This is a genomic window from Methylobacterium sp. Leaf99, from assembly GCF_001422375.1.
In the GTDB taxonomy this organism is placed as follows: domain Bacteria; phylum Pseudomonadota; class Alphaproteobacteria; order Rhizobiales; family Beijerinckiaceae; genus Methylobacterium.
The window spans coordinates 957,844-1,183,157 of sequence record NZ_LMMU01000001.1 but is presented as its reverse complement, the minus strand read 5'-3'; the positions used below and the strand labels follow the sequence as shown (position 1 = coordinate 1,183,157).

Annotated in this window: 207 protein-coding genes, 2 tRNA genes, 4 pseudogenes and 1 riboswitch (2 of these 214 only partly in view); of the genes and pseudogenes, 117 read left to right on the top strand and 96 right to left on the bottom strand. The window is 69.9% G+C overall.

The genetic code is table 11. The features are described 5' to 3' along the window. On the bottom strand, window positions 1-1,280 hold the 5' portion of the coding sequence (locus tag ASF28_RS05330) for an aminopeptidase P family protein (protein ID WP_056088601.1). 532 nt of this gene lie to the left of the window's left edge; the window shows 1,280 of its 1,812 coding nt (coding positions 1-1,280); the start codon lies at window positions 1,278-1,280; the stop codon falls past the left edge of the window. A 24-nt stretch (window positions 1,281-1,304) separates the two neighbouring features. Next, entirely contained in the window at window positions 1,305-2,240 is a 936-nt protein-coding gene (locus ASF28_RS05325; RefSeq protein WP_056088598.1) for a 50S ribosomal protein L11 methyltransferase, read from the bottom strand. 178 nt (window positions 2,241-2,418) lie between these two features. Between ASF28_RS05325 and ASF28_RS22320 the strand changes: the two genes are divergently transcribed. The 4 genes from ASF28_RS22320 (at window position 2,419) to ASF28_RS05310 (ending at window position 5,091) form a co-directional block, all read left to right on the top strand. Then, window positions 2,419-2,574 (top strand): hypothetical protein, encoded by a 156-nt coding sequence (locus ASF28_RS22320; RefSeq protein WP_244474900.1) that lies wholly within the window; start codon window positions 2,419-2,421, stop codon window positions 2,572-2,574. 163 nt (window positions 2,575-2,737) lie between these two features. Then, window positions 2,738-3,436: a molybdate ABC transporter permease subunit gene (gene modB, locus ASF28_RS05320; protein ID WP_056088595.1), complete on the top strand. Its 699-nt coding sequence runs from the start codon at window positions 2,738-2,740 to the stop codon at window positions 3,434-3,436. Further along, the gene (gene modC, locus ASF28_RS05315) at window positions 3,433-4,554 is read left to right on the top strand and encodes a molybdenum ABC transporter ATP-binding protein (RefSeq protein ID WP_056088593.1); all 1,122 of its coding nucleotides are present in this window, start codon (window positions 3,433-3,435) and stop codon (window positions 4,552-4,554) included. The genes modB and modC overlap by 4 nt, the downstream gene beginning before the upstream one ends. 168 nt (window positions 4,555-4,722) lie before the next feature. Next, window positions 4,723-5,091, top strand: coding sequence for a hypothetical protein (locus ASF28_RS05310; RefSeq protein WP_056088590.1), 369 nt, complete (start codon window positions 4,723-4,725; stop codon window positions 5,089-5,091). Window positions 5,092-5,254: 163 nt separating this feature from the next. Here ASF28_RS05310 and ASF28_RS05305 read toward each other — a convergent pair whose 3' ends face one another. Then, window positions 5,255-6,925, bottom strand: coding sequence for a flagellin N-terminal helical domain-containing protein (locus ASF28_RS05305; RefSeq protein WP_082476011.1), 1,671 nt, complete (start codon window positions 6,923-6,925; stop codon window positions 5,255-5,257). Window positions 6,926-7,172: 247 nt separating this feature from the next. On the opposite strand from ASF28_RS05305, the gene ASF28_RS05300 reads away from it, so the two are divergent. Next, complete coding sequence (locus tag ASF28_RS05300; protein ID WP_056088583.1) at window positions 7,173-7,586, top strand: flagellar biosynthesis repressor FlbT; 414 nt, start codon at window positions 7,173-7,175, stop codon at window positions 7,584-7,586. 4 nt (window positions 7,587-7,590) lie between these two features. On the opposite strand, the gene ASF28_RS05295 is transcribed toward ASF28_RS05300, so the two are convergent. Then, window positions 7,591-9,141 (bottom strand): L,D-transpeptidase family protein, encoded by a 1,551-nt coding sequence (locus ASF28_RS05295; protein WP_056088578.1) that lies wholly within the window; start codon window positions 9,139-9,141, stop codon window positions 7,591-7,593. Between the two features lie 138 nt (window positions 9,142-9,279). Between ASF28_RS05295 and ASF28_RS05290 the strand changes: the two genes are divergently transcribed. From ASF28_RS05290 to ASF28_RS05275, 4 genes are all read left to right on the top strand, one after another. Then, window positions 9,280-10,170 (top strand): SDR family NAD(P)-dependent oxidoreductase, encoded by an 891-nt coding sequence (locus ASF28_RS05290; RefSeq protein ID WP_056088575.1) that lies wholly within the window; start codon window positions 9,280-9,282, stop codon window positions 10,168-10,170. Window positions 10,171-10,302: 132 nt separating this feature from the next. Beyond that, window positions 10,303-11,229, top strand: coding sequence for a carotenoid biosynthesis protein (locus tag ASF28_RS05285; protein ID WP_210166743.1), 927 nt, complete (start codon window positions 10,303-10,305; stop codon window positions 11,227-11,229). Window positions 11,230-11,456: 227 nt separating this feature from the next. After that, complete coding sequence (gene zwf, locus ASF28_RS05280; RefSeq protein WP_056088570.1) at window positions 11,457-12,935, top strand: glucose-6-phosphate dehydrogenase; 1,479 nt, start codon at window positions 11,457-11,459, stop codon at window positions 12,933-12,935. Window positions 12,936-13,041: 106 nt separating this feature from the next. Further along, the gene (locus ASF28_RS05275) at window positions 13,042-13,716 is read left to right on the top strand and encodes a GntR family transcriptional regulator (protein WP_056088567.1); all 675 of its coding nucleotides are present in this window, start codon (window positions 13,042-13,044) and stop codon (window positions 13,714-13,716) included. A 50-nt stretch (window positions 13,717-13,766) separates the two neighbouring features. On the opposite strand, the gene ASF28_RS05270 is transcribed toward ASF28_RS05275, so the two are convergent. The 4 genes from ASF28_RS05270 to ASF28_RS22835 all read right to left on the bottom strand — a co-directional run bounded on the left by ASF28_RS05270 (window position 13,767) and on the right by ASF28_RS22835 (window position 16,977). After that, window positions 13,767-14,075, bottom strand: coding sequence for a hypothetical protein (locus ASF28_RS05270; protein ID WP_056088564.1), 309 nt, complete (start codon window positions 14,073-14,075; stop codon window positions 13,767-13,769). Window positions 14,076-14,285: 210 nt separating this feature from the next. Then, window positions 14,286-15,617: an aspartate aminotransferase family protein gene (locus ASF28_RS05265; protein WP_056088561.1), complete on the bottom strand. Its 1,332-nt coding sequence runs from the start codon at window positions 15,615-15,617 to the stop codon at window positions 14,286-14,288. A 98-nt stretch (window positions 15,618-15,715) separates the two neighbouring features. Next, entirely contained in the window at window positions 15,716-16,396 is a 681-nt protein-coding gene (locus tag ASF28_RS05260) for an OmpW/AlkL family protein (RefSeq protein ID WP_056088559.1), read from the bottom strand. Between the two features lie 431 nt (window positions 16,397-16,827). Next, window positions 16,828-16,977: a hypothetical protein gene (locus ASF28_RS22835; RefSeq protein ID WP_162239983.1), complete on the bottom strand. Its 150-nt coding sequence runs from the start codon at window positions 16,975-16,977 to the stop codon at window positions 16,828-16,830. Window positions 16,978-16,990: 13 nt separating this feature from the next. Here ASF28_RS22835 and ASF28_RS05255 point away from each other — a divergent pair, with 13 nt between their 5' ends. Continuing rightward, window positions 16,991-18,136 (top strand): glycosyltransferase, encoded by a 1,146-nt coding sequence (locus tag ASF28_RS05255; protein WP_056088557.1) that lies wholly within the window; start codon window positions 16,991-16,993, stop codon window positions 18,134-18,136. Window positions 18,137-18,227: 91 nt separating this feature from the next. Next, complete coding sequence (locus tag ASF28_RS05250) at window positions 18,228-19,634, top strand: lipopolysaccharide biosynthesis protein (RefSeq protein WP_056088553.1); 1,407 nt, start codon at window positions 18,228-18,230, stop codon at window positions 19,632-19,634. A 33-nt stretch (window positions 19,635-19,667) separates the two neighbouring features. On the opposite strand, the gene ASF28_RS05245 is transcribed toward ASF28_RS05250, so the two are convergent. Both ASF28_RS05245 and ASF28_RS05240 read right to left on the bottom strand, forming a co-directional pair. Beyond that, window positions 19,668-20,849 carry a GNAT family N-acetyltransferase gene (locus ASF28_RS05245; protein WP_056088552.1) on the bottom strand — a complete coding sequence of 394 codons (1,182 nt, stop codon included), beginning with the start codon at window positions 20,847-20,849 and terminating at the stop codon, window positions 19,668-19,670. 14 nt (window positions 20,850-20,863) lie between these two features. Continuing rightward, a complete protein-coding gene (locus ASF28_RS05240) occupies window positions 20,864-21,829 on the bottom strand; it encodes a cupin-like domain-containing protein (protein WP_056088549.1) in 966 nt (321 codons plus the stop codon). Window positions 21,830-22,378: 549 nt separating this feature from the next. On the opposite strand from ASF28_RS05240, the gene ASF28_RS05235 reads away from it, so the two are divergent. The 9 genes from ASF28_RS05235 to ASF28_RS05190 all read left to right on the top strand — a co-directional run bounded on the left by ASF28_RS05235 (window position 22,379) and on the right by ASF28_RS05190 (window position 33,381). After that, window positions 22,379-23,908 carry a GumC family protein gene (locus tag ASF28_RS05235; RefSeq protein ID WP_056088545.1) on the top strand — a complete coding sequence of 510 codons (1,530 nt, stop codon included), beginning with the start codon at window positions 22,379-22,381 and terminating at the stop codon, window positions 23,906-23,908. A gap of 2 nt (window positions 23,909-23,910) precedes the next feature. Beyond that, complete coding sequence (locus ASF28_RS23190; protein WP_244474899.1) at window positions 23,911-26,013, top strand: WecB/TagA/CpsF family glycosyltransferase; 2,103 nt, start codon at window positions 23,911-23,913, stop codon at window positions 26,011-26,013. A 7-nt stretch (window positions 26,014-26,020) separates the two neighbouring features. Further along, window positions 26,021-27,586 carry a glucosamine inositolphosphorylceramide transferase family protein gene (locus ASF28_RS05220; RefSeq protein ID WP_056088541.1) on the top strand — a complete coding sequence of 522 codons (1,566 nt, stop codon included), beginning with the start codon at window positions 26,021-26,023 and terminating at the stop codon, window positions 27,584-27,586. Window positions 27,587-27,804: 218 nt separating this feature from the next. Next, window positions 27,805-29,112: an MFS transporter gene (locus ASF28_RS05215; protein ID WP_056088538.1), complete on the top strand. Its 1,308-nt coding sequence runs from the start codon at window positions 27,805-27,807 to the stop codon at window positions 29,110-29,112. Between the two features lie 11 nt (window positions 29,113-29,123). Beyond that, the gene (locus ASF28_RS05210; RefSeq protein WP_056088535.1) at window positions 29,124-30,248 is read left to right on the top strand and encodes a metallophosphoesterase family protein; all 1,125 of its coding nucleotides are present in this window, start codon (window positions 29,124-29,126) and stop codon (window positions 30,246-30,248) included. 51 nt (window positions 30,249-30,299) lie between these two features. After that, window positions 30,300-31,568: an arsenic transporter gene (locus ASF28_RS05205; protein ID WP_056088532.1), complete on the top strand. Its 1,269-nt coding sequence runs from the start codon at window positions 30,300-30,302 to the stop codon at window positions 31,566-31,568. Window positions 31,569-31,620: 52 nt separating this feature from the next. Then, complete coding sequence (locus tag ASF28_RS05200) at window positions 31,621-32,550, top strand: DMT family transporter (RefSeq protein ID WP_056088529.1); 930 nt, start codon at window positions 31,621-31,623, stop codon at window positions 32,548-32,550. Between the two features lie 301 nt (window positions 32,551-32,851). Beyond that, complete coding sequence (locus tag ASF28_RS05195) at window positions 32,852-33,082, top strand: hypothetical protein (RefSeq protein ID WP_056088527.1); 231 nt, start codon at window positions 32,852-32,854, stop codon at window positions 33,080-33,082. Between the two features lie 23 nt (window positions 33,083-33,105). After that, window positions 33,106-33,381 (top strand): BrnA antitoxin family protein, encoded by a 276-nt coding sequence (locus ASF28_RS05190; protein ID WP_056088522.1) that lies wholly within the window; start codon window positions 33,106-33,108, stop codon window positions 33,379-33,381. A 59-nt stretch (window positions 33,382-33,440) separates the two neighbouring features. On the opposite strand, the gene ASF28_RS05185 is transcribed toward ASF28_RS05190, so the two are convergent. Then, window positions 33,441-33,908 carry a YaiI/YqxD family protein gene (locus tag ASF28_RS05185; protein WP_056088520.1) on the bottom strand — a complete coding sequence of 156 codons (468 nt, stop codon included), beginning with the start codon at window positions 33,906-33,908 and terminating at the stop codon, window positions 33,441-33,443. Then, the gene (locus ASF28_RS05180) at window positions 33,905-34,978 is read right to left on the bottom strand and encodes an adenylate/guanylate cyclase domain-containing protein (RefSeq protein WP_056088517.1); all 1,074 of its coding nucleotides are present in this window, start codon (window positions 34,976-34,978) and stop codon (window positions 33,905-33,907) included. The genes ASF28_RS05185 and ASF28_RS05180 overlap by 4 nt, the downstream gene beginning before the upstream one ends. A gap of 231 nt (window positions 34,979-35,209) precedes the next feature. On the opposite strand from ASF28_RS05180, the gene ASF28_RS05175 reads away from it, so the two are divergent. Together ASF28_RS05175 and ASF28_RS05170 are read left to right on the top strand one after the other, a co-directional pair. Further along, a complete protein-coding gene (locus tag ASF28_RS05175) occupies window positions 35,210-36,049 on the top strand; it encodes an aldo/keto reductase (RefSeq protein WP_056088514.1) in 840 nt (279 codons plus the stop codon). 117 nt (window positions 36,050-36,166) lie between these two features. Beyond that, complete coding sequence (locus ASF28_RS05170; RefSeq protein WP_082476008.1) at window positions 36,167-37,408, top strand: OprO/OprP family phosphate-selective porin; 1,242 nt, start codon at window positions 36,167-36,169, stop codon at window positions 37,406-37,408. A gap of 49 nt (window positions 37,409-37,457) precedes the next feature. On the opposite strand, the gene ASF28_RS05165 is transcribed toward ASF28_RS05170, so the two are convergent. The 4 genes from ASF28_RS05165 to ASF28_RS05150 all read right to left on the bottom strand — a co-directional run bounded on the left by ASF28_RS05165 (window position 37,458) and on the right by ASF28_RS05150 (window position 42,479). Beyond that, window positions 37,458-38,018, bottom strand: coding sequence for a TadE/TadG family type IV pilus assembly protein (locus ASF28_RS05165; RefSeq protein ID WP_244474898.1), 561 nt, complete (start codon window positions 38,016-38,018; stop codon window positions 37,458-37,460). 8 nt (window positions 38,019-38,026) lie between these two features. After that, complete coding sequence (locus tag ASF28_RS05160; protein ID WP_056088512.1) at window positions 38,027-38,593, bottom strand: TadE/TadG family type IV pilus assembly protein; 567 nt, start codon at window positions 38,591-38,593, stop codon at window positions 38,027-38,029. Window positions 38,594-38,606: 13 nt separating this feature from the next. After that, window positions 38,607-40,166 (bottom strand): TadE/TadG family type IV pilus assembly protein, encoded by a 1,560-nt coding sequence (locus ASF28_RS05155; RefSeq protein ID WP_056088508.1) that lies wholly within the window; start codon window positions 40,164-40,166, stop codon window positions 38,607-38,609. A gap of 117 nt (window positions 40,167-40,283) precedes the next feature. Then, complete coding sequence (locus ASF28_RS05150) at window positions 40,284-42,479, bottom strand: transglycosylase domain-containing protein (RefSeq protein WP_056088507.1); 2,196 nt, start codon at window positions 42,477-42,479, stop codon at window positions 40,284-40,286. 207 nt (window positions 42,480-42,686) lie between these two features. Between ASF28_RS05150 and ASF28_RS05145 the strand changes: the two genes are divergently transcribed. Then, entirely contained in the window at window positions 42,687-43,553 is an 867-nt protein-coding gene (locus ASF28_RS05145; protein WP_056088504.1) for a glutamine amidotransferase-related protein, read from the top strand. Window positions 43,554-43,562: 9 nt separating this feature from the next. Here the strand turns inward: ASF28_RS05145 and ASF28_RS05140 are convergent, their stop codons facing one another. The 3 genes from ASF28_RS05140 to ASF28_RS05130 all read right to left on the bottom strand — a co-directional run bounded on the left by ASF28_RS05140 (window position 43,563) and on the right by ASF28_RS05130 (window position 46,014). Further along, window positions 43,563-44,645, bottom strand: coding sequence for an acyltransferase family protein (locus tag ASF28_RS05140; protein ID WP_056088500.1), 1,083 nt, complete (start codon window positions 44,643-44,645; stop codon window positions 43,563-43,565). A 138-nt stretch (window positions 44,646-44,783) separates the two neighbouring features. Continuing rightward, window positions 44,784-45,158, bottom strand: coding sequence for a hypothetical protein (locus tag ASF28_RS05135; protein WP_056088497.1), 375 nt, complete (start codon window positions 45,156-45,158; stop codon window positions 44,784-44,786). Window positions 45,159-45,168: 10 nt separating this feature from the next. Further along, the gene (locus ASF28_RS05130; protein WP_056088494.1) at window positions 45,169-46,014 is read right to left on the bottom strand and encodes an alpha/beta hydrolase; all 846 of its coding nucleotides are present in this window, start codon (window positions 46,012-46,014) and stop codon (window positions 45,169-45,171) included. A 188-nt stretch (window positions 46,015-46,202) separates the two neighbouring features. On the opposite strand from ASF28_RS05130, the gene ASF28_RS05125 reads away from it, so the two are divergent. Both ASF28_RS05125 and ASF28_RS05120 read left to right on the top strand, forming a co-directional pair. Beyond that, the gene (locus tag ASF28_RS05125) at window positions 46,203-46,976 is read left to right on the top strand and encodes a site-2 protease family protein (RefSeq protein ID WP_056088492.1); all 774 of its coding nucleotides are present in this window, start codon (window positions 46,203-46,205) and stop codon (window positions 46,974-46,976) included. 80 nt (window positions 46,977-47,056) lie between these two features. Then, on the top strand, window positions 47,057-47,311 hold the full coding sequence (locus ASF28_RS05120) for a hypothetical protein (protein ID WP_056088490.1): 255 nt from the start codon (window positions 47,057-47,059) through the stop codon (window positions 47,309-47,311). Window positions 47,312-47,382: 71 nt separating this feature from the next. On the opposite strand, the gene ASF28_RS05115 is transcribed toward ASF28_RS05120, so the two are convergent. Further along, entirely contained in the window at window positions 47,383-48,114 is a 732-nt protein-coding gene (locus tag ASF28_RS05115) for a BA14K family protein (protein ID WP_056088487.1), read from the bottom strand. A gap of 181 nt (window positions 48,115-48,295) precedes the next feature. Next, window positions 48,296-48,404: riboswitch (TPP riboswitch) on the top strand. A 79-nt stretch (window positions 48,405-48,483) separates the two neighbouring features. Between ASF28_RS05115 and thiC the strand changes: the two genes are divergently transcribed. The 4 genes from thiC to ASF28_RS05095 all read left to right on the top strand — a co-directional run bounded on the left by thiC (window position 48,484) and on the right by ASF28_RS05095 (window position 52,917). Then, on the top strand, window positions 48,484-50,376 hold the full coding sequence (gene thiC / locus ASF28_RS05110) for a phosphomethylpyrimidine synthase ThiC (protein ID WP_056088484.1): 1,893 nt from the start codon (window positions 48,484-48,486) through the stop codon (window positions 50,374-50,376). Between the two features lie 376 nt (window positions 50,377-50,752). Further along, complete coding sequence (locus tag ASF28_RS05105; RefSeq protein WP_056088481.1) at window positions 50,753-51,547, top strand: DUF429 domain-containing protein; 795 nt, start codon at window positions 50,753-50,755, stop codon at window positions 51,545-51,547. Window positions 51,548-51,659: 112 nt separating this feature from the next. Beyond that, entirely contained in the window at window positions 51,660-52,205 is a 546-nt protein-coding gene (locus ASF28_RS05100; RefSeq protein WP_056088478.1) for an NUDIX hydrolase, read from the top strand. Between the two features lie 16 nt (window positions 52,206-52,221). Further along, on the top strand, window positions 52,222-52,917 hold the full coding sequence (locus ASF28_RS05095; RefSeq protein WP_056088475.1) for a carbonic anhydrase: 696 nt from the start codon (window positions 52,222-52,224) through the stop codon (window positions 52,915-52,917). 174 nt (window positions 52,918-53,091) lie between these two features. Here ASF28_RS05095 and ASF28_RS05090 read toward each other — a convergent pair whose 3' ends face one another. Next, the gene (locus ASF28_RS05090) at window positions 53,092-53,784 is read right to left on the bottom strand and encodes a DUF4142 domain-containing protein (protein WP_056091234.1); all 693 of its coding nucleotides are present in this window, start codon (window positions 53,782-53,784) and stop codon (window positions 53,092-53,094) included. Window positions 53,785-53,993: 209 nt separating this feature from the next. Here ASF28_RS05090 and ASF28_RS05085 point away from each other — a divergent pair, with 209 nt between their 5' ends. The 11 genes from ASF28_RS05085 to ASF28_RS05035 all read left to right on the top strand — a co-directional run bounded on the left by ASF28_RS05085 (window position 53,994) and on the right by ASF28_RS05035 (window position 62,924). Next, window positions 53,994-55,070: an acyltransferase family protein gene (locus tag ASF28_RS05085; protein WP_443189708.1), complete on the top strand. Its 1,077-nt coding sequence runs from the start codon at window positions 53,994-53,996 to the stop codon at window positions 55,068-55,070. 95 nt (window positions 55,071-55,165) lie between these two features. Beyond that, a complete protein-coding gene (locus tag ASF28_RS05080) occupies window positions 55,166-56,026 on the top strand; it encodes a universal stress protein (RefSeq protein ID WP_056088472.1) in 861 nt (286 codons plus the stop codon). Window positions 56,027-56,168: 142 nt separating this feature from the next. Continuing rightward, complete coding sequence (locus tag ASF28_RS05075; RefSeq protein ID WP_056088470.1) at window positions 56,169-56,783, top strand: hypothetical protein; 615 nt, start codon at window positions 56,169-56,171, stop codon at window positions 56,781-56,783. 106 nt (window positions 56,784-56,889) lie between these two features. Continuing rightward, window positions 56,890-57,489: a hypothetical protein gene (locus ASF28_RS05070; RefSeq protein ID WP_056088467.1), complete on the top strand. Its 600-nt coding sequence runs from the start codon at window positions 56,890-56,892 to the stop codon at window positions 57,487-57,489. A 359-nt stretch (window positions 57,490-57,848) separates the two neighbouring features. Then, window positions 57,849-58,490 (top strand): cytochrome b/b6 domain-containing protein, encoded by a 642-nt coding sequence (locus tag ASF28_RS05065; RefSeq protein ID WP_056088464.1) that lies wholly within the window; start codon window positions 57,849-57,851, stop codon window positions 58,488-58,490. Continuing rightward, window positions 58,487-59,266 carry a molybdopterin-dependent oxidoreductase gene (locus tag ASF28_RS05060; RefSeq protein WP_056088461.1) on the top strand — a complete coding sequence of 260 codons (780 nt, stop codon included), beginning with the start codon at window positions 58,487-58,489 and terminating at the stop codon, window positions 59,264-59,266. Before ASF28_RS05065 ends, ASF28_RS05060 begins: the two co-directional genes overlap by 4 nt. A gap of 101 nt (window positions 59,267-59,367) precedes the next feature. Next, entirely contained in the window at window positions 59,368-59,880 is a 513-nt protein-coding gene (locus ASF28_RS05055; protein ID WP_056088458.1) for a DUF3060 domain-containing protein, read from the top strand. Between the two features lie 86 nt (window positions 59,881-59,966). Continuing rightward, window positions 59,967-60,389, top strand: a complete 423-nt coding sequence (locus ASF28_RS05050; protein ID WP_056088455.1) for an HIT domain-containing protein — start codon at window positions 59,967-59,969, stop codon at window positions 60,387-60,389. A 2-nt stretch (window positions 60,390-60,391) separates the two neighbouring features. Then, window positions 60,392-61,291, top strand: a complete 900-nt coding sequence (nudC, locus tag ASF28_RS05045) for an NAD(+) diphosphatase (protein WP_056088452.1) — start codon at window positions 60,392-60,394, stop codon at window positions 61,289-61,291. Window positions 61,292-61,411: 120 nt separating this feature from the next. Next, entirely contained in the window at window positions 61,412-61,810 is a 399-nt protein-coding gene (locus ASF28_RS05040) for a DUF3775 domain-containing protein (protein ID WP_056088449.1), read from the top strand. A gap of 457 nt (window positions 61,811-62,267) precedes the next feature. Then, complete coding sequence (locus ASF28_RS05035) at window positions 62,268-62,924, top strand: transglutaminase-like cysteine peptidase (protein ID WP_056088446.1); 657 nt, start codon at window positions 62,268-62,270, stop codon at window positions 62,922-62,924. 4 nt (window positions 62,925-62,928) lie between these two features. Here the strand turns inward: ASF28_RS05035 and ASF28_RS05030 are convergent, their stop codons facing one another. Continuing rightward, window positions 62,929-63,249 (bottom strand): DMT family transporter, encoded by a 321-nt coding sequence (locus ASF28_RS05030; RefSeq protein WP_056088444.1) that lies wholly within the window; start codon window positions 63,247-63,249, stop codon window positions 62,929-62,931. Window positions 63,250-63,506: 257 nt separating this feature from the next. Here ASF28_RS05030 and ASF28_RS05025 point away from each other — a divergent pair, with 257 nt between their 5' ends. Further along, complete coding sequence (locus ASF28_RS05025; RefSeq protein ID WP_056088442.1) at window positions 63,507-63,839, top strand: hypothetical protein; 333 nt, start codon at window positions 63,507-63,509, stop codon at window positions 63,837-63,839. Window positions 63,840-63,899: 60 nt separating this feature from the next. On the opposite strand, the gene ASF28_RS05020 is transcribed toward ASF28_RS05025, so the two are convergent. The 4 genes from ASF28_RS05020 to ASF28_RS05005 form a co-directional block, all read right to left on the bottom strand. Then, window positions 63,900-65,993: a putative bifunctional diguanylate cyclase/phosphodiesterase gene (locus ASF28_RS05020; RefSeq protein WP_082476006.1), complete on the bottom strand. Its 2,094-nt coding sequence runs from the start codon at window positions 65,991-65,993 to the stop codon at window positions 63,900-63,902. A gap of 227 nt (window positions 65,994-66,220) precedes the next feature. Then, window positions 66,221-67,348, bottom strand: a complete 1,128-nt coding sequence (locus tag ASF28_RS05015) for an ABC transporter permease (RefSeq protein ID WP_056088439.1) — start codon at window positions 67,346-67,348, stop codon at window positions 66,221-66,223. Between the two features lie 526 nt (window positions 67,349-67,874). Beyond that, window positions 67,875-68,348, bottom strand: a complete 474-nt coding sequence (locus ASF28_RS05010; RefSeq protein WP_082476005.1) for a DUF4112 domain-containing protein — start codon at window positions 68,346-68,348, stop codon at window positions 67,875-67,877. A 48-nt stretch (window positions 68,349-68,396) separates the two neighbouring features. Further along, window positions 68,397-69,563: an aminotransferase gene (locus ASF28_RS05005; protein WP_056088436.1), complete on the bottom strand. Its 1,167-nt coding sequence runs from the start codon at window positions 69,561-69,563 to the stop codon at window positions 68,397-68,399. Window positions 69,564-69,926: 363 nt separating this feature from the next. On the opposite strand from ASF28_RS05005, the gene ASF28_RS22935 reads away from it, so the two are divergent. The 5 genes from ASF28_RS22935 to ASF28_RS04985 all read left to right on the top strand — a co-directional run bounded on the left by ASF28_RS22935 (window position 69,927) and on the right by ASF28_RS04985 (window position 80,195). Beyond that, window positions 69,927-70,067 (top strand): hypothetical protein, encoded by a 141-nt coding sequence (locus ASF28_RS22935; RefSeq protein ID WP_200912644.1) that lies wholly within the window; start codon window positions 69,927-69,929, stop codon window positions 70,065-70,067. A gap of 253 nt (window positions 70,068-70,320) precedes the next feature. Further along, window positions 70,321-71,694, top strand: coding sequence for an MdtA/MuxA family multidrug efflux RND transporter periplasmic adaptor subunit (locus ASF28_RS05000; RefSeq protein WP_056088433.1), 1,374 nt, complete (start codon window positions 70,321-70,323; stop codon window positions 71,692-71,694). A 379-nt stretch (window positions 71,695-72,073) separates the two neighbouring features. Beyond that, window positions 72,074-75,199 (top strand): MdtB/MuxB family multidrug efflux RND transporter permease subunit, encoded by a 3,126-nt coding sequence (locus tag ASF28_RS04995; RefSeq protein ID WP_056088430.1) that lies wholly within the window; start codon window positions 72,074-72,076, stop codon window positions 75,197-75,199. Beyond that, a complete protein-coding gene (locus tag ASF28_RS04990) occupies window positions 75,196-78,522 on the top strand; it encodes an efflux RND transporter permease subunit (protein WP_056088427.1) in 3,327 nt (1,108 codons plus the stop codon). Before ASF28_RS04995 ends, ASF28_RS04990 begins: the two co-directional genes overlap by 4 nt. A gap of 194 nt (window positions 78,523-78,716) precedes the next feature. Then, window positions 78,717-80,195: an efflux transporter outer membrane subunit gene (locus tag ASF28_RS04985; protein WP_274533119.1), complete on the top strand. Its 1,479-nt coding sequence runs from the start codon at window positions 78,717-78,719 to the stop codon at window positions 80,193-80,195. A gap of 186 nt (window positions 80,196-80,381) precedes the next feature. Here the strand turns inward: ASF28_RS04985 and ASF28_RS22315 are convergent, their stop codons facing one another. Beyond that, entirely contained in the window at window positions 80,382-81,149 is a 768-nt protein-coding gene (locus ASF28_RS22315) for a response regulator (RefSeq protein ID WP_162239982.1), read from the bottom strand. 393 nt (window positions 81,150-81,542) lie between these two features. Here ASF28_RS22315 and zwf (ASF28_RS04980) point away from each other — a divergent pair, with 393 nt between their 5' ends. Then, window positions 81,543-83,054: a glucose-6-phosphate dehydrogenase gene (zwf, locus tag ASF28_RS04980; RefSeq protein ID WP_056088423.1), complete on the top strand. Its 1,512-nt coding sequence runs from the start codon at window positions 81,543-81,545 to the stop codon at window positions 83,052-83,054. Here zwf (ASF28_RS04980) and ASF28_RS04975 read toward each other — a convergent pair. The 3 genes from ASF28_RS04975 to ASF28_RS04965 all read right to left on the bottom strand — a co-directional run bounded on the left by ASF28_RS04975 (window position 83,034) and on the right by ASF28_RS04965 (window position 85,489). Next, entirely contained in the window at window positions 83,034-83,840 is an 807-nt protein-coding gene (locus ASF28_RS04975) for a restriction endonuclease (protein ID WP_056088420.1), read from the bottom strand. The two genes, zwf (ASF28_RS04980) and ASF28_RS04975, sit on opposite strands and share 21 nt — an antisense overlap. Before the next feature lie 128 nt (window positions 83,841-83,968). Further along, window positions 83,969-84,460 carry a MucR family transcriptional regulator gene (locus ASF28_RS04970; RefSeq protein ID WP_056088416.1) on the bottom strand — a complete coding sequence of 164 codons (492 nt, stop codon included), beginning with the start codon at window positions 84,458-84,460 and terminating at the stop codon, window positions 83,969-83,971. Between the two features lie 408 nt (window positions 84,461-84,868). Further along, a complete protein-coding gene (locus tag ASF28_RS04965; protein ID WP_056091220.1) occupies window positions 84,869-85,489 on the bottom strand; it encodes a class II aldolase/adducin family protein in 621 nt (206 codons plus the stop codon). Window positions 85,490-85,724: 235 nt separating this feature from the next. Between ASF28_RS04965 and ASF28_RS04960 the strand changes: the two genes are divergently transcribed. After that, entirely contained in the window at window positions 85,725-88,361 is a 2,637-nt protein-coding gene (locus ASF28_RS04960) for a bifunctional acetate--CoA ligase family protein/GNAT family N-acetyltransferase (RefSeq protein WP_056088413.1), read from the top strand. An 11-nt stretch (window positions 88,362-88,372) separates the two neighbouring features. Here ASF28_RS04960 and ASF28_RS22310 read toward each other — a convergent pair whose 3' ends face one another. Together ASF28_RS22310 and ASF28_RS22305 are read right to left on the bottom strand one after the other, a co-directional pair. Further along, window positions 88,373-88,696 (bottom strand): hypothetical protein, encoded by a 324-nt coding sequence (locus ASF28_RS22310; RefSeq protein WP_157085363.1) that lies wholly within the window; start codon window positions 88,694-88,696, stop codon window positions 88,373-88,375. 135 nt (window positions 88,697-88,831) lie between these two features. Beyond that, window positions 88,832-89,878: a hypothetical protein gene (locus tag ASF28_RS22305; protein ID WP_157085361.1), complete on the bottom strand. Its 1,047-nt coding sequence runs from the start codon at window positions 89,876-89,878 to the stop codon at window positions 88,832-88,834. Between the two features lie 1,075 nt (window positions 89,879-90,953). Here ASF28_RS22305 and ASF28_RS04955 point away from each other — a divergent pair. From ASF28_RS04955 to ASF28_RS04945, 3 genes are all read left to right on the top strand, one after another. Then, window positions 90,954-91,163, top strand: a complete 210-nt coding sequence (locus tag ASF28_RS04955) for a cold-shock protein (protein WP_056088410.1) — start codon at window positions 90,954-90,956, stop codon at window positions 91,161-91,163. 184 nt (window positions 91,164-91,347) lie between these two features. After that, the gene (locus tag ASF28_RS04950; RefSeq protein WP_274533109.1) at window positions 91,348-91,710 is read left to right on the top strand and encodes a DUF6481 family protein; all 363 of its coding nucleotides are present in this window, start codon (window positions 91,348-91,350) and stop codon (window positions 91,708-91,710) included. A gap of 136 nt (window positions 91,711-91,846) precedes the next feature. Beyond that, on the top strand, window positions 91,847-92,044 hold the full coding sequence (locus tag ASF28_RS04945) for a hypothetical protein (RefSeq protein WP_056088405.1): 198 nt from the start codon (window positions 91,847-91,849) through the stop codon (window positions 92,042-92,044). A 42-nt stretch (window positions 92,045-92,086) separates the two neighbouring features. Here ASF28_RS04945 and ASF28_RS04940 read toward each other — a convergent pair whose 3' ends face one another. Together ASF28_RS04940 and ASF28_RS04935 are read right to left on the bottom strand one after the other, a co-directional pair. Further along, window positions 92,087-92,572 (bottom strand): MmcB family DNA repair protein, encoded by a 486-nt coding sequence (locus tag ASF28_RS04940; protein WP_056088402.1) that lies wholly within the window; start codon window positions 92,570-92,572, stop codon window positions 92,087-92,089. 81 nt (window positions 92,573-92,653) lie between these two features. Continuing rightward, entirely contained in the window at window positions 92,654-93,175 is a 522-nt protein-coding gene (locus tag ASF28_RS04935; protein WP_056088399.1) for a DedA family protein, read from the bottom strand. Window positions 93,176-93,245: 70 nt separating this feature from the next. Here ASF28_RS04935 and pdxY point away from each other — a divergent pair, with 70 nt between their 5' ends. Genes pdxY through ASF28_RS04920 form a run of 3 tightly spaced genes read left to right on the top strand, consistent with a single transcriptional unit; the run spans window position 93,246 to window position 95,759 of the window. After that, complete coding sequence (pdxY, locus tag ASF28_RS04930) at window positions 93,246-94,094, top strand: pyridoxal kinase PdxY (protein ID WP_056088396.1); 849 nt, start codon at window positions 93,246-93,248, stop codon at window positions 94,092-94,094. Window positions 94,095-94,123: 29 nt separating this feature from the next. Next, entirely contained in the window at window positions 94,124-95,017 is an 894-nt protein-coding gene (locus tag ASF28_RS04925; RefSeq protein WP_056088393.1) for a PhzF family phenazine biosynthesis protein, read from the top strand. Beyond that, window positions 95,010-95,759 carry a hypothetical protein gene (locus tag ASF28_RS04920; RefSeq protein ID WP_056088390.1) on the top strand — a complete coding sequence of 250 codons (750 nt, stop codon included), beginning with the start codon at window positions 95,010-95,012 and terminating at the stop codon, window positions 95,757-95,759. Before ASF28_RS04925 ends, ASF28_RS04920 begins: the two co-directional genes overlap by 8 nt. On the opposite strand, the gene ASF28_RS04915 is transcribed toward ASF28_RS04920, so the two are convergent. From ASF28_RS04915 to ASF28_RS04905, 3 genes are all read right to left on the bottom strand, one after another. Next, the gene (locus ASF28_RS04915; protein WP_056088388.1) at window positions 95,750-96,109 is read right to left on the bottom strand and encodes a hypothetical protein; all 360 of its coding nucleotides are present in this window, start codon (window positions 96,107-96,109) and stop codon (window positions 95,750-95,752) included. The two genes, ASF28_RS04920 and ASF28_RS04915, sit on opposite strands and share 10 nt — an antisense overlap. Before the next feature lie 118 nt (window positions 96,110-96,227). Beyond that, entirely contained in the window at window positions 96,228-96,581 is a 354-nt protein-coding gene (locus ASF28_RS04910) for a hypothetical protein (RefSeq protein WP_056088384.1), read from the bottom strand. 225 nt (window positions 96,582-96,806) lie between these two features. Further along, the gene (locus tag ASF28_RS04905; RefSeq protein WP_056088382.1) at window positions 96,807-97,292 is read right to left on the bottom strand and encodes an SRPBCC family protein; all 486 of its coding nucleotides are present in this window, start codon (window positions 97,290-97,292) and stop codon (window positions 96,807-96,809) included. A 553-nt stretch (window positions 97,293-97,845) separates the two neighbouring features. Here ASF28_RS04905 and ASF28_RS04900 point away from each other — a divergent pair. Beyond that, window positions 97,846-99,411, top strand: a complete 1,566-nt coding sequence (locus tag ASF28_RS04900; protein ID WP_056088380.1) for a 2-isopropylmalate synthase — start codon at window positions 97,846-97,848, stop codon at window positions 99,409-99,411. 107 nt (window positions 99,412-99,518) lie between these two features. Further along, window positions 99,519-99,594: transfer RNA gene (locus tag ASF28_RS04895), tRNA-Lys, on the top strand. A 349-nt stretch (window positions 99,595-99,943) separates the two neighbouring features. Here ASF28_RS04895 and ASF28_RS04890 read toward each other — a convergent pair. The 6 genes from ASF28_RS04890 to ASF28_RS04865 form a co-directional block, all read right to left on the bottom strand. Then, complete coding sequence (locus tag ASF28_RS04890) at window positions 99,944-100,453, bottom strand: ferritin-like domain-containing protein (RefSeq protein WP_056088377.1); 510 nt, start codon at window positions 100,451-100,453, stop codon at window positions 99,944-99,946. Window positions 100,454-100,833: 380 nt separating this feature from the next. Continuing rightward, the gene (locus ASF28_RS04885) at window positions 100,834-103,374 is read right to left on the bottom strand and encodes a TonB-dependent receptor (protein WP_056088375.1); all 2,541 of its coding nucleotides are present in this window, start codon (window positions 103,372-103,374) and stop codon (window positions 100,834-100,836) included. 636 nt (window positions 103,375-104,010) lie between these two features. Further along, window positions 104,011-104,376, bottom strand: a complete 366-nt coding sequence (locus ASF28_RS04880) for a hypothetical protein (RefSeq protein ID WP_056088371.1) — start codon at window positions 104,374-104,376, stop codon at window positions 104,011-104,013. Window positions 104,377-104,676: 300 nt separating this feature from the next. After that, a complete protein-coding gene (locus ASF28_RS04875) occupies window positions 104,677-106,149 on the bottom strand; it encodes an amino acid permease (RefSeq protein ID WP_056088370.1) in 1,473 nt (490 codons plus the stop codon). A gap of 129 nt (window positions 106,150-106,278) precedes the next feature. Further along, on the bottom strand, window positions 106,279-107,103 hold the full coding sequence (locus tag ASF28_RS04870; protein ID WP_244474897.1) for a DJ-1/PfpI family protein: 825 nt from the start codon (window positions 107,101-107,103) through the stop codon (window positions 106,279-106,281). A 35-nt stretch (window positions 107,104-107,138) separates the two neighbouring features. Further along, complete coding sequence (locus ASF28_RS04865) at window positions 107,139-107,513, bottom strand: SWIB/MDM2 domain-containing protein (RefSeq protein WP_056088367.1); 375 nt, start codon at window positions 107,511-107,513, stop codon at window positions 107,139-107,141. 542 nt (window positions 107,514-108,055) lie between these two features. Between ASF28_RS04865 and ASF28_RS23545 the strand changes: the two genes are divergently transcribed. Both ASF28_RS23545 and ASF28_RS04860 read left to right on the top strand, forming a co-directional pair. Further along, entirely contained in the window at window positions 108,056-108,181 is a 126-nt protein-coding gene (locus ASF28_RS23545) for a hypothetical protein (RefSeq protein ID WP_274533108.1), read from the top strand. A 75-nt stretch (window positions 108,182-108,256) separates the two neighbouring features. Then, a complete protein-coding gene (locus ASF28_RS04860; protein ID WP_056088363.1) occupies window positions 108,257-108,724 on the top strand; it encodes a PRC-barrel domain-containing protein in 468 nt (155 codons plus the stop codon). Window positions 108,725-108,756: 32 nt separating this feature from the next. Here ASF28_RS04860 and ASF28_RS04855 read toward each other — a convergent pair whose 3' ends face one another. Next, the gene (locus ASF28_RS04855) at window positions 108,757-109,134 is read right to left on the bottom strand and encodes a hypothetical protein (protein WP_056088360.1); all 378 of its coding nucleotides are present in this window, start codon (window positions 109,132-109,134) and stop codon (window positions 108,757-108,759) included. Window positions 109,135-109,582: 448 nt separating this feature from the next. Between ASF28_RS04855 and ASF28_RS04850 the strand changes: the two genes are divergently transcribed. The 3 genes from ASF28_RS04850 (at window position 109,583) to ASF28_RS04840 (ending at window position 113,700) form a co-directional block, all read left to right on the top strand. Continuing rightward, entirely contained in the window at window positions 109,583-110,383 is an 801-nt protein-coding gene (locus tag ASF28_RS04850) for a PRC-barrel domain-containing protein (RefSeq protein WP_244474896.1), read from the top strand. Next, entirely contained in the window at window positions 110,380-111,717 is a 1,338-nt protein-coding gene (locus ASF28_RS04845) for an MFS transporter (RefSeq protein ID WP_056088355.1), read from the top strand. The genes ASF28_RS04850 and ASF28_RS04845 overlap by 4 nt, the downstream gene beginning before the upstream one ends. Before the next feature lie 219 nt (window positions 111,718-111,936). Next, window positions 111,937-113,700 (top strand): ABC transporter ATP-binding protein, encoded by a 1,764-nt coding sequence (locus ASF28_RS04840; protein WP_056088352.1) that lies wholly within the window; start codon window positions 111,937-111,939, stop codon window positions 113,698-113,700. A gap of 36 nt (window positions 113,701-113,736) precedes the next feature. On the opposite strand, the gene ASF28_RS04835 is transcribed toward ASF28_RS04840, so the two are convergent. The 4 genes from ASF28_RS04835 to ASF28_RS04820 form a co-directional block, all read right to left on the bottom strand. Then, window positions 113,737-114,111 (bottom strand): response regulator, encoded by a 375-nt coding sequence (locus ASF28_RS04835; RefSeq protein ID WP_056088349.1) that lies wholly within the window; start codon window positions 114,109-114,111, stop codon window positions 113,737-113,739. 18 nt (window positions 114,112-114,129) lie between these two features. Further along, window positions 114,130-115,410 (bottom strand): sensor histidine kinase, encoded by a 1,281-nt coding sequence (locus ASF28_RS04830; protein ID WP_056088345.1) that lies wholly within the window; start codon window positions 115,408-115,410, stop codon window positions 114,130-114,132. A 151-nt stretch (window positions 115,411-115,561) separates the two neighbouring features. Beyond that, a complete protein-coding gene (locus ASF28_RS04825) occupies window positions 115,562-117,088 on the bottom strand; it encodes a M48 family metalloprotease (RefSeq protein WP_443189725.1) in 1,527 nt (508 codons plus the stop codon). 5 nt (window positions 117,089-117,093) lie between these two features. Continuing rightward, window positions 117,094-117,894 (bottom strand): thermonuclease family protein, encoded by an 801-nt coding sequence (locus ASF28_RS04820; protein ID WP_244474894.1) that lies wholly within the window; start codon window positions 117,892-117,894, stop codon window positions 117,094-117,096. Between the two features lie 653 nt (window positions 117,895-118,547). On the opposite strand from ASF28_RS04820, the gene ASF28_RS04815 reads away from it, so the two are divergent. The 4 genes from ASF28_RS04815 (at window position 118,548) to ASF28_RS04800 (ending at window position 122,960) form a co-directional block, all read left to right on the top strand. Next, complete coding sequence (locus tag ASF28_RS04815; protein ID WP_056088340.1) at window positions 118,548-118,958, top strand: helix-turn-helix domain-containing protein; 411 nt, start codon at window positions 118,548-118,550, stop codon at window positions 118,956-118,958. Window positions 118,959-119,103: 145 nt separating this feature from the next. Continuing rightward, window positions 119,104-120,282, top strand: coding sequence for a methionine adenosyltransferase (gene metK / locus ASF28_RS04810; protein WP_056088337.1), 1,179 nt, complete (start codon window positions 119,104-119,106; stop codon window positions 120,280-120,282). A gap of 4 nt (window positions 120,283-120,286) precedes the next feature. Further along, window positions 120,287-121,030: a tRNA (guanosine(46)-N7)-methyltransferase TrmB gene (gene trmB / locus ASF28_RS04805; protein ID WP_082476004.1), complete on the top strand. Its 744-nt coding sequence runs from the start codon at window positions 120,287-120,289 to the stop codon at window positions 121,028-121,030. 175 nt (window positions 121,031-121,205) lie between these two features. Continuing rightward, window positions 121,206-122,960 (top strand): sensor histidine kinase, encoded by a 1,755-nt coding sequence (locus ASF28_RS04800; RefSeq protein ID WP_082476003.1) that lies wholly within the window; start codon window positions 121,206-121,208, stop codon window positions 122,958-122,960. Between the two features lie 18 nt (window positions 122,961-122,978). Here the strand turns inward: ASF28_RS04800 and ASF28_RS04795 are convergent, their stop codons facing one another. Further along, complete coding sequence (locus ASF28_RS04795; RefSeq protein WP_056088335.1) at window positions 122,979-123,989, bottom strand: hypothetical protein; 1,011 nt, start codon at window positions 123,987-123,989, stop codon at window positions 122,979-122,981. 216 nt (window positions 123,990-124,205) lie between these two features. Between ASF28_RS04795 and ASF28_RS04790 the strand changes: the two genes are divergently transcribed. Beyond that, window positions 124,206-124,805 (top strand): superoxide dismutase, encoded by a 600-nt coding sequence (locus ASF28_RS04790; protein WP_056088332.1) that lies wholly within the window; start codon window positions 124,206-124,208, stop codon window positions 124,803-124,805. Between the two features lie 130 nt (window positions 124,806-124,935). After that, entirely contained in the window at window positions 124,936-126,465 is a 1,530-nt protein-coding gene (gene murJ, locus ASF28_RS04785; protein WP_056088329.1) for a murein biosynthesis integral membrane protein MurJ, read from the top strand. A gap of 111 nt (window positions 126,466-126,576) precedes the next feature. On the opposite strand, the gene ASF28_RS04780 is transcribed toward murJ, so the two are convergent. Together ASF28_RS04780 and tlpA are read right to left on the bottom strand one after the other, a co-directional pair. Next, window positions 126,577-128,265, bottom strand: a complete 1,689-nt coding sequence (locus tag ASF28_RS04780) for a methyl-accepting chemotaxis protein (RefSeq protein ID WP_056088326.1) — start codon at window positions 128,263-128,265, stop codon at window positions 126,577-126,579. A 168-nt stretch (window positions 128,266-128,433) separates the two neighbouring features. After that, window positions 128,434-129,063, bottom strand: a complete 630-nt coding sequence (tlpA, locus tag ASF28_RS04775) for a thiol:disulfide interchange protein TlpA (protein ID WP_056091210.1) — start codon at window positions 129,061-129,063, stop codon at window positions 128,434-128,436. A 54-nt stretch (window positions 129,064-129,117) separates the two neighbouring features. Here tlpA and argH point away from each other — a divergent pair, with 54 nt between their 5' ends. From argH to ASF28_RS04760, 3 genes are all read left to right on the top strand, one after another. Further along, window positions 129,118-130,530, top strand: coding sequence for an argininosuccinate lyase (argH, locus tag ASF28_RS04770; RefSeq protein WP_056088323.1), 1,413 nt, complete (start codon window positions 129,118-129,120; stop codon window positions 130,528-130,530). Window positions 130,531-130,708: 178 nt separating this feature from the next. Continuing rightward, entirely contained in the window at window positions 130,709-131,065 is a 357-nt protein-coding gene (locus tag ASF28_RS22930; protein ID WP_056088320.1) for a hypothetical protein, read from the top strand. 110 nt (window positions 131,066-131,175) lie between these two features. Next, window positions 131,176-131,868 carry a hypothetical protein gene (locus tag ASF28_RS04760; protein WP_056088319.1) on the top strand — a complete coding sequence of 231 codons (693 nt, stop codon included), beginning with the start codon at window positions 131,176-131,178 and terminating at the stop codon, window positions 131,866-131,868. A gap of 79 nt (window positions 131,869-131,947) precedes the next feature. Here the strand turns inward: ASF28_RS04760 and ASF28_RS04755 are convergent, their stop codons facing one another. Beyond that, window positions 131,948-132,199, bottom strand: coding sequence for a hypothetical protein (locus ASF28_RS04755; RefSeq protein WP_056091207.1), 252 nt, complete (start codon window positions 132,197-132,199; stop codon window positions 131,948-131,950). 490 nt (window positions 132,200-132,689) lie between these two features. Beyond that, window positions 132,690-133,406 (bottom strand): HAD family hydrolase, encoded by a 717-nt coding sequence (locus tag ASF28_RS04750; protein ID WP_056091204.1) that lies wholly within the window; start codon window positions 133,404-133,406, stop codon window positions 132,690-132,692. A 177-nt stretch (window positions 133,407-133,583) separates the two neighbouring features. Between ASF28_RS04750 and ASF28_RS04745 the strand changes: the two genes are divergently transcribed. The 3 genes from ASF28_RS04745 to ASF28_RS04735 all read left to right on the top strand — a co-directional run bounded on the left by ASF28_RS04745 (window position 133,584) and on the right by ASF28_RS04735 (window position 135,275). After that, complete coding sequence (locus ASF28_RS04745) at window positions 133,584-133,904, top strand: hypothetical protein (protein WP_056088316.1); 321 nt, start codon at window positions 133,584-133,586, stop codon at window positions 133,902-133,904. A 146-nt stretch (window positions 133,905-134,050) separates the two neighbouring features. Next, complete coding sequence (locus ASF28_RS04740; protein WP_157085359.1) at window positions 134,051-134,308, top strand: hypothetical protein; 258 nt, start codon at window positions 134,051-134,053, stop codon at window positions 134,306-134,308. Window positions 134,309-134,339: 31 nt separating this feature from the next. Then, the gene (locus ASF28_RS04735) at window positions 134,340-135,275 is read left to right on the top strand and encodes an ABC transporter ATP-binding protein (RefSeq protein ID WP_056088309.1); all 936 of its coding nucleotides are present in this window, start codon (window positions 134,340-134,342) and stop codon (window positions 135,273-135,275) included. Between the two features lie 18 nt (window positions 135,276-135,293). On the opposite strand, the gene ASF28_RS04730 is transcribed toward ASF28_RS04735, so the two are convergent. Beyond that, window positions 135,294-136,577 carry a PQQ-dependent sugar dehydrogenase gene (locus tag ASF28_RS04730; RefSeq protein WP_056088305.1) on the bottom strand — a complete coding sequence of 428 codons (1,284 nt, stop codon included), beginning with the start codon at window positions 136,575-136,577 and terminating at the stop codon, window positions 135,294-135,296. Between the two features lie 431 nt (window positions 136,578-137,008). On the opposite strand from ASF28_RS04730, the gene trxA reads away from it, so the two are divergent. Then, on the top strand, window positions 137,009-137,329 hold the full coding sequence (gene trxA, locus ASF28_RS04725; protein WP_056088302.1) for a thioredoxin: 321 nt from the start codon (window positions 137,009-137,011) through the stop codon (window positions 137,327-137,329). A 189-nt stretch (window positions 137,330-137,518) separates the two neighbouring features. Here trxA and ASF28_RS04720 read toward each other — a convergent pair whose 3' ends face one another. The 4 genes from ASF28_RS04720 to trpA form a co-directional block, all read right to left on the bottom strand. Further along, entirely contained in the window at window positions 137,519-138,400 is an 882-nt protein-coding gene (locus tag ASF28_RS04720) for an outer membrane protein (RefSeq protein ID WP_056088298.1), read from the bottom strand. 126 nt (window positions 138,401-138,526) lie between these two features. After that, window positions 138,527-139,852 (bottom strand): bifunctional folylpolyglutamate synthase/dihydrofolate synthase, encoded by a 1,326-nt coding sequence (locus ASF28_RS04715; protein WP_056088295.1) that lies wholly within the window; start codon window positions 139,850-139,852, stop codon window positions 138,527-138,529. Between the two features lie 22 nt (window positions 139,853-139,874). Next, window positions 139,875-140,780: an acetyl-CoA carboxylase, carboxyltransferase subunit beta gene (gene accD, locus ASF28_RS04710; RefSeq protein WP_056088292.1), complete on the bottom strand. Its 906-nt coding sequence runs from the start codon at window positions 140,778-140,780 to the stop codon at window positions 139,875-139,877. 33 nt (window positions 140,781-140,813) lie between these two features. After that, window positions 140,814-141,674, bottom strand: coding sequence for a tryptophan synthase subunit alpha (gene trpA, locus ASF28_RS04705; RefSeq protein WP_056088288.1), 861 nt, complete (start codon window positions 141,672-141,674; stop codon window positions 140,814-140,816). A 231-nt stretch (window positions 141,675-141,905) separates the two neighbouring features. Between trpA and ASF28_RS04700 the strand changes: the two genes are divergently transcribed. The 6 genes from ASF28_RS04700 to ASF28_RS04675 all read left to right on the top strand — a co-directional run bounded on the left by ASF28_RS04700 (window position 141,906) and on the right by ASF28_RS04675 (window position 147,810). Further along, window positions 141,906-143,954 (top strand): ATP-binding protein, encoded by a 2,049-nt coding sequence (locus ASF28_RS04700; protein WP_056088286.1) that lies wholly within the window; start codon window positions 141,906-141,908, stop codon window positions 143,952-143,954. Between the two features lie 70 nt (window positions 143,955-144,024). After that, on the top strand, window positions 144,025-144,333 hold the full coding sequence (locus ASF28_RS04695; RefSeq protein WP_056088283.1) for a hypothetical protein: 309 nt from the start codon (window positions 144,025-144,027) through the stop codon (window positions 144,331-144,333). 10 nt (window positions 144,334-144,343) lie between these two features. Further along, window positions 144,344-145,210: a tRNA glutamyl-Q(34) synthetase GluQRS gene (gluQRS, locus tag ASF28_RS04690; protein ID WP_056088280.1), complete on the top strand. Its 867-nt coding sequence runs from the start codon at window positions 144,344-144,346 to the stop codon at window positions 145,208-145,210. Window positions 145,211-145,273: 63 nt separating this feature from the next. Continuing rightward, the gene (locus tag ASF28_RS04685; protein WP_056088277.1) at window positions 145,274-146,812 is read left to right on the top strand and encodes an acyl-CoA synthetase; all 1,539 of its coding nucleotides are present in this window, start codon (window positions 145,274-145,276) and stop codon (window positions 146,810-146,812) included. Between the two features lie 77 nt (window positions 146,813-146,889). Further along, the gene (locus ASF28_RS04680) at window positions 146,890-147,705 is read left to right on the top strand and encodes a glycosyltransferase family 2 protein (RefSeq protein WP_147709890.1); all 816 of its coding nucleotides are present in this window, start codon (window positions 146,890-146,892) and stop codon (window positions 147,703-147,705) included. Window positions 147,706-147,718: 13 nt separating this feature from the next. After that, a tRNA-Ser gene (locus ASF28_RS04675) sits at window positions 147,719-147,810 on the top strand. A 190-nt stretch (window positions 147,811-148,000) separates the two neighbouring features. Here ASF28_RS04675 and ASF28_RS04670 read toward each other — a convergent pair. Together ASF28_RS04670 and ASF28_RS04665 are read right to left on the bottom strand one after the other, a co-directional pair. Further along, the gene (locus ASF28_RS04670; RefSeq protein ID WP_147710932.1) at window positions 148,001-148,438 is read right to left on the bottom strand and encodes a hypothetical protein; all 438 of its coding nucleotides are present in this window, start codon (window positions 148,436-148,438) and stop codon (window positions 148,001-148,003) included. 156 nt (window positions 148,439-148,594) lie between these two features. Beyond that, on the bottom strand, window positions 148,595-148,834 hold the full coding sequence (locus ASF28_RS04665) for a hypothetical protein (RefSeq protein ID WP_056088269.1): 240 nt from the start codon (window positions 148,832-148,834) through the stop codon (window positions 148,595-148,597). Window positions 148,835-148,991: 157 nt separating this feature from the next. On the opposite strand from ASF28_RS04665, the gene ASF28_RS04660 reads away from it, so the two are divergent. Together ASF28_RS04660 and ASF28_RS04655 are read left to right on the top strand one after the other, a co-directional pair. Next, the gene (locus ASF28_RS04660) at window positions 148,992-149,258 is read left to right on the top strand and encodes a metal-sensing transcriptional repressor (RefSeq protein ID WP_056088266.1); all 267 of its coding nucleotides are present in this window, start codon (window positions 148,992-148,994) and stop codon (window positions 149,256-149,258) included. 7 nt (window positions 149,259-149,265) lie between these two features. Beyond that, window positions 149,266-149,972 (top strand): annotated as a pseudogene (locus ASF28_RS04655) (MFS transporter); the annotation flags it as partial. A gap of 154 nt (window positions 149,973-150,126) precedes the next feature. On the opposite strand, the gene ASF28_RS04650 reads toward ASF28_RS04655, so the two are convergent. Further along, window positions 150,127-153,750 (bottom strand): glycosyltransferase family protein, encoded by a 3,624-nt coding sequence (locus ASF28_RS04650; RefSeq protein ID WP_056088264.1) that lies wholly within the window; start codon window positions 153,748-153,750, stop codon window positions 150,127-150,129. Between the two features lie 18 nt (window positions 153,751-153,768). Continuing rightward, window positions 153,769-154,671 (bottom strand): glycosyltransferase family protein, encoded by a 903-nt coding sequence (locus ASF28_RS04645; RefSeq protein WP_244474893.1) that lies wholly within the window; start codon window positions 154,669-154,671, stop codon window positions 153,769-153,771. 370 nt (window positions 154,672-155,041) lie between these two features. Here ASF28_RS04645 and ASF28_RS22825 point away from each other — a divergent pair, with 370 nt between their 5' ends. Genes ASF28_RS22825 through ASF28_RS04625 form a run of 4 tightly spaced genes read left to right on the top strand, consistent with a single transcriptional unit; the run spans window position 155,042 to window position 160,974 of the window. After that, the gene (locus ASF28_RS22825; RefSeq protein WP_162239980.1) at window positions 155,042-156,721 is read left to right on the top strand and encodes a hypothetical protein; all 1,680 of its coding nucleotides are present in this window, start codon (window positions 155,042-155,044) and stop codon (window positions 156,719-156,721) included. Then, window positions 156,718-158,604, top strand: coding sequence for a GSCFA domain-containing protein (locus tag ASF28_RS22295; protein ID WP_056088256.1), 1,887 nt, complete (start codon window positions 156,718-156,720; stop codon window positions 158,602-158,604). Before ASF28_RS22825 ends, ASF28_RS22295 begins: the two co-directional genes overlap by 4 nt. Continuing rightward, on the top strand, window positions 158,601-159,341 hold the full coding sequence (locus tag ASF28_RS22290) for a hypothetical protein (RefSeq protein ID WP_147710015.1): 741 nt from the start codon (window positions 158,601-158,603) through the stop codon (window positions 159,339-159,341). The genes ASF28_RS22295 and ASF28_RS22290 overlap by 4 nt, the downstream gene beginning before the upstream one ends. Before the next feature lie 19 nt (window positions 159,342-159,360). After that, window positions 159,361-160,974 carry a glycosyltransferase family 2 protein gene (locus ASF28_RS04625; RefSeq protein WP_056088251.1) on the top strand — a complete coding sequence of 538 codons (1,614 nt, stop codon included), beginning with the start codon at window positions 159,361-159,363 and terminating at the stop codon, window positions 160,972-160,974. A gap of 81 nt (window positions 160,975-161,055) precedes the next feature. Here ASF28_RS04625 and ASF28_RS04620 read toward each other — a convergent pair whose 3' ends face one another. Both ASF28_RS04620 and ASF28_RS04615 read right to left on the bottom strand, forming a co-directional pair. Beyond that, window positions 161,056-161,721 carry a glycosyltransferase family 2 protein gene (locus ASF28_RS04620; RefSeq protein WP_056088248.1) on the bottom strand — a complete coding sequence of 222 codons (666 nt, stop codon included), beginning with the start codon at window positions 161,719-161,721 and terminating at the stop codon, window positions 161,056-161,058. A 117-nt stretch (window positions 161,722-161,838) separates the two neighbouring features. Next, on the bottom strand, window positions 161,839-165,726 hold the full coding sequence (locus ASF28_RS04615) for an autotransporter outer membrane beta-barrel domain-containing protein (protein ID WP_157085353.1): 3,888 nt from the start codon (window positions 165,724-165,726) through the stop codon (window positions 161,839-161,841). A 317-nt stretch (window positions 165,727-166,043) separates the two neighbouring features. Between ASF28_RS04615 and ASF28_RS21490 the strand changes: the two genes are divergently transcribed. Continuing rightward, entirely contained in the window at window positions 166,044-166,706 is a 663-nt protein-coding gene (locus ASF28_RS21490) for a response regulator (RefSeq protein WP_082475998.1), read from the top strand. Here ASF28_RS21490 and ASF28_RS04610 read toward each other — a convergent pair. From ASF28_RS04610 to ASF28_RS04595, 4 genes are all read right to left on the bottom strand, one after another. Continuing rightward, entirely contained in the window at window positions 166,601-167,509 is a 909-nt protein-coding gene (locus ASF28_RS04610; RefSeq protein WP_056088242.1) for an alpha/beta fold hydrolase, read from the bottom strand. The two genes, ASF28_RS21490 and ASF28_RS04610, sit on opposite strands and share 106 nt — an antisense overlap. Before the next feature lie 123 nt (window positions 167,510-167,632). Then, window positions 167,633-168,640, bottom strand: a complete 1,008-nt coding sequence (locus ASF28_RS04605; protein ID WP_200912643.1) for an alpha/beta fold hydrolase — start codon at window positions 168,638-168,640, stop codon at window positions 167,633-167,635. Beyond that, complete coding sequence (locus ASF28_RS04600) at window positions 168,637-169,452, bottom strand: SDR family NAD(P)-dependent oxidoreductase (protein ID WP_056088238.1); 816 nt, start codon at window positions 169,450-169,452, stop codon at window positions 168,637-168,639. The genes ASF28_RS04605 and ASF28_RS04600 overlap by 4 nt, the downstream gene beginning before the upstream one ends. A gap of 64 nt (window positions 169,453-169,516) precedes the next feature. Then, on the bottom strand, window positions 169,517-171,049 hold the full coding sequence (locus tag ASF28_RS04595) for a flavin-containing monooxygenase (protein WP_082475997.1): 1,533 nt from the start codon (window positions 171,047-171,049) through the stop codon (window positions 169,517-169,519). A gap of 143 nt (window positions 171,050-171,192) precedes the next feature. On the opposite strand from ASF28_RS04595, the gene ASF28_RS04590 reads away from it, so the two are divergent. The 7 genes from ASF28_RS04590 to ASF28_RS04560 all read left to right on the top strand — a co-directional run bounded on the left by ASF28_RS04590 (window position 171,193) and on the right by ASF28_RS04560 (window position 179,296). Beyond that, window positions 171,193-171,870, top strand: coding sequence for a TetR/AcrR family transcriptional regulator (locus tag ASF28_RS04590; RefSeq protein WP_056088234.1), 678 nt, complete (start codon window positions 171,193-171,195; stop codon window positions 171,868-171,870). Between the two features lie 961 nt (window positions 171,871-172,831). After that, on the top strand, window positions 172,832-173,632 hold the full coding sequence (locus tag ASF28_RS04585) for a MetQ/NlpA family ABC transporter substrate-binding protein (protein WP_056088230.1): 801 nt from the start codon (window positions 172,832-172,834) through the stop codon (window positions 173,630-173,632). Further along, window positions 173,620-174,771, top strand: a complete 1,152-nt coding sequence (locus ASF28_RS04580; RefSeq protein WP_443189707.1) for a methionine ABC transporter ATP-binding protein — start codon at window positions 173,620-173,622, stop codon at window positions 174,769-174,771. The genes ASF28_RS04585 and ASF28_RS04580 overlap by 13 nt, the downstream gene beginning before the upstream one ends. Next, window positions 174,752-175,405 carry a methionine ABC transporter permease gene (locus tag ASF28_RS04575; RefSeq protein ID WP_056088224.1) on the top strand — a complete coding sequence of 218 codons (654 nt, stop codon included), beginning with the start codon at window positions 174,752-174,754 and terminating at the stop codon, window positions 175,403-175,405. The genes ASF28_RS04580 and ASF28_RS04575 overlap by 20 nt, the downstream gene beginning before the upstream one ends. Window positions 175,406-175,417: 12 nt before the next feature. Then, window positions 175,418-176,653, top strand: coding sequence for an SfnB family sulfur acquisition oxidoreductase (locus ASF28_RS04570; protein ID WP_056088221.1), 1,236 nt, complete (start codon window positions 175,418-175,420; stop codon window positions 176,651-176,653). 7 nt (window positions 176,654-176,660) lie between these two features. Then, window positions 176,661-177,899, top strand: coding sequence for an SfnB family sulfur acquisition oxidoreductase (locus tag ASF28_RS04565; protein ID WP_056088218.1), 1,239 nt, complete (start codon window positions 176,661-176,663; stop codon window positions 177,897-177,899). 17 nt (window positions 177,900-177,916) lie between these two features. Continuing rightward, the gene (locus ASF28_RS04560) at window positions 177,917-179,296 is read left to right on the top strand and encodes an LLM class flavin-dependent oxidoreductase (RefSeq protein WP_200912658.1); all 1,380 of its coding nucleotides are present in this window, start codon (window positions 177,917-177,919) and stop codon (window positions 179,294-179,296) included. 471 nt (window positions 179,297-179,767) lie between these two features. Here the strand turns inward: ASF28_RS04560 and ASF28_RS22285 are convergent, their stop codons facing one another. Next, the gene (locus ASF28_RS22285) at window positions 179,768-179,959 is read right to left on the bottom strand and encodes a hypothetical protein (RefSeq protein WP_147710024.1); all 192 of its coding nucleotides are present in this window, start codon (window positions 179,957-179,959) and stop codon (window positions 179,768-179,770) included. 593 nt (window positions 179,960-180,552) lie between these two features. Further along, entirely contained in the window at window positions 180,553-180,996 is a 444-nt protein-coding gene (locus ASF28_RS04555; RefSeq protein WP_056088213.1) for a PACE efflux transporter, read from the bottom strand. 88 nt (window positions 180,997-181,084) lie between these two features. Between ASF28_RS04555 and ASF28_RS04550 the strand changes: the two genes are divergently transcribed. Further along, on the top strand, window positions 181,085-181,993 hold the full coding sequence (locus ASF28_RS04550; RefSeq protein WP_056088211.1) for a LysR family transcriptional regulator: 909 nt from the start codon (window positions 181,085-181,087) through the stop codon (window positions 181,991-181,993). A 213-nt stretch (window positions 181,994-182,206) separates the two neighbouring features. Here the strand turns inward: ASF28_RS04550 and ASF28_RS04545 are convergent, their stop codons facing one another. Beyond that, window positions 182,207-183,037: a Brp/Blh family beta-carotene 15,15'-dioxygenase gene (locus ASF28_RS04545; protein ID WP_244474892.1), complete on the bottom strand. Its 831-nt coding sequence runs from the start codon at window positions 183,035-183,037 to the stop codon at window positions 182,207-182,209. Window positions 183,038-183,147: 110 nt separating this feature from the next. Then, window positions 183,148-183,900: a bacteriorhodopsin gene (locus tag ASF28_RS04540; protein WP_056088207.1), complete on the bottom strand. Its 753-nt coding sequence runs from the start codon at window positions 183,898-183,900 to the stop codon at window positions 183,148-183,150. Between the two features lie 404 nt (window positions 183,901-184,304). Here ASF28_RS04540 and ASF28_RS04535 point away from each other — a divergent pair, with 404 nt between their 5' ends. Then, complete coding sequence (locus ASF28_RS04535) at window positions 184,305-184,937, top strand: tyrosine-type recombinase/integrase (RefSeq protein WP_056088204.1); 633 nt, start codon at window positions 184,305-184,307, stop codon at window positions 184,935-184,937. A 297-nt stretch (window positions 184,938-185,234) separates the two neighbouring features. Here the strand turns inward: ASF28_RS04535 and ASF28_RS23540 are convergent, their stop codons facing one another. Continuing rightward, the gene (locus ASF28_RS23540; RefSeq protein ID WP_274533107.1) at window positions 185,235-185,369 is read right to left on the bottom strand and encodes a hypothetical protein; all 135 of its coding nucleotides are present in this window, start codon (window positions 185,367-185,369) and stop codon (window positions 185,235-185,237) included. Between ASF28_RS23540 and ASF28_RS04530 the strand changes: the two genes are divergently transcribed. After that, on the top strand, window positions 185,368-186,621 hold the full coding sequence (locus ASF28_RS04530; RefSeq protein WP_056088200.1) for a DUF3829 domain-containing protein: 1,254 nt from the start codon (window positions 185,368-185,370) through the stop codon (window positions 186,619-186,621). The two genes, ASF28_RS23540 and ASF28_RS04530, sit on opposite strands and share 2 nt — an antisense overlap. A gap of 205 nt (window positions 186,622-186,826) precedes the next feature. Here ASF28_RS04530 and ASF28_RS04525 read toward each other — a convergent pair whose 3' ends face one another. Both ASF28_RS04525 and ASF28_RS04520 read right to left on the bottom strand, forming a co-directional pair. Next, window positions 186,827-187,420: a hypothetical protein gene (locus ASF28_RS04525; protein ID WP_056088197.1), complete on the bottom strand. Its 594-nt coding sequence runs from the start codon at window positions 187,418-187,420 to the stop codon at window positions 186,827-186,829. Continuing rightward, the gene (locus ASF28_RS04520) at window positions 187,417-187,683 is read right to left on the bottom strand and encodes a hypothetical protein (protein WP_056088195.1); all 267 of its coding nucleotides are present in this window, start codon (window positions 187,681-187,683) and stop codon (window positions 187,417-187,419) included. The genes ASF28_RS04525 and ASF28_RS04520 overlap by 4 nt, the downstream gene beginning before the upstream one ends. Before the next feature lie 144 nt (window positions 187,684-187,827). On the opposite strand from ASF28_RS04520, the gene ASF28_RS04515 reads away from it, so the two are divergent. Then, window positions 187,828-188,226, top strand: a complete 399-nt coding sequence (locus ASF28_RS04515; protein WP_056088193.1) for a hypothetical protein — start codon at window positions 187,828-187,830, stop codon at window positions 188,224-188,226. A gap of 14 nt (window positions 188,227-188,240) precedes the next feature. Here ASF28_RS04515 and ASF28_RS04510 read toward each other — a convergent pair whose 3' ends face one another. The 7 genes from ASF28_RS04510 to ASF28_RS04480 all read right to left on the bottom strand — a co-directional run bounded on the left by ASF28_RS04510 (window position 188,241) and on the right by ASF28_RS04480 (window position 192,417). Further along, window positions 188,241-188,597: a hypothetical protein gene (locus ASF28_RS04510; RefSeq protein ID WP_056088191.1), complete on the bottom strand. Its 357-nt coding sequence runs from the start codon at window positions 188,595-188,597 to the stop codon at window positions 188,241-188,243. A 257-nt stretch (window positions 188,598-188,854) separates the two neighbouring features. Further along, on the bottom strand, window positions 188,855-189,370 hold the full coding sequence (locus tag ASF28_RS04505; protein WP_056088188.1) for a hypothetical protein: 516 nt from the start codon (window positions 189,368-189,370) through the stop codon (window positions 188,855-188,857). 11 nt (window positions 189,371-189,381) lie between these two features. After that, window positions 189,382-190,086 carry an HD domain-containing protein gene (locus tag ASF28_RS04500; protein ID WP_056088185.1) on the bottom strand — a complete coding sequence of 235 codons (705 nt, stop codon included), beginning with the start codon at window positions 190,084-190,086 and terminating at the stop codon, window positions 189,382-189,384. Window positions 190,087-190,096: 10 nt separating this feature from the next. After that, on the bottom strand, window positions 190,097-190,375 hold the full coding sequence (locus tag ASF28_RS04495) for a hypothetical protein (protein WP_056088182.1): 279 nt from the start codon (window positions 190,373-190,375) through the stop codon (window positions 190,097-190,099). A gap of 54 nt (window positions 190,376-190,429) precedes the next feature. Further along, window positions 190,430-191,038, bottom strand: coding sequence for a hypothetical protein (locus ASF28_RS22925; protein WP_200912642.1), 609 nt, complete (start codon window positions 191,036-191,038; stop codon window positions 190,430-190,432). Window positions 191,039-191,040: 2 nt separating this feature from the next. Further along, window positions 191,041-191,547, bottom strand: coding sequence for a hypothetical protein (locus tag ASF28_RS04485; protein WP_056088179.1), 507 nt, complete (start codon window positions 191,545-191,547; stop codon window positions 191,041-191,043). 108 nt (window positions 191,548-191,655) lie between these two features. Further along, window positions 191,656-192,417 (bottom strand): hypothetical protein, encoded by a 762-nt coding sequence (locus ASF28_RS04480; protein WP_056088177.1) that lies wholly within the window; start codon window positions 192,415-192,417, stop codon window positions 191,656-191,658. A gap of 54 nt (window positions 192,418-192,471) precedes the next feature. On the opposite strand from ASF28_RS04480, the gene ASF28_RS04475 reads away from it, so the two are divergent. The 3 genes from ASF28_RS04475 (at window position 192,472) to ASF28_RS04465 (ending at window position 194,229) form a co-directional block, all read left to right on the top strand. Continuing rightward, complete coding sequence (locus ASF28_RS04475) at window positions 192,472-192,798, top strand: hypothetical protein (RefSeq protein ID WP_018042903.1); 327 nt, start codon at window positions 192,472-192,474, stop codon at window positions 192,796-192,798. Between the two features lie 272 nt (window positions 192,799-193,070). Next, the coding region (locus tag ASF28_RS04470; RefSeq protein WP_056091190.1) for a hypothetical protein at window positions 193,071-193,484 on the top strand (414 nt) is incomplete at its 5' end. A 52-nt stretch (window positions 193,485-193,536) separates the two neighbouring features. Beyond that, the gene (locus ASF28_RS04465; RefSeq protein WP_056088175.1) at window positions 193,537-194,229 is read left to right on the top strand and encodes a hypothetical protein; all 693 of its coding nucleotides are present in this window, start codon (window positions 193,537-193,539) and stop codon (window positions 194,227-194,229) included. Between the two features lie 3 nt (window positions 194,230-194,232). Here the strand turns inward: ASF28_RS04465 and ASF28_RS04460 are convergent, their stop codons facing one another. The 3 genes from ASF28_RS04460 to ASF28_RS04450 are packed head-to-tail and all read right to left on the bottom strand — an operon-like array spanning window position 194,233 to window position 197,302. Further along, window positions 194,233-194,583 (bottom strand): hypothetical protein, encoded by a 351-nt coding sequence (locus tag ASF28_RS04460; protein ID WP_056088173.1) that lies wholly within the window; start codon window positions 194,581-194,583, stop codon window positions 194,233-194,235. Between the two features lie 54 nt (window positions 194,584-194,637). Beyond that, window positions 194,638-195,141 (bottom strand): hypothetical protein, encoded by a 504-nt coding sequence (locus ASF28_RS04455; RefSeq protein ID WP_056088171.1) that lies wholly within the window; start codon window positions 195,139-195,141, stop codon window positions 194,638-194,640. 10 nt (window positions 195,142-195,151) lie between these two features. Further along, entirely contained in the window at window positions 195,152-197,302 is a 2,151-nt protein-coding gene (locus tag ASF28_RS04450) for a M48 family metalloprotease (protein WP_056088168.1), read from the bottom strand. A 136-nt stretch (window positions 197,303-197,438) separates the two neighbouring features. Between ASF28_RS04450 and ASF28_RS23535 the strand changes: the two genes are divergently transcribed. Then, window positions 197,439-197,642 (top strand): helix-turn-helix domain-containing protein, encoded by a 204-nt coding sequence (locus ASF28_RS23535; RefSeq protein ID WP_274533118.1) that lies wholly within the window; start codon window positions 197,439-197,441, stop codon window positions 197,640-197,642. A gap of 384 nt (window positions 197,643-198,026) precedes the next feature. On the opposite strand, the pseudogene ASF28_RS23180 reads toward ASF28_RS23535, so the two are convergent. Next, a pseudogene (locus ASF28_RS23180) lies at window positions 198,027-198,187 on the bottom strand (LexA family protein); the annotation flags it as partial. A 210-nt stretch (window positions 198,188-198,397) separates the two neighbouring features. Between ASF28_RS23180 and ASF28_RS04445 the strand changes: the two are divergent. From ASF28_RS04445 to ASF28_RS04435, 4 genes and pseudogenes are all read left to right on the top strand, one after another. Further along, complete coding sequence (locus ASF28_RS04445; RefSeq protein WP_056088165.1) at window positions 198,398-198,595, top strand: type II toxin-antitoxin system ParD family antitoxin; 198 nt, start codon at window positions 198,398-198,400, stop codon at window positions 198,593-198,595. Window positions 198,596-198,599: 4 nt separating this feature from the next. Next, window positions 198,600-199,055: pseudogene (locus ASF28_RS23690) on the top strand (hypothetical protein); the annotation flags it as partial. Window positions 199,056-199,295: 240 nt separating this feature from the next. Continuing rightward, window positions 199,296-201,920, top strand: coding sequence for a PAS domain-containing hybrid sensor histidine kinase/response regulator (locus tag ASF28_RS04440; RefSeq protein ID WP_244474890.1), 2,625 nt, complete (start codon window positions 199,296-199,298; stop codon window positions 201,918-201,920). Window positions 201,921-201,984: 64 nt separating this feature from the next. Then, window positions 201,985-202,359, top strand: a complete 375-nt coding sequence (locus ASF28_RS04435) for a response regulator (RefSeq protein WP_056088160.1) — start codon at window positions 201,985-201,987, stop codon at window positions 202,357-202,359. Window positions 202,360-202,497: 138 nt separating this feature from the next. On the opposite strand, the gene ASF28_RS04430 is transcribed toward ASF28_RS04435, so the two are convergent. Both ASF28_RS04430 and ASF28_RS04425 read right to left on the bottom strand, forming a co-directional pair. Further along, window positions 202,498-204,300, bottom strand: a complete 1,803-nt coding sequence (locus ASF28_RS04430) for a glycoside hydrolase family 15 protein (RefSeq protein WP_244474889.1) — start codon at window positions 204,298-204,300, stop codon at window positions 202,498-202,500. A 39-nt stretch (window positions 204,301-204,339) separates the two neighbouring features. Further along, entirely contained in the window at window positions 204,340-205,302 is a 963-nt protein-coding gene (locus ASF28_RS04425; RefSeq protein ID WP_056088154.1) for a TIGR03885 family FMN-dependent LLM class oxidoreductase, read from the bottom strand. 175 nt (window positions 205,303-205,477) lie between these two features. Here ASF28_RS04425 and ASF28_RS04420 point away from each other — a divergent pair, with 175 nt between their 5' ends. Together ASF28_RS04420 and ASF28_RS04415 are read left to right on the top strand one after the other, a co-directional pair. Further along, window positions 205,478-206,350 (top strand): type 1 glutamine amidotransferase, encoded by an 873-nt coding sequence (locus ASF28_RS04420; protein WP_187273085.1) that lies wholly within the window; start codon window positions 205,478-205,480, stop codon window positions 206,348-206,350. Between the two features lie 180 nt (window positions 206,351-206,530). Next, window positions 206,531-208,000, top strand: a complete 1,470-nt coding sequence (locus ASF28_RS04415) for a PAS domain S-box protein (RefSeq protein WP_056088149.1) — start codon at window positions 206,531-206,533, stop codon at window positions 207,998-208,000. 3 nt (window positions 208,001-208,003) lie between these two features. Here ASF28_RS04415 and ASF28_RS04410 read toward each other — a convergent pair whose 3' ends face one another. The 4 genes from ASF28_RS04410 to ASF28_RS04395 form a co-directional block, all read right to left on the bottom strand. Then, window positions 208,004-210,433 carry a hybrid sensor histidine kinase/response regulator gene (locus ASF28_RS04410; protein ID WP_056088146.1) on the bottom strand — a complete coding sequence of 810 codons (2,430 nt, stop codon included), beginning with the start codon at window positions 210,431-210,433 and terminating at the stop codon, window positions 208,004-208,006. A 178-nt stretch (window positions 210,434-210,611) separates the two neighbouring features. Then, window positions 210,612-211,685, bottom strand: coding sequence for an alpha/beta hydrolase family protein (locus ASF28_RS04405; RefSeq protein ID WP_082475994.1), 1,074 nt, complete (start codon window positions 211,683-211,685; stop codon window positions 210,612-210,614). Window positions 211,686-211,984: 299 nt separating this feature from the next. Next, on the bottom strand, window positions 211,985-212,374 hold the full coding sequence (locus ASF28_RS04400) for an acyl-CoA thioesterase (protein WP_056088144.1): 390 nt from the start codon (window positions 212,372-212,374) through the stop codon (window positions 211,985-211,987). 26 nt (window positions 212,375-212,400) lie between these two features. Next, window positions 212,401-213,075 (bottom strand): HAD family hydrolase, encoded by a 675-nt coding sequence (locus tag ASF28_RS04395; RefSeq protein ID WP_056088142.1) that lies wholly within the window; start codon window positions 213,073-213,075, stop codon window positions 212,401-212,403. Window positions 213,076-213,203: 128 nt separating this feature from the next. Between ASF28_RS04395 and ASF28_RS04390 the strand changes: the two genes are divergently transcribed. After that, window positions 213,204-214,031: a cobalamin-binding protein gene (locus ASF28_RS04390; RefSeq protein ID WP_056088138.1), complete on the top strand. Its 828-nt coding sequence runs from the start codon at window positions 213,204-213,206 to the stop codon at window positions 214,029-214,031. A 158-nt stretch (window positions 214,032-214,189) separates the two neighbouring features. Here the strand turns inward: ASF28_RS04390 and ASF28_RS21470 are convergent. The 3 genes and pseudogenes from ASF28_RS21470 to ASF28_RS21465 form a co-directional block, all read right to left on the bottom strand. Continuing rightward, window positions 214,190-214,423: pseudogene (locus tag ASF28_RS21470) on the bottom strand (winged helix-turn-helix transcriptional regulator); the annotation flags it as partial. A gap of 35 nt (window positions 214,424-214,458) precedes the next feature. Then, a protein-coding gene (locus ASF28_RS04385) for an IS3 family transposase (RefSeq protein WP_157085351.1) occupies window positions 214,459-215,627 on the bottom strand; the annotation gives its coding sequence in 2 pieces (ribosomal slippage) (window positions 214,459-215,363 and window positions 215,363-215,627; 1,170 coding nt in all). A 50-nt stretch (window positions 215,628-215,677) separates the two neighbouring features. Beyond that, on the bottom strand, window positions 215,678-215,824 hold the full coding sequence (locus ASF28_RS21465; protein ID WP_244474888.1) for a hypothetical protein: 147 nt from the start codon (window positions 215,822-215,824) through the stop codon (window positions 215,678-215,680). Between the two features lie 110 nt (window positions 215,825-215,934). Between ASF28_RS21465 and ASF28_RS04375 the strand changes: the two genes are divergently transcribed. Continuing rightward, window positions 215,935-216,819, top strand: coding sequence for an SDR family oxidoreductase (locus ASF28_RS04375; protein ID WP_055885176.1), 885 nt, complete (start codon window positions 215,935-215,937; stop codon window positions 216,817-216,819). Between the two features lie 169 nt (window positions 216,820-216,988). Here the strand turns inward: ASF28_RS04375 and ASF28_RS04370 are convergent, their stop codons facing one another. After that, a complete protein-coding gene (locus ASF28_RS04370; protein ID WP_055885172.1) occupies window positions 216,989-217,936 on the bottom strand; it encodes a LysR family transcriptional regulator in 948 nt (315 codons plus the stop codon). Between the two features lie 117 nt (window positions 217,937-218,053). Here ASF28_RS04370 and ASF28_RS04365 point away from each other — a divergent pair, with 117 nt between their 5' ends. The 7 genes from ASF28_RS04365 to ASF28_RS04335 all read left to right on the top strand — a co-directional run. Further along, a complete protein-coding gene (locus tag ASF28_RS04365) occupies window positions 218,054-218,662 on the top strand; it encodes a YceI family protein (protein ID WP_055885169.1) in 609 nt (202 codons plus the stop codon). Between the two features lie 21 nt (window positions 218,663-218,683). Continuing rightward, window positions 218,684-219,292 (top strand): cytochrome b, encoded by a 609-nt coding sequence (locus ASF28_RS04360; protein WP_055885166.1) that lies wholly within the window; start codon window positions 218,684-218,686, stop codon window positions 219,290-219,292. Then, window positions 219,289-219,867, top strand: a complete 579-nt coding sequence (locus ASF28_RS04355; RefSeq protein ID WP_055885162.1) for a YceI family protein — start codon at window positions 219,289-219,291, stop codon at window positions 219,865-219,867. Before ASF28_RS04360 ends, ASF28_RS04355 begins: the two co-directional genes overlap by 4 nt. 27 nt (window positions 219,868-219,894) lie before the next feature. Further along, window positions 219,895-220,824: a VOC family protein gene (locus ASF28_RS04350; RefSeq protein ID WP_055885159.1), complete on the top strand. Its 930-nt coding sequence runs from the start codon at window positions 219,895-219,897 to the stop codon at window positions 220,822-220,824. Between the two features lie 540 nt (window positions 220,825-221,364). Then, window positions 221,365-222,657 (top strand): alpha/beta hydrolase, encoded by a 1,293-nt coding sequence (locus tag ASF28_RS04345; protein WP_244474887.1) that lies wholly within the window; start codon window positions 221,365-221,367, stop codon window positions 222,655-222,657. A gap of 242 nt (window positions 222,658-222,899) precedes the next feature. Then, the gene (locus ASF28_RS04340) at window positions 222,900-224,153 is read left to right on the top strand and encodes a glutamate carboxypeptidase (protein WP_056088121.1); all 1,254 of its coding nucleotides are present in this window, start codon (window positions 222,900-222,902) and stop codon (window positions 224,151-224,153) included. A 267-nt stretch (window positions 224,154-224,420) separates the two neighbouring features. After that, window positions 224,421-225,314, top strand: the 5' portion of a protein-coding gene (locus ASF28_RS04335) for an 8'-apo-carotenoid 13,14-cleaving dioxygenase (RefSeq protein ID WP_056088119.1). It continues 543 nt past the right edge of the window; the window shows 894 of its 1,437 coding nt (coding positions 1-894); it begins with the start codon at window positions 224,421-224,423; the stop codon falls past the right edge of the window.

Here is a 225,314-nt window from a genome sequence, read left to right as displayed (position 1 = left end):
GGCGCCCCGACGGCCACCGTGCGGGTGATGTCCGTGGTGCCCTCGGCGTATTGCGCGCCGGAATCGACGAGGAAGAGTTCGCCCGGTTCGACCCGGCGGTCGGTCTCGCGGCTCACCCGGTAATGCACGATGGCGCCGTTGGGGCCGCTGCCCGAGATGGTCGGGAACGAGACGTCCTTCAGCAGGCCGCCCTGACTGCGAAAATCCTCCAGGGCCTCGACGGCGGCGATCTCCGTGAGGGTGTCCGCCCCGTCGATCCAGGCGAGGAAGCGGACCACCGCGACGCCATCGCGAAAATGCGCCGCGCGGGTGCCGGCGATCTCGGCGTCGTTCTTCACCGCCTTCAGGGCGGTGATGGGGTCGGGGCCGGTCTCGGCGACGCCGCCCGCGGCCTCGATCCGGTCCTTGAGGGCGATGGCCGCCGTGGCGGCGTCGAGCCTGATCCTGCGGCCCGTCGCGATGCCGTCGAGGGCGGCGTCGAACGCCGCCCTCGGCCGGAGGTCGGCCAGGGGCGCGAGGGCCGCGCGAAGCTCCGGGTCGATGTCGGGCGAGGCGAGGAACAGGGTCGGGCGCTCGTCCAGGGGCAGGATCGCGTAGCCCAGCGCCAGGGGCGTGTGCGCCACGTCCGCGCCGCGCAGGTTGAACGCCCAGGCGAGGTTGTGCGGGTCCGAGATCACCAGGGCGGCGCACGCGGCCTGGGCGAGGGCCGCGCGGATGCGGGCGAGTTTTTCGTGCGCCGCCTCGCCCGCCAGAGCGAGGGGATGGGCCACCACCGGACCGGCCGGTGCGCCCGGCCGGTCGCGCCACACGGCATCGACGGGGTTGGCCGCGACGGCGCGGAGCGTCGCCCCGGCCCTGTGCACGGCGCGCTCCAGGCGGGCGACGCCGTCCGGCGTGTGCAGCCACGGATCGTAGCCGAGCACCTGTCCGGCCCCGAGGTGCGCGCCGATCCACGCCTCGACGTTCGTCTCGGCGAGCTGGACCGGGGTGAGGATCGCGGTGTCGACCTGGGCCGGGGCCTGGAGGGTGTAGCGCCCGTCCACCACCAGGGCGGCCGCCGCCTTCAGGATCACCGCCGTGCCGGCCGAGCCGGTGAAGCCCGTGAGCCAGGCGAGGCGCTCGGCGCCGGGGGGCACGTATTCCGACTGGTGCTCGTCGGCCCGCGGCACCACGAACCCGTCGAGCCCCTGCGCCGCCAGGACGCCGCGCAGGGCGGCGATGCGAAGAGCCCCCTCGTGGTGGCTCGGATCGTCGAAGGTCTGGAAGCGGGCGCGCGTCATGCGGCCAGGGTTACGCCGGGCGGTTCAGTGCGGCAACCATCCCCGCAAGGGGCGGGGCGCCGCGCCGCCGCGCTTGAGCACGAGGGTGGCCCAGCCCTCGATGAGGCCGTGGCGGGCGAGGTGGAAGCCGCGATGGCGGTAGGTCGAGAGCACGCCCGGCACGTCGCGCTCGATGAGGCCGGAGAGGATGAGGATGCCGTGGTCCGCCACCACCGCCGTGAGCGAGGGGGCGAGGCCTTTCAGCGGACGCGCCAGGATATTGGCGAACACCACGTCGAACCGGCGCGGCCGGGCGGCGAGGGCGTGGCGCACGCCCGGTCCCTGGTAGAGCCTCAGGTTGGGGCCTAACCCGTTGAGGCGGGCATTGCCGATGGCCGTCGTCACCGCCTCGGGGTCGAGGTCGCCGGCGATGACCGGAGCGTGCAGGGCTTTGGCCGCCGCGAAGGCGAGGATGCCGGTGCCGGTGCCGACGTCGAGGACGTGGGCCGGCCGCCCGCGCTTGAGCCGGTCGGCCAGCGCCCGCAGGCAGCCGAGGGTGGTGCCGTGGTGGCCGGTGCCGAAGGCGAGGGCCGCCTCGATCTCGATGGCGAGGTCGTTGACCCGCACGGTGTCGCGGTCGTGGCTGCCGTGGACGAGGAAGCGGCCGGCCCGCACGGGGTTGAGCCCTTCGAGGGACGCGCGGACCCAGTCCTGCTGGTCGATGGTCTCGAAGGTGGCGACATCGGCCTGATCGCCGACCACGGGCCGGATGAGGTCGCGCACCATGGCCTCGTCCGGCGCGTCGGCGAAGTACGCCTCCAGGCGCCAGGTCCGGCCGTCCTCGGCCTCGAAGGCGGCCACCGCCGTCTGCGTCGGGTCGAACATCTCGCCCAGGAGGTCGGTCATCGCCTTGGCCGACCCCTCGTCGGTGAGGAGCCGGAGCACGTGGGTCGGGCGGTGGGGGGGCAGGCCTTCGAGCATGGACGAGGGCTCTAACACCCTGCGCGATGCGTCGCCACTGTCGCGAAAATCTTACGGAACGCGGGCCGAGGTTCCGCGTTTGTCCTCGCTTCCCGGCGTCGGTTCGATCATCGCGGGTGCCCGTGTGCGTATGAAAATCAAGAGACCCGGCGGTCGAACGCCGGTGGTCATGGCGGAAATGTCCAAGTCCCGCAGGCGCCTCGCCCGCGGACGCGAAGGGATTCTCGACGCCGAGGCGCTGACGGCGCCGCTGCCGGGCTCCATGCTCGTGCTGCTCAGCCGCCTGCACCGCTCGGAGACCCGCCTGCGCGAGGACGAGGACCGCTCGGCCTGAGGCGCGTTCCCGGTCCAGGGCGAGTCATGGTAGGTCCGTGGCGTCGGCCAGCTCCAACGGGCCTCGACCATGCGGACCTCGACCATGCAGGGCCACGACCATGACCGCACGCGTGATCGGGCCATGCGCCACGTCGGCATGAAGATCCGGCTCTGATCCGATCGTGGACGGTCTCGGCCTCACCCCCGACGAGTGGACCGCCATCGCCCTGAGCCTGCGGGTGGCGGCCGTCGCCACCCTCGCGAGCCTCTGGCCCGGCCTCGCCATAGCCTGGCTGCTCGCACGCAAGCGTTTCCCCGGCCGCGGCCTCCTCGATGGGCTCGTGCACCTGCCCCTGATCCTGCCGCCGGTGGTGACGGGCTATCTCCTGCTCCTCGCCTTCGGGCGGCGCGGCACCTTCGGGGCGGCTCTGGCCGAAATCGGCATCGTGCTGTCGTTCCGCTGGACCGGGGCGGCGCTTGCCTGCGCCGTCATGGGGTTCCCCCTCATGGTCCGGGCCATGCGCCTGTCGCTGGAGGCCGTGGACCGGCGCGTCGAGCAGGCGGCGGCGACCCTCGGGGCCTCGCCGTGGTCGGTGTTCCTCACCGTGACCCTGCCGCTCGCGCTCCCCGGCGTGCTGGCCGGCGCCGTGCTGGCGTTTGCGAAAGCCATGGGCGAGTTCGGCGCCACCATCACCTTCGTGTCGAACATCCCCGGCGAGACCCAGACCCTGCCGTCGGCCATCTACACCCTGACCCAGGTGCCGGGCGGCGAGGCGGGCGCCCTGCGCCTCACCCTGATCTCCGTCGCCCTGTCCATGGCGGCGCTGCTCGCCTCCGAACTCCTGGCCCGGCGCCTCGCCCGCCGCCTGGGGGCCGGATGAGCCTCGACCTCGCCGTCTCGCTGACGCGCGGCGCCTTCCGCCTCGACGTCGCCTTCGCGGCCAGCCCCGGCCTCACCGCCCTGTTCGGGCCCTCGGGCTCGGGCAAGACCACGGTGATCGACTGCCTCGCCGGCCTCGTGCGCCCCGACCGGGGCCGCATCGTCGTGGCGGGCGAGACCCTGCTCGACACGCACCGTCGCATCGACGTGCCGACCCATCGCCGCCGCATCGGCGTGGTGTTCCAGGAACCGCGGCTGCTGCCCCATCTCTGCGTGCGCCAGAACCTCGATTACGGCCGCCGCTTTTTTCCACGCGGACGCGACGCGATTCCGGGCCTGGCCTTCGACGACGTCATCGGCCTCCTCGGCATCGGCCACCTCCTGGCGCGGCGCCCCGCCGGCCTGTCGGGCGGGGAGGGCCAGCGCGTCGCCATCGGCCGGGCTCTGCTGTCGCGGCCGCGCCTGCTGCTCATGGACGAGCCCCTGGCCGCCCTCGACGCCGCGCGCAAGGCCGAGATCCTCCCCCTCATCGAGGGCCTGCGCGACGGGGCCGGCATCCCCATCGTGTATGTCAGCCACGCCGTGTCGGAGGTGGCGCGCCTCGCCGACACCCTCGTGGTGCTGGAGGCCGGGCGCGTCGCCGCCGCCGGCCCGGCCGAGGCCCTGCTGCGCCGGGGCGAACTCGGCCCCGACCACGCGGCGCAAGGCGGCAGCCTCCTCGACATGGTGGTGGCCGGGCACGATCCCGCCTCGGGCCTGACCCACCTCACCGGCATCGCCGGCGCCTTGAGCGTGCCGCGCCTCGACCGGGCGGTCGGCACGCCCGTGCGCCTCCTCGTGCCGGCCCGCGACGTGCTGGTGGCGACGCAGGCGCCCGTGGGCCTCAGCGCCCGCAACGTCCTCGCCGGAACGGTGCGCGACCTCACCCCCCTGGGGGAGGGGGCCGTGCGCGTCACCCTCGAGTGCGGCGGCGCGGCCCTGGCCGCCCGCCTCACGCAGGCCTCCGTGCGCGACCTCGCCCTCGCGCCGGGCCAGCCGGTCTTCGCTGTGGTGAAGAGCGTCGCCTTCGATCCGCAGGGCATCGGCACCGGCCGGGGCCTCGGCGCGGTGGAGATCTGAGGGCTCTTCGCAGTGCGCTGTTGGAAGCCCTTAAGATTCGACGGATCGCCGCAAGGCTCCCTTGACGACACGACGCGAGACCGGGGGGCGGGGGTGATTTCTTAAGGTTCGATTCAGGCCCCGCGCGTTGAATGGTGTCCTGTCATCAAAGGAGGCGAGGGGCGTACGATGTCGATCTCGACCATTACCGCCACCCCCGCGTTCCGGGGGCCGGGCGCCGGTCCGGCTCCGGTCCAGCCCGTGACGCGCGTCGCGGCGCCGGAGCCCCTCGCGCCCGCCGTGCGCCTCGACATCCGAATCCCGGCCCCGGAGCGCGATGCGCCCCGGCCCGTGACGGACGCGGCGGCGACGCCCAACGAGGCCCGCATCCGCATCGACCGGGACACCCGCACGGTGGTCTACCAGGAGGTCGACCCGGCCTCCGGCGACGTGATTGTCCAGTTGCCCGATCCGGTGATCCTGAAAGCCCGCGCCTACGCCGAACAGGCGGCGGCCGCCCGCGCGACCACCGAGCACCCCCTCGACCGCACCGCCTGACGTCCCCGTCCACCCGACCGCCCTCGACCGACCGCCCTTGGCGGACCCGGCCGGGGGCGTTCGCACGCGTGGCGCGGGCACCGGAACGCGAAAAGGCCGGGGCGAACCGCCCCGGCCTTTCGTTTCGTCCGAACCGCCGGCCCGGAGGCCGGCGGAGCTGTGCTCAGCGGAGGAGCTGCAGGATGCCCTGCTGCGCCGTGTTGGCCAGCGAGAGCGCCGAGATGCCGATGGACTGGCGGGTCGACAGGGCCTGGGAGTTGGCGGCTTCCTCGTTGAGGTCCGCGTTCGTCAGGTTGGCCGAGCCGGTGTCGAGGATGTTGATGAGGTTCTTCGAGAAGTCCTGACGGTTCTGCACCACCGAGAGGTTGGAGCCGAACGTCGAGGACTGGCCGCGGAGCTGGCTGGTGGCGGTTGTGATCGCCGTCAGCGCCTTGTTGATCTCATCGTCCGACTGGAAGTTACCCGTGATGACCCCGAGACCAAGGCCATCCGCGTCGAGCTTAGCACCTTCAATGTTCAGGCTCGACGAGCCAGTCTCATTGAAAGTCACCTTCAGAGAGTTTTCGGCTTTGTTGGTGCCCGAGCGATACAGCAGATTGATGCCGTTGTAGCTTGAGTCCTTGGCCTGTTGCGTGATTTGATCGAGCAGGGTGTTGAACTGCTTCGCAAGCGACGTACGAGTGGCGTTGGTACCGCTGGCCGAGCCTTCACCCGAACCGACGACTGGCACTGTCGCCGTACCGGCTGTTCCGAAGCCAACGTCGGCACCGGCTGCGTTGCTGACAGTGACCTTCTCCGAGGAGCCGGTTCCCGTCGTCGTGAAGGTAAGCTTGTTGTTCACGAAGGTGGCGGCGACTTTTCCAGCAAAACCGGTGTCGGCATTGAGCTGGTTGTTGATTGAAGTCAGGATTTCAGTCTTCGTCGTCGCGTTTGCCGTCGCACCGTCGGCGACGGTGATGGACTTCTTGGGGCCTGAGCCGAGCTGGATGTCGAAGGTCGCAGCAGTAGCCGCCGACAGATCGACCGTCGTGGCAAACGCTGTACCAGCTGTAGCAACAGCGGCGGTCGCGCTGTTCTTGGCATCTGCGCCAGTGGCGGACTTTGCAGCGCCTGCGCCGGCAGTGACCCCGAAGCCGATATCACGGTCACCGCTGGTGACGGTGAAGGTAGCCTTCGAAGCTGCGCCGGTGTCAGATGAGGTAAAGACGATGCGGCCATCAGTGGTCTTAGACGCAGTTACGCCAGTCGGCACACTTGCGTTTGAGAGTTGGTTGTTGATCGCCGTGACTACAGTATCGGCGCTGACCTTCGAAACGTCACTGGTCAGTCCACCTAAGGTCGACGCATTGAGCGTGATGGTGGTCGGAGCGGCGATAGAGGCTGCGCTGCCGCCGGCGAGCGTGAACACCAGGGTACCGGTCGAGAAGTTTTGGGTTCCGTCCGTGGCAGCCGTCGAGGAGCCCTGGTAAGCGATGCCCGCGCTGAGAGTAGCGGCTGCGGCAGGCGTGCCGCTCGAGACAGCGCTCTTGTCGGCCAGCGCCTGGTTGGCGGTGGATTTCGCCGAATCGACCAGCTTCTGGATCGAGGTGATGCCCTGGTTGGCGGCCTGGATGGTCTGGACGCCGTTGGAGATGCCGTTGAGCAGCGAGCCGAGGTCGCCCGAGCGGCCCGACAGGGCCTGCGAGGTGAAGAAGCTCGTCGGATCGTCGAGGGCCGAGTTGACCTTCTTGCCGGTCGAGAGGCGGTTCTGGGTGCTGGAGAGGAGGTCCGCCGTGCCCTGCAGCGAGAGCAGGTTCTGGCGGGTCGCAGCGGTAAGGGTGACGCCGGAGGACATGAGGTTCGATCCATTCTGATCGGTGCGTCTCCGTTTTTGGAGACAGCGCCACAGAACCATGTCCCCCTTGCGATCCTGTTAAATGTTGTGATGAACGCTCCCTGTGCTGGAACGGGCGGATCTTATGCAATTCAAGGAAAGCATAGACCGGTCAATTGGTTAGCCGGGTGTCGCTCAAGCCGCGTTTAGAGCCCGTTAACCATACAGGAGGAAGAATGGCCGGAGACCGCAACCTTCGCGAGACCCCATGCCCCTCAAGATCGAGCTGAAGCCGTTCGAGCGCCTGCTGATCGGCGGCACGGCGATCCGCAACGGATCGCGGCGTTCCTCGTTCGTCATCGAGACGGTGACGAACTTTTTGCGCGAGAGCGACATCATCCTCGAGAGCGAGGCCGACACCGCCTGCAAGCGCCTCTACCTCACCCTGACGGTGCTGTACCTCGCCGAGCCGACGCCCGAGGCCGAGGATCTCTTCATCCGGCAGGCCAACGCCCTGATGGAGGCGGTGCCCACCATGAAGCCGTACATCCGCGACATCCACGACTTTGTCGCCGGGCGCGAGCTCTACCGCGCGCTCAAGCGCTGCAAGGACCTGATCCAGTACGAGCAAGCCCTGAGCGACCGCCTCGCCCCGCCGGCCGGGACCGGCGAGGGGGGCTGATCGCCTACCGCGCGGACGCGGCGACGTTGGGGATCAGGCCCGGGGGCACGAGCCCCGTCGCCCGGGGCGGCGCGGCCCTGGTCGGCATCACCCGGGCGGGCGCCGGCTTGAGGGTCGGGCGCGGCGTGATGGAGCCCGTGGTCGCCACCTCCGGCATCGGCGCGATGGGGCTGTCGATGCCATAGATGTCGTCGCGAAAATGCGCGCGGCCGTCGGGGGTGGCGTAGCCGGTCAGGTACACGAAGGTCACGGGGATCTGCTTCGGCAGCTTGATGTCGAGGCGCTCGTTGGTGGCGATGTGGCTCTCGATCTCCATGGGCCCCCAGGTCGAGGCGCCGCCATTGGGCCCGGGCGTGCCCTCGAGCAGCCAGCCGGCGAGCTCCTTCACCTGCGCCACCCGCACGCAGCCGTGGGAGTGGAACCGCACCTCGCGGGCGAACAGGGATTTCGACGGCGTGTCGTGCATGTAGACCGCCTGTTTGTTCGGCATGTCGATGCGGACCTGCCCCAGGGAATTGTCGAGGCCGGAATCCTGCCGCAGGGTGTAGTTCGCCGCCTTCTCGCTCGCCCAGTCGATGGTGGTCGGGTCGACCACGACCCCGCCGGGGCCGAGGATGCGGATGCGCTCGCGGGCGAGGTACCCGGGGTCCTTGCGCATCTTCGGGATGATCTCCTTCTTGATGATGGAGACCGGCAGGGTCCAGGTCGGGTTGAGGTTGACGTCGGTGATCCGCGCCTCGATGCGCGGTGTCGCCTTGTCGGGCTTGCCGACCACGGCGACGTAGCGGCGCACCACGGTGCCGCGCTCCACCGCCTCGACGGTGGCCGACGGGATGTTCACCACCACGTAGCGGTCGCCGAAGGCGAAGGTCGAGCCGATCTGCCGGGCGGCGGACGCGGCGAGCTGGCGCTGGCGGGTGGCCGCCGGCACGTTCAGCGCCGCCACGGTCTGGCGGCCGATGAGGCCGGTCTCGGGCAGGCCGTGCCGGGCCTGGAAGCTTTTCACCGCCGCCGCCAGGGCCGCGTCGAGGAGGTCCGACGCCGGCGCGTCGGCGGGGAGATCGCCGACGAGGGCGAGGTGTTTTCTGAGCGCCGGGATGGCGGGGTCGCGGGCGCCGGGCTTGACCACGAGGCCGGGCGGCAGGCTCGCCCAGCCGCCGGCATCCGCCATGGCCTGGTAGCGGTCGGCCATCTTCAGGGTGTCGAGGAAGGTGGCGGGGCTGAGCGTCGGCATCGGATCGGCCGAGACCCGGGCGACGACGAGGGGCGGCAGCTCGCGCGATTTTTTCGGAGCGGCGTCCTTCGCCAGGGTCTCGGCGGTCGGCGTGCCCGCCGGCACGATGGCCTGCACGGCGGGCGTCGCCGGGGCGGAGGCCGCCAGCGGGTCGAGGCGCGGGGCCTCGGCCTTCGGGGTTTCCCTCGAAATCTCCTTCGGCGCCTCGGATTTCGGCACGGCCTTCGGCGGCACGGGCGCGGCCGGTTCGGCCCGGGCCAGGGCCATGGGTGACAGGCTCGCGCACAGGGCGGTGACGAAGAGCATGTGGCGCGAAAGCATCGCGGATCCCCGAAGCGGCAAGTGTCCCCGACCATGCGGGGCGTTGGTTACCATTCCCCTGCCGGCCCAGACGCGCGCCTGACGCCGGCGGCCGCCCGCCCTACGTCATGCGCGAAACCGCACATCGGAGGGACGGGCATGGCGAACGACCAGAAGACTCGCGACCAGGATTCCACCCATCAAGCGCCGAACCGGCATCCCGCCCTCCGGGCCGGCCGCACCGCCGTGGTCACCGGCGCCGCGAGCGGCATCGGGCGCGCCGCCGCCACGCGCTTCGCCGCCGCGGGCATGAACGTGTGGCTCGCCGATCTCCCCGGAGACGCCCTCGATCGGGCGCGCGCCACCGTGGCCGCCGCCGGGAATGGGACGGTGCGTGCGCTGCCCACGGATGTGGGCGATCGCGACGCGATGAAAGCCCTGCGCGACGCCGCCTCGGCCGACGGGCCGCCGGCCGTCGTCATGCTCAACGCCGGCATCGAGGCCGGCGGAAACCTGTTCTCCGACGCCGACACCTGGCGCCGCATCCTCGACACCAACCTGTGGGGCGTGATCAACGGCGTCCACGCCTTCGCGCCGGCCATGATCGACGGGGGCGAAACGGGTGCGATCATCGTCACCGGCTCGAAGCAGGGCATCACCACGCCGCCGGGCAACACGCCCTACAACGTCTCGAAGGCGGGGGTGAAGGCGGTGACGGAGGCCCTGGCCCACGACCTGCGGAGCCGGGACGGGGCGCAGGTGAGCGCCCACCTCCTGATCCCGGGCTTCGTCTACACCGGCCTGACGAAAGCCCGCGGCGTCGCGACGAAGCCGGAGGGCGCCTGGACGCCGGAGGAGACCGTGGACTTTCTCCTGGCCCGCATGGCGCGGGGCGACTTCTACATCCTCTGCCCCGACAACGAGACCACCCGCGCGCAGGACGAGCGCCGCATCGCCTGGGCCGCCGGCGACGTCATCGCGAACCGCCCGGCCCTGTCGCGGTGGCACCCGGAGTTTTCGGAGCCGTTCAAGCGATACATGGAGGGATGAGGCCTTAGCCGGTCCTGAAACGGATATACTGGACAAAGGCCGTTCCCGTCACCCTTGTTCGCCTGTCAGGCTAAGCTTATCCTTCGAGCTCGCTGCGCCATCTCGGTGGGGCGAGCCGGCGAGGGAGGGGGAATGCATCGGACCATGGAGGCGTCCGCGGAATGGTTCCGGCATCCGGGGACGGCCACCGTCCTGGGAGTCGTCGGGGGCGTCGGCTTCGCCGGGCTTCTCCTGGCGGTGGTTCTCGTCTCCGGCCGTCCGAGCCCGGCCGCACAGGGGCTTGCCGCCCTGTCGATCACCGTCCTCGTCATCCATGCCGTCCTTGCCTACGGACTGGTCGAAGCCGGCATTTTCTTCGGCTTGTGCGTCACGGTCACCTTCGCACTAGAGAATCTCGGTGTCGCCACGGGCTTTCCCTTCGGCCACTACGCGTTTCTCGTCGCACCCGATCTACCTTATGTCGGTGCGATCCCGATCATCGTCGGCCCGCTCTACTTCGGGATCGGCTATCCGAGTTGGGTGATGGCCTGCTTGATTCTCGGCCGCACCGGCATGCGACCCAACGATCGATTCAGCCTCTTTGCCCTGCCCATCGCGGCCGCCTTCGCCACGGTGCAGTGGGATGTCGTCATGGATCCGCCGAACGCCACCCTGTGGCGGGCGTGGGTCTGGTACCGGGGCGGCGGATTCTTCGGTGTGCCGCTGTCGAACTTCCTCGGATGGTTCCTGACCACGTGGACGTTCTTCCAACTGATCGCCCTGGCCCTCTTCGCCCGCCCGGCCAAGGCGAGGTCTTCGCGTCCGCGCACCTTCTGGCTCCTGCCGATCCTGCTCTATCTGGCGGCCGGCTTCTCCCAGATCGCGCCCTGGCTCACCGATGGCGGCGGGCGTGTGACGGATCCGGGCGGAGGCGTCTGGTCTGCCGCTGATCTGCGGGAGACCGCCGTCATCGTGATGCTCTTCACCATGCTGCCGACTGCGACGCTTGCCCTCCTGCGCCTGTTCGACGTCCCCGATGCGGGTACCGCCGCACGACGGGCGCCGAACGAGTTCGCGTGACGCCCTCGCGTGGTCTCTTCGACGGGGGGCGACCGACAGTCCGGCTCCACCTTGAGCCCCTCGGCCACGGCGTCCTTGCGCGGAAGCGCCCGTTGAACGGTGGCACGCACGGCGGGGCCCCGCTGGCGAAGCTCTTGCTTGCGGTCTAAGCCTGACGCCGCCGATCCGGGGTCGCCTGTCCCGGCCTTCGGATCGCGTGCGCACGTAACGAACCCCGGGAGCCGCCCTTGGCCACCATCATCCCCGTCGCCTCCTTCGATTGCGTCGTGTTCGGCGCCACCGGCGACCTGACCACGCGCAAGCTGCTGCCGGCGCTCTACTACCGGTTCAAGGATGGACAGATTCCCGGCACCAGCCGGATCATCGGCGCGTCGCGCTCGGAGATGAGCGCCGAGGCGTTCCGCGAGCGGGCCCGCGACGCCATCAAGCGCTTCGTGCCCGCGAGCGACGTGGTGGAGGACAGGCTCGCGGCGTTCCTCGACCACCTCGACTACGTCGCCGTGGACGGGGCCGGCGACGACGGCTGGGCGGACCTCGCCGCCAAGCTCGCCGAGCGGCCCGACCAGGTGCGGCCCTACTACCTCGCCACCTCGCCCGACCTCTACGGCTCCATCTGCCAGAATCTGGCCGCCCACGGGCTCATCGGGGAAAAATCCCGCGTCGTGCTGGAAAAGCCCATCGGCAAGGACCTCAAATCGGCCCGCGCCATCAACGACGCCGTCGGTAAGGTCTTTCCCGAAGAGCAGATCTTCCGCATCGACCACTACCTCGGCAAGGAGACGGTCCAGAACCTCCTGGCCCTGCGGTTCGCCAACACCATCTTCGAGCGCCTGTGGACGGCCGACGTCATCGACCACGTCCAGATCACCGTGGGCGAGACCGTCGGCGTCGAGGGCCGGGCCGGGTACTACGACACGTCGGGGGCGCTCCGCGACATGGTGCAGAACCACATGCTCCAGCTGCTCTGCCTCATGGCCATGGAGAGCCCCCTGTCGCTGGACGCCAATTCCGTGCGCGACGAGAAGCTGAAGGTGCTGCGCGCCCTGAAGCCCATCACCCCGCACGACGTCCAGACCGTGACCGTGCGCGGCCAGTACGCCGCCGGCGCCGTGTCTGGCCAGCCGGTGGAGAGCTACCGCACGGATCTCGGCGCCGACGCCCAGAGCCGCACGGAGACCTTCGTCGCCCTCAAGCTTGAGGTGCAGTCCTGGCGCTGGGCCGGGGTGCCGTTCTACCTGCGCACGGGCAAGCGCCTGCCCCAGAAGCTGTCCGAGATCGTGGTGCAGTTCCGCGCCTCGCCGTTCTCGATCTTTCCCACGGAGGCGTTCGGGCGCGAGCCCAACCGCCTCGTCATCCGGCTCCAGCCCGAAGAGGGGATCAAGCTCGAGGTGATGACGAAGGACCCCGGCCCCGGCGGCATGCGCCTCAGGCCGACCAACCTCGACATCTCCTTCGAGGAGACGTTCAAGCAGCGCTACCCGGATGCCTACGAGCGCCTGCTCATGGACGTGGTCCGCGGCAACGCCACCCTGTTCATGCGCCGCGACGAGGTCGAGGTCGCCTGGGCCTGGGCCGATTCCCTGCTCAAGGCCTGGGCCGACCGGCCCGAGCCGCCCCGGCCCTATCCGGCCGGAAGCTGGGGACCCACCGCCGCCATCGCCCTCATCGAGCGGGATGGACGCACCTGGCACGAAGAAGTGCGTTGACGGGACCGGACGGCCGCCCGCTTGCTGGCGGCCGTCCCTCGACACCCGCGCGGTCGACTCCTACAACGGAAGTATAGGCCACGCGATTTTTCAGAACTGTTGACCGATGAACAAGATCGAGCCGGGCATCGGCATCAACCGGCGCTACCTTCACGACGAAGTGGTCGACCGGATGCGTGATCTCATCCGGTCCGGCGAACTCGAACCCCGGGCCCGCATCAACGAGGGCGAGCTGACCGAGCGCTTCGGCATCTCGCGCACGCCCCTGCGCGAGGCCATCAAGATCCTGGCGACGGAAGGTCTGCTCGAACTCCTGCCCAATCGCGGCGCCCGGGTGGCGAGCCTGTCGCAATCCGAGATCGAGGAGATGATCGAGGTCATCGCCGGGCTGGAGGCCACGGCCGCCGATCTCGCCTGCCGCAGCATCACCGACGAGGAGATCGCCGGGATCGAGCGCGACCACCTCGCCATGGTGGCCGCGTGGAAGGCCGGGGAGGAGGGGGCGTATTTCGGCCTCAACCGCGCGATCCATGACGCGATCATGGCGGCGAGCCGCAACGCCACCCTGGGCGGCATCTACGCCAGCCTGTCGGGCCGGATCCAGCGCTCGCGCTACGCCGTCCACCAGACGCCGGAGCAGTGGGCGCGGGCGGTGTCCGAGCACGAGCGGATGATCGAACTCCTGCGCGCCCGCGACGGCGAGGCGTTCGCGGTCCTCATGCGCGCCCATATCCGCGCCCGGACCCCGATCATCACCGAGAACTTCGCCGCGGCCGACTGATCCCGCTCCGGCCGGTCTCAGGCCGAGTTCGGTCTCAGGCGACGTTCCCGTTAGGCGACATGCCGGCCGGGGCCGGCCTCGCCGGGCGCCCGCCCCCGGTGGGAGCGGTGCGGTTCGGCGCGGCCCTGGGCTTCGAGGCCGCGCAGGGCCGCCACCATGGAATCCGTCCGGTCGCGCAGGTCGGCCGGCCGGCGTTCGCCCGCCGCGTCGTTCCGGCGGGCGAGATAGAACGCCGTTGCGAGGGCGGCGAGACTGCCGCCGAAGGGCGCGGTGATCACGGCGAGCGCCACGCTCGTGGGCGCGACGGCGGCGGCTGTGCCGAGGCCGGCGGCGATGGCGACGAACATCAGGGGAAACATGGGGCGCCTCCGGAAGGCGGAGAGCCTGCCCGAGCGGGCGACCTCCGGCCACCATTCACGGCCGCCAGCGTAAACGGAGGGTAAACGCGGGCGCCCCGAAGACGGGACGGTCCGGAGCGCGTCCCGCCCCGGAATGGTTCACGAACCGTCCGGCCGTCGTCGGCTCCGCCCCCGGACACGGCGGTGCCGCGGGCGTTTCGGGGGAGACGCTCAGGCGACCCGCGCGATGGCGTCGCCCAGGATCGACACCATGGCGTCGATCTGTCCGGCCTCGACGATGAGGGGCGGCGACAGGGCGACGATGTCGCCGGTCACCCGCACCAGCAGGCCGCGCTCGAAGCAGTCGACGAAGATTTCGTAGGCCCTGGCCCCCGGTGCGCCCTCGCGGGGCGCGAGCTCGATGCCGGCGACGAGGCCGAGGCTGCGGATGTCGATGACATGGGGGGCGCTTGCCAGGCCGTGCACCGCCTCCGCCCAGGTCTCGCTCAAGCCGGCGGCGCGGGTGAGAAGCCCTTCGCGGGCGTAGATGTCGAGGGTGGCGAGGCCGGCCGCGCAGGCCGCCGGATGGCCCGAATAGGTGTAGCCGTGGAACAGCTCGATGGCGCCCTCCGGCCCGTGCATCAGGGCGTCGTGGACGGCGCGCGCCGCGAACACCGCCCCCATGGGCAGCGCCCCGTTGGTGAGACCCTTGGCGGTGGTGACGAGGTCGGGAACCACGCCGAAATAATCCGTGGCGAAGGGCGTGCCGAGGCGGCCGAACCCGGTGATCACCTCGTCGAAGATCAGCAGGATGCCGTGGCGGGTGCAGATCGCGCGCAGGCGTTCGAGATAGCCCTTCGGCGGGATCAGCACGCCGGTGGAGCCGGCCATGGGCTCGACGATGCAGGCCGCGATGGTCTCGGCCCCATGGAGCGCGACGAGGCGCTCGAGGTCGTCGGCGAGCTCCGCCCCGTGCTCGGGCTGGCCCCGCACGAAGGCGTTCCGGTCGAGGTCATGGGTATGGCGCAGGTGGTCGACGGCCGGCAGGAGCGGAAAGACCCGGCGGTTGTTGACGAGGCCGCCCACCGAGATGCCGCCGAAGCCGACGCCGTGATAGCCGCGCTCGCGCCCGATGAGCCGGGTGCGGGTGCCTTGGCCGATGGCGCGCTGGTAGGCCAGGGCGATCTTGAGGGCGGTGTCCACGGATTCCGAGCCCGAGCCCGTGAAGAACACCCGGTCGAGATGCGCTTCGGGGCCGCCCGGCGCCATGGCGGCGAGGCGCTCGGCGAAGTCGAAGGCGATGGGGTGGCCCATCTGGAACGACGGCGCGAAGTCGAGGGTGGTGAGCTGACGCTCCACGGCCGACGCGATCTCGCGCCGCCCGTGCCCGGCATTGACGCACCACAGGCCGGACGTGCCGTCGAGGACGTCACGCCCGTCCGTGGTCGTGTAGTGCATGCCCTGCGCCGACGCGAACAGGCGCGGCGCCGCCTTGAACTGCCGGTTGGCGGTGAACGGCATCCAGTAGGCGTCGAGTCCGGGGGCGTTCGCGGTGGCGGGCATGCGGGTCCTCTCCTGTCCGGCGGAGTTGAACCCGGCTTCGCACCTGCGAACAAGCTTTTTCGCACCGCCCCCGCGCTCGCGACCACCGTGCGACGGTCTCAGAAGCGGTAGCCGAGGCCGGCCCCGACGATGACCATGTTCAGGTCGGTATTGGCCTTCATCCCCGCGATTTCGTAGGTCTGCGGCGGGACGAAGACGTACTTGACCATGGCGTTGGCGAACCAGTTGCCGGTGAGGTGGTAGTCGAACCCGACCTGGAGCACCGGGCAGATCAGCGACGCCACCTTGAAGGTCGGGATTCCCGGGGCCGGATCGACCGAGATGGGCATCATCGCGCTGACGCCGACGCCGAGGTGGGGATTGAAGGCCGCGTCCGGCAGGAAATGATACCGCACCACGCTGGAGACGACGGCGTTCCAGATCGATCCGACGGCGACGTCGCCGACGAGGGAGCCCCGGATCACCGGACGGTTGCGGACCGGACCGGCCTGGCCCGACACGGAGACATGATCCGTGAGGAAGTAGGACAGGTCGAAATCGGGCAGGATGGCGGCCGGCGTGTCGACGCGGCCGCCGATGGGATCGATGCGGGAGGTCCGCTCCGTCGGGATCATCCCGACGAGCCGGCCGTGCACGAGCCAGTCCCCCGCCCGCAGGCCGACCGTTGTGGGGGCCGCCGCCGGACCGGGCGGCTCCGCCGCGTAGGACGATCCGGACCCCGGCGGGACCGCGCAGAGGCCGACGAGGGCTGCGATCAGCAATGTCTCGAACTTCGACATGACGAATGCTCTCGAAAAAACGTGTCCCGCGCCGGGGGCGCCGGCGCTTCCGGAACCCGCGGCGCTCGCGCCACGGATCGGACGCTGCCCTGCGGGCGCCCTGAACATGGGGTATCGGAAACGTCTTAACGAAACCGCCGGTTTACTTCACAAATGATTGCATTCTATCAATATCGATCTCTATAGTCACATGGTATACTGATATATATTCGCGGGAGGTATGATGAGTTACGCATCTTTTCAGGACGCGACGGTGGCGCGCGGCTGGATCTTCGCCCCGGCAACGTCCGGCAGCCAAAGCTTCCGGAGTGGTTCGGTCCGTCCGCCATCGAAGTAAAACCACCCTATGACCCCCGACTGCGCCACCCTCCATTTCGCGAGCGCCGCGCGTCGATGCGCCTCCACGGTCGATTTCTCGGTCGTGGCTTCGCTCAGGCGTCGCAGACCTGTCCTGGCCTTGGAGGGACGAACGGGGCGTCGATGGCCGGGTCGTTCACCATGATGGACGGTCCGCCGGAGACCGGGCCGCCCGTGCCGGTCGCGATGGTGATAGGGTCCGGGTCCGGGTCCGGTGGGCCCATGGAAGGATCGCGGATGGCGCCGGGCGTCGAAGACGAGGAACGGGTCGGGGGCATCGCGGCGGGGCGCCACCGGTCCCTGCTGTTCTACACCCACGCGGTGACGGGCGGCGGGGCCGAGCGGGTGTGGGCGCTGCTCGCCTCGGCGCTCGCCGCACGGGGCCATGCCGTGACCCTGGCCTACGACCACGGGGCCAACGGCCCGGAGGCCGGCCTCGACCCGCGCGTGCGCCTCCTCGCCCTGGGCGGGAACCACGCCGTCGCGGTGGCGCGCCTCGCCCGCCACCTCGCGCGGGACAGGCCGGACGTGTCGCTCTCGGCGCTCGGCGTGTCGAACCTGAAGCACGCGGTGGCGGCCGGCCTCGCCGGGCGTCGGCGCCACGCCGTCCTCTCGTTCCACGGCCATCCCCAGAGCGAGCCGCAGCGCCTCAGCCGCCTCGGCAACGCCGCCACGCCGGTGCTGGCGCGGCTCACCGCCCGCTCGGTCTTCGTCTCGGACGGGCTGATGGCGCATTACGTCGTCGCGGTCGGCGCCGTGCCGGGGCGGTCGGTGCGCCTCCACAACCCCGTCGAGGTGGACGCCGCCGTGCCGGCCCGGGATGCCGCCGAACTCCGCGCCCGTCCCCGCCGGGTCCTCGCCGTCGGACGCCTAGCCCCGGCCAAGGACTTTTCGACGCTCCTGCGCGCCTTCGCCCTGGTCCGGCCCGACGCCGAGCTCGTCCTCGTCGGCGAGGGGCCCGAGCGTCCGGCCCTGGAGGCCCTGATCCGCGACCTCGGCCTGTCGGCGCGCGTCACCCTGGCGGGCCACGTCGAGCGGCCGTGGCAGCTCTACCGGGAGGCGGCGTGCTTCGCCGCCTCGTCGCGGGCGGAGGCGTTCGGCAACGTCCTCGTCGAGGCCCTCGCCCACGGCCTGCCCGTGGCCTCGACGGCCTGCGACGGGCCGGTGGAGATCCTGGCGAACGGGCGCTTCGGCGCCCTCGTGCCGGTGGGCGATGCCCCGGCGCTGGCCGCCGCCATCGACGGCATGCTCGACGAGCCCGGTCCCCCCGCTCCACGGGTCGCCCGGGCGGCCCTGTTCTCGGTGGCGGCGGCCGTGGCCGGCTACGAGGCCCTGTTCGACGGCCTCCTCGATGGCTTCCTCGACGGCCCCGCCCGGCCGTGACGGCGTTCATGGCTGGGATGTTCACAGCTTCTAAGGACGGTTCGGGCCAGGGTCGGGCCGCGTTCGCTCCCTCCGTGTAACGAGGCGCCCCGTGCTCCTGAGCCACACCCTCCGGTATCTGCCGGCCCAGCTCATCGGGCCCGTGGCGCAGTTCGCCGCCGTCGTCGCCTGGACGCATTGGCTGCCGCCGGCCGAGTACGGCATCGTCGCCCTGGTCATGGCCCTGCAGGAACTGGTGTTCCAGCTCTGCCTCGCCTGGTGGTCGGCCTACGTCCTGCGCTACGGCGCCGCCCTCGGCACCGACGGCCGCGCCGGACAGGCGGCCCACGAGAACGCCGTGCTGCTCATCAGCGCCGGGCTCCAGATCGGCGTGACCTGGGCGGTCCTCGCCACGGGCACCGCGCCCCTGACGCCGGGCTTCCTCGCGGCGGCCCTCGGCTTCACCATCAGCCGCACCCTGACGACGCACCTGGCCGAACGCGCCCGGGCCGGCGGCGCCATCGGCATCTACACCCTGGCGCAGACCGCCGGTCCCGTGGCGGGCTTCGCCCTGGCGGTCGTCCTCGCCCGGGCCGAGAACTCGGCCACCGCGGTGCTCGCGGGTTTCGCCCTCGCCCACGCCGCGGTGCTGCCGATCCTGTGGCTGCGCCTGCCCCACACCGGCGCCATCCGCCTCGACACGGGAATCGTGCGCGTCGCCCTCGCCTACAGCACGCCGCTCCTGGTGAGCGGCAGCATCGCCTGGGCCTCGGTGAACGGCATCCGGGTGATCGTCGAGCGCCTCGACGGGGCCGTGGCCGTCGGCCTGCTCTCCGTCGGCTGGGGCCTCGGCCAACGCCTGCTCTCCGTGGCCGCCATGCTGGTGACGGCCGCGGCGTTTCCCCTGGCCGTGCGGCGCATGGAGCAGGGCGGCCCGGCCGAAGCCTACGCCCAGGTGGCGCGCAACGGCATCTTCCTGCTGGCCGTCGTCGTGCCGGCGACCGCCGGGGTGATCTGGCTGACGCCGGCCCTGGTCGACCTCCTCATCGGCGCCGAGTTCCGGGAGATGACCCGCGTCCTCCTGCCGGTGGCGGCCCTGGCGGCGGCCGTGCGCAACGTCCGCGTCCACTGCGCCGACCAGGTGTTCCTCCTGCGCGAGAAGCCCGGCATCCTCCTGAAGGTCACCCTCGTGGAGAGCGCCGCGACCCTGGCGGGCTGTACCGTCGGGCTCCTCGCCGGCGGCCTCCTCGGCGCCTGCCTCGGGTGCCTCGCCGGCAGCGCCATCGGCTTTCTCGCCTGCTTCGGCGCCGCCTACCGCGAGGGCCTGCGGGTGCCGGCCCGGCCCGTCGCCCGGATCGCCCTCGCCACCGGGATCATGCTCATGCCCCTGGCCTGGATGCCGCCGAACCCCGGCTGGCTCGTGCTGGTGGCCGCCATCGCGGGGGCGGGCACCCTCTACCTCGCCGTCCTCGCCCTGCTGTTCCGCGAGGACTGGCCCGGGCGTCGGCAGCCGGCCTGAGCCCGCCCCGGTCCGATCACGGCGCAGACGCCCTCAGCCGTCCTCGCCGCCCGGGAGGGGTGCGGCGGGGCCGGGTTTCGTCCCGGCGGCGCTCAGCCGGCTGCGCAGGGCCACGATCCAGGGCTGGGTCCGGGCCACGCGCCGGGCGCCCTCGACGCCCCACGGCACGAGCCCGCGGGCGGAGAGGGGGGCGAGCACGCCCGCCAGGGGCACGGACACGACGCCGAACCGCCGCTTGTACTCGTAGTCGCCGATGGTGAAGTCGAAGGTGCGCGCGCCCTGTCCATGGAGGTGCTCCATGGTCCGGGCGATGAGGAGGCGCCCCGGCGAGGCGTTGCGCCATTCGCCGCCGGCCGCCGCGAGGCGCACCATGGCGTAGTGCTCGCCCGTGCGCAGGCCGAGCAGGGCACCCACCACCTCGTGTCCGGCGGTCAGCGCCGTCAGCACCACGCTGCCGTCGTGCAGGCCCCGCTCCACCAGGATGCGGTAATGCCGGGCGATGGCGGGATCGTCGAGGACGTAGGGCAGGCCGAGGTCGGCGATGCGCCCGCGCTGGAGCCGCTCCAGGGCGTCGAGGATGGCGGCGCCCTCCGTCCGGTCGTGGATCTGCCGGAACGCCGCACCGTCGTGGCGCGCGAACACCCGCCCGCTGCGCTCGATTTCCTTGCGGAAGGTGCGCTGCAGGCCGCGCTGGAACGCCTCCCACGGGCCGTCGATGCGGATGAGGTTGCCGTTCAGGGACGTCGGGACGGCGCCCGGCCATCCGGCGACCGGGCCGACGAGCTTGGTCAGGCGCAGGAGGTCGGCCGGCGGCAGGGCCGCCCGCACGGCCTTCGCGATCCCGGCCCAGGCCCCGGGCCCGGACGGGGCGGCGGGGCCGAGGAGGGCGGCGTTGTAGTCGGTGATCCCGCCGTCGGCGAAGCCGACGACCCGCAGGCCGCCGGCGCGCTCCAGCATCCAGGGCAGGGCCAGCGCGATCCGCCCCGTGCCCGCCTCCCGCACGGTGACGAGCAGAGGCGTCGCGTGGGGGCACGCGCCCAAGGTGGCGTACCAAGTCCGCAGCCAGGCTCCGTCCTGGAACGGCGTCGCGACGCCCGCCTCCATCAGGGGGCGCCACAGGTCCTCGACCGTCGCCCAGTCCTCGGCGATGGCGACATCGTAGGCGAGCGCGCGGGCGTCGCCCGCGGTCGCTTCAAGGGGGAGGGCGAGGGACATGGTGTTTCCGGGCCTCAGACCGCGGCCGGGGACGCGTCGACCTTCGGCAGGTCGACGATCTGCCCGAGCCGCGCGCGGTCGAGGCGGAAATCCACCGGCGGACGGCCCTTCTTCTCTGCGCCGCGCATGGTCCACTTGCGGTTCTTGAGGGCCTTCTGCATCACCGCCTTGGCGAGGAAGCCCGGCCCGTCGGTGGCGCGGCTCTTCGGCGTCACCCCGAGACGGCTGCGCAGGATCGCGTTGCCGACATTGACGATGTGCTTCCGGCGGATCTCCTGCGTCCAGTACTCCATCGTCATCGAGACGTTGAGGCAGTCGAAGTTCTCGACGCGGTGGGGCGCGTTGAGGGGCCAGTGCATCATCTGCCCCGGCTCGAGGTCGTAGGCCGTGGCATGCTCCTCGAACCAGGGCTGGTAGGGCATGTCGATCTCGTGCCCGAACAGGGCGATGTCCTCGAGGTCGTGCGGCTGGAGGAACGGCGGGGTGTTCGGGTAGAGGTACAGGCGCTTGCGGCCCATGATCTGCCACAGGGCCTGACCCGGCAGGTCGCAATGGTAGTAAACCTGCGCCTTCGGCGAGGAGATCAGGATGCCCATGCCCTGGTTCTCCGTGTCGAAGTCCGGCATGCGCTGCTTCAGCTCGTCGAACACCCCGGTGAGGAGCTCGTCGTAACGCCGGTCGATCTTGCGCACGTCGCGCAGGTTGATCCAGATCCGGCCGTTCTCGATGGCGTCGATCACCTCGGTGCCGGACAGGTCGCCGATCTCGCCCTCGCGCCACAGGCGCCGCTGGCCGGCCGGGCCCATATGGACGAGGTTGTACGACTTGCGCGGATAGTTCTCGATGAGGCTCGCCAGCGCCGCGCGGGAGAACAGGGGCGATTCGTGCAGGCGGTGGGCCAGCCGCAGGGGCTGATGCTTGAACAGCTCCGCGTGCTGGGGCGTCCAGTCGGTGAAGACGGGGTTCTGCGTCGCGCTCATGACATCCTCGTGTGCGGGTGGGGCGGCGTGTGAAGGGGTGGTGTCGTCAGGCTGGCGGCGGGACCGGCCGGATGGGGCGGGTCGACCGTTCATTCCGGGGCCCGTCGTTCCATGGGTGGGACGCCTTGTGCCGTTTCGGGGCGCCCGGCCGGCGCCGTGCGTGTGATGGGGACGTGCCAGGCAAGCGGCAGGCCCGATGTGAGCCTAGACATCCAGGTTGCGTCCTGTCGTGCGGCGCTGCCCGCATGGATAACAGCGTCTTAATCGAATGGAGAGACCGGTTCCTCAAGACAACGGGTGATCGAGGACCGGTCTCGTGTGCGCCGATGTTTAAGGTCGATTCCCTAAAGCGAGCATTCCCGCGCGATGCTATCCACAGGTTGGTCGCAACGGTCGTTTTCGTCACGCGATGAAGGGTTTCGGAAACGGTCCCGCGCCTAGGGTCCAGACCAAATCGGCATGACCGGCGCGGCACTTGCTGTCGTCGGTCGTCGTCCGCCGTCCCTGCTCCGGAGCGGGACGGAGCGAACGCCGTACGGAGCGCGAGACGTGAGCCTCGACATGCCTACCACCCAGCCCCCGGACGGTCCCGTCGAGCGGCGGCAGTCCGGTGACCTCGTCACCTTGAGCGAACTCGGGGCGATCCTGCGGCAGCAGGCCGTCGCGATGATCCTGGTGTCCGCCCTCGTCCTCGCCGCCGCCGTCACCTACCTCAGCCTCGCCCAGCCCCTCTACCGCACCGCCGCGACCCTGCTCCTCGACCCGCGCGGCGGCACCAGCCTCAGCGCCGATTCGGGCGTGCGCCAGTCCATCGACGCGAGCGTGCTGGAGAGCCAGGCCAAGCTCATCGCGTCGCCCGCGGTCCTGGGCCGGGTGGTGGAGGCCGAGCAGCTGGTCAAGAATCCCGAATTCGGCAGCGGCCGCCCCGGTCTGCTGCAGCGCCTGAGGCAGATGGTCGGCCTGCGCGCCGAGGCCCCGGCGGGGCCGCCCCCCACGGCGGAGGCCCAGGCGCAGGCGGCGACGGGAGCGCTCGCCGAGCGCCTCGTGGTCCGCCGCTCGGAGCGCACCCTGATCCTCGAGGTCGAGGCGTGGTCCGTCGATCCGAACACCGCCGCGCGCCTCGCCAACGGCGTCGCCAAGGCCTTCATCGACGATCAGATCGACACGAAGTCCAAGGCCTCCAGCGCCGAGAGCGTCTGGATCGACCGGCGCCTGGCCGAACTCGGCGACAAGATCCACGACGCCGAGGCGCGGGTGGAGGCGTTCAAGACCCAGGCCCGCATCGTCAGCGCCAACGGCCGGCTGGTGAGCGAGCAGAAGCTCGAGACGGTCAACGCCGAGTTCGCCAAGGCCCAGCTCAAGACCTTCGACGCCCGCACCCGCCTCGCCGAGACCGAGCGGGCCCTCAAGACCGGCGATCCCGGCGCCACGGGGGACGCTGCCAAATCCGGGGTGATCCAGCAGCTGCGCCTGCAATACGCCGACATCCGGCGCCAGCAGGACACCCTCGGCACCACCCTGGGCGCGCGCCACCCCGCCCTCCAGGAGGTCGGTCAGCAACTCGCCGGCATCCGCTCCCTCATCGCCGCCGAACTGCGCCGGATCGCCGAGACCCAGCGCGGCGAGGTCACCATCGCGCAGGCCAACGAGACCCTGCTCAAGCGCCAGGTCGACGACCAGAACCGCGAGGCGAACCAGACCAACCAGTCCATCGTGCGCCTGCGCGAACTGGAGCGGGACGTGGAGGCGGCGCGCGCCATCTACCTGCGCTTCCTCAAGGCCAACGGAAACCTGGCCCAGGACAGCGTCGACACGCCCGTGGCCCGCATCATCGCGCCGGCCATCGCGCCGGCCAAGCCGTCGAGCCCCAACACCCGGGCGGTCCTGCTCATCGCCCTCGCCTTCGCCGTGGCGGCGAGCCTCGTGGTGGCGATCCTGCGCCACCGCCGTCCGGTGGCGGTGCGGCGCGCGGGGGGCGGGCGCGGCCTGCCCTTCCCCGGATCGACGGAAGCCTGTCCGGCCTTCCAGCACGCCGGTGCGTCCGCGCCGCGCCCGTCCCGATCCTCGGTGAGGTATTGAGCATGCCGCCCCCCGGATCCGCCCTGCACGAGGCAAGCCTGACGATGGCCCCGATCCCGCCCGCACCGGGCGCTCCCCCGCGCATCGACGGGCAGTTCGTCAACGTCGCGGATTCCGCCGGGGCCGTGGCCGCCGTGCGGGAGCGCGCCGCCGCGGGACGCGGGTTCACCTTCTTCACCCTGAACCTCGATCACCTCGTCAAGCTGCGCGCCCATCCGGGCTTCCGCGCCGCCTACCGGTCGGCGACCCTCGTCAGTGCCGACGGCTGGCCCGTGGCCCGCCTCGCCCGCCGGGGCGGCGGGGGCGGGGAGGCCGTCCGGGTGACCACCGGGGCCGACCTCGTCGCCCCCCTGTGCGCCGCCGCCGCCGCCGATGGCGTGCCCGTCTACCTGTTCGGGGCCACGGAGGAGAGCCTCGCCGGGGCCGCCGCCGCCCTGCGCGCGGCGAGTCCGGGCCTCGACATCCGCGGCTGGCACGCGCCCGCCTTCGGGTTCGACCCCCTGTCGCCGCAGGCCGACGCCGATGCTGACCGGATCGCGGCCTCCGGCGCCCGCCTCGTCTTCGTGGCCCTCGGCGCGCCCAAGCAGGAGCTGTTCGCGGCCCGCGCTGCCGCGCGGCATTCCGGGCTCGGCCTCGTCTGCATCGGGGCCGCCCTCGATTTCCTGTCGGGGAGGCAGGCGCGGGCGCCGCGCCCCGTCCGGGCGGCCCGCCTCGAATGGCTGTGGCGCCTGGCCCATGCCCCGAAGGCCCTGGGCGGCCGCTACGCGCGCTGCGCCGGCCTGCTCGCCCGCCTGAGCGTCGTCGAGCCGGCCGTGCGGGCCCTCGGTTTTCGCGATGTGCAGGAGGATGTGCAAGAGGGTGAGAGCGCGCCCGAGCCGTCGCGCGCGCGCATCTGCCTCATGTACACCATGGACCCCCGCGGCGCGAAGGTCGGCGGCATCGAGACCCATATCCGCCAGATCCTGGCCCACCATCCGGCGGATGTCTCCGTGCTGTTCGTCGGCACCGACGAGGCGGGCGACTGCACCCTCGGCGCGGTCCGCCCCCTCGTCGTCGAGGGACGCAGCATCGATTTCCTGCCCGTGGCGCGGATCCGGGCGCAGGACGTCAACCACGCGGCGAAAAGCCTGGGTCAGTCCATCACCCTGCACTACGTCCTCGGCGCCCTGCGCCACCTCCGGGCGATCCGGCGCGCCATCGGGCCGGGGCCCGCCACCGCCGACCTCCACCGCTTCGAGTTCGCGCCCCTGGCGCGCCTGCTGGGCCTGCCCGCCTTCCAGATGGTCCACGGCGAGGGCAGCCGGGGCGACCGAATGGATTCCCTCATCAAGTCGTACTGGTACCTCCACGCGCTCGGCGAGCGCCTCGCCCTGCGCTGGGCCACGGGCATCTTCTGCGTGAACCCGGCCATCGTCGCCCGCATCGCGAAGGAGTTCCCGAAGGCGCTGCCCAAGGCCGAGGTGCTCACCGTCTCCGTCGACACGGGCCTGTTCTCGCCCCACCCCTTCGCCTGCGGGGACGGGGTGTTCCGCATCGTCTTCGCCGGGCGCCTCGACGCGTTCAAGGACCCGGCCCTCATCTTCGCCACCGTGGCGGCCCTGCGCACCCGCCTCGGCGGCAAGGTCGAACTCCATTACGTCGGCGCCAGCGATCCGACGCGGTTCCCCGAATTCGCGGCGGTGAGCGACATCACCGTGCGCCACGGCTTCCAGGACGCGCGGGGCGTCGCCCGGATCATGGCCCTGTGCCATGCCGGCATCCTGACCTCGTTCTTCGAGGGCATGCCGTGCTTCCTCCTGGAGGGCCTCGCCAGCGGCCGCCCGTTCGGCGCGATCCGCCTGCCACAGTTCGAAGGGCTCATCGAGGCCGGAACAAGCGGCTTCCTGGTGGAGCGCGGCGCCGATACGGAGACTTCGGCGGCCCTCATGGTGGAGCATTTCGCCGGCCTGTGGGACGGCATCCGCCTCGGCCGCCTCGATCCGGCGGCGATCCACGCCAAGGCGGCGCCCTACGCGGTGACCGTGCAGATGAACCGGCTGTTCGCCCGGCACCGCGCGGTCCAGGGGCGCGCCGCCCCCGTCGACGTGCCCGCGACCGCGGCCTGAGCCGCCCATGCGGGATGGAACGAAGCCCCTCCGGGTCGGCGTGCGCCTGGACGGGCGGGCGCCGCGCCGCTGGCACCTGCGCCTCCTCGAGGCCCTGGCCGCCCTGTCGGGCCTCGACCTTTTCGTCGCACGGTCACCGGGGCCCGGTGGGCTGCCCGCCAATGCCGCGCTCCTGTTCGCCGTCGAGGCCCGCCTGCGGCGCCTGCCCGGTGACGGCCCGGCCGCACCCGTGCCGCTGGCGGCCCTCGCGGCCTATCCGGACTTCGGCGTGTTCGACCTCGGGCAGCCCGGCCTCGTCCTCGACCTCTGCGGCGACGTCGCCCCGGCGTCGGGCCTGCGGGTCTGGCGCCTGACCTTCGACGGCACCTGCGGCGAGGCCGGCCTCCTCGCATCCCTCCTCGCCGGGCGGACGCCCGTCGCCGCCCTCGTGGAGGGGGAGCGGGTCGCCGCCGCCGGGCGCCTTGGCACCGAATCCCTCACCGTGATGCGGGCCGCGTTCGAGGACGGCCTCGTGCGCACCGTCGATCTGATCCGGTCGGCCCTCGTCGGCGAAGGAATCGGGGAAGGGGTCGGCGCTCACGGATCGCCCATGGCGGCCGTCGCCCCGGCCGGCCCGTCCCGCGCCGCCATCGGCCTCCGGGCCGTGACGATGCTCGCCCGCACGGTGGCGGCGCGGCTCCACCGCCTCGGCTACCGGACCCCGCACTGGCGCGTCGGCTGGCGTCACCTCGCCGGGCCGGACCTCATCGACCTGCGCCGCCTGCCCGACCACGGCTGGCACGACCTGCCCGATGACGGCCTGCGCTTCTACGCCGACCCGTTCCCCATCGCGCACGGGGGCCGCACCATCCTGTTCGTGGAGGAGTATCCCCACGCCACCGGCCGGGGCGTCATCTCCGCCGTCGCCTTCGGCCCGGACGGCCCCGAGGGCGTGCCGGTGCCGGTGCTGGAGGAGCCCCATCACCTGTCCTACCCGTTCGTGTTCGAACGGGACGGCGCGCACTGGATGATCCCCGAGAGCGGGGCCGCCGGCACCGTCGATCTCTACCGCGCCACCGCCTTCCCGGGCGGCTGGGTCAAGCAGGCGACCCTGGTCTCCGGCGTGACCGCGAGCGACGCCACCCTCCTCGAACACGGCGGCCGGTGGTGGCTGTTCGCCACCGTGCGCGAACAGGGGCTCGGGCAGCTGGAGCGCGCGGCGCGCGGCGCCTATTCCGATGCCCTCCACCTGTGGTCGGCGCCGGATTTCCGCGGGCCGTGGACCCCGCATCCGCGCAACCCCGTCCTCATCGATTTCGCCGCCGCGCGCCCGGCCGGGCGCATCGTGGCGCGGGACGGCGCCCTGATCCGCCCGGTGCAGGATTGCCGGCGCGGCTACGGCGCGGCCCTGGCCCTGGCGCGGATCGACCGCCTCGACGACGGCGGCTACGCCCAGACCGTGGAGACCACCCTGCGCGCCGGCCCCGGCTTTCCCGGCAACCGGCTCCACACCCTGAACCGGACGGACGCGTTCGAGTTCATCGACGGCTCCGGGGCGTCCCCGCGTTACTGGCGGCGGCGGCCGTATTCGTAATGCAGAGCGAAGGCCTCCGCCGCGGGTCTCGTCCTCCACGAAACACACGATAATTTAATCCCGCCCTTTCGGAACCGGCGCGCGCGCCCCGGGATTGCCGGTCCGCTGGATCAGGCTTGGCCGGGCGGATGTCCGCCGGCGCGGGACGGGTCCGCGCACCCTATGCGATCTCAAGACGTCCGCGACGTCAGGAAGGGCTCAACGTGTCCGAGCCAACGATGAACGGCGCCGCCGTGCGCGCGCCCTCGGCCCGCTCGCTGCGCGGCCTCGACGCCCTGAACTTCTTCCTCGCCGACGTGCGCGACGGCCTCGGGCCGTATCTCGCCATCTACCTCATCGCTGTGCGCGGGCCCGACCAGGGCTGGAACGAGGCCACCACCGGCCTGATCATGACCATCGCGGGCATCGCCGGCCTCATCGCGCAGACGCCCGCCGGCGCCCTCATCGACCGGACCAGCCGGAAGCGCGCCGTGGTCATCGCCGGGGCCATCGCGGTGACGGCGAGCTGCCTGCTGCTGCCGTTCATCACCAACTTCTACCTCGTCGCCGCGACCCAGTCGGTGGCCGGCATCGCCGGGGCGATCTTCCCGCCGGCCCTGGCCGCCATCACCCTGGGCGTCGTCGGCCCGAAAATGTTCGCCAAGCGCATCGGCCGCAACGAGGGCTTCAACCACGCCGGCAACGCCGCCTCGGCGGCCATCGCGGGCGGCACCGCCTACTTCTTCGGGCCCATCGTGGTGTTTTGGCTCATGGCGGTCCTGGCGTTCTGCAGCATCGGCGCCATGCTGATGGTGCCGGCCGACGCCATCGACGACGACCTCGCCCGCGGCCTCGACCACGGCACGACCGAGACGAAATCCGATGCCGACGAGGAACCCTCGGGCTTCACCGCGCTCCTGAAGAACAAGTACCTCGTCCTGTTCGCCGTCCTCGCCGCCCTGTTCCACCTCTCCAACGCGGCCATGCTGACCTCCGTGGGCCAGCTGCTGACCAAGCTGTCGGGGAAGGACAACGCCACCTCGCTCATCGCCATCTGCATCGTGGCGGCGCAGCTCGTCATGGTGCCGGTCGCCGTGTTCGTCGGCGCCAAGGCCGACGCCATCGGCCGCAAGCCGATCTTCCTCGCGGCCTTCGGCGTGCTGGCGGTCCGCGGCGTGCTCTACACCCTGTCGGACAACCCGTTCTACCTCGTCGGCGTCCAGCTCCTCGACGGCATCGGCGCCGGCATCTACGGCGCCCTGTTCCCCCTCGTGGTCGCCGACCTGACGCGGGGCACCGGGCGGTTCAACGTCTCACAGGGGGCCGTCGCCACGGCGCAGGGCCTCGGCGCCGCGCTCTCGGCGACCCTCGCCGGCGTCATCATCGTCTCGGCGGGCTATTCCACCGCCTTCCTGGCGCTGGCCGCCATCGCGGGCGCGGGCTTCGCCCTCTACCTCTTCGCCATGCCGGAGACCTACGGCTACGAGCCCGGCCGCGGCGGCGCCACCGGCGGGGGCGCGACGCCCCTTCCGGCCGCGGCGGTCTGAGGCGGATCGTCGTGTCGGCCCGCGACGACATCCTCGCCTTCGCCCATATCGGCGACCTGCACATCACCGACGCGGACGCGCCCAACGCCCGCGACTTCGCCACCATCGTGGACCAGATCAACGCCGCCGACGGGCTCGATTTCGTCTACCTGCCGGGCGACAACGCCGACAACGGCACGCCCGCGCAATACGCCGTCGTCCGCGCGGGCCTCGACCGCCTGACCCTGCCGGTCCACGTGATCACCGGCGACCACGATGTCGAGGGCGGCGGCCTCGACGCCTTCTACGCCGGCCTCGACGCCCGGCGCCTGCCCTACGCCACGGACGTGTCGGGCCTGCGCTGCCTGTTCCTCGACATGAGCGGCCCCGGCTCCGGCGGTCCCGACTTCCGCCTCGGGCCGGACCAGCTCGCCTGGCTCGAGGGCGAAGTGCAGGGCGCCGAGCGGGACGGGTTCGACTGCGCCCTGTTCATGCACACCTACCCGGCCGACCTGAAGGGCGACGGGGAAGCGACCCGCGTGGCGCACCTCGTCTCGGGCTCGCGGGTCCGCCTCGTGGAGATGGGCCACACCCACTACAACGAACTCGCCAATGACGGCCGCACGGTCTTCGCCGCCACCCGCTCCACCGGGCAGATCGAGGAGGGGCCGGTGGGTTACGCCGTGGCCGCCATCGACCGGGGCGTGGTGAGCTGGCGCTTCAAGGAACTTGCCCGGCCCTGGCCTTTCGTCCTCGTCACCGCCCCGGCCGACCGGCGCCTCGCCCACGACGCGGCCGATGCCGAGCACATCGTCGGCGACACCATCGAGGTCCGCGCCCTCGTGCTGGGCGAAACCCCCGTGACCGCCTGCGAGGTCAGCGTCGACGGCGGGCCCTGGCAGGCCATGGAACGGGCCGAGGGCGATCGGCGCCACCGCGCCCGCATCGCCTGGGGGCCGCGGGCCCGCCGCCTCGTGGTCCGCGCCTTCGATGCCGCCGGCGGCACGGACGCGGATGCCGTCGAGCCCACCGGCGACGCCGCCGGCATCCCGGCCTCGAAGGGCCTCGGCAGCGACGCCGACGCCCTCGGCGCCTGGCCCGAAAAGGGCCTCTTGGGCACCCAGCTCGGTCCCAACCGCAACGGCCGGCCCTGGTAGGCGCCCGCCGAACCGCCGCCCTCCGAACGCTCCGACGAAACCGGTCCCCCGATGCCCGCCCTGCCGATCACGCCCCACCTCGCCACCTGGATCATCGCCGGGCTCGCCACCCTCGGGGTGATCGTGCGCCCGTTCGCGTGGCCCGAGGCCGTGTGGGCGGTGCTGGGGGCCGCCGCCCTCGTCCTGCTTGGGCTGATCTCGCCCGAGACCGCGTGGGAGGGCGCCCGCAAGGGCACGGACGTCTACCTCTTTCTCGTCGGCATGATGCTGATTTCTGAGGTCGCCCGGAAGGAGGGGCTGTTCGACTGGCTGGCCGGCATCGCGGTCCGGGCCGCCAGGGGCTCGGCCACCCGGCTGTTCCTCCTGGTCTACCTCGTCGGCACCGTGGTGACGGTGTTCCTCTCCAACGATGCCTGCGCGGTGGTGCTGACGCCCGCCGTCTACGCCGCCACCAGGGCGGCCAAGGTCGAGAACCCGCTGCCCTACCTCTTCATCTGCGCCTTCATCGCCAACGCGGCGAGCTTCGTCCTGCCGATCTCGAACCCGGCCAACCTCGTCGTCTACGCCACCCACATGCCGCCGCTGCTCCAGTGGCTCGCCCGCTTCGCGCTGCCCTCGGCGCTGGCGATCCTCGCCACCTACCTCGTCCTGCGCCTGACCCAGAACGCCGCCCTGAAATCCCAGACCGTCGCGCGGGACGTCGAGGCCGTGGCCCTGTCGGGCACCGGCAAGGTCGCGGGCGCCGGCATCGTCGCCACCGCCGGCGTGCTGCTGGCCGCCTCCGCCTACGGCCTGGAACTCGGCCTGCCGACCTTCTGCGCCGGCCTCGCCACCACCCTGGTGGTGCTGGCGATCCGGCGCGGCGGCGCCGTCGCGGTGGTCAAGGACGTGTCGTGGAGCGTGCTGCCCCTGGTGGCGGGCCTGTTCATCCTCGTGGAATCCCTGGAGAAGACCGGCGTCCTGGCGATGATCGTCGCCTGGCTCAAGGGGGTCGCCGAGGCTTCCCCGGCCGAGGCGGCCTGGGGCGGCGGCCTCGCCGTCGGCGTGCTCTCCAACGTCGTCAACAACCTGCCCGCCGGCCTCATCGCGGGGGCCGCGGTGCAGGCGGCGGACGTGTCCGAGCGGATCGCCGGCGCCATCCTCATCGGCATCGACATCGGGCCGAACCTCTCCGTCACCGGGTCGCTGGCCACCATCCTGTGGCTCACCGCCATCCGCCGCGAGGGCCAGGACGTGAGCTTCTGGCGCTTCCTCAAGCTCGGGGCCCTGGTGATGCCGCCGGCCCTGATCCTGGCTCTGGCCGGCCTCCTCCTGGTCTGATCCCCCCTCGTCCGACCCCCCCCTCGTCCGATCTCTTGCGCCAAGGCCGCCCGTGAACCCCGCCCTGCTCTATCCCTTCATCCTCGTCGCCGGCGCCCTCCAGGCGCTGGGCAATTCCATGAACGCGCAGCTGCGCGGCCGGCTGGTGAATCCGTGGCTCGCCGCCTCGGTGTCGTTCCTGCCCATCGTGTTCGTGTTCGCGACCCTGTTCCTCGTCATGCCGACGCCGCTGCCGACCCTGGAGACCCTGGGCAAGATGCCCTGGTACGCGCCGCTCGGCGGCGTCGCCGGCGCGGTGGCGGTGTTCGGCGGCCTCGCCTTCATCGACAAGGTCGGGGCCGGTCCGTTCAACGGCCTGACCCTCACCGCCAACATCCTCGCCTCCCTCGCCATGGACGCGTTCGGCCTGTTCGGGCTGCCGGGGAGCGGGTTCAAGGTGATGCCGTGGCTCGGCGGCCTGCTGATGGCGGTGGGCGTCGTCTTCATCGCCCGCACCACGGCGGACAAGGATGGCGAGAAGGACTCGGGGCACGGCCTCAACCCGAAGCTGCTCTACCCGTTCATCGTCGTCGCGGGCATCCTGCAGGCCGTGGGCGTGGTCTGGAACGCCGGACTGCGCGGCGCCCTGGTGAACCCGTGGCTCGCCGCCACCGTCTCGTTCCTGCCCGTCGTGTTCGTCTTCGTCCTCGTCTTCCTCCTGCGCCCGACGCCGCTGCCGACGAGGCAGGACGTGGAAGGTGTGCGCTGGTGGATGCCGCTTGCCGGCATCACCGGGGCGGTCGCGGTGTTCGGCGGCCTGCTCTTCGTCGACACCGTCGGGGCCGGTGCCTTCAACGGCCTGCTCATCACCGCCAACCTCCTGACCTCGGTGGCCCTCGACCATTTCGGCTGGGTCGGCATGAAGCAGGTCAAGGCCGGCCCGTCGCGCCTCGGGGGCGCCGCCCTCATGATCGCGGGAATCGTCCTCATCTCGCTGTTCTGAACGGGCGGCGGCGGCGTTCGCGCCCCGCCTCCGCTTTCGGCCGTGCGGTTAAGTGCGGATAAGCACCGGAACGGTTGGCCTTTTCCGGCCCCGCCATGCTAGACCGGACCCATCCCGCCTGAAGCCGATCCGCGCGAAGGTGTGTGGACTAGCCCTTCCCGCCGCCCGGCCGCCGCTCACGCGCGGTCCATCCGGCGCGCGTCGTGACCTCACGGGTCGCCGAGCCGCGCGAGTTCGCCTCGCCGCAGCCCGCCCATGCGGTCGCACGCGATCCCCAGGAGGGGTCGAGGATAGGAATGCAATGAGCGACGAGACCGACGCCCGGACCCGATCCGAGGAGCGTGCCGAGCGGGCCGAGCGGATGGCCAAGGAAGGTGCCGAGGCCATGGCCGAGCACATCGCCTCCGTCAAAGCCGTCGACGAGCGCACGGTGAAGCTGCGCGCCCTGCGCCTCGCTAAGGAAGCCGCCGACGCGGAGGCCAAGGCCGCCGCCGCCGCCGCCGCCCCGCCGAAGCGCAAGCGGTCTTCCTGAGACCGGGGCCGGAGGACAGATCCATGGCATTCGAGCGCTCCCGCCGCCCGAGCGACCCCCGTCAGGCGGCCGAGGCCGCTTTCAAGGCCGCCACCACCAAGGCCCCCGAGGCGGCGCAGGCCGCCCCGGCGCGCCCCATCGCTCCGGCGCCGCACGCCGCCTCCGCGTCCGCCATTCCGGGCGCCCGCGAGATGGTGACCCTGCGCCTCGACCGCGCCGTGCTGGAGCATTTCCAGAAGGACGGCCCCGGCTGGCAGGACCGCGTTAACGCCGCCCTGAAGGCCGCCGTCGGCCTCTGAGCCGGATTCTCGCATGGGCTTCTTCCGATAAGCCGGCGGCCACCGTTCGGGCCGAGGCTTCAGCCGAACCCGCCGCGCTTCAGCCGCATCACGATGCGGTCGAGGGCGCCGAGATAGGCCGAGCGGTCGCGGGCCGAGAACGGCTTCGGGCCGCCCGTGATGGCGCCGGCCTCGCGGAGATCCTGCATCAGGTTGCGGGTGGCGAGCGCCATGCCGACGGAGTTCTCGCTGAACGGCTTTCCCGTCGGCGCGATCACCTCGGCGCCGGCCTTCACGCAGCGTGCCGCCAGCGGCACGTCGGCTGTGATCACGATGGTGCCCGGCCGCGCCCGCTCGGCGATCCAGTCGTCGGCGGCGTCGAACTTGTCGCTCACCACCACCCGCTCGATCCAGGGCTCGCGCGGGACCTGCAGGAAGCTGTTGGCGACCACGACCACGGTGAGGCCGTGGCGCGCCGCCACCCGGTAGGTCTCGTCCTTGACCGGGCAGGCATCGGCATCGACGTAGACGACGATCGGTGCGCTCATCGCGCCGCCACCGTCCGGCGGGGCAGGGCGTCGGGCGCCGCACGGGGCACCGTCGCGGCGCGCTCCAGGGTCGAGACGCTGAGCGGCTGGCCGCGCCCGCGCAGGGCATGGGCCCCGAGGGAGCGGGCGGTGATGCCGGCCGGCAGGTGGGCCAAGCGCGCCAGGAGGTCGTCCGAGACGAGGATCTCGGTGCCCAGGGGCCGGCACAGGGATTCGATGCGCGACGTGACGTTCACGGCATCGCCGAAATACGCGATCTTGTGGCGGTCGACCCCGACTTCCGCCGTCACCACCGAGCCGCCATGGAGCGCGGCCCGCAGGCGCGGCACCGTGCCGAACCGCGCCCGCCACGCGTCGGCCTCGGATTCGATCCGGTCCATGACGTCGAACACGCAGGCGACGCAGCGCGCGTCCTTGAGGCCGCGGGCCATGGGCCAGGTGATCATCGCCATGTCGCCGATGTAATCGTCCGTGGAGCCGCGGTTCCGGCGCACGGGCTCGGCCATGGCGGCGAAGACCGCGCCGAGATAGGCCTGGGCCTTGAGGTCGCCGTGGGTCTCGGCGAAGGCCGTCGAGCCGACGACGTCGAGGAACAGGAAGATGCGTTCCTCCCGCACCGGGCGGTGATAGCGCCCGACGAGGAAGTTCACGAACACCTCGCCGCCGATGAGGTCGCGCATGCGGATCACGAAGACGAGGAGCGCCGAGACGGCCAGCGAATAGGCCAGCACCCGCGGGGTGATCTTCACGGCGTTGGACAGGGTGTCGTCGGTGAGGCCAAGCGCCCAGACCACGAGGCCGCCGAGCGCGATGCCGGCGGCGATCATGAGGACGTAGGTGAGTTCGGCCGCGGGCACGTAGAACTTCGCCGGCATCCGCCGCATCCGCGCCTGGAGGCCGCCGAGGATCAGCCCCCGGTCGAAGGCCAGGGTGGTGAGGCCCACGGACAGGCCGTAGGCGAGGCCGGCCAGCGGCGTCGCGCCCCCGGCGAACAGGACGTTGTAGAGCAGGCCGGCCCCGCCGCAGGCGACGAGGATGAGGACCCAGAACCAGCGGTGCTGCGGCAGCATCAGGCGTGGTCCCGGTTGTGGGAACGGGCGCGGGACGGGAACGGAGCGGCGCTGCCCACGGGACATCCCTCGCGATGGTGCCGGCGCCGCGCGGGCGGCGCTGTGGAAGCGGAACCGTAGGCTCCCTGCACACCGTCGCATGATGGCGCCAGTATGGCCGCGGCGCCCGCGCCGCGTCGAATGCCGTCCGGACGCGTTGGGAAGGGGGCAAACGACGGAAGGGTCGGGACGATGAGGCAACGCGCATTCGGGGCCACGGGACGGGACGTACCGGTGCTGGGGCAGGGGACCTGGCGCCTCGACGACGACGATCGGACCCGGGCGCTCTCCGCCCTGCGGGCCGGCCTCGACGCCGGCATGACCCATCTCGACACCGCCGAGATGTACGGCGCGGCCGAGCCCCTCGTGGCCGAGGCCATCGCGGGACGGCGCGAGGGCGTGTTCCTCGTCTCCAAGGTGCTGCCGTCGAACGCCTCGCGCGCCGGCACCATCGCGGCTTGCGAGCGCTCCCTGAAGCGCCTCGGCACGGACCGCCTCGACAGCTACCTCCTGCACTGGCCGGGCTCCCATCCCCTGGAGGAGACCCTCGCGGGGTTCGAGGCCCTGAAGGCGTCGGGCAAGATTCTGTCCTGGGGCCTGAGCAACTTCGACGTGGACGGCCTCGACGCGGCGCTCGGCATCGCCGGACCCGGCGCCATCGCGTGCAATCAGGTGCTGTATCACCTCGGCGAGCGCGCCATCGAGCACGCCGTCGAGCCGTGGTGCCGGCGCAACGGCGTCGCCCTGGTGGCGTACTCGCCCTTCGGCAGCGGCGATTTTCCGAAAGCCGAGAGCCGCGGCGGCCGTGTGCTTGCGGGCATCGCCGGGGCGCACGCGACGACCCCCTACGCCGTGGCCCTCGCCTTCCTGACCCGGCACGACGGCGTCTTCGCCATCCCGAAGACCGGGTCGCCGGAGCGCGCCGCCGCCAACGCGGCCGCCGGCGACCTCGTCCTCGCGGCCGCCGAGATCGCGGCCCTCGACGCCGCGTTCCCGCGCGGCCCGCGCCCGCGCCACCTGCCGATGCTGTAGCGCGCCCGTGGCCGGCGCGGGACGGCGTTTTTCGGGCGGCTGTGGCGCGGCGGACGCCGCGCCCCGCGCGGACGCGCGCTACAGCGCTCCCCGCGCATCCGAAGGAATTCCGCGGCGATGATCACCCGGATCGGCCTGTCGATCTCGTTCCTGCTCGTCGGCCTCGCCCGGGCCGGGGCGACGGAGCCGTCCCGCCAGCCGGGCGGCGAGACCCTGACCATCGACGGGAAGGGCATCACCCTGACCTTCCCGGAGGACGGACCGACGCTGCGCATCGGCGGCAAGCTCCAGCTCGATTACGGCGCCGCGTCCCTGCGCCAGGCCGGCCTGCCCGAGCCGTTCCCCGAGAACATCGCCGTTCGGCGCTCGTGGATCGAGAGCTATCTCAGCTACGGCAAGGTGCTGGAGGTGGCGTTCCAGTACGATTTCGCGGAACCCCGGCGGCCGATCAACGACGCCGCCGTCGCCTATACGGGGTTCGCGAACACGCTGATCACCCTCGGCAACATGAAGGAGCCGTTCAGCCTCGATCAGCTCATCAGCGACAACGCCACCCTGTTCACCGAGCGGTCCCTCGCCGACGCCTTCGCACCGGCCCGCAACTTCGGCCTCGCCCTCGGGCACCACGGAACGGACTGGACCGTGGCGGCGAGCGTGTTCGGCGGCAACGCCAACACCGGCCTCACCCGCGAGGGGGTCGCCGCCACGGCGCGGGTCACCACCGCGCCGATCCGCACGGACGAAGCTGTCCTGCATCTCGGCCTCGCGGGAAGCCTGCGCGACCTGCCGCGCGACGCGGCCCCCCTGTCCCTGTCGAGCCGCTCCGAGGCATTCCTGTTCCGGCAGACCTTCGTCGACACCGGCGACATCCGCGACGCCACGACCATCGCCCGCCTCGGCCTGGAGGCGGCCTACCGGACCGGGCCGTTCCTCGTGCAGGCCGAGTACATCCGCACCCGTGTCGAGCGCTCCGGCGCCGGTCCCCTGAGCTTCCAGGGCGGCTACATCCAGGCGAGCCTCGTCCTCAACGGCCAGGGCCGCGCCTACAAGCTCGCGCCCGATTACGGCGCCACCTACGCGGTGTTCGCCGGCATCGTCGTGCCGGAGGCCGCCCGGGTGACCCGCGGCGGCCTCGGCGTGTTCGAACTCGCCACCCGCTTCAGCGCCCTCGACCTCGACGACGGGTCCTTGCGCGGCGGCATCGAGCGCGACGTGACGGTGGGGCTGAACTGGTATCCCGACCGCAACATCCGGTTCGTCGCCGACTACGTCCGCTCGCATGCGAGCCCCTCCGCCCTGGCCGGCGGCCGCACCGTTGACGCGGACACCTTCATCGGGCGGTTCCAGCTGTACTGGTGAGCGGGCGGCGGCCTGGACCATGGGGCCGACCCGACATCGCGGTCCGGTCTCAAGCCGCGGGACAGGATCTGCCGCCGGGCAGGATCGTCTCCGCCGCGCCCGCGCTCCCGGTCCCGCGCAGGGGCCACGCCACCTGCCGCGCGAAGGTGAGGCCGTTGAGCGCGGGAAAAATGTTGAAGATCGGCGTGTAGGTGAAGCTCGTCTCGGCCATGACGTAGCGCGCGCCCGTCACCTGCTCGGATTCGGGCGGTGCGCCGATGACGCTCCCGACGGTCCGCGCGGTGGCGTTGCGCGCCACGCTGGAGCAGACCTTGGCCACCAGGGTGTTGCCCTGCTGATAGACCCCGACCGCCGTCAGCACGATGCCGGCGCCCGTCGTGTTGTACGGGAAGGTCACCGCCGCCCCGGCCGCGTAGACGTCGTCCACGGTGGAGACGCTGCCGCGCGAGATCAGGTCCGCCATGGTGCGGACCGAGCGGAGCAGGCCCTGGCTGGTGCCGTAGGCCCGCGGGAGCTCGATGGTCCCCATCAGGATCAGGAGCAGGACCGGCGCCAGGAGGGCGAATTCGAGGGCCGCGATGCCGTCCTCGCCGGCCGCGAAAAGCCGCATCGGCCGCATCAGCATCGCCCCGTGGCGTAGGGTTCGGCGCGGAACACCGACGTCGCGACGATGAGTTGCTGGCTCGCCCCGATCTTGCGGGGCGAGAGATCGAGGATGGTGAAGAACCGGGGCACCACCACGGCGGCGCGGATGCTGACCACGTCGTTGCCCGCCGGGCACTGGAAGCGCGCGCCGAAGCTCGCCGACAGGGCCCTGGCGCCCGCGTCGTAGGGATCGGAGACCGCGATCGTCGCGAAGGTCTTGGCCGTGGTGACCTCGACCTTCACGTCGGCGCAGTTGAACAGGGTCGGTCCGTTGCACAGAGCGGTTCGGAACCGCGTGGCGGCGTCGGTGCCGTCGTAGCCCTCCTGGAAGGCGCCGGTGAAGACCGCGCGCCCGGCCCGGTCGAGGCCGTTGCTGAGGGTCTGCTGCGCCAGGGTCAGGAGGCTGGCCTCGAAGACCGCGCCCAGCAGCATCAGGAACGGCAGGAGCACCAGGGCGAATTCGACGGCCGTCGTGCCGTTCCGGGCGCGGACGAAGGCGGCGTGGTGGCGACGGAGGGTGGCGACGGGGCCTGCCGGCATCGTGGGCGCCGCCTTACCGGGAGATCCGGAGTTCGCTGATCTGCGCACCGATGGCCCGGAAGGCCGTGGTGAGATCGGACGAATCCGAGATGTCGAAGAACATCGACGGGCTGGTCGCGCAGGACCGGAGCAGGTCGCTGCTCCCGTCGGTGACCTCGACCCGCACGGTGAAGATCTGGATGCCGGCGCTCTTCATGTTGCCGCACAGCGTCGCGAGGCGCCCGTCGAGGGCGGCCGTCCGCGTGTCCGGGTTCGACGACACCGTGCCGATGCGATTGGCCCAGATGTAGCTCGTGCCCGAATAGAACGAGGCGTTGTCAGAATAGGGGTTCGAGATCTGGTTCTGACCGTCGGTCATCAGGACTACGAACTTGCGCACGGTGGCGTCCGTGTACGCGGCGCCCTTCACCAGGGGGCCGATCGGCGACAGGGCGTGCCAGCCCCAGACGAGGCCGAGGGGAATGTTGGTGTCGCCGCTCACCGTCATCGCATTGACGGCGCTGGTCAGCGTCGCCTTCGAGGTCGTCAGGGGCGTGATCGGCTGGAGCTCGCAGCCGGCATTGGGTCCGTAGAGGTAACCGGTGGGACCGTTGTAGCGGTCCGTCTTCGACACGCGCCAGGCGGTGCCGTACTTGGCGACCTGGCCCTGCCGCACCCGGTTGTCGGAGACGAAGAGGCCGCCGAGGAACGGGTAGTCGTTGAGGTAATTGTTGACGGCGCTGCCGTCGTAATCCGACTCGTCCGGCGCGAAGTACGGCACGAACAGCGAGTCGGGCGTGGCCTGCGTGGCCGCCGTCTCGGCGACGTCGTAGGGCATCGGACGCCCCTCGACGCATCCGCCCCAGGCAACGCCGGCCTTGCCGAACAAGGCGAGGCGGTTCGCCTTCGATGCGAAGATCTGGGAGTGGTAGGAGGCGAGCCCGTCCTTGTCGATCCAGCTCGCCGCCGCGTTGCCGGGGCCGACGTTGACGGTCATCGAGAACGGGACGACCGCCATCCTGAGGGCGTTCGGCTTGGCCGGGTCGACCTCCGTGAACAGGCTGTTGACGAGGTCCGTGGCCGCGGTCTTGAGGTTCGCCAGCTTGGCCCCGCGCATGGAGCCGGTGTTGTCGAGGACGAGGGCGATCTCGAGGTTGCCGGACCCGCGCCGGGAGACCCCGGAGACGGACAGCGGTAGGCTGGTGAAGCCGGCGAGCCGGGTCAGCGAAGTCGGCGTCGTCCCCGTCACCGTGACCCGGATGGTGTCGCCGGAGCGCACCGTGGCGACGGCCAGCGCCGCCGCCTGGCTCTTCGCCATGGCGGCCGTGACCTGCTTCGTCGCCTTGTCGGACAGGACGGCATCCGTGGTCGCCGTCGGCAGCTTGGCCAGGGACAGCACCGTGGCGTCGACGGCGTTCTGCGCCTGCTGGCCGACGTTGGCGTTGGTGCCGTAATCGATGACGATGCCGCCGAGCACCAGCATCGGGAGCAGCGCGAGGGCGAAGACGAGGACGACCCCACCCTCCCGGGCGTCCCGGAAGCGCGCCGTGCCGTCCTTCGCGAGGGCCTTGGAGAGGGCGAATAACTCTTCCATAGGGCGAAGTTCGCCCCCGCCCCCTTAAAAAATCATTACCGGGCCGCGGGCGCACGGACGCGCCGCGCCCACGGTTCGTCCGCTGCCGCAGCGTTGTACCCGCGCGATCCGGTCCGGCTACTCGCCGACGCCGAACAGCTTCTCGAGGAAATTCCGGTCGTCCTGACTCGGGCCGGCGCGGCGCGGGTTGGCGGTGGCGACGCGCGGGGCCGGTTGCGGCTGGGGCTCGCCGAGCAGGGCGCCGATGAGGCCGCCGCCGGTGGCGCCCGTGGTGGCCGGGGCCTCGGCCGGCGCGCGGTTGCGCCAGGTCTTGGCGCCCGGCAGCATCGTCGGGCTCTGACCCCTCAGGGCGGTGGTCATGTAGGCCTTCCAGACCTCGCCCGGCAGGTTGCCGCCCGAGACCTTCTTGGTCGATTCGCCGTCGTCGTTGCCGAGCCAGACGCCCGTCACCAGGGTGGACGAGAAGCCGATGAACCAGGCATCGCGAAAATCCTGGCTGGTGCCGGTCTTGCCGGCGAGGTCCCAGCCCGGCACCTCGGCCTTCTTCGCCGTGCCGGTCACGAAGGTCTCGTGCATCATGGCGTTCATCATCGACAGGGCGCCCGGCTCGATGACCCGGCCGAGGCCGCCCTCTTTCCGCTTGTACAGAACCTTGCCGTCGGCCGCCTTCACGCTGGCGATGACGTAGGGGATCACCCCGGTGCCGCCGTTGGCGAAGGTGGCGTAGGCGCCGACCAGCTCCAGGGGCGTCACCTCGGAGGTGCCGAGCGCGATCGAGCCGTTGGCCTGGAGCGGCGACGAGATGCCGAGGCGCTGGGCCGTCTGCACCACGGTCTTGGGGCCGACCTCCTGGCCGAGGCGGACCGCCACGGTGTTGAGGGAGAGGGCCAGCGCATCCCGCAGGGTCACGGGCCCGCGATAGTCCCGCGAATAGTTCTCCGGGTTCCAGCCCTTGATGCTGACCGGCGCATCCTCCCGCACGGTGTCGGGGGTCAGGCCGTGCTCCACCGCCGCGAGGTAGACGAACGGCTTGAAGGCCGAGCCGGGCTGGCGTTTGGCCGTGGTGGCGCGGTTGAACTGGCTCTGGGCGTAGTCGCGCCCGCCGACGAGGGCCCGGATCGCCCCATCCGGCCGCATCGACACCAGGGCGCCCTGACCGACATTGTACTTCGCGCCCTTCTGGTTGAGTTCGTCGACCAGGGCCTTCTCGCCGGCCGCCTGCAGGGCGGTGTCGACGGTGGTGGCAATCACGATGTCGGCTTCGAACTTCGGCAGGAAGTCGTCGAGGACGTCCATGACGAGGTCGGCGACGTAGTTGGCCGAGCCGCCGCCGCGGGCGCCCGCCGGCCGGGCGGGCTGCGCCAGGGCCACCTTCACGTCCGCGGGTTTCGCGAACCCGAGATCCTCCATGGCGGCGAGCACCTGGGCGGCGCGGGCCTGGGCCGCGGGCAGGTTGCGGTTCGGCGCGAGGCGCGACGGCGCCTGGACGAGGCCGCCGAGCATGGCGGCTTCGGCGAGCGTCACGGCCTTGGCCGGCTTGCCGAAGTAGCGCTGGGCCGCCGCCTCGACGCCGTAGGCGCCGGCGCCGAAATAGACCCGGTTCAGGTAGAGTTCGAGGATCTCGTCCTTGGTGTACTTGTGCTCCAGCCACAGGGCCAGGATCGCCTCCTGGATCTTTCGCGAGGCGGAGCGCTCGGGCGTCAGGAACAGGTTCTTGGCGAGCTGCTGCGTCAGGGTCGAGCCGCCCTGGGCGACGCCGCGCCGGGTCAGGTTCTGGCCGATGGCGCGGGCGATGCCGACCGGATCGACGCCGAAATGCGAATAGAAGCGCCGGTCCTCGATGGCGACGAAGGCGCGCGGCAGGTAGGGCGGCAATTCCTTGATGCCGACGACGCGGCCGCCGGTCTCGCCGCGGTTGGCGAGAAGGGAGCCGTCGCTCGCCAGGATCGCGATGTTGGGCGGGCGTTTCGGCACCGCCAGCTGGTCGATGGGGGGCAGCTGCGAGGCGTGGTAGGCCACGAGCCCGGCGATGCCGATGCAGGCCCACAGGCCAAGCACCACGCCCGCATAGACGAAGCGCCCCAGCAGCGAGCGCCGCCGGGCCTTTCGCGGCCGCGCCTTGGCCGGTGCGAGGGGCCGTTCCGGTGCGTCCCCGCGCCGGCCCTTGGTCTCGGTTGCCCGTCGTGCCACGCCGCCCCCTGCGCGATCGGTCCGCGACAGGCGCAGGTCGAGGTCGGCCGGGTCCGACGCGCGCCCCTCGGGCACGTCGAAGTTCGGCTCACCCCGCCCGTCGCGTCCGCGTCCCCTCGCCATGCGCCCCGCTTCAGTCCCGAACCATCCCGCCCGTGGGACAGCCCGGTTCCGCACGGTAAATACGGCGGGTTTAAGGGTTCCTTAGCGCTGCCGGAATGGCGGGCCCCTGTCCCGCTCCCATGGCGCGTGCGGCGACGCGCCCGGCCCGCCGGCCGGAACGGCCGGACCGCGGCGCCGTTCCCCGTGTCCTTCTCGCCAGGACCCGTGATGCTCCACCTCCTCGTCGCCGACGGCAACGACCGCGACGGCCGTGCCCGTCATGCCGACGCCACGGGCTCGACTTCGGCCGAATCCTACGCCGCGATTCTCGGAGAGGTCGCCCGGACGCGGGGCGGGGCGGCCTGCACCTGTACCCTGATCAGCCCGGCCGATGCCGACGCCGTCCTGCCCGCGGGCACGGACCTCTCCGCCTATGCGGGCCTCGTCGTCACGGGCTCGACCCTGAAGCTCGCCGACGGCACGCCCGAGACGACCCGGCAGATCGCCCTCATGCGCGCGGCGCTCGCCGCCGGCCTGTCGGTGTTCGGGTCGTGCTGGGGCATGCAGGTCGCCGCCGTCGCCACGGGCGGCGCAGCCGGCCCCAATCCGAAGGGGGGCGAGTACGGCTTCGCCCGCGCTCTCGCGCCGACCCGGATCGGGCGCGGCCACCCGCTCCTCGCCGGCCGGCCCGACCGCTTCGACGCCCCGGCCATCCACGGCGACGCGGTGCTGCGGCTGCCCGCCCACGCCACCCTGCTCGCCAGCAACGCCTGCTCGATCCAGGCCATCGAGATCGTGCACGGGCCGGGCGTGTTCTGGGGCACCCAGTACCATCCCGAAACCGACCTCGATGCCCTCGGCATCATGCTGCGGATGAGCGCGTCGGAGATGATCGCGGCGGGCCAGTGCCCCGACGCGGCGGCGGTGGCGGCCTTCGCCGACGACCTTGCCCGCCTCCACGCCGACCGCGCCGGCCATCCGGACCTCCTCGCCCGCCACCGCCTCGACGCCCAGATCACCGAGGACGCGAACCGCCGCCGCGAGATCGGGAATTTCCTCGATTTTCTCGCGGTCCCCCGCCGGGCCGCGGCCTGAGACGGCGCGTCAGGCCGGGGTCAGCACCGGCCGGGCCGGGGCGCGGGCGTCGGCGATGTGGAACGCGGCCGGGCGGCGGAACAGGAACGACAGCCGGGTGTGCCGGACCATCCGCTCGAGGCCGAGGGGCACCAGGATGGCGACGAGGGTGACGACGAGGCTGGCCCAGCCGACATCGGTGATCGCCCCGGTCTTGACGATAACGGTCCGGGCGAGCGCCATGGGCAGGAAGAAGCCGAGATAGATCGCGATGGAGCGGCTGCCGCAGGCGCGGAGCGCCGCCGTCACCGGGCCGCCGGCCCGGGTCAGCAGGGACGCGCCGGCGACGATGGCCATGGCCCCGACGCCGCCGAGAACGAGGCTGAGGCCCGGCAGGCTGGCGAGCGTCGGGTAGGCGGCGGTGCCGGACGGCGTGAAGGCCAGCACGCCCTCGACCACGGCCCACAGGGCGAGGCCGGCGAGCGCCCGGCGCGGATGGGCCCGCACCAGGGTGGCGAACCCAAAGATCCGCTCGGCGAACAGGTAGCCGACGACGAACCAGACGTAGCGCGAGCAGAACTCCTCCAGGAGGTAGATGTCCGTCCGCACCGGCACGACCTGCAGCAGGGCGGCGCCGCCCAGGAGCAGGGGCCACGGCACCCGCCGCAGGAGCTTCGTCACCACGGAGAACACCGCCAGCAGGTAGATGAACCACAGGCTCGAATACGGCTCGACCAGCGCCAGGGCGAGGTGCTGCGCGAAGGCGCCCGGTCCGGCTCCGTCCGTGATGGCGCCGTACTTGGTGAGCGACTGGATCACCACCCACAGGAGGTAGAAGTAGGCGAAGTGGACCACCCGGCGGTCGGCGAACAGGCGCCAGTCCCGGTCGATCACCCGGCCGAGGAACAGGCCCGACAGCAGGAAGAAGTCGGGGATGCGGAACGGCTTGGCGAACGCCACCACGTGGTGGAGGAAGCCCTCGCCCCCGAACCCCGCCGCGCCCATGGCCTCGCCGGTGCCGAGGGTGGAATGCATCATCACCACGAGGACGATGCACAGGCCCTTGGCGACATCGACCCAGGCGAGCCGCCCCGCGCCTGCCCCTTGCTCCATGATCCCCGTGCTCCCGCCACTGGTCCGGGCGCGAGTGTGGCGGCGGAGTCGTAAAGGGGCGGATACCGGGCCGGGGGAGGCGCCGAGCCGCGTCGGATCGTGGCGAAGGCCGGGTTAAGCGGATCGCCGCAAGACCGATCAGGACGGCTCGCGCCGGCCGGCCCTGCGGGTGCGGGTCATGCGGGTGGCCGCGTGGAAATCGTCGGGCTTCGTCCGCACCCAGGCGAGGAAGCTCGCGAGGTCGGGGTCCTGGCGCAGGGCGTCGGTGTCGGCGAGGCGCCGGGCGATCTCGGCCTCGCTGTAGCGGGCGTGGATGGCCGAATGGCAGATCTGGTGCAGGCGCACGGTGCCGGCCTTCGCGCCGCCCTTCAGCTTCGGGGTGAGGTGGTGCAGGCTCGACTTGGCGCGGGGCGGGATCGGGCGCTCGCACAGGGGGCAGATCACCGGCGCGTGGGCGGCCGGCCCGTGGATGTCCGGATCGTCCGCGCGCCAGCGCCGTTCCCGTCGTCCCATCCCTGTCCCCTCAAGGCGCCGCGAGGGCGGCCGCCGGCCGGTCGACGGCCGCCCGCTGGACGAGGGCGTCCCGGAACGCCGTCTGCGCCGCCCCGTCGCGCGCGCCGAGGATCGACACGTGGTCGCCGGCGATGGCCTCCAGGCGGGCGCGGGGGCCGGCGAGGGCGGCGAGGCGCCGCGCCAGCGTCACGGGGATCACCCCGTCCTGCAGGCCGTGCACCACGAAGACCGGGCCGGTCGTCCCGGCGATGCGCCGGTCCGAGCGGTAGGTGTCCCGCAGGAACAGCCGGGGCACGAGGGGGTAGCGCAGGCCGACGAGGCGACGCAGGGAATCGAACGGCGCTTCGAGGTAGAGGCCGAGATGGGGCCGGCGCGCCGCCACCGCCACCGCCACGGCCGCCCCGAGGGAATGGCCGTGGAGCAGGATCGGCGCCCCCGGCGCCCAGGCCGCGGCGGCGTCGTGGGCAGCGAGGCCGTCCCGGATGAGGCCGTCCTCGCTCGGGTGTCCCGTCGAGCCCGGATAGCCGCGATACGCGATGGCGAGGACGCCCCAGCCCGCCGGTCCCCAGGGCCCCCCGGTGAAGCGCACGGCCGCGGATTCGGGGGCCGAGGCGTTGCCGTGGAAGCTCAGCACCACGCCGCCGCCGGGCGCGGGCGGGCGCCAGTAGCCGAGGAGGCGCTCCCCGTCCGGCGTCGTCAGCGTCACCGCCGCCGTTCCGCCGGGGGCGGGCCGCGCCTCCCCCTCGGCGTGCCGCGAAAAGTAGGCGCCGGGGTAGATCAGGTGGCGCTGGAACGCCACGAGGGCGCCCAGGAGGGCGGCGGGGAGACCGAGGACGGCGAACAGCAGCAGGCGCATGCGGACCTTGTGGCGGCGGGCTTCGGGTCTCGGCGGGGGCGGTCTCGGAGGGGGCGGTCTCGGCGGGGTTCCGGCGCGTCGGGCTCCGCCGGAGAGCTAGGGGCTGGACTTCTGCGTGTCACCAGCGATGTTGCGTCGCGCCGTCCGGGCGTGGGCCTCCGGCGGCCCGCGGTGGCGCGGGGACCGGGATGCAGCGGACAACATCGCGGGAGACCGCCGGCCGGACGGACCCGGGCCTCAGCGCCAACTTCCTCCTCGTGGCGCTCCTCGTGTGCGGGCTCGGCTTCGCCATCGGCGGCGGCCTCGTCGAGGGCTCGGGGGCGGCCTTCGCGTTCGTGATGACGTTTTGGGTCCTCGGCCTGTGCCTGCACGAGTTCGGCCATGCCTGCGTCGCCTGGTGGGGCGGCGATGCCGGGGTGCCGGCGAGCGGCTATCTCAGCCTCGATCCGCTGCGCTACGGCGATCCGCTGGCCTCGATCGTGCTGCCCGTGATCTTCACGATTCTCGGCGGCATCGGCTTTCCGGGCGGGGCGGTGCGCCTCGACCCCGGGGCCCTGCGCGGCCGGATCTGGCCGACGGCCGTGGCCCTGGCCGGGCCGGCCATGACCCTCGCGTGCCTCTTCGGCCTCGTGGTCCTCTATCACCTGGCCGACGCGGACTCGACGGCCCTGCGGGCGGTGCTGGCCGTCACGGCCCTGTTCCAGGGCACGGCCCTCGTCCTCAACCTCATGCCGATCCCGGGGCTCGACGGCTACAACGCCCTGCGGCCGTGGCTGCCCGGTTCGTGGCAGGCCGTGGGGGATGCGGGCGCCCGCCATGCCGGCCTCGTGCTCACCGCCCTGTTCCTGTTCTCCGGCGCCTTCAGCCGGACCCTGTTCCGCGTCAGCCTGCGCCTCGTCGCCGAGGTCGGAATCCATCCGGCCGACGTCGTCGCCGGCTACCGCCTGATCCGCCTCTGGTAGGGCGCTTCGGGTGAGGGCCCTTCGGGTTTCGTGGTAAGGCGAGCCATGTCCGGAGGCGATCCCGCCCGGCGGAGACCGCGATGGCCCTCAAGACGACGTTCCTGGTGCAGACCTTCGTGATCAAGCGCAAACGCCTCGTGCCGGGCGACCGCGAGGTCGCGCCGACGGAGAGCGGCGCCCTCAAGAAGGCGGAGGCCATGGCGGCGCGCTTCCCTGGCACCGCCGCCATCAAGGTGGTGGCCGACGACGAGACCGGCGAGCTCGAGAGCGCCGGCATCCTGGCCCAGTTCGGCGAGGTGCCCGACGACTTCGCCGAGAGCCTCCAGGGCTCCTGACACCAGAAGACTCCCGATACGAAAAAGGCCCCGGCGCGGTACGCCGGGGCCCTTCTCAGATCGACGCGGTGTTACTGCGGGCAGGCGTGGCGGCGGCCGTCATTGCCCAGGTAGGTGCCCGAGCGCTGGTCGTACGACCGGAAGCGCTGGATGCAGTAGGCGACGTCGCCGCCCTGGGGGGCGACCTGGGTCTCGACGTAGCCGGCCGGGGCATAGCCACCGCCGTAGGCACCGTAGCCACCGCCGTAGCCGCCGCCACCGTAGCCGCCGCCGTAATAGGCCGGCGCGTAGCCGCCACCGTAGTAATCGTCACCGTAGAAGCCGCTGCCGAGGCCGTAGCCGATGCCGGCTCCGGCGAGCCCCAGGCCGACGCCGAGGCCGATCCCGCCATAGCCGCGACGATAGCCGTAGCCGCCGCGGTTGCCGGCGAACCCGCCGCGATAGCCGCCGCGGTTGAACCCGCCGTAACCGCCGCGATTGCCGCCGAAGGCCGTCCCGTTGCCGAACCCGGCCGCCGTCAGGCCGCGTCCACCGCCGAAGCCGCGACCCGCGAGACTCTGGCCGCCGCCGAAGCCACGCCCGCCGAGACCCTGGCCGCCGAAGCCGCCGCGGAATCCACCGCCGGCCATGCCGCCGCGGAACCCGCCGCCACCGCCGCCGAAGCCCCGGCCGCCGCCGCCGAAGCCGCCCATGTGGCCACCGCCGCCGCCACGGAATCCGCCGCCGCCGCGGGCATCGGCGGAGGCGGGAATGAGGATGAGGGCACCGACCATGGCGGCCGATGCGAGAAGGATGCGATTCATGTCGGTTTTCCTATGGCTTAGGCCATTCCTGAAGAGCGAACGCGCCCCGGAGCCCGAAGGTCCATGCTTGGCCGGGCGGTGCGTCGTCGGGTCCCCCGGCCTTCGGAACCGGGACCCGACATCGCGCCGCGTGCGGGACCGATGCAAAGATTGACAAACCCGCGCCCACGCACGAGGCTGGAACGATTCCGAGGGGGGCTCCGAGACCGGGGGCTGAGATTGGGCGCGCCGCCCTGACCCTTGAACCTGATCCGGTTCGTACCGGCGGAGGGACGGGAATTCTTATGTGTGGCGCAGTCTCGCGTTCCGCCCCAGCCCAATGCCGTTCCTGACGAATCCGGGTCGCCTCCAACGCCAGGAGCACACCCGATGAACAAGCCCGTTTTGCCGAAGGACCTTCCCAAGGGCTCGCCCCAGGCGGTGACCACCGGCCCGATCATGGGCTCGCGCAAGGTCTACGCGGCGGTGGCCGGGCATGACGACATCCGGGTGCCCTTTCGCGAAGTGACCCTGAGCGACCCCAAGGAAGCGCCGGTGCGGGTCTACGATCCGTCGGGCCCCTACACCCAGACGGATGCGGCCATCGACCTCAACGCCGGCCTGCCGCTGATCCGCGATCCGTGGATCGCGAAGCGCGGCTACGCCACGGTGACGCCCCGCGCCGTCAAGCCCGAGGACAACGGCTTCGTGCCGGAGGACAAGCTCGTGGCGCCGTGTCCGGCGACCCGCCAGATCCGCAAGGCCGGCCCCGGCCAGATGGTGACGCAGTACGAGTTCGCGAAGGCCGGGATCATCACCGAGGAGATGATCTACGTCGCCCACCGCGAAAACCTCGCCCGCGAGACCATGCTGGAGGGGGCGCAGGCGGCGCTGAGCGACGGCAACAGCTTCGGCGCGGCGCTGCCCGCCTTCATCACCCCCGAATTCGTCCGCGAGGAAATCGCGCGGGGCCGGGCCATCATCCCGGCCAACATCAACCACCCCGAAGTCGAGCCGATGGCCATCGGCCGCAACTTCCTCGTCAAGATCAACGCCAACATCGGCAACTCGGCCGTGACCTCGTCGGCGGCCGAAGAAGTGGAAAAACTGGTCTGGGCGACCCGCTGGGGCGCCGACACGGTCATGGACCTGTCCACCGGCCGCAACATCCACAACATCCGCTCGTGGATCATCCGCAACTCACCCGTGCCCATCGGCACGGTGCCGATCTACCAGGCCCTGGAGAAGGTCGGCGGCGATCCGCTCAAACTCGACTGGGAAGTCTTCAAGGACACCCTCATCGAGCAGGCCGAGCAGGGCATCGACTACTTCACCATCCACGCCGGCGTGCGCCTCGCCCACGTGCCGCTCACCGCGCGCCGGGTCACCGGCATCGTCTCCCGCGGCGGCTCGATCATGGCGCGCTGGTGCCTCGCCGGGCACCGCGAATCATTCCTCTACGAGCGCTTCGACGAGATCTGCGACATCATGCGGGCCTACGACGTCTCGTTCTCCCTGGGCGACGGCCTGCGCCCCGGCTCCATCGCCGACGCCAACGACGCCGCCCAGTTCGCCGAGCTGGAAACCCTGGGCGAGCTGACGAAGATCGCCTGGGACAAGGGCTGCCAGACCATGATCGAGGGCCCCGGCCACGTGCCGATGCACAAGATCAAGGTGAACATGGAGAAGCAGCTCGAGGAGTGCGGCGAGGCGCCGTTCTACACCCTCGGGCCCCTGACCACGGACATCGCCCCGGGCTACGACCACATCACGTCCGGCATCGGCGCCGCCATGATCGGCTGGTTCGGCTGCGCCATGCTCTGCTACGTCACGCCGAAGGAGCATCTGGGTCTCCCCAACCGCGACGACGTCAAGGAAGGCGTGATCACCTACAAGATCGCCGCCCACGCCGCCGACCTCGCCAAGGGCCACCCGGCGGCGCAGCTGCGCGACGACGCCCTTTCCCGCGCCCGGTTCGACTTCCGCTGGGAGGACCAGTTCAACCTGTCCCTCGATCCCGACACGGCGCGGGCCTACCACGACGAAACCATGCCGAAGGACGCCCACAAGGTCGCCCATTTCTGCTCCATGTGCGGCCCAAAGTTCTGCTCCATGAAGATCACCCAGGACTTGCGCGCCGAGGTGCTCGCCATGGAGGCGGCCGGTCAGGTGCTCGGCGAGGCCACCCCCATGAGCCAGGCGGAACGCGAGGCCGGCATGGCGGCGAAATCCGCCGAGTTCCAGGCCGAGGGCGGCAAGCTCTACGTCGACGCGGCCGAGTAGGGCGGGGCCTCCACAGGGGGCCGATCGAACGCGGGTTCCCTCTCCTGCAAGGCAGGGCGATCGCAGATGAACCGCGACGGGCCCCCTCTCCTGTTTGGGAGAGGGTTGGGGTGAGGGTCGTGACCTCTCCGGAGAGTCTACACACCTCACCCTGTCCCTCTCCTTCCAGGAGAGGGGACCTGCGCTGCCCGCGAGATGGGTGAATGCCGTAGCCTTCCAGGAGAGGGAGCCTGTCGCGACTGTTCGAAGCGTTTTGCTTCGCGTTCGACTGCCAAAACACTTCAACTGGGATCACCTGGCCTGGAAGGATCACCTGGCCTGGAAGGATCACCTGGCCCGGAAGGAAAGGGAGCGGGTTGCGTCTTGCTGCGACACCTTGAGTCCGTCAGCGAACCGAGCTGATTCCGAGGGTCAGGCGTCCCGCTGGATCGCGGGCCTCGACGGGTGCCGCGGGGCCTGGGCCGGGGTGCTGCTCCACCTCGACGACGGGCGCCACCGCGCCGCCCGGTTCGCCGCCGTGGCCGATCTCGTCGACGCCCCGGAGGCGCCGGCCTGGATCGGCATCGACATTCCCATCGGCCTGCCCGACCGGGTCAAGGGCGGCGGCCGCGTCGCCGACCGCGCGGCGCGGGCCTATCTCGGCATCGGACGGGCCAGCGTGTTCCCGATGCCGCCGCGCGCGGCGGTGTACGCGCCGGACTACGAGACCGCCAAGGCCCTGTCGCGGGCCGCGAGCGACCCGCCCTTCGCTCCCTCGATCCAGGGCTGGAACATTTTTCGCGGTGTGCGCGAGGTCGACGGATTGCTCCGGGCGCGACCCGATCTGCGCGACCGCCTGCACGAGGTCCATCCCGAGATCGCGTTCCGGCGCCTCAACGGCGACCGGGCCCTCGCCGCCCCGAAGAAACGGCCCGAGGGCCGCGCCGCCCGCCGCGACCTGCTCCTCGGCGCCGGCCTGCCCGAGGCGCTCGTCGCGGCACGCCCCGCCGGGATCGGCGCCGACGACCATCTCGACGCCCTGGCGGCCCTCGTAGTGGCCCGCGACATCGCCCTCGGCCGCGCCGTGCCGATGCCCGATCCGCCGGGGCGGGACGGGTTCGATCTCCCCATCGTGATCTGGGCGCCCGGCGGCGTGCCGGAAAACACTGGCCGGCCGGTGGAATGCTGCTAAATCCCCCCTCGGTGAGATGAAGGCCCGGCAGGATCGAATAAAATCTTGGTGTAGAGCGGAATAAAATATTTTCTGTGATCGCGGATTACGGACAATACTTCGGAGTGGACCCATGACATCAGACGTTTCCGAGCCGGGTGCACCCGATCCCGCCAACCCGCCGGTCCGCGACATCGCCCGCGCCCTGGTGTTCGATCCGGCCCAGCGCCTGCTCCTCATCGCCTACGAGTCCGTCCGGCCCATCGATCCGGCCGCGCCCGACGACCGCACCTTCTGGTTCATGCCGGGCGGCGGCCTGGAGCCGGGCGAGACCCATGTCGAAGCGTGCCGGCGTGAACTCGAAGAGGAGATCGGCGTTGCCGATGCGCCCATCGGTCCGCAGGTCGCGGGCTGCGAGGGGCCCTTCCACCTGTTCCGAACGTCGCGCCATGCCCGCGAGCGCTACTTCGTGGTGCGCCTGGCCGACGACCGGATCGACACCAGCCGCCTGGCCGAGACGGAGGACAACCCCGTCCTCGGCACGCGCTGGTGGACCCTGGACGACCTCGAAGCGACCTCCGAGCGGATCGAACCCGCGGGGTTGGCGCAACTCGCCCGCGCCATCGCCGGGGGCACCATTCCTGCAACACCCGTCGCCCTGACGTGGCACGGCTCATGAGAAAGGCTGATCAAGAATGACCACGCAAAACGCCCACCCGTTTCCCGAGAAGCTCAAGGAAGGCTACCAGTCGTTCGTGGAGCGCCGTCTGCCCGACGAAGCCAAGCGCTATTCCGGCCTCGCCAAGTCGCAATCCCCCGAGGTTCTGCTCATCGGCTGCTGCGACAGCCGCGTCTCGCCCGAGGTGATCTTCGATGCGGGTCCGGGTGAACTGTTCGTGATCCGCAACGTCGCCAACCTCGTGCCCCCGTGCGAGGAGCAGGGCGGCGAATTCCACGGCACCTCGGCGGCCATCGAGTTCGCCGTGGAAGGCCTGGAGGTGAAGCACATCGTCGTGATGGGTCACGCCACCTGCGGCGGCATCAAGGCCTTCGCCAACCCGTCGAAGCCCCTGTCGGACAGCGACTTCATCGGCAAGTGGGTGTCCCTCGTGGCCTCGGCCGCCGAGAACGTCGAGGACCAGAACGGGCCCGACTACCTCACCCGCCTCGAATACGCGATGGTGGGCGAGAGCCTGAAGAACCTCATGACGTTCCCGTTCATCCGCGAGCGGGTCGCGGCCGGCACGCTCGCCCTGCACGGCGCCCATTTCGGCATCGAGCGCGGCGAGCTCCTCGTGCGCGACCCCGAGACCGGCGACTTCCGACCCGCCGTCGACATGGCCGGAAAGTCCATCAACCCGACCGCCCTGATCAACTGCCGGGAAGCCTGAGGCACGCGGCCGGGCGTCCGTCCTTCCGGGCGCCCGGCACGCCCCGTCCCGGACGGGCGACGGACGGATCTTCGATCGAAGGAACCATGAATAAAAAAGGGACGCCGAGCCTTGAGCTCGACGTCCCTTTGTCGATCCCCCGGCAATCCGCCCGGGGACCTTGGTCAGAAAAATTCAGCGGGCGCCGGGCAGGCGCTGGGCCATCTGGTAATGATGCTCGAGAACCGGCAGGGCCTGCTGGACGTGGGCGCGCAGGGCCGGGTTCGGACCGTTGGAGGCGTAGGACTGGTACATGCCGATGGCCATCTCGTGCGACTTCACCTGCATCGAGCCGTAGAGACGGTCGAAGCGCTGGCCGGACGGGGTCTGCGACAGCTCGGCGAGCATTGCCTGCTGCTGCGGGTTCGGCTGGACCAGGGTGGTGCCGGCGGTGGTGTCGACATCGCCCATCATCGAACCGGTGGCGGCGCCGCGGCGCGCGCCCGAACCGAGACCCTCGAGACCGCCCACGGGGCCGCCGCTCAGGGTTCCGCCGACGACGCCGGTGGCCGCACCCGTGGCCGCACCGACCGCGCCGCCCGCGATGGCGAGGGGGGCGGTGACGAGGCCGCCGATGCCGTCGTTGCGGGCCATCACGTTGCCCTCGCCACCGGCCAGGGCGACGTTGGCGGCGCGGTGGTCGCGCAGGGCCTCCTTGGCGAAGCGGACGACCTGCGGGTTGCGGCTCTTCGACAGGGCGATCTGGCTCGACTGGACCTCGAAGGCATTGGACTGCATCGCGGCGAGGCGGAAGTCGCCCATGTCCTGCGCAAAGGCCGGGGTCGCGAGGGCCGTGATCACGGCGGTCATGGCAATGGTCTTGTTCATCTTCATCATCCTCAATATGGCTGCGGCGACATCAAAGAACGGACCCAGGGACAATCCTGCCCGCACGGGTCCGTGACTTTCGCCTTCGGCCGGACAACGGGGGAAGAACTGTTCTGTTCCAACCTGTTTTCGCGGGACAAGGCTCGGCTGTTGTCCATCCCGGACGGAAAATCCCGCCCGCGGCGGGGCCCGGCCGGGGGGCGCGCGTCGTGAAGCTCCGGGCGATCCAGGGCCTGCGCGCCGTCGCGGCCGGGCTCGTGGTCATCCATCACGGGCAGTTCGAGGCGGCGGCCCTGGCCCGGCACGCCGGGCTCGCCTTCGCGCCGAGCCCGTGGCTGCCGTGGTCGGCGGGCGTCGACGTGTTCTTCGTCATCTCGGGCTTCATCATCGTCCACGCATCGGCGCCCCTCTACGGCCGACCGGGCGGGCGGGCGCGCTTCCTCGCCCACCGGGTCGCCCGGCTGGTGCCGCTCTACTGGCTGGTGACGGGCCTCTACCTCGCCCTGGCGCTCGCCGTGCCGAGCCTGCTCAACGGCGGGGAATCCCTGGCGCCGGGCTACGTCGCCGCCTCGTTCCTGTTCTGGCCGGCCCTGCGCCCGGACGGGATTCCCCAGCCCCTCTACGGCCTCGGCTGGACCCTGAACTGCGAGATGTTCTTCTACGCCCTCTTCGCCCTCGGCCTCGGCTGGGGGCGGGGACGGGCGGTGGCGTGGCTCGCCGCGGCCCTCGCGGGCCTCGTCGCCCTGGGTCTGACGGTGCCGGACCTGCCGACGCCCCTGGCGTTCTGGAGCAGCCCCATCGTCCTCGAATTCGCCCTCGGCGCCGGGCTGGCCCTCGCCCGCGCGCACGGCCTGCGCCTCGCGACCGTGGCCCGCTGGGCGCTGGCCGGTGCCGGGTTCGCCGGCCTCGCCGCGGCCGGCGAAACCGACGCCGTGATGCGGCCCCTGGCCTATGGCGGGCCGGCCCTCCTCCTCGTGGCCGCCGCCGCCCTCGGGCGGGAACGCGGGCCCTCGGCCGCAGGGCGGGGCAGGGCGGGCGCGGCCGTCGTCGCCCTCGGGGACGCGTCCTACGCCCTCTACCTCATCCACCCCTTCGTCCTGCGGGGGACCCGCGAGGCGCTGGGCCGCCTCGGTCTCGCGGGTCCCGTCGGCCCGTGGCCGGCGCTCGGCCTCATGCTGGTCCTGTCGGTGGCCGCCGCCCTGGTGGTCGCCCGCTTCGTCGAGGCGCCGCTGACGCGGGCGGTCCGGCGCCGGCTCGATCCGGGCGTTCCGCCGAAGACCGCTTGAGTCCAAAAACCGTGTGACTCCGCGCCGGCCGGAGTTTGCCGGCGGCGAAAACCGCACTAGCCTCCGGCGATTCGCGCCATGGAAGGCAGCCCGCCATGAAGACGCTCCTGGTTCCCGTCGCCCTCCACGACAGCCTGCCCTCGGTGTTCGAGACGGCGATCCTCGCCGCCCGCCGCTTCGGCAGTCTCGTCGAGGGCGTGTCCCTGCGCCCGGCGCTCGCCGAATACGTCCCCGTCGACATGGTCGGCGGCATGACCTGGCTGCGCGACGAGGAGGCCGACAAGGCCGAGGCCGAGGCCGCCGGCGGGCGCTTCGTCGCCTTCATGCGGCAGGCCGGCGTGCCGCTCGCCGAGGACGGACCCTGCACCCCGGCCAGCGTCGCGGCGGCCGGCCCGCGCTACCGCTGGCGCCCCGACGTACCGGCGGGCGACGCCTTTCTCGGCCAGTATGCCCGCCTGTTCACCGCCACGGTGGTGGGGCGGCCCGGCGCCGAGGACGGGTCGCCGCGCATGACCACCTTCGAGACGGCCCTGTTCGAGGGCGGCCGGCCGATCCTGCTCGCGCCCCCCATCGCCCCCGCGACCCTCGGCGACGCGATCCTCATCGCCTGGAACGGCTCCACCGAGACCGCCCGCGCCGTGGCCTTCGCCATGCCGTTCCTGCGCCAGGCCCAGCGCATCCGCGTCATCAGCGTCGAGGGCGGCACCGTGCCGGGGCCGAGCGCCGAGGAACTCGCCCGCGCGCTGGCCTGCGAGGGCATCGCCGCCGATCACCGCGCCCATTCGGCCGGGCGGCGCACCCCCGGCGAGGTGTTCCTCGCCGAGGCCGAATCGTTCGGCTGCGATCTGCTCATCAAGGGCGCCTACACCCAGAGCCGCCTGCGCCAGATGATCTTCGGCGGCCCGACGAGCCACCTCCTGGCCCATGCGAACATCCCGATGCTGATGGCCCATTGAGGCCGTCGGCCACCACGCGGAACCGGGCACCACGCGGAACCGGACGCCAAGCGTAACCGTATCGCGCACAATTGACTTGCGCGCGACTTGGATGCCGGGCAGGGTCCGGCCGGATCGGCTCATCGCCGATGGAAGGACCCCCATGATCAGAGCCGCCCGCCTCGCCACGCTCCTCGCCACCGCCGGTCTCGGCCTCGCCACGGCGCTTCCGGCCAGCGCCGAGGCGCCCGTAGTGCGCATCCGCGGCACCATCGCGTCCGTGGAGGGCCAGACCGTCTCCATCAAGCCGCGCGTGGGCGAGGCCGTCACCGTCCGCCTCGGCGACGCCGTCCGGGTCGCCGGCGCGAGTGCGGCCAAGATCGCCGACATCCAGCCCGACAGCTACGTCGGCACCGCGGCGACGCCCCAGCCCGACGGCAGCCTGAAGGCCCTCGAGGTCGCGGTGTTCGCCCCCAGCATGCGCGGCACCGGCGACGGCCACTATCCGTGGGACCTCGAGAAGGAAAACACCATGACCAACGGCGCCGTCGGCGCCGTGACGGGCACGACCAACCGCACCATCACGGTGACGTATGCCGGCGGCCAGAAGGTCATCACCGTGCCGGACGACGTGCCCGTGGTGGCCCTCGCCCCCGGGGATGCCAGCCTGATCAAGCCGGGCGCCCGCGTCGTCGCCTTCACCCGCGCCGACGCCTCCGGCACGGCGGTCGTCGACCGCATGGTGGTCGGCCAGAACGGCACCGTTCCGCCCATGTGAGCCCGCCCATGTGAAGGTTGGGCCCGGGGCGCGCGCGCCGACGGGCGCGTCCGGTCCCGCAGAATCCAGTCCCACGAGAATCGAAACCCGAACGGAGAGACACGCCATGATGAAGAGCCTGCTGACCGGCCTCGCCCTGACCCTGACGGTGGCCGCCACCACCGCCCGCGCCGACGACATCGTCCGCTACCGCGGCACCCTCGAGAAGGTCGACGGGTCGACCCTCACCATCAAGCCGCGCACGGGCGACTCCATCACCGTCCAGTTCTCGAACGACACCAAGATCCTCGCCGCCACCACGGGCCAGCTCGCCGACATCAAGTCGGAGAGCTACATCGGCACCGCCGCGATCCCGCAGCCCGACGGCACCCAGAAGGCCCTCCAGGTGACGGTGTTCTCGTCCTCCCTGCGCGGCACCGCCGACGGCCACTACCCGTGGGACCTCGGCACCAACTCCACCATGACCAACGGCGCCGTCGGCACCCTCTCGGGTACGGACGGCCGCACCCTGCTGGTCAAGTACCAGGGCGGCGAGAAGAAGGTCGTGGTGCCGGACGACGTGCCCGTGACCCTGGTCGATCCGGGCGAGAAGAGCATCCTGGTGCCGGGCTCCAAGCTCGTCGCCTTCACCAAGAAGGGCGCCGACGGCGCGCTCACCGCCCCGATCCTCATCATCGGCCGCAACGGCACCGTGCCGTCCATGTGAAGCCGTCTCGCCTAGCCTTCCCGGAAGATCCTCGATCTCTCCGGCAAAGCGCAGGTCCCCTCCCCTGGAAGGCAGGGCGATCGCAGATGACCGCCGGTGTCATTCCGGGGCGCCGCAGGCGAACCCGGACCCGGAGGGCCGCGCCGGAGGCGTGCAATCCAGAGCCGCCGACAGCGCAAAACTTTGCAAAACCGGTGTATCTGGTTCCCGGGTTCCTCTGCGCGGCCCCGGGATGACGAAGCGTTGCGGGCGTTCTCAAGGTCCTAAACGCCATCTGCGATCGCCCTGCCCACAGAGGGGGAGGGGCACGTCGCGCTCCGCTTGACCGAGCGCCGCTCCCCCAAAAGGCCCAGCCCCCGATGACCATCGTCCCCGAACGCCCCGCCCGCCTCGTGGTGATCCACCCCCTCGTGGTGCGCCTCACCCACTGGATCAACGCGGTGGCGGTGTTCTGCATGCTGTTCAGCGGCTGGGCCATCTACAACGCGTCGCCGCTCTTCCCCTTCACCTTCCCCAAATGGGCGACGCTCGGCGGCTGGCTCGGCGGGGCCATCGCCTGGCACTTCGCCGCCATGTGGCTGTTCGCGGTCAACGGCCTCGTCTACCTCGCCTACGGCGTGGCGAGCCGGCACGTCACCCGGACGTTCTTCCCCTTGAGCGTCGGTGCCGTGTGGCGCGACGCCAAGGCGGCGCTCGCCTTCCGCCTCGCCCACCGGCTCGGCCAGTACAACGCCGTGCAGCGCCTCGCCTACGTGGTGGCGTTCGCCCTCGGCGCGCTCCTCCTCGCCTCGGGCCTCGCCCTGTGGAAGCCGGTGCAGCTCCAGGGCCTCGCCGCCCTGTTCGGCGGCTACGAGTGGGCTCGCCGGGTGCATTTCGGCGCCATGGCGGGCCTCGTCGGCTTCATCGTCCTGCACCTCGCCCTGGTGCTGGTGGTGCCCAGCACCCTCAAGGCGATGATCACCGGCCGCGCCCGCGTGACCTCCTCGGAGACGCAAGCATGACCCGCGATCCGCAAGAGTCCGCCCGCCTCAGGGCCCTGCGCGCCGACCTCCAGCCCGAACTGGTCAAGCTCGAGCGCCGGGCGCTCCTGCGTTCCGGCCTGTCGCTGGGCGCCCTGACCCTGCTCACGGGCTGCGACCTCTCCACCGGCGCCAACGGCAATGCCGCCGACCGGGCGCTGTGGGCCATGTCGAAGTTCAACGACCGGGTCCAGGGCTGGCTGTTCGACCCCAACACCCTCGCGCCGACCTACCCCGCCTCGATGATCGACACGCCGTTCCGGTTCAACGCCTACTATCCGCCCGACAACATCCCCGAGGTCGAGGGCGCCGACTGGAAGCTCGAGGTCACCGGCCTCGTCGCCGACAGGACCCCCTGGACCCTGGAAAAGCTCCGCGCCCTGCCGCAGGAGAGCCAGATCACCCGCCACGTCTGCATCGAGGGCTGGAGCCAGATCGGCCAGTGGAGCGGCGTGCCCCTGAAGACGTTCCTCGAACGGGTCGGCGCCGACCTGACCGCGAAGTACGTCGGCTTCAAATGCGCCGACCGCTATTACGGCAGCCTCGACATGCCGAGCGCCCTCCATCCCCAGACCGTCCTGGCCCTCGACTTCGCCGGCAAGGAACTCGCCCCCGAATACGGCTACCCCCTGCGGGTGCGGGTGCCGACCAAGCTCGGCTTCAAGAGCCCGAAATACATCGGCAGCGTCTTCGTCACCAACGACTATCCGGGCGGGTACTGGGAGGACCAGGGCTACAACTGGTTCAGCGGCATCTGATGTTTCAAGATGGACGACGGTTTCGCGCCGCCTCGGCCGTTTGACGCGTCCGGGCCGGTTTGCTCTCTTGGCGCATCCCAGCCACTGCCAAGGATGCGTCCGTGCCCCGTCTGTTGCCTCTGATCCTCGCCGCGGCGATCGTTGCCCCGAGCCTCGCCCGCGCCGACGCGTTCACCATCGAAGGGGTCGGGATCAGCCGCGATGTCGACTGTCACGGTAAGGATGTCGGAGTCTACGGCGCGCAGAACGAGATCGCGCTCACCGGCCGGTGTGGCCTCATCACCGTGCACGGCTCGAACCACAAGGTCAGCTTCGAAGCGGGGGCCGGGCTGTCCGTCTCCGGGATCGACAATACGGTGACGGGGGGCACGGTCCAGGACGTGACCGTCAGCGTGACGCAGAACACCGTCACGGCGACGCTGGGCGGCGGCGGCACGTCCGGCAGGCTCGATACGTCCGGCGCCGGCAACCGCGTCTCCCTCGTCCTTGCGGGTCCGACACGCCTGGCGGTGAACGGCGCAGACCATGTCGTGGAATGGACCCGCGGCGAAGGCGTCCCGAACCCCGAGGTCACGGCATCGGGGGTGAAGAACATCATCAAGCGGAAACCGTAGGGCTGCTCCGGCGACCGCCGTGACGGCGGAGGGCGGCCCGTCGACACGCTCGCATCCCCGCCCGTTCCGCCCTACATCGCTCCCCCATGAGCACCGACTCCGACTTCACCCTCGACCCGCGCCTCGACGCCGACACCGTCCATGTCGGCGACCTCGCCCTGTGCCGCGTGCTGCTCATGGACGACGCCCGGTTCCCGTGGCTGATCCTGGTGCCGCGCCGCCCCGACGCCAGCGAGATCACCGACCTGACGCCCGAGGACGCGAAGGGCCTCATGGACGAGATGCGCCTCGCCACCGGGGTGATGCTGGCCCTGGCGAAACCCGACAAGGTCAACGTCGCGGCGTTGGGCAACGTCGTGCCCCAGCTCCACGTCCACGTCATCGGGCGCTTCCTGTCCGATCCGGCCTGGCCGCGCCCGGTCTGGGGGGTGGGGGAGGCCAAGCCCTATCCGGCCCACGCCCGCGCCCAGATGATCGAGCGCATCGGCGCCCTGTTCGCGGCGGCCTGACCATGAGCGATTTTCGCGATGGCCTCGGCTACGTCCACAACCGCCTCGTGCGCCACTCGGCCGAGAGCCTCGCGGCGGTGCCGCCCCTCACCGCGCCCGGCGCCCGCCGCGTGGTCATCGCCGGCGACCGCATCGTCCTGGCGGACGGCTCGGCCCTGCTCGCCCCCGACCGCATCGGGGCCGAGCCCGGCCCGACGCTGTTCCTCGGCCGCCTCGACGGCGACCCGGTCTTCGCCACCGCCGTGGCGCCGGAGCGGGCCGAGACCTACGATGCCGACCCGGCTTTCCGGACCGACGATCTGCGCAGCCTCGCCGCCGAGGGCAGGGTCGCGCCCCACGAGCTCGGGCTCCTGGCGACGGCGAAATCCCTGCTGTCCTGGCACGCCCGCAACCGCTTCTGCGCCCAGTGCGGCGCCGCGACCGAACCCGGCGCCGGCGGCTACCGGCGCGATTGCGGGTCCTGCGACACCCACCACTTCCCGCGCACGGACCCCGTGGTGATCATGCTGATCACGAAGGGCGAACGCTGCCTGCTCGGCCGCTCGCCCCGGTTCAAGGAGGCGATGTATTCCTGCCTCGCCGGCTTCCTCGAGCCCGGCGAGACCATCGAGGACGCCGTGCGGCGCGAGACCTTCGAGGAGGTCGGGATTCGCGTCGGCGCGGTGACGTACCGTGCGTCGCAGCCGTGGCCGTTCCCCGCCTCCCTGATGATCGGCTGCGTCGCCGAGGCCCTCGACGACGCGATCACCCTCGACCCCGTCGAGCTCACCGACGCGCGCTGGCTCAGCCGGGACGACATCCGGGCGATGATGGCCGGTACCCACCCGGACGGCCTCACGGTGCCGCCGCCCATGGCCATCGCCCACGCGCTCATGCGCGCCTTCGTCGATGGCGCAGCCTGACGGCGAACCCATCTCCCCCTGACGGCGAACCCATCTCCCCCTGACGGCGAACCCATTTCCCCCTGACGGGTTGTGCCTGCTCAGGGTCGCCGCCCGGCGGCCGAGGTTTGGGACACGAGCATGGACATTCCAGTCGACACCGTCACCGAGATCATCCTGCGCCTGCGCGCCGTCGAGGTGAAGGAAGGGCCGACGGACCCGGATTCCGGTTCCAACGCCATCGACGACGGCGCCACCGACGTGCTCACCTCCGGCACCGACGACGCCACCGAGGAAGAGGTCCGGGCGATGATCGGGGCCCTCAACGACGACGAGCGCGCCGACCTCCTGGCCCTGATCTATGTCGGGCGCGGCGACATGGAGGCGGAGGAATGGACCGACGCCGTCCGCTTCGCCCGCGAGCGCGAATCCGTCGGCGAGGGCGCCGCCCGCGAGCTGCTCGGCACGCCCAACGCCGCCGACCTGCTCTCCGAGGGCATGGCCAACCTCGGCATCACCCCGGATCTGCCCCAGGCCTGACGGAGGCCCGATCGCACATCCACATGGTGTCCATCACGATGGGAGCGGGAGCCTCGGCGTCAGGCACGACGGCCCCCCTGGACGGCGGGGCGATTGCAGATGAACCGCGACGGGCCCCCTCTCCTGTTTGGGAGAGGGTTGGGGTGAGGGTCGTGGACTCTCCGGAGGGTTCGCACACCTCACCCTGTCCCTCTCCTTCCAGGAGAGGGGACCCGCGATACCTGCGGGATCGCCGTTGGATCGCAGACCGATACGCCCGTCATCGCCTTCGCATTCAGCGCCCCGCCGGTCTCCGGCGGGGCGTTTTTCGTCGGACGCTGGGCATTCCGCCGGCCGCGCTTCTTTCGCCGGCGGTGCAACTATCCACACCGTTAACCCTTTATTAACCCGGCGATTGCCGCGTCCGGGCCGCCGTGAGACCTTTCATTAACGGAAGATTAACGGGAACGGGCCGGCCATGCGGATCGCGATTTCGAAGTGCCTGGAAGCGGTTACGGGTCGTGCCCTCGCCCGCGCGGCGCTCTTCGCGGCCGTGCTGGCGGCCCCCGTCGCGGCCCCGGCCCAGACCTTCGCCTCCCTGCCCGCCACCCCGAGCGTCCTCGTCAGCGGCCCCGCCGCCCGCCCCATCGCCGCCTGGGTCACCTTCTGCGAGACCTACGCGGCCGAGTGCGCCGTCGACCGCACCGAGCCCGCCACCATCGCCCTCGACGCCGGTACCTGGAACACCATCGTCTCCATCAACCGCCGGGTGAACAAGTCCCTGCGCGCGGTGACCGACATGGACCACCTCCACGTCGCCGACCGCTGGGACCTCGCCGAGGACGGCTCGGGCGATTGCGAGGATTTTCAGCTCCTGAAGCGCAAGCTCCTGGCCGAAGCCGGCCTGCCGCGCCGGGCCATGCGGATGACCGTGGTCATCGACGAGAAGGGCGAGGGCCACGCGGTCCTGACCCTGATCACCGACCGCGGCGACTTCATCCTCGACAACAAGACCAGCGCCGTCCAGTCCTGGCGCCAGACCGGCTACACCTTCATCAAGCGCGAGAGCCAGGACACCCAGGCCTGGGTCTCCCTCGGCCGCGCCACCTCGCCGGTCACCACCGCCAACCGCTGAGCCCCTACTGCGGGCTCGCGAGCTTCATGGTCACGAGGCCCGACACGATGAGCGCCGCCGCGACGATGCGGGCCGGGCTGGCGTCCTCGCCGAGGACCACGATGCCGACGACGAAGGCGCCGACGGCACCGATCCCGGTCCAGATGGTGTAGGCGGTGCCGAGCGGCAGGGTGCGCATGGCGAGCGCCAGGAGCCCGACGCTGCCCACCATGGTCACCACCATGATCGCCGTCGGCCAGGGCCGCGAGAACCCGTCCGACTGCTTCATGGCGAAGGACCACACGACCTCGAGGAGGCCGGCGGCGACGAGGACGATCCAGGCCATGGCACTCCGCTTCCTTCCCCGCCACCGGGAGGCGCGGGGGGGCGCGGCCGGGCCGTCCCCGACCCCGTGATCGGGGGGACGTGGCCGCGCGGCGGCCTCCTTGGCGCGTCGACGCGCCGTTGGCAACCCGCGCCCCGGCCCCGTTCCGCCCGAACCGACCGGGGATCATCCCGAAACGGCACATCCCGGCGAGGGCCGCCGTCACGATCGATTCAGCATCGTTTGCGAGATTGGCGGTCCTTCGGAGACCGATTTCCATGACGATCCGGTCCGGCGCCGCGCCCGTGCTCCTCCTCGCGGTTTCGCTCGGTCTTTTGGGCGTGTCCCCGGCCCGGGCCGGCACCGTCGCCGACCGGCACGCCGCCTGGCGGGGCTGCCTCCACCGCGCCTTCACCCTGCAGGCCGCGCTCACGGCGCGCCCCCGCGCGGCCGAGGCGTCCCTGCACGCCTGCCAGGACCGCGAGGCAGCCTACCTCAGCGCCCTCTCGGCCTCGCCCCTCGTCGATGGCGACGACGTCGCCCGCGTCCGCCCGGCCCTGCTCCAGCGGGCCAGGGGCTGGCTGCTCACCGGCGGAACCCGGCCCCTGTGAGCAAAGTCTGACGCCGAAACCCCACGCTCTCGGGACAGCGCCGTGGGCGGGACGGCGGCGTCACGCCACGGCGGTGTTCGGGCGTGCCGCGCCCCGCTCGCGGATCAGGGTGGCGAGGTCCTGGGGCGCCATGGCCTTGCCGTAGAGGTAGCCCTGGCCCTCGTGGCAGCCCATGGCCCGGAGGATCGCCTCCTGGTCGGGGCCCTCGATGCCCTCGGCGATGACCTCCAGGCCGAAGCTCTGGGCCATGCCGAGGATGGCGCGGATGATCTCGGCGTCGTGCCGGTCGGTGAGCACGTCGCGCACGAAGCTGCGGTCGATCTTGAGGCGGGTGAGGGGGAAGCGCTTGAGGGAGGACAGGGAGGCGTAGCCCGTGCCGAAATCGTCGAACGCCACCGCGACCCCGTGGGCGTGCAGGGCCCGGATCGGCTCCAGCACCGCGTCGTCGGCCCGCAGGGCGATGCGCTCGGTCACTTCGAGTTCGAGGGTGGACGGCGGCAGCCGGTAGGTCGCGAGCGAGCGTTTCACGTCCTCCGCCAGGGTGCCGGCGAGGAGCTGGGCGGCGAAGAGGTTGATGGCGACCCGGAGCGGCGGGAGGCCCGCCGCCCGCCACTGGGCCGCCTGGCGGCAGGCTTCGTCGATGATCCAGCGGCCGATGCCGGTGGCCATGGGATGGGCCTCGAGGGCGGACAGGAACACGGCCGGCAGCAGCAGGCCACGCCGGGGATGCTGCCAGCGCAGCAGCGCCTCGGCGCCCACGACCCGGCCCGTATCGAACGCCACCTGGGGCTGGTAGTGCAGCACGAGCTCGCCCGCCGCCAGGGCGTGGCTCAGCTCGTCGTGCAGGGTCCGGCGGGCGATCACGGCCGCCCGCATGGCCGGTTCGAACAGGCGGAAGCACCGCCGTCCGTCGCGCTTGGCCTGGTAGAGCGCCAGGTCCGCATCGGCGATGAGCGCCTCCGGGTCGGTCTCGGGCCCGTGCCCGATGGCGACGCCGAGGCTGAGGCCGACATGGAAGGTGTGCCCGGAGATCTGGAACGTCGCCTGGAACACGTCGAGGATGCGGGTGGCGGTGACGGCCGCCACCCGGGGATCGCCGCAGGGGCCGAGCAGGATCGCGAACTCGTCGCCGCCCATCCGCGCCACGGTGACGTCCGCCCCGACGCAGAGGGGCAGGCGCACGGCCACGGATTGCAGCAGGGCGTCGCCGGTGGCGTGGCCGAGGCTGTCGTTGACCTCCTTGAAGCCGTCGAGGTCGAGCAGCATCACCGTGGCGGAGTGGCCCTGCGCCAGGACGGTCGCGAGGCGTTCGGCGAACCGGGCGCGGTTGGCGAGGCCGGTGAGGCCGTCGTGGTGGGCCATGCGCAGGAGCTGGTCGTCGCGGGCGCGCCATTCGCTGATGTCGCGCATCATCGCGCCGATCCCGACCCGCCCGTCCTCGGTCCAGGTCGACAGGCAGAACTCGATGGGGAGGGTCGTGCCGTCGCGGCGCTGCGCCGTGAGCTCGATGGTCCGCCCGACGAGGCGGGACGGCGCACGGGCCACGAAGCCGGCGAATCGCTCGCCGTGCATCTTCCGGAACGACGGCGGGATGATGATTTCGACGTCCTGCCCGACCATCGTCCCCGGCGCGTAGTCGAACAGGATCTCGGTGGCGCGGTTGACGAAGGTGATGGTGCCGGTGGTGTCCGCCGCCAGGAAGGCGTAGGCCGCCGCCCCGGCCAGACCCCGGGTGATGCCGTCCGTCGCCGCCCGGTCCTCGCTGGCGAGGTGGTCGACGACGAGGCCGGCGAAGGCGTCCAGCCGGCCCGCCAGCACGGGGTCGAGGGGCGCGACGATAGGGGACTGTTGGGGTCGGGACTTCCGGGCCCGCGCCCCGACGCAGAGGTCGCCGAGGCGTCGCCCCCCGGCATCGACCAGGGCGGCGGTGGCGCAGGACCGCATCGCCGCCGCGCCGGCCGTGCCGTCCTCGAACCCGAAGGCGCCCCGGATCGTCCGCGTCCGTCCCGTGCCGAGGGCGATCCAGGCCCTCGGCATCCCGAGGCATCCGGCGGCGAGGGCCGTGATCCGCGCGAGGCCGGCCTCGGACGCCGCCTCCCGCGAAACGGGGTCGACATCGGGCCTCCGCGCGTCCGATGGGGTGTTCAGGAGCATGATTCCGAAACCGGTCGCTGACGTTCAGCCGCGAGGATTGCGCACAATACTTATAAGTTTGTTTCTTTCCTCAAAGGAGAGCCGCGACCTCTGCCGGACAAACCCGCCCGTTGCCCGGCCGAGCGGATTGTTCGAAAGCGTACCCCAAGACGTCGCTCAGCAGAGACCCTAGTTTCCGTAGCAGGGAGTCGGACGACGCACGCATCGCCGAAGAGCAGGCCTAAAATTCAGCCGAAGGATTTGCGGGGATCGAAAGCATCGCGCACGGCTTCGCCGGCGAAGACCAGGAGGCTCAGCATCACGGCGACGACGAGGAAGCCGGTCAGCCCGAGCCAGGGCGCCTGGATGTTGTCCTTGCCCTGGGCCAGCAGTTCGCCGAGGGACGCGGAACCCGGCGGCAGGCCGAAGCCGAGGAAGTCGAGGGACGTCAGCGTGCCGATGGAGCCGTTGAGGATGAACGGCAGGAACGTCAGGGTCGCCACCATGGCGTTGGGCAGGAGGTGCCGGCTCATGATGCGGATGTTCGACAGGCCGAGGGCCCGGGCGGCGCGGACGTACTCGAAGTTGCGCGCCCGCATGAACTCGGCCCGCACGACGCCCACCAGCGACACCCACGAGAACAGCAGCAGGATGCCGAGGAGCACGAAGAAGCCCGGCTCGATGAAGGCCGAGATGATGATGATGAGGTAGAGGGTCGGAATGCCGCTCCACACCTCGATGAAGCGCTGCAGGGCGAGGTCGACCCAGCCGCCGAAATAGCCCTGCACGGCGCCCGCGACGACACCGATCACCGACGAGATCACCGCGAGGATCAGCCCGAACAGCACCGAGATGCGGAAGCCGTAGATGATCCGCGCCAGCACGTCGCGGGTGGTGTTGTCGGTGCCGAGCCAGTGCCTTTCGAGATCGCGGCAGGGCTTGCCCACGGACCGGCACTGCTCCTCCGTCAGCATCCAGGTCGGCGGAGACGGGGAGGGGGTCGGCAGCCCGTCGATGATGGTATCGTAGGCATAGGGGATCGGCGGCCAGATCGCCCAGCCGTTGTCGGCGATCTCCCGGCGGGTCTCCGCCGAGCGGTAGTTCGGCCGGGCGTAGAACCCGCCGAACTTCTCGTCCGGATAGTCGATGAGGACGGGAAACAGGATCTCGCCCTTGTAGGACACCACCAGCGGCCGGTCGTTGGCGATGAATTCGGCGAACAGGCTCGTGCCGAACAGGGCGGCGAAGATGAGGAACGACCAGTAACCGAGGCGATTCCGGCGGAAGTTGGCGAGGCGCCGCCGCGACAGGGGCGAGAGCCAGCCCGTGCGGGGAGGCGCGGCGGGCGGTGCGACGGGGGACACGACCTGATTCATAGGTGGCTCCGCCCGGCCTGCTCGGATGTCCTACGGAGGCCGTCGAGCCGCTTCGGATCGCGACGCACCTCGCGTTCTCGAGGGACTGCCGGCATTTCGCAATCGCCCGGAGCCTGTTTTCGAAAGCCGTGATGTGTCGGGGTTGAACACGACGGGCTCCCTCTCCTGGAAGGCACGGCGATCGCGGATGAGTTTCTCGGAGTTCGAACAGGAGGCAAAGCGCTTCGGACCGTCGCGACCGGCCCCCTCTTCTTCCAGGCAGGGCGATCGCAGATGACCTCCGGTGTCATTCCGGGGCGCCGCAGGCGAACCCGGAATCCAGAGCCGCCGACAGCGCAAAACCTTGCAAAACCGGTGTTTCTGGGTCCCGGGTTCCGCTGCGCGGCCCCGGGATGACACAGCGTTGCGGGAGGTCCCAACGCCCCAAACGCCATCTGCGATTGCCCTGTCTGGGAGGAGAGGGGACCCGTGCATCCTGCGAGATGGGTCAGGCACGCCCGCTCGAACCGATGAGTCGGAACCAGTCTCAGCCGTCGATGCGCACGGCGGTGCCCTCGATCTCGTTGGGGCGCAGGCCGCCGGTCTTCTCGAGGTGGCGGCGCAGCAGGGCGACGTTGCGGCGGTTGGCCTTGAACGCCGCATCGAACAGGTCGCCGGCGATGGGCACGATGCCGAGGGCCCCGTCGAACACCACGTTCGCCATCATCCGGGCGACGAGCCAGCGCGGCGCCCCGAGGCGGCGCGCCTCGTTGACCACGTAGGAGGCGATGAGCATGCCGGCGACATCCCCGACGATCGGCACCAGGCCGACCACGGCGTCGAGGCCGACCCGCCGGTTGATGCCGGGAATCAGGAAGGCCGAGTCCATGAGGTGCGCCAGCGCCTCCAGGCGCAGGAGCGTCGCCTCGCGGTCGTCGGCCTTGGGCCGGAACGGCGTCGCCACACCGGCGTCTCGGGTGGCGTCCAGGACGGGGCTTCGGGGGATGCGCGGTGTGCTCATGGCATGGGATGTGGCCCCGGCCGCGTCCGCCCGCAATGCCGGCGCGCATCACGCGGCCCTCCACCCGGTTCCCCCGGCGGCGTCGCCGAGGCGGTCGAGGGCGGCGTCCAGGGTGGCGTCGGATTTGGCGAAGCACAGGCGCACGACGTGGCGCACGGGGTCCGCGTCGTAGAACGCGCTCACGGGGATCGCGGCGACGCCGTGCCGGCGCACGAGGGTGTCGCAGAACGCCACGTCGTCGGTGAAGCCCAAGGGGGCGATGTCGATGTTGAGGAAATAGGTCCCGGCCGATTGCAGCAAGGTGAAGCCGCGCTCGGCGAGGCCCGCGCTCAGGCGGTCGCGGGAGCGGGCGAAGCGGGCCCGCATCTCAGAGAAATAGGCGTCGGACTTGCCCAGCCCGTAGGCCACGGCTTCCTGCAGGCAGGGCGCCGTGGTGAAGGTGAGGAACTGGTGGGCGCCGGCGATGGCGCGCAGAAGCGGCGGGGCCGCCATGACGAAGCCGACCTTCCAGCCCGTAAGCCCGAAGATCTTGCCCGCCGAGCCGATCTTCACCGTCCGGTTCCGCATGCCGGGCAGGGCCATGAGCGGCACGTGCGCCGCCCCGTCGAACACGATGTGCTCCCACACCTCGTCGCAGACGGCCGTGACGTCGTGGCGGGTGCAGAACCGCGCCAGCAGCGCGAGGTCTTCGCCGGACAGCACCGTGGCGCTGGGGTTGAGGGGGTTGTTCAGCACCACGAGCTTCGTGCGGTCGGAGAACACCCGGGCCAGGGCCTCCTCCTCCAGCCCGAAATGCGGAGGCCGGAGGTTGACGATGCGGGGCACGCCGCCGGCCTGGCGCACCAGGGGCAGGTAGGCGTCGTACAGGGGGGCGAACAGCACGACCTCGTCGCCGGGCGCGATGAGCGACAGCAGGGCGGAGGCCAGGGCCTCGGTGGCGCCCGAGGTCACCATCACCTCCGTCTGCGGGTCGAGGTCGAGGGCCTGATGGTGCCGGTAATGCGCCGCGATGGCGCCGCGCAGGGCCGGCAGCCCCAGCATCGGCGGATACTGGTTGTCGCCGTCGAGTACCGCTTCGGCCGCCCTGCGGCGGACGTCCTCGGGGCCGGGATCGTCGGGAAAGCCCTGGCCGAGGTTGATCGCCCCGAGGTCGCGGGCGAGGCCCGACATGACGGTGAAGATGGTCGTCGGCAGGGTCGCGAAGACGGGATTCATGACGTCCGGGGACACGACGGGGATCGGGCGCGGGGGCGCGGAGGGCCGGATGCCTAGCACGATGGCGGGCGCGCGAGAAATGTGCGGCCGCGCACCTGCGAAGACCCTGGCCGGACCCTTTCGACTGACGATTGTTGACATTCATCAGCCGTGATTTACGTTCGGATCACGGCCGGAGCGGCGATGGCTCCCCTGGAACTTCGCCCCCTCGTTTCGGGTGGGTGGTCTCCGCTCCGGTCCGAAGTCTTTCCAAAGACGTGTCTTCCCGATCAAAATGTCTCTTCTACCCGAGAAGGCCGTCGTCCCCAGCGACGGTCTTTTTCGCGTGAAGCGGCCCGGGGCCTGTGGCAGGAACGGGGTGCCATGCGTGTCCGCACCTGCTTCTTCCTCGCCCTCGCCACGGCGTTCCTGGGCCTGGGCCTGCGCCACCTCGTCCCCGTGACGCCCGTGGACGCGGAGTACCGCGCCGTGGTCCGCGCCTACGATCCCGCGACGCGGCCCTGACGGTTTCTCGAGGGGACAGCAACACGGGGACAGCAACACGGGGGAAACGCGGGTGCCGTACTGGCGTCGTATTGGCTCGCCAGAAGGGGCCCCATGCCGCGCTGCCAAAGGTTTCGGACCGTCCGCGTCGCCCGTCCGGGTGCGACGTTGCCCCGAACTGTCGGGCGCCGCGGCGTGGGCCTATCTTCCTCACCTGACTTCGATGGGACGCGCCGGTCCGCGAGGGCGCCCCGCCCGATGATGCTGTGACGCCATGAACGAGAATTCCCCCATCCGCACCGAGACCGCGCGGGACTACACGGCCCCGGGCGAGACCCGGTCCGCGCCGACGCGCCGCGGCCGCGGCTGGCTGTGGCTCGTCCTCGTGCTCCTGCTCGCGGGCGGCGGATATTACGGCTACCGCCACTCCGTCGCGAAGAAGTCCGAGGGCGCGACGGAGGCGGCCGGGCCCCGCGGCAAGGGCGGTCGCGGCGGTGCCGGGCGCCACGGCGAGCCGGCCCAGGCGGTGGGCATCGCCACCATCGCGGCCGGCGACGTGCCCATCGTGCTGGCCGGCCTCGGCACGGTGACGCCGCTCGCCAACGTCACCGTGCGCTCGCAGATCAGCGGCTACCTCATGGAGATCGGGTTCCGCGAAGGCCAGATGGTCAAGAAGGGCGATTTCCTCGCCCAGATCGACTCGCGGATCTACGAGGCCCAGCTCGCCCAGTACCAGGGCCAGCTCATGCGCGATCAGGCCCTGCTGCAGAACTCGAAGCTCGATCTGGCCCGGTTCCAGCGCCTCGCCCAGCAGGATTCCATCTCGAAGCAGAACGTCGACACGCAGGGCGCCCTGGTCAAGCAGAACGAGGGCACCGTGGCGGCCGATCAGGCCCTGGTCGATCAGCAGAAGCTCAACATCACCTACACCCGCATCGTCTCGCCGGTGGAGGGCCGCGTCGGCCTGCGCCAGGTCGATCAGGGCAACTACATCACCGCCGCCTCGACCAGCCTCGTGGTGGTGACGCAGCTGCACCCGATCTCCGTGGTGTTCACCCTGCCGGAGGACGACGTCGCCAAGGTGATGCGCCGCCTGCGCGCGGGCGCCAAGCTCGCGGTCTCGGCCTACGACCGGGGCGACGCCAACGTCCTCGCCACCGGCACCCTCGATACCGTGGACAACCAGATCGACACCACCACCGGCACGGTGAAGCTGCGCGCCCTGTTCGACAACGCCGACGACGCCCTGTTCCCGAACCAGTTCGTCAACGCCAAGCTCACCGTGGACACGGTGCGCCAAGCCCCCATCGTCCCCACGGCCGCGATCCTGCGCGGCACGCCGGGCACCTACGTCTACCTCCTGCAGGGCGACGACAAGGTCGTGGTCCGCCCCATCACCCTGGGCGAGGCCGACGGCGCCCGCACGGCGGTCACGGCCGGGCTGAGCGTCGGCGACCGCGTCGTGGTCGACGGCACCGACCGTCTGCGCGAGGGGGCGAGCGTCCGCATCACCGACGACGGCACCCGCCCGCCCGGCGCCGCCGGGCCGAAGCCGGAGGACGCCAAGGCGGAGGCGGCGAAGGCCGACGCCGTCGCCCCTGAGGCCCAGAAGCCTGAGCGCCGCCGCCAGCGCCCGGCCGCGCAATGATCACCTTCGTCGCTTCTTCGCCGGTGGTTGGGTGGAGGTCCGCTTCTTTAGAAGGTGCAAGTCTCGGTGAGACTCGTGGACGCGGCGTTGGTGCGCGTCCCCTCTCCCCGCTCGCGGGGAGAGGGCCGCGACGACCTTGTCGTCGGCGCGGCGAGGCGGCAGCCGATGGTGAGGGGGTGGCACCGGAGGAGTCACTTTCGGAGAGTCCCCCTCACCGTCGCTGCGGCTTCGCCTCCGCTCACCGCGGACACGACAGGGTGTCCGCGGTCCTCTCCCCGCCCGCGGGGAGAGGGGGCGCGCACCTCCGCCTGATCCATCGAGGACCCGGCGAGGTTGCCATGCGCGACGCTCGTCATGCCCTCCGGCGCGGCCTCACCCCATGAACCCGTCCCGCCTCTTCATCCTGCGGCCCGTCGCCACCACGCTGTTCATGCTGGCGATCCTGATGGTCGGGATGGTGTCGTACCTGAACCTGCCGGTCTCGGCCCTGCCGTCGGTGGATTACCCGACGATCCAGATCCAGACGTTCTATCCGGGCGCCAGCCCCGAGGTGATGACCTCGGCGGTGACGGCACCCCTGGAGCGCCAGTTCGGCCAGCTCGCCAACCTCAACCAGATGACGTCGCAGAGTTCCGCCGGGGCCTCCGTCGTCACCCTGCAGTTCAGCCTCGACCTGCCCCTCGACATCGCCGAGCAGCAGGTCCAGGCGGCCATCAACGCCGCCGGCAACCTCCTGCCCGCCGACCTGCCGGCCCCGCCCATCTACGCCAAGGTCAACCCCGCCGACGCGCCGATCCTGACCCTGGCGCTCACCTCGAAGACCATGCCGCTCACCGAGGTGCGCGACCTCGCCGAGACGCGCCTCGCGCAAAAAATCTCGCAGGTGGCGGGCGTCGGCCTCGTCAGCACCGGCGGCGGCCAGCGGCCGGCGATCCGGGTGCGGTTCAATGCCCGCGCGCTCGCGGCCTACGGCCTCAACATCGACGATTTGCGCACCACCATCACCAACCTCAACGTCAACACGCCCAAGGGCACCATCGACGGGCCGACCCAGTCCTACGCCATCAACGCCAACGACCAGATCCGCGACCCGAAGGCCTACGACGCCGCCATCATCGCCTACAAGAACGGCGCCCCGGTGCGGCTCTCGGACGTGGCCGACGTGGTCGCCGGCCCGGAGAACACCAAGCTCGGCGCCTGGGCCGACGAGACCCCGGCGGTCATCCTCAACATCCAGCGCCAGCCCGGCGCCAACGTCATCGCCACCGTCGACAAGATCAAGGCGCTGCTGCCCCAGCTCCAGGCGACCCTGCCGGCCGCCATTTCCGTGGGCCTGCTCACCGACCGCACGGTGACCATCCGCGCCTCCGTCCACGACGTGCAGGTGGAACTGGCGCTGGCCATCGGCCTCGTGGTGCTGGTGATCTTCCTGTTTCTGCGCAGCGTCTCCGCCACCCTGATCCCGAGCCTGTCGGTGCCGCTCTCCCTCATCGGGGCGCTCGCCATCATGGACCTCTACGGCTTCTCCCTCGACAACCTCTCGCTCATGGCACTCACCATCGCCACGGGCTTCGTGGTGGACGACGCCATCGTGGTCATCGAGAACATCGCCCGCCACGTCGAGGAAGGCGATCCGCCCCTGGAGGCCGCCCTCAAGGGCAGCCGCGAGATCGGCTTCACCATCATCTCGCTCACCGTCTCGCTCATCGCCGTGCTGATCCCGCTCCTGTTCATGGGCGACGTCGTCGGGCGCCTGTTCCACGAATTCGCCATCACGCTGGCGGCCACCATCGTGATCTCGGCGGTGGTGTCGCTGACCCTGGTGCCGATGCTGTGCGCGCGCCTGCTGAAGCACAAGCCGGCCACGGAAACCCAGCGCCGCGAGGGTTTCATCGCCCGCGCCGCCCGCCGCTCCATGGACGGCATCATCTCAGGGTATGGCCGGATGCTCCGGGTGGTCCTGCGCCACCAGGGCCTGACCCTCGTGGTGACGCTCGCGACCGTGGCGCTCACCGCCTACCTGTTCGTGGTGATCCCCAAGGGGTTCTTCCCCGTGCAGGACACCGGCGTCGTCCAGGGCATCACCCAGGCCGACCAGACCGTGTCCTACGCCGCCATGGCCGAGCGCCAGCAGAAGCTCGCCGGCCTCATCCTGCAGGACCCGGACGTGGCGAGCCTGTCGTCGTTCATCGGCGTCGACGGCCAGAACGTGACCCTGAATTCCGGCCGGTTCCTCATCAACCTCAAGCCCCACGACGCCCGGACGGCAACGGCGGGCCGGATCATCGAACGGATCAAGGCCGCGACCACGGGGGTCGCCGGCATCCGCCTCTACCTGCAATCGGTCCAGGACCTCACCATCGACACGGCGGTGAGCGCGACGCAGTATCAGGTGATCCTCGAGAACCCGAATCTGGCGGAGTTCGAGACCTGGGTGCCGCGCTTCGTGCGCCAGCTCCAGACCTCGCCCCTGCTCATGGATGTCGCGAGCGACCTCCAGGCCAGCGGGCTGTCGGCCTACATCACCATCGACCGGGCGACGGCGGGGCGCTACGGCATCACCCCGGCCACCGTCGACAACGCCCTCTACGACGCCTTCGGCCAGCGCATCATCTCGACGATCTTCACCCAGTCGAACCAGTACCGGGTGATCCTCGAGGCTGATCCGGCGCTCCACACCACCATCGAGAGCCTCGACCACATCTACCTGCCGTCCTCCACGGTGGCGTCCGGTCAGGTGCCGCTCTCGGCCGTGGCCCGGGTGAGCGAGCGGCGGGCGCCCCTGCTCATCTCCCATCTCGGCCAGTTCCCGGCCACCACCGTGTCGTTCAACCTCGCCCCCGGCGCGGCTTTGGGCGACGCCGTGGCGGCGGTGGAGGCGGCGGGCAAGGCCATCGACCTGCCGCCGAGTTTTCGCGTGGTGCCGCAGGGCTCGGTGTTCGCGTTCCAGTCGGCCCTGTCGAACCAGCTGTTCCTGGTGATCGCCGCCATCGTCACCGTCTACATCGTGCTCGGCGTCCTCTACGAGAGCTTCATCCACCCGATCACGATCCTCTCCACCCTGCCGTCCGCCGGCATCGGCGCCCTGCTCGGCTTGATGCTGTTCGGCCTGTCGCTGGACATCATCGCCGTCATCGGCATCGTGCTGCTCATCGGCATCGTGAAGAAGAACGCCATCATGATGATCGACTTCGCGCTCCAGGCCGAGCGCGAGGACGGCATGAGCCCCCGCGACGCCATCTACGAGGCCTGCCTCCTGCGCTTCCGGCCGATCCTGATGACGACCCTGGCGGCCCTGTTCGCCGCGGTGCCCCTCATCGTCGGCACCGGCGTCGGCGCCGAACTGCGCCAGCCCCTCGGCATCGTCATCGCGGGCGGGCTCATCGTCTCCCAGGTGCTGACCCTGTTCACCACGCCGGTGATCTATCTGGCGTTCGACCGCCTCGAGCGGCGGATCACGGGGCGGCGCGCGGGCGTGGCTGGCAGCGTCGAGGCGCTGCCTTGAACGTCTCCGCCCCGTTCATCCGCCGGCCCGTCGCCACGATCCTGCTCACCCTGGGCGTGCTGCTCGCCGGGATCTTCGCGTTCCTGAAGCTGCCGGTGGCGCCCCTGCCGCAGGTGGATTTTCCCGTCATCCTCGTCCAGGCGTCGATGCCCGGCGCCTCGCCCGAGACCATGGCGACCACCGTCGCGGCGCCCCTCGAACGGCGGCTCGGCGCCATCGCCGACGTCAACGAGATGACGTCGACGAGTTCCGTCGGCTCGGTCAGGATCATCCTACTGTTCGGCCTCAACCGGAACATCGACGGGGCCGCCCGCGACGTCCAGGCGGCCATCAACGCGGCCCGCGCCGACCTGCCGACGGCGCTGCGGCAGAACCCGACCTACCGCAAGTTCAACCCGGCCGATTCGCCGATCCTGATCCTGGCGCTGACCTCCGACACCCTGACACCGGGCCAACTCTACGATTCCGCCGCCACGGTGGTGCAGCAGAAGATGTCCCAGCTGCCCGGGGTCGGGAACGTCGACATCGGCGGCTCGTCGCTCCCGGCCGTGCGGGTCGAGCTCGATCCCACCGCCCTGTTCAACTACGGCATCGGCCTGGAGGGCATCCGCGCGGCCCTGGCGTCGGCCAACGCGAACTCGCCCAAGGGCGCCATCGAGACCGCCACCAGCCGCTACCAGCTCTACGCCAACGACCAGGGCCGGGTGGCGGCCGATTATCGCGACATCGTCGTGGCCTATCGCAACGGCGCCGCCGTGCGCCTGACCGATGTCGGCAAGGTCGTGGATTCCGTGGAGGACAAGCGCAACCTCGGCCTCGTCAACGGCAAGCCCGGCGTGATCCTGTTCATCTACAAACAGCCCGCCTCCAACGTCGTCGACACCATCGACGGTCTCAAGCGGGCGATCCCCCAGGTCAAGGCGGCCCTGCCGGGCGACATCGACCTCATGGTCACGGGCGACCGCAGCGCCACCATCCGGGCGTCGCTCGCCGAAACCCAGGAGACCCTGCTCATCGCCGTGGTGCTGGTGATCTTCGTGGTCTTCGTCTTCCTGCGCTCGGGCCGCGCCACCCTGATCCCGGCGGTGGCCGTGCCGATCTCCATCGTCGGCACCTTCTCGGCGATGTACCTCCTCGATTACAGCCTCAACATCCTGTCCCTCATGGCGCTGATCATCGCCACGGGCTTCGTCGTCGACGACGCCATCGTGGTCCTGGAGAACATCCAGCGCCACATCGAGCGGGGCCGCTCGCGGGTCGAGGCGGCCCTGCTCGGCGCCCGCGAGGTCGGCTTCACCGTCATCTCCATGAGCCTGTCCCTGGTGGCGGTGTTCCTGCCGATCCTGCTCATGGGCGGCATCGTCGGCCGCCTGTTCCAGGAATTCGCCGTCACCCTGTCCCTGGCGATCCTCATCTCCCTGGTGCTGTCGCTCACCACCACGCCGATGATGTGCGCCCTGCTGCTGAAGCCCGAGGCGCACGACCCGGCGCGCCGGCCGAATTTTTTCCTGCGCGGTCTCGAGTCCGGCTTCGACGCCATGCTCGCCGCCTACGAGCGCACCCTGCGCGTGGCCCTGCGCCACCGCCGCCTCGTGGTGCTCAGCCTCGTCGCCACGGTGGGTCTCAACGTCTATCTCTATATCATCGTGCCGAAGGGCTTCTTTCCCGAGCAGGACACGGGGCAGATGATGGGCGGCATCCAGGCCGACCAGCGCATCTCGTTCCAGGCGATGAAGCAGAAGCTCGAACAGGCCACCGCCATCGTGCAGGCCGATCCGGCGGTGGACAGCGTCGTCGGCTTCACCGGCGGCCGCGGCACCAACTCGGCCAACGTCTTCGTCGGCCTCAAGCCCAAGGCCCAGCGCGATCCCATCGAGCAGGTGATGGTGCGCCTGCGCCCCAAGCTCGCCCAGGTGGCGGGCGCGCGGCTCTACCTGTTCCCGCGCCAGGACCTGCGCATGGGCGGACGCCAGAGCTTCGCCACCTACCAGTACACCCTCCAGGGCGACACCTCGGAGGAGCTCTACGCCGCGGCCCCGAAGCTGCTCCAGGCCCTGCAAAAGAACCCGCTCTTCGCCGACGTCACCTCGGACCAGCAGGAGGGCGGGCTGGAGACCCGCCTCGTCATCGACCGGGCCACGGCCTTCCGCTACGGCCTGACCCCGGACAAGATCGACAACACCCTCTACGACGCCTTCGGCCAGCGCCAGGTCTCGACCATCTACAACCCGCTGAACCAGTACCACGTCGTCATGGAGATCGCCCCGCGCTACCTCCAGAGCCCCGACACCCTGAAGACCCTCTACGTCTCCACCGCGGGCGGCAAGGCGCGGGGCTCGGCCACCACCAACGCCGTGGCCGGCACCGTGGCGACGGGCGGCACCGTCAACACCAACCCGGCCGGCAACGCCGGCACGGGCGGCAACGCCGCCGCGACCGACCCCGCCGCCGCCCTCGCGGGCGATTCCGCCCGCAACGCCGCCGCCAACGCCATCGCGGGCGGCAAGGGCGGGGCCTCGTCGAGCGCGCCGGTGTCCTCCGCCAAGGAGACCATGATCCCGCTCTCGGCCTTCGCCCATCTGGAGACCGGCAACGCCCCCGTGCAGGTGAGCCACCAGGGCCTGTTCGTCGCCACCACGATCTCGTTCAACCTGGCGCCGGGGAAAAGCCTGTCGGACGCCACGGCCGCCATCGAGCAGGCCATGACCGACCTGCGCCTGCCCGCAACCATCCACGGCGAGTTCGCCGGGTCCGCCAAGAGTTTTCAGGAATCGTCGTCGCGCCAGCCCCTGCTGATCCTGGCGGCCCTGGTGGCCGTCTACACCATCCTCGGCATCCTCTACGAGAGCTTCATCCACCCGCTGACGATCCTCTCGACCCTGCCGTCGGCGGGCATCGGCGCGCTCCTGGCGCTCCTGGTCTCGGGGACCGAATTCACGGTCATCGCCCTCATCGCGGTGTTCCTGCTCATCGGCATCGTCAAGAAGAACGCCATCATGATGATCGACTTCGCCCTCGACGCCGAGCGCACCCGCGGCCTGCACCCCCGGGACGCGATCTTCGAAGCCTGCCTCTTGCGCTTCCGGCCGATCATGATGACAACGCTCGCCGCGATGCTCGGCGCGCTCCCCCTCATCCTCGCGGGCGGGGAGGGCTCGGAGCTGCGCCGCCCCCTCGGCATCGCCATCGTCGGCGGCCTCATCGTGAGCCAGATCCTGACCCTCTACACCACCCCCGTCGTCTACCTCTACCTCGACCGCCTGCGCCGGCGCGGGCCCGCCCTCGGCGCGGTCCCCGGCGCGGTTCCCGGCCCGGCCGAATGAGCGTGGGTGGGTTGGCCGTGGGATTTCGAGCGGCGCGTCGCGCGCAGGAAAACCCTCCCCCCTCTGCGGGGGAGGGTGGTCGCGGAGCGACCGGGAGAGGGGCAGCGCCGCCCTTTCCGGACGGGGCGGTGCTCCCCTCTCCCGACCCGCTTCGCGGGCCACCCTCCCCCGCAAGGGGGGGAGGGAAGGGGGCGCTGTGCCTCGCCATCCTCCTCGCCGGCACCGTCTCCGGCTGCATGGTCGGCCCCGACTATTCCCGCCCCTCCGTCGAGACGCCGCTCGCCTTCAAGGAGGGCGGCGCCCGCGAGGATTCCGCCGCTTACGTGGCGAGCCGGAAGGGTTGGCGCCCGGCCGCCCCCAACGACGGGGCCGAGCGCGGCGACTGGTGGCGGGTGTTTCGGGACCCGGCCCTCGACCGCCTGATCCGCCTCGTCGACGTCGACAACCAGAGCCTGCGCGCCCAGGTCGCCGCCTACGAGCAGGCCCGCGGCTTCGTCGCCCAGGCCCGCGCCGCCCTGTTCCCCACGGTGATCGGCGCGCCGAACATCACCCGCTCGCGGGTCGGCGGCTCCGAGCGCACCACCGTGTCGCTCCAGGGCCAGGCGAGCTGGGAGCTCGACCTGTTCGGCCGCATCCGGCGCAACCTCGAGAGCGAGGTCGCCACCGCCCAGGCCAGCGCCGCCGACCTCGCCCTGGTGCGCCTCACCCTCCAGTCGGAGGTGGCGAACAACTACCTCAGCCTGCGCTATCAGGATTCCCTGCAGCGGGTGTTCGACGAGAACATCGCGGGGTTCAAGAAGAGCCTGGCGATCACCGAGAACCAGTATTCGGCCGGCGTCGCCGCCCGTTCCGACGTCATCACCGCCCAGACCCTGCTGCAGACGACGCAGGCCCAGGCCATCGCCATCGGCCTGCAGCGGGCGATCTTCGAACACGCGCTGGCGACCCTCGTCGGGCGCCCGCCCTCGGAGCTGTCCCTGCCCGTGGCGGCGCTCGCCGTGCGCCCGCCCGCCGTGCCCGTGGGCATTCCCTCAGCCCTGCTGGAGCGCCGCCCCGACGTCGCCCAGGCCGAGCGCAACGTGCAGACCCAGAGCGAACTCATCGGCGTCGCCGTGGCGGCGTTCTACCCCACCGTCACCCTCTCGGCCTCGGGCGGCATCTCGGGCCTGACCTCCAACGGTGTGTTCTCGGCGGCCAATCAGGTCTGGTCGGTTGCCGCCGCCGGCACGGAGGTGTTCTACGACGGCGGCGCCCGCGCGGCGGCGCTCCGCATCACCCGCGCGGCCTACGACGCGGCGGTGGCGAACTATCGCCAGACCGTGCTCACCGCCTTCGGCGAGGTCGAGAACGGCTTGGCCGGCGTCCGCATCCTCGCCCGCCAGCAGACGGCGCAGGACGAGGCCGTGGCCTCCGCCCGGCGCGGCGTCGAGATCACCCTGAACGAGTACCGCGCCGGCACCCAGAACTACACCACCGTGGTCACGGCCCAGTCCATCGCCCTCAACAACGAGATCAACGCCCTGCAGATCCGCCTCAACCGCTTCACCACCGCCGTGGCCCTGATCCGGGCCCTCGGCGGCGGCTGGGACGTGCGCAGCCTGCCCACCGGCGACGAGCTCAAGGGCACGCGCCTGCCCATCGATTCCGGACAGGCGGTGCGGACGGACGAGTGAGGGGGGAGCGGTACTGCCGTCAAAACCCGGGATTGGATCGGCTTTGAGTGGGTTCGCGATCCACCTTTGACTATCGCTATCTATGCATATGAGTCAAAAAAGTACGAATGGACAAATTAGCCTAATAATACATGTAAAATCATATATTATTACTTCATCGTCATATAGCAATAATATGGAGGTAAATTACTGTAATAAGGCCTTCGTTTTTGCTAGATTTACTACAATTTGGTAAACTTCTTCTGGGTAGTTCGTAATTCGAATGATCGGTTTTTGCAAAGAGTCATTGCGATGCGTAGCGGCCCAGCCGCCAGCGTAGACGATCACTTTAGTGTTAGGGTAATTTTTCATAATTATTTCTACCGTTTTAAGTCCGCCCTCTGGTTCGGCTTGACGCCTACCATCGCCCATCTCATCTCTGTTAATGTCAGTAATTACAACGTCGAAGCTTGAAGCATTGTCGAATGCTTGAGAAATTCCTTCGTTGCTATCTATGCATATTACCACAATTCCAAGCGTCTGTAGAGCTAATTGAAGATCTATATTGTTTTCCGGGTGGTCATCAACCCACAATATTTTTAGTCTCGTTCGTGGATCAAGCGAATTCGAGGCCAGCGAGATGGCCGCCGATTGTGCGTTAACGCCTACTTGAGATTTTTGGTCTTCGCTCAGCGGTCCCGTTGTCGATTTGTTTGCAGATGATATAACTGCATTTGCAGATACTCTCGCAGTCTTTTGTATAATCTCAAGAGTGACACCACCGCTTGAAGAAAACCCAAAATTTGCAGAGTCCTTGTCTTTCATAAATTCGTTGAAGCTTGATATTATTTTATCTGTATTGCTGTATAATCCATAAATTACTAAAATTGCGATGGCTGGCCAGGCAAAAGCAGATACAAGTGATGCAATGGCGGTTATTATATTCGCCGTTGGGTTGATTTCGTGATCGGCCATGAAATTTCTCGGGAAAATTTGGTACGATAGGCGACAGTGTAGATTTTCTGAGGAATAATTTCTAGTTGAATTTCTCGAATAATATTGCTCGTCAGCCATGCTTGTGCCCAGAGAGTCAGCTTGCTCAGAGACCAGCAAACACTGCTCCTGAGGGCTATTGATTGATTGGTCTCAGTATGGGTTGTGAAGATCGTTCTCCGGCGTTCCTAGCTATTGGCTTGAACGCTCAGCCACTGCGACCCGGCGCGGGCCGGAGCGAGGTTGCGAACCGTCCCGGAGGTGCGATGCGATCCATCCCGTGACCCACGGCACCGCCACCCTGGAACGTGCCGCACTGCGATAGGTTGACCTGCAATTCCGCGCGAAGGGCCGCGCGAGGCACGGGAGACCGCCATGAGCACCGACGCCGCACACGAGACACCGCCGCCGAGCGACAGCCCGGCCGCGCCGCCCTGCACCCTCGTCATCTTCGGCGCCTCCGGCGACCTGACCAAGCGCCTGCTGATGCCGGCCCTGTACAACCTCTCGGCGGGGAAGCTCCTCTCCGACGACTTCAAGGTCATCGGCGTCGATCACAACGACAACACCGACGCGGGCTGGCGCAAGGCGCTGTCCGAGACCATGCAGTCCTTCACCACGGATCACACCTCGGAGTTCCACCCCGACCACATCGACGCGACGGCCTGGGGCTTCGTGCGCGACCGGCTCCACTTCCGCCACGGCGATTTTTCGGACTCCGCCACCTTCCGGGATCTCGCCGGGGCGCTCACCGGCAACGTCGTGTTCTACCTCGCCGTCTCGGCCCGGTTCTTCGGGCCCATCGTCGAGCAGCTCGGGGCGGCGGGGCTCCTGAAACAGGGCGACGGCGCGTTCCGCCGGGTGGTGGTGGAAAAGCCGTTCGGCAGCGATCTCGCCTCGGCGAAGGCGCTCAACGCGACCCTGCTGGCCCAGGGCGACGAGGGCCAGTTCTTCCGCATCGACCACTTCCTCGGCAAGGAGACGGTCCAGAGCATCCTGGCCCTGCGCTTCGCCAACGGCCTGCTCGAGCCGGTCTGGCGCGCGGAGCACGTGGCGGCCATCGAGATCACCGCCGCCGAGACCATCGGGGTGGAGGAACGCGGCGCGTTCTACGAGCCCACGGGGGCCCTGCGCGACATGGTGCCGAACCACCTGTTCCAGCTCCTGTGCATGGTCGCCATGGAGGCGCCCGACAGCCTCGCGGCGGAGGCGATCCGCGATGCCAAGAGCCGGCTCCTCGAAGCGATCCGGCCCGTCGCCCCCGGCGACGCCGTGCGCGGCCAGTACACCGCCGGGACGGAACTCGGCCGGGCCGTCATCGGCTACCGGGCCGAGCCGAACGTGGCCGAGGAGTCCCGCACCGAGACCTACGTCGCCCTGAAACTCACCATCGACACCCCGCGCTGGGCCGGCGTGCCGTTCTACCTGCGCACGGGCAAGCGCATGACCGACCGGGCCACGGAGATCGCCGTGCATTTCCGGGTGCCGGCGCATTCGCCGTTCCCGGCGGCGCCCGGGATGATGCCCGACATCCTTCGCCTGCGCATCGACCCCGAGCAGGGCATGAGCCTCGGCCTCAACGCCAAGCGGCCGGGCCCCGAGATGCGCCTCGGCCGCGTCGTCGCCACCTTCGAGTACGGCGACTTCTTCCACGAGACCCCGAGCGTCGGCTACGAGACCCTGCTGTACGATTGCATGACCGGGGACGCGACCCTGTTCCAGCGCGCCGACGGGATCGAGGCCGGCTGGGCCGCCGTCGAGCCCCTGCTCGCCGCCTGGCGCGACGCGCCGGTGGCGTTCTACGCCGCCGGCAGCGACGGGCCCGACGAGGCCGCGGCCCTGCTCGCCCGCGACGGCCACGCCTGGCTACCGCTCGGCGACGCTTGAGCGGGCCCTGGACCGGGTGGGCTTGCGCCCGCCGACCTCGCGCACCGGCGTCAGCGTTGCCAGATCGTCGTGGTGCAGAAGTTCGACGCCCGTCGCCGCCGCGAGCTTTCGCGCCGATGGCGTGAAGCCGGCATTCGACACCACCGCCGCCATGTCGCCCGACCAGTAGCGCATGGCGGCGGCGATCTCCTGCACGGCGCCGTTGCCCACGGGCTTGCCGTAGCGCTTGCACTGAACCACGAGGCGGATACCGGCGCGCTCGGCGACGATGTCGGCGCCCTGGTCGCCGCTGGCCTGGGTCGCCCGGGCGTTCCAGCCCGCCTCGCGCAGGCGCTCGGCGCAGAACCGCTCGTAGGCGATGCCGTCGGCGGGCGCGTCGGCCTCGTCCGGAAGGGGGTACGCGGCGGCCGCGCGCTCGATGCTCGCGAGGATCATATCCCACAGGACATCGCCGTCCTCGCCGAAGCCCTTCGCGTCCAGGGCGGGGAGAATCGTCCGTTCGGCGAAGTATTCGCGCTCGCGCACCCAGCCGTCGTTGATGAGATTGCCGTAGGCATCCACGAAACATTCCTGGCGCCGCCGCAGGGCGAGGGTCGGGGCGTGCTGCCGGACGAGCGTGCGGATGAGGCGGCGGATGCGCCGGGGCCGGTCGAGGCGGTGCAGGACGAGGGCGGCGAGGCACAGCCCCGTGGCGGCGGCGGCCGGTGCGCCGAGGACGAACGCGGCGCCGCCCCCCAGGAGGGTGGTCCAGAACAGGCGTGCGACGAGGCTCGACCGGCCCGGCATGGACGTATCCCGGCGCGGCCGCCGGGCCGCCATGGCCGGGCCATGGGCCGTGCCGAGGGACTCTAGCCACGCGACCCTTGCCCGATCTCTAACGGCCCGCCGCCGGCCGAACCGGCGGCGGGTCGTCCTCAGGCGTCGGCGGTGACCCGCGGGCGGCGGCCGCGGGGGGCGGGGGCCTTCGGCTCCGTCACCACCGCGGCGGCGGCCTGTTTCCGGCGCTGCTGGCCGAGGCCCATGTTTTTGGCGAGTTCCGACCGGGCGGCGGCATAGTTCGGCGCCACCATCGGGTAGTCGCTCGGCAGGTTCCACTTGGCGCGATACTGGTCCGGCGTCATGTCGTAGCGCGTCCGCAGGTGGCGCTTGAGCGACTTGAACTTCTTCCCGTCCTCCAAGCAGACGAGGAAATCGGGCGTGATCGAGCGCTTGATGGAGACGGCGGGCTGCAGCGGCTCGGCCTTCTCCTCGCTCACCGGGGCCGTCAGCCGCTCGAGGGTGGCGTGCACCGAGGCGATGAGCGCGGGGAGTTCGACGGGCGGAACCGAGTTGTTGCTGACAAAGGCGGAGACGATGTCCGCCGCAAGTCCGATGTAGTCGGGCATCATCTCGCCGTCGCCGCTCATTTTGAACCCCCGTTACGCAGTGGATCGCATTGATCGAGGCCTGTGCGGTTCCGCACCTTGGTGGCTCGAACAAGTCAAAAAATAGTGATCCAAGAGCTACTATGACGCAATAAGTCGAAGCGCAAGTGGCCAAGGCAAGTTCGCCTTAAATACGAACTTTGACTGCCTAAGCGGCCTACGTAGCTGAACGGCGTACAATCACGAGCGATGGCGCTCCGAATTTTAGAGTCGGCCTGCTTGGCCGCGAAAATGAATTCAGTTCAGGCGCAACCTGATTGTGCCCGACGGGTCGGGTCATCTGCCGAAAGCTCCCGACCGTCTCGGGAATCATTCGGGAGAGCCTGGACCGGCCCTTCGATCCACCGCGGCGGCGGTCCCGGGCCCCGGTTCCGCCGCGCGATGCCGGGGTCAGCGCGGGGCGGATTCCGCCTGCGCCTGGAGGCCGTAGGTCCGGAAGCGCTCCACCGTCCGGGCGATCTCGTCGTCGGGCAGGATCACCGGCGCGCCGACCTGCAGGGCGACGGCGTAGTGCCGGCACAGGGTCTCCATCTCCACGGCGAGCCACAGGGCGCGGGCCAGGTCCGGCCCCGTGGCGATCATGCCGTGGTTGGCGAGGAGGCAGCCGCCGCGCCCCTCCAGGGCGGTGAGGGCGAGGCGGGAGAGTTCGTCCGTGCCGTAGGGCGCGTAGGGCGCGCAGCGGATGGTCGGCCCGCCCACCGCCGCGATCATGTAGTGCACCGCCGGGATGGTGCGGCCGCACAGGGCGAAGGCGGTGCAGTAGGTCGGGTGGGCGTGGACCACGGCGTGGATCTCGGGCCGCCGCTGCAGGATGTCCCGGTGGAAGCGCCACTCCGACGACGGCGCCAGGGCATGGTCCCAGGTGCCCGCGAACGTCATGGGCACGATGCTGTCGGCGGTGAGGTCCGCGGCCGGAATGCCCGAGGGGGTGACGAGGAAGCCGTCGCCGTGGCGCACCGAGACGTTGCCGGAGGTGCCCTGGCTCAGGCCGAGGGTGAGGAGGTCGCGCATGGCCGCGACGACCCCCTCGGCCGCCGGAATCCGGGCGTGCGCCGGGGCGGCGGGCGGGGCGTTGTCGGACGGGGAGGCGGTCATGAAACTCTCCGAATGGGGGCGGGTGCGGGCCCGCATCTCCGTCACGGGTGCGGGCTCGGGTCCATGCTAGAAGGGTCCCGCACGAAACGCCCGCCGCACCGCGGGCGCGGAGCGGGGACCGCCGGTCCGCGGGGCAACCAGGGGTGCGCGCATGAGCACATATCGCTTCGAGGCCCTGCTGAAGCCCCGCGCCATCGCGGTGGTCGGCCTGACGGAGACCGGCGCGGCCCTGGGCGAGGCCGCCCTCGCCAACCTCGTCCGCGCGCGGCCGAACGCCGAAATCTACGCCGTCAATCCGCAGACCCATGCGTTATCGGACGGGGTCCACTGCGTCGAAGGCATGGACGACCTGCCCCAAAACCTCGACCTCGTAGTGATCACCGCGCCGCCGGCGGACCTCGTCGCCTGGGTCGGGGCGGCCGGGCGCCGGGGGGCGGCCGCCGCCCTCATCCTCACGCCCGACGTGCCGCCCGGCCTGTGCGAGGCCGTGCGGGCGGAGGCGCGGGGTCACGGCCTGCGCCTCCTCGGCCCCGGCAGCGTCGGCCTCGCCGTGCCCCGCGAAAACCTCGACGCCAGCCTGCTGGCGCAGGCCCCGAAGGCCGGCGACCTCGCCCTGGTCTCGCAATCCGGCACCGTGGCGGCCGGCATCGTCGCCTGGGCGGCCCGGCGCGAGGTCGGGTTCTCGGCCGTCCTCTCCCTCGGCATGGCCTGCGACATCGACATCGCCGACGGCCTCGACCATTTCGCCGCCGACCTCCACACCCGCGCGATCCTGCTCTCCCTCGACAGCATCCCCGACGCGCGAAAGTTCATGTCGGCCGCCCGCGCGGCGGCCCGCGCCAAGCCCGTGGTGGTGTTGCGCGCCGGGCGCCACCGGGCGCCGGCGCGGGCGAGCGTCACCCATACGGGGGCGCTGGCCCGGCCCGACGCCGTCTACGAGGCCGCGTTCCGCCGGGCCGGCCTGCTCAGCGTCGACAGCCTCGATGCCATGTTCGCCGCCGTCGAGACCCTCGGGCGCCAGCGCCCGTTCCCCGGCCACCGCCTCGCCATCCTCGGCAACGGCCGCGGCATCGCGGCTTTGGCCGCCGACCGCCTCGCCGACCGGGGCGGGACCCTCGCCGCCGGCAACCCCGTCGAGCTCGGCATCGCCGCCGGACCCGAGGCCTACGCCGCCGCCCTCGAGCCCCTGCTCACCGCCCCCGGCCACGACGCCGTGCTGGCGATCCACGTCCCCACCGCCCGCTCGGGCAGCGCCGCCACGGCCAAAGCCCTGGCCGGGACCGTGGCGCGGGTCCGCAAGAGCAGTGAAGGTCAGGGCGGCCAGCGCAAGAAGCCGATCTTCGTGGCGCAGATCGGCGACGATCCGGAGGCGGCGGCGGTGCTGGCGGCGGCGAACATCCCGGGCTTCGCCACGGAGGCCGACGCCATCGACGGCTTCCTCAACCTCGTGCGCTACCGCGAGGCCCAGGACGACCTCATGCGCACGCCGGATTCCCTGCCGCGCGAGTTCTCCCCCGACGTCGCCGCCGCCCGCGCCATCGTCGACCGCGCGGTGCAGGCCGGCCAGACCTGGCTCGACCCCGTCGACGTCGCGGCCCTGCTCGCCGCCTACCGCATCGCCAGCGTGCCCCTGACCCTCGCCCCCGACGCGGACAGTGCCGCCACCGCCGCCTGGGAGATCATCGCCCGGGGCGGCACCGTGGCCCTCAAGGTGGTCTCGCCCGACATCGTTCACAAATCCGACGTCGGCGGCGTCCGCCTCGATCTCACCTCCGAGGCCGACGTCCGGGCCGCCGCCGCCGACATCCTGGTCCGCGCCCGCCGCCTCCGGCCCGAGGCCCGCATCACCGGCTTTGCCGTCCAGCCGATGATCCGGCGCGGCCAGCAGCGCGAACTCATCGCGGGCTTGGCCGAGGACCCGACCTTCGGCCCCGTGGTGGTGTTCGGCCGCGGCGGCACCGCCGTCGAGGTCATCGACGACCGGGCCCTGGCCCTGCCGCCCCTGGATCTCCGCCTCGCCTCCGAGCTCATCGACCGCACCCGCGTCGCCCGGCGCCTCGCTGCCTACCGCGACGTGCCGGCCGTGGACCGCCACGCCGTCGCCCTGGTGCTGGTGAAGCTCGCCCAGCTCGCCGCCGATTGCCCGGAGGTGCGCGAGCTCGACATCAACCCCCTCCTCGCCGACGCCGCCGGCGCCCTGGCCCTCGACGCCCGCGTCATGGTCGCCCCGGCGCCGCCCGGCCGGGGCGCCGCCCATCCGCGCTTCGCCATCCGGCCCTATCCGGTGGAGTGGGAGCGCCACCTCACCCTCCGGGGCGAGGCGATCCACGTCCGCCCCGTCCGCCCCGAGGACGAGGCCCTGTTCCTCACCTTCTTCCAGTCCGTGAGCGCCGAGGATTTGCGCCTGCGCTTCTTCGCCCCCGTGCGCGATTTCAACCACGCCTTCCTGGCCCGCCTGACCCAGCTCGACTACGCCCGCGCCATCGCCTTCGTGGCCATCGACGCCGCCGGCACCATGCTCGGCGCCGTCCGCCTCCACGCCGACGCCAACCACGACAGCGGCGAATACGCCATCCTCATCCGCGGCGACCGTAAGGGCACGGGGCTGGGGCTGGCCCTGATGAGTCTGATGATCGACTGGGCCAAGGCCGAGGGCATTTCGCGGGTGGAGGGGACGGTTCTCAGGGAGAACCGTCCGATGCTGGCGGTTTGCAAGCAGCTCGGCTTCACCACCCGTCCGGATTTGGAGGATGGGGGGGTGGTGAAGGTGGGTTTAGCGCTGGGTTGATTTAATGCTCATCACATCCACACGGCTTGAAAGACAACATTTCTCATACGTTTTATAGTAGCCTTGCCGATACCGTCAATTGCATCGAGTTCTTGATCTGTTGCCTTCGCTAAATCGCAGACAGTCTCTATACGCTCGTTTTTAAGTCGGCTGATTTTATCCTCTGTTAGTCCGTATGGATAAGCAGGAGATTTTGCTAGAACAGAAACATCTTTATCTAGAATTGAAAGACCGTGCTCTTCAGGGAGCGGCGGAAGCTTAATATTTTGAAACACGTTGCTGGATATATGAATTTCTGACGGCTCTACGGATGCAGCTACCCATTCGTCGATCATCTCATTCGTTAGGCGCTTTGAGGGTATGGCTTCGAGTATGTTGCATAAATTGATTGCAAATACTGGGCCACGACCCCCGGATTTCATCGCTCTTGACGCTTCCCGTTTTGAGATGAAACCAAGGTATTCAAGTATTTACAGTATTTTGGCGTACTGTCCCACAATATTTCTGTGGATCAGTACTCGGTCCTGTGCGATCGTTTTCTGTTTGTCCCGCACTGGCCGGCAGGAGTGGTCGACCACAGCCTCAATCAATTCTCGGGCTGGCTCGAGTAGGGGCTCATAGATTCCGAGTTTTGGTGCAACTTCGTCCATGAGTGGCCAGTAATAATCTGTATTCATATTAAGTAAGCATTGATTAATATCTGGAATTCCAATCTTATTTTTTCCCTCAAATCTATGACAGGCTAATATAAAACCGCGCATATTGCCAACGACTGCGCGTCCTAGCAGGTTGGCGAATTGCAGCGGAGAAAGTCGGTCTGAAAATGTTTCAGGTAAGGCGAGCTTGGGATATCGAGCTTTAACTACATCCACAAAATAGTTTCTGTTTGCTGAAACGTCAGATCTTGTTATATCTATAACTGTTGAATCATTGTAAACATCAAATCTGACTCCGAATCTGGTAACGCCGGGATAGATCGCTGCTTTACAAGAAGTAAGGCCACTTGAGAGCGTTCTGAACAGATCAAAGAATACCTCAAGTGGCTTTTCACGACCGATATGTGCCGGATCGTCGAATAACAGGACGACCCTTTTCCCGACTTCATTGGAGAGTTTATTAAGACCTATCTGAACGGAGGTCTGGTCTGAAGCAGTCCCAAAGTCATAGTTCAAGTTCTGGCTCGATAGCTCGCTCTGAATTGCATTAGAAAGAAGAATACAGAAGTGTCCGATGTATTCATTTCCGTCAGACTGCAGCAATGGAAGATAGCGCAAGCTCATATAGACAGGAAATACATTGGATATATCCAGCATTCTCCTGCGCGCTTCTATCAAAAGTGCACTTTTGCCACTACCTCGCCCACCTCGGATTAAGACCGGACCGTGCGCAATCAGCTTTCCAATAGTAATATTGTCTTGCTCGGAAAAGGAATGGAACTCAAGGAACTTTTCCGGGGGGGACTCCTCAGCAGCAAGAATGATGGAAGCATCCGTGTCATCGTGCAGAACATTGTTCACGAAAGCGCTCCCACGAAGTTGATATACTCATCCACGGCACGATCGGGCGTGAGTGATGCGTAAGCTGTTGGTATGAAGTGAGACATAAGGCCAATTCCGCCTACAATCAAACAGGTTTCTCTTATCGCACTTTTGATAGTTGACTCATCCATCACAAGAGCGGAGGAGAAATACTCCCAATGTACGCCTTTTGACAAAGTCGAGTACAGCTGCAGGCACTTTCCCTTGGTTGATGTGATAAATCTCTCAGCGTCTATTGAATTTATTTCGCTTAACGCAGGGTTTGAAATGGATGAGACATGGTCGAGGGTCTTTTCAACCGCCGGTTTCCAGTATACATGATCAAAATATTGAGAAAAAAGCGCTCTGTTAATTTTTGATATATCGTGATCTGCGCTCCACATATTTGGAGACGGTTTGTCGTCGGAGATGACGTCGCCGGTCCATTTGAAGCCTGATTTGGAGGGACGATGAGCCTCAAATGTTGGCTGCGTTTGAAATTCGCTCAGATATATCAACCGAAAGGGGTCGAGCCGGCCCACAATAGCCGCGCAAGCATTTTCAAGTAAAACTCTTGCACAAAAAGCACCAAAAACTTGAGACTATTGATTGAAGTCAGCTCGAAGAAAGTCGATAGATTTTTGAGAAAAAATATCTATTGACGATTGTAATTGAGAAAGTGCTGTCTTCGCTGTCCCATCTGCCGAAGGCATTCCGCATAGAAGCGCACCACAGGTTGCCATTTTTCTTTCCACAAATGCGAAAGGTTGTATCTAGCGTGTGCTGCATACGAACACAACCGAGCGAGGTCGGGTACTGCGATCTCACTGAATGCTCGGATTCCCGCCAATAACGATTTTTTAGAGCTATCAAGCTGAGGCGATTCAGTTCTGGATTTGCCAAATCCCTAACAAGCGCGTACAAACAAAAAACCAGTCCAAAACCCGAGAGTTCAGCGCTTCGATCCGGGGACGGATCGGGGTGTTCAAATCTCGTCCGTTGGGTTGGTCGGGAGGTGGCCGCGCACGATCGCGTGGACCTCTGACATATAAGCCCGCAAGGGCGAAGGAATACGATGGCTGTCGGTACTGTTAAGTGGTTCAACGAGCAAAAGGGTTTTGGGTTCATCCAGCCGGATGACGGCGGCAACGACGTGTTCGTGCACATCTCGGCCGTCGAGCGGGCCGGCATGCGCGGCCTCGCCGAAGGCCAGAAGGTTTCCTACGAGATGGAGACCGACAAGCGCAGCGGCAAGCAGTCCGCCGGCAACCTCCAGACCGCCTGAACCACTTCGGGCCTGACGGTGGCCTCGGGCGACTTTTCGGAGTCTCCTGAACGGCACCACCGGCCTGACGTCTCAAAGGGCCGCTCCCCGTTCGGGGAGCGGCTTCTTACGTTCTGACTCGATGTCTTTTGCCGGCGGAATGCTCGTCCCTTCGGACCGAGCCGGCGCAAATCCAGGATCGTGTGTGAGCCAATTCAACGAAAACTCCATGACCGACCGCCTCAAGGCGGCCAACGAAGCCCGTCAGGCGGCCCTCGCCCGATTCCGGGACCGCCCGCCCGCCGATGATCCCGCCGTCCTCGCCCGCAAGGCCGAGCGCGAGCAGATCGTCCGCGAACGCGAGATCCGGACCCGCGCCCGCGACGAAGCCCGCGCCGCCGCCGAAGCCCAGCGGGTCGCCGAGGCCGACGCCGAGCGCGAGCGCCTCGCCGCCGAGGCCATCCGGGCCGCCGAGGAAAAGATCGAGCAGGCCGCCGCCGCCCGTCTCGAGCAGAAGGCCCAGCGCGATGCCCGTTACGCGGCGCGCAAGGCCAAGGCCCGCAAGTAGCCGCGGCGCATCCGGGGTCCGCGCCGCGCGCCGCCCGTTCCATGCATGGGACGGACCGGCGCACGCCGCACCCCGCGGACCGGTCCACGGTCCCACGCACGGCGCGCTGTCGCGCCGCTCAAGACAGGAGACTCCCATGTCCCACAAGTTCAAGCTCGGCCAGCGCGTGCGCCGCGCCCGCCTCGGCTACGCCGACGCCAAGACCGACACGGGGGACGTGTTCGAGATCGTCCGCCTCGTCCCCGAGGACCAGACCGGCGAGCCGTTCTACCGCATCAAGTCCGGCACCGGCGAGCGCGCCGTCCGGGAGGGCGAGATCACCCTAGCGGGTTGATTCTGTTCGCAATTTCCCGGTGCGAACGGTGCGCCCCAAGCCCTAGAGAACGCCTTCGCGAATGGCTCCCGGATCGGCGAGCGCGTGCAGCAGCCGCGCCGCGTTGTGGGCGAAACGCAGGGTCACGGCCTTGCGGCGCGCCCCGCTGAGCACGTGCTCGGCCGGGTCCCGCAGGATCGCGGCCCCGAACGCGTCGGCGACGATGAGGCCCGCATCGTCCGGCGTCAGGGTCGTCGACAGGCTGTCGGGAATCGCGAAGTAGAATCGGTCGCAATAGTCGCGGTAATCCGGCCATTTCCGGTCGGCCCGGAAGTCCGCCACGCTCGACTTGATCTCGATGATCGTCAGGCGCCCGGCCGGACACAGGGCGATGACGTCGGCCCGCCGGCCGTTGGCCAGGGAAAACTCCGGAATCGTCACGTGGCCGAGCTCCGAATACAGCCGGCGCACGCCCCGTTGCACGTGAAGCGCGGTGGGGGATTGCCGCCTGTCGACGGGGAGAATCGCGTGAGCGAGGGCTGCGGACATGGGTGTTCCGAATCGGGACGGACCCCCTAGAAATCAGGCCCCGCCCCGCTTGTCACCTGCGACCCCGCCGCGCGGTCGAGACTAGCCTTTGAAATAATTGAACAATCCGGCGCCGGGCGCCAGCATCACGAACGCCCAGACCACGGCCGAGAGCACGTTCGCCACCTGGAACGGCAGGCGCCTGACCCCGAAGATGCCGGCGATCAGCGGCACCACCGCCCGCGCCGGCCCGAAGAACCGCCCCAGGGCGACCCCGCCGGCCCCCCATTTCAGGCAGAACGCCTCGCCCCTCGCCACCATGGCCGGGTAGCGCGTCAGCGGCCACATGCGCTTGGCCCCCTCCTTGTAATAGTTGCCGAATTCGTAGGAAATCCAATCGCCTAGGGCCGCCCCCAGGGCCGCCGCCAGCATCACCGGCACGAACGGAATCCCCACCGTCCCCATGAGCGCGCCGATGCCGAGGAGCAGCACGGTGGCGGGCACCAGCAGGGACAGGAAGGCCAGGGACTCGCAGAACGCCAGCACCCCGACGATGAGCGGCGTCCAGGCCTGATGCGCCTCGACGAAGGCGAGGGTCGAGGTCTTGAGGGCGTCGAAGTCCATGGAGGGTCCGGGCGTGCGAGTTCGCGAAAAACGAGATAAGGGAAGGCTTTAACCCGGAGGACCGGCCCGCTTGAACATCCTGTCGATCCAGTCCCACGTCGCCTACGGCCACGTCGGTAACGCATCCGCGGTGTTTCCGATGCAGCGCCTCGGCGTCGAGGTCTGGGCCATCCACACCGTGCAGTTCTCCAACCACACCGGCTACGGCGCTTGGCGCGGCCGGGTCTTCGACGGCCCGGCCATCGAGGACCTCGTGGCGGGAATCGCCGAGCGCGGCGTCCTCCACACCTGCGACGGCGTGCTGTCGGGCTACATGGGTTCGGCCGATATCGGTACCAGTATCGTGCACGCCGTCGCCGCCGTCCGCGCCGCCAACCCCCGCGCCCTCTACGCCTGCGATCCCGTCATGGGCGACACCAACCGGGGCATCTACGTCCGCCCCGGAATCCCGGAATTCATGCGCGATCAAGCCCTTAGGCTCGCCGACATCGCCACGCCGAACCAGTTCGAGCTCGATCACCTCTCGGGCCTGCCGTCGCGCACCCTCATTGAGGCCAAGGCGGCGGTGGCGGCGCTCCACGCCCTCGGGCCCCGCGTCGTCCTCGTCACCTCCCTTGCCACCGAGGCGACGCCGCCGGGCGCCATCGACCTCCTGGCCGGGGAGGGCGGCCAGTTCTGGCTCCTGCGCACGCCGCGCCTCGCCCTCGACGTCAACGGGGCCGGGGACGCCATCGCGGCCCTGTTCCTCGTGCACTACGCGCGCACGGGCTCGGCGGCCCTCGCCCTCGGCATGGCCGGCGCCTCGGTTTACGGCCTCCTGCGCCGCACGGCCGAAGCCGGCTCCCGCGAGATCCTCACGGTGGCGGCGCAGGACGAGTTCGTCGCCCCAAGCGAGACCTTTCCGGTCGAGCCGGTCTAGGGGGCAAGTCCATGGGAGATTTACAGAAAATGGCCCGCCGCTTCGCCACCCTCGACGTGTTCACCGACACGATTCTGGCCGGCAATCCCCTGGCCGTGGTGCTCGACTGCGAAGGCCTCGACGGCGCGGCGATGCAGGCCATCGCCGGCGAGTTCAACCTGTCCGAGACGGTGTTCGTGCTGCCCCCCGACGACCCGCGCCACCGGGCGCGCCTGCGCATCTTCACTCCACGCGCCGAATTGCCGTTCGCCGGGCACCCCACCCTCGGCGCCGCCATCCTGCTCGCCCTGCGGGACGCGCGCGCCGGCCTGACGGACGCCGTGGCGTTCGGCCTCGAGGCGGGGGTCGGCACCCTGTCCTGCGTGGTCGAGCCCGGCGACGGAAGGGGGCAGGCGCGCTTCCGCATGCCGGTCCTGCCGGAGTTTTCGGGCGATGGCCCCGCGCCGGAGGCGCTGGCCGGCGCCCTTGGCCTCGCGTCCGGCGCCATCGGGTTCGGCCGCCACGCCCCGAGCCGGCACAGCCTCGGTCCGCGCTTCCTGTTCGTGCCCGTGGCGTCGCCCGAGGCCCTGGCGGACGCCGCCCTCGATCCGGCGGCGTTCGCGGGCCTCGGCGCGCCGGCGGCCCTCTACCTCTACACCCCCGACCCGGACGGCGCCCGGCACTTCCACGCGCGGATGTTCGCGCCCCATCTCGGCGTGCCGGAGGACCCGGCCACGGGCTCGGCCGCGGCGGCGTTCGCCGGCGTGATGATGCAGTTCGAGCCCCTGGGGGACGGCACCCACGATCTCGTCCTGCACCAGGGCGCCGCCATGGGCCGCCCCAGCGAGATCCGGGTGCAGCTCGGCATCGCGGCCGGCACGCTCCGCGCCATCGAGATCGGCGGCGCGGCGGTCCTCGTCAGCGAAGGACGCCTGCATGTCTGACGGCCCGAACCCCGACGGCCTCACCCTCACGCGCCTCCATCGCCTCGACGCCCGCCTCGTCACCCACGACTGGGCCTGGGCGCGGGACAACGCGGCGCGGATCGCGGCGCATTGGGAGCGGCGGGTCGCGGAGAAGCCGGCCCTGTTCGACGGCCGCGTCCTCCTCGCCCGCGCCTGCCGGGTGGCGGACGGGGCCTGCACCGTCGCGCTGTTCGAGACCCGGTTCTCGGCGTTCCTGACCTTCCGGGACAGCGGCTCGCCCGACCCGTCCGTCACCAACGCCTTCGCCGCCGTGGTGCCGTGGTCCCGCGACGGCGCCGCCATCCTCGGCGTGATGGGCCGCGACACCGCCAATGCCGACCAGATCTACTTCCCCTGCGGCACGCCCGACGGTTCGGACGTGCGCCCGGGCGGGCGCGTCGACCTCGTCGGCAGCGCCACCCGCGAACTCCTGGAGGAGACCGGCCTCGCCCTCCCGCCCGATGCGGCCGACGGGTGGGTGCTCGTCAGCGGCGCCGGCCAGCACGCGTTCCTGCGGCCCGTGGCGTTCCCCGAGGACGCCGCCGCCCTCGTCGCCCGGATGACGCGGCACCGGGCGGCCGAGGCCGAACCGGAGCTCGCCGGCTTCTTCGCGGTCCGCTCGCCCGCGGATTTCCGGCCCGAGCGCATGCCGGGCTTCGTGCGCGCCTATCTTCGCGAGGCCTTTCGCGATCAGGCCGCCGCGCGGCGCAGCTACGGGTAGCCGTAGCGCGCCTTGGCCGCCGCGAGCAGGCCGAGGGCCTCGCGCTCCTGGCCCGCCCGGCAGGCCTCGGCCGCCCGGCGCAGGTCGCCGCTGAAGCGCTCGCCCACGGGGGCGTTGAGGTTGCCGGTGGCGACATCGCTGTCCACCACAGCCTGGGTCCGGGCGATGGTCGGGCCGCAGCCGCTGCCCGTCGGCGGGACCGGGGCGACCGCAGCGGCCGGGGCGGCCGCGACGATCGCGGGCGTCGAGGGGCCGGGCTTGCAGGCGCCGACGAGGCTGACGGCCAGGAGGGCGGCGAGCCCGAGGCTCAGGCGTTGCGGTGACACCACGTTTGTCCTCGACAATGGCATAGCTTGAACGATGCCGGGTTTTGCTCCCGGGGGCGCAGCCGGTCAACCGTGGGACCGCCGCCCGCGCGGGGGATTTTCGCCACGGCGGGGGTCCCCGGCCCCCCGTGAGCCGGTGGCCTCAGGGGAACGTGGCCTCGTACAGCGCCTCGCTGTCGGCCAGCAGGCCCGTGATCTGGGCCAGGATCGCCGCGTGGGTCGCCTGCATCTCCCGAAACGCCCGGTTGGTCTCCTCCTGAAGTTCGCCATTCCGGCGAAGCGCCGCGTGCTCCGACGGATCGTCGAGGGCACCGCCGAGAACCTGGCTCGCCTCCCGCAGGGCCAGGAGCCTGACCCTGCGCTCGGTCTCCTCGAGGGCGGCCATCTGCCGGGTGAAATGGGTTCTCAGGTCCAGGAGACTCGACACGTTGTCCTGGATCGCGCGGCGGACCTGCGCGACGGCATGCGGTCCGATCGCGTCGTTGGCCGGTGTCATGGCGCCTCGGGTCGTTGCTCGGCCGCCGGAGCGGGATGCCAGAATGACGTCCTGGATGTAAATTTCGCGTAAATGGCGATTTGTTCTACCGGATGTCTGTCGCGGCCGACTTCGCGGATGCGGCGCTCCGGCTGCGAAGAACCGCGCGCGCCGACACCTTCACGGGCGTCCCGGGGGGCCGCGCGACCTGGAGGTCGCGCGGCCGGTGGTGCGACGGCGGCCGTCCTACTTGGTCTTGTCCGCGATGGCCTTCAGGCCGGACTCGTAGATGCCCCCGATGGCATCCGTCGCGACGGCGTCCGGCGCGCCCTTGGCCTTGAAGCTGCCCGTCCAGGTCAGCGTCGAGCCGGTGCCCTTGGGGGCGACCATGAGGGTCGAGCTGTAATCGCTCACGGGCAGGGGCCCGGAGACGATGGCGTAGGTGTAACTCATCTTGGCGTCGTCGCGGGCGGTCTGCGACTCGACGATGGTGCCGCCGCCCTTCAGGCTCAGGGTCCGCAGGGGCTTGCCGCCATCCATGGACGGGACGCATTTCTCGATGGCCGGGTGCCATTGGCCGATGCCGCAGAAGTCGCCGATGGTCGACCAGACCTTGGCGGGTGCAGCCGAAACGTCGATGGTCTTGGTCACGTCGAGGGCGAAGCCCGGGGCGGTACCGGCAAGAAGGGCGAGGGCGGGCAGGGCGAGACCGCGCAGAATCGAACGGGGCATGGGGACGTTTCCTCTTGTTTTCTTCTTGTGCGGGGGACGGATGAGATCATCGCGCATCACCGGAGCACGAAGCGGAAGCTAGGCCGGCGGATGGGCAAGGCAATGGTCGTGCGGCCTATCCTTCGACGCCGGATGTCCGAACCCCGTCCTATGGCGATCACGGGGACGCGATGAGGTCGCCATGCCGCCCGGCCCGCGCCGGACGGATACTTGTCAATCGTGGTGTCGGGGGGTAGGAAACCCGCATCCGCAACCGGCCGGCCTTCGAACCGCCTTGCCGTTGCCCCTTGCCGTTGCCCTTCGGGAGAGCGAGCCTTGGCCAGCGCCGGCTCCAGGACCAGCCGTACCGCCGCCGCCTTCGCGGCCGCGCGGTCCTGCGCGCTCCCCGCCACGCTGCTCCGCCTTATCCGCCCCTGAGGGCCGTCCGGGCGCGCGCCTGGGCTCTCAGGGGGCGCCGTTTCGATCACGCCGGGCTCCGCCCTCGGGCCGGAGCCGTTCTTCCAGGCGTCGCGTCCCCATGGACGGGACCGCGCGCCACGACAGGATCACCCCCATGACCGCCGAGATCACCCCGACGCCGAAAGACCGCGTCCTCATCTTCGACACCACCCTGCGCGACGGCGAGCAATGCCCCGGCGCCACCATGACCCTGGACGAGAAGCTGGCGGTGGCCGACCTCCTCGACACCATGGGCGTCGACATCATCGAGGCCGGCTTCCCCATCGCCTCCAATGGTGATTTCGAGGCCGTCGCCGAGATCGCCCGGCGGGCCAAGCGCGCCACCGTGGCGGGCCTCGCCCGCGCCATCCCCGCCGACATCGCCCGCGCCGGCGAGGCCGTGCGGCACGCCCGGCGCGGACGCATTCACACCTTCGTCTCGACCTCGCCGATCCACCTCGCCCACCAGATGCGCAAATCCCAGGACGAGGTGATCGAGATCATCCTGAAGACCGTGGCCCAGGCCCGCGACCTCGTCGAGGACGTGGAATGGTCGGCCATGGACGCGACCCGCACGCCCATCGACTACCTGTGCCGCTGCGTCGAGGCGGCGATCCGATCGGGCGCCACCACCATCAATCTGCCGGACACCGTGGGCTACGCCACGCCTGACGAGTACCGCGCCATGTTCCGTGCCGTGCGCGAGCGCGTGCCGAATTCCGACCGGGCGATCTTCTCGGTGCATTGCCACGACGACCTCGGCCTCGCCATCGCCAACTCCCTGGCCGGCATCGAGGGCGGCGCCCGGCAGGTCGAGTGCACCGTCAACGGCATCGGCGAGCGCGCCGGCAACGCGGCCCTGGAAGAGATCGTCATGGCGATCCGCACCCGCGGCGACGTGATGCCCTACGAGACCGGCATCGAGACCACGATGCTGACGCGGGCCTCCAAGCTCGTCTCCCACGCGACGAACTTCCCCGTGCAGTACAACAAGGCCATCGTCGGCCGGAACGCCTTCGCGCACGAGAGCGGCATCCATCAGGACGGGATGCTGAAGCACACCGAGACCTACGAGATCATGACGCCGGCCTCGGTCGGCGTCGCCAAGACCTCGCTCGTCATGGGCAAGCACTCCGGCCGCGCCGCGTTCCGCGCCAAGCTGGAGGAGCTCGGCATCACGTTGAGCGACAACCGGCTGCAGGACACGTTCGAGCGATTCAAGGCCCTCGCCGACCGCAAGAAGCACGTCTACGACGAGGATATCGAGGCCCTCGTCGACGAGAACCTCGCCACGGCCCATGACCGCATCCGCCTCGTCTCGCTCTCGGTGATCGCCGGCACCCACGGGCCGCAGCGCGCCACCATGAAGCTCGCCATCGACGACCGGGTGATCACCGAGGAAGCCGAGGGCAACGGCCCCGTTGATGCGGTGTTCAACGCGATCCAGGCCCTGGTGCCCCATGCGGCCGAGCTCGAACTCTACAAGGTCGATGCCGTCACCGAAGGCACGGACGCCCAGGCCGAGGTCTCCGTGCGCCTCAAGAGCGGCGAGCGCAGCGTCACGGCGCGGGGCGCCGATCCCGACACCCTCGTGGCCTCGGCCCGCGCCTATCTCTCGGCCCTCAACAAGCTCGAAGCCACGGCCGTGCGCCTGCACGCCCAGTCCCCGGCCCAGGTTTAGCCGGGTCGAGAAAATCGCCCCCCGGGGGTGGACACCCCCGGGGGGCTTTGCTATCAGCCACCTCGTCGCGGCGGACTTGGTGGGCCGCAGCGACCGCCGCAAGGCGAGGGTGCATAGCTCAGTTGGTAGAGCAGCTGACTCTTAATCAGCGGGTCCAAGGTTCGAACCCTTGTGCACCCACCAAATACTTCAGATGCCGGATCGAGATCGCGCGGTCCATATCAGTACCGCGTCGTTGGTTCATGGCGACGAACGGTCCAGCCATCTCCCTGTATACCAACCTTTCAGCTCGCTGCTACCGCATCGCGCAAGCCCATCCGGTGGGCCGAGGCGACGCGCACGGTCGCGGAGCCATGGGACATCATCGAGCGCGCCTTCAGGCGCTTCGCATCGCTCGAAGGCCGCAACTCCGGCGTCTCTGTGGGCTGAGATGGCGCCGATCCAACGCGATGGGACCTTGGCCCCAGCCGACGGATAGCGGGGCCAGGACGAGAAGGTGCGGCCCACCAAACGCGATGGACCGCAAAGCCACTTAGTGGCTCGCCGATTCACCGCGTAGGGTGAGATCGAGGTAGCGCTGCGTCGTGGGCGCCACGAGATCGGCCACGGCCTTGGCCATGCCCTCCTCCTCGCGCAGGGACATGGTGAAGGCGGCCTTGTGGGCCGTTTGGCCGGCGGCCTCGCCGAGGGTGAGCAGCGACGTGTAGGCTGCGATCTCGAAGTTCTCGAAGGCCTGGTTCGCGAAGGCGTTCTTCAGGATCTCGTCCTGAGCGGGGACGTGGGCGATCGCCATCATGTTGCCGACGAACCCCAAGAACCCTTCCTTCAGGGCAGAGGGGCTTTCCGAGAGGGAGGCCAGGGCCTCTTCGAGACGGTCGCGCTGGCCATGGGTCTCCCGGATGTGGCGGCGCAGGGCGGCCTCCATGTCCGGGTAGTTCTCGAGGCGCTCGACCTGACGTTCCATGATCTGGAGCGCCTGCAACTCGAGGGCGTGCGTGTTCTTCAGGGCGGTGACGTAGATCGTTCGGGCATCGAGGGTCATCGGGCGGTCCTTCCTGAAAGATCCGGCTCCACCGAGGACGGCCATGGGCGACCAGATCCAAGGTGATCAGTCTTGCGATCAACCCGGATGATCGAAACCCGTTGCGCCGTGAGTCGGAGCTGCGGCTTCATCTCCCCTTTCACGATGTCCCCCCACGGCGCGATGCCGTGCCGACGGATATCCCGAAGCGCACCCGTGCGCAGGATTTGCGGCGTGCCGGTGGGAATCGGCGGGCGCGTCTTGTCGCCGTGCCTCACGGGCCGGAAACGACAAAAAGGCCGGCCCCTGTTCGGAGGCCGGCCTTTTTTGTTTCCCTCCGGCCTTGCACAGCTAAGCGGTGAGGGCCGGATGGCGCGTCGTCGGCGCGGGCGGGGCGTCCCTCAGTACTTGCGCAGGATCGGCTCCGGCATGGGCGCGGGGGCTTCGCCGAAGGTGTAGCGGATGCCGCCGTAGATCGAGAGCGGCTGGGCGAGGGTGGTGGTGCGCACGTCGTTGACCGGGTAGCGATTGGCGACGAGGCCCGGCTCGAAGAAGGTGCCGAACGTGGTGTAGCGGTTGTTCGTCAGGTTGGTGACGTAGCCGAACAGTTCGAGGTTCCGGTTGACCCGGTAGCTCGTGTTCAGGTTGAGCACGTAATAGGCGGGCAGCTTGCGGTTCAGGTTGGATTCGTCGCCGCGATAGTAGGCGGACGAGAAGGCCTGCATGGCCATGCCGACGCGCCAGCGCGGCAGCACCTCGACGTCGAAGCCGACCTTGAACTGGTGGTCGGGGATCAGCGGGACCTTGTTGCCCGGCACCACGTTGATGGCGCCGTCGTCGGCGAACGGGTTGTTCGGCGAGGACAGGGTGCCGTTGAACCGGAACGTGGCATCGATCAGGGCGTAGTTCGCGTAGACCGTCAGCCAGTCGGAGGCGTATTCGAGGCCGACCTCGACGCCCTGGCGACGGGTCGCCGGCACGTTGACGAAGTAGCCGCGCGCGGCGTTGCCGGGGGTGGCGAGCGACAGGATGTCGTTGGTCAGGTCGGTGCGGAAGGCGCCGACCTTATAGTTGACGAGGCCGCCATCGTAGAAGTTCGGCAGGGCACCGCGAAAGCCGACCTCGTAGGTCTGGCCCTCGACCTGCTTGAGCGGCGGATCGGCCACCAGGGAGTTCGGCAGCAGGCAGGGGCGGAGCGGATTGGCGCAGGCGAGTTCGAGGGGGGTCGGCGCGCGGTTCGACTCGGAGTAGCCGCCGTAGAGGTTGAGGCCCGGGGCGAAGCGGTAGGTCAGGCCGGCGACCGGGTTGATCTTGTTGAAGTAGTGGGTGCCCGTCACGTCGGGGGAGAAGCCGGTCTGGTCCTGGCTCGAGATGCGGGCGAAGTTGAGCCGCGCGCCGGCGGTCAGCGACAGGGCGTCGGTGAGGTCGATGGTGTCGGTGGCGTAGAGGCCCATGTAGAGGTTGGAGCCCGTGACCGAGCTCGGCGCGATGCCCAAGGCCGCGGCCGTGCGCAGGAAGTCGGTGCCGAGGCCCGGCACGGTGCCGTAGGCGGGCGTCATCGGGTTCGTCGTCACCGACAGGTCGGGATTGATCACGCCGAGGGTGCTCGACGACTTGTAGCCGTAATCCGCGACGTCGATGGAGCCGCCGACCACGAAGCTGTTGTTGAAGCCGAACACCCGGTCGCGGTTGGCCGCCTGGAGCGTGCCGCCGTAGCCCGTCGCCTCGGTCTTGGTGACGTCGAGGGTGCCGTAGGGCACGCCCGCGGTGAAGGGAATGCCGTTCGGGGCGCCCCGGCCCAGCATCAGGAACTGGTTGCGGAAGGCGAGCTGCGACTGGCCGGCGGCGGGGCTGAAGCCGTCATCCTCGTAGCAGAGGCGGCCGCGGAAGCTCGAACGCGTGCTGCAGTTCTCGAAATCGCTGTCGTTGCCGTCGATGTAGCTCTGGCTGAAGCGGCGGAAGTAGGCGTTGCCGGAAATGTCCCAGGTCGGGGAGAGATCGACGCGGCCGGTGAGCTGGATGGTGCCGACTTCGGTGGTGGTGGTCTGCGGGTAGGTGAAGATCGCCCGCGGCTCCACGTGGGTGAAGTCCGTCGGCGTCGCGGCGGCGGCGCCGAAATAGGTCCGCGCCATCTGTCCGATGAGGTGGAATTCCGAATCCTGCGTCCGGTAGCCGACATCGCCGTAGACGCGGCCGATGGTGCTGGGGCTCTCGTAGCGCCAGCCCCGGTCGTTGAGGCCGTCACCCGCGAAGTAGATGCTCCAGGGGCCGATCATCTTGCCGTGCTGGAGGGAGCCGGCGATGCGGCCGTCCGACCCGCCGAGGGCGGTGATCTCGGTGCCCTGCCAGTTGAAGCCGTTCTTCATCTGGATGTTGATGGCGCCGCCCAGCGCGTTGAGGCCGAAGACCGGGTTGCCGGTCACCACGTCGATGCGGTTGATGGCCACCTGCGGGATCAGGTCGAGGTTGACCGTGTCGCCGAAGGCCTCGTTGATGCGCACGCCGTTCTGGTAGACGGCGAGGCCCTGCGGCACGCCCGTCACCGGCGAGGCCTGGAAGCCGCGGTAGTTGATGTCGACGCGGTTGTTGTTGCCCTGGCTGTCGGAGAGGTTGAGGCCGGGCACGCGCCGGGCCAGGGTCTCGACGGCGTTGAAGGTCGCCCGGTCGAAGTTGAGGTCGGCGGCCGTGACCGTCTCGACGGTGCTGGGGATCTTGTTGAGGGGCAGCGCACCGCCGCGCAGGCGCGCGGTGTCCGGAACCTGCAGGGCCGTTCCACCCGGAGCCTGGAGCACCGGTACGCTGGGGGCGCCATTCCCGGCAGCGACGCCGACCGGGGTGGTTGCAACAACGCTGATCTCGCTCAAGGAAACCGTGCTTTGTGCCTGAACAACGCACGGTAGCAAAGCTACTGAAGCAAAGAGGCTGTACCGCAGCGCACGCATCGTTCTTCCCCGACCCAAAACCATGTTCGCACCCGCCATCTTCGGGCGGCGTGTGCAGCTTTCATGGCGGAAGGGGCGCGGACAGGGCAATACCGTCACGCTCAACCTGACAGCTTCAGCAGGCTCTAAACTGCTGAATGACTGGGCGCGTGATGTTCATGTCACATCGTTTCCTTATCCCGCAGAATAGTCGCTGGACAAGTAGCAATAGGTATCGGGATAATTCGGCAATCGTTCGGTCCGTGACCGCGCGGTGGATGCGGTGGACCCAACATCGCGGCAATCGGGCGCCTCACCGGGGTCACCGGAAGACCCGGGCGAACGGTTGCTTCGGAGGAGTTGAAAAACGCGAGTCCCGGGGCGCGATCCGCACCAGGCTAGTACCGGGACGAGGGTCTGCAATAAAGTAAATGTCTCGATTTCAGGGCCGGAAACTCTGTATTCGGCGTGTGAAACGTCCGATGGACTGTCTTTTGCGCGGAAATGTCTTCGGCGAGGATCGGGTGATTCCCGGGACGAGTCCCGACCGGTTCGGGGAGGACGACAGCCCGGTGGCGGGGGCGACAGCCCCCGAACACCGGCGCCCGCCGGGCTCACGCCACGGCGGGCCCGTCGTCGAACGGTTCGCGGTCCGGCTCAGCAGCTGAGCCGCCGGCCCTCGCGACGGCCGAACTTCTGATAATGGGCGAGGGCCGAGGTCAGCTGCCCGTTGCGAAGGGCCTGGCGAACGTCGGGGTTGCACCGGACATAGGCGCTCTCGTCGAAGCCGCCGTAGCCCGAATCCCGTCCCCGGGAGCCCCGGCCCCGGTCGTCGTCGTCGCGTCCCCGGCGCCCGTAATCGCGGTCACCATAGCCGGACTCACGTCCGCCGTAACCGGAATCGCGCCCGCCATAACCCCCGCCATAACCGGAGTCACGCCCGCCATACGACTGGGCCGAGGCCACGCCGACCGCACCGATCAGGCTCAGGCCAACGGCCGCTACTGCCAAAACAGACTTCATCGCGCCTTATCTCCCTCATCACATCGATCAACGGTCCGACATCGATATCAGTTCGATTGTGAATGCCGCCTGCATCTTCGCCGGCGCCCACTCGACACCGAAGATGCCGGAGCCCCGCCTGGGCGGCGGAGAAGGCGATGGCGCCCCGGACCGGATGAGCCTGGGGACACGACGTCGTCGAAGGCCGCGCCGAGGCCGGAGGCGGCGCGGGAGTTCGGACCGGTCCTCCGGTGTCCCGGCGACGGTTTTGTGCCTACGTGGGGGTTTGCCGCGAGGTCCGCGCCCGGGATCGTGCGGGCCTCAGGCGCCGGCTTCCTCGCGGCCGATGCGGCTGTGGCGGCGGCTCCAGCTGAAATAGATCACGAAGCCGATGGCGAGCCAGACCAGCAGGCGCAGCCAGGTCTCGCCGTCGAGGGATACCATCATGGCGAAGCAGCTGACGATGCCGAGGATCGGCACGAGGGGCACCAGGGGCGTGCGGTAGTCGCGCCGCGCGTCGGGCTGGGTCCGGCGCAGGATGATGACGCCGGCGCAGACGAGCATGAACGCCAGCAGGGTGCCGATGCTGGTCATGTGGCCGAGCTGGGAGATCGGCAGGAAGCCGCCGAGCGAACTCGTGAACACCATGAAGAACAGGTTCGAGCGGTAGGGCGTCTTCCAGGTCGGGTGGATCTTGGAGAAGAAGCCCGGCAGCAGCCGGTCCTGGCTCATGGAGTAGAACACCCGGCTCTGGCCGAGCAGCAGCACCAGGATCACCGTGGAGAAGCCCGCGATGACGCCCAGGGTCACCAGGCTGCGCAGCCACGGGAACGGCGTCTGCGCGATGGCGGTGTTCACGGGGGCCGCGTCGCCCTTCATCTGCGCATAGGGAACGAGGCCGGTGAGCACGCCCGCGAACAGGATGTAGATCACCGTGCAGATGGCGAGGGAGCCGAGGATGCCGATCATCATGTTGCGCTGGGGGTTCTTCGCCTCCTGCGCCGCCGTCGAGACGGCGTCGAACCCCACATAGGCGAAGAATACCACGCCGGCGCCGCGCATGATCCCGCTCCAGCCGTACTCGCCGAAGGTGCCGGTGTTCTCGGGGATGAACGGCACGTAGTTCTGCGCCTTGATGTAGAACAGGCCGACGCCGACCACGACGGCCACCACGGCGAGCTTGATCAGAACCACGACGGCGTTGACCCGGGCGGATTCGCGGATGCCGATCATCAGCAGCGCCGAGGCGGCCACGATGATGAGGATCGCCGGCAGGTTGACGAGGCCGTGCGCCGTCACGCCATCGACCGTGTAGGTCTCGAACGGCGAGTGGACGAGGCTCGGGGGAAGATTGATCCCGAGGGTGTCGCGCAGGAAGCGGGTGACGTAGCTCGACCAGCTCACCGACACGGTGGCGGCGCCGACGGCGTATTCGAGGACGAGGTCCCAGCCGATGATCCAGGCGACGAGTTCGCCCATGGTGGCGTAGGCGTAGGTGTAGGCCGAGCCGGCCACGGGGATCATGCCGGCGAGCTCGCTGTAGCACATGCCGGCGAACGCGCAGGCGATGGAGGCGATGGCGAAGGAGATCACCACGGCCGGGCCCGCATGCTCGGCCGCCGCGATGCCGGTGAGCGAGAACAGGCCCGCCCCGATCACCGCGCCGATGCCCAGCGCGATGAGGCTCCAGGGGCCGAGGGTGCGGGCGAGCTTGTGCTCACCGCCCTCCGCGTCGGAGTTCAGGCGCTCCAGGGACTTCGTCCGGATGAGGTCGTCCGCCAAACCGCCGGCCATGCATCGTCTCGCAGTTGGACATTCGTGGGAAGCTGGCGACGTTACCGCAAATTCCCCGGCACACCAGCGGGTTGCGGGGGCTCATTCCGCCTGCCGAACCGGACTCTTCCCGCCCGCCGAACCGGACGCTCAGTCCCGGCGCGCCCGGGCGGCGGCGAGCGATCCCTCGGCCAAGTCCGCCAGGATCGCGGTCGCGGCGCGGGTGATGGCCGGGCCCGCGGCCTGCGGCGTGCCGGCCTCGAAGGGGGGCACCGGCGCGTATTCCGCCACGAGCTGGCTCGTGCGAGCATGGTCGGGACCCCGCAGGCGGGCGGCCAGGGCCAGGGCGAAGTCGAGGCCGGCGGAGACGCCCGCCGCCGTGCCGCGGTTGCGGTCGAACACCACGCGGGCGTCCACGGGGATCGCGCCGAGGAGGGGAAGCACGCTGTCGCGGACGCACCAGTGCGAGGTCGCCCGGTAGCCCGTGAGCAGGCCGGCCGCCCCGAGGATCAGCGAGCCCGTGCACACGCTCGTCACCCAGGCCGCGCGTTCGGCCCGGTCGCGCAGGAAGGCCAGGAGGCGCGCGTCCCGCATCTGGCCGGGGGTGCCGTCGCCGCCGGGCACGAACAGGACGTCGAGGTCGCGCGGGCAGGTGGTGAAATCCGCCGTGGCGACGATGGCGAGGCCGGTATCGCTCGCCACAGGGCCGAGGTGCTCGGCCACGAGGTGGATCTGCGGGCCGGCGAGGCCGGCCAGGAGCGTCTGTGGGCCGACCACGTCGAGGGCGGTCATGCCCGGAAACAGCAGCATGGCGATCCGCACGGGCGGGGGCGACCCGTCCCGCCCCGCGGCCGCCCGGCCCGTCGCTGCGAGGCCCGCCGCGGCGAGGCCTCCGGCGGCCAGTCCCGCCAGGTCGCGGCGGTTCGGGCCGGCCGCGTCCGCCGGCCCATGCGCGGGGCCGGCAGGACGATCCATCGGTCCGGGCGGACTTGGGATCAGGCGAGTTGGGATCAGGCGGACTTGAGATGGGCGGCGAGATGCTTGTTCATCTCGAACATCGTGCACTTGTCCTTGCCGAAGACCTTCTTGAGCTTGTCGTCGGCCAGGATCTCGCGCTTGTTCTCCGGGTTCTGAAGCTCGTGCTTCTTGATGTATTCCCAGACCTTGCTCACCACCTCGCCGCGCGGCAGGGAGGCCTCGCCGACGACGGCGGCCAGCTCCGGCGAGGGCTTCAGGGGCTGCTGCAGGGCGTTGGGCTTGGCCCCTTCCGCCTTGGGGGCGGCGACCTTCTTACCCTTGGCGGGCTTCTCGGCCGCGGCGTCGGTGCTCTTGTCGGCGCTCTTGGCCCCGTCCTTGGCCGGGCTCTTGGTCGTGGTCTTTGCCATGGGTATCCTCCGAAGGTTCGGCTGCGAGCGCCGGTACGCCCACGGCACGAGGCCTCGGAGCGCATAGCTGCAACAACTAAGCGGTGCCGCGACCGTTCCAAGGGAAAACCGCCCTGTGCTTGGACGCCGTCCACAGGGAGCGCGGGCTATGAACAGGATTCGATGCCCACCGGGGGGTGCAGTGCGGTGCCGTGGCGTCCGAGACCTTGGTCGGTCCGCCCTCTGTACTTGGGCGGCGCGGCCCCGGCCTTCGGGTCGGTCGGACCATGGGGGAAAGCGCGGGCAACGCGGGCAAGCCGCTGATCCGGAACGGTTATCTCCGCCGCTCCCGCCTCCGCGACGGGCCGGGCGGCGGCGTGTCGGTCCGGGGCGACCACCGGCGCGGCCCGCGCAGCGCACCGGCCGGCCCGGTCGCGGCGCACGCACGGGCCGTCCCGTTGTCCCCAGGGACGGCCGCCGCAAAAATATTCGCCGCAACGCGCTTTTCGTTCCGGGGCGCCCCCGGCAACGAAGCGTTAAGCCATCGCGGGGAGGGTCGTCCCATGATCCTGTCCGCCTTCGCCCTCGCCCTCGCCGCGGCCGTCACCCTCATCGGGGGGCTCGGCGCCATGATCGCCGCCGAACCGGGCCTCGAGCCGGACGTGCCGCGCAGCGCCGGCTACGTCTGACCAGCGGTCTCGGGGGAACCAGGGCGGGGCGCTCGCGTGTTTTTCGCGTTCAACATCCCACCGTGGAGCGAGCCGATGCCGACAGACCTGCCCAGCGACCACACGCCCGGCAATCACTTGCCCAGCGAGCGCCCCATCCGGCCCGCCGGCTCCCTGGAACTCGATCCCGCGGCGGAGGGCGTGGCCATCGACGAGACGCCGCGCCTCATCGCCTCCGACCGGGTCGAGGGCACGGCGGTCTACGATGCCGAGGGCCAACACCTCGGCACGGTGCACAATTTCATGGTGGACAAGGTCTCGGGCCAGGTCGCCTACGCCGTCCTGTCGTTCGGCGGGTTCCTCGGCCTCGGCGAGAGCTACCACCCGCTGCCGTGGCGGTCCCTGCGCTACAGCGTCGAGCTCGGCGGCTACGTCGTGGACATCGACAAGGACACCCTGGCGCGTGCGCCGACCCATGGGGCCGGGGACGATCCCTTCGGCGATCCGGCCTTCGGCGGCCGCCTCGACGACTATTACGGCGGGCGCCGCCGCGTGGCCGCCTGAGCGGCCCGCGGCGGCGCGGACTTCGGTGGTCCCTAGAACTTGCCGCCGACCCCGACGCCGCCCGAGCCCAGGCTCGGGGTCATGCCGCCGCCGGAGCTCGAACGGCCCTCCGAGCTGCCTTCGAGGTCCTCCCGGCGGATGCGCCGCTCCTCGGACGCGGCCGCCCGGGTGGTCCCGCCGGCCGAGCGCGGCAGGTCGAGGCGCCGGGTCGGCGTTGTCTGGATCGTGTTGCCGTCGGCATCGACCCCCGCCGAACGCGGGCCCGCCGCGTTCGGCACGGCGCCGCGCATGGACGGCGGCGGTCCGACATCGCTTTCCGGCATGACGCCGGCGCCGCCGCCGAGGGCCTGGCAGCCGCCGAGGGCGGCGGCGAGCAGCACCGTGGCGCTGGCTTTCCGGAAGAGGGGCATCGGTGCAAGTCCTCGAACGATCGGGCCCCGCGTGGCGGGGATACTTAGGGTTTCGCCTCTCTACGCTGCGGATTTGGCGAAAACCAGACGGGGTGGATCGATCATCCCGGACGGGCAAGGCACTCTAGGACGGGGAACGTACTCTTGATGAGGAAGGCGCCGGGCCGGCCGATTGCGAAGCGCGAGCCGGAGTGGCAGACGGTCGGGCGGGGGCGTGCCGGTGCACGGCGCCGGCCTGGTTCTTGCCCCCGGACCTAGCTCTTCAGTCTCGCCCTTCGCGGGCTCCGGGGCACCGCGCCACGGGTCCCGCCTCCACAACTTCGCCTTGGTCGTTGCGCAGTGACACCGGACCCGCCAAGGCGGGCACTTGACCCGCCCAGGCGGGCACCTGCCGGATGGGTCCGTGTTCTGCGCGAGGGCCGGCGTGATCATCGCTCGGGGAACGCACGTGTTCAGATTGATCCGGATGATCGCCGCGACGACCATCGGCCTCGGGGCCGCATCGGTTTTGGCCGAGGACGCCGCTCCCGGCGCCAGGCCCGCCGAGGCCCCCGCCGCATCGGCGCCACCGGCCGCGGCGCCGCCCGCTCCCACGGTCCAGCCGCAGGCCGGCCCCGCCGCCGCGCCGGCCCTCCCGCCTGCGCAGGGCGGTGCCACGGGGCCCGCGCCCGCGCAGAACGTTGCGCCGGCGCCGCCGTCCGCCCCGCCGCAGGGGGCTGCCCCGTCCCAGAGTGCTGCCCCGCCGCAAGGCTCCGCCCAGCCCCAGGGCCCCGTCATCCCCACGGGGACCCCCGCCACCGTCCTCGACACGGCGGATTACGAGGGTGTCCTCGGCAAGGCCGTGCGCAGCGCCACCGGCGAGGACATGGGCCGGATCATCGACATCGTCCTCGACAAGGACGGGCGCCCGCGCGCCGCCATCATCGATTTCGGCGGCTTCCTCGGCGTCGGCTCGCGCAAGATCGCCGTGGATTGGCGCTCCATGCGCTTCACCTCCGATGGCAAGCCGACCCGCCTCGTCCTGCAGCTGTCGCGCAATCAGGTCCGGGTCTCGCCGGAATACAAGCCGGGCGAGCCCATCGTGGTGCTGGGTCCCGCGAGCCCGGCCGTCCCCGAGGGCGACCAGCAGGCCGCCGCGCCCGCCGCGCCGCCCGCGGCCCCGCCCGCCGTCGTGGCGCCCACCGCACCCGCCGTCCCGGCCGCCGAGAAGCCCCCCGAAAAGCCGGCCGAGAGAACGCCGGAGAAATGACGGTTCCCCTCCCGAAGGACCGCCGCCCCCTCAAGCCGAGGGAGGTCGCCCGGTCCGAATTCCGGCCGCGCCCCATGCCCCGGCGCGAGGCCCTGGCCGATGCCGCGGAGGGTCCCGCCGACATGAAGGCGATCTCGCGCACCAGCAGCCGGGGCCTCGACGGCTTCGCGTTCTTCGTCGCCAACCTCCAGACCGGGTTCGGGCCGTTCCTGGCGGTCTACTTCACCCAGGCGAAGTGGACCCAGTCGGATATCGGCTTCGCGCTGACCATCGGCAGCCTCGTCAGCCTGCTCGGGCAGGTGCCGGGCGGCGCCTTCGTCGACGCCATGCGGTCGCTCCGCTTCGCCGCCGGCTTCTCCGTGGTGGCCATCGCCCTCAGCGCCTTCGCGCTGGCCCTGTGGCCGAACTTCCTCATTGTGCTCCTCGCCATGGCGGCCCACTCGGCGGCGAGCTGCATCCTGACCCCGGCCATCGCCGCCATCAGCATCGGCCTCGTCGGCCATGCCCGCGCCGGCGAGCGCCTCGGGCGCAACGCCAGCTTCTCGGCGCTGGGCAACGCCGTGGCAGCCGCCGGCATGGGCGCATGCGGCTACTACCTCTCCAACGACGCGGTGTTCTACCTCACCGGCTTCCTGATGATCCCGACCCTGGTGGCCCTGTCGTTCATCCGCGCCGACGAGATCGGGCCCGTGACCGTGGCGAAGCCGCCGGTCGCCGGCGCCGCCGAGCCCCGGCGGGAGGGGGCCGTGCGCGCGCTCCTCACCAACCGGGCGCTCATGTGCTTCGGCGCCTGCATGATGCTGTTCTTCCTCGCCAACGCGGCGATGCTGCCCCTGGTGGGCAGCATGCTGACCCTGCGCGCCAGCGAGACCGCCACCGCCCTCATCGCCGCCTGCATCGTGGTGCCCCAGGTCGTGCTCGCCATCTCGGGGCCGGCCGTGGGACGCGCCGCCGAGCGCTGGGGCCGCCGGCCCCTCCTGCTCATCGGCTTCGCCGCCCTGCCGATCAGGGGCCTGCTGTTCGCCTATACCAGCAGCCCCGAACTCCTCGTGGCGATCCAGGTGTTCGACGGCATCTCGGCGGCGGTGTTCGGCGTGATGGTGCCCCTGGTGGTCTCCGACGTGACCCGGGGCACCGGGCGCTTCAACATCGCGCTGGGCGCCGTCGGCACCGCCATGGGCATCGGGGCGGCCCTCTCGACGTCGCTCGCCGGCATCATGGCCGATCGCCTCGGCAGCCATTCGGCCTTCCTCGGCCTCGCCGTGGTCGGCTTCGCCGGGTTCGTGATGATCGCCCTGATCATGCCGGAGACCCGGCGCTCCGCCGGTGCATGACCCTCCGGTGCGGGACGGGGCGGCATCGAATTCGCTTGCCGCTCAAGCGACGTTCAGGTTTCTTCCCTAGAACGGACGAAGCTGTACGTGAGCCTGCAACGCCCGCGCGAGCTTCGCGTTGCGAACCTTGGGGGCAAAAAGTTTCGCGCGCACCGCGCGCGGGCTTCGTTCGAGGGACAGGGTCCGCAAGGTCTCCTGGGAAACGGGATTGTCACCGCGATGGAAGACCTGTGCGTCTATGCCAACAGGCCGTTCGCCTTCGTCGCGCGGTACCTGCGCCGCCGGGCGCTGCCGCACCTCGTCATCCTGTGCGCCGTCCTCGGGGCGGTCGCCTTCTCGGTCAGCACGGATTACGCCCTCAAGGGCGTCGTCGACGCCCTGAGTAAGGGGCCTGAGGCCGGCCTGATCTGGGGGGCGCTCGCCCTCCTCGTCGGCTTCATCGCCGCCGACAACATGCTCTGGCGGGTGGCGAGCCTGACCGGCTCGTTCACCTTCGTGGGCGTCACCGGCGACATCCGCCGCGACCTGTTCCGGCACATGACCGGGCACTCGCCGTCGTTCTTCGCCGACCGCCAGCCCGGCACCCTGGCCTCGCGCATCACCGCGACCTCGAACGCGATCTTCACGGTCGAGAACATGTTCGTGTTCAACGTGATGCCGCCCTGCGTCGCCGCCTTCCTGTCGATCCTCTACATCGGCACCGTCAGCCTCACGATGGCCCTCGTCCTCGCCGGCATCTTCGCCGCCGTCGTGGTGCTGATGTTCAAGATGGCGGCCGCCGGCAAGCCGCTCCACCACGACTTCGCCGCCAAGGCCGCGAGCGTCGACGGCGAGATGGTCGATCTCGTCGGCAACATGCCGCTGGTGCGTGCCTTCTCGGCGTTCAAGCGCGAGTACAGCCGCTTCGACGGCACCATCGGCGTCGAGATGCGCTCGCGCCGCTCGTCGCTGCTCTACCTCGAGAAGCTGCGCATCGTTCACGCGATCCTGACCGTGCTCGCCGTCCTCGGCCTGCTCTACTGGGCCATCACCCTTTGGGAAGCGGGCGCGGCCTCGAACGGGCAGGTGGTCCTCGTCTGCACCCTCGGCATCCGCATCCTGGCCGCCACCCGCGACCTCGCCGTCGCCCTGGTGGACGCGACCCAGCACACCGCCCGCCTGTCGGAGGCCCTGCACACCCTGCTGCAGCCCCACGACCTCACCGACCACCCCGAGGCCGTGCCGCTCTCGGGCACGGGCGCCGAGATCACCTTCGACCACGTCGCCTTCGCCTACCCGGACGGGCGCGCCGTCTTCACGGATTTCGACCTCGCCATCCAGCCGGGCCAGCGCGTCGGGCTCGTGGGCAAGTCGGGCGGCGGCAAGTCGACCCTGTTCTCCCTGATCCAGCGCTTCTACGACGCCCAGGGCGGGCGCATTCTCATCAACGGGCAGGACATCCACCGGGTGACGCAGGATTCCCTGCGCGAGGCCATCACGGTGGTGCCCCAGGATGTGTCGATGTTCCACCGGACGCTCAGAGAGAACATCCGATACGGCCGGCCCGACGCCTCCGACGAGGATGTGTGGAAGGCCGCCGCCGCGGCGCATTGCACCGACTTCATCGAGGCGCTGCCGGAGGGCTTCGACACCATCGTGGGCGACCGCGGGGTGAAGCTCTCGGGCGGCCAGCGCCAGCGCATCGCCATCGCGCGGGCCATCCTCAAGGATTCTCCGATCCTGCTCCTCGACGAGGCGACCTCGGCCCTCGACGCCGAGTCCGAGGAGGCGATCCGCCACGCGCTTGCCAACCTCATGCAGGGCCGCACGGTCATCGCCATCGCCCACCGGCTCTCGACCCTGAAGGATTTCGACCGGATCGTGGTGCTGCAGGGCGGCCGCATCATTCAGGACGGGTCGCCGGACAAGCTGACCCACCTCGACGGCTTCTACCGCGAGCTGATGAAGAAGGAATCCATGTCCCTGTCGCTGGCCGCCGCCTGACGGCGGCGGCCTCCGCCGACCGGAGGTCCGGGCGGTCTAGGGTTCGGTGCCGCCCAGGGTCCGGATCGCCTTGATGATCGCGTGGGCGCGGTAGGGCTTGGTGAAGAACACGCTGCCCTCCGCCAGGCGCGGCGGCGTCTGGGTGAAGCCCGTGGCGTAGATGATCGGCAGGCCCGGGCGCAGGCGCCGCGCGGCCTCGGCGAGCTGCCAGCCGTCCATGGCGCCGGGCAGGCGGATATCCGTGAACAGGATGTCGACGGGCGCGCCGCTCTCCAGCAGGTCGAGGGCGATCTCGGCCGTCATGGCCTGGGCGACGTCGAAACCCGCATCCTCGAGTTCGGCCGCGACCACCTCGAGGAGCATGGGCTCGTCCTCGACCATGAGGACGCGGGGTGTGGCGGTGTCGGTCATCGTGGGTCGCGGCTCCGGTCAGGCGAAGCGGGGGGGCGTCAGGATCGGCGGCAGGAGCGGACGGCCCTCGGCCGTGCCGGCGACCGGCTGGGCCGCCGCCGCGTCGCGGTCCCGGGGGAGGTAGACCGTCACGGTGGTGCCGTCACCGGGGCGGCTGTCGAGGACGATGTGGCCGCCCGACTGCTTGGCGAAGCCGAAGGCCTGGCTGAGCCCGAGGCCGGTGCCCTCGCCCACGGCCTTGGTGGTGAAGAACGGCTCGAAGGCGCGGGCGGCGACCTCCGGGCTCATGCCGCAGCCCCCGTCCGTGACGCTGATGCGGATGTGGTCGACGGCCGGCAATCCGGGCTGGCGCGCGGCTTCGGCCGCCGGGACGTTGCGGGTGCGGATCGTCGCCCGCCCCCCCTCCGGCATGGCGTCGCGGGCGTTGACCGCGAGGTTGAGGAGCACGTTTTCCAGCTGGTTGGCATCGACGCGCACGGGCCAGAGGTCGGGGGCGAGATCCATCGCCGGCGGCTCGACGGCGTTGAGGGCGCCGCGCAGGAGTTCGGACAGGTCGCCGATGAGGCCGTTGACGTCGAAGCGGGTCGGCTGCAGGGGCTGGCGCCGGGCGAAGGCGAGCATCTTCTGCACGAGGGCCGCCGCCCGCTCCGCGCCCTTGAGGGCGTTGCCGCGGGCCCGCTCGGCGGCGCCCTCGAGGGGCATGCGCCCGAGGCGGTCGAGGTTGGCGATGACGACCCCGAGCAGGTTGTTGAAATCGTGGGCGACCCCGCCCGTCAGGGCGCCGATGGCCTCCATCTTCTGGGTCTGGCGCAGCATCGCCTCGGCGCGTTCGCGTTCGGCGATGGCCGTCCGCAGGGCTTCGAGGGCGGCATCGCGCTCCCGGACGCGGGCGACGAGTTCGGCGTTGGCGCGCCTCAGGGTCTCGGGAGAGGGCAGGGCCAGGGCGCGCGGCAGCAGCACCCAGAGCAGGATGCCGGTGACGAGGGAAATCACCGCCGTGAACGCCTTGACCAGGGCCTCGGCGGCGTAGTCCGGTACCCACAGGGTCCAGATCGCGAAGAAATGCGTGGTGCCGCAGGCGAGGATGAAGCCGGCGAAGGCCCAGGCCATCCAGCCGAAGGCGACGTCCCGGCGCTTGGTGACGAACACCCCGAGCGCCACCGGGATGGTGAAATAGGCGAGCCCGATGACGAAGTCGGAGACGACGTGGGTCCAGATCAGCTCCGGCCGCCACAGCAGGCAGATGCCGTGGGGCGAGAGATCGCTTCGGTCGAGGAAGCTCCCGAGGGCATCGAACATGGCACGGTCTCAGGATCGGGCGGGAAGAGCGCGACGCACATCACGGGAATCAAGCGCGCACGATGGCGCGTTTTCGTTGCCGGCGAAACCGGATCGACATTCGATCGGCGTTTTCGCGCGGCTCGGGGCGGGCGTCCGGGTGCCCCGACCCCTACTCGACCACGACCTTGTAGCCCTGGCCCGCCCGCAGGGCCGCGCCGCGTTCGAGGCCGTTGAGGACGAGGAAGCGGTCGGCGGCCCGGTCGGGGACCAGCATGCGGTGGGCGAGCCCCTCCACCGTGTCGGCGGCGGTGGCCGTCACCACCTGCAGGCGCAGGGGGCGCAGGGACTGCGTCTCGGCCGCGCCCACGGCCGCGAGGCTCTCGGTCCAGCGCCGGAAGGCGGCGTCGGGGTCCGTCGCCCCCTTGGCGGCCATGATCATCCGAAAGGTGGTGTCGCCCATGCGGATGGCGGCGAGGCGGAAGGTCCAGTCCTTGCCGCCCGACAGGGCGGTCACGGCCGGGTTGCCGCCGATGGTCCGGGACTCCGTCGATCCCGCCTCGACGGCGTCGTTCCAGGTCGCCTTCAGCACCTCCTCGAGGCCCTGTCCGGCCGGGTTCTCGACCTGGTCGAACAGCAGGCGGCGGCTGCCCTCGGGGGTGGTGCCCAGGACCGCGTTGCGGGTGTTCTCGATGGTGAACCCGTCGGGCACCTCGAAGGCGATGCCGAGGCCGGGATGGAGGAAGCGGCGGCCGCGCACGAGGCCGTCGCCGGGATTGTCGCCGTAGGCGATGCCGTCCACGGCCGCGAGGTAGCGCGCGCGCTCGTCGACCCCGAGGCCCGGCGCGCCCATGAGGCGGGCGGCCCGGGTGACGAGGGTGATGCGCTCCTGCGTGCCCGGATGGGTCGCGAGCATATCGGGCTCGCCGGCCTGGCCCGTCCCGGTCTTCATGCCCGTGGTGCGGCTCAGCGAGCGCAGGAAGCGACCGGCGCCGAACGGGTCGTAGCCGGCCCGCGCCAGGGTCTTCACCCCGACGCCGTCGGCCTCGAGCTCCTGATCGCGGGAGAACCGCGCCAGGGCGAACTTCGACTGGCTCTGGAGCTGGGCGCCCGTCACCGGATCGTTGAGGACGTCGGCCACCACCTTGCTCACCAGCTGCGAGCGGAGCGCCAGTTCGGTCCGCGCCGTGGCGTGCCGCAGGGTGACGTGGGCGATCTCGTGGGACAGGACGGCGGCGATCTCGGAGGTGTCGCTCGCCAGCGCCAGCAGGCCCCGGGTGACGTAGAGGCGGCCGCTCGGCAGCGCGAAGGCGTTGATCACCGGCGAATCGAGGAGGGTGACCGCGTAGGTCTCCTCCGGCCGGTCCGTGGCGCGCACGAGGCGGTCGGTGACCTCGGTGAGGAGTTTCAGGGCGGCGGGGGCGCGGTACTCGCCGCCGAAGGACGCCACCAGCTTGGCGTGGTCGGCGTCCGTCGCGCTGCGTTCGCGGCCGGTGACCCGCGGCGCCTCCGGCGGCACCCGGACCACGGCCGGCTGGAGGGTCGTGCCGGTCTGGTCGCCGATGCAGCCCGAGAGCAGGGCCGACAGGAGAAGGAGGCCCGCGGCCGTGCGGGCGCGATTCCCCGCGGGGGCGCCCCCTCCGGGATGCCCCGCCGATCCGCCCCGTGTGCTCGACCCCCGCGCCATGGTCCCCAACATACCCATCAGCGCCCCTGCGCCGCGTCCAGGATTTCGATCATGTCCGCGCTCGCGACATCGAGGATCGGGCTGCGCCAGACCTCGACGACGCCCCGGACCCGGACGAGTCGCCCGCGCAGGGAAGCCGCACTCAAACCACGTTCCTGCAACTGGCGCCAAGTGCGTTTCGACACGGTTACGGTGAGCCCGTCCGCCCCGCGCCCGGCGAAGTCGAGATAGGTCCGCCGCGCCCGCTCCCCGACCCGGAGGACACGGCCGCTGACGACGACGAAGCGGCCGAGGCGGGTGCGCAGGGCGGCGCCGTCCCGGGCGTCCTGATCCGCCTCGGCCCACAGGCCGCGCCCGGCCCGGCGCGCACCCGCCTCCACGGCCAGGAGGGCCGGCCGGCACAGGCTGTGGCGCTCGCCCGCGTCGACGGCGGCGAGCCCGGCTTCGACGAGGCCCCCGGCGAGGTCGACGGTGCCGTCCGCCCCCGTGGCGTCGAGGTGGACCCGGCCCCAGCGGTCGGTCTCGCCCCGGGCCACGAGGGCGAGGGGCGTGCCCGCCTGGGCGAGCAGCCAGCTCCGCGCCGCCTCCGCCCGGTCCGGCGCCTCCGGCCAGCGCAGGCCGTCGAGGACGCCGCGCGTACCGGAGGCGAAGGCGAGTTCGCCCCGTGCGTCGACGGAGGTGAGGATGGCGGCGGGCACGGGCGTAGTCCGGCATTCGGGCGCGACGGCCCCGGCCGGCGACCCCGCGCCGAATCCGGCGGCGAGGATTGCCACGACGGGCGCGCCGAGGGCACGGCGCCGATCAGCCCCGCGCTTCATCCTGGTCCTGCGATCCGCCATGATGGAACGCTCCCCCGCGGCCCGAGCTCGCATTGTGGTGCCCGCCACCCCGAGGACAAGCAGGGTGCGGGCCGCGGCGGGCGTTTCGGGCGCCGTGCGGCAGGCTCGCAACAGGACGGCCGCGCGACGAGGCTTCCGGGATGGTTGGCTTGGCCCCGGCGTTGGTGCTACGAAGACGCCGGTGAGTCTCCGTAGCTCAGCTGGACAGAGCACAGGTTTCCTAGACACAATTGGGCGCCGCGAGGGGAAACCGCGCGGCGGATCCGCTCAAATTCGGGGAAAGCCCGAGGGTCTGCCCGCTTGCAGGCCCCGCCGATCCCGAGCCAAGCCCGCCCCGCCCCGTAAAGGGGCGGCGGGAAGGTGTAGAGACTAGACGGGCGGCACCTAACGGTCCCTTCGGGGGCCCATGGTGAAGGGATAGTCCAGGCCACGAACGCGTCCGCGAGGGCGCGGCGGCGGAAGCCGAAGTGGTATGAAACCTGGGGTCGCAGGTTCGAGCCCTGCCGGGGACGCCACCATTCACGGATGCCCGTGCCGCGGACGTTGCGGAAGCGCGCGGCCTTAACCCGGTCTTCACGGGGGATGGCCCAGCCTTTCCTCCGGCGGGAGGCCGGGGGCACGGAACGGGCAGGATGGCAGGCCAGAAGACCGACGCGCGCGACGTGCATGTGGGCCGGCGCATCGCCGAGCAGCGCAAGAAGGCGTCGCTGACTCAGAAGCGCGTGGCCGAGCGCTTCGGCATGTCCGCCGCCCAGCTCCAGAAATACGAGAAGGGCACCAACCGGATCAGCGCGCTCCACCTCGAGAGCTTCAGCCGGATGATCGGCGTACCCCTCACCTACTTCTTCGAGGATCTCGCCCACACGGACGAAGACGTCGTCCCGGGGTTCTACGAGGCACCCCAGCAGCCCTACGTCGCCGGCGACAGCTGGCAGGGGCTCGTGGACGTGGTCGCCCGCCACGTCGCCGAGCATTTCTCCGAGGAGCGCCGCCGCGACCTGTCCGCCGCGATCCAGGCCCTGGACGCCAAGCTCAAGCGCTGAGCGCCGGACGTTTCGTTCTTTTTATCGAACGCGTCCGGTTTTTCGGCTTGACCGTCCCGGTTGCCGGTGCAAGAACCCCGACCTTCCGTAGGCCGGGGCAGACGCATCGTATGAGGCGCACCCGAAAACCGGGTGTTCCTGTCCCATGGCGCGTTCCAACTACCTGTTCACGAGCGAATCCGTCTCGGAAGGTCATCCGGACAAGGTCTGCGACCGCATCTCCGATACGGTGGTGGATGCCTACATCGCGGCGATGCCGGAAGCGCGTCTCGGCGTCGAGACCCTGGCCACCACCAACCGCATCGTCATCGCCGGCGAGGTCCGCGGTCCGGATTCCGTGACCTTCGAGCACCTTGCCGAGCTCACCCGCGAGGCGGTGCGCGACATCGGCTACGAGCAGTCGGGCTTCCACTGGAAGAACAACGACATCGCCATCCACCTCCACGCCCAGTCGGCCGACATCGCCCAGGGCGTCGATTCGTCCGGCAACAAGGACGAGGGGGCCGGCGACCAGGGCATCATGTTCGGCTACGCGTCCGACGAGACGCCCGAGCTGATGCCGGCGCCGATCTACTACGCCCACAAGATCCTCAAGGACCTCGCCGACGCCCGCAAGGGCCGGCAGGGCGACGCCGCCAAGCTCGGCCCCGACGCCAAGAGCCAGGTCACCGTCCGCTACGAGAACGGCCGCCCCGTCGGCGTGACCCAGATCGTGCTCTCGACCCAGCACGTGGACGAGACCCTCGATTCGGCCGACGTGCGCGCCATCGTCGAGCCCTACATCCTCGCCGCCCTGCCGAAGGATTGGGTCTCCGAGGAGACCGTCTGGCACGTGAACCCCACGGGCAAGTTCGTCATCGGCGGCCCGGACGGCGACGCCGGCCTCACGGGCCGCAAGATCATCGTCGACACCTACGGCGGCGCCGCCCCCCACGGCGGCGGCGCGTTCTCGGGCAAGGACCCGACGAAGGTGGATCGCTCGGCCGCCTACGCCGCGCGCTACCTCGCCAAGAACGTGGTGGCGGCCGGCCTCGCGACGCGGGCCACCATCCAGCTCGCCTACGCCATCGGCGTGGCCAAGCCCCTGTCGATCTACGTCGATCTCCACGGCACCGGGCAGGTGGACGAGGCGAAGCTGGAGGACGTTCTCATGAACGCCTTCGACCTGTCGCCCCGCGGCATCCGCACGAAGCTCGGCCTCAACAAGCCGATCTACGCCCGCACCTCGGCCTATGGCCATTTCGGACGGGCGCCCGAGGCCGATGGCGGCTTCTCGTGGGAGCGGGTCGATCTCGCCGACAGCCTCAAGTCGGCCCTGTCCTGATCCCATGACCATGGGGCGGGATGAACTCCCGCCCCTCCCGGGCGGGGACGTCGCGGAGGGCGCCGACCGCGCCTTCTTCGGGCGGCGCAAGGGCAAGCGCCTGCGGGCGGTGCAGGAGCAGCGCATCGCCGAGCTCCTGCCGAGCCTGCGGGTGGCCCTGCCGCCCGAGGGCGCGCGGCTCGATCCCGCCGGCCTGTTCCCGGTTCCCGTGGACGAAGTCTGGCTCGAGATCGGCTTCGGCGGCGGCGAGCATCTGGCCGCGCAGGCCAAGGCCCATCCGCGCGTCGGCATCATCGGCGCCGAGCCCTTCGTCAACGGCGTCGCCAAGCTGTTGCGGGAAGTGGATGGCGGCGACCTTAGAAACGTCCGGGTCTGGGACGAGGACGCCACGGCGCTCCTCGCCGCGATTCCCGACGGCGCCCTGTCGCGGGTCTACCTGCTCTACCCCGATCCGTGGCCCAAGCGCCGCCAGCGCAAGCGCCGCTTCGTCTCGGACGAGGCCCTGCGCGAGATCGCCCGCGTCCTGAAGCCCGGCGGCGTGTTCCGTTTCGCCAGCGACATCGACGACTATGCCGGCTGGACCCTGGTACGGGCCGCCCGTTGCCCCGGCCTCGACTGGACCGCCGCGTCCGCCGACGACTGGCGCCGGGCCTGGCCGGACTGGCCGGGCACGCGCTACGAGGCCAAGGCCCTGATCGCCGGCCGCGCCCCGACCTATCTCGAATTCCGGCGGGTCGCGGTCGACTGAGGCGCGGCCGTCCCTGTGGGACGCGTGTTTCGGCGCAACAACCCCTCTTGCCTTCCGTCGTGCGAAAGCTTTGCATGCGCTCGGCGCAGCGATGCCCGGGATCGACGAAGCTTTCCGCGAAATCGGGACAGTCTTCGCCTGTCCGCGGTACGCTGCCGTTGAGCGGGGTTGCGGAGTGGGCGACGCGGCGGATCAGAACGGGGTGGCGCCGGCCTCGCCTCCCTCGAGCGAAGACACCGACACGGCTTTCGCGGCGGCGGGGATCGGCCTCCTGACCCTCGACCTGCGGGAGGGACGCATCCGTGCGGCCAACCCCCACCTGTGCACCCTGCTGCGCTATCCCGCCGGGGGACTGACGGGCGTGGCGCTCGCGGCCCTCGGTGAGGCGACCGTCCCGGTGCCGGCTGGCCTGCGCCGCTGGCGCGGCGCCGACGGGGACATCCTCCCCGTCCGCGTCCGGCCTTCGTCGCCGATGGACGGGACCCAGGTCCTCGTCGTCGATGCGGCCGGAACGGACGATCTCGTGTCGGCCGTCGAGAACCAGGCCGCCCTCACCGCCGCCGGGGTCGGCGAATGGCGCTTCGAGGCGGAGACGCGCCTCGTCTCCCTGTCGCGGCGCGCGGCCCATATCCTCGGCGACCGGCCGGGCGTCGCACTGCCCTGGCCGGTCCTGCGCGCCCGCCTGGACCCGGACGAGGGCGCGCGCGTCGAGGCCCACGTCCGGACCGCCCTCGCGGAGGGCGGGCGGTTCGCCTTCGAATGCCGCCTGCGCCGGGCCGATGACGGCAGCGAAATCGCCCTCAGCCTGCGGGGCGAGGCGAGCCGGGGCGACGCCGGCGTGCCCGCCGGCATCGTTGGGGTGGTCCAGGACATCACCGCCCAGGTCGCGGCGCGGACGGCCCTGCGCGCGGGCGAGCAGCGCCTGCGCATCGCCACCTCGCTCGCGGCTTTGGGCATCTTCGAGTGGCACATGCTCGACGACCAGGCGGTCTGGGAGAACGAGCGCATGTTCGCCATCTTCGGGCGCAGCGTCGCGGATGGGGCGGTAGGCAAGCGCGAGTTCCTGGAACAGATCCTCCACCCCGACGACCGCGCCGCCTTCCGCTCGGCGATCCTGGCCGCCCTGCGGGGCGACGCCGTGCTCAACGCCACGGGCCGCATCCGCCGCCGCAGCGACGGGGCCTGGCGGATCATCGACCTCGCCGGCCGCTTCGAGCACGACGCCGCCCACCGGCTGCCGCGCCGGCTCATCGGCGTCGTCGCCGACGTCACCGAGCGGCGCAGCGCCGAGGAACGCCAGACCCTGCTGATCCGCGAGCTGCATCACCGGGTGAAGAACACCCTCGCCACGGTGCAGGCCATCGTCGGCTCCACGGCCCGGACGGCGTCGAGCATCGAGAGCTTCTACGAGGCGTTCGTCGGGCGGATCATGTCCCTGGCGCACACCCATTCGGTGCTGACCGAGGATACCTGGCAGACGGCGTCCCTGCGCACCCTCCTGGTCAACGAGCTGAAGCCCTACGCCGATGGCGCCCTGGACGGGGCCGGCGACGATGCCCGCATCCGCCTGGAGGGCCCGCCCGTCGACCTCGCCTCGGAGGTCGCCGTCCCCATCGGCATGGCGATCCACGAACTCACCACCAACGCGGCGAAGTACGGCGCGCTCTCGACCCCGGACGGCCGCGTGACGATCACTTGGAGCCTCGTGCCCGACGGCCCGGCCGGGACCCTGCGGTTCGACTGGGTCGAGAGCGGCGGTCCGAGCGTGCGCGAGCCGACGCGCCAGGGCTTCGGCTCGCGCCTGCTCCAGCGCGTGCTGACGGCGCAGGTCCGGGCGGAGGTGGCGATGGACTATCCGCCGGACGGGTTTCGCCTGCGGATGCTGGCGCCGCTGCCGGCGCGCAACACCGTGCTCAACCCCCTGGCCTGAGCGGCGGGCCGGGCGGGCTCAGGCGGCGCCGCGGGCGTCGCTCTCGCCGCCGGCCTCGACGAAGGCCTTCAGCTCGTCAAGGGACTCGAAGCTGAAGCGCCCGCGCGGCGTCTCGGCCTCGATGGAGCCGTTGGCGTACATCACGTAGGTGTTGCCCCCCGACGCGTAGGTTCCGACGACCTCGGGCTTCTCCTCCACGGCGGGCGGGGGCTCGGGGGTGAGGTCCGCCATCGTGTCGAGGGTGGGATACAGGCGGACGGGCTCGCCCGGCGCGTCGGTGTCGAACAGCGCGAGGGTGCGCTGGTTCTCCGGCGCGGGGGGCTCCACCGCGGCGGGCTCGGGCGGCTCGGCCGGGGGCGGCTCGGCCGAAAGCATCCCGGCATGCGCGTCCGGGACCGTTCGGGTCTCGTCCTCCGGCGGCAGCAGGTCGGGCAGCGGCGGCTCGATCTCCTCCGGGGGCGGCGGGGCCGGCAGATCCGGGTCCGGCGGGAGAGCGAAGGTCGGCTCCGTCCCGCGGCCCAGGGGGTCCGCGTGGGGCACCGCGCCCGGTGCGCCCGGTGCGACGCCGGCTCCGAGGGCCGCCGCCCCAAGCCCGGCCGTCGCACCCATGGCGCCGAGGCCGAAGTTCTGCGCGCTGAAGTCCTGCGCGTCTGGGCCTCCGAGGCTCGGGCGCTGGCGGACCGGCCGATCGCCGACGGTGAGCCCGCTTGCCGTGGGTATGGTCGAGGGCGGGATGGCCGGGGCGGGCTCGAACAGGTCTTGCTCGGGCCCGCGCGGCGGGAGGGCCGCCGTGCGGGTCTCGGCCGAGGGCGCCTCCGGGCGCAGGGCGCCGAGGCGCCGTCCGAGGCCGCGCAGGTGGCTCGCCACCGCCGCCAGGCCGAGGACCACGGCGCCGGCCGACGCCGTGGTCGCGCCGGCGACGGTCATCGCCATGCCGCTCTCGAGGCGCACGAAGGGAAAGCCCTGGACGACCGAGGCGATACCGCCGACGATCATCAGGACAGCGAGCGCGAACAGCGCAATGATCATGGAACTCTCGAAAAACGCCCGCACCCGGAGTGCGGCGCGCACAGTAAGGCCCTGCCGGCCTTTTGCAAAATCGAAACGCCGGCCACAGGCCACGGGCCGTTGGGGCGTTGCCGCCGCGCAGGCATCGACTTACGTATCGGCGCGTTGGTTGGCAGGCGGCGGGCCGATCGTCGCGCCCGCCTTCGCCGCCACGCCTTACGACCGGAGAGAGTGCCGATGACCTTCACCCTGCCCGAACTGCCCTACGCCTACGATGCGCTCGGCCCCTACATGTCGAAGGAAACCCTCGAGTTCCACCACGACAAGCACCACAAGGCCTATGTCGACACGGGCAACAAGCTGCTCGAAGGCACGGGCCTCGAAGGCAAGAGCGTCGAGGAGGTGCTGACCGCCGCCTACGGCAACAACCAGCCGCTGTTCAACAATGCCGGCCAGCACTACAACCATCTCCACTTCTGGCAGTGGATGAAGCCCAACGGCGGCGGCGCCGTGCCGGGCGCCCTCGCCAAGAAGATCGACGAGGATCTCGGCGGCTTCGAGAAGTTCAAGGCCGACTTCATCCAGGCCGGTGTCGGCCAGTTCGGCTCCGGCTGGGCCTGGCTCGCCGTCAAGGACGGCAAGCTCGAGATCCAGAAGACCCCCAATGGCGAGAACCCCCTCGTCCACGGCGCCAAGCCGATCCTCGGCGTCGACGTGTGGGAGCACTCCTACTACATCGACTACCGCAACCGCCGGCCCGACTACCTCAAGGCGTTCATCGAGAATCTGGTGAACTGGGAGCACGTCGAGAAGCTGTACGGCGAAGCCACCGCCTGATCGTTTCATAGGATATGCGCCGCGAGCCCTCGGGCTTGCGGCGCTTTTTTATTGCCTGTCTATCGATGCGTGGCCTCTCCCTCCCGGGGAGAGCGGAGCCTCGTTCCACTTTTCATCGTCGATTGCCCCCATGATCCGCTCCATCCTCTCCGTCGGCGGCTGGACGCTGGTGTCGCGGGTCACGGGCTTCGCCCGCGACGTGGTGATGGCCGCGATCCTCGGCGCCGGGCCCGTGGCCGACGCCTTCGTGGTGGCGTTCCGCCTGCCCAACCACTTCCGGGCCATCTTCGGCGAGGGGGCGTTCAACACCGCCTTCGTGCCGACCTATGCGGGCCTCGCCGAGGCGGCGGAGGCGGGCGCCGCCCGGCGTTTCGCCGACCGCATCTTCACCCTGATGCTGCTGGTGCAGATCGTCTTCCTGGCCCTCGCCATGCCGGCGATGCCGTGGGTGGTCAGGGCCCTGGCGCCGGGCTTCTCCGACGATCCCGAGCGCTTCGCCCTCGCCGTCTCGCTCACCCGGATCACCTTCCCGTACCTCCTGTTCATGACCCTGGTGACCCTGTTCTCGGGGCTCCTCAACGCGCAGCGGCGCTTTGCCGTGGCGGCAGGCGCGCCGGTGCTGCTCAACCTGTCGATGCTGGCGGCCCTCGGCCTGGCGTTCCTGTTCCCCAACGCCGCCTACGCCGCCGCCTGGGGTGTCTCGGTCTCCGGCGTGCTGCAATTCGCCCTGGTGTGGTGGGCCTGCCGGCGCGCCGGCATCGCCCCGACGCTGGCAGCACCCACCCTGCGCGATCCGACCATGAAACGGTTCTTCACGGTGCTGGGACCGGCGGTGATCGGCTCGGCCGGGTTCCAGATCGCGTCCTTCGCCGACACCATCATCGCGAGCTTCCTGCCCATCGGGGCGGTCTCGGCCCTGTACTACGCCGACCGGCTCTACCAGCTGCCCTTCGGCGTCATCGCCATCGCGGCCGGCACGGTGCTGTTGCCCGAGATGAGCCGGCGGATCGCCGCCGGCGATGCCGTCGGCGCCCATGCGGCACAGAACCGGGCGGCGGGCTTCTCGCTGGCCCTGTCGGCGCCGTTCACCATCGCCTTCCTGATCCTGCCGGGCCTGATCATGGCGGCCCTGTTCCAGCGCGGCGCCTTCGGGGCCGAGGACGCGGCCCGGGCCGCCTCCGTGCTCGCCGCCTACGGCCTCGCCCTGCCGGCCGTGGTGCTCCTGCGCAGCGCCCTGCCGAGCTTCTACGCCCGCCAGGACACCATGACGCCGCTCATCGCCTCGCTCACCGCCATCGCGATCAATGTCGGGCTGAAGATCGGGCTCACCGGCCCCTACGGCGTCACCGGCCTCGCGCTCGCCACCGCCATCGGCCAGTGGGTCAACCTCGCGATCCTGGTGGCCCTGGCCTGGCGGCGCGGCTGGATGGCGCCGAGCCGGGGGTTCGGCATCACCCTCGTGGGCGTCGCGGTCGCGTGCGCGGCGCTCACCGCCGTCGCCGTCTACGGCGTGCCCGTGGCGGAGGGCCTCGTGCCGGCCCTGCCGCACCTGCGCGAGGTCGCGGTCCTGGGCGTCGTCGGGTCCGCCGGCGCCGTCGTCTACGCCGTGCTCCTGCTCGCCACCCTGCGGATCTTCGGCCTCAGCCTGCGCCGGCGCTGAACCACGCCGCATCCGCGTTCTCCGCGACCCCGACCCGGGGTCGCGGAGGTCCGGCGGACGACCGCCGCCGGGCGGCCGGACCCCGAGGGCCGGGGCCATCGAAGCCCGGTGTCAGGCCGCCCGCACCGAGGCGAGGAAGCGCGAGACCTGGGCGCGCAGGGCCTCGGACTGGCGCGAGAGTTCGGAGGCCGAGGACAGCACCTGGGCCGCCGCCGCCCCGGTCTCCTCTGCCGCCGCCGCGACCCCGATGACGTTGCGGGTGACCTCGCCGGTGCCCGTGGCCGCCTCGCTGACGTTGCGGACGATCTCCTGGGTCGCCGCGCCCTGCTCCTCCACGGCCGCCGCGATGGAGGTGGCGACGGCGCTGATCTCGCGGATGCGCGTGGTGATGCCGCCGATGGCGGCCACCGCCTGGCCCGTCGAGGTCTGGATGCGGCCGATCTGGCCGGTGATCTCGTCGGTGGCCCGCGCCGTCTGGTTGGCGAGTTCCTTGACCTCGGCCGCGACCACGGCGAAACCCCGTCCGGCCTCGCCGGCCCGCGCCGCCTCGATGGTGGCGTTCAGCGCCAGCAGGTTGGTCTGGCCCGCGATGGTCGAGATCAGTGCGACCACGTCGCCGATCTTCGCGGCGGTCTCGCTGAGGTCGCGCACGAGGGCGGCGGTCTCGCCCGCCTCGGTGACGGCGATGCGGGCCAGGTTGGCCGATCCCTGCACCTGCCGGCCGATCTCCTGCACGGACGAGCCGAGTTCCTCGGCCGCCGCCGCCACGGTGGTGACGTTGGTGGCCGCCTCGTCGGCCGCCGCGGCGACGCTCGTGGAGCGCCCGGCGGTCTCCGACGCAGTCTCCGACATGCTGCCGGCCGTGGCCTGGAGTTCGGTGGCCGCGGCGCTCACCTGCGCGACGATGCCGCCCACCGCCGCCTCGAACCCGTCGGCGAGCCCGAGGGTCGCCGCCCGGCGCTGGGCCTCGGCGTCGAGGCGGGCGACGCGGGTCTCCTCCTCCAGGGCGCGGGTGGCGATGATGTTGTCCTTGAACACCTGGACGGCGCCCGCCATGGCGCCGATCTCGTCGCCGCGCCCGGCCCCCGGGACTTCGGCGGCGACGTCGCCCCGCGCGAGGCGGTCCATGGCCCGGGTCATCCGCTGCAGCGGCCCGCTGACGCCGAGGGCGAGGAGCACCGCGGCGCCGATGGCGCACAGGAGCGCCACCCCGACGAGGATCGTGGTGGTCAGGACGGCGGTGTCGTAGGTCTCCTGGGCGTGGACGCCGCTCGCGCGGGCCGTGCGGTCCTCGAGGTCGATGAGCTTCTGGAGTTCGCCGAGCACGCGGTTCACCCCCGCCGACAGGACGGTGTTGAAGGCGCGCTGGGCGTCGGCGGTGTTCCCGGCCCGCACATCGGCGGCGGCACCCTCCCGCAGGGCATTGTAGGCCGCCCACTGTGTCTCGAACGCGGCATAGAGCGTCCGGGCTTCCGGGCTCGCCGGCCGCGCCGCGTAGGCGGCCTGGACGTCGTGCATCTCGGCGTCCCGCTTGGCGAGGGTCGCGGTGACCTCGGCGCGCAGAGCGTCCGTGTCGGCGCTGACGAGGCGGGCCCCGTTCGTCCGCGTGCGCAGGATGAGAACCTGCATCCTCGCGAGCAGTTGAACGTCGGGCAGATGGTCGTCCCGCATCTCCCGTGCGACGGTGTTCACGGCATTCAGCTGGAACAGGGACAGGGCGCCCAGCGCCAGCACCAGCAGGAAGATCGTCCCGAAGCTGAGACCGAGCTTCGCGCGGATGGATAGAGTCTTCAGTGACATCGCTCGCCTCGGCCGATGGGTCGGGATAAGCTCCATCAAGTTTACCGGTTTCCTAAAGGCTCCGTTAAGGATGCTTGGCAAATCGTCATCCGCCGGCACGACGGCGCGGCGGGCGCTTTTCGGGAGACACGGTCCGGCATGCCTCCGTGGCGGCCCGGCCTGATCCCGTCAGTCCCGGCCCAGGGCCGCGCCGACGAGGCGCTTGGCGTCCGGACCGCTCCACTCGGCCGGCCCCTTCATGACGCCGAGGGTGCATCCCTCGGCATCGATCAGCATCGTCGTCGGCAGGCCCTGCGAGCCCGTGTCCTTCTGGATCGCCGGCAGCACCCGCCCGCCCGGATCGGCGTAGTAGGCGAGGCGGGCGATGCCGTTGTCCCGGAGCCATTGCGCCGGCTTGTCGAGGTTGCGGGTATCGACGTTGATGGCCACCACGGCGAAATCCGGGCCGCCCATCTCCGCCTGGAGCCGGTCGAGGGCCGGCATCTCGGCCTTGCACGGGCCGCACCACGTCGCCCACAGGTTGACCAGGAGCAGGCGGCCCCTGAGGGCGGACAGCGTCGTGTCGCCGCCGTCCGGGCCCTTGAACGTCAGCTCCGGGGCCGGGCGGGGCGTCTCCACCGCCTCGAGGGCCGCCACCGCGCCGCGGGCGAACGGCGCCAGCCGGGCGATGGCGGGCGCCGCCCCGGCGCACGGGCCGGAGTTGCCGCCGGTCCGACCCGTCCCGTATACGGCAAGCCCCACGCCGAGGGCGGCGGCGAGGATAGCCCCGCCGGCGAGCATCGCCCTGGTGCCGGGCATCATCGTTGCTTGCTCCGATGGGCGGGCAGGGCGGCTGGAAGGACGTTTGAAAACATGAGCAACCGGATGTGGGGCGGGCGCTTCGCGAGCGGCCCCGCCGAGATCATGGAGGAGATCAACGCCTCCATCGGGTTCGACAAGCGCCTCGCGCCCCAGGACATCCGCGGCTCCCTGGCGCACGTGACCATGCTGGGCGCGGCCGGCATCCTGCCGCGTGCCGATGTGGCGGCGATTCAAGACGGTCTCAAGGCCGTCCGGGCGGAAATCGAGGGCGGCGGCTTCGTGTTCCGGCGCGAACTCGAGGACATCCACATGTCCGTCGAGAGTCGGCTCACCGAGATCGTCGGCCCGGCGGCCGGGCGCCTGCACACGGCGCGCTCGCGCAACGACCAGGTCGCCACGGACATGAAGCTGTGGGTGCGCGACACCCTCGACGGCCTCGACATTCAGGTCGCCGACCTGCAGCAGGCCCTCGCCGAGAAGGCGCTGGCGCACGCCGGCACGGTGATGCCCGGCTTCACCCACCTGCAATCGGCCCAGCCCGTCACCTTCGGCCACCATTGCCTCGCCTATGTCGAGATGCTGGCCCGCGACCGCGGCCGTTTTCGCGATGCCCGTGCGCGTCTGAACGAGTGTCCGCTGGGCGCGGCGGCGCTGGCCGGCACATCCTTTCCCATCGACCGGCACGCCACGGCGGCGTCCCTCGGCTTCGACCGGCCGACGGCGAATTCCCTCGATTCCGTGGCCGACCGCGACTTCGCCCTCGAATCGCTTTCTGCCGCCTCGATCTGCGCCGTGCACCTCTCGCGCTTCGCCGAGGAACTCGTGGTCTGGACCTCGGCGCAGTTCGATTTCGTGCGCCTGTCGGACGGCTACACCACCGGCTCGTCGATCATGCCGCAGAAGCGCAACCCCGATGCCGCCGAGCTGGTCCGGGCCAAATCCGGCCGGGTCATCGGCGCGCTCACCGGCCTCCTCATCGTCATGAAGGGCCTGCCGCTCGCCTATTCGAAGGACATGCAGGAGGACAAGGAGGGCACCTTCGACGCCCTCCAGGCCCTGTCCCTGTGTCTCGCCGCCATGACCGGCATGGTCCGCGACCTCGAGCCCAACGCCCCCGTCCTGGCGCGGGCCGCCGGCTCCGGCTACGCCACGGCGACGGATCTCGCCGACTGGCTGGTGCGCGAGCTCGGCCTGCCGTTCCGCGAGGCCCACCACGTCACCGGCCGCCTCGTCGGCACGGCGTCCGCCCGGAGCGTCGGGCTGGAGGACCTCACCCTCGCGGAGATGCAGGCGGCCGAGCCCCGGATCACGCAGGCGGTCTATGCCGTGCTGGGTGTGGAGAACTCCGTGTCGAGCCGCACGAGCTACGGCGGCACCGCGCCCGACAACGTCCGGGCCCAGGCCACGCGCTGGCTCGAAGCGCTCGGCGCCCGTGGCGACCTTGGCGAGACGCCCGCAGCGTGAGAGCTTGAGGAAAAGCTGGACCGTGCCGCATGGCGTTCACGGTCCAGCTATGTGATCCTGCCTAAGACTGCCTCACGAAACGCCCGGTCACCGCTGGTTCTCGCCCTGAGCCCGGCGGCGCAAAGGGCGTTTCGTGAGAGACACACCACCACGCCGGACCCCTTCGGAGATCGCGCGCATGCCCGTCGAGAGCTGTTTATCGCCGGACGACACCCCAGTTTTCGCCGCCCACGCCACCGCCCACATCGACGCGACCCTCGACCGCCTGGGCGAGGCCGAGCGCGCCGCGTTCTGGGCCTCCGTGCGCAAGTGCTACAACACGCCCTACAACGATCCGAAGCCGCGCCCGCTGCCGGCCACGGCCCTGATCGCGAAAGCCCTGACCGATCAGGCCTTGACCGATCAGGCCCTGGCGGAGGCACCCGAGCGCGCGATGCCGGACCTCCCTATTCCGGATCTCGCCATTCCGGATCTCCCCATGCCCGTCGCGGCGATGCGCGGGCCGGGCCTCGGCACCGAGGCGCACGTGTCCTGAATCCCGGCGATCCGCGCCCTCGGCCGGTGCCGTCCGGGCCCCGCCTCCGCCGCCGTATTTCTGGACGATGGGCAGGCTCCACCGGCCGCCTCGTCCCACAAGGTTTCCCCATGCTCCTCGACGTCCGGCGCTGCCTCATCCTCGGAATCTCGGCGGTCCTCCTGTGCGGGCCGGTGGATCGGATCGGTGCCGGATCGCTCCTCGGCGCCGGCCTCGCCGCGGCGCAGGAGGCGGCCCCCGAGGAGGCCGAGGGCCCGCGCAAGCGCCGGCGCACGCGCGAGCCGCGCGGCGCGTCCAAAGCCATCACGGCCCCGGGGATGCAGCAGGCGACCCCCGTGGCGATCTTCGGCGACTGGAACGTCTTCGCCAGCGGCCAGGGCAAGACCCGGGTCTGCTACGCCATCGCCCAGCCGACGGCGCGCTCGCCCAAGACCCTGAAGCGCGACACCGCCTACCTGTTCGTCACCGTCCGCAAGGCGGAAAACATCCAGAACGAGGTCGCGGTGATGCTGGGCTTCCCGGCGAGGCCCGCCGGCAGTCAGTCCGGCGCCGCGGCGAAGCCCAACGCGGCCGCCACGGACCCGGCCATCCACCTCGGGGCCACCCGCTACGGCCTCGTCACCAAGGACAACAACGCCTGGCTCCAGAACCAGGCGGAAGAGGCCCGCGTCGTCACCGAGATGGGCCGCACGGCCAAGCTCCAGGTCAAGACGACCTCCCTGCGCGGCAACCCCACCAGCGACGACTACGCCCTGGCGGGCTTCGCCGAAGCGATGAAGCGCACCCGCGACGAGTGCAAGTAGCACGTACAAGTCGCGCGCAGGCGAGCGCAGCGCCCCGGGGGAGGGGCGCTGCGCTTCATCGGGCGGAGCTCACGAGAAATCAGACCGCGCGCAGGTGTCCGGCGCCGGTGGGACGGCCCCGCGACGGGGTGCCGGACCGGGCCCGGAACCGCTCGCGGGCGGCGCGGGCCGCCTGCTCGACGCTGGCGAACACGGTCCCGTCGAGGCGGTCGAAATCCCGCTGCGACGAGAAGAACCGCACCCCGCCGCGCTCCGGCACGGCGATCCCGGCCGTGACCTCGCCGATCTCGATGATCCGCGTCGGGGCCGTGGCCGCGCGATCGGCATGGATCGGGTCGGCGTGGAGCCGGTTGCGGGCGCGGGCGGTCTGGAGATCGTGGAAGGGCGGGGCCGCGTGGCGCTGGTTCAGGGCACGGGCGGTGGTGTCGGCGTGATGATGCGACATGGGAGCGAACTTTCCTGGGGCCGGCGTCGGGCCGGGCGTGGACGGGCGGGATGCGTTTCGAACATCAGCATCGACAGCCGTCGCAGGCGTTCGGGATTGGTCGGATCGGGAGGTTGTTCAGCACGGCAAGTCATCCTCATCGAGCAAGGACCACGAGGCGCGGGCGCGTCGCGGTGCTTTAGCGTTTGGTGACGCGGCGCAAGCTACACACTTCAAATCACCGCGGTGCGGCAGCGGTGAAAGCCACCGCCGAACACCTTGAAGATGCTGTGCGGGGACCGTTTCGTCAACGGATCGATCTTTCGAATGCAAGCTCGGGCCTAGCAGGAACCGCTCCCCGCCCGGGCCGCCGCGATGGTTTCGTGCCGTCGCCCGGTCAGGCCGACGCGACGAGGGCCGCGAACCCGGAAAAGTCGTCGAACACCCGCGCGGCGCCGGCGGCGACGAGGTCCGCGCCGCCGCGGTCGTGGGTCCAGTGGCCGCCGCCGGTGAAACCGAGGACCCGCATCCCCGCCGCCCGCGCCGCCTGCACGCCCGGCACGCTGTCCTCGACGACGAGACAGGCCCGCGGGTCCGCCCCCATGGCGGCGGCGGCGTGGAGGAACAGGTCCGGGGCCGGCTTGCCGCGGGCCACCATGGTCGAGGAATACACCCGGCCCGCGAACAGGGGCAGCAGCCCCGTCAGCCCGAGGGTGTGGGCGAGGCGGACCGGATCGCTGCTCGACGCGACGCAGTGCGGCAGCGCCAGCCCCGCCACGGCCCGCGCCACGCCCGGCATCGCCGTGAGGCCGGCGTCGAAGGCCCGCAGGGTGTCGGCCTTCACCGTCGCGACGAAGTCGTCGGGCACGGTGACGGGGTAGTCGCGGGCGATATGCGCCATGATCGAGGTCATGGAGGTACCGGCGAAGCGCACCCGCACGGTCTCGACGTCCATGGGCACGCCGATGCCGTTGAGGCCGGCCGTGAGGCGGGCGAGGCTGATCGGCTCGCTGTCGACGAGGACACCGTCGCAATCGAAGATTACCAGGGCGAGGGGCGCGTGCGCGTCGCCGACGGGGCGCGGCGCGGTGGTGGTCGAGCTGTGGTCGGTCAAGAATCCATCCCCGGAGAGGCGGGCCGGTTTCGCACGGGCGGCGGCGGCCCGGCAACGGCCGGCTTGCATGGGTCGGCGTCGTATGGGTCGGCCCTGCAGGGCTCGGCTTGCACCCATCCGCGCCCACCCCTACTCAGGCACGGGCCGGCGCGATGCCGGCGGGTGTGACCGGGTGCGATGCTTCGTTTTCTCAGCCGCTTCCTCGGCCTCGTCTTCCTCGCGGGCGGCTTCGTCGGCCTCGTCTATGACGGTGCCCGCTCCATCGCCAACAACGGCGTGCGGATGACGAGCCTGAGCGATCTCCTGTTCACCCTGTTCAAGGACCGGGCCAGCGCCCTGCAGGGCACCGTCGAGGGCGTCGCGCCGTGGCTCTGGCAGATCCTGGTCCTGCCCCTCACCCTGGCCCCCGCCGCCGTCCTCGGCCTCGGCGTCGGAGCGATCCTGCTCTGGCTCGGCCAGCCCGGCCGCGAGCCCATCGGCTTCCTCAGCCGCCCGTGAGCCGAGGGCCGCCCCTTAGCCAAGTGCCGACGCGCACGTGACGCGCCCAGGACCGTTTGCGCCGGGTGGCACGGGCCTTATGATCTCCGTCGTCCACGCGCGCGCCGATGCCGTGCATCACGTCCGCCGCGCCTCGGGGTTTCAGCATGTCTCGTCTTCTCGTCGCCACCCTCGTCCTGCCGCTGCTGGCGGGGTCCGCCCTGGCCCAGGCTCCCGCGGCCCCGGGGGGCCGCACCGTCACCAGCATCGGCGTCACCAAGCCGCCCGGCCGGGCCGGCGCGCCGTACAGCCGCGTCAACACCGAGGCCGACATGGCCAAGGCCCAGCGGGCCTCCGCCACCCGCGACAAGGCCTGGGACTCGAAGATGCGCACCACCATGGGTTCCATCTGCAAGGGCTGCTGAGGCGAAGGGCGGCTGAGGCGGCCTTGGCGGAATGATCCGCTTCGCGGGCGTCTCGAAGCGGTTTCCCGGCGCGGCGCGTCCGGCCGTCGACGCCGTCGACCTCACGATCGCCGAAGGCGAGACCTGCGCCCTCATCGGTCCGTCCGGCTGCGGCAAGTCCACCACCCTGCGCATGGTCAACCGCCTGGTGGAGCCGGATGCCGGCACGATCCACCTCGCCGACGCCGACGTGGCCCGGATCGATCCGATCCGCCTGCGCCGCGGCATCGGCTACGTGCTCCAGGGCGTCGGCCTGTTCCCGCACCGGAGCGTCGCCGGCAACATCGCCACGGTGCCCGGATTGCTCGGTTGGCCGAAAGCCCGCATCGCCGAGCGGGTCGACGCCATGCTCGACCTCGTCGGCCTCGATCCGGCGGAGTTCCGGGACCGCCGGCCCGACGCCCTCTCGGGCGGCCAGCGCCAGCGCGTCGGCGTCGCCCGGGCGCTGGCCGCCGATCCGCCCGTGCTGCTCATGGACGAGCCGTTCGGGGCCGTCGATCCCGTGGCCCGCGCCCGCCTCCAGGTCGAGATCGGCGCCATCCTCAAGCGCCTGCGCAAGACCGTGATCCTTGTGACCCACGACCTCGACGAGGCCGTCCGCATGGGCGACCGCCTCGTCCTGATGCGCGCCGGCCGCATCGTCCAGGCCGACACGCCCGATGGCCTGCTGGCGCGGCCGGCCGACGCGTTCGTGGCGGATTTCGTCGGTCCCGACCGGGCCCTGCGGCGCTTGGCCGGGCTCACCGCCGGCGCCCTGGCCGGGCCCGGCCCGATTTCGGGCGCGCCGGCCATCGCCCACGATGCGTCCGCGCGCGACGCCCTCGCGCTCATGCTGGCGACGGGGGCCGAGCACCTGACCGTGACCGGGCCGGACGGACCGTCCGGTCTTACGCTCGCGGCGATCCGCGCGGCCTCGGCGCCCGCCTGAGGGGCGGGCGCCTCGCCCCTACTGGCCGGGCGTCAGCTTGAGGATCTTGCCGCCCGGGCCGTCGGTGACGGCGTAGACCGCGCCGTCGGGGCCCACCTTCACGTCGCGGATGCGGTCCTCCAGGGGAATGCGCTCCTCGGTGACCACCTTGTCGCCATCGAGCTTGACCGCGACGAGACCGCCGCTGACGAGGCCGCCGATGAGGAAGGCGTCCTTCCAGGCCGGGAACTTGTCGCCGGTGTAGAGCGCCATGCCGGAGGGGCCGATCACCGGGTCCCAGTAATAGACCGGCTGGGCGGTGCCGCCGGCCTGGGTCTTGCCCTCGCCGATCTTCTCGCCCGAATACTCGATGCCGTAGGTCACCTCCGGCCAGCCGTAATTCACGCCGGGCCGCGGCCGGTTCAGCTCGTCGCCGCCGCGCGGGCCGTGCTCCACGGTCCAGAGGCGGCCCTGCGGGTCGAGGGCGGCCGACTGGACGTTGCGGTGGCCGTAGGACCAGATCTCGGGCTTGGCCTTCTCGCCGCCCGTGAACGGGTTGTCCTTGGCGGCGTTGCCGTCGGTGTCGATGCGGAACACCTTGCCGAGGCCGCTGGTGAGGTCCTGGGCCTGGACGCGGGGGCCCTTGTCGGAGCGCTCGCCCACGGTGACGAACAGCTTGCCGTCCGGCGCGAAGACGAGGCGCGAGCCGAAATGCTTGTCGCCGTCATAGGTCGGCATCTGCCGGAAGATCACCTTGACCTCGTCGAGGCGGGCCGCACCCTTGTCCTCGATGAGCTTGGCGCGGGCGACGGTGGTGCCGTTGCCCTTTTCGCGGGGCTCGGCGTAGCTGAAGTAGATCAGCCGGTCGGCGACGAAGCTCGGGCTCAGCGCCACGTCGAGGAGGCCGCCCTGGCCCCTGGCATCGACCTTCGGCACCCCGGGGATCGGCGCGCCGGGCGTACCGTCCTTGGCCACGATCCGCAGGGTCCCGGCCTTCTCGGTGACCAGCATGCGGCCGTCGGGCAGGAATTCCAGGGCCCACGGGCTGTCGAGGCCCTTGGCCACGGTCTCGGTCTTGACCTTGGTGGCCTCGGCGGGCTTGGGCGCCCGGGTCTGGTTGGGCAGGAGCGGCTTGTAGGACGTGTTGGGCGCCTCGGTCTCGGCGGGCGTGGTGCCGGCGGCATCGGACGTCGGCGCGCTGAAGGCCTCGCCCTCGACCCGCGGCTGCCGGGGCGCGGCGGTGCCCGCCTCCTGCGCGATGGCGCCCGCGGGAAGGCCGGCGAGGGCGAGGGTGGCGAGCAGGGTCTGGGAGATGCGCTTCACGTCGGATTGTCCTCCATGGCGGCGAGGTGCCGTGTCAGGTTTTCGCCGTATCGGGTCTTCGTGTCTTCTGTCGGTACCGGCGCCCCGGCGCGAGGCAGCCGAACGCGCCCCGGCCGGCCGCCGAGGCCCGCGCGGCTGAAGGGGAGATGGGGCGAGGGCGGGCGTTTGACGAGTCCCGGTCTCCGTCGGCAACCGATGTTCGGGGCCGTCGCAGACCGGGAGTGCCGCCGCCGCGGTGGACAAGGCTCGGCGCGGTGGACAAGGCATGAGGCGGACGGTGTCCTGCCCCGCGGGGCGCACGGACCGCCTTGACCCTCCGGCCCCGCGTCGCCAAGTCTCGCGGTGAGGCGCCGCCCGTATGCGGCGCACCCCGCCCAGGGCCGTCCGGCCCGGACGGACCGCGCTCCGGCGCGAACGTGAAAGGGACCAAGATGGCGACGGTGAAAGTGACCGACGCGAGTTTCGAGCAGGACGTCCTCAAGTCCGTCGAGCCCGTGGTCGTGGATTTCTGGGCCGAGTGGTGCGGTCCCTGCCGGCAGATCGGCCCGGCGCTCGAGGAGATCGCCACCGACCTCCAGGGTCGGGTGAAGATCGCCAAGGTCAACGTCGACGAGAACCCCGGCATCGCCGCGCAGTACGGCATCCGCTCGATCCCGACGCTGCTGATCTTCAAGAACGGCGAGCTCGCCAGCCAGAAGGTCGGCGCCGCGCCCAAGGGCGACCTCTCGCGCTGGATCCAGGCGAGCGCCTGAACGGGTTTTCGGTACACGGACGGACGAAGGCCCGGTGCTCGCGCACCGGGCCTTTTTTTCATCCACGGTCCCGTCCCCGCGCGACGGGCGCTTGAAACGAAGGAAGCCCGGCCTTTCGGCCGGGCTTCCCAAGTTCCGGACTTCAGAGTTCCGGGATTCGGAAGTTTCCGAGACCGGACGGTTTTCGGCCTAGTACGAGCCGAACTTGTAGTTCAGGCCGGCGCGGATGACGGCGAACTCGGTGTCGCGGCCACGGGTGCCGCCGGTGGCGGTGGCGTAGGGGGTGCCGGTGCGGAACTGCAGGCCGGTGCTGTTGGACACGGCGAACACGTTGCTGGCGGCGGTGCGATCGAGGTTCACGTACAGACCTTCGACCTTCAGCGTCACGGCGGACGAGCGGAAGAAGTTCAGGAACGAGTCGGTCGGGAGCGCGTACTCGATACCACCGCCGGCGGCGTAGCCGGTGCGGAAGTCGTCGTTGCCGCGGAAGCCGCCGAACGAACGCTCGGCGCTGCCGGCGCCGTAGGCGAAGCCGCCGGTGCCGTAGAACAGGACGCGGTCGAAGGCGTAACCGATGCGGCCGCGCACGGTGCCGAAGTAGTCGAGGCTGGAGATGCCGTTCGGGTTGACGAACGTCAGGTCCGGGTTCGGGGTGCCGACGAAACCGGCGACGCGGTTGCGGTCACGACCGAAGTCGACGTACTGGGCGTCGGCCTCGACGCCGATCACGAGGCCGGAGCCCGGTGTGAACTGGTAGTTGTAGCCGATCTGGCCACCGCCCGTGAAGCCTTCCTGCGAACGGCTGTTGTTGTAGATCACAGCGCCGTTGCCGCCGACGAGGCCGGGGGCGCGGAAGATGCCGGACGCGCCGGTGGCGACGACGGCGGGGGTGGCAACGTCGTTACCGGCGTCGAAGCCGTAACCAGCGTTGAAACCGGCGTAGAAGCCGGTCCAGGTGAACACCGGCACCGGCACGAAGACCGGCGGCGCGGCGCGGCGCGGAAGGTCGGCGGCCGTGGCGGCAGCCGTGAGAGCCGTGAAGGCGGCGAAAGACGTCAGAAGCTTTTTCATTATTGATCCCCAGCGAGTTGCCCGATCGAGGGAGAAACTAACCGAGTTTCCACGGCCAAGATGTAGCATGGGTGCCACACCGGCCGGAGCGATGCAGGACGGCGTCTCTCGGCCAATGCGGCGATGTCATGTCGGCGGCGTGCCGTTGGCCGTCAGCACGGCGCCGGCCAAGTAGAGCGAGCCGCAGATGAGGATGCGCGGCGGCCGGTCGAACGCCGTGGCGCACAGGCCCTCCAGCGCCGCCTCGATGCCGGAGGCCACGTGGGCGTCGAGGCCGACCTCGACGGCGATCTGCGCCACCTCGTCGGCGGGGCGCGCCGCCATCTGGCCGGCGATGGGCACGGCGATGAGGGTCCGGGCGAGGCCGACGAAGTTGCGCAGGAACCCCTCCGCGTCCTTCGTGCCGAGCAGCCCGACCACGAGGACGAGGGGCACGTCGCTGCGCTCGCCGAGATCCGCCATGGCGGCGGCCAGGATCCGGCCGCCGTCGACGTTGTGGCCGCCGTCGAGCCAGAGTTCCGCGCCGGCCGGCACGAGCTCGGACAGGCGTCCCCGGTTGAGCCGCTGCAGACGTCCGGGCCAGTCGACGGTGTCGAGGCCCCGCTCGATGGCGGCGATCCCGATATCGCCGAACCCCGCCGCCCGCAGGGCCGCGATGGCGGTGCCCGCATTGGTGAGCTGGTGGCGCCCGTTGAGGCGGGGGCGGGGCAGGTCGAACAGGTCGACCTCGTCCTGGAACACCAGGCGCCCGCGCTCGGCATGCACGGAAAAATCCTGGTTGCCGACCCGGATCGGATCGGCCCCGATGGCGTCGGCCAGCCGGCACAGGACCGAATCGGCCTCGACGTAGTCCTGGGCGGCGATCACCGCCGGGCAGCCGGCCTTGAAGATGCCGGCCTTCTCCGTGGCCACCGCCTCGACGGTGTCGCCGAGATACTCGGCATGGTCGCGCCCGATGGGGGTGACCACGGCGCAGGCCACCCGGTCGATGACGTTGGTGGCGTCCACCCGTCCGCCGAGGCCCACCTCCAGCAGGAGCACGTCGGCGGGCGTCTCGGAGAACAGCAGGAAGGCGGCGGCCGTGGTGATCTCGAACACCGTGATCGGCTCGCCGGCATTGGCGGCCTCGCAGCGGGCCAGGGCATCGGCGAGCTGGTCCTCGGGCACGTAGTGCCCGCCGCCGACGGCGCCGATGCGGATGCGCTCGTGGAAGCGCACGAGGTGGGGCGAGGTGTAGACGTGGGCGGCCAAGCCCCCGGCCTCGAGGATCGCGCGCATGAACGCGATGGTCGAGCCCTTGCCGTTGGTGCCGGCGACGTGGATCACCGGCGGCAGCTTGCGCTCCGGGTGGCCGAGGCGTTCGAGCAGGCGCTGGATGCGACCGAGCGACAGGTCGATCGTGCGCGGATGCAGGGCGAGGAAGCGCGCCATCAGCGCGTCGGAGGAATCCATGGGCGGGGTCGCGTCGGGGGGCTCAGGCCGGCTCGGCCACGGGGGCCGGCCGGGGCGGGGTGGGGGCGTCCTGCTGCATCAGCAGGCCGCACAGGCGGGTGATGATCTCCTTCAGGGCGTGCCGGTGCACGACCTGGTCGATCATCCCGTGCGCGAAGAGGTACTCCGAGCGCTGGAAGCCGTCGGGGAGCTTTTCGCGGATGGTCTGCTCGATGACGCGCGGGCCGGCAAAGCAGATCAGCGCGCCGGGTTCGGCGAGGTGGACGTCGCCCAGCATGGCGTAGGAGGCGGTGACGCCGCCCGTGGTCGGATTGGTCAGCACCACGATGTAGGGCAGCTTCGCCGCCCTGAGCCGGCGGATCGCCACGGTGGTGCGCGGCATCTGCATGAGGGACAGGATGCCCTCCTGCATGCGGGCCCCGCCGGAGGCCGAGAACAGGATGTAGGGCGTGCGCTTGTCGAGGGCCGTCTCGGCGCCGCGGACGAAGGCCTCGCCCGCCGCCATGCCGAGGGACCCGGCCATGAACGCGAAGTCCTGGGCCGCCAGGGTCATGGGCAGGCCGCCGACCCGGCCGAAGCCGATCTTGAAGGCGTCGGGCATGCCGGTCTTGGCCCGCGCGTCCTTGAGGCGGTCGGCGTAGCGCTTCTCGTCGCGGAACTTGAGGGGGTCGGCGGCGACCTCCGGCAGGGGCACGTCGATCCAGGTGCCCTCGTCGAACATCATCTTGAGGCGCGCCTGGGCGCTCATCTTGAGATGATGCTCCGAGCCGGGGATGACCCAGTGGTTGCCCTCCACCTCCTTGTGGAAGACCATCTGCCCGGTATCGGGGCACTTGACCCAGAGGTTCTCCGGCGTCTCGCGCTTGAACAGGGTCTTGATCTTGGGGCGCACGACCTCCGAGATCCAGTTCATCGGCTCAACCATCATCGTGATGCCGTCCTCGTTCGCGGAATTCCGGTGTCAGTCCTTGGCCGCCCGGCGCACGCCCGCGGCGAGATCGCGCACCAGGGCGGTCACCGCCTCCACGGTCCCGGCCTGGGCGCGGTCCTCGCCGTCGAGGCTGCTCCGGAGGGCGTCGATGAGGGCGGACCCGACGACGACCCCGTCGGCTCCGCGCGCGATGGCGGCGGCGTCCGCCCCCGTGCGCACGCCGAAGCCGACGACGACGGGCAGGCTGGTGTGGCGCCGGATGCGGCCCACGGCGTCGGCCACCTTGCCGAAATCCGGGGTCGCCGTCCCGGTGATGCCGGTGATCGACACATAGTAGACGAAGCCGGCCGTGTTCGCGAGGACGGCGGGCAGGCGCTTCTCGTCCGTGGTCGGGGTGGCCAGCCGGATGAAGGCGAGGCCCTTGGCGAGCGCCGGCAGGCACAGCTCGTCGTCCTCTTCCGGCGGCAGGTCGACGACGATGAGGCCGTCGATCCCGGCCGCCACGGCGTCGTCGATGAAGCGTTCGACGCCGTAGGTGTGGATCGGGTTGAAGTACCCCATCAGGATCACGGGCGTGCCGGCATTGCGTTCGCGGAAGCGGCGGACGAGGTCCAGGGTCCCGGCGACGCCGTGGCCGCCCTTCAAGGCCCGCAGGCCGGCGGCCTGGATCGCCGGACCGTCGGCCATGGGATCGGTGAACGGCAGGCCGAACTCGACGATGTCGGCGCCCGCGTCCGGCAGGGCTTCCAGGAGCTTCAGGGAGGTCTCGGGGTCGGGATCGCCCGCCATCACGTAGGTGACGAGGGCCGCGCGCCCTTCCGCCCGGCAGCGGGCGAAGGTCGCCGCGATGCGGGTCTGGACGGTACCGTTGGCAGAGCTCGATTCGGTCATGGACGCTTGCGCTCTCGCGGCCGGCCCGGAGCGCGGGACGGTCGGGCTTTCGGATGGAGCCGTCGCGCCTACACCATCGGGACCGGCCCGTGAAGCGCGGCCCGTCCGCGCCGGGTCCGCGGACCGGCGCAAGACATCCTTAAGCGCCTTTCGAAAGCCGGCGTTCAAGCCCGGCTGGCATCCTCCCCCCTGTCGCGGACGGGCCCGTCCCGTCGCGCCGGGGAGAGACGCATGACCATCCAGGCCCTCGCGCTGATCCTCGCAGTCCTCGCCGCTGCCCTCGCCGCAATCCTCGTCGTCCTGCGCCGGCGCGCCCTCCCGGCGGCGGAGGCCGCCGAGGTCGAGTCCCTCCAGGCCCGGATCCAGCGCATCTCCGAGAGCGAGGAGCGCTACCGCGCCCTGGTGGAGGCCACCACCGAGATCATCGTCCAGCGCGACGCCCGCGGGCGGATCACCTTCGCCAATGCGGGGTTCGGGCGCCTCGTTGGCGCCGAGCCCTTCGCCCTCGTGGGCTCCACCGTGGACGTCGCCTGTTTAGAGCGCGGCGCCGCGGAGGAGGGCCCGGACGGCGTGCGGCGGGTCGAGATGCGCCTGTCGCCCGTGGACGGGCCGCCGCGCTGGTTCTCCTTCATCGAGATGCCCGTCTCCGGCCCCGATGGCGGCCGCCAATGGCTGCGCGCCGGCACCGACATCACCGGGCGCATCGCGGCCGCCCGCTCCCTCGACGAGGCCCTGACCCGGGCCGAGGCCGCCAACGTCGCCAAGTCGCGCTTCCTCGCCACCGTCAGCCACGAGTTCCGCACGCCCCTCAACGGCATCCTCGGCATGGCCGACCTCGTCCTAGACACCGGCCTCGACCCGGAGCAGCGCACCTACGTCGAGGCGGTGCGGACCTCCGGCAAGGCGCTGCTGTCGCTCATCGACGGCATTCTGGATTTTTCGCGGATCGAATCCGGCCGCCTTGACCTCTCCGCCGCGCCGTTCGATCTCGCGGCCCTGGCCGAGGGCGTGGTCGAGCTCCTGGCGCCGCGCGCCCAGGACAAGGGCATCGAGATCGCCCTCGACATCGCCGAGGACCTGCCCGCCGGGGTGATCGGCGACGCCGACCGGGTGCGCCAGATCCTCGTCAACCTCGCGGGCAACGCCGTGAAGTTCACCGCGACGGGGGGCGTCGGACTCGAGATCGCCCGCGACGGCGACGGGGTCGCGCTCACGGTGTGCGACACCGGGCCCGGCATCCCGCAGGACCGCATCCCGATCCTGTTCGAGGAATTCGAGCAGGGCGACGGCAGCGCGAGCCGGCCCCACGAGGGCACCGGCCTCGGCCTCGCCATCACCCGCCGCCTCGTCGCCCGCATGGGCGGGCGGATCGCGGCGGAGTCCATGGTGGGCCGTGGCAGCCGCTTCACCGCTTTCCTGCCCCTGGTCTCCGTGTCTTCGGAGCCGGTCTCCTCCGTCCCCGCCGGCCCAGCGCCGTCCCTCGCCGGGCAGGCGGTGCTGATCGTGGCCGATTCGCCGTTCCAGGCGCCGTTCCTCGCCCGCCGCCTGTCGGAGGCGGGCGCCTCGGCGGTGGTGGTGGCCACGGAGGCGGCGGGCCTGGCGGCCCTGTCCGGGACGCCGTTCGACGCGGTCATCGCCGACCGGTCCCTCGGCGACGCCGCCGTGCGGGCCGTGGCGCGGGCGGCCAAGGCCCGGGGCGTGCGCTGCAGCCTCGTCCTGCTCTCGCCCTTCGACCGGCGCGGGTTCGGCTCCCCCGGGGCGGCGGGCTTCGACGGCTACCTCATCAAGCCCGTGCGCGCCCGCTCCCTGTTCGACCGGCTCGTGGCACCGGCGCTCCCCGCGGCGGCGCCCGACGGCGCGGCGCCCATCGCGCCGCCGCCGCCGGCCGCCGTCGCCCGGGGCGGAATCCGCGTCCTCCTGGCGGAGGACAACCCCATCAACGCCCTCCTCGCCACCAAGGCCCTGGAGCGCCTCGGCGCCACCGTGGTCCCGGCCCGGGATGGCCTGGCGGCCCTGGCGCTGTTCGCCGAGGGCGGGGCCTTCGACCTCGCCCTCATCGACATCCGCATGCCCGGCCTCGACGGCCTCGAGACCGCCCGGCGCATCCGCGCCCTCGAGGCGAGCCGGGGCGGCCCGCCGCTCCACCTCGTGGCCCTGACGGCCAATGCCGGCCGCGACGACGAGCGGGCCGCCCGCGCGGCGGGGTTCGACGGCTTCCTGCCCAAACCCCTCAACCTGCGCGCCCTGCCGGCCCTCCTGGAGCACCGGTCGGCGGCGTGAACCGGTCGCAATGCGCGGGCGCGGCGGCCCGCCGTTGACAGGTCCGGGCCGGCGCGCGAACACGGGCGCCATGGCCGCTTCCTCGCCCCACGACATCGCCCCCAGCAGCGTCGCGACACCGGACCCCGCGTCCGCCCGCACCGACCGCCGCGTCCTCGGCGGCATCCTCGCCCTCGTCCTCGCCACCGTGCTCATCGGAACCCTGGCGCCGGCCCCGCACCGGCCCGCCGCCGTGGCGCCGGCCGCCGACCTCACCTGCGCCGAGTGGAGCGACGGCTGCCGGGTCTGCCAGCGCCGGGACGCGGGCGCCACCTGTTCCCTGCCGGGCATCGCCTGCGTGGCCGGCGAGACCCGCTGCCTGCGCCGCACCGGCGGCTGATCCGGGCGCCGTGACCGCGCCGACGTTTCGGTTCGCCCCGAGCCCCAACGGCCGCCTGCACCTCGGCCACGCCTATTCCGCCCTGCTCAACGACCGCCTCGCCCGCGCCGCGGGCGGGCGTTTCCTGCTGCGCATCGAGGACATCGATCCCGGCCGCTCGCGCCCGGACCTCGTCGACGCCCTCCTGGCCGACCTCGCCTGGCTCGGCCTGCGCTTCCCGGCGCCCCTGCGCCAGTCCGCTCGCATGGAGACCTACCGGGCGGCACTCGAAAACCTCGCCGCGCGGGATCTGGCCTATCCGTGCTTCTGCTCGCGCGCGGAGGTCGCTGCTGCGGCGCGGCGTGCCGCCGGCGACGGACCGGTTCCGCGCGATCCCGACGGCGCCCCGCTCTATCCCGGCCCGTGCCGCCACCTGTCGGACGCCGCCGTCGCGGCGCGGCTGGCCCGGGGCGAGCCCCATACCTGGCGCCTCGCCATGGACCGCGCGCTGGCGGCGGCCCCCGGACCGCACAGCTTCTCAGCCTTCGACCCGGACGGGGCGACGGGGTTCCGTGCCGCCGATCCGGCCCGCTGGGGCGACACCGTCGTCGCCCGGCGCGACGTGCCCGCGAGCTATCACCTCGCCGTGGTGACGGACGACGCCGCCGAGGGCGTCACCCACGTGGTGCGCGGCGCCGATCTCCTCGCCGCCACCGACCTGCACGTCCTGCTCCAGGCCCTCCTGGGCCTGGCGCCGCCGCGCTACCACCACCACGCCCTCCTGCTCGACGCCGCGGGCGCCAAGCTGGCGAAGTCCCGCGGCTCGCGGAGCCTCGCCGACCTCCGGGCGGAGGGCGTCGACCCGGCGGCCATCCGCGCCCAACTCGGGTTCGGCTGAAACACCTTGTGTCGCGCCCTCGTTTGCGCCTCTGATCGCGAAAAATCCGTCCGGGAGAGGTCAGTGTCCGACCGTTTCAACGCCGCCGCCCATTGCCTCGCCGGCAACGCCCGCCTGCGGCCGGACAAGGCCGCCCTCGTCATGGCCGGCCCGGACGGGGCCGCCGCGACCCTCACCTACGCCGAGGCCGACCGGGCCGTGCGCGCCATCGCGGCCGGCCTCCTCGGCCTCGGCCTGGAACCCGGCGCGCGGGTGATGGTCCGCCTCGGCCACGAGGCCGACTACGTCCTGACCTATTTCGCGTCCCTGGCCGCCGGCCTCGTCGCCCTGCCGGCCTCGCCCCAGCTCACCCCCGCCGAGGCCGCCTTCCTGGCGGACGATTCCGGGGCCGCCGCCATCGTCGCCGGCGCGGACGTGGTCCTCGATCCGGAGACCGTGGCCGGCCGCCGGGTCCTGCGCCCCGCCGACATCGCCGCCCTGAAGGCCGGGGACCCGCTGCCGGACTATGCCGACACCGCCGCCGAGGACCCGGCGATCCTGGTCTACACCTCCGGCACCACGAGCCGGCCCAAGGGCGTGCTCCACGCCCACCGCTCCGTGCGCGGCCGCCGGCCCATGCATGCCCACTGGCTCGGCCTCACGGACACGGACGTGATGCTGCATGCCGGCACCCTGAACTGGACCTACACCCTGGGCGTCGGCGTCACCGATCCGTGGGCCTGCGGCGCCACCGCCGTGCTGTACGACGGCCCACGCGACCCGGCCCTGTGGCCCGCCCTCATCGCCCGCCACGGCGCCACGATCTTCGCCGCCGTGCCGAGCCTCTACCGCCAGATCCTCAAATACGGGGATCTCGCCGCCCACGACCTCACCCGCCTGCGCCACGGGGTGACGGCCGGCGAGGCCCTGCCGGCCGAGCTCCTGGCCGCCTGGGAATCCGCCACGGGAAAACCCCTCTACGAGGCCCTCGGCATGAGCGAGATCTCGACCTACGTCTCGAGCGGGCCGACGATCCCCGTGCGCCCCGGCTCGCCCGGCCGGCCCCAGCCCGGGCGCCGCGTCGCCATCCTGCCCACGGAGGGACCGCCCGAGCCGCTGCCGCCGGGCGAGACCGGCCTGCTCGCCGTCCACCGCTCCGAGCCCGGCCTGATGCTCGGCTACTGGAACCGGCCCGACGAGGACGCGGCGGTCACCCGGGGCGACTGGTTCACCGGCGGCGACCTCGCGAGCCTCGATGCCGACGGCACCCTCCGGTTCCACGGCCGCAACGACGACCTCATGAACGCGCTGGGCTACCGGGTCTCGCCGGGGGAGGTCGAGGCGGTGCTCGCCCGCCATCCGGATGTGGCCGAGGTCGGGGTCGCCGAACTCGCCGTCCGGGCCGACCTCTCGGTCATCGCCGCCTTCGTGGTGGCGCGGGCCGGGGCGGCACCGAGCGCCGACGCCCTCCTGGCCTTCTGCCGGCAGCATCTCGCCGCCTACAAGTGCCCGCGCGAGATCCGCTTCCTCGACGCCCTGCCGCGCACCCCCAACGGCAAGGTCCAGCGCCGGCGGCTCGGGCAGGCGCCGGCGGCTCGGGCAGCCGTGACCGGGCAGGCGTGACGGTTGTGGCGGGGGAGGGCGCCCGATAGAGCGGGGGGCAGGCCAAGGAATTCCGCCCCGCGATGACATCTCCCGCCGTGACGTGCCTCCCCCTCTCCGTCTTCATCATCGCCCGGAACGAGGCCGACCGCATCGGGGCGACAATCCGGGCGGTGCGCGATCTGACCGACGACCTCGTGGTGGTGGATTCCGGCTCCACCGACGGCACCCAGGCGCTCGCCGCGTCCCTGGGGGCCCGGGTGATCCACAACGACTGGCCCGGCTACGGCCCGCAGAAGCGCTTCGCCGAAGACCAGTGCCGCCACGTCTGGCTCCTCAACGTCGACGCCGACGAGGTGGTGCCGGCGGATCTCGCCGCCGCCATCCGAGCCGCCTTCGCCCGGGGCGAGCCGGCGCGACCGGCCTACCGCATCGCCATCGCGGAAATCTTTCCCGGCGAGGGCCGCCCGCATCCGTGGGCGTACCGCCTGACGCCCGTGCGGCTCTACCGCAAGGATCGCGGCCGCTACTCCCCGTCCCCGGTCCACGACCGGGTCGACCTCGCCCCCGGCGCCGCCATCGGCACCCTGCGGGGCGTGATCCACCACTTCTCCGTGCGCTCGCTGGGCGACCAGCTCGACAAGCTCAACCGCTACTCCGACCAGCAGGCCGACGATCTCGCCGCCCGCGGCGTCGCGATCCCGACCTGGCGCCTGTTCGTCGAGCTGCCGGGCAACTTCCTCAAGGCCTATCTCGGCCGCCGCCACTTCGTGCGCGGCACCTACGGCTTCCTCACGGCCATGAACTACGCCATCTCCCGCCACCTGCGCGTGGCCAAGCACTACGAGCGCCGCCGCGCGGATTCTCGCGCCAACCCCGAATCGCGGCTTGACCGCCCCGATGCGAAATTCTAGATCGACGGCCTGCGGAGACGTGGCCGAGCGGCTGAAGGCACTCGTTTGCTAAATGAGCATACCCCGAAAGGGGTATCGAGGGTTCGAATCCCTCCGTCTCCGCCATTTACGACAACCCCTCATAACTGATTGTTTTGACTGGGTTTTCGGTTGTAACAAAAATGCATTTGTCCTCGATTTGTCCCCGCAAAAATTGCCTGTGGAAAGCCATTGGCGACGGAGCGAAGGATGCCTGGCCCACTGCGGCGGTCCGATAGCTGATCGTGCGGCGACGTGATCAGGGGTCTCAGGTCGCTTAGACCTTCGGAAGCGCCGCAAGAAGCTCCGGCAGGATCACCTCCATCCGGACGCCGAGCAGCACCCTCTTCCTTTTCAACTCGATCACGACACCGGCAAGCATCGGCACGGGTATCTCGCCGCCGAAGAACACGTTCAGGTCGACCGGACGCCCGGCATCCACGACGGCCCCGCCGCTCATCCCCTTGGGCGCGGTGGAGTTGACGACATTGCCCTCGTCGTCGCGCGAGCGCTTGGCGTATGTCATGAAGATGTGATGGTCGCCGTCGCCTGGAAGCTTCGCGGCGATCTCGGGATCGACCTTGTGGATGTCGCTGTATGTGAAGAGCCGCGCCTTCACCGACCGCTTCTCGGGGTTGTACGTTCGGTTCTTCGAGTTGGGGCAGCCAAGCGCCGAGTAGTAGCGACCTCGTTCCGTCCGCGCGGATATCGACATCTCATCCATTCCGACGAAGCGGCCCCTCACCTTGGCGACGAGGTCTTCCGCCGGGAAATGGAAGGCGAAGTCGTAGTGATCCCGGGCGCGGCCATGAGGCGCTGCGGTCGCCGAGAACCCGCCTTCGAGCTTCTCAAGGCCATCCCCGACGCCAAGCTAGAGCGTCGTAGATTGACTCTCGTCGATCACGTGCGCTGCCGTCAGCAGGGCCTTATGGCCCCTCAGGTCGAGCAGGACGGCCGAACTGATGTGGACCGGCCGACCATTCTCCTTGCTGCCATAGATCGGCACCACCGTCTCGCGGAAGCGTGCCTGCGCCCTGTCGACGAGAGTGTTCGCGACCTCTCGCAGGCGTGCCAGCATCTCGGGCGTGATAAGGTCGTTCGCTTGAACCATGCATCCTCCGACGCCTGCGCATCGCCATGGTGGCGACTATGGCGACGCGCCGGGGGCTAGCCGAGGCAAGGTCGTTAAGACCTCCACTCCCCACGGGGTACGGAATAGCCGAGATCCCGCATTGCCCCCATCCCCTCCAGGGGGATAGGACACTGACATGGAACACGCCTCCCACCCCGACATCGTCAAGCGCCTGAAGCGTGCCTACGGTCATCTCGCCGGTGTCATTGCCATGATCGAGGAAGGGCGAGCCTGCGTGGACCTCGCCCAGCAACTCCATGCTGTCGAGAGCGCAATCACCAACGCCAAGCGCGTCCTGATCCAGGACCACATAGAGCACTGCCTCGGGCACGGGATGGAAAACGGCGCCAAGGGGGCAACCGAGGCCTTGGCCGAGTTCAAGGCCCTGGCGAAGTACCTTTAAGGATCCGATGCCGAGCGTCCTCGACCATCGCACCTATCGCCATCTGTTCGCGGCCCAGGTTATCGCCTTGATCGGCACGGGCCTGCTCACGGTCGCCCTCGGGCTTCTGGCATTCCGGACGCGGGTGATCGCGCAGGCACGGTCTTGGGCACGGCGCTGGCCATCAAGATGGTGGCCTACGTCCTCGTCGCCCCAGTGGCCCAGGCCTTCACGGGTCGGTTGCCACGACGCGCATTCCTGGTGGGCACGGACCTCGTCCGCGCCGCTATCGCTTTGACGCTGCCCGTCGTCGATCAGGTCTGGCAGGTCTACGCCCTGATCTTCCTCCTGCAATCAGCTTCGGCGGCGTTCACCCCGGCCTTCCAGGCCACCATTCCGGACATCCTACCGGACGAACGCGACTACACCCACGCCCTTTCGCTCTCGCGCCTCGCCAACGACCTGGAGAAATTGCTCAGCCCGACGCTGGCGGTCCTTCTCCCGACGGTCGTGCCCTACAACGCGCTGTTCGGCGGTACGGTCGTCGGCTTCCTGTGCTCGGCGGCATTGGTGGTGTCCGTGACCTTGCCGACCGCCACCCGATCCGACCGGCAAGGCGGCATCTACGACCGGACGACGCGCGGCCTTCGGATCTACCTCGCGACGCCGCGCCTGCGCGGGTTGCTCGCCCTGAACCTCGCGGTCGCAGCGGCCGGCGCCATGGTCATCGTCAACTGGAGTGAGCGATCCGTCTTTCCAGGTGTTTCCGGCCGGCCATAACCCCTCGTGCATTGCACTTGGTCCGTTGACGGGCACCTTCACCGCCACGCCGACTAATCGGGTGGTGATCAAAGTCCTCGCTGCGTAGCAGGCTACTTCCTGGAAGCCGCTAGCTGAGGACGCGTTGCAATGCGGTATTGAAGCCCATGAATTGCACGGTGCGGCGGCGGTAGCACTGGAAGACACGGACGCGGCCGGCCTGGAGGGCGCTGCCGGGAACCCCGAATTCGAAGCCGCCGTAGAGGGCTTGAGGCGTTCCAAGGTGGGCTGCGATGTCCGGGCGGGCGAGGCGCGCCGAGATACAGGCCTGAGGCCGGCCCATGGTGTCGTCCCAAAGGGCGAAGGTGCACAGGACGTCGCCGAGCCCCCGCGCGAAGGCCCACCCGCGGCATTCCACGAGTCCGCCAAACTCGGCCGTAGTCGCCCGTACGGCGCGTTCGATGGTTGGCGTTCGCTTAAGTTGCTTGATGAAGTGGCGGCGAAAGGCGGGCGGCACAGCGCGGTCATGGCGATAGCGGCCCGGACCCGCGACGATCTCGATGTAGAGGGGAACGGCAGCGCGATGCACCCGGCCGCCCGTCGACACAGCTATGGCGTATCGGCCCGGATCCAGGCCGGTCAGGGCGGCGACGAGGCGGAAAGTGCCGTCCGCCGCCGGCGCTGGGGCGATGGGCGCCCGCCATGCGGTTCCGTCCTCCCGTTCGAGCCGGAGGCACGGCATGGCGTCGGGCGCATCTTCGCTTTCGATCCGCGCCGCGAAAGTCCACAGGTCGTCCGGCGTCGCTAACAGAACGCCGCCTGCATCGGGCAAATTCTGCCGGAGGTCGCGAAATCCTGGGCCGAGGACGGCCGAAGTCGGACTCGCCTCGCGGGCGAACCGGACGAGGGTCCCGCCCGTCTCGCCGGCGGCGACGATCTGGAACAGGCCTTGGGCCACGAGGAGGCCGTTGCACCCGGCCTGGACGAGGTCGACGGCGTGCGGGCCGGGGGCGAGGCCGGCGACATCAACGAGCCCTGAGAATCCTGCACGAACCGCCCCTGGGTCACCGAGGCTGTCGGCCACGTCCGGCCGTTCCTCCCTCTGCAGGACGGCGTAGGCCGTGCGCGCCGCTCCCGTGAACCGCAGGTAGGTCCGCTCGGCTGCCGGGGTGTCGAGGCGGTGCAGCCAGCCCTTCACCGAGAGATGGCGCAGGACGAGGTCGTGCCCGCTCGGGTGTGCGATCTCCCGGTCGTCAAGGCGCAGGCCGTCGCGGGCGAAGGCCAAGGTCGTGTGGGTCACGGGCAGGACCGTCGTTGATAGGGTTCGGTCCGGTTCGAGTAGGGTGTCGAGGAGAGGGGCCGCCGGCCGGGTGTGCGAGGCCGCGCCGAGAGCGCCGGCATCGGTCCCGTCCCAGTGGATGTCGCGCAGGACCCAGGACGGCGCGTTCACCCGCAGGCCAAGTTCGGCCAGGGTCAAGTCGCAGGTGACGCGCAGACGATCCGGAACCCGGTCGTGCGGGCATGGGTGGGCGGCCATGAGCCGTTCATAGAGGCTCCGCACTGCATCAAGATGGCCCGCCACGGTGATGAAGCGCTTGGCCGCCACTGCCGTGCGCATCCGTGCCAGTCGCTCCGGATCGAAGTAGAGATCGAGAAGGCGGCTCCGCACCGTGCCGGGATCGTGGGGCGGCACGAGGAAGCCGTCGACACCATCGGTCACCCGCTCGCCTAGCGCCCCCATGGCGGTGGCCACGGGCACAAGTCCGGCCTGCCACGCTTCCGTTAGGGCAATGACGTAGGTCTCGGGCCAGGTCGAAAGGTGGAGGGAGACGTCACAGCCCGCCAGCAGGGCGTGGATGGCGTGCGGCTCGTAGGCACCCATGAGGGTGACCCGGTTGGGCGAGAGTCCGCGCAGGCGCCCGGCATGGTGCTCGTCGATCCGGCCGAACACTTTGAAGTGGATACGGTAATCCTCGCAGATCCGCATGAGTTCGATGATGTCGCTGCCACCTTTGTGCCCGGCGAAATTGCCGAGCATGGCGACGGTGAGCTGGGGGCCGTCATCGCGTTCGAGCCGCGGCGTCTGCGTGGCGGGCGTGATTCCGCTGGGGCCGGCTTCGACCGGGACCAGCATCGCGATCTCAACGATGCGGTCGACCGGGATCTCCGGATAGAACGCCCGCAGATACGCCCCCGTGCCCGTCGTGCTGGTGACGAAGGCATCAACGCCCCGCACCACGAGGGAGACGAACCCGTCGCGGCGCGCCTTTGCACCCGGCGGGAAGTTGCTGGCGGCGATGAGGCAAGCGTCGCACTGGTCGCGCCCGCGCGCCACCACATCGCAGAAGCGGCCGGCATGGTCGAGCAACAACCAGCGCTCGCAGATGAGGTAATGATCGTGGAGATGGTAGACTACCGGTACGCCGCAGGCACGCGCGATCAGCGGCAGGCTGAGGGGTAGGTGGAGCAAGTGGTGTATGTGGACGAGGTCCACCCGTTGCTCGAACAGGATGCGCTCGAAGACGCTCTCAATATGGGGATCGGTGAGTTTCGGAAGTCCGATCTCGCCGCATGCCGTCGTCTCGTCGACGCCTCGCCCTTCGAGGCGTAGGGACAACCGCCCGTCTTGGATGACAGGAAACAGGAACAGAATCTCGTAGTCGGGCGCCAAGCCAACCAGCGCCTCCTGGTAGATCTCGACGCCACCGCCACTTCGGTATCCAGTTCGGTTGTGGCTCAGCATCAGCACCGTGCGTTTCGCCGGGCGCCGGACGGGCACGAGCCGCCGGTGAAGGCTGGCGGCCGCCCTGAGGATCTCGGCGACGCGGTGGTCATAGAGGTGTTCGGCCTGGGTGCGGGTCCGGGCGGCGCGAGCGGCGGCAATCCGCGCCTCGGGGCGGCTCAACATCTCGGCGATGGTACGCGCCCCCACCGCGTCGTCCGCGCACACGGCGATCTCGGACTCCGGCTCATAATAGTCTCGAATCTCAGGCTGGGGCGAAACGACGACCTGGAACCCGCCGGCCAGAGCCGTTTCGAACAGGCGGGGCGGCGGCGTCGAGCCCTGGGCCTGGGAGGCATCGGAAGCCGAGAACACCCGCGGCAGGGTGAGAACAACGCGGCTGCGGTTGGCCAGACGGGCGAAGTCGCGGTTGCCGCAGCGCCAGTCGGTGACGAGCCCCGGATCACGAAGAGCCGGGGGCCCGATATAGGTGTTCCACGGCAGGGCGAGCTTGACTTTGAGGTCGCGCGGCAGGTGCCCGAGGATAGCGTTGAGGCTCTCGACGCGGTTCGGCCACGCCGTGCCAATGAACAGCAGATCGTAGAGATAGTCCCGGTCGTGGTCGAGCACGGGAAGGTCCTGGAAGAGGCTCGCCGCGGCGAGCGGCAGGTGCCGCGCCCGGCCCCCGTAGGCCGCGACGCTGGCCTTGTCATTGGTGAAGACGAGATCGAAGCCCGTGGAGCAGCGGACATTGTCGGTGAGTTCGTAGGGATCTTCCGTGGTCCAGAGGATGCTGAGCCGGGCCAGGGCGGCGAGGCGCCCGAGCACGGGGGCGTGCTTTCGCGCGCCGCCGAAGGCGAACAGGGTGTCGAATCCCTCGCTTGTGAAGGTCGCCAGGGCGTCGGCGTGCCCGGCCAAGTGCACGCGCGCCACCCGCGGATGCCGCCGCAGGGCATCGGCGATGGCGAGCACGATGTAATGGTTGTGCGTGCCCGGCTCCGTGTCGAGGAGCAGGATGGAGAAATCGGCCATGGGGTTCGTATTTCGTCGTCAGCGCCGGGCGGTGGCGAAGCGTGGCCGCTCCGGAGCGTCGGACAGCCCGCCGAGGGCGATCGTGCTGCGGCACAGGTCGAGGATCCGGGCGGCGCGCTCGGTATAGGTGTGCTCGCGCAGGGCGCGGTTTTGCGCCCGCGCGGCGATGGCCTGGATCGCGGCCGGATCGTCCAGGGCCTGCTCGATGGCGCGGGCGATATCCGCGACCCCGTCGACGAGCAGGATCTCACGGCCCGGCTCGAAGGCGTCGCAGATCTCCAGCCCCGTGGCGAAGAACAGCTGTGCCGAGCCCGCCAGGGCGACCTCGAAGGTGCGCGGCCCGGGCGTCGCTGGCGGCAGGGCGAAGCGGCGGTTGGCAATGTCGAGGTCGCGGCCGATGTTCAGGGTCAGGCGTGCGTCGGCGGCGTGGTCGGTCATCTCGGCCGGGGTGAGGCGCCGGTTGGTGGCGCAGCGGATGTCGGAGGGCCAGTCGGTGCCGAGGATCGCCACGGGATGGCGCGACAGCACGGCATCCGCCCGTCGGATCAGCGCGACGCGGTTGGGGTAGGCGACGCCGCAGAAGAACACCACGGTTTCTCGCCCGGCGACGGGCACGAGATCGCGAAAATGCCGGGCCCGCGAGGCGGCCAGGGGCAGGTGGTGGACGTTGCCGTGCCGGTAGTGATGCACGGCCCATGAATCGTTCGAGAAGATGATGTCCGCCGTGAGCTCGGCCTTGAACGAGTAATCGAACTCGTAGGGATCATCGTGCAGCCAGTAGGCCAGCTCGGCTCCGATACTGTCGACCGCGCGGCGAAGACCGCGCAGATCAGACGCATCAGGCACGATACTGCCGACGGCGACGACGAGATCGGGACGGAACTGGCGGATCGCCGCCGGTGCGAGCTCCAGTGGTACCATGGTGACGCGGTCCGCACCGAGGATCTCGACGAAAGCTTCCGCGAGGCAGGGGCGTATCGAAGAATTTGTATTCAGCGCGTCAGTAAAAGTACTCGTTACGAGCACCTTGGGCCGACCAACCCCTCGGCCTGTACGAAAAATCATCTTGGAGCTCGAGCTGTACACCGGCGCCTGACGGTTTGACTTTGTGAAGCTGTGAATAATAAGTCCGAAGCCATCGGTTGTCCATGCAAACACGAAAGAAGCCGTGACTAGGGAACAAGTGGCAACGTCTTTTGCGACGATTAGGCAAACGATACAGGATAGGCAGGCACAATCCGGTGACGTCACACCGGAGGCCGGTCCTGTCCGCCGCGGGATGGACCCGCGCGTGCTCCATCCCTTCCGACCGCTCCTCGCCGGCTCGGTCCTCGTCGCCGGTGCCGCGAACGACAGCCTGCTCGCGTCCCTGCGCGACACGGCGCGGAGCGTGGCCGTCGCGGACGATGCGGCGCCGCAGGCGGCCCGCTTCGACGCCGTGGTTCTGGCCGATCCGCCGGCCGCGGCCTGGATGACTCAGGGCGAGCAGGGGGCCGACCGCCTGACGCAGGTCCTGGCCTGGGCCTGCGCGAGCCTTCGCCCTGGCGGACGGTTGATCGTGGTGGTCGAAAACGCCCTGAGCCTGCGCCACTTCGCGGGCCACCCCGAAACGGCGTCCGCCCCCGGCCTGTTCAGCCTCGAGGATCGGGCACGGCCCGACGGCTTCGTGCTCCCCACGCGCCGGGATCTGCGGGACCGGCTCGCCTGCCTCGGTCTCGGTGAGCAGGCCTGGTGGTTTCCGTTTCCCGATCACCGCCTCGCCCTGAGCCTCCTCGCCGAGGGGGGACTCGTGGTGGGCGACGACTTCGATCCGAGCGTGCTCGCCGCCGCCGCGGCGGCGTTCGATCCGGACGGCCCCGGCGAGGGCCGGTTCTCGCTCCCGCGCGCCTGGGCGGGCGTATCCCGAGCTGGCCTCGTGGGTGACCTCGCCCCCGCCTTTGCCGTGGCGGCCTCGGCGGCCGCCCTCCCGCCGGACCCGCGCCTCGCCCTGCATTTCGGCCATCGCCGCCGGCCGGCCTTCGACAAGGTCGTCGGCTTCGTGCGAGAGACGGACGCGATCCGCGTGACGCGCACGCCGCTCCATCCCGACCTGCCGCGCGCCGTGGACGGCGTGGTCAACCGGTTTCCGGACGAGGCCTTCGTCCCCGGAGCGCCGTGGCAGGTGGGGTTGCACGCGTTGCTCGCCCGGGACGGCTGGACATTGGCCGAAATCGTGGCTTGGGCGGCGGTCTGGCGGGATGCCGTGCGCGCGCTTTACATGGATGGCGGGTCCCTGACGCCCGATACGCCGCTTCCCGGCGGCGCCATCGACGCGATCCCGCGCAATCTCATGCACCGGAACGGCTTTCCCGTCTTCATCGACGCGGAATGGGAGATCGATGCCCTCGACTTCGGCCATTTGCTGGTGCGGGGGCTCGTCAACGCGTTCACCGACGTCCCGTCCTGCGGTGCGCCCGGACCCGGCATCGTGCCGACCCTCCTCGACCTCGTCCATGCCGTGGCCGAAGGCCTGGGCACGCCCCTCGACCCGGCGACCCTGGACGCGGCGCTCGCGCGCGAGGACCGGTTCCAGACGATCGTGAGCGCGGTCAAGACCCGTCGGGACCGCGCCTGGCTCGCGGCCGCGCGGCTCGTCCTCCGCACCGCGCCTGCCGATCCCCGCGCCGAGGCGGATCAGGCGGCGGACCAGGCGATCGCGCGCCTGCACGCCGAGGCTACGGCACTCAGGGCAGAGGGCGACCGCCGGGTGGCCGCCGTAACCGAGGATCTGGAGGAAGCCCGCCGCAGGACCGACCGCGTCATCCGCTACGCGGCGGACCTCGACCGGGAGCGAGGCCGGTTGGCGCGGGACCTTGTGGAATCCCGCGCGTTGCTCGTACGGCACAGGGTGGCCTTCGGCGACACGATCCGCGCGAAGCTGGCCGCTGGCCTCGGCCGTTTCGCACCTCGCCGGGACGGCGCCAAGCGATGACCCATCCCTATCTCGCCTTGCCCGACCGGGCGTTCTGGTCACGCGCCTTCATGGACAGGACACCCCGCGACATCGCCGATCCGGGCGCCGGGCCGCTGATCCGGGACGGCGCGGCCATCATGTCCGTGGGCAGTTGCTTCGCCGCCAACCTCGTGCCGTTCCTGGAGCGCGCCGGCCTGCGCTACCTCCGCACCGAGCGTCTGGCCGATTGGCTGCGGATCGCCCCGGAACCCTTGGGCTACGGGCGCTACAGCGCCGCCTACGGCAACGTCTACACCGCCCGGCAACTGCTCCAGCTCCTGCGCCGGTCCTGCGGCCGGTTCACGCCGGTCGAGGATCGCTGGTGCGAGCCCGACCGGGTCGTCGATCCCTATCGGCCGGGCCTACGCTACACCGCCCGCACCGAGGCGGAGTTCGAGCCCCTTACCGCCCAGCACTTGCGGCTGACGCGGGAAGCCTTCGCGGGGGCCGACGTTCTCATCGTCACCCTCGGGCTCACAGAAGCGTGGATCGCACGCGACGGGGCGGTGTTTCCCGCCTGTCCCGGCACCGTGGCGGGGCGCTTCGATCCGGCCCGGCACCGCTTCGTTGAGTTCTCCTGCGCCGAGGTGACGGAGGATCTCAGCGCCTTCGTCACGGAGCTGCGCACCCTCAATCCAAGGGTCCGAATGATCCTCACGGTGTCGCCGGTGCCCCTCGTCGCGACAATGGGCGGGCGCCACGTGCTGGAAGCCTCGACCCACGCGAAGGCGGTCCTACGGGTGGCGGCCGAGAGCGTCGCCCGCAGCTCGGTCGACGTGATCTACTTTCCCGCCTACGAGATCGTCACCGGCCCGCAGGCTCCGGACGCGTTCTTCGCGGATGACCGGCGCAGCGTCAGTCCGGAGGGCGTCGGCGCTGTGATGCGGGCCTTCCTCGCCGCCTGCGGCCGCGAACCGCCGGGCGAGGCGAACGAAGCGCCCCCGCCGACGATGCCCCCCACCGCCCACGTGTCCCGACTCCTCGCCGAGGCCGAGTGCGAGGAGGAGATGGCCGCCCGCCCGCCCCCCGCCGAAGCGCTCCCCGAACCACCCCTCCCACCACTCCGGCCGCCGAGCCCCGAGACCGCCGCCATGCTGCACGATGCCCCCGAGCCCGACACCGCCGCCCGGATCTCGGCGCTGGAAGCCGAGCACGGCCCAGTGCCGGGGGATTTCGACGGCGCCACCTATATCGGCCTCCACCCCGACCTCGCGGCCCTGTTCGCGCATCCCTGGCAGGGGCAGCTCCACTACCTGGAGCACGGGCGCCGCGAGGGCCGGCTCTACCCCTCGAACGTGACGCGGGCCGAGACCAAGGTGGCGCAGGCGCGGCGCATCGCCCTCGTGCTCGACGGGCTGGACGGCGCCGGCAAATCCACCATCGCCCGGCTCACGGCGGAGGCCATCGGCGGCTGCGTGCTGCACCCCTACGATGGCAACGGGCCGCTGCTGGTCTGGCTGGCCCGCACGGGCCAGCACGCCCTCGCCGATTCCATCGCCCACGCCGCCGTGGCCATGGCCATGGACCGGGTGCCCGCGGGCGTGCCCATCGTGTTCGACCGGCACTGGTTCACCGCCTCGCAGCTGCTCTCGTCGCTGTACCGCCCCGGCTGGGAGCCCCGGCCCTTCACCCTCCTGTGCTGGGCCGACCGCGAGACCACCGTCGCCCGCATGATCGCGCGCGGCGAGGACCGGGATGCCCTGGAGATGACGCAGGACCGGGTGGAGACCTACCGGCGGCTCGCCGCTGAGCTCGACGTGCCCCTGCTCGACACCTCGCGCACCAGCCCCGAGGAGGCGACGGAACGCGTCCTCGCCCTGATGACCGAGCGCGGCCTCCTGCCGTGGCGGGGCGCGGCATGAGGGCCGTCGTCATCGCCGGGCACTCGCACCGCAAGGCGTTGGGCGTCGCGCGGGGCGACCGGACGCAGGCGCCCGACCTCCTGCCCCTGGAGCCGCCGGATGGGCGCTTCCTCGGCCTCTCGGGCGGCCCGAAGCAGGCCGTGTACTGGGACCGTCTCTGCGCGCTCGCGCCGGGCCGGCGCATCGCCCTCGCCTGGGAGGGCAACCGCTACAACGACGCGTTCCTGCTCCAGGGCGAGCCGGCCTTCGACCTCATGGTCGCGGAACTGCCGCACCTGCCTCCGCGCGACGACAGGGTCCTGGTGCCCGAGCGGGCCGTGCGTGCGCGCTTCGCCGAGACCGAGGCGGGACTCGCCGCCTTCCTGGAACGGCTCGCCGCCCACGACCCCGCCGGCGTCGTCCTCGTCGGCGCGCCGCCGCCGAAGGCCGACGCGCGACGCCTCGCCGACCTCATGGGCATCGGCGCCTACGGCGCCAAGCTCGCGGCGGCTCACGGCCTCGATCCGCAGGCGCTCACCCTCACGCCGGCCACCGTGCGGCTCAAGCTGTGGCAGGTGGAGCAGAACGTGCTGCGTGGGGTGGCGGAACGCTTCGGTCATCCCTTCGTGCCGGCGCCAGGGGCCTGCACCGACACCGACGGTTGCCTCCACCCGGATTACTGGGCCGAGGACGTCACCCACGCCAACGCCGCCTACGGCGCCCTCATGCGCGATGCGATCGCGATCCATGTCGCGTGAGACCGGGAGAACACCTGCGATGCGGCTGGTGATGACGCTGCTGATCCGCAACGAGATCGACATCATCGCTGACTTCCTCACCTACCACCTCGCCCAAGGGGTGGATTACATCATCGTCACCGACAACGGCTCCACGGACGGGACCCTCGACGTGGTCGCCCGGTTCGTGCCCACGGGCCGGGTCTGCCTCCTCGTCGAGGAGGATCAGGATTACCGGCAATACGCCTGGGTCACCCGCATGGCGCGCCTCGCCCGCGACCTCCTGAAGGCCGACTGGATCATCAACAGCGACGCCGACGAGTTCTGGCACGCGGAGGGTGGCAACCTGAAAGCCGTGCTGGCGCAGGCCGAAGCCGACGTGCTCATGGTCCGGCGCCGCAACATGATCCCGCCGCAAGAGGGCATCCCACCGCAAGAGGGCATCCCGCCGCAAGCGGGCCGCGGTGGCGACGTGCTCGCCGACGGGACCCTCGCGGTGCTGGCCCCCGTGGCGGACCGCAGCCGCTCGAAGCTCATCCGCACGGTCAGCGCCAAGGCGGTGTGCCGGGCGGACGGGTTCGTCGCCATCGGACAGGGCAACCACGAGGCGACCTACGACCGCCCGGTGAGCCAAGCGGACGAGCCGCGCCTGACCATCTACCACTACCCGATCCGGACCTACGCCCAGTTCGAGGCCAAGGTGATCCAGGGGGGGGCGGCCTATGCCCGCAACACCGAGTTCGACCGAAGCGTCGGCGGCCATTGGCGCCGGTGGTACGCCACCTGGGAAGCGGGCGGTCTGCGCGCCGAGTACGATTCCATCGTGCTCGATGCCGAAGCCCGCGATGCGGCCCTCGCCGAGGGCATCCTCGGATACGACGACACCATGGCCCGCCGGTTTCAGGGACGCGCCGACGCGACGCCCCCGGAAGAGGCCCGGCGCATGGCCGATTTCGTGTCCCTCGACGGTCCCCTCCCCCGGGATTTCGACGCGCTCGGCTACCTGCGCCTGCATCCCGACCTCGCCGCCCTGTTCACCGCTCCCTGGCAGGGCGTCCTGCACTACCTCGAACACGGCCGGCGCGAGGGCCGGATCTACCCCTCCACGCTGACGCGGGCGCAGGAGAAGGGGACCCAAGCCGGGCGCATCGTGCTCGCCGTCGACGGCCTCGACGGGTCGGGCAAGTCGGCGGTGGCCCGCCACGTGGCGGCGGCGCTCGGCGCGACGGTGCTCGATCCGTTCGCGGGCCGGATCGGCGCCCTGATGGTGCATCTCGCCCGCCTCGGCCAGCATGCCCGCGCCGACGACGTCGCCCACGACGCCGTCGCCCTGGCGCTGGCCGAGGCCCCCCCGGGGCCGGTGGTGTTCGACCGGCACTGGTTCACCGCCTCTCAGCTGTTGTCGAGCGCGTACCGGGCCGGCTGGAACCCGCGCCCGTTCAGCGTGATGACCTGGGCCGACCGCCCCACCACCCTGGCGCGGCTCGCCGCGCGCGGCATCGATGCCGAGGCGCAGATGCCGGAGGACCGGATCGACACCTACCGGCGCCTGGCGGCCGAACTCGACGTGCCGCTCATCGACACCACCTACCTCACCCCGGACGAGGCGGCGGCCCGCGTGCTGGCCCTGATGGCCCAGGGACAGCCGTCCTGAAGGGATTTGCGTCCGGCGCCGAAAAGCAAGTCGGGCTCTGCCCGACACCCGCCAAAGGGCTTGCCCTTCGGTATCCCGGGATCAGGCGGGCGTGGGATCCACCGGTCCCTGCGGGATACGCCGGTCCCAGCCGATGTGGCGGACGTAGCCGCCCCGGTCCAGGATCACCGCCCGGTAGCCGAGGGCGTGGTAGTGCTGCGAGATCTGGCCTTCGTGCTTGAGCGGGCTCGCGAGGATGTGGCCGAAGCTGCCGATCGCGGCATAGTCCGACAGGCGGCGGAGCCCCGGGTTGAAGGTGAACCCGTGCCACTTGCCCCGGTAGCCGAAGGCGAGCACGCCGAAATCGCCGGCGGCGGACGTGAAGTGCAGGGGGTGGCCGTTGGTGTCGTCCCAGGCCCGCAGCCAGACGCAGATCGTCGAAGGATCGGCGGCGAGCAAGGCACGGCTGCGCTCGATGAAGCCGCCGCGATGGAATTCCCAATCGTCCTCGAGGTGGAAGATGTAGGGCGTCCGAACCTGCGCGTAGCCGGCCTCGATGGCGGCGATCTGCCCCCTGGACCCGCCGAGTCGGAGCAGGCGTGCGCCGTGACGGGCGCAGATCGCCGAGGGGTCGCCGGGACCGTCCTCGACGACGAGGATCTCGGCCACGCCTGGATCGGTGTTCCAGGCGCCAAAGCTCGCCAGGGTGCGTTCGAGAAGGTCGTGGCGCCCGCACGAGGTCAGCACGACGGTGACATCGGGAGACACGCCCCTGCGGAGCCACCGCCATCGGGCCTTCCACGGCATCGCGTCATCCCGTTCCAAAAAAGCAAAAAGGGGCCGGCTCATGTCCGAGCCGGCCCCCCGTCGTGCGGTCCGTTCGGATCAGAAGGTGTAGCGAACTCCGCCGCGCACCGCCTGGATCGTGTCGGAGGAGGCGAGCTCGGCGTCGTAGCCGAGGAAGCCGGCGAGCCCCGGGGCCAGCTCCGTGCTCACGCCGAGGCCGACCAGCGCCCGATCGCGGGCGAGCCGGCGGCCGGAGACGGCGAACGGCACCGTCGGCACCAGGGTGAAGGACGCCCCGATGGTGCGGCTCACGTCGGCGAAGTCGTGGACGTAGGCCGCCTTGACCCAGAACGAGACCGGCCGCCCGTCGAGCACCGTCGTCGCCGTTTCCAGGCGGCCGCCCACGAGGGTGCGGGCCGAGAGGAAGTCCTTGGCGGCGATGGTGAGGCTGAGGGGACCGACGCTGCCCTCCTGCACCCGGTCCTGATCGAAGGTGTTCACCTGGAACCCGACGAAGGGCGACAGCACCGTCGTGGGGGCGACGGCGAAGCGGTAGCCGAGCTCGCCCGCGGAGATGAACTGGTCTCCGCTGACCTTGCCCTGCGCGCCGCCGGCCTGGATCTGCGCCAAGCCGAGCGAACGGTTCACGCGGCCCTCCGTGTGGGCGTAGCCCACGGTGGCGTTGGCGTAGAGGGCGCCGCTGGAGAAGCCGCCGTAGACGCCGACCTGGGCGTTGTCCGTATGCGCCCGCTCACCGGTGCGGTTGAGGCTCACGTCGACGGAGCCGTAGCCCGCCGCGATGCCGAGCACCGTGCCCACCTGCGGGTGGAAGTCGATGCCGCCCGCCATGCCGGCGACGGTCTCGGAGCGGCCCGCCGCGTTGGCGGTGGAATCGACGGAGCCGAACTGGCCGTAGCCCGTGGCCCAGAGGCCGTAGCCGCGGCTGGTCTCGACGAAGCGGGGGGCGGGCACGGGGGCGCGGTTCGGCATGTCGGCGGCGTAGACCGTCGGCGGCAGGGTGAAGCCCGTCGGGCCGGCCTCGGTGGTCGCGGCGTAGGCCCGCGACAGGAGCTGGCTGCCGAAGGCGCGACCCGAGCGGAGCTGCGGATCGGCCAGCGACGCGTAGCCCTGGCCGGAGACCCGGTCGAGGGTGGCAGCGATGCCGGCGTTGCTCTGGTTGTCGATGACGAGGAGCGCCTGCGGGTTGTTGGCGAGGGCCGCATCGAGGCCCCGGGCGACGTTGGCCTGGTTCGCCGTCTGCGCCACGAGACCGAAGCTCTGCTGGGCCAGGGTCACGTAGGCGTTGTTGGCGTCCGTGGAGGCGATCGCGCGGATCAGGAAGGGCAGCGCGCCGTTGTCGGTGACGCTGGCGAAATTACCCCGCACGCCGCCGGCGGCGGTGAGCACCGTGTAGCGGGCGTTGGGCAGGTAGGTACCCGCCGCCGCGGTGACGCTGGCGGTGCCGGCGAGGGTGGCGGTGCCGGTGGCGACGAGGCGCGAGGCCTGTCCGTCGGCGCCGAGCGCGCTCTGGAGCGTGCCGCCGGCCTGCTGGACGAAGTTCGTCACGGTTAGGGTGCCGTAGGGTGCGGCGGCGGAGCCGGGGGCGACGATGCCGGCGTTGGTCAGGGTGCCGCCGATGCGGCCGGTGCCCGCGAGGGTGCCCGCCGAACCCACGCCGGTGTTGGCGTTGAGGGTGGCGTTCACCGTGAGGACGCCGCCCGCCACGGTGGCTCCGCCGGAGAAGTTCTGCGTCGAGCCCGAGGCCAGGGTCCAGGCGCCGTCGGCTTGGCGCAGGGTGGTGAACCCGGCGACGTTGCTGGTGAGCGTGCCGGTGCCCGAGAGGTTCAGGGCGTTGATGCCGAGGCCCTGCGCGCTGATGTTGCCGCCGATGGTCGAGCCGGTGCCGAGGTTGACGACGTTCCGGCTCGCCGCGACATCCACATAGGTGATGTTGCCCGTGATGGTGCCGGTGTTGGTCAGGGTGTGGTTGCCCATGCCGTACTGGATGCTGCCGGCGATGCGGCCGGCATTCGTCGTGGTGCTGTTGCGGCGGTTGGCCGTGGTGGCCACTTGCGGGTCGGCATCGGTGAAGCGCACGTCGCCGGTGATGACACCCGTGGCGGCGTTGGTGAGGAACCCATTGCCGGCGCCGTAGACGACGATGGCCTGTCCGCCCGCCGGGCCGGTGATCGCTCCCGCATTGGCGATGGTGAAGGCCTGGGCCCGGCCCTGGATGGCGCGGACCCCGGTGCCGGTGCCGCTGATCGTGGCGCCGGCGCGGTTGGTGACGCTCAGCGCCGCGACATCGTCGTCGGAATCGATGGCCGCGACGGCCGCCGTGCCGGTGCCGGTGCGGGTCGCCGAAATGGTGCCGGCGTTGGTGATCGCCATGGAGGCGATGTTCTCGCCGGCGTAGATGCCGCGCGAGATGCCGATCCCGTTCTCCGTCACCGCGATGGTGCCGTTGTTGGTCACCGCGACGTTGGCGAAGTCGGCGCCGGTGGAGTTCGTCAGCACGCCGTAGACCCGGGTGGCGGCGGTGTTGGCGCGGCCTGCGGCACCGGTACCCACGAGGGTGCCGTTGTTGACGAGGCTGGTATTGGAGCCCGACAGGTTCACGGTCTTGTTGGTCAGGGTGTTGTTGACGGTGAGCTGCGCGCCCGCACCCGTCACCTGGATCAGGCCGGCGACGTTCTGCGTCGAGCCCGCACCCAGCGTCAGGTTTCCACCCGCCACCGTGAGGTTGCCCGAGAGGTTCTGGACGGAGCCGCCGGCCGTGGTCCAAGCGCTGCCGGTGCCGGTCTGGGTCAGGCTGGTGAAGCCCGCGACCGTGCCGGTGAGGGTGCCGGTGCCCGACAGGTTCAGGGTGTTGGTGCCGAGGCCCTGCGCGGTGATGTTGCCGCCGATGCTGGAGCCCGTGCCGAGGTTCACCGTGTTCACGGTGGCGGCGACGTCGAGGAACGACAGGCCGCCGGTGATGCGGCCGGTGTTGTTCACGGTCTGGTTGCCGCCGCCGAAGGCGACGTTGCCGTTGATGGTGCCGACGTTGGTGAGGGTGCCGGTGCGGCGCAGGTTCACCACCGTCGCGGCGGTCTGGAGATCCTGGTCGAAGTTGCGGACATCGCCGTTGATGACGCCGGTGGCCGTGTTGGTGATGACGGTGTTGTAGGCGCGGACAGTGGTGGCGTCGCCGGCATTGCCGGCATTCACCGCGAAGGTCGCGATGGCGGCCTCATTGGCGGTGGTGTTGGTGAGGGTGCCGCTGTTGTTGATCTCGTACTGGGCGGCGCGGCCCGACACCGCGCGGGTGTTGAGGCCCGTGGCGGTGATCCGGCCGCCGGCGGCGTTGTTGACCACGAGGCGGTCGGTGTCGTCGTCGGAATCGACGCCCGCGACGACGGCTGTCGTCGCCGTGGCGGAGATACCGCGGGTGGCCGAGATCAGGCCGGTGTTGTTGAGCGTAAACAGGGTGGTGTTCTCGCCGGAATAGATGCCCCGGGCGATTCCGTTGCCGTTCTGCGTCACTGCGATGACGCCGCCATTGGTGACGGTGGTGTTCTCGTACTGCGAGCCGGCCGGAGCACTCGAATAGGCTCCGTAGACCCGCGTCGTGGTGTTGCCGGCCGGCGCTGTGAGGAGGATCGTGCCGGTGTTGTTCAGGGTCGAGCGGTCACCCGCGAGGTTCACGCCGAAATTGTCGCGGTTCAGCGGCGCGGTGTTGCTGATGGTGCCGGCGTTGTTGACGACGCTCGTGCCGTTCACCCGCACGTTGGTGAAGCTCGGGTTCGTGCCGGTGGCGGTCTGCTGCGAACCGACGGTGGCGCCCGGCTGGATGTTGACCGTGAGACCGGTGGCGGCTGCCGGGGCGATGAAGCCCGTCGGCTGGGCATCGGTGCAGGTGACGGTCTGCCCACTCGCGGGTGCGGCCGGCTGGCACGCCGCCGACGCCTCGACGATCAACATGCTCCAGACTGGAACGCTCGCCATCAGCGAGCGACGCAGCACCTGACCTTGCCCCGACATCGAATCCCCCAGATTTTTGTATTTTTGACTGGCCGAACGCTCGCACGCATGGCGAGCAGGGTGGACGATTACCTTGAGCACGCACGGAGTCAAAAATTAGTTCTACGTTCGGAGAACGACTTCATGCCTTTGTCTCGCGACGATGTAAAACAATCACACATCTTTCTTACAAAAGGAGGTTTAGGTTCTAGCAGTTGAGCAAAAACGGAAAAATTAAATTTAAAACACGCAATCCTACTGGGATAAAACGGCAAGACCGGCCGTTTTTCTTCACCAATGGCATGAGACTGGACCCGGTTGCCTCCGGACCAACGCCAGGCGTCGCGACCGGCCGTGGACGACATTCGAAAGACATGCGGCACCGCCTACGAACAGCCCTGGAACACAACGGCTGGAGCGTCCGGGAGGTGAGCGACATTCGTGAGGCATTAAATCAGGTCTGGCTCGGCGTGCCGCGTCTCGTGCTCCTCGATCTCACTATGCCGATGATGGACGGGTTCTCGTTCCTCGACCGCTTGAGGGTATTACCAGGTTGCGCCGAAGTGTCGGTAGTGGTCCTCAGCGCTCGGGACGTCACGGCACAAGCGCGCGACCGGCAATCAGAGGTCGATGGCGTTTTACACACAGGCGATTCTAGTATTCAGGAGCGTCGAGAAGGCGACACAGGCCGTAAGACACGGCGCGTCCGATGCAGTCCTTTGACCGAACAGACTGCCGTCTTCGAACGTGATGTCCTCAGGCCTGCCAAGTCGTCCACCCCTCATGGCCTTCTGGCAGTCCGCGTTCGAGCAGAGTGCACGAGGATGGACCTGTCGATCAGGCCACCGTCACTGACGCGCTACGATACGCTGAACGCCGCGGTTCGGCTTCGTGCGACGGGCTTCTCCGCGTCACCGAAGAGAAACGGGAGGAGGACCGCCGTGAACGCTTCCGGATGCGAGTAGTTGATCCCGTGAGCCGCTCCCGGGATGACGGCAAGTCGGCCACGAGGAAGGGAGCCGGCGAGGCTCGCAACGAAGGCATGCGGGACGATGTAGTCGCGCGTGCCCCAGACCACGAGCGTCGGCTGTGAGACCCGCCGGACCTTCTCCGCGATGTGATTGTCGACCATGCTGCGCAGGGTCAGGATGTAGCGTCCGATCCCGCCGCGGGCATAGTCGGTGAGCGCCACCCAGGCGAGCGACCAGCGCTCGAACGGTGCGATGGCCATGAAACCGACAGCCTGCCGGACGAGGCCACGTGCCTCCGGGTCCGGCGTGGGACCCTGCAGCACAAGGCGTTCGACGAGCTGCGGATGAAGGAGCGCCAGTTCGACCAACACCTCGCAGCCCAGGGAATTGCCGACAAAGGCCGCGCGCTCCACCCCGACCGCATGCATCCAGGTCGCCAGTGCGTCCGCGAGCTCGCGCACCGTGAGCGTTCGGCGGGGTTTCTCGCTCAAGCCGAAGCCGGGCAGGTCAGGCGCATAGACTCTGACATGAGGAGCGAGATGCCGTGCGAGCGGGATCATGTAGCGGCTCGACATCCCGAGCCCGTGGACGAGGATCACGGGCAGACGGTCATCCGGTACGGCGTCAACCGAAACGCGGGCCTGCATCGTCCTGCCGTCGACGCGGACCTGCCTCACCGTGAACCGGCCCATATCTGTGCTTCGGTCCTGGCCGGCACGCCGCCGAGCCAAGGCGTCGACCAGAGCCAGACCGGCGATGATCCCGCCGGCCGTCACAAGGATCCACCGCAGGGACACACGCGTCTTTCCGTCTAAGCCAGTTTGAGCCATCCGCAGGAATGGGTGCTCACCTCCACTCTCTAGCAGCAAGGACATCATCCCGTGCGGCCGAGTTGGGCTGAGGTCAGAGCTTCGCCGGATTCACGGACTTCCAGTCGCCGAGGGCGAAGCCGTATGAGGCTTTGATTCCTCTGGCGTGATCCCCGCCGCGATCGCCGTGATCCAGGCGGCGACACGGTCGGGATCCGTGACCGGCAGCATGTGGCCGCCCGGTACGAGGTCGAGGCGCGTACCGGGTAGAACCCGCTTCAGACCTTCGCCGTGCTCGACCGAGCTGAGCACGCGATCGCCGGTTCCGTAGAGGACCGCGACAGGGACGGCGAGGCCAGGATACCGCGCTGCCAGCCCCGGTATGTCCGCGCCGGCCGCGTTCAAGTCCATCGAGGCGGCGTAGAAGCTGGAGGGCCGCAGGCCGAGCAGGCCGCCGCCCCGCGTTCCGAAATCGGCCGGCACCGCGTCCGGCCCGAACACCGTGTCGAGGACGCCCCGGCTGCGCAGAATCGCCAGTGGCGTCGCGAGGGTCCAGGCGACGGCCATCCGCAGGAGGGACGAACGGATGGCGAGGAGCCGGAACGGTGCGGGGACCGTGTCCTGCGGCTGCGTCAGGGGCGCGATCAGCGCGAGGCCGCCGATAAGGCGCGGATGTTCGAGGCCGAGCGCGAGGGCGACCGCGCCGCCGAGCGAGTGCCCGACGACGATCGGGCGCTCCAGCCCGAGATGACGGATAACGCCCAAAATCGTGTCGGCCTGGCCCGGAAGATCGGCGGGGGCGCGCCAGGATCGCGGCGAGTGGCCGGAACCGGGCCGGTCGATCAGCACCACCCGGAACCGGTCCGAGAGCCTGTCGAGCAGGGCATACGCGAAGTTGCCGAGCTGTCCGCCGAGACCGTGTACGAACACGAGCGGCCGGCCGCTCCCGGCTTCCAGGTAGTGGATGCGGCCCTGCGGCAGATCGAGGAAGTACCCGCGTGGCGGAAGGCGCCGCGCGATGCCCCGGGCGATGAGCCACGTGACGACGAAGGCGAAGCTCAAGAGGGCGGCAAGGACGACGGCGCCCAACGCGAACGCGGTCGGCAAGGCCGTGGTCACGTGCGCTCTCCCTTCAGGCGGCTCAGGACGCCCCAGTAGGAAACCGGCATGAGGCGCTCGATCAGCGAGGCGATCTTGGCGTCGTTGCCGATGATGATGCGCCGCCGTCGTCGCTCGACGCCGCGCACGATGATGTCTCCGGCCCGGGCGGGCGGCATCGTCAGGAGGCTGTTGGCGATGCGGCGCCCCCGCTCCAGCTCCTCGGCTGAAAGGGCCGCGGTGGCCCGCGCCGAATCGGCGATCGACGTGGCGACGCCGCCGGGATGCACCACGGTCACGCCGACCGTACCGCCCGCCAACTCGTGGGCGAGCGCCTGCGAGAAGCCGCGCACCGCGAACTTGCTCGCCGCATAGGCGGTCTGGCCCGGCGGGGCGATCAGGCCGTAGAGGCTCGACAGGTTGACGATCCGCGCTTCGGGAACGGCCTGCAGCATCGGCAGGAAGGCCCGGGTCATGCGCACGACGCCCCAGAAATTGACCTCGATCAGCCATTCGAAGTCGGCTTCGCTCACCTGCGCGAAGGTGCCGGCCATGGCCACACCCGCGTTGTTGACGAGGAGGTCGAGGCCGCCATGGGCGGCGGCCACCGTCGCGGGGAACGCCGCGACGGCCTCCCGGTCGGCCACGTCGAGGCGGTGACGGGTGACCCGAACGGTGCCGGCGAGCGGCCGCGCCGTCTCGGCCAGGCCCGCCTCGTTCACGTCGGCGAGGGCGAGGTTGCAGCCCCGCCCGGCGAGCGAGACCGCGATGGCCCGGCCGATGCCGCTGCCCGCACCCGTGACGAGGGCGGTGCGTCCCTTGAGATCGAACATGCGGTCGGTTCCTGCCCTTCGAAGCCTCGGTGCAACGGATATCCGCCCCCTCGGGGGCAGGCGTTCAGGCCGCCCGCCGGGTGTCGGTACGCCGGCCGCCGAACACCATGGCGCCGTCGTCCAGCCGGCCGTAGCGGAGGCTGGCGAGATCGAGCACGTAGTTCTGGTGAAGCTTCCACGGCGACGCGGTGCCCTGCTTCGGCATCAGGTGGCGCGCCCGCGCCACATAGCCCGAGCTGAAGCCGATCAGCGGCTCCGCGCCGGTGGCCGTGCCCCGGCGCGGCACGCACCACGCCTCGCCCCGCCTGTCCATGCGGCGCAGGAGGCGGCAGACGTAGTTCGCCGTCAACTCGCATTTCAGCGTCCAGGAGGCGTTGGTGTAGCCGAGGGCGAGGGCGAGGTTGGGCACGTCGCTCAGCATCATGCCCTTGTACAGGTAGCGTTCGGCCGGATCGGGCGCGACGCCGTCGACGCTGATCCGCACCCCGCCCATGAGCTTCATCGTCAGGCCGGTGGCGGTCACGACGATGTCGGCCGGCAGGGTCTTGCCGGAGGCGAGTTCCAGCCCGCCCTCGGTGAAGCGCGTGATCGTGTCGGTCTCGACGCTCGCCCTGCCGGTGCGGATCGCCGCGAACAGGTCGCCGTCCGGCACGAGGCAGAGGCGCTGGTCCCACGGCTTGTAGCGCGGCGTGAAATGCCTGCCGACATCGTAGTCGGGTCCGAGTTGCTCGCGGATGCCGCCGAGGATGCGCCGCGTCAGCGCCTCGGGTTTCCGCCGGGCGAACTGATAGAACAGAATGCTCACGCCGATGTTCTTCCAGCGCGCGAGGCGATGGGCGATGGGGGCCGGCAGGCGGGCCTTCAGCCAGTTGGCGATCCGGTCGCGCGCCGGCAGCGCCACGATGTAGGTGGGCGAGCGCTGCAGCATGGTGACGTGGGCGGCGCGCCGTGCCATCGTCGGCACCAGCGTCACCGCGGTGGCACCGCTGCCGATCACCACGACGCGCTTGCCGGAATAGTCGAGGTCGTCGGGCCAGGCCTGCGGATGCACGATCGGCCCCGCGAAGCGCTCCGTGCCCGGCCAGTCCGGGCGATAGCCGCCCGCGTAGTCGTAGTAGCCGGCGCAGACGTAGAGGAAGCCGCAGGTATAGGCGATGCGTTCCTGCCCCGCCTCGACCTGCAGGGTCCAGCGCGCCTCCGACGTGTCCCAGGCCGCGGACGCCACGCGCTGGCCGTAGCGGATCCTACGGTCGATACCGAACTCTTCGGCGGTGGCCCGCAGGTAGCTCAGGATCGAGGCCGCGTCGGCGATGGACTTGTCCTCGGTCCACGGCCGGAAGCTGAAGCCGAAGGTGTAGAGGTCGGAATCCGAGCGCAGGCCGGGGTAGCGGAACAGGTCCCAGGTCCCGCCGAGCGAGTCGCGCGCCTCGAGGATCGCGTAGCTCTTGCCTGGACACTGGGTCTGCAGGGCGTGGGCCGCGCTGATGCCCGAAATGCCGGCGCCGATCACCAGCACGTCGAAATGCGCACCGCCCGGCGGCTCCGGGCGCGACGCTGCGTCGTCGGGCCCGCTGCGGGGCACCGTGAGGATCGCCATGGCTGAAGCCCTCCGAGGTTCACGACAGGCTATCTAAGGTGGATACCTTAGTTGATCAACAGGCAAACACCTTAATTGTGGGGCGGCCTCCGCGCGGCTAGGGTCCGGGCGGGACTGGATGCGCGAGCGGGACGGATGTGGCGATGACAGGACGGGACGCGGGGAACCGTGCGAAGGCGTCGCCTAAGCCTAAGCCCAAGACGCGGGCGCGTATCCTCGACGCCGCGCGCGAACTGTTCAACGAGCGCGGCCCCGGCAACGTTACCACGGCGGAGATCGCCGAGGCGGTGGGGATCAACGAGGGGAACCTCTACTACCATTTTCAGCGCAAGGAGCAGTTGCTCGAAGGCCTGTTCGGAGAGTTCGCGCAGGCGTTGCACGCCGCAGCCACGGCCTACGCGGCCAGCGACGACGGGCCCACTCGGTATCGTGCCTATCTCACCGGCTGGTTCCAGACGATGTGGGAATGGCGCTTCTTCTACCGGGACGGCGCGATGGTCTTCCGGCTCGCTCCCGAGCTCAAGCCGCGCCTGAAGCAGGTCAGTGACGACGGACAGGGGCTGACCCGCCGGGCGCTCGAGGAGATGCAGAGGGCGGGGTTGCTGACGATCCCAGCCGACCGGCTCGACCCGCTCGTCACCAATGCCTGGATCGTCTCGACCTACTGGATCGACTATCTGCGCTCGCGCCGTGGCATCGGCGAGGTCACGCGCGCGCATGTCGACTGGGGCGCACGCCAGGTGATGAACCTGTTCCAGCCATACCTGACGCCGCGAGGCCTGGCGGAAGCCGAACTCGGTGCGGCGCGTGAGGATGGCTGATCGTTCGAGTGGAAGACAGGCTCAAGAGCGTGAGGCTCGGCCCGGCTGGACGAGCCGTTCGGCGCGCTGGATGCGCAGACCCGTCTCTCCATCCAGGAGTAGCTCCTCGTTGCACGCGAGGCGACGGGCGCGACGGTTCCCCATGTTGAACGAGCGCGGCTGAGCGCGGAAGACCCGACGGGCCCGACGCGCGGTTCGGGGCCGTCTCAGCCCGTCTACCGGGTTCGCATCGCGTGGACACGGACATCGACCGGCGCACGGAGCCCCTGCGGCAGCCCGCGTTGCGCGTATCCGATGAAGACTTCGAACGCCTGCTTCGACGCTCATCTCTCCGGCACGGGAAGCAGGGCTCCGGACCTCGCCACACCAATGGCAGGCGGGCAACGGCACCAGGCCGAACCCCGCCGCCGCGGCCTGGACGAGCGTCTCGCCGCCGCGGGTGAAACCAGGCGACCTCGCTGCGATCACCCCACGGAAGTCTTCTAATTTGGCAGGAACGAACCGAATTTCTATCTTCGTTGCCCCCAAGAGATCATTTTTATTGTTTCATGAAAATCTTTGGAATGTTGAATGGCACTGCTTTGATCTAACTTAAGTCCCGCGCCAAGTCGACGTGTTCATCACCTGTGTCTGAATCCGATGGGGCGGCACGGGTTGGAGCCTGTCGGCACACCGGGCAAGGGTCGGCGCCATCCCGTGAAGACGATGAGCAAAATGTCTTGTTCGACGATGCGCGATCGACGAGGGCGGCGGCGATCCGGCCGCGCCCCCGCCGGCTGTCCGCCGTGGCGGCCCTGCTCGCCCCTGGGGCCCGCGCGGGTTTGACGGTCGGCGTGACGCCCGGTTCGAGCAAACTTCGCCGTCTGTACGGGCGCGGATCGATGCCGGCTACGCCTACGACGCGGTCCCCTACGGCCTTCCCTGGCTCCCCTGAGCCGCCAACCCGTTCGAGTTCCTGACGATGCGCGTTCTGAGACTGATCGCCGCCGCTGCCCTCACCCTCGGCGCCATGGCCGCCCAGGCGGCGAGCCTGAAGGTCGGCGTGGTGCCGGGCGCCTACGCAGATGCCGTGAACGCCGTGGTGGGCGAGGCCAAGGCGAAGGGCATCGACGTGACGGTCGTCGAGTTCAGCGACTGGAACACGCCGAACGTCGCCCTCGATGCCGGCGACATCGACGTGAACTTCTTCCAGCACCGCCCCTTCATGGAGAACGTGGAAAAGCAGAAGGGCTACGATTTCGAGATCGTCGGCCTCGGTATCCTGCAGAACCTCGGGCTCTACTCCCTGAAGCACAAGAGCCTCGACGCGGTGCCGGTCGGCGGCCGCGTCGCCATCGCCAACGATCCGGTGAACCAGGGGCGCGGCCTGCTGCTCCTCCAGAAGGCCGGGCTGATCAGGCTGAAGGACGGCGTCGGCTTTCTCGGCACCCTCGACGACATCGTGGAGAACCCGAAGACGCTGAAATTCACCGAGGTCGAGGGGCCGCAGCTCGTGCGCGTCACCGGCGACGTCGACCTCGCGCAGGGCTACCCGCACTTCATCGTCGCGGCGGGCAGCTTCGACCCTACGAGCGGGCTCGTCTATTCCGGCATCGAGGACAAGCTCTTCGCGGTGAGCTTCGTCACCAAGGCGGCACGGAAGGACGACGCGACGATCCGTAAGTTCGTGGACCTCTTCCACAATTCGGAGGCCGTGAAGGCGCAGATCCGCAAGTCCTTCGCCGACAGCGACAAGCTCTACGTGCTGGCATGGCTGAAGTGATGGCCGGCCTGGCCTTCGACGGCATCCGCGAACCGGGCGGCTGGGTCGCGACAGGCGCGGCGGAGGCGCGCCCCGTCTCCGTCGTGCGAGCTGCGACGGGGAGCCGGGCGGCCGGCACCGTGAGGTTCGAGACGGTCGGCAAAACCTACCTGTCCGCGGCCGGCGCGGTCCGAGCGCTCGACGCCATCGACCTCGCGATTCCGGCCGGCACAATCTTCGGCATCATCGGCCGCTCGGGCGCGGGCAAGTCCAGCCTGTTGCGGACCGTCAACCGCCTGGAGGAGCCGACGTCCGGCCGGGTGCTGGTGGATGGCGAACCCATCGGCGCGCTGGATACCGCCGGGCTGGTGACCCTGCGCCGGCGAATCGGCATGATCTTCCAGCACTTCAACCTGCTCTCGGCCAAGACCGTGCGGCAGAACGTGGCCCTGCCGCTCGCCGTCGCCGGGGTGCCCAAGGCGGAGATCGGCCCGCGGGTGGACGAGGTGCTCCGCCTCGTCGGGCTGGAGGACAAGGCGGAGGCCTATCCGTCGCGGCTCTCCGGCGGGCAGAAGCAGCGGGTCGGCATCGCCCGCGCCCTGGTGAGCCGCCCGGAGATCCTGCTCTGCGACGAGGCGACCTCCGCCCTCGACCCGGAGACCACGCTCTCGATCCTGAGCCTGCTGCGCGACATCAACCGGCGCCTCGGGATCACCATCGTGCTGATCACCCACGAGATGAGCGTGATCCGCGAAATCTGCAGCGACGTGGTGGTGCTGGAACAGGGCCGGATCGCCGAGACGGGCCCGGTCTGGCGCGTCTTCGGCAGTCCGGAGCATCCCGCCACCCGGGCGCTCCTCGAACCGCTGACCCGCGATCTGCCGGAGGATCTGGCGGCCCGGCTGCAGCCGAATCCGGTGCCCGGCGGGGCGACGGTGCTGCGGATCACCTGCTCCGGCGAGGCGCCCGACCTCTCGGCCCTCACGGCGGCGGCGGGCGCGCCGGTGCGCCTACTCCAGGCCGGCATCGACCGTATCCAGGGCCGCGCCGTGGGCCGCATGCTCGTCGCCGTCGCGGGCGCGGACCCCGACGCGGAGAACCGCCTGAGGGCCCTCGGAACCGACATCGAGAGGATCGGCCATGTCGCCGCAGATGATTGACCGCCTCTGGCAGGCCGGCCTCGACACGCTCGTCATGGTCGGGGCCTCGGCTGGGATCGCCGTGCTGGCGGGCCTGCCGCTGGCCCTCTTCCTCGTCACCTCTGGTCCCGGTGGCATCTTCCCGGCACCGCGCGCGAACCGAGTGGTGGGGATGCTCGTCAACGGATTCCGGGCGGTGCCCTTCATCGTGCTCCTGGTGGCGCTGATCCCGTTCACGCGTCTGGTGACCGGCACCACCATCGGCGTGTGGGCGGCCATCGTGCCGCTCTCGGTCAGCGCCACCCCGTTTTTCGCCCGCATCGCCGAAGTCTCCCTGCGGGACGTCGATGCCGGGCTCATCGAGGCGGCGCAGTCCATCGGCTGCCGCCGCCGGCACATCCTGGCCCACGTGCTGCTGCCCGAGGCGCTGCCGGGCATCATCGGCGGCCTCACCATCACGATCGTGTCGATGATCGGCGCCTCCGCCATGGCGGGCGCCGTCGGCGCGGGCGGCCTCGGCGACGTGGCGATCCGCTACGGCTACCAGCGCTTCGACACCACCGTGATGATGGCGGTGATCGCGATCCTCATCGCCCTTGTCTGCGTGGTGCAGTTCGCGGGCGACACCGCCGTGCGGCGGCTCCGAACCCGCTGACGGTTGAAACGCATGACCTTGCCCCTCATCGACGCCACCGCCGCCGACCGGCTCCCGCCGCCGCCCATCCGCCCGCACCTCATCCGCCAGGATGCCGAGGCGATCGAGGCCGCCCACGCCGTCGCCCGGATTTTCGCCGAGGACGCGGGGGAGCGCGACCGTGCGCGGCGCCTGCCCTGGGACGAGATCGAGGCCTTCACGGCGAGCGGTCTCGGCGGCATCACGGTGCCGCGGGACCATGGCGGCGCCGACGTCTCGCACGCGACGCTGGCCGAGGTCTTCGCGATCCTGGCCGCCGCCGACGCCTCGGCGGCGCAGATCCCGCAGAACCAGTTCGGCGTCCTCGCCGTGGTGCGCACGGCCGCGCGCCCCGCACAAGCGGAGCGGATCTTCTCCGACGTCCTGGCCGGCCACCGGATCGGCAATGCCGGTCCGGCCCGCGACGGCCGGGCGATCACCCATGTCGGCACGCGCCTGACGGAAGGCACGGAGGGCGCGCGCATCAGCGGGACGCGCTTCTACTCCACCGGCGCGCTCTTCGCTCACTGGATCCCGGCCCGGGCCCTGGACGACGACGGCCGGCCGCTCCTGGTCTGGGTGCGCCGCGACGCCGAGGGCGTGCGGGTCGTCGACGACTGGCAGGGCTTCGGCCAGCGCACCACGGCGAGCGGCACGGTCGTCTTCGCGGATGCGGCCATCGAGGAGAGCCTGACGCTCGACCTCACGTCGCTGGCGGAGCGCCCGGCACTGTTCGGCCCGGTCTCGCAACTCGTCCAGGCGGCCATCGATGCCGGCATCGCCCGGGGCGCGGTCGCCGCCGCCCTGGACTTCGTGCGGTCGAAGACGCGCGCCTACCCCTTCACCGTCGAGCAGGCGACGGAGGATCCCTACATCCTCGGCGAGATCGGACGCCTGCAGACCGACCTGCACGCCGCCGAAGAGGTGCTGGCCCGCGCCGGCCGGACCCTCGACCGGGTCGCCGCCGAACCCGTCACGGCGGACTCGTCGGCACGGGCCTCCGTCGCCGTCGCGGAAGCGAAGATCCTGACCACCGAGATCGCCCTGGAGGCGTCCGAGCGGCTTCTGGAGCTCGCCGGCACCTCGGCGACGCGCGCGGAGTACAACCTCGGCCGCTTCTGGCGCGATGCGCGGGTGCACACGCTCCACGACCCCGTGCGCTGGAAATATCATCTGCTCGGCAACTACACGCTGAACGACGCGCTGCCCGCCCGGCACCAGTGGAACTGACGACCGGATGCCGCTTCAACCCCACGAGACCGCCTTCACCCGCAAGCCGGAGCCGCCGTGCCCGGTGCCGGTGATTCCCGACGCCGCGACCGCGCTCGCCGTCGCCCGCACCCTGGCCGAGGATTTCTCGAAGTCCGCCATCGCGCGCGACCTCGACCGCGACCTGCCCTTCGGCGAGATCGCGCGTTTCACCGCGTCCGGTCTCTGGGCCATCACGGTGCCGAAGGCCTACGGCGGTACGGGTGTCGACAGCGCCACCGCCGCGCAGGTCATCGCCATCGTGTCGGCGGCGGACGGGTCGCTCGGCCAGATCCCGCAGAACCATTTCTACGCCCTCGAAGTGCTGCGCAACGGCGGCACCGAGGCGCAGAAGCGCGCCCTCTACGGACGGGTGCTCGCGGGCGAGCGCTTCGGCAACGCCCTGGCGGAGATCGGTCAGCGCGATCACACCCGCCGCACCCGCCTCGTGCGCGACCCCGCCGGCTGGTTCGTCGAGGGGCGCAAGTTCTACTGCACCGGATCGCTCTTCGCCCACCGCATCCCCACCCTGGTGAACGCCCGGGAGGACGGCCGCGAGGTCGCCTACCTCGCCTTCATCCCCCGGGACGCACCAGGCGTCACCCTGGTGGACGACTGGGACGGCTTCGGCCAGCGGGTCACCGGCTCGGGCTCGGTGCTGTTCGAGGGGGTGCGCGTCGAGCCGGACTGGGTGGTGCCCTTCGGCGCCTCCCTGGACCGGCCGACCGCCATCGGCCCCTTCGCCCAGATCCTGCACGCCGGGATCGATCTCGGCATCGGCCAGGGGGCGCTGGCGGCGACACTCCCGTTCGTGCGCGCCCGCGCCCGGCCGTGGATCGACTCCGGGGTCGAGCGCGCGAGCGAGGACCCCCTGCTGCTCCACGCCCTCGGCACCGTGCGGGTGCGCCTCGCCGCCGCCGATGCGCTTCTGGAGCGGGCCGGCCGCTTCGTCGACGCGGCGCAAGCTGCGCCCGATGCCGAAAGCGTCGGGGCGGCCTCCGTCGCCGTGGCGGAGGCGCGGGCGTCGAGCCACCGGGCCGGCCTGCTCGCGGCCAACAAGCTCCTCGAACTCGGCGGTACCTCGGCCACCAATCGCGCCGAGGCCCTCGATCGCTACTGGCGCAACGTCCGCACCCACACCCTGCACGACCCCGTGCGCTGGAAGGATCACTGGATCGGCGCCTACCATCTCAACGGCCGGTTGCCGCCCCGGCACGGAGCGCTCTGATGGCGGCCAGGGAACCGATGAAGAAGCAGATCCTCCTCAACGCGTTCAACATGAACTGCGTCGGCCACATCAACCACGGACTCTGGACCCACCCGCGCGACCGCTCGTCGGAGTACAACACGCTCAGCTACTGGACCGACCAGGCGAAGCTCTTGGAGCGTGGCCTGTTCGACGGCCTCTTCATTGCCGACATCATCGGCGTATACGACATCTACGGCGGCGGCATCGACGTGACCGCGCGGGAAGCCGTGCAGTTGCCCGTCAACGACCCGACCGTCCTCGTCTCCACCATGGCGGCGGTGACGAAGCACCTCGGCTTCGGCCTCACGGTCAACGTCCACACCGAGGCCCCCTCCACCTTCGCCCGGCGGATATCGACCCTCGACCACCTGACGGAGGGCCGCATCGGCTGGAACATCGTCACCGGCTACCTCGACAGCGCCCATCGCGGCCAGGGCAGCGGCGCGCTGCCCGCCCACGACCGGCGCTACGACTATGCCGAGGAGTATCTGGAGGTACTCTACAAGCTCTGGGAGGGAAGCTGGGACGACGCGGCCGTGCGCCGCGATCCTGCGGCCCGGGTCTTCGCCGATCCGGCCCATATCCGGCCGGTCTCGCATCGCGGCGAGTTCTTCGATGTCGCCGGCTACCACCTGTCCGAGCCCTCCATCCAGCGCACGCCGGTCCTCTACCAGGCGGGCGCCTCGGGGCGCGGCCGGGCGTTTGCCGGGCGCCACGCCGAGTGCGTGTTCATCTCGGCCCGCGACCGCGCGAGCGCACGCGAGGCCGTGCGCGCCATCCGCGCCGAGGCGGTGGCGACCGGGCGGCGGCCCGACGACGTGAAGATCTTCGTCGGCATCGCGATCATTCCCGGACGCACGAAGGCTGAGGCGGAAGAGAAGCGGGCGGAATACCTGCGCTATGCCAGCCCCGAGGCGGGACTCGCGCACTTCTCCGCGTCCACGGGCATCGATTTCGCCGCCTACGGCCTCGACGATCCGATTCCCTACGGCCAGAGCAACGCCATCCAGTCGGCCAATGCGGCCGCCGCCCAGCGTCGGCTGACCAAGCGCGACCTCCTCGCCGAACTCGGCCTCGGGGGCCGCTACGCGGTGCTCACAGGCGATGCCGTCTCCATCGCCGACGAACTCCAGGCCTGGATCGAGGAGGGCGAGGTCGACGGGTTCAACCTCAGCCGCATCGTCGTGCCCGAGAGCTTTTCCGACTTCATCGACCTCGTGGTCCCGGAACTCCAGGATCGCGGGATCTACAAGACCGCCTATGGCGAGGGCTCCCTGCGGGGCAAGCTTTTCGGTCGGGGCGACCGCCTTCCAGGCCGCCACGCCGCCCAAGCCTTCCGCCACGCCGTCTCGGCCGCTTTCGAAGACGGCCCGTAAGCGACGGCATCTTCTGGTTCCTGCTCACCTCCGGTAACACCTGCCATAGCGTCGGGTCCGATTTCGGTCAGGCACTCACCAACGCTGCTATCCATTAGATCGTCGAAACCGCGGAGCGGCTGGCCTATGACGGCCTTTTTATCCGGAGGGACGCTGCCTGCACCGACCCGTACTCCGTCGAGCAGCTTTCTGTGTAGGGTCGCGATCTGGAGGCGGCCCCAGCAGGAGCCGTCCCGTCGATGACGACCATGCCTGATAGTATCCGATACGACAATAACCTGATCTGAAATGAGCGCCCGATCGACATTCATTTTGAAATACCTTCGTGTCAATCTAACGGTGCTGTAAATGTTCGCTTTCGAGCAAGGGTCCAATACCTCTCAACGGCGCTGTTGGGTCGGCACCCGTCCGTCCGCTCTATGACCGGGTCAGGTGGAAAGCAGCCGTTCGGTTAGTAAATATGCGGAGCAATCATTGAATGTTGGGGTCTACATTGGGCGTATCGCCCTGATCCTGAGCGGCACGCTTGGCAGCTTCTCGTCCAATCAGAAATAACAGGGCATCCATTAAAGCCATCATCTCCGGCGTGCCACTTTTCTTCAACGCTGCACGAGCTTTCAGACAGTTATCTACCATCTCACCAAAACGGTCCTCTTCCCCCATCGCGCTTTCAGCCCCTTGGTAGCAGCCAAAAAACTATCAAATGTCAGGTTGTAAGCAAGCCAGCGAAGGGGAATTTTTCTTTTTTCGGGGCCCTTCCAATTCAATATCTCAGACATAGATCGGCCGCTTCGCCGAATGCACACAATACGATTGTGCAAAATACGATTTAGTACGGTTTGGAGCGATCGATGCTTAGTGATGACGGGGGTAGCGGTGGCCCGATATGCTCAAAAGACATTCTAGCGAAAATTGCGTCCGCTCTAAATTGCTCTATTGAAGATTTTTCCGATAATTCATCATGCTGTATTTCTGAGACAATTGAGCTTATTGATTTATGGTCTAAAATAAAACATGTTCAAGACCGAAATAAGGTTTTAAGCTTTATACGAACGGCTGCCGAGAAACAATTCTGACATAAGTCTACCATCTGATTAGCTGGATGTCATTGCGGCGTGATCCAATGCAGCGTCCGCTTGGGGTCGGTAGCAGCGGTTAGCTCGATGTGCGGAAACGAGGCTTCAGCCGCATGCCCTCTCCCTTTATCTGGTGGCGGCAACCGAACACCCGGAGGTGGACGCGCGTTTGGGACATGCTCAGCGGGAGGGCTCTGCAGCGATATCGCTCCAGCCCGGCAGGGGAAAGGCTCGATCGTAGGCCAGATTGAAGAGGAAGGCGTAGGCCACGTAGAAGGCCGCAATCGCGATATCCATGACGAAGGCCTGGACGAGGGCAATGCCGAGATACCAGGCGATGGGCGGCAGCAGGAACACGAGCAGCCCCGCTTCGAAGAGCACGGCGTGACCGACCCGTAGGACAAGGCTCTTGCGCGTGTGCCCGATCAGCCGCTGCATCGCTCGATCGAAGCCGAGATTGTAGGCGTAGTTCCACGCCGTCGCGACCAGGGCGCTGCCGAACCCGATCACGCCCATGTCGGAGGCGTGCAGGCCGAACAGTACTGTCCCGAGCGGAATGATGAGTGCGAGCCCGACGATCTCGAACAGGATGGCGTGGCGGATACGGTCGCGTGTGCTGCGCATGGTTTTGCCTGGAAAGGGCCTCTGGTCCGCAGCCTTCTATCTGTGATAATCCAGCCAACAAGTTAGAAGGTATCTGGAAATCAGATAGGTGGCAGTCTCTCTCGATCAGCTTCAGGCTTTCGTGGCGGCGGCCGAAGCCGGTTCATTTTCCGGGGCCGCCCGTGTGCTGCGCAAGGCGCAGTCGGCTGTCAGCACGCAGGTGGCGAACCTTGAGGCGGATCTAGGCCTAACCCTGTTCAGCCGGGCGGGTAGGAACCCAGTGCTCACCTCGGCGGGGGAACGGCTGCTGCTGGAGGCGCGGGTCGTGCTCGAACGGCGGGAGCACTTGATCGGCGTGGCGAGCAGCCTGGAACAGCGGGTGGAGAACCGGCTGGTGGTCGCCATCGACGAGCTCTATCCTGAGCATGCCCTCGGCGCTCTGTTCGCCGACTTCGCCGGGCGCTTTCCCTTCGTGGAACTGGAACTGCTCTTCCCGCTGATGGAGGATGTCAGCCGCATGGTGCAGTCCGGAGCCGCCGACCTCGGCGTGATGTGGCGTCAGGAGGTGCTGCCCACGGAGCTTGGCTTCCAGACCATCGGCTGGGTGCCCCTCAAACTCGTCTGCGGTCGCGACCATCCGCTGGCGAAGGCGCGGGTGGAGTGGGAGGAACTGAAGCGCCACCGCCAGATCCTCGTCGCCGCGCGCGGCGACGGACCGGAGAAGCGCCGTCTGCGAGTGGCCGCCGAGGTTTGGTGGGTGGAGAGCCACTGGGTCATTCTGGAAATGGTGAAGCACGGGATCGGCTGGGCGTTTGTCACCGATCACGTCATCGCCGCGTCCCTCACCGCGCCATACCTCGTCACGCCGGACCTGCAGTTCGACAAGGGTGACTGGCCCATCGCCCTGGAACTGGTCTGGCACAAGCAGCGCCCCTGCGGCCCCGCCGCGGCATGGCTTCGCGAGCGCTTCGCGGCGGAACGGGTCGGCAGTTTGTCAGGCGGCAGCCGGACAGGCTGAGCGACGAGCGTTGCGGGACGGCCGACGAATGGCCGCTTTCGGGAAGCGCTGACGGCGGTCCCGATGACCGGGTTGGGCCGGCATTTGCCGGTCCGCTGTACGCCCGGGTTGGGTGGGAAGCGGAATGGCGGCTTACGAGCACGGCTGATGATTGACCGACATTCAAATCGAGGCCGTGTCTGCCAGCGACGATGCAGTCACCGGCATGGGCCGCTAATTCTCGTACCTGCCTACAATCCGGTCGAGGAGTACATGCGGGACCGTCAAGGCCGACAGCATCCGAAGGGTGAGGCACAGGAGGGTGGCGGCGGGGTCGTTCGCATCGGCGGCGTAGAGCGGCCAGAGGCCGGCGCCTAGAACAATCGTCAGCCCGAATACCGGCAGCGAGGCGCAGACAGCCTTGCGCATCGTGTCAATGCCTGGCGCCCGGGTTGGGTCTTGCACCAGGGCGCGCATGTGCCGAGGGGCGTGAAGGCCGACGAAGTACAAGGTGAAGGCCGTCAGCGGCGGCAGCAGCCGGAAGGCGAGCGCCAGGACGGCCATCTCAATCAGTACAGCGCCCCGGTGTCGGCGCACCAGCACCCACGCGGCAGCGATCGCGAGCCAGAGCCAGGCGGCGGCGATCCACCAGCCGGGGAGATGCGCCATCGGTACCCGCGTGACGGCTGCAAACAGCGCAGCGGTCTCCTCGGGCCGCAGCAGTGCCGGCAGCGCGATCGGCAGCCCGCCGCGCACCAGGGCCTCGAACGGCCGGCCTGGGCCGGCATCCTCCTCACCGAAATGCAGGACGGACAAGGCAAGGAAGCCCGCCATGGTCACCAAGGGTGCGACCTGCCAGGCGAGCAGGACCAGGGCCGAGAGGCCGAGATAGGGGACGGCGAAGATCCCGAACCAAGCCCGGCCGTAGCGCGGACGCAGCAGGGGGGCCGCCACGACACCATCGAGCGCGCCGTGTGGCACGCCAAGGACAATTACGATTGCCAGGGCCACTAGCCAGGACGCTTGGCGTGGTAGGGCGGCCGAGGTGACCAGGGCGAGCGCCACGAGGGCCCCCGCCAGGAGCAGGGGCCCGGCTCCCGCCGAACCCAGACGTCGGCGACTCGCCCGAACGGGGGTCACAAGGACCGGAGTGGTCGCACGAGCCGCCATCCGGGTCAGGCCGCCCGGCGCAGCGGCGTCGCAGTGGCACGCCCCTCGGCCAGATCACGGTCGACCGCGCGTGTCGTTTCCCGCGTAGCCATGATCCCGTAGACGACCTTGGCGGTCAGATCCGAGAGCGCGACGACCGCCAGGGCCACCGCCGGCGACAGGATCCCGAGGCCATCCTGGCCGACGAGAAGCACCACGGGGTAGATGCACCAGACCACCGTGAGGAACACGGCGTTGCGCCGGAAGGCAGACTGCACGTCGGCCCGCTCAGCGGAGTTCTCCTCGCGCAGCTGCACGAAGATCCCGTAGAATACGGCGATGAACGCGCCGCAGGAGATCGCGAACCAAGTCCACTTGATCCAGGCGACCGTCGAGAGGCCGAAGGCCAGCGCGGTCACGATCATAATCAGGTCGGAGCCGATCAGGCCCCAGACGATGGCCGGCCGGCGCATCCCCGAATGCATCGCGGTGCGCGAGAGGCCCAAAAGCAGCAGAGGCGTGGTGAAGGTCCAGTCGATATAGCGGGCGAAATAGAACTGGCGCGCGGTGTCCGCCGCGTCGGGACCGGCGGGCAGAACAAAGCTTCCCTGCCCCGTCGCCATGGCGAAGTAGGAGCAGGCCGCGATGATCGGCACGATCCCGTGGATGATGGTATCCGCCTCCTCGGCGTGTGTCCGTCGCTTGCCCATGAACAGGATCGCGGCGGCACCTGCCGCCATGCCGGCGAAGCCGAGCCAGAGCCAAAATTGAGGCGTCATCGAAAACTCATCGGTACAGGAGGATGAAAAGCATGCCCCGAACGTGGCCGCCCTCCTGCACAAAGTTCACCGACTGCAATCGTTGCTTGGGATGCCTCTCACAGTCACGCGATCCCAGAACCTTCAGGTCGCGTTCGCTGCCGGCGCGATATGGTCCGACTAGGTACACCTGCGAAGCACGCTCGAAGGCAAGTTTGCTCGATCCTCAGCGGTGTTCTGAATGTCGCTTCACGAGCGGGAAAGCAGATGGCTGGAACGGCGAGGATGGGTCGGACGCAGCAGGGCTGCATTTCAAGTCTGGCAGCTGCGTGGCACACATCCCGAACGTCTAAACGGTAATACGCAGGCTACGTCCGCAGCACCCCTTCTCTCTCTGCCGGCATGGGCCGGTTGGGAGATGAGAGATGGGACATTCAGAGCACGACCCAGCCTTCAAGAGCCGCCGACCGTGGAACGCAGGACGGAAGCTCGGCGCCAAACGCGCGCTCAAACCACAACAGGTTTGGGCCATCCGTTTCTGGCTCGACGGAGAGCGGCGCGTACGCGACCGGGCCATGTTCGACCTCGCCATTGATAGCAAGTTGCGTGGTTGTGACATCGTCAAACTGAAGATCGGCGAGCTTGTCAGCGGCGGGCATGTACGGGCGCGCGTCATCGTCGTTCAGCGAAAGACTGGGTCGCCCGTGCAGTTCGAACTGCTTGAACCAGCACGTACCAGCATTTTGACTTGGTTGGGGTGCCGAGGGGGCGGGCTTGACGATTACGCCTTTCCAAGCCGGATCGACCACGAGGCGCACATAAGCACCCGGCAGTACGCCCGCCTGGTAGATGAATGGGTGACGGGCATAGGGCTACGGCGCGAGGACTACGGCACACATTCTTTACGCCGTACAAAGGCGGCATTGATCTACAAGCGAACCGGCAACTTACGCGCTGTGCAGATTCTGCTTGGGCATACGAAAATCGAGAGCACGGTACGCTACCTTGGCGTGGACGTTGAAGACGCGCTCGCTCTGGCGGAAGCGACCGAAATCTGAAAGCCGGCCTCCTCGGCGGCAACGTTGAGGGGGCCATGCAGGCTCCAAGAATGCAGCGCACCTGAAGCAGTCGTTTACCCCGACATGATGCCGTCCCAGATATAGGCGTTCTCGAACCAACCCAGCCTTTCCGCCCCAGGTGGATTGCGGTCTGTCCGCTGATTGGCGGCAGATCGACAAAGCGGTCATCCAGCATTGCCGATCTACCCCGGGATGAAGAACCCCGGCGGAGACCAGCCAGGCCCACGTAATTATGAGGAAAGGCATCGCCGAGGAGGGTTCGGACCATCTCCTCGGCTACAATCCCGACTTGATCGATGCAACGAGGTCCATGTCGCCATCCGCAATCCCTAGCGTCGTCGTTCCATGACCAAGCGCTTCAACTTCGAGGACCAGAATGCGCAGCACAGCCTCCACGAGAAAGCTCGGCATGTCTCACCGTTCGGCCTGTGCGCTGGCCCTCCTGTGGGGGATCTCGGCCACACCCGTGGTGGCGGTCACGCCGGTGACACCGGTGGGCGTCGAGAGCTGCGACGCCTTCCTGGAAGCCTATGCCCAATGCGCGGCCAGCCCCGGCGTACCGGAAGCCGCTCGCCCCGGCATCCGCCAGGGCATCAACACGATGCGCGAGAGCTTCCGCGACTCGGTCCTGCGCAACGAGGCGGCGCGTCCGACCGTGGCCTATCAGTGCGCCCAGGCCCATGAGGCCGTGCGCAAAAGCTTGGTCGACGCATTCAAATGCGATTTTCCCGCCGCACCCGTGGCCTCCCAGGCCCTCTTGCAGAGCCCGCCGCCACCGCCGGGCTCGGCTCGGGCGACCGCCCGCCCGGCGCCGGCGCAGACGCCCGAGGCTCAGGCGGTGGCAAAGGCCAATGCCTACACCGAGGCCCAAAACCACTTGGTCCGGTCTCATCCCCTGGAGCAGCAGTTGGCCGACTACCGGCGCGACAACGAGCGGGTGCTCAAGCTTGGGACGAAGCTCGGTGCCAACGCCTGGTACCACTTCGGCATCGTGGATTTCGATGGGGTCATCGACGAGTTGGAGAAGGCCGTCGCCTTACCGGGCGTCGTCCCGGAGGTCGATGCTCAAGCCGCCCGGCTGCTGACGGCGCTGCGCGAGGTGAATCCCACCCTGAAGGCGCTCACGCGCTATCAGACCACGCGCGAGTTCAAAGAAGATGGCTTCAAGTTCGCTCGCGAGCAGCACGCGATCCTCGTCCCCCGCGTCGAGGCGGCCGCCAAGGCGATGGACGCCTATGGCACGGCCCTGTTCGAGCGCGAGATCGCCCGGGATGAGCGCCGCCTGGCGGCCCTGCCGGAGGATGCGCCGGCACGGCGCCTCCTGTCCACCAGCCTCACCCTGCGCCGCGCGGTCCGGCGGTTCGAGGCACTGGGACCGAAGGCGGATGTCGCTCCCTTCCTGGCCGCACTCGGCGAGGTCTCGAACGCCAACCGCCACCTCGGCACGGTCCTCGACGGCATGAGTCCGAAGGCGAACTCATCCTGCACCGGCTACACCGACACGGTCGCAAGCGTAATTGGGCATGGCCGGGACGTCGCCCGGGACATTCGCGCCAAGAGTGATCCGAGCCAACCGGCGCAACGCTTCAACGAGACCTACAACCGCTCGGTACGCGATCTAGAATCTTGCCATAAGAATGAGAGTCGGGTGCGTCCAGGCTGAGGTCAGCTGAAGATCGCTGAAGACAGGACTGATGTCTCCTTCAATGTAAATGCTCGTCCTTACGCCTCCGCAAGTCTGCGGGGAGACGAGCAGGCCGATGTCAAGGAGCGTGCGTTCCACGGGTAGCATCGGCGTCTCTTAATGAGGACGGACGGAGAGCGGTCGCTGAACCTTTGCGCGGGATCGCGATCGCGTCGTCCGCTCCTCATCGGGGCCAGTCGAAGTAGCGCCGGGCGGCGCCTCGGCCTTCCGCCAACGGCCTCGTCAGCCGGCCGCGCCGGTCGATCAACCCCCATCGGCCCCCGATCATGGCGGATGGCTGGCGCCCGTCCGAGCGGCAGCCCTGGCAAACCAGGGCCTCGCCGCGGGCGTTGAACGGGAACGACCAGTCGAAATCCGTGGCCAGGACCCGGCGCAGGCGCCGGTCGTGGAACGCGACCTTGCCGGCGTGACGCGCGCGCACCAACCCCTGCGCGAAGGGGTCCGGCCCGTTGTCGAGGGGGAACACCGCCAGCGCCAGCCCGTCGCGGCGCGCCCAGAGCGCGCCGATTCCATCGACGACGATCTCCGTCACCCCGCCCCGGAACGGCATGCGCGCGAGGCGGGCGGGATCGATGCGGACGAAGTCCCCCGCGCGGCGGGCGCAGTGCTCCGTGCGGGCGAAATCCGCGTGGACGTCACGGCAGGCCAGCGGGTAGGCGCCCCCGTCGCGCGCCTGCACGGCCTGCGGCGCGAAGCCGGCCGCAAGCCCCAGGAGGGCGAGCGCACCGAGCGCTCTTCCCCGTGCCCTCGGGCTCACCTGAGGCCCCAGCGCCCGAGCGGGCCGGGCGCGCCCGTGGCGTCGTCCACGAACACGCGCCAGCCGCTGCCGTAGGCGACCTCGCAGACATCCCAGACGAGGCCGGTGTCCGTCCGGGTCGGCACGGCCGTGCCGGTGGTGGCGGTGCCCGTTCCCGCCGCGGCGCGCGCCGCGATCGCCGCCGCCTGCTCGGGCGTGAGGCGGCCCGTCGCGGGGGCAGGCCTGGCGGATCGGGAGAACAGGCGGTCTAGGATAGCCAGCACGGTTCGGGCTCCTCGCATCGGCGAACGAGCATGGGCGTCCGGCCCCGGGATGTCACCCGCCCCGGTGCAGGTTGCGGAGCGGCCGCCCGTCAGCCACACCTCCCGGACCGTATCAGGCGGAAGAACCGCATGTGAGGAACCTGGATGTCCCTGAAGCTCGACCACTCCTCCGTCGAGGAACTCGACTTGGCCCTGCGCCTGTATCGGCGCCTGCTGGTCCGCCTGCTCCTGATCCTCGTCCTGGGCTTTGCCGGGGTGATCGGTCTGGCCAAACTCAGCACGATCCTGTCGCCGCCCTACGGCGTCTACTTCCTCGGGCAGGGCTTGGTGACCTGGGGGCTGCTCGGCCTCCTCGCCCTGCTCTTCGCGGAATTCTGGTGGGAGGGCCGCCAGATCGGCGAGGCCCTCAACCATCCGGGCCTGCTCGATTCCCCTGTCGCCGGGCTGCTGGGCGGCCTCGCCGTGATCGGTGAGCGCGCCGCTGCGATCGGGATGGAGCCCGGCTTCTTCCACGGCCCCCTGCGGCCGATCCGCCGGCGCTGACGGGTCCGTGGCGCTCAGCGCGCCGGCCCCTCGCGCGCGACCAGGCTGTCGCGGTGGACCGCGAGGCTCGCACACGCGCTCGCGAGGGTGACGGCGCAGCCGAGGGCGGGCAGCGTCCAATCCTCCGCCCGCCATAGGGCCGCCGCGAGGCCCGCACCGGCGCCGAGGCAGGCCAGGGACAGGGCGGCCCGCCAGCACCGCACCGCGCGCGGCTCGAACCGCACCAGGCCGTTCGCCCACCAGACCAGGGGCAGCATCGACAGCCAGTAGAGCGGCTGGGCACGGGCGGCGCCGTGCGGTCCCGGCACGAGGCAGGCGGTGACCGAGACGGTGGCGGCGAGGCCCACCACGACGGCGAGCCCGGCCGCCACGTTCGAGGGACGGTCCTTACGCAGCCGCTGCCAGTAGGCCGGGTAGCGGCGGATCAGGGAACTCTCTCCCGGGCCGGTGCCGGACGCTTCCAGGCCGCGAGGCGCGCCAGGACGTAGGCCGGCACGCGGTCGGCCACGGCGAGATTCTCCGGGCGCAGGGAGAAATCGTAGGTGAGGCCGTCGCGGTGGACGAGGTAGGTGCAGGTGGAGACCTCGCGCTTGTCCGAAGTGTCCGAGGCGAGGCAGCCGGGCGGGGCCTAGTCGGCCGGCCGCGCCGCGTGCCGGGACGGGAGGCGGTAGAAGCGCCGATGGTCGACGCCCTCGGAATGGACGAGGCGCTCGCCGCCGGACGGGTCGGGCCGCCACGGCGCGCCCTCGGCGAGCCGCGCATCGAAAATGCCCCATTGCCGGGCGTGGAGGGGTGCGAAGCGGCGCCCGTCCGGGTCGCCGACGACGTGGACCACGAGGTCGGCGGCGAACGGGCCGGCATGGCCGTGGCTGAGGGGGCTGTAGCCGGGGAGGCCCGCCGCGACCTCGGCGGCGGGCAGCATCAGCCAGAGCGAATCCGCCGGTTCCCGGCCGAGCCCCGGGAGCGCGTCGAGCCAGGGCAGGCGGAAATTTCGGGAAAACTCGTAGGTGTGCGGCACGGCGTACGCGGTCCCGGCGAGGCGGTACCGCGTGATGCCGAACCGGCCCTCCGCCGCGAAGGCCGCGAGCACGAGGGGCAGGCCGAGGAGCGCGACGAGGCGCGCGACGCGACGCGAGGGACGCATGCGGGACGTTCCTATTCCGTGAGTCTGCCTATTCCGTGAGTCCGCCTATTCCGTAGGTCCGCCTGTTCTGTGGGCCCGGCGCGGAGCCCGGCCGCTTCCGCCGCGAGGTTGGCGCGGGCGGCGGCCTCCAAGCGGTCGTGGAAGAGGTCGGTCTGGTAGAGGCGCGGCCGGGCGAGGAAGCGGTCGAGGACCTGGGCGCGCCCGAGCCGCCACGCCGCCTCGGGAACGGCGGCGTATTCCCGGCGGATCGCCGCCGCGTAGGCCGCGTAGACGGCGCGCGGCGCACCGAGCACGGCGAGATCGAGGTCGAGGAGGAGCCGTGTCGCCGGGTCCGCGCTCGGGCCGTGCGCCGCCGTCGCGTGGATCATCGCGATCGCGGCCCGGACGCGCGCATCCTCGGACGCCGGCCCCGCCTCGGCACCCAGAAGGTCGGCGCTGCGGGCCTCGTTGTCGGCGCGGGCGGTGTCGTAGACGGCGTCGTGGAAGGCGATGGCGAGGTCGACGGCGTCGCCGTCGACGCCCGCGAAATCGGGATGCGCCCGCGCGGAATCGTGCCCCGCGAGCAGCGCCGCGACGTGGGGCCAGCCGTGATAGTGCCGGTCCGCCGCGCCGTAGCCCGCATCGAGGGCCCGCCACGCCGCCGCGCCGGGCGTGCCGACGGTCCGCGCCCACAGGGCGTCGAACCGCGCGCGAAGGGACGCGTCCGTGGCTTCCATCCTGCCGGCCTCAGTTCACGCGGTGGCAGGTCGAGGTGGTCTCGGCAGCCCCGCGCATCCCGCCCGCCGGCCGCACCTCGCAGACCACGTACTTGCCGCCCCGCTCGAGGGTGAAGCTCGGACCGGAGGCGGAGACGATGCGGTGGCCGCCGTTGAGGAGCGCGCTCATGGGCTCCTCAACCGGCACCCAGGTCGTGGCCGGGCGCGGCGGCACGGCGGGGGCCTGGGCGACGGCCGGGCCGGCCACGAGGATCAGCGGGACGAGGGTGTGGGACAGCGTTCGGCGCATGGGATCGTCCTGGGGTCGGGGGCGGGCCTTCGGCCCGTTCGGGCGGCGAGGGGGTCAGGGCGTCACCACGGTGAGGTCGGCGGCAGGCAGCCAGCCGATGACCGGGGCCTTCTCGCCCCGGTAGCGCACGCGCACCCAGGCGTCCCGCCGCTCCAACACCGCGACGGGATCGAGCCGGACGAGGTAGGGCGCCCGGGCCGGAGCCGGGCCGGGTTCCGGCCGGAAGGCCGTGCGCTCGGCCGTCACGAGGCCGACGCCGATCCATCCGTCCGGGGTCGACGCCGCACGCCGCGAGAGCGCGTAGGGGGTCCCCACCATGGTGCCCGTGGTCATCGAACACCCGCCGTGATCCTCCGCGAGGGTCAGGGCGGCGCCGTCCGGGGTGAAGGCGAGGTCCCCCGGGATGCGCTCCGGCTCGTCGGGAAACCACGTCTCGACCTTGGCCCGGTCGCCCGCGAGGGTGCCGCGCAGGAGGAACACGCAGGCGAATTGAGGGCTCCCGGCTTCGGCCGCCCCCCGCTGCTCGGCGAAGACCCCCGCCACCGCATCGCCGGAGACCGCCAGGGTCAGGCTGTCGTAGGTGCCGGACCGGGCGGCCGGCTCGGCCGCCGCCGCGCCGCAGGCGGCGAGCAGGGCGGCGAGGCCCAGGGCGGTGCCACGCACCGTCAGAGGCCCTTCTCCAGCAGCTTCACCACGGCCTCGACCCGGTCCTTCGAGTCGGCGACGTTGGTGAACGGCCGCCAGTTCACGTCGAGGACCCCGCCGTCGAACGTGAGGCGCTTGGCGTAGTTCGAGGCGGGCGCGGTGTTCTCGTCGAAGCGGACGCGGATGGTCTTGAGCTTCGCGGCCAGGGCGTCGCGGCCCATCTTGTCCTTGGCCACCTCCTTCAGCCCGGCGGCGAGGGGCTCGAAGATCGTCTTCTCGAAATAGTCCGGGTCGGAATAGTACTTGGCGTCGCCCGGGAGCGTGAGGTCGTCCCACGCCACCTCCACCGGCACGGCGAAGCCCGCCGCCTCCTGGATCGCCTTTTCCTGCGCGGGGTAGCGGTCCTGGCGGTAGGCCGCGATCGCTCGGCGCTCGGCGAGGCCGATGGTCGGCTCGGCCATGGCCGAGGGGGCGGACAGGACCGACAGGGCGAGCGCGGCGGCGAGGGCGTGGCGGCGTGAGATCATGCGGTGGTTCCTCGGTAGGACGGCCCCGGATGCGGGCTTGGCGTGACGGTTCGATGACGGGGCGGGCACGCTGTCAAAGTGAGACCCGCCCTCACGGGGAGATCGCCTTCACGGTGTCGGGGCGCAGCGCACCGGGCCGCCGGCCTCGACGGTGGGCGGGGCGGTCCCCGTGAGGCGTACGGGAAACGAGACGATGCTGGGCGTGTCCTTCGGGGCCTTTCCGGCCCGATAGCTCCCGGCGCAGGCCTTCACGGGTGCCGGCAGGGCCGCGACGGCGGGTGGAAGCGGCCCGTCGCGGGCGATCCGCGCCCAGCACCCGGCGCCGTGCTTCGGGATCGAGCAGGCCCCCTGCACGCCGCGGAGGAACCCGAGCCGCAGGGTCCCGTCCGCGACCGCGAAGGTGTCGATGCCGGCCTCGGCGGTCGTGTCCCGGATCAGGGTGCGGCCCGTGCCCGCGTCGAGCACCGCGAACGGGACGGTGCCGTTGGTGCTCGCTTGCTCGAAGACGAGGAACCCGCCCGTGCGGCCGAGGAAGCGCTGGCCGGCGGTCGCCAGGATGCGCGCACCCGGCCCCGGCGCGGCGGCGCAGGCGGGGGCGGCGCCGTTCACGAGCGGCACGAGGCTCGCGTCCTCGGGGTCCGGCGTGTCGGTGTCGCTCTCGCGCACCATGAGATCGCGGTAGGTGGTGCAGGTGATCTGCTTGCCCTCTCCCGACATCTTGCCCTCTCCAGACGTCGCGGTCTCGGTCTTCGCGGGCGGCTCGAACCGCGCCGCCTCCCATCCCGCCGCCACTGACGGGGCGGGGAGGCACGCTGCGAGGAGCGCTAAGCGGGCGGCGGAGCGGGTGGCGGGGAGAAGGCTGCGTCTCATGCGGGTTCCCTGTATACGGCGCGGGAGCCCCGAGGAAAGGCAGGATGGAGTGCCATGCGGACCGTTCTCGCCAAGGTCGCCAAGGGTTTTGCCGGGCCGCTCGCAACGCTTCTCGCCGCGCCGCTCCTCGGACCGCTCGCCGTCCGGGCCGAGCCCGCTCTGCCGGGCGACGTGACGGCGTACGTGACGCGGCTGCGGGACTGCAACCATTGGGGCGGGGAGGAGGCCACGGACGCGGCGCGCGGCCGGGCCATCGCGGCGGCCGTGAAGCGTCTGCGCTGCGACGCCGCCGAGGCGGACGGGCGGACCCTGCGACGGCGCCACCGGGGCGACCCCGCCGTCCTGAAGGCCCTCGACGGCGCGCGCGATGCGGACGGTTGAGCGGGGGCCCGACGCCGGCGATCCGGTCCGCCGCCGCGTCCTGCGCCTGCTGCACGTTCCGCTCCTCGGGCTCCTGCTGGCACTCGGCCTCGCCCCGGTCTTCCTGCTGTTTCCCCTCCTGCCCGCGGAGCCCGGAACCGATCCGACCCTGCGGCCCGTCGAACTCTGGCTCGGCACGGCCCTCGTCGGCGGCCTCGTCGGCACCAAGATCGACCTGCTCCAGAATCTCGTCGCCAAAGTCGACATGCTCGTCATCGGCGGCGGCATGGCCNCTGCTGTTTCCCCTCCTGCCCGCGGAGCCCGGAACCGATCCGACCCTGCGGCCCGTCGAACTCTGGCTCGGCACGGCCCTCGTCGGCGGCCTCGTCGGCACCGTGGAGGGCGCGGCGCGGCCCCTCTACCGGGCGGCCGGCCTCGTCCTCGCCGTCGGCCTGCTCTCGATCCCGGTCCTGCGCGTCCTCCTCTGGACCGACCTTCCGGTCCCGCACGGGCTCGCGCGCTGGCTCGGCCTCGACGGGGAAGCCGCCCTCGACGCCCACCTGTACGAGATCTGGCTCGCTGCGTGGCTTTCGGCTTGGGTTTTGGCCTGGGTTTTGGCTTGGGTTTTGGCTTGGCTCGGCCTCGTGCTCCTGGGCCGGCACCTCCCGGCGCGACGCGCCCGCATCGACCGTGCGGCCGTTCGATGACGGCGCCGTTCGAGGATTCTGGTCGGGGATTCTCGGCGATGATCGTCCCGCCATGATTGCCCCTCGGTCCGACGGGACGCGAAGGGCGGCCCTCATCGTCGGCGGCTGCGGTGTCGTCGTGTTCGGCTGGGCCCTCGTCGCCTACGCGCCGGCCCCGGGGATCGCCGCGGCCGTCGTCGCGGTGCCAGCGTTCGCCCGCGCGGCGAAGCGCCGGGTCGCGGCCTTCCTGGCCCTGGCGGTCTTCTCTGCTGCCGTGATCTGGGCGGCGTTCGGAACGACGACGGGCTACTTCGTCCTGAACCGATCGCGGCTCGACGCCGTGGTGGCCGAGATCGCGGCCATGCCCACCCTGGTGTCCTTCGAACGCGGACGGGACGATCCTCCGGCGGAGGCGAAGCGAACGGCGTGGTGGGAGAACACCCACCTCGTCAACGGCCGGCGCGTCACCCCGTACCGCCCGCAAGGCACGCGCGACACGGACAGTCTGCGGGAGATCGACGTCCTGCGGGAACTCGGGGTTCCCTACGCCCGCTACCGCGCCCTCTGCGGCGCCCTCGAACGCCTCGGGCTCGCTGGGTTCACCCGCGGTCCCGGCGGCGAGATCGGCCTGGATGAACCGATCCCGGGTGGCACGCCCTGGGGCACGTCGTTCGTGTACCGGCCGGACGATGCGTTTCCGGCCGGCTCCGGGGCCGAGAGCGACCGCCGCCTCGCGCCGAACTGGTTTTTCGTGACGCGGGGCTGAGATTCACCGGACAACGCCGCTGGATTCCTGGAAGGAAGGGCGGGCGCGCGGAGCCTCCGCCGTGGTGATGGTGCTGGTCCCGAGCAGGGCCGCGAACACGAGCATCGGCACGGCCCAGACCTGCATCGGCAGACCCCAGAAGGCGTGGTCGCGCCCGGCCGGCCCGAAGGTCGTGCCGTGGTTCCAGCGCCATCCGAGACCGAGGACGGCGAGCGCCGCGAGACTCATGGTGAGGCAGACCGCCCTGTCAACTTCCGGCCCGTCGACCTGCCGCAGGACGATCAGGGGCAGGAACATCGCCAGCGCCACGAAGAGGACGACCCAGTAGCCGCGCCCGGTCCAGAAGACGATCATGTGCTGGTCCTTATCCCTCGTGTTTCGGAGCGATCCGCCCGGGCCGCGACCGCGTTAGCCCATCGCGCCGGCGCGCCGGTTGCGCACCATCGCGGCGAGGGCCGCGACGATGATGACCGCCAGCGCCCCGGCGATGACTAGAAGCGTGACGGTGCGGTTCCACAGGCGGTCGAGGGCGAGATCGGTGGTGACGAGGTCGGGCCGGGCCGGATCAGCCAGCACCCGGACGCTGTAATCGCCCACGTGCATGCCCGTGAACACGGTATTGATCCGGCGCACCACCGTGCCCGTCGGCGTGGGCAGGGTGAGGGTCATGTCGCAGAGATGGAGCACGATCTTGGCGCCGCACTTGCCGTCGCTCACCCGCGCGGCGGCGACGGGGCGCGCCGTGTCCCGGATTTGCCAATCCGAGATCACGGGCGGGGCCGTGTAGACGGCGCAGGCGACGAGGAGGGCCGCTAGCGCCACGAGGCCGAATAGGGTCCAGAAGATGTTGCCCCAGCCCTGGCGGGGCGGCGGCAGGCGCAGGGGCTCGGGGCGGTCGGCAGCGGTGTTCATGCTCGGAACCTCACGGGATCACGGGAGTCTGGGAGGATTCGGAGGCCGCCGCGGTCTCGGCCAGGACACGGCGCGCCTGCGCCGCCTGCCGGTAGCGGCCGATGAGGCCGGCGAAGTCCTGTACAGACATCCGGTACGGCAGGCCCGCCGTGATGGTGACTATACGCCGGCCCGCATCGAGCTTCACCTTGCGGCCGCCCGGCACCCGTTGCGGGAACGGCGCCTCCGGCGGCAGCAGCAGGCGGGTGACGACGCCGTTCTGCCGGGTCGTCATGTCGAGGTCGGCGATGCTGTCCCAGGGGATCGGCCGGTCGAGGCCGGGCACCGCCACGGAATCGGGGCTCAGGATCATCGTCGTGCGCTCGCCCCGCCACAGCCGGAAACCGCCAATGCCGCCGAGGACCGCCCCGCAGGCCAGCGCCACCCCCATAACGGCCCCCGCCTGGCTGGCGGACAGGCCGGGCAGGCCGGCGGCGAGCCACAGGAGGGCGACCCCGATGAAGAAGCCGCCGGCGACCAGGAGGGCGATGGCCCCCGGGCGGGTGCTTTCGCGCAGCACCCGTGCCTCGGTGCCGATCTCCGCCACCGTCGCCTCCAGGTGCGCGCGGAACGCCGCGTCGCGGGTCCGCACCGCGTCGAGGAAGTCGTGCGTCGCCGCGCGGCAGAGGCCGGTGGGGTCGGCGAAGTAGGCGGCGAGCTGGCCGAGCGCGTGCGGGGGTGGCACCGCGGCCGCGGCGGCCAGGAGTTCGGTATCGAGGGTCCGTCCCAAAGCCGCCAAGCGCTCGCGGGTCGGCGGATGGGTGTCGGTGGGGTGGGCCTGCTCCGCCTCGAGATGCGTCGCCGGATCGTCGAGGCCGCGCGCGATGGCGTGGTCGAGGCTCGCCGCCACGAGGTCGGCCGGGGCGGACCCGGGCGCTTCGGCGGCGGCGTCCAAGGTCTCGGCGATGCGGGGGACCACGGCCCCGGTGCGCAGGAGCGCCCGCGCGGCGGCGTCGACGGAGACCGGGCTGGCGCCCGCCGCGTCGGCAGCGAACTCGCGGGTCCGGCTCCAGTGGCGCACGGCGAGGTGGAAGTTCTCCATGACGAAGACGCCGAGGCGCAGGGACGGACCGAGCAGCCCGAAGGACCCGGCATGTCCCTCCGCCACCGCGTCGAGGGAGCGCCCGACGCCGGCGTAGATGGGCAGGAATCGCTGACTGTAGACGGTGTCGCCCCCGGCGTAGTGGGCGAGTTCGTGGCCGATGATCGCCGCCACCTCGTCGCCCCGCAGGAGGGCGAGGTAGGGCAGCGGCAGGTAGAGGATCCGGCCCGTCAGCGGCGCGCCGCCGGGCTCGACCACGGCAGGACCGGCGCTGACGAAGAAGCCGCCCGTGAGGCCGACCACCACGGCCTCGGGCTTCAACGCCCCGAGCCGCTCACCCAGCCCCTCGATCAGCCGCCACAGGCCCGGCGCCTCGGCGGGCGAGACGACCCGGCCGAAGATCGACAGGGGGTCGGGCTCGAAGGCGGAGAGCGCACGGCGCAGGCCGAGCACTGTGGCGCCCGCCGCGACCAGGACCGCCCCGATGGCGACGACGGCCACGAACAGCATCTTGATCTCGCTGCCGCCCAGCCCGGGCCGTGCCAGCAACCCGGCCTCGAAGACCACGGCGGCGACGAAGCCCGCCGTGGTAAAGAGCACCTGGAGGGCGAGCACCGGCGGCAGCAGGCGGCGCATCCACGAGAAGCCGGCCACCAGCGCGTCGCGCGAGGCCCGCCCCAGCCGCCCGAGAGCGGCGCCGGCGAGGAGCACGAGGATCGACAGGAGTGCGGCGCCCCCCCCGGCCGCGACGACCACGGGCGGGAGCAGGCGGCGCCAGTCCATGACCGTCGTCAGGGTCGCGACCTCGTCCCGGGCCGCCCGGGCCTGAACCAGGGCGAGTGGACCGCCATAACCCTTGCCGTTGCGGCGGAACTGCATCCGGAAATCGGGGCGCCCGTCCGGCGGCGCCCGCGCCTCCAGATCCGCGACGATGCGTGTCAGGTGCCGCCGCTCGGCGACGAGGTCCGCCCAATCGGCGCCGGCCCGCTCCTGCTCCCACAGGCCGAGGAGCAGGATGCCCAGGGGCAGGAGGACGGTGGCGGCGATCAGGTGCGTGACGGAACGCAAGCGCAAGGGCATGCGCGAATTAGCTACGTCAGGGATACCCGCCTCCTCAGATGCGTTCGGAGCCAGAACGGGTCACTCAGAATTTGTTCGCCGGACGCTCGTCCACTGGAATCGGGATGAGGCTGTCGTGCTTGCGGCACGAGATCCTATCGACCTTGCGGCTCTCACCCTTGATCAGGTCCATGGCGCCAGTCTTTCGATTGACCAGGAAATAGCTACTGACATCGGCAGCGTCCGCGAGGTGGTGAGTCGCATTCTGGCGCAATGGGCAGAGGCTGGTCTGGTCGAGCTACGTCGTGGCGCGGTCGAGATCATTGACAGAGGCAGCTTGGCCTCTGCCGGTAGACGGTGACTGCTGCACTCCAATGGTTCGGTGTCCGCTTCGGGGCAGAAGGTCAAGGTCCGTTACCCATCCCGAGCCGAAATTGCCGGACGGCCGACGAATGGCCGCTTTCGGGAAGCGCTGATGGCGATCCTAATGACTGTGTTGGGTCGAGACCCGCTGGTCTGCTCTACGACTTGGTTGGATGGATCTTGGCCGGTCCGCTTCAGGACATGGGATAGAAGGACCGGACGTTCGACCCGCGCGGAAGTGGGCCGCCTAACGAAGCGCTTCCGCGATCCGTAGAAGCGTCGCAGTGAGGACGCGGGGGTCGAGGAGCGCCATGGATGTCCAGACACGGTTCCGCATCGGCCACGATCTTGGAAGCGCTTTCCAGGATGCCGCGACCGGACGCCGGACCAGGAAGGTAGCAGGGCGATTGATGATGAGCAGGCGCTGGAGGTCGATCTCTTCTTCGAAGAAGTCGTCGGCGGGGTTGGGAAGCTGGCCCGTACCAGCCTGGCAAGGAAAGGCACCGGCATGGGGTAGCCAACGGTGACGCCGCTAACCTGCATGGCGCCCCTCCGCGAATCCCGCTCGCGAGCAAAACATGAACACGTTCGTGGCGTTCCGTATAACGGTCACGCTTGGCGAAAGGCCGATTGTAGGTCGATGTAGTGACTGCCCTAAATGGGGTGCACAGCCTCTCGCGGACGTGACCCAAGCTTTGCCGTAAACGCAGTGCCAAGCTGTAAGCATATGTGTGAACGTGGTATCCGTGGTCGATGGCCGTCCGTAAAACCGTCACCGTTTCCATCACGCCCGAACAGCACGCCTTTCTCGGGGAGCGCGTGAATTCCGGTCGTTACGGAAGCGTCAGCGAGGCGGTGAGGGCGGCCCTCCGGATGCTGGAGCAAAGCGAGCCGGACTTCCTGCTCAAGGAGCAGGCCCGCCTCCTCGACGCCGACCGCAAGGCCCGCTGACACCATGCGACACGCTTCCAGTTTCCCGGTCGGCGGCGGAGCCATGGGCGATGCCATCCGCTCCCACGATTGGTCATCGACGTCCCTTGGTCCGATTCATGGATGGCCGGCGGCGTTCCGCGTCACCCTGAGCAACATGCTGAACTCACCCGAGAGCATGTACCTCGTCTGGGGACCGGAGCGGACGTTCCTATTCAACGACGCCTACCGTCCGATCCTCGGCACACGCCTCGACGGAGCGCTCGGCCGGCCGCTTCCCGTGGTCTGGCCCGATGCCTGGGGCGCCGTCCGGGCGGCGCTGGAGAGCGCCTTCGCCGGTGAGGCGGGGCGTTTCGTGGACGACCCCATCGCCATGGCACGGCACGGGGACGAAGAGGCGACATGGTGGTCGTACTCCTTCTCACCCGTCCACGACGGCTCCGACGTCTCGGGCGTCCTCTGCCTCACGACGGAAACGACCGAAAGGGTTCGTGCGCGTCAACGCAACGGTTTCCTCCTCGAACTCAGTGACGTCCTGCGTGGGAACGACACTTCCGGTCGCCTCATCGCTGAAGGATGCGAGAGGCTCGGTTGCCACCTTGGGGCGGACCGATGCGGCTTCGCCAAGTACGATGTTGCAACCGGTGAGTTCGAGACGGCCGGCACGTGGCCGGCCGGAGATGACCGTATCCCTTGCGTTACGGATTTTGGACCAAGCGTCATGGACGCACTTCAGGCCGGTCGTAGCGTGCGGGTCGACGCCGCAACCGTGGTTCCCGGCCCATATCGTCAGGGCGAACCGGACCGGACTACCCTGTGCGTGCCGGTGATGATCGAAGACGGTCTCGCCGCCATCGTCCACATCGAGCGGGCCTTGCCGGCACGGTGGACCCAGGAGGAGGAGTCCCTCGTCCGCGACGTGTCCGGCCGCATCTTCGCATCCTTCTGCCGGACACGGGCACAGGAGGCGCTCTCCGCCGGGCACGGGCGTCTCGAAACCGCCCTGACGGCCACCCGCCAAGGCCAGGCCCGCCTGTCGATGGCCGTCAACATCGCACGCCTCGGCATCTTCGAGTGGGACACGGTCACCGGCGCGGTCGAGATGGACGACAGGAGCCGCGAGATCTTCGGGCTCGCGCCGGAGGGACCGGTGCACCAGGACGAGGTGTTCTCCCGCCTGGAGAAGGTCGACGTCGAACGTGCCCATGCCCTCACCGAGGCGGCGGCCGTCGACGGCACAGAGGTCGTGGCCGACTATCGCGTCACCAGGCCCGACGGCACCACGCGCACGATCCTGAGTTCCAGCGAGCCCCTGCAGGACGAGGGCGGGCACCTGCGGATGATCGGCGTCTTTCACGACGTCACCGTGCTGAGGCAGGCCGAGGCCGACCTGCGTACCCTCAACGCGGACCTGGAACGTGAGGTCGTCGAGCGCACCCAGGCCCGAGGGCGGACGTGGACGCTTACCCCCGACTTGATGTGCGCCCTGGACCGGCGCGGCTACCTGGTGACCTCGAACCCGGCCTGGCAGACCTTGTTGGGATGGTCGGATGTGGAGATCGCGCAGACGCCGATCTGGGATCTCCTTCATCCCGACGACGTCAAGCGCACCCGGGTCGGCCTCGAACGGATCGAGGACGGCCAGCCAGCGGTCGGATGCGCCAACCGCTACCGCCGCAAGGACGGGTCCTACCGTTGGATCTCGTGGATCGGCGTGCCCGAGGACGGGCTGGTCTACTGCACCGGGCGTGACGTCACGGTCGAGAAGGAACGGGAAGCGGCGCTCGCCGCGCGCACCGCTGAACGCGACCTGTTCGCTACCATCGTCGAAACCGACAGGGCGCCGATCTGCGCCTTCGACCACGACTTCCGCCTCATCGCCTTCAACCAGGCGCACAGCGACGAATTCCATCGGATATTCGGCTATCGCGTCAATCTCGGGGACATATTCCCGGACTTGTTCACGGAGGACCAGGCGCACGTCATGCGGGCGTTGATGGCGCGGGCCCTGGCCGGCGAGGTGTTCACCGTTGTCGAGGAGTTCGGCGACCCGAGCATCGTCAAGCCGTACTGGGAAGTCTCGTACACCCCGCTCAGGGACGGTGACGGACGGATCTTCGGCGCGTTCCACCACGCCCAGGACATCACGGAGCGCGTGCGCGCCACAGCCGAGCTCGACAGGGCCCAGGACGCGCTTCGCCAGGCCCAGAAAATGGAGGCCGTCGGTCAGCTTACCGGCGGGGTCGCCCACGACTTCAACAACCTGCTCACCGTCATCATGTCGTCGACCGACCTGCTGAAGCGCCCGAACCTCCCCGAGGAACGGCGTCAGCGATACATCGGTGCGATCTCCGACACGGTGACGCGGGCAGCCAAACTGACCGGACAGCTCCTCGCATTCGCCCGGCGGCAGGCGCTCAAGCCCGCGGTGTTCGACGCCGCCAGAAGCGTCGAGACCATCGAGGAGATGATCGGCACCCTGACGGGATCGCGCATCCGCACCGTGACGCGCCTGCCCGACGAGGCCTGCCTCATCGACGCGGACCCGAGCCAGTTCGAGACCGCCATCGTCAACATGGCCGTGAACGCCCGCGACGCGATGGACGGCGAGGGGAAACTGACCATCTCGGTCCGGAACGTCGCTGCGATTCCCGGCGACCGGAGCCATGCCAGGGTCGTCGGGCGCTTCGTCGCCCTGTCGATCTCGGACACCGGCACGGGCATCGACGCCGGCATCCTCGACAAGATCTTCGAGCCGTTCTTCACCACCAAGGAGGTGGGGCACGGCACCGGCCTCGGCCTGTCGCAGGTCATCGGCTTCGCCAAGCAGTCGGGCGGAGAGGTCCGCGTCGTGAGCGCCATCGGCGAGGGGACGACCTTCACGCTCTACCTGCCCCGCGCCGCCAAGGATGCGCCGGCCGTCGTCGATGATGTGGACCCGGCGCCCCTGATGGACGGACACGGCACCAGGGTGCTTCTCGTCGAGGACAACCGGGATGTCGGCAACTTCGCGACCCAGACGCTGCACGACCTCGGCTACGAGACGGTCTGGGCGATGGACGCACGGCAGGCCTTGGCTGAGCTCGCGAAGGCGCCGGACCGTTTCGACGTCGTGTTCTCCGACGTGGTCATGCCCGGCATGGACGGCGTCGAGCTGGCCCGGGAGATCGGGCTTCGGCACGTCGGCCTGCCGGTGGTCCTGGCGTCAGGCTACAGCCACGTGCTGGCGCAGAACGGCACTGACGGCCTCGACCTGCTGCACAAGCCGTACTCGGTCGAGCAGCTCTCGCGCATCCTGCGCAAGGTCACGACGCGCCGCCGCCGGGTGATGGACACCGGACGGTAGGCGGTAACGGAAAAGCTGCCGCCCAGGGATTGCAACCGAAGTGTTGCCTGTCTGTTGAACGCCCATGCCGACGAAGCGCCCCCTCGAAGCATCGGTCGTCCTCGTGGTTGAGGACTACGATTTCGTACGCTCGAATGCCGTCGACATGCTTGAGGATGCGGGCTTCACGGTGGTTGCGGCCCGTCATGCCGATGAGGCCTGGGACATCCTGCATCGGAGATCCGACATCGGCGTATTGTTTACCGACGTCGATATGCCGGGAACCATGTGTGGCGTCACCCTCGCCGAGCGGGTCAGCGAGAATTGGCCGGACATCCGGCTGGTTCTGACTTCGGGACGGCATCGGTTCACGGATGAAGAGGTTCCGGACCACGGGTTGTTCGTGCCCAAGCCATATAACGCCTCGGACGTCATCAAAGCGATACAACACGCGGTCTGATCATAGTCCAGCTCACGCTGCCTGGTCATCCTCTCTCAGGGGCGATGGCAAAGTACCTCGTACCCATTATCGTCGGATGGCGAGGCCCGCCGCGGTTAAGCGCCGAAGGTCTCGCCAGCCGGCATTTGGTTCATAGTTCTAAAGGTCCAGTCCCGACAGGGTCGCTGCCGCCTGTATCAGGGCCAAGTGGGTCAATCCTTGTGGCAAATTCCCGAGGAACCCGCCTGTTTGGGGATCGGCCATTTCTGCATAGGTGCCGGAGTTCCGGTCCAATGCTGCGACCACCGTCTCGAACTTCTCCGACGCCTGATCGTTCTGCCCGAGAAGGGCCATCGCCTCGCAGAGCCAGAAGGTGCAGGCGAGGAAGCAACCTTCCTCGGCATCCACGCCCGAGTAGCGGTAGTGATAGGGACCTCGACCGAGCTCCCGGTCAATGGCCTCGCAGGTCGCCCGCAACCGGTCGGCGCTCCCATATCGGAACCGGACAGCGAGGGTCATGGAGGCATCGAGCTTATCGCTGCCGGGATACATCACGTAGGCCTGCTTCGCCTCCGACCAGCAATGCTCCTCGATCCAGTCCGCTACGCGGTCGCGGGCCCGGACCCAACGGTCCTTGCAGGTGCCCGGCAGATAGCCCTTCTCGGCCATCTCGACGGCCCGGGCCAGGGCCTGCCAGCAACTGATCTTGGAGCCGGTGTAGTGCTGCTGCTCTGGAAGCTCCCAGATCCCAGCATCCTTCATCTTCCACTTCTCGGCGCATTCGTCGGCAAGACGCGCCAGCAACGCACCGCTGCGCAGGTCGAGCATGCCACCCCCGGTAACGAAGCGCTCCGCCGTCTCGAAGATGTCGCCGTAGATGCCGTGCTGGTGCTGGCCAGTTGCTGCGTTGCCCGTTCGGACCGGGCGGGAGTTCCGGTACCCTGGAAGGTCGAGTTCCTCCTCCTCCGAGACCATCTCCCCGTTCAAGGTGAAGAGGACCTGGGCGCCGTGCTCCTCCAAGTGGCGGACGAGCCAAGTCAACGCGGCGCTGGCCTCGGCATGGGCCCCGAGGCGGAGGAACGCCTTGATGACGTAGCCGGCATCCCGAACCCAGGCGTAGCGGTAATCGTAGTTCTTCTTACCTCCGATACCTTCCGGCAACGAGGTCGTCGCCGCGGCGGCGATGGCGCCGGTGGGGGAGTAGAGCAGCAGCTTGAGGGCGAGGGCGCTGCGTCCAACCTGTTCCGGGTACCGCCCCGCGTAGCCAAGGCGTTCGGTCCAGTTGCGCCAGGCATCGCAGGAGCCATCGATGCGTCGGTCAATGTCCGCGACTGGGGCGACGACGAGTGGCTCGTGCTCGCCGGCAACGATGGCCACCGTCTCGCGCTGCCCCGCCGACACCTCGACGCTGGCCTTGATCGCATGGTCATCCTCGCCATCGATGCGGATGCCCTCGCTGTAGCGGAATAGCCCCATAAGGTCGGCGACGTGGAAGGCCGTGCCGCTTGCGTTCGACGAGAGGAATGGTCCGGCCGTGTCGCCCCGAGTTCCGAACACGAGCTCGATCCGGAAGCGGACACGCCCCTCGATCCCCTCGATGCGACGTGCCAGCTCCGCCCATGGCAACCGCCCGGCCGGCCCGCTGTTCAGGCTCTCGGTCAGGCGCGCCTTTCCGGTCGCCGTGGTGAACACGGTCTCATGGACGTTGCTTCCGTCGCGGTAGCCGATCTCGGCGGTAAACGGGGCATCGGGCGTGACAGAGAAGTAGCCCCCCTCAAGTGGGGACAGCAGACGGTCGAAGAGCGGTGGGGAATCGAGGTTCGGGCAGCACCACCAATCGATTGAGCCGTCGGCACCGGACAGGGCCACGGACCGGCCCTCACCGAGGGCGGCATAGGCTTCGAGGGGAAGGTATCCGTCCTCGCGTTCGACGGGCCCGCCAGTGCGGGGAAACGGCTTCAACAATCGATGGCTCCGAGGATGGCGAAGGTTGCGTGGCGACTAGGCGCGAAGCTGGGGTAGAACACGGCTGCCGAATGCCTGGATGAAGGCATCCTGGTTGCGGCCGACCTGATGGACGATGATCTCCTCGAAGCCGATCTCCGCGAGGTTGGCGAGCCATGCTGTCTGGCGCCCGAGATCAGAGGACACGCGGACACAACCGTGAACGTCCTCGGGACGTACGAAGCGCGACGCGGTCTCGAAGTCCTCCGGCGTGCGCAGGTCCCAGTTGGCGTCGCCCTCAAGCATGTTGGCGGCCCATTGCCCGTGGGCTTCGGAGAGGGCCCGCCCGTCGTCCATATCCCAGCACACCTTCGTCTGGAGGAAGACGGGCTTGCCTTCGCCCCCGCCCGCGCGGAAGGCCTCGACGACGGGACGGAGCTTGCCCGGCTCTATGCCCACCGTGACGAGACCGTCGGCCCATGTGGCGACCTTACGGGCCGTCTCAGTAGTGACGGCGCCGGCCAGCAGGAGGGGTGCCTTGGCCGGGCGGGAATACAGTTTGGCGTCCACCACGGTGACCCGGCCTCGGTGCGTCACGGTCTCGCCGTCCAACAGCGCCCGGATCACCGCGGCGCACTCACTAAGGCGGGCGGTGCGCTCGGCCTTCTCCGGCCACGGCATGCCCGTGATGTCCTCGTTCAACCGCTGGCCGCTTCCCAGGGCCAGCCAGAGGCGTTCCGGGAACATCTCGGATAGGGTCGCGGCCGATTGGGCGAGGACGGCGGGGTGGTGGCGATACCCAGGCGCCGTGATGATGCCGAACGGCAATTGCGTGGTCGCGAGCGCGGCACCGAGCCAGGACCAGGCATGACCGGCGTGGCCCTGGGCGTTACTCCATGGCTTGAAGTGTTCCGACGACATCGCACAGGCGAAGCCGGCACGCTCGGCTGATTGGACATGCGATAAAAGCGTGGAGGGCGCGTATTGCTCGTGGGAAGCGTGATAGCCGAAGCGCGCCAAGTTGGTTGTCCCGATTAAACGGAAAGCGAACGGCGGCTGGAACCCGACGTTCCTGCATCTGAGTGCTTCAACTCGACACGTCCTCATCACCTGCGGCAGGTCCGCCCGGCCCGGAACGCAGATTTCTGCCAGCAGTTCGGGTCCCCGGGGAATGGCTCCCCGGAGCGCCACGGCCTTGCAGGCATCAACATCAGGACTTCGTTTCCTCGTCGCTGAAAGCGAGCCTCCGGAAGCCCGTGAGAAGCGCCGTGGCAGTGTTGGGCGCTCGTCGGGCGAGACCTACGTCGAGATCCTAGCTCTCCTTGCGCCAGGGGCCGTTTGCCATCGCGTCATGCCCGCTGACGCGAACAGTACATTCCCGAAGGGCGAGAGCCTGGGCGTATACGATGCGGTCTTCCTCTCGGGCTCGCCCCTGTCTCTCTACGAGGACACGCCGGAGGTCAGGCGCTCCCTCGCGTTCATGAATGCCCTGTTCTCGTCCGGGACACCTTCCTTCGGCTCCTGCGCCGGCCTGCAGATGGCGACCGTCGCAGCCGGCGGCACGGTCCGTAAGAACCGGAACGGTCCCGAGGCGGGGTTTGCCAGACGCATCGTCGTCACCGATGCCGGACGGTGCCATCCGCTACTGAAGGGACGGCCCGGCTCGTACGACGCACCGAGTATCCATACGGACGAGGTCGAGACCCTGCCTGACGGGGCGACGCTACTGGCGCTCAATCGGTCCACCGTTGTCCAGGCTGCGGAGATCCGACACGACGGCGGCACGTTCTGGGGGGTGCAGTACCACCCGGAGATCGGCCTCGACGAGGTCACGGGGGCCCTCAGGCGGCAAGCGGACGACCTAGTCGAGAGCGGGTTGGCGCGTAGCCAGCGCGAAGTCGAGGAACATGCCGATCTCGTCGAGGCCCTCCACCGTGAGCCCGGTCGACGCGACTTGGCGTGGCGACTCGGATTGGATGAGCAGGTCACCGATAAGGACCTTCGACGAACGGAGCTCCGCAACTTCATTGAGGCGCTCGTCATCCCATCCCATGAACGTCGTCGCTGACATCCCAAGACAGAACGGATGCCGAAGCGACTTCGCGGAACGCTCGGCGGAACCTTTACCTGGGCCGAATGGTCACGTTTCGAAGTTCGCGCGATTTAGCCCTTCCAACGTTGGTGGAACGGGGTATCGACGTAGAAACCCAAGTCGCCCACGCTCGGCCAATGCGAGTTTCCCAGGATAGTGTCGGATCGTACCGAGGACGCCCGCATCGATGCGGAGATCACCCGCCACGTAGCAGGCTCGGACCCGTTCGCGGGGGCGGTCCGGGCGACGCGTATGCCCATGCTGATCACCGACCCGCGTCTGCCCGATAATCCCATCGTCTTCGTCAACGACGCCTTTAGCAAGCTGACGGGCTACCGCCGCGACGAGATCCTCGGTCGGAACTGCCGGTTCCTCCAGGGGGCGGAGACGGATCAGGACGAGGTCGCACGGCTCCGGGATGCCATCGAGCGGCGCACCGCCATCGAGCTCGACCTTCGCAACCACCGCAAGGACGGCACCGTCTTCTGGAACCGCCTTCTCGTTTCGCCGGTGTTCGATGCGGACGGCGACCTGACGTACTTCTTCGCCTCGCAGTTCGACGTCACCTTGGAGAAGGAACGTTTCGTCCGACTCCAGGCGGATCGCGATGCCCTGGAGGCCGAGGCTGCGCAACGTTCGCAGGATTTACGCCAGAGCGAGGAGCGGTTGCGCTTCACCCTCAAGGCAGGTCGCCTCGGGACATGGTCACTCGACCTGGGCACGATGCGCCTGATCGCGTCCGAGGGTTTCAAGGAGAACTTTGGTCGCTCGGCGCACGATTCCATGACTTACGAGGAGACGATGGCGGCGATCCATCCCGACGACAGGGAAAGGAAGCTGGCCGCGAGGGATGCGGCTATCGCCGAGCATTCGGACTATGACATCGAGGTTCGGCTGCTGACGCCCCAGGGTAAGACCCGCTGGCTCCAGTTGCGCGGGCAGGCCTCGTACCGGGCGGACGGCACACCACTGAGCATTGCCGGTATCAGCCTCGACATCACGGACCGCAAGCGCGCGGAGGAGCACCGGGACCTCCTTGCCGGCGAGTTGAACCACCGCATCCAGAACACCCTTGCGACCGTTCAGTCCATCTCGCGTCAGACCCTTCGCAACGCCCCGTCGCTGGAGGCGGCGCAGGAAGCGATGGAGTCCCGCCTCAAGTCCCTGTCGGCCGCGACCGAGATGCTGACGCGAGGCAGCGGCGATTGGGCGACGCTGACGGAGGTAATCATCGCGGCGCTGCATCCCTTCGGCGTGGAGCAGGACACCCGCTTCAAGATCGGCGGGCCGATCCTGCGGCTGGCGCCTCGGGTGGGCCTTGCCTTCGCCCTCGCCATCCACGAGCTCGCCACGAACTCGGTCAAGTACGGCTCCCTCTCCGCGGACCTCGGGCGGGTGATCGTGAGCTGGGACGTGGTCGAGGGATCGGACCCGGCGCGCCTATGGTTTCAGTGGCAGGAGATCGGCGGCCCCCATGTCTCGCGACCGACGCGGACGGGCTTCGGCTCGCGCATGATCGAGCGGGCGCTGGCGATGGAGATCGGCGGGACGGCCGAGATCGACTACCGTACTCGCGGCGTCGTCTTCACGGCCGAGGCGCCGCTGCCGGAGATCACGCGCGACTAGGCGTCATCCGTGAACCGTGGCTTCCGAAATGGCCTTGGTCACCGCGCGCCTCAGGATGCGGGATAAGTCCTCGACTGAATAGGGCTTTTTCAGGAGTGGGAAGCCGTGGGTTCCCTGTTCAGCGATCACGTGGCTGTACCCGGAGGCGAGGACGACCGGTAAGCCGGGATGCCGGTGGCGGATCTCCCGCGCCATGTCGATGCCGTTCATCCCGGGCATCACCACGTCCGAGAACACGATATCGAACCCCTGGGAAGTGGTCAGGGTGGACAGGGCTTCCTCGGCGCTCATCGCCCAGGCCGTCTCGTACCCGAGTTCCCGAAGGGCCTGAGTGGCGAAGGCTCCGACCTCCTCGTTATCCTCGACCACGAGGACGCGGGTGCCGTGGCCGTCGGCCAGGGGCTCGGGCTCGCCGTCATCCTCGACCGCTACCGACCGTCCCACCTCGCGGGGCAGATAGAGGGTGAAGGTCGTCCCCATCCCAAGAGTGCTCTCGACAAGCACCTCACCGCCCGACTGCTTCGCGAAGCCGAATACCTGCGACAGGCCGAGCCCAGTGCCCTGGCCGACGCCCTTGGTTGTGAAGAAGGGCTCGAAGATGCGGTCGAGGTCGACCTCGGCGATGCCCGTACCGGTGTCGCGGACGGAGACGGCGACGAAGTCCCCGCGGATGAGTGGATGGGCACGCACCGCAGGAATGGTGGAGGTCTGGCGCACGAGTATGTCCAGCCGGCCCTCGCCATCCATCGCGTCCCGGGCGTTGATGGCCATGTTCACCAACGCGGTGTCGAACTGGCTCGGGTCGGCGTCGACCAGATAGGGGACTTCCTCCCCACGCCCGTCCTTGTTCGAGGCCACGTCGGTGACGACACGGATTCGGGCACCCGTGAGGGTACCGACCATGTCTGCGACCGAGGCGACGCTGCGGCCGACGTCGAAGACCTCCGGGGTCAGGGACTGGCGCCGGGCGAAGGCGAGCAGTTGTCCAGTGAGCTTGGCGGCCCGGGTGACCGTATCGGAGATCGCACCGATGTAACGCTGCCGGCGCTCCTCCGGCAGGTCCGGGCGCTTGAGCAGGTCGGTCGAGGACTTGATCACCGTCAGGAGGTTGTTGAAGTCGTGCGCGACCCCGCCGGTAAGTTGGCCGACCGCCTCAAGCTTCTGCGACTGGCGCAGTTGCTCCTCCAGGGCGCGCCGCTCAGTGACGTCGCGCCCCGCGGCGTAGAAGTGGTCGTCCTGCGGGATGGCGTTCCATGACACCCAACGATGACCGCCGTCCGCCGTGAGTATCCGCACATCGAGGCTGTCTAGGGCCCGGCCAAATCGTAGGCGCTCGAACGCGGCGGTCGCGGCCTCCTTGTCCTCGGGATGGACGTAGGCGCCAAACCCGGTTCGCACGAGGTCGAACTCGGACCAGCCCAGCATCTCGGTCCAGGCCGGGTTGACTGAACGAAAGACACCATCAAAGCCGCAGACAACGAGCAAATCGCGGCTGGCCCGCCAGACGAGGTCGCGCTCGGTAGTGCGCTCCCGGGCGGTGTCCCTCAGGACGCTCTCGGCCATCTGCCGGTCGGTGACGTCGTTGAACAGCAGGGCGACGCGGTGCTGGACGGGCTCACCGATCCGCAGGGCCTGAACCTCGAACCAACGGCCGAGCGAGACGACCCCGCTCTCGAACCGAACCGCCTTGCCGGTCATGGCGACCGCGCCGTAGGTGTCGAGCCATCTTCGTTCGAGGTTGGGGACCACCTCGCTCACCCACTTGCCCACCACGTCGTCGAGGCCGGTGTGGTGCGAGAAGGCCGCGTTGGCCTCGATGAAGCGGTAGTCGACCGCCCGGCCCTCGACGTCGAACCGTAGCTCGATCACGCAGAAACCGGCGTCCAGGGCGTTGAACAGGGTGCGGTAGCGCGCCTCGCTTTCGGCGAGCTTGCCCTCCTCGGTTCGGAACCGGGTGACGTCGAGTTGGCTGGCGAAAAAATAGCGTAGGTCACCATCCGGGGAGTAGACCGGGCTGACGTAGAGCTCGTTGCGGAAGGTCGAGCCATCCCGGCGGTAATTCAGGATCTCGACCACGACATCGCGCCGCGCGGCGATGGCGTCGCGCACCTTGGCGATATCCGACGGGTCGGTGTCAGAGCCCTGCAGGAAGCGGCAGTTGCGGCCGATCAGCTCCTCAGCCGAGTAGCCGCACAGGGCCTGGAACGCCCGGTTGGCGAAGACGATGGGGTTATCAGGCAGGTTCGGGTCGGTGACGATCTGCGGCATGCGGGTCTTCTCCGCCGCCGTGAACAGCAGTTCGACGTCCGCGCCGGAGGTCCGCTGGCCGCCTTCAGGCAGCCTGACGTGAAGCGTGTTCTTCTCCCGTGTACGGGCAAGCTCCATCTCTAAACGACGGTTCTCGCTCCGCAGCCACTCGATCTCGTCGTCCATGCCGTCCGTTTCCGGGGGCAAGATCCCCACTGCCATGCCCGTGCGCAAACGGTTCAGGACGAAGGAAGCTCCCGCCTGGGCGTCCGTGACGCCCTATGCCGACATCCGCATCGGGTAGGGGGTGGCTATCCTACAAGGTCGCTCCGGCCACCGCGTCGAGCGGTGGTGCAAACGGGCGTCACGCATGACGTCTACGGACCGCTTGCCGCGATGGGGGCGGGAAAGGCACCGGTGCCGCGGCCAGGATCGGCTTCCAGGTCACGTTCCAATCGTCCATCGGAGCGGGGTCTGACCGATGGACGAGGTCGAGGAATGCCAGGCCGATCTCCATCGTCGCGCGCTTGACCAGGGGGTTTAGCGGTCCGCCGTTTCGGAGGGACCGGTCGGTAAAGACGCTGTGCGAACCGTCCTGGAACACGACGAGGGCCTTCTGCGGGGTGGGGATGGCGTTGAAGACGTCGATGCGGTCCTGGACTGGGGAGTAGCGCCCCGGGATGCGGATCGTATCCTCCGTCGTGGTTATGTGGAGGGTGGGGACACCGACGGTGGCAAGCACGGCCGCCAGGTCGCTCTCGCCGTAGAAGGGTGGGGCCGAGATGACGATACTCGTCGTGAAGCGCGGGTCGCGAAACCCAAGGGGCTTCCCGTCGCGGATCACCTGGGCGCCGGTGAGGATCAGGGTGGTGTTCGCCCCGAAGGAATGTCCCGCCGCGACGATGCGCTTGCGGTCGATTGCGGCGTGGAAGGGACCGGTCTGGTCAAGCAGGCGGTCGAGGCCGAAGCTCACGTCCCGCGTCCGCTCGATAGCCTCGCGCTCGTCCGCCGCGCCGTCGAGGCGGTCGAGGAGCAGGAGCGGGTTGCCTTGCCACAGCGTCTCGTCGCTTCCGACGTGCTGGATATGCAGGCTGGCCGTCCCGCGCGCCGACCATCCCTCACCGAGGTAGCTGTAGCCCTTCCGGGAACCGCCGAGCCCGTGGGAGAACACGATCAGCGGCACAGTGCCCTTCTGGGTCGAGGCGGCCGGCCAATAGAGCCGCGCCGGCACCGCGCGGGCGCGTGACAAGTCGACCCAATCAAAGTCGATCACCCGGGCTTCATCGGTGACCGGGAGCGCCATCGCCGGCAAGCGTAGAAACAGCGCGCTGGCACTTACGGCAAGGGCCGTGGCACCAAACCGACGGCGGGTTGGGCCGCGCGTGGCAGGTTCCAAGACCGTCTCCGAGTTGGACGGGGCGTCGGCGATGATGGTCATTCACGTCCCGCGGAACCTGTTAGCAAGCCGAATAGAGCGGAGCCTTGTGTCCCAGGTTTGGCAATGCCGGACCGGACGTATGCCCCCCCCCACCCCGCCACCCTAGGCTTTGTGTCGACCACCACGACTGACGGGCAATAGGACCATTCATTAGGCTTGGGAGTTTAGCATCGCATTCACGTCGACGATCAAAGACTGAAGCATCCGCGACGATAGGCGGTGCGGCGGCCCCAGGCGCGATATGGTCCTTATAGGGCCTTCGATGAGCGGGCAGCGACCGCGGTCTAGGTTTTGTCCGCCTAGCCGTCGTTCTTGCCGCGCGGTTTTCCGTCGTCGTCCAGGGCCACGTATGTAAAGACTCCCTCGGTGACCTTTTCCGGTTCACCCCCCGTGCGGTCCCTGGCCCAGACCTCGATCCTCACGCCCAACGATGTCTCGCCGTCCTCCTGCAGGCTGCAGTAGCAACTGACCTCGTCGCCCACCGCAATCGGGCGCAGGAAGCGCATGGCGTCGATGCTGACGGTCGCGACGCGGCCCTTCGTCCGCTGGGCGGCGAACGTGCCGCCTGCCAAGTCCATTTGCGACACCGTCCATCCGCCGAAGATGGCACCGGCGGCATTCGTGTCGCGTGGCATGGCGATGGTGCGTAGGTGCGGTCCCTCGGAGAGTCGTGGGATCGTGTCGCCCATGTGAGATGCTCCGAGGAAGCGAACGTTCAGGCCTGCGGTCCGACAAGCGGTGAGGTCGTGTAGTGGGCCAGTAGGTCCGCAGGATCCCGGTAGGTGGCGATGCAGCCGGACTGCTTCAGCTCCTCAGCCGTCCAACCGCCACTGAGCAGGCCAATCGTTCGTATGCCGGCCTTGCCGGCGGCCTCGGCATCGTAGGGTGTGTCGCCGACTACAATTGCATCGCCTGCCTCGATCCCATCGAGACGCTTCAAGGCGGCCACGAAGATGTCCGGGTTCGGCTTGCTCTCCTCGGCATCGTCGGAGGACGTCTCGATGTCGATGAGATCCTGGATGTCGGCGATCTTCTTGTAGACCTTGAGTTCGTCCGCCTTGGCGGAGGAGGCCAACGCGAGCCGCTTGCCGTCAGCCAGCAGGCGTTCGATGAGTGCCCGGACCTGGGGCAGCCCCTTGATCGTCGGTAGGTAGCGTTCCTTCAGGACGTTCGAGCGGTGCTTCTCCAGCGCGTCGCCCTTCTCCGCCATCTCGTCCTCGGACAGGAACACCGGGAGCAGGAGGTCGCCGCCCTTCCCGATTTGCCGCCGAAGGTCCTCGAAGGGGATATCGTGGCCGAAATCGCGAAAGGCATCCTGCCAGGCCTGGGCGTGCTGGGGAACGGAGTCGATGAGCGTGCCGTCGACATCGAAGATCACTGCTGCGGGCATGAAACGTTTCTTCCTCTACCCTTACGGAAGCGGCGGTTCGGGTCGCAAGTTCCAGCCTGAGGGCGTGGCATGACCAACGTGGCATGCCACTACTGATCCGAGGGGTGCCGGTCGATGTCATGGGGGGTATGAGGGTGCATGCGCCGCCCCCGCCCGAACGTATCGTCTGCCTGACCGAGGAGACGGTCGAGACCCTGTACCTCCTCGGTGAGCAGGACCGCATCATCGGCGTGTCCGGCTATGCCGTGCGCCCGCCTCAGGTCCGTCGTGAGAAGCCTAGGGTCTCGGCCTTCACCAGCGCGGACCTACCGAGGATCCTCGCCCTCGCACCCGATCTGGTGCTTACCTTCTCCGATCTTCAAGCCGGCATCGTCGCGGATCTCGTCCGTGCGGGGATCGCCGTGCATGCCTTCAACCAGCGCGACGTCGCTGGCATCATGGCGATGATCCGCACCCTTGGGGTCCTCGTTGACGCCCGCGAGCGGGCCGAAACGCTCGCCACCAGCTACGAGGTCCGGCTGGCGCGGGTGGCTGACCTCGTCCGCGGGCGACCCCGGCCCCGGGTTTACTTCGAGGAGTGGGACGAACCCCTGATCTCGGGGATCGGCTGGGTGTCGGAGCTCGTGCGCATCGCTGGCGGCGACGACATCTTTCCGGAGCTTGCCCGGCAGGCGGCCGCCAAGCACCGCATCGTAACGCCCGATGCGGTGGTGGCGGCTGCGCCCGAGGTCATCCTGGCGTCGTGGTGTGGGAAGAAGGTCGTGCCGTCCAGCATCGCCTCCCGAGCAGGCTGGGCCAATTTGCCAGCCGTAGCTCAGGGGCGCATCCACGAGATCAAGTCGCCCCTCATCCTCCAGCCCGGGCCCGCGGCACTGACCGACGGCCTGGACGCGATCCTGTCTGCCCTTGGGCACCCACCGGTGCCGAGCAGCCCAACGCTCCCTATCCTCGGCTAGAGCCGTTCCCCTTCGGATTGAGGCCGGGGTACCCGCCACGAACATCCGCAATGGGTGGTTTCCTGCCCATCCGCTTACGGACGGCGGATGCATCAAAGCGGACCATGGTGCGGGATCCGCTCAATACGGCTCCTCCGCGACCTGCCAAACGTCCGCCCTCAGGTATTTGAAGGAACAGCATCGAAGCGAAGACGAGCATCGCGAATGCTCTGATGACTAGCTTCAGCCCATTCGACCAACGCTTGCAGGGGGGCTAGCAGCGAGCGCCCCAGATCCGCCAGCCGATATTCGACGCTCGGGTGACTGGTCGGGAAAACATGACGGGTGATGAGCCCATCGCGCTCCAGGTTCCGCAGACACTGCGTCAACATCCGCTTCGAGATATCCGGAATGTGGCCTGCCCCCATGCGGTGGCCCAAGTTCGAAGTTAGTGCATTGTCGGTCGCGTGACGATGGCGGGGTGAGCGAGCGGCGCTGAGCCACTTGGTTCTGTTGGCCAGATAACGACCTCCGGTGCAGGTGGCTGGTAGCCGAGCGACGAGTGCGGTCGGATAGTATTGCAGTCTTTCCGCCACTGCTCGATGACGACACTGGCTTCCTTGAGGGTGTAGAACACCTCCCCGTTGAGGAGTTCGTCGCGGAGCTTCGCGTTGAAGCTCTCGCAGTACCCGTTCTCCCATGGACTGCCCGGCTCGATGTAGGCGGTCACTGATCCAACCGCCGCGATCCAGTCCTGAACAGCCTTGGCGATGAACTCCGGCCCATTGTCCGAGCGGATGTGACCGGGCACCCCGCGGAGGCTGAACAGGTCCGAGAGCACGTCGATCACGTCGAGTGCCTTCAGCTTACGAGCGACCCGGATCGCTAAGCACTCGCGGGTGAACTCGTCGATCACGTTCAGCATTCGGTACTTGCGCCCATTGTGCGTGCGGTGCTCAACGAAGTCGTAGGACCAGACGTGGTCGGAATGCTCCGGCCGTAGTCGCAGGCAGGAACCGTCGTTGAGCCAGAGGCGCGACCGCTTCGGTTGCCGAGCCGGGACCTTGAGCCCCTCTCGTCGCCAGATCCGTTCGACCCGCTTCACGTTCACCGTCCAGCCGTCACGCCGGAGCAAAGCCGTGATCCGACGGTAGCCGTAGCGCCCGTACTGCAGAGCCAGGGCGATGATGGCGGCTGTCAGAGTGGCCTCGTCCTCGACCACCACAGCACACTTGCGCTGGGTCGAACGATGCTGTCCCAGGACACGGCAGGCAAAGCGTTCCGACACGCCATGCTCGGCAACGACGTAGTCGACACAAGCCCGGCGGCGAGCCGGGCTCAGAAGTTTCCCGATGCGGCCTCCTTGAGGATTAGCTTCTCCAAGGTCAGGTCGGAGATCGCCCGACGAAGCCGCTGGTTCTCCGTCTCCAGGGACTTTAGCCGCTTGACCTGGTCACCCTTCAGGCCGCCGTACTCAGAGCGCCAACGGTAATACGTAACCTCGGTCACCTCGATGGACCGGATTGCTTCCGCCACCTTGCGACCCTGCGAGACCAAAACATCGACTTGCCGCAGCTTGGCAACAATCTCTTCAGCCGTATGCTTCTTCCGTCCCATGATGACATCCTCCACATGGCTCAAAGCCATACCTCAGGGAGGACCACTTTTCAGGGGGCAGGCCACGCAATCACGATCAAGGTCGTCCATTTGTCGCCAAGGTGATCGAGCACGTCCCGGACCGGACAGCGGGCCGGATCGAAGCTCATGCGCTGCCAGCTGTCGAACTTGCCGGCCAGCCCGCTAACGTCGCTCATACCGGTGGTTCCTTCCCCGTAACCAGGTCCCCAAAACCTGCCTCCTTACGGGCGGCCTCGGTCTCACTTATAGACCTTGTACCGATACCGAACCACCAAGGCTTTGACACATGACGCTCCCATCCCACATGCGTCTGTTCGTGACGGGCGCCACAGGCCAACTCGGTGGCCTCGTCATCCAAAACCTGCTCCGGACCGTGCCCACCGCACAGGTGGTCGCCGGCGTCCGCGATGCCGGAAGCGAAGGGGCCAGGAAGCTGGCCGGGCTCGGCGTCGAGGTCCGCACAGCCGACTATGCCAAGCCCGACACGCTCGCCACGGCCTTCGCGGGCATCGAGCGGCTGTTGCTGATCTCCTCCAGCGAGGTCGGTCAACGCGCGGTCCAGCACCAGAACGTCATCGCCGCCGCCAAGGCTGCCGGTGTCCGCCTGATCGCCTACACCAGCCTTCTCCATGCCGACACGTCTCCCCTGGCCCTAGCGGAGGAACACCGCGCCACCGAGGCGATGCTCGTGGCGTCTGGGGTGCCCCATGTCCTGCTGCGCAACGGCTGGTACACCGAGAACTATGCGGCCTCGATCCCACCTGCGCTCGCACACGGCGTCTTCCTCGGCAGCGCGGGCGAGGGACGGATCGCTTCGGCGGCGCGGGCCGACTACGCGGCTGCCGCAAGCATCGTGCTGACCGCCGAGACCGACCAGGGTGGGCGTATCTACGAATTGGCAGGCGACGAAGCCTACACCCTATCCGACTTCACCAAGCTCATATCCCAAGCCTCGGGCAAGCCGGTCGCCTACCAGAACCTGCCCGAGGCGGAGTTCAGGGCCGCCTTGATCGGCGCAGGGCTACCCAACGCCTTTGCCGGCCTTCTGGCCGACTCGGATGCTGGCGCCGAGAAGGGCGCCCTCTTCGATGACGGCCGCCAACTCAGTGCGCTCATCGGTCGGCCGACCACCTCGACCTCATCCGTGATCGAGGCAGCGCTCAAGGGTTGATCTGCAAGCCCCTGCCGCCCGGGATAGGTACAAACCCCTCGTGGCGGCGGGATAGGGAAAGAGACCGAGGCTGTGAGGACACGTCGCCGTCATCGCGCCGTTCCACAAAGCCTCCACCCTGAGCCGACGCTGCTCAACGGCCGAGGAACGTCGTTGGAAACCGCTCGCCTCAGGTGCCTTCGGCCTGGTCCGGCTCGACGGCGAAGCGCTTCATCATCTCGGAGCGAACGTGCTCGCGAAAGACGCGCACGCGTGCCGGTAATTCCCGGCCAGCGAGGCTCACGGCCCGGAGCGCCCCACCCGCCGTCGCCCAAGGTGCGAGCACCCGTACGAGTGCCCCGTTCTCGACGGAGCCGGCCGCCACGGCGCTCGGCAGATGGCCGATGCCTGTCCCGGCCAGCGTCAGCCGGAGTACCGCGGCGAAGTCGCTCGCCCGGACGGCGGGGCTGAGCGCGACCTGTTCCGTCCGGCCCCGGCCGTCGCTGAGCATGATGCCCAGCGCCCCGGGCCGTTCGCGCGAGAGGATCAGGTCGTGCTCCGCCAGGGCCGCAAGGCTCGTCGGCGCCGGACGCCGCGCGAGGTAGTCCGGCGCCGCGTAGAGCCCGACCCAGAGACGCAGGATCAGCGCGGCCCTGTAGCCGGTCTCCTCCGCATCGCCCAGGCGCAGGGCGAGGTCGATCCGGTTGGCCGCGAGGTCGAGCCGCGCGTCCGTGTTGATCATATCGACTGTGATCTGCGGGTAGGCCCGGCGGAAGCTCGCGACGATCCCCGGCATCAGCTCGATGCCGAAATCGACCGAGGTCGTCACCCGGAGGTGACCCGCAGGAACGGTGCGGGCGTCACGCGCGGTCTCGGCCGCCTCGTCGAGGAGCGCGAGGCTCTCCTGCACCTTGGCATAGAAGGCCAGGCCCTCCGCGGTAGGCGACACAGCGCGGGGATGGCGGGCCACCAGGGTGGCGCCGAGCGCGGCCTCCAGCCGCGAGATGCGTCGGCTGAGGCTGCCCTTGGTCTCGCCCCGGCTCGCCGCGGCCGCCGTCACTGTACCGAGGTCGACCACCGCGCAGAAGGCGCGCAGGTCGTCCAATCCGCCACCGAAGGTTTCCGTTTTCGCAACCATGTGGTTCCGAATAGCAGGCTCAACCTCGGCCGCCAACGTGGGTATTCCAACGTCCTCGGCTCTCGCGGCCCTTCCCCCAGGTGGGGCGGGTCGCCCGTTTCAGTCCCGGAGACACCCGTGAAGTCCATCCTCATCCCCGGCCTCGCCCTGACCCTCGTCGCTACCCCGGTCCTGGCTCAGTCGCCGGCCACCCGCGACCCGGCGCAGATCCAGGCCGGCACCTACGCGGTCGACCCCGGTCATACCCAGGTCGGCTGGCGGGTGTCGCACATGGGCTTCTCGAACTATGCCGGCGGCTTCTCGGACGTGTCGGGCAGCCTCACCCTCGACCCGAAGAACCCCGCCGCCTCGAAGCTGTCGGTGAAGATCCCGGTCGCCTCGGTGACGACCACCAGCGCCAAGCTCACCGACGAGCTCAAGGGCGACCAGTGGCTCGACGCCGGGAAGTACCCGACCATGACCTTCGTCTCGACCAAGGTCGCGCCGGCCGGCAAGGACCACGCGAAGGTGACGGGTGACCTGACGCTCCACGGGGTGACCAAGCCGGTGACCCTCGACGTCACCCTGGTCGGCGCCGGCGCCAACCCGCTGAACAAGAAGTACACGGTCGGCTTCGAGGCCACCGGCACGCTCAAGCGCTCGGAGTTCGGCGTGAAGACCTACGTGCCGCTGATCGGCGACGAGCTGCACCTCACCATCGCGGGCGCCTTCGAGCGTCAGGACTGACCGACGGCTCGGAGGACGGCCATGGCAACCGGTGTGTCCGCGCGGCGGTACTCCGCCGTGGCTATCCTGCTGCACTGGGCGAGCGCGCTCGGCGTGCTCGCCATGATCGGCATGGGCCTGTTTATGACGCATGCGGGACTGGCGCCGATACGTCAGTTCCAGCTCTACCAGTGGCACAAGTCGGTCGGCATCACGGTGCTGGCCCTGACGGTCCTGCGGGTCCTCTGGCTCCTGACCCACCGGCCACCGCCGCACCCGGACGGGATGCCGGCGCGGGAGCGTGTGGCGGCCTCGACGGCGCACGGTCTGCTGTACCTGCTCCTCGTCGGGCTGCCCCTGACCGGCTGGGCCGTGGTGTCGCTGTCGCAGTTCAACATCCCGACTGTTCTCTATGGCCTCGTGCCCTGGCCGCACCTTCCCCTTGCCGCGTTCGTCCCGAACCCGGCGGCGGCGGAGGGCTTCCTCATGCTGGTGCACGCCTACGGGGCGTGGCTGCTGGCGGCGCTGCTCATCCTTCACGTGGCAGCCGTCCTGCGCCACCACTTCATCATCCACGACGACGTCCTGCGCCGCATGCTCCCGGCCCGTGCACCTTCGGCGCGGTCCGGGCCCCTGGAATCGAACCCATGAACACGCGACTCCTCTGCCTCGCGGTCGCCCTGTCGGCCGCCGCGGTTCCTGCGACCGCCGCCGAATGGGCGGTCGACCCAGCCAAGAGCACCATCAAGTTCTCCGGTGTGCAGGTCGGGGCGCCATTCACCGGGAGCTTCGAGCGCTTCCAGGCAAAGATCGACTTCGACCCGGCCAAGCCCGAGGCCGGGCACGCCGTCGTGTTGATCGACCTCGCCAGCGCTAGGACGGGCGACGTCCAGCGTGATGAGGCGCTTCCGCAGAAGGACTGGTTCGACGTGAAGGGCGCAAACCAAGCACGCTTCGAGGCGGCCCGCTTCATCGATAAGGGGCGCGGCGACTACGAGGCGGTCGGGACCCTGACGATCCGGGGCACAAGCCGGCCGCTCACGCTGCCCTTCCATCTCACGCACGACAAGGATCAGGCGCGGGCCACCGGCCACGTCGGCCTCGTCCGAACCGATTTCGGTGTCGGCCAGGGCCCGTGGGCATCGGGCCAGTGGGTCGGTCTCGATGTCGGGGTCGACATCGACCTCGCGGCCACGATCCAGCCCGCGCCCGCTAACCGCGGCTGACCGATTCCATAGCTCCGGAGCACTAGCATGACCCACGAAAGCGAACGCCTGGCAGGAGGTGCGCCCGGGACTGAGCAAGAGGGTGGGACCTCGCCGAACGTCCCGGTTTCACTGCTGGACACCGCGCCATACCGCGTCGGTAGCGTCGCCCTGGTCGTGCGAGACCTCGATGGCCTCGCCCGGTTCTATCGCGATACGCTCGGCCTCGCGACCATCTCGCGGAAATCCGATACGGTGCGCCTCGGGGTCGGGGCCACCGTCCTGCTGGAACTCCGGCACGATCCCGCTGCCCAACCCTGGAGCCCACAGCAGGCGGGCCTCTTCCACACGGCCTTCCTGCTCCCGAGCTGCGGCCACCTGGGCGCCTGGCTCGCCTACGCGGCGGAGCGCAATATCCAACTCTCGGGCGCGGCCGACCACCTCGTCAGCGAGGCGGTCTACCTCAACGACCCTGAACGGAACGGCATCGAGGTGTACGTGGACCGTCCGAGTTCCGAGTGGCCGCGTGCGGAGGACGGCACTATCGTCATGAGGAACGACCGGCTCGACCATGCCGGGCTCCTGCGCGCCGCCCCAGCCCCCTGGAGGGGCATGCCGGCGGGCGGTCGCGTCGGACACGTCCATCTCCAGGTCGGGGCACTGGACGCCGCGGAGCGCTTCTACGCGGATCTGCTCGGGTTCGACGTGATGTGCCGCTACCCGGGCGCGACGTTCCTCGGGGCCGGTGGGTACCACCACCAACTCGCGACCAACATCTGGAACAGCCGGGGCTCTCAGGTGCGCCCTGCGGGCATGGCCGGTCTGGCCGAGGTCGAGCTCCAGATCGACACGAGGACGTTGGCTAAGGTTCGTGGGCGCTACCTGGAGGGCGGATTGGCGATGATCGATGACGACGGTGCCACCGTGCTTCACGACCCGTGGGGAACTCGGCTCCGCCTCGTGCCATCGAGCGTGTGAACGCGAACGGTCGCTTACTGGAGAAATCTCAGGACGGGAGTGCGACCCGAAAGGGACCCTTCTGGGGCGTCTACTCGGGGACGACCAGAGGCCGCTCCCGCCATGAGCCGAAAGTGCTGGATGGCAGACGAATGGCCGCTTCGAAGTAACTCAAACGACGTTCTTGGCGGCTGGGTTGGGTCGGAATGGGACGGTTCAGTTCACAAAGGGGTGGGCTACTGCCCTCGTGGCGCAATGTCGGGACTACAAGCTGGAAATCCGAATCCGCCAAACTATGCGATGTGTGCCCATGCGATTTATACGAGGCAGGAAGGTGAAAAGGCTGCTTGGGATAGTTTTGTGACTGTCCAGTGAGATGAAATTCGTAACAAGTGGCCTCGCGCGCTCTGATCGCGACTTAGTGAGGGCGCTTAAGATACTGCGGCGCTTCGCTGGGGCCCGGCTGCCGCCTCAATCGTTCGATAGCCCGCACCAGCCTTAACCGTTCGTTAATCGACCGACCTTCCAGGTTGCATGGGCGGTTGGGTTTCGGGGGTAGCTTTGTTCGGACGCATTGGACGGGACGGGCGCGCAGCGCTCGTCCTGACGGCACTTCTCGCTCTGCCGGGCTGCGCCGGTCGCCCGACCGGCGTGCTCCTGCCCATCGCCGATGCGGGTGCGGTGCCCGGGGCCTCGCGGGTCGACATGCTCGTCGCCACGACCCGCAAATCGGCAACCGACAAGGGCATCCTGTTCTCCGGCGAGCGGGGCGAGGCCGTGACCTACACCGACCTCGCGGTCTCGATCCCGCCGGACGCCACGCGACAGCCCGGTACGGTCCAATGGCCGAAATCCATCCCCGGCAATCCGGCCACCGACTTTGTGGCATTGCGCGCCGAGCCGGTCGACCGCGCGAAGGTCGGCGCCTGGACCGGGCGCGCGGTCCGAGGCGGGGCCAAGCGCCACGTCCTCGTGTTCGTGCACGGCTTCAACAACAAGTTCGAGGACGCCGTCTTCCGGTTCGCGCAGATCGTGCACGATTCCGGAGCTGAGGTCGCGCCCGTGCTGTTCACTTGGCCGTCGCGCGGGAGCGTGCTCGCCTACGGCTACGACCGGGAGAGCACCAACTTCTCCCGCAACGGCCTGGAGACGCTGCTGCGCGACCTCGCGCGGGACCCGAATGTCGGCGAGATCACGGTCCTCGCCCACTCCATGGGCAACTGGCTCGCCCTGGAATCTTTGCGCCAGATGGCCATCCGCGACCGGCGCGTGGCGCCCAAGATCCGCAACGTGATCCTGGCCGCTCCCGATGTCGACATGGACCTCGCCCGCGCCGCATTCCACGACATGGGAAAAGACCGTCCACGCCTGACGCTGATGGTGTCCGGCGACGACCAGGCACTCGCCGTGTCCCGGCTGGTCTGGGGTGACAGCGTGCGGCTGGGGGCCATCGATCCCGCCGCCGAGCCTTACCGCTCGATGCTGGAACGGGAGAACGTCGCGGTCCTGAACCTATCGACGGTGAAGTCGAACGATGCGCTCAACCACGGCAAGTTCGCCTCCGGCGAGGTCGTGGCTCTGCTGGGCAAGCGGCTTGCTGATGGCCAGCCGATCTCGGACGGACAGATCGGCATCGGCGACCGGCTGGTGAGCACGGCCGCGGGGGCCGCCTCGACGGTAGCAACGGGTGCGGCCCTGGCAGTCGCGGCTCCGGTTGCTCTCGTCGACCCGCAAACCCGCGAGACCTACGGCGAGCACCTGTCGAACATGGGTTCGGGCTTGCGCCACACGGTGGGCTCCACGGTCGATCTCGCCGGTGCGCCTGTTCGCGCGTTCGGAGGAGGTGGGCGTTAACGAATCGCTCGGCCAAGCGTGCGCTCGCAGCGAGTGAGTTGCGATCCATGCGAGAACGTGTCTGCAGGACCGCCGAACGCAGACTTGAATGGGCAGCCGCGCTTGTAAGCCACGCGATCCGGGCGCCGAATTGCGACCTCAGCATTTTGGGAGCAAGGGTACGCCCAGCCTCAGAGATCCGTAACCGGCGCGTTCAGTGAAACGTCAATCGCTGCGTGGACGCGCCAATGATCAGGACTTTCATGCGCGCAACCGTCTCCTCAATCGTACTGGCGATGTTGGTCGCCCTGGCGTCCGTCCCGGCGCTGTCTGCGCCGGACGATGCCGTTCTTGCAGCGGCCAAAGCGCAGGACGGTCCGTATCGCGAGACCTTGAAGGGGTTGGTCGACGTCGATTCCGGAACCGGCGACGTGTCCGGCCTCTCCAAGGTCGAGGGGATCCTTAAGGCGCGTCTCGAAGCATTGGGCCTCTCGGTCGACACCCGAGCCGCCCCCGTGTTCGGCGGCAATACCCTGATCGGCACGAGATCGGGCAAAGGCATTCGGAGGATCATGCTGCTGGTGCATTACGACACCGTGTTCGGCACTGGTGACGCCGCAAAGCGCCCCTATACGGAGCGCGACGGTCGTGCGTATGGCCCCGGTGTCGCCGATGCGAAGGGCGGCATCGCAATGATCCTGCATGTCCTCGCCGGACTGGAAGCGCTGCGTTTCGATGGGTACGGCACCCTCACGGTGGTGCTCAACCCTGACGAGGAACGCGGCTCACGCGGGTCGCGCGACGAAATCACTAAAATCGCCCGTGATCAGGACGTGGTTCTGTCCTTCGAACCTTCGTTCGCCGAAGCCGGCGTCGACGCCGTCACCGTGGCGACCAAGGGCATCAACTACGCGAGCCTGACCGTGAAAGGTCGCGCCGCCCATGCCGGCGGGGCGCCGGAAGCGGGCCGCAACGCGGTCGTCGAACTCGCCCACCAGATCCTCCAGCTTCAGGATCTCGGCGACCCGGCGAAGGGGACCAGCCTGCACTGGACCGTGTTTCATGGCGGTACCAAGCCGAACATCATCCCGGAGGAGGCGAAGGCGGAGGGTGACATGCGCTACTTCGTATCAAGCGAGTACGACCGGGTGCTGACAACGGCACGGAGGATTATCGTCGCCCACCGCGTTCCCGACACCCAGGTCACTTTCGATCTAGCCAAAGGCCGTCCACCGCTGCCCCGGAACGCGGCGACCCAGGCGCTCGGCGAACGCGCGCGGACTATCTACGCAGAGTTGGACGCCGATCTTTCCCTCGCCGAGATCGGTGGCGGTACCGATGCGGGCTATGCTTTCCAGCTCGATAGCCCGACAAAACCCGCCATTATCGAGTCGCTCGGCATCGTCGGCGGGCACTATCACAGCGCCGACGAATTCGCTGTCCTCGCCAGCATCACGCCGCGGCTCTACCTCGCCACCCGCCTCCTAATGGAGGTGTCGAAGGACGCTGGCCGTTAATCTGGAATGTCGCGATCGAAGTACTCACCGGCTCAGCGCAAAGGCGCTAAAGGTTCACGAGAGCGAGCTCGTTGGCAGAGGGGCATTGGCGCGAGGCCCTCGGCGGGACCAAGCCCTGGTATGCAGCCCCCTACATTCGGACAGGCGTCATCGTCCTGCAAGGTGCGGTGACAAGCGGAGCATGATCGGAACGACGGCGACGGCTGTTGCCGCGACGACCATAGCTGGCCATTTCGGTCCGAACGCATCTCCTCGAGACCGCAACCGATGCCGAATCCTGTCGAGCCGATCCTGCGCATCGCCGCCGAGGGCCTCGTCGCGCTGGTGGCAGCCTGCAACCGGCTCCGCCTGCCGCGGACGCCGCACCCCTTCGTGGTCGGCGTCCACGCGCCGATGCGTGAGGAACTGACGTTGCTGGACCTGCCCGTGACCGGAACGATCCCGGCAGGGCTCGACGGGCGCTACCTCAAGATGGGCGCCAACCCCGCCCGCCCGACGACGCGCGGCCATGACTGGTTCCTGGGCGACGGCATGGTGCACGGTCTCTGCATCGAGGGCGGCAAGGCCCTATGGTACCGCAACCGCTGGATCGGATCTTGCGCGGCGTCCGCGGCGCTCGGCCGGCCTGCCGCCCCGGGGCCGCGGCGGGGCGACGACACCGTCAACACCAACGTCGTTGAGATCGGCGGCCGTGCCTTCGCGGTGGTCGAGGCCGGCAGCTACCCCGTGGCGCTGTCCGAGGACCTGGAGACGCAGCGCTACGATCCGTTCGACGGCACGCTTGCCGGCTCCTTCAGCGGGCACCCGCACCGCGACCCGGAGACCGGGGAGACCCATGCCATCGCCTACGATGGCCGCGTCTGGGACAGCGTGCGCCACGTCGTCCTCTCGCCCGCGGGCCGGGTCGTGCGCGACGTGTCGATCCCGGTCGAGCATGGCCCCTGCATCCATGACTGCGCGATCACAAAGCGCTTCGCGGTGGTGCTGGACCTGCCCGTCACCTTCTCGATGCGGGCGGTGCTGGCCGGCCACCGCTTTCCGTTCCGCTGGAACCCCGCCCACCGCGCCCGCGTCGGCCTACTCCCCCGGGACGGCACGGCCGCCGACATCGTGTGGTGCGCGGTCGAGCCGTGCTTCATCTTCCACGTCGCCAACGCCTAC

Bases quoted from the DNA above. Each gene is read 5' to 3' on its own strand.
- ASF28_RS05190 (WP_056088522.1), top strand. From the start codon at position 33,106: ATGGCATTCGAGCGCTCCCGCCGCCCGAGCGACCCCCGTCAGGCGGCC.
- ASF28_RS04900 (WP_056088380.1), top strand. From the start codon at position 97,846: ATGACCGCCGAGATCACCCCGACGCCGAAAGACCGCGTCCTCATCTTC.
- ASF28_RS05275 (WP_056088567.1), top strand. From the start codon at position 13,042: ATGAACAAGATCGAGCCGGGCATCGGCATCAACCGGCGCTACCTTCAC.
- ASF28_RS04945 (WP_056088405.1), top strand. From the start codon at position 91,847: ATGTCCCACAAGTTCAAGCTCGGCCAGCGCGTGCGCCGCGCCCGCCTC.
- ASF28_RS04695 (WP_056088283.1), top strand. From the start codon at position 144,025: ATGGCCGCTTCCTCGCCCCACGACATCGCCCCCAGCAGCGTCGCGACA.
- ASF28_RS04555 (WP_056088213.1), bottom strand. From the start codon at position 180,996: ATGCGCAGCACACGCGACCGTATCCGCCACGCCATCCTGTTCGAGATC.
- ASF28_RS04995 (WP_056088430.1), top strand. From the start codon at position 72,074: ATGAACCCGTCCCGCCTCTTCATCCTGCGGCCCGTCGCCACCACGCTG.
- metK (WP_056088337.1), top strand. From the start codon at position 119,104: ATGGCGCGTTCCAACTACCTGTTCACGAGCGAATCCGTCTCGGAAGGT.
- ASF28_RS05145 (WP_056088504.1), top strand. From the start codon at position 42,687: ATGCTCCACCTCCTCGTCGCCGACGGCAACGACCGCGACGGCCGTGCC.
- ASF28_RS04720 (WP_056088298.1), bottom strand. From the start codon at position 138,400: ATGAAAAAGCTTCTGACGTCTTTCGCCGCCTTCACGGCTCTCACGGCT.
- ASF28_RS04450 (WP_056088168.1), bottom strand. From the start codon at position 197,302: ATGCCCTTGCGCTTGCGTTCCGTCACGCACCTGATCGCCGCCACCGTC.
- ASF28_RS04660 (WP_056088266.1), top strand. From the start codon at position 148,992: ATGGAACACGCCTCCCACCCCGACATCGTCAAGCGCCTGAAGCGTGCC.
- ASF28_RS05065 (WP_056088464.1), top strand. From the start codon at position 57,849: ATGACCATCGTCCCCGAACGCCCCGCCCGCCTCGTGGTGATCCACCCC.
- ASF28_RS04565 (WP_056088218.1), top strand. From the start codon at position 176,661: ATGCCGCTTCAACCCCACGAGACCGCCTTCACCCGCAAGCCGGAGCCG.
- ASF28_RS05125 (WP_056088492.1), top strand. From the start codon at position 46,203: ATGCAGCGGACAACATCGCGGGAGACCGCCGGCCGGACGGACCCGGGC.
- ASF28_RS04700 (WP_056088286.1), top strand. From the start codon at position 141,906: ATGACCATCCAGGCCCTCGCGCTGATCCTCGCAGTCCTCGCCGCTGCC.
- ASF28_RS05000 (WP_056088433.1), top strand. From the start codon at position 70,321: ATGAACGAGAATTCCCCCATCCGCACCGAGACCGCGCGGGACTACACG.
- ASF28_RS04780 (WP_056088326.1), bottom strand. From the start codon at position 128,265: ATGTCACTGAAGACTCTATCCATCCGCGCGAAGCTCGGTCTCAGCTTC.
- ASF28_RS04350 (WP_055885159.1), top strand. From the start codon at position 219,895: ATGACCCACGAAAGCGAACGCCTGGCAGGAGGTGCGCCCGGGACTGAG.
- ASF28_RS04585 (WP_056088230.1), top strand. From the start codon at position 172,832: ATGCGCGTTCTGAGACTGATCGCCGCCGCTGCCCTCACCCTCGGCGCC.
- ASF28_RS04935 (WP_056088399.1), bottom strand. From the start codon at position 93,175: ATGGACTTCGACGCCCTCAAGACCTCGACCCTCGCCTTCGTCGAGGCG.
- ASF28_RS21490 (WP_082475998.1), top strand. From the start codon at position 166,044: ATGAGACTGGACCCGGTTGCCTCCGGACCAACGCCAGGCGTCGCGACC.
- ASF28_RS04920 (WP_056088390.1), top strand. From the start codon at position 95,010: ATGTCTGACGGCCCGAACCCCGACGGCCTCACCCTCACGCGCCTCCAT.
- ASF28_RS04955 (WP_056088410.1), top strand. From the start codon at position 90,954: ATGGCTGTCGGTACTGTTAAGTGGTTCAACGAGCAAAAGGGTTTTGGG.
- ASF28_RS04480 (WP_056088177.1), bottom strand. From the start codon at position 192,417: ATGAGACGCAGCCTTCTCCCCGCCACCCGCTCCGCCGCCCGCTTAGCG.
- ASF28_RS04910 (WP_056088384.1), bottom strand. From the start codon at position 96,581: ATGACACCGGCCAACGACGCGATCGGACCGCATGCCGTCGCGCAGGTC.
- ASF28_RS05220 (WP_056088541.1), top strand. From the start codon at position 26,021: ATGCGGGATGGAACGAAGCCCCTCCGGGTCGGCGTGCGCCTGGACGGG.
- trpA (WP_056088288.1), bottom strand. From the start codon at position 141,674: ATGACCGAATCGAGCTCTGCCAACGGTACCGTCCAGACCCGCATCGCG.
- ASF28_RS22320 (WP_244474900.1), top strand. From the start codon at position 2,419: ATGTCCAAGTCCCGCAGGCGCCTCGCCCGCGGACGCGAAGGGATTCTC.
- ASF28_RS05325 (WP_056088598.1), bottom strand. From the start codon at position 2,240: ATGCTCGAAGGCCTGCCCCCCCACCGCCCGACCCACGTGCTCCGGCTC.
- ASF28_RS04440 (WP_244474890.1), top strand. From the start codon at position 199,296: ATGGACGCACTTCAGGCCGGTCGTAGCGTGCGGGTCGACGCCGCAACC.
- ASF28_RS05265 (WP_056088561.1), bottom strand. From the start codon at position 15,617: ATGCCCGCCACCGCGAACGCCCCCGGACTCGACGCCTACTGGATGCCG.
- ASF28_RS05020 (WP_082476006.1), bottom strand. From the start codon at position 65,993: ATGCTCCTGAACACCCCATCGGACGCGCGGAGGCCCGATGTCGACCCC.
- ASF28_RS04485 (WP_056088179.1), bottom strand. From the start codon at position 191,547: ATGATCTCACGCCGCCACGCCCTCGCCGCCGCGCTCGCCCTGTCGGTC.
- ASF28_RS05270 (WP_056088564.1), bottom strand. From the start codon at position 14,075: ATGTTTCCCCTGATGTTCGTCGCCATCGCCGCCGGCCTCGGCACAGCC.
- ASF28_RS04505 (WP_056088188.1), bottom strand. From the start codon at position 189,370: ATGCGTCCCTCGCGTCGCGTCGCGCGCCTCGTCGCGCTCCTCGGCCTG.
- ASF28_RS04600 (WP_056088238.1), bottom strand. From the start codon at position 169,452: ATGTTCGATCTCAAGGGACGCACCGCCCTCGTCACGGGTGCGGGCAGC.
- ASF28_RS04650 (WP_056088264.1), bottom strand. From the start codon at position 153,750: ATGGCCGATTTCTCCATCCTGCTCCTCGACACGGAGCCGGGCACGCAC.
- ASF28_RS04860 (WP_056088363.1), top strand. From the start codon at position 108,257: ATGCCGACAGACCTGCCCAGCGACCACACGCCCGGCAATCACTTGCCC.
- ASF28_RS05130 (WP_056088494.1), bottom strand. From the start codon at position 46,014: ATGCGCCTGCTGCTGTTCGCCGTCCTCGGTCTCCCCGCCGCCCTCCTG.
- ASF28_RS04475 (WP_018042903.1), top strand. From the start codon at position 192,472: ATGCGGACCGTTCTCGCCAAGGTCGCCAAGGGTTTTGCCGGGCCGCTC.
- ASF28_RS05135 (WP_056088497.1), bottom strand. From the start codon at position 45,158: ATGGGACGACGGGAACGGCGCTGGCGCGCGGACGATCCGGACATCCAC.
- ASF28_RS23545 (WP_274533108.1), top strand. From the start codon at position 108,056: ATGATCCTGTCCGCCTTCGCCCTCGCCCTCGCCGCGGCCGTCACCCTC.
- ASF28_RS04405 (WP_082475994.1), bottom strand. From the start codon at position 211,685: ATGACCATCATCGCCGACGCCCCGTCCAACTCGGAGACGGTCTTGGAA.
- ASF28_RS05005 (WP_056088436.1), bottom strand. From the start codon at position 69,563: ATGAATCCCGTCTTCGCGACCCTGCCGACGACCATCTTCACCGTCATG.
- ASF28_RS04815 (WP_056088340.1), top strand. From the start codon at position 118,548: ATGGCAGGCCAGAAGACCGACGCGCGCGACGTGCATGTGGGCCGGCGC.
- ASF28_RS04340 (WP_056088121.1), top strand. From the start codon at position 222,900: ATGCGCGCAACCGTCTCCTCAATCGTACTGGCGATGTTGGTCGCCCTG.
- murJ (WP_056088329.1), top strand. From the start codon at position 124,936: ATGATCCGCTCCATCCTCTCCGTCGGCGGCTGGACGCTGGTGTCGCGG.
- ASF28_RS05060 (WP_056088461.1), top strand. From the start codon at position 58,487: ATGACCCGCGATCCGCAAGAGTCCGCCCGCCTCAGGGCCCTGCGCGCC.
- ASF28_RS05030 (WP_056088444.1), bottom strand. From the start codon at position 63,249: ATGGCCTGGATCGTCCTCGTCGCCGCCGGCCTCCTCGAGGTCGTGTGG.
- ASF28_RS04825 (WP_443189725.1), bottom strand. From the start codon at position 117,088: ATGTTGGGGACCATGGCGCGGGGGTCGAGCACACGGGGCGGATCGGCG.
- ASF28_RS04360 (WP_055885166.1), top strand. From the start codon at position 218,684: ATGGCAACCGGTGTGTCCGCGCGGCGGTACTCCGCCGTGGCTATCCTG.
- ASF28_RS04855 (WP_056088360.1), bottom strand. From the start codon at position 109,134: ATGCCCCTCTTCCGGAAAGCCAGCGCCACGGTGCTGCTCGCCGCCGCC.
- ASF28_RS05300 (WP_056088583.1), top strand. From the start codon at position 7,173: ATGCCCCTCAAGATCGAGCTGAAGCCGTTCGAGCGCCTGCTGATCGGC.
- ASF28_RS04885 (WP_056088375.1), bottom strand. From the start codon at position 103,374: ATGCGTGCGCTGCGGTACAGCCTCTTTGCTTCAGTAGCTTTGCTACCG.
- ASF28_RS04410 (WP_056088146.1), bottom strand. From the start codon at position 210,433: ATGGACGACGAGATCGAGTGGCTGCGGAGCGAGAACCGTCGTTTAGAG.
- zwf (WP_056088423.1), top strand. From the start codon at position 81,543: ATGAGCACCGACGCCGCACACGAGACACCGCCGCCGAGCGACAGCCCG.
- ASF28_RS04590 (WP_056088234.1), top strand. From the start codon at position 171,193: ATGACAGGACGGGACGCGGGGAACCGTGCGAAGGCGTCGCCTAAGCCT.
- ASF28_RS04535 (WP_056088204.1), top strand. From the start codon at position 184,305: ATGGGACATTCAGAGCACGACCCAGCCTTCAAGAGCCGCCGACCGTGG.
- ASF28_RS04500 (WP_056088185.1), bottom strand. From the start codon at position 190,086: ATGGAAGCCACGGACGCGTCCCTTCGCGCGCGGTTCGACGCCCTGTGG.
- ASF28_RS04740 (WP_157085359.1), top strand. From the start codon at position 134,051: ATGTCTCGTCTTCTCGTCGCCACCCTCGTCCTGCCGCTGCTGGCGGGG.
- ASF28_RS22295 (WP_056088256.1), top strand. From the start codon at position 156,718: ATGACCCATCCCTATCTCGCCTTGCCCGACCGGGCGTTCTGGTCACGC.
- ASF28_RS05080 (WP_056088472.1), top strand. From the start codon at position 55,166: ATGAAGACGCTCCTGGTTCCCGTCGCCCTCCACGACAGCCTGCCCTCG.
- ASF28_RS05070 (WP_056088467.1), top strand. From the start codon at position 56,890: ATGATGAAGAGCCTGCTGACCGGCCTCGCCCTGACCCTGACGGTGGCC.
- ASF28_RS05025 (WP_056088442.1), top strand. From the start codon at position 63,507: ATGACGATCCGGTCCGGCGCCGCGCCCGTGCTCCTCCTCGCGGTTTCG.
- ASF28_RS04845 (WP_056088355.1), top strand. From the start codon at position 110,380: ATGACGGTTCCCCTCCCGAAGGACCGCCGCCCCCTCAAGCCGAGGGAG.
- ASF28_RS05010 (WP_082476005.1), bottom strand. From the start codon at position 68,348: ATGAGCACACCGCGCATCCCCCGAAGCCCCGTCCTGGACGCCACCCGA.
- ASF28_RS04830 (WP_056088345.1), bottom strand. From the start codon at position 115,410: ATGTTCGATGCCCTCGGGAGCTTCCTCGACCGAAGCGATCTCTCGCCC.
- ASF28_RS04390 (WP_056088138.1), top strand. From the start codon at position 213,204: ATGAGGGTGCATGCGCCGCCCCCGCCCGAACGTATCGTCTGCCTGACC.
- ASF28_RS05165 (WP_244474898.1), bottom strand. From the start codon at position 38,018: ATGCGGCTTTTCGCGGCCGGCGAGGACGGCATCGCGGCCCTCGAATTC.
- tlpA (WP_056091210.1), bottom strand. From the start codon at position 129,063: ATGCCCGGCACCAGGGCGATGCTCGCCGGCGGGGCTATCCTCGCCGCC.
- argH (WP_056088323.1), top strand. From the start codon at position 129,118: ATGAGCAACCGGATGTGGGGCGGGCGCTTCGCGAGCGGCCCCGCCGAG.
- ASF28_RS04875 (WP_056088370.1), bottom strand. From the start codon at position 106,149: ATGGCCGGCGGTTTGGCGGACGACCTCATCCGGACGAAGTCCCTGGAG.
- ASF28_RS22930 (WP_056088320.1), top strand. From the start codon at position 130,709: ATGCCCGTCGAGAGCTGTTTATCGCCGGACGACACCCCAGTTTTCGCC.
- ASF28_RS04495 (WP_056088182.1), bottom strand. From the start codon at position 190,375: ATGCGCCGAACGCTGTCCCACACCCTCGTCCCGCTGATCCTCGTGGCC.
- ASF28_RS04835 (WP_056088349.1), bottom strand. From the start codon at position 114,111: ATGACCGACACCGCCACACCCCGCGTCCTCATGGTCGAGGACGAGCCC.
- ASF28_RS05285 (WP_210166743.1), top strand. From the start codon at position 10,303: ATGCATCGGACCATGGAGGCGTCCGCGGAATGGTTCCGGCATCCGGGG.
- thiC (WP_056088484.1), top strand. From the start codon at position 48,484: ATGAACAAGCCCGTTTTGCCGAAGGACCTTCCCAAGGGCTCGCCCCAG.
- ASF28_RS04570 (WP_056088221.1), top strand. From the start codon at position 175,418: ATGACCTTGCCCCTCATCGACGCCACCGCCGCCGACCGGCTCCCGCCG.
- ASF28_RS04460 (WP_056088173.1), bottom strand. From the start codon at position 194,583: ATGATCGTCTTCTGGACCGGGCGCGGCTACTGGGTCGTCCTCTTCGTG.
- ASF28_RS05090 (WP_056091234.1), bottom strand. From the start codon at position 53,784: ATGAACAAGACCATTGCCATGACCGCCGTGATCACGGCCCTCGCGACC.
- ASF28_RS22315 (WP_162239982.1), bottom strand. From the start codon at position 81,149: ATGGCCGATCACGAAATCAACCCAACGGCGAATATAATAACCGCCATT.
- ASF28_RS04370 (WP_055885172.1), bottom strand. From the start codon at position 217,936: ATGGTTGCGAAAACGGAAACCTTCGGTGGCGGATTGGACGACCTGCGC.
- ASF28_RS05015 (WP_056088439.1), bottom strand. From the start codon at position 67,348: ATGAATCAGGTCGTGTCCCCCGTCGCACCGCCCGCCGCGCCTCCCCGC.
- ASF28_RS04870 (WP_244474897.1), bottom strand. From the start codon at position 107,103: ATGGATCGTCCTGCCGGCCCCGCGCATGGGCCGGCGGACGCGGCCGGC.
- ASF28_RS04375 (WP_055885176.1), top strand. From the start codon at position 215,935: ATGACGCTCCCATCCCACATGCGTCTGTTCGTGACGGGCGCCACAGGC.
- ASF28_RS04760 (WP_056088319.1), top strand. From the start codon at position 131,176: ATGCTCCTCGACGTCCGGCGCTGCCTCATCCTCGGAATCTCGGCGGTC.
- ASF28_RS04540 (WP_056088207.1), bottom strand. From the start codon at position 183,900: ATGACGCCTCAATTTTGGCTCTGGCTCGGCTTCGCCGGCATGGCGGCA.
- ASF28_RS05295 (WP_056088578.1), bottom strand. From the start codon at position 9,141: ATGCTTTCGCGCCACATGCTCTTCGTCACCGCCCTGTGCGCGAGCCTG.
- ASF28_RS05215 (WP_056088538.1), top strand. From the start codon at position 27,805: ATGAACGGCGCCGCCGTGCGCGCGCCCTCGGCCCGCTCGCTGCGCGGC.
- ASF28_RS04580 (WP_443189707.1), top strand. From the start codon at position 173,620: ATGGCTGAAGTGATGGCCGGCCTGGCCTTCGACGGCATCCGCGAACCG.
- ASF28_RS04940 (WP_056088402.1), bottom strand. From the start codon at position 92,572: ATGTCCGCAGCCCTCGCTCACGCGATTCTCCCCGTCGACAGGCGGCAA.
- ASF28_RS04975 (WP_056088420.1), bottom strand. From the start codon at position 83,840: ATGCCGGGCCGGTCGAGCCTCGTCGCACGCCTGTTCTGGACCACCCTC.
- ASF28_RS04575 (WP_056088224.1), top strand. From the start codon at position 174,752: ATGTCGCCGCAGATGATTGACCGCCTCTGGCAGGCCGGCCTCGACACG.
- ASF28_RS04890 (WP_056088377.1), bottom strand. From the start codon at position 100,453: ATGACCCTCGATGCCCGAACGATCTACGTCACCGCCCTGAAGAACACG.
- ASF28_RS05260 (WP_056088559.1), bottom strand. From the start codon at position 16,396: ATGTCGAAGTTCGAGACATTGCTGATCGCAGCCCTCGTCGGCCTCTGC.
- ASF28_RS22935 (WP_200912644.1), top strand. From the start codon at position 69,927: ATGCGTGTCCGCACCTGCTTCTTCCTCGCCCTCGCCACGGCGTTCCTG.
- ASF28_RS05310 (WP_056088590.1), top strand. From the start codon at position 4,723: ATGTCGATCTCGACCATTACCGCCACCCCCGCGTTCCGGGGGCCGGGC.
- ASF28_RS04970 (WP_056088416.1), bottom strand. From the start codon at position 84,460: ATGAGCGGCGACGGCGAGATGATGCCCGACTACATCGGACTTGCGGCG.
- ASF28_RS04615 (WP_157085353.1), bottom strand. From the start codon at position 165,726: ATGGCGAGCGTTCCAGTCTGGAGCATGTTGATCGTCGAGGCGTCGGCG.
- ASF28_RS04355 (WP_055885162.1), top strand. From the start codon at position 219,289: ATGAACACGCGACTCCTCTGCCTCGCGGTCGCCCTGTCGGCCGCCGCG.
- ASF28_RS22835 (WP_162239983.1), bottom strand. From the start codon at position 16,977: ATGGGCCCACCGGACCCGGACCCGGACCCTATCACCATCGCGACCGGC.
- ASF28_RS04645 (WP_244474893.1), bottom strand. From the start codon at position 154,671: ATGGTACCACTGGAGCTCGCACCGGCGGCGATCCGCCAGTTCCGTCCC.
- ASF28_RS22290 (WP_147710015.1), top strand. From the start codon at position 158,601: ATGAGGGCCGTCGTCATCGCCGGGCACTCGCACCGCAAGGCGTTGGGC.
- ASF28_RS04455 (WP_056088171.1), bottom strand. From the start codon at position 195,141: ATGAACACCGCTGCCGACCGCCCCGAGCCCCTGCGCCTGCCGCCGCCC.
- ASF28_RS04445 (WP_056088165.1), top strand. From the start codon at position 198,398: ATGGCCGTCCGTAAAACCGTCACCGTTTCCATCACGCCCGAACAGCAC.
- ASF28_RS05140 (WP_056088500.1), bottom strand. From the start codon at position 44,645: ATGGAGCAAGGGGCAGGCGCGGGGCGGCTCGCCTGGGTCGATGTCGCC.
- ASF28_RS04530 (WP_056088200.1), top strand. From the start codon at position 185,368: ATGTCTCACCGTTCGGCCTGTGCGCTGGCCCTCCTGTGGGGGATCTCG.
- ASF28_RS05150 (WP_056088507.1), bottom strand. From the start codon at position 42,479: ATGGCGAGGGGACGCGGACGCGACGGGCGGGGTGAGCCGAACTTCGAC.
- ASF28_RS04905 (WP_056088382.1), bottom strand. From the start codon at position 97,292: ATGCCCCGTTCGATTCTGCGCGGTCTCGCCCTGCCCGCCCTCGCCCTT.
- ASF28_RS04400 (WP_056088144.1), bottom strand. From the start codon at position 212,374: ATGGGCGACACGATCCCACGACTCTCCGAGGGACCGCACCTACGCACC.
- ASF28_RS05185 (WP_056088520.1), bottom strand. From the start codon at position 33,908: ATGAGCGCACCGATCGTCGTCTACGTCGATGCCGATGCCTGCCCGGTC.
- ASF28_RS04820 (WP_244474894.1), bottom strand. From the start codon at position 117,894: ATGAAGCGCGGGGCTGATCGGCGCCGTGCCCTCGGCGCGCCCGTCGTG.
- ASF28_RS04665 (WP_056088269.1), bottom strand. From the start codon at position 148,834: ATGGTTCAAGCGAACGACCTTATCACGCCCGAGATGCTGGCACGCCTG.
- ASF28_RS05120 (WP_056088490.1), top strand. From the start codon at position 47,057: ATGGCCCTCAAGACGACGTTCCTGGTGCAGACCTTCGTGATCAAGCGC.
- ASF28_RS04715 (WP_056088295.1), bottom strand. From the start codon at position 139,852: ATGGATTCCTCCGACGCGCTGATGGCGCGCTTCCTCGCCCTGCATCCG.
- ASF28_RS05175 (WP_056088514.1), top strand. From the start codon at position 35,210: ATGAGGCAACGCGCATTCGGGGCCACGGGACGGGACGTACCGGTGCTG.
- ASF28_RS04745 (WP_056088316.1), top strand. From the start codon at position 133,584: ATGCTTCGTTTTCTCAGCCGCTTCCTCGGCCTCGTCTTCCTCGCGGGC.
- modC (WP_056088593.1), top strand. From the start codon at position 3,433: ATGAGCCTCGACCTCGCCGTCTCGCTGACGCGCGGCGCCTTCCGCCTC.
- ASF28_RS04925 (WP_056088393.1), top strand. From the start codon at position 94,124: ATGGCCCGCCGCTTCGCCACCCTCGACGTGTTCACCGACACGATTCTG.
- ASF28_RS05180 (WP_056088517.1), bottom strand. From the start codon at position 34,978: ATGCTGCCGCAGCACCGCTGGTTCTGGGTCCTCATCCTCGTCGCCTGC.
- ASF28_RS05290 (WP_056088575.1), top strand. From the start codon at position 9,280: ATGGCGAACGACCAGAAGACTCGCGACCAGGATTCCACCCATCAAGCG.
- ASF28_RS04795 (WP_056088335.1), bottom strand. From the start codon at position 123,989: ATGATCATTGCGCTGTTCGCGCTCGCTGTCCTGATGATCGTCGGCGGT.
- ASF28_RS05075 (WP_056088470.1), top strand. From the start codon at position 56,169: ATGATCAGAGCCGCCCGCCTCGCCACGCTCCTCGCCACCGCCGGTCTC.
- ASF28_RS04395 (WP_056088142.1), bottom strand. From the start codon at position 213,075: ATGCCCGCAGCAGTGATCTTCGATGTCGACGGCACGCTCATCGACTCC.
- ASF28_RS05100 (WP_056088478.1), top strand. From the start codon at position 51,660: ATGACATCAGACGTTTCCGAGCCGGGTGCACCCGATCCCGCCAACCCG.
- ASF28_RS04915 (WP_056088388.1), bottom strand. From the start codon at position 96,109: ATGCCATTGTCGAGGACAAACGTGGTGTCACCGCAACGCCTGAGCCTC.
- ASF28_RS23540 (WP_274533107.1), bottom strand. From the start codon at position 185,369: ATGCCGAGCTTTCTCGTGGAGGCTGTGCTGCGCATTCTGGTCCTCGAA.
- ASF28_RS04880 (WP_056088371.1), bottom strand. From the start codon at position 104,376: ATGAAGTCTGTTTTGGCAGTAGCGGCCGTTGGCCTGAGCCTGATCGGT.
- ASF28_RS05245 (WP_056088552.1), bottom strand. From the start codon at position 20,849: ATGTCCCTCGCCCTCCCCCTTGAAGCGACCGCGGGCGACGCCCGCGCG.
- ASF28_RS21465 (WP_244474888.1), bottom strand. From the start codon at position 215,824: ATGAGCGACGTTAGCGGGCTGGCCGGCAAGTTCGACAGCTGGCAGCGC.
- ASF28_RS22310 (WP_157085363.1), bottom strand. From the start codon at position 88,696: ATGATCGACGAATGGGTAGCTGCATCCGTAGAGCCGTCAGAAATTCAT.
- ASF28_RS05095 (WP_056088475.1), top strand. From the start codon at position 52,222: ATGACCACGCAAAACGCCCACCCGTTTCCCGAGAAGCTCAAGGAAGGC.
- ASF28_RS04560 (WP_200912658.1), top strand. From the start codon at position 177,917: ATGAAGAAGCAGATCCTCCTCAACGCGTTCAACATGAACTGCGTCGGC.
- nudC (WP_056088452.1), top strand. From the start codon at position 60,392: ATGAGCGATTTTCGCGATGGCCTCGGCTACGTCCACAACCGCCTCGTG.
- ASF28_RS04465 (WP_056088175.1), top strand. From the start codon at position 193,537: ATGATTGCCCCTCGGTCCGACGGGACGCGAAGGGCGGCCCTCATCGTC.
- ASF28_RS05195 (WP_056088527.1), top strand. From the start codon at position 32,852: ATGAGCGACGAGACCGACGCCCGGACCCGATCCGAGGAGCGTGCCGAG.
- ASF28_RS04625 (WP_056088251.1), top strand. From the start codon at position 159,361: ATGCGGCTGGTGATGACGCTGCTGATCCGCAACGAGATCGACATCATC.
- ASF28_RS04965 (WP_056091220.1), bottom strand. From the start codon at position 85,489: ATGCGCGACCTCCTCACCCTCGGCCTGAGCCAGGGCACCTCCGGCAAC.
- ASF28_RS04670 (WP_147710932.1), bottom strand. From the start codon at position 148,438: ATGTCGATATCCGCGCGGACGGAACGAGGTCGCTACTACTCGGCGCTT.
- ASF28_RS05170 (WP_082476008.1), top strand. From the start codon at position 36,167: ATGATCACCCGGATCGGCCTGTCGATCTCGTTCCTGCTCGTCGGCCTC.
- ASF28_RS04865 (WP_056088367.1), bottom strand. From the start codon at position 107,513: ATGGCAAAGACCACGACCAAGAGCCCGGCCAAGGACGGGGCCAAGAGC.
- ASF28_RS05155 (WP_056088508.1), bottom strand. From the start codon at position 40,166: ATGGAAGAGTTATTCGCCCTCTCCAAGGCCCTCGCGAAGGACGGCACG.
- ASF28_RS05305 (WP_082476011.1), bottom strand. From the start codon at position 6,925: ATGTCCTCCGGCGTCACCCTTACCGCTGCGACCCGCCAGAACCTGCTC.
- ASF28_RS04840 (WP_056088352.1), top strand. From the start codon at position 111,937: ATGGAAGACCTGTGCGTCTATGCCAACAGGCCGTTCGCCTTCGTCGCG.
- ASF28_RS05240 (WP_056088549.1), bottom strand. From the start codon at position 21,829: ATGAGCGCGACGCAGAACCCCGTCTTCACCGACTGGACGCCCCAGCAC.
- ASF28_RS04790 (WP_056088332.1), top strand. From the start codon at position 124,206: ATGACCTTCACCCTGCCCGAACTGCCCTACGCCTACGATGCGCTCGGC.
- ASF28_RS04735 (WP_056088309.1), top strand. From the start codon at position 134,340: ATGATCCGCTTCGCGGGCGTCTCGAAGCGGTTTCCCGGCGCGGCGCGT.
- ASF28_RS04515 (WP_056088193.1), top strand. From the start codon at position 187,828: ATGTCCCTGAAGCTCGACCACTCCTCCGTCGAGGAACTCGACTTGGCC.
- ASF28_RS05035 (WP_056088446.1), top strand. From the start codon at position 62,268: ATGCGGATCGCGATTTCGAAGTGCCTGGAAGCGGTTACGGGTCGTGCC.
- trmB (WP_082476004.1), top strand. From the start codon at position 120,287: ATGACCATGGGGCGGGATGAACTCCCGCCCCTCCCGGGCGGGGACGTC.
- trxA (WP_056088302.1), top strand. From the start codon at position 137,009: ATGGCGACGGTGAAAGTGACCGACGCGAGTTTCGAGCAGGACGTCCTC.
- ASF28_RS22285 (WP_147710024.1), bottom strand. From the start codon at position 179,959: ATGGGGGAAGAGGACCGTTTTGGTGAGATGGTAGATAACTGTCTGAAA.
- ASF28_RS05255 (WP_056088557.1), top strand. From the start codon at position 16,991: ATGGCGCCGGGCGTCGAAGACGAGGAACGGGTCGGGGGCATCGCGGCG.
- ASF28_RS05205 (WP_056088532.1), top strand. From the start codon at position 30,300: ATGCCCGCCCTGCCGATCACGCCCCACCTCGCCACCTGGATCATCGCC.
- ASF28_RS05040 (WP_056088449.1), top strand. From the start codon at position 61,412: ATGGACATTCCAGTCGACACCGTCACCGAGATCATCCTGCGCCTGCGC.
- ASF28_RS04595 (WP_082475997.1), bottom strand. From the start codon at position 171,049: ATGGCGATCCTCACGGTGCCCCGCAGCGGGCCCGACGACGCAGCGTCG.
- accD (WP_056088292.1), bottom strand. From the start codon at position 140,780: ATGATGGTTGAGCCGATGAACTGGATCTCGGAGGTCGTGCGCCCCAAG.
- ASF28_RS04960 (WP_056088413.1), top strand. From the start codon at position 85,725: ATGAGCACATATCGCTTCGAGGCCCTGCTGAAGCCCCGCGCCATCGCG.
- ASF28_RS23190 (WP_244474899.1), top strand. From the start codon at position 23,911: ATGCCGCCCCCCGGATCCGCCCTGCACGAGGCAAGCCTGACGATGGCC.
- ASF28_RS05050 (WP_056088455.1), top strand. From the start codon at position 59,967: ATGAGCACCGACTCCGACTTCACCCTCGACCCGCGCCTCGACGCCGAC.
- ASF28_RS05115 (WP_056088487.1), bottom strand. From the start codon at position 48,114: ATGAATCGCATCCTTCTCGCATCGGCCGCCATGGTCGGTGCCCTCATC.
- ASF28_RS04435 (WP_056088160.1), top strand. From the start codon at position 201,985: ATGCCGACGAAGCGCCCCCTCGAAGCATCGGTCGTCCTCGTGGTTGAG.
- ASF28_RS05160 (WP_056088512.1), bottom strand. From the start codon at position 38,593: ATGCCGGCAGGCCCCGTCGCCACCCTCCGTCGCCACCACGCCGCCTTC.